Below are 227,845 nucleotides of genomic sequence, written 5' to 3'. Positions count from 1 at the left end.
CCAGAGTTTACGCCGCTCATCGCGACCAGCGCCGCACTGCTTCTTCCAGGAGGGAGGGCACCGGCATCGTGGTGGTGTAGTCCGTGCAGTCTTCTCCGAGGTGGTGCAGGGCGGCGAGCAGGTTAGTCGCAGGGGTTGCATCGTTCAGGGCTGGGGCGTGGTTCTGCTTGCTCAGTTTGCTGCCGTCTGGGTTGAGCAGCAGCGGCAGGTGCAGGTAGCGCGGTTGCGGCAGGCCGAGCAGGCTTTGCAGGGTGAGGTGGATGGCCGTTGCCGCCACCAGGTCTTGTCCGCGCACTACGTCCGTCACCCCTTGCAAGGCGTCGTCAATCACCACTGCCAGTGCGTAGGCGATGTCGCCGTCGCGGCGGCGCAGGACGGGATCGCCGATATCATCCGCCAGCGAGAAGCAGCAATCCCCCAGCAGGCGGTCGTGGAAGGTCACGGTCGTATCTGGCAAGCGCAGGCGGATGGCGGCGTCCGTCGGGGCGAGGCTGGTGAGGACTTTTCCGCGACAGGTACCGGGGTAAATTGAGCCTAATGCACCCATACGGGCGCCGTCGTGCCAGTGTTTGCGGCTGCATACGCATGGGTAAAGGTGTGGGCGTAAACAGTCGAGCGCGGCGAGGTAGTCGGCGATATGCGCCGATTGCACCCGCACCGTGCCGTCGTGACACAGGCCGTGACAGTGCAGCGAGTGCATTTGCGCGGCGATGTAGTCGGAGCGGCTACGGCTGCTGTCCACGTCTTCCACGCGCAGCAGCCAGCGCCCACCGTGCGCACGGGCATCTAGGAAACTGCCGAGGGCGGCAACGAGTGAGCCGAGGTGCAGCGGCCCGCTGGGGGTGGGCGCGAAGCGACCGATATAGGGGATGGTGTTCATGGTGCTGTTGTAGCATCACGCGGCAGAAAGTGCCAGGGGGCTGTGGGCATTCGGTTTGCGCAGTAGATTGTGGCCGAAAAACCGTCGCCATGCGGATTAGCCACAGTCCTTTATACAATGTCCGCCTGTTTTTTCCGGTAATCTTTATGTCTTATCTGCTTTATGTCCGCCTGGGTTGCCATCTCTGTGCCGATGCGGCGGCGCTGCTGGCGACGGCGGATGTGCCCGCCCAGCGCGTCAATATCGACCGCGATCCCGCCTTACGGACACAATATGACACGCTGGTGCCCGTCCTCTACGATCCCGCCCGTGACCGCGAGCTGATTTATCCCTTTGATGCCACTGATATTGCCCGTTTCTGCACAGCCTCCGCCGAGCTGGATTGAGCGCAAACGGCTATTCCCGCCGCCTTTTCCACGAGGAAATCAATCATGCTGCGTACTTTCGCCTGAGATGACGGCGTTCCGGGTAGGCGGGCAGGAGGCGCACCAGCCGTCTGGTGGCGAGGTCGCCTTCAATCAGCCACAGCAGCAGATAGCCGATGCCGCCACCCGTCAGCAGCAACTGGCGCAGCATCCAGCGGCGTTTACGGCACGCCGTGGTAACGCAGGTAGGCGGGGCTGACCACCAGTACGAATTGCACGGTGAAAAGCGGGCTTATCACCAGCGTCGGTGCGGGCGTTTTGCTGTCGCATACGAGGTTAATGCCTTCGCCGATGAGGTCGCACATGTCGTTATCGAGGATAATGTCGAGGCTGACCGCCGGATAACGATCGCGGTATTCACCCATCCAGCGGGCGAAAACGGGGGTCGCGGTCGCGCACCAGATGGGTGCTGTCAGGCGTAGGACTGTCTCTGCCCGCTTCGCTCGCGCCGCTGTCGAGCAGTGCCAGCGCCTCGCTTGCGCGGTAATATAGAAAAAGAGTTAATAAAGAGTCACAAGCGTTAGGAACCAAAACAGCAGGGTATTCACATCAGCTAACCGCCATTGTTTCCTCAACCGCTTGATCCATGCCCACATCTTCTCTATCGGGTTGAAATCCGAGCTATAGGCGGGAGCCACAGCACCATATTCCCCTCAGCCTGCACGCATCCAAGGTATCCTGTCGCTTGTGAAAGGTGGGCATTGTCCATCACGATTACGCCGCTGACGGACAGCCTCTCGCCGTATTGGCGCAAAACCCCGTGACCAGAGACACCGTGCACAGCAGCTATGGCCACAGCGACAAAATATCGCACCTAGACGAACCTGGCCTGCACATGGCGCACATCGCCGCGCAAAACCACCCCACGAAAAAACAAAGCCTTATCCATGTTATTGACCGCGAAGCCGATAGCGTTTACCACCTGCGCGAATGGGACGCAGCGGGGCATCCATTCCTGGTGCGGATGCGCGGATATAGCGGCGTGACACGCGACGGCAAAACGTACAAAGCACAAGAACTTGAGCGGGAACCCAACTACAGTTTCTACAAAAACGTGCATTACCAGGGCAAACAAGTGGCGGGGACGGAAGTTGTATTGACGCGGGAATCCAACGCCAAATGGGTAAAGGGCGGCATACCCCGCTGAAAGCAAAAATGAACTGCGTGCGGTTGAAGACGGCGGGGAAGACGATGGCGCCGTGGATACTGCTGACGAATACGGAAATTACAGCGCGGGAAGCGGCACAGTATGACGCCTACCGCTGGCGGATCGAGAGCGACTGCAAACCGTTGAAGAGCGCGGGCTACCGGGTGGAGGGCTGGCAGCAGGAGACAGGGGAAGGATTTGCAAGCGGTTGCTGATTGTGGCTCAAAGCTGCCTGCAGGTGTGGCGACTGCAAAGTGACCGGAGCGAAGCGGGGCGGCAGCTGTGTGAGTTTCTGATGCGGCTATCGGGCCGACAGACGAAGAAGGGGCGTGAGATTACCGCCCCTGCGCTATTGGAAGGGATGCTTAAACTATTGTCAGCACAAGAATTATTGGAGTTTATGATACCGGAAGAGATAAGAGAGGCCGCATGGGCTGTTCGGGGTGGAAATAGGTAGATACCTATGGGTTAAGGGCAAATCTGATTGCAGGACTGGTTAATGCGATGAGATGAATATTTTCGCAAGAGATCTAATAAAGTTCTCTCCTATGAGCGGGAGAGAACTTTCTAAGTTAAAAGAGATTCGCATCAATATTTATAAATAAATTACGATTATTTAAGTTAAATACATATTCATTAATAAAAAGCTATTTTGACCAACATTCTAATGAAGTCTCATCGCGACCACCGTTTGGGGGTGTCGCTGTTTTTGATGCCATTTTTGTGCCACTTTGGTTATAGAAAAAATAGGCGCAATCCCTATCTCTGTGCGCCTGCTTACCAAAGGCTTGCGCTTGCAAGATATATCCAGTTGCAGTAACAGTCTTTAAACTAATTTCATAACGTTTATTAGCACTACTAGGTACACTCGCAAATCCCCAGCTGCTTATAGTTGCATTACTAAGGGTATCCCCATTTGCCAATTTACTATAATCACGAGTTACTCGGTAATTCTGATCAATTTGTTGAGCAATCGTTTGTAAGGCATTGCGTACTTCCACGCGTTGAGCACGTACAACATATCGCGAATAATTAGGTATTGCAATCGCCATAATAATAGCCAGTATTGCTATAACAATGAGCAACTCTAATAAAGTAAAACCTTTATTCATTTTCATTACATTAAGCTCCTCTCAAGCGTCCGCCCGATGAAATATTTACTTTCAGCTCGTGGTTCTTTAGTTTTACCGTTATAGAACCACCTGCATTAAGATTACTGGGACGACCGTTTCCTAAGAATCTCAGTTGTCCCAAAGTTCCGCCATCTAAAATAATCCTAACTCTATTATCCGTTAGTGGGCTATCCTGCAATATCTCTGGATCCTGACCTGCAACTTCATGTAAAACGAGCCAGCCATTGCTAAAATCACTGCTACCGCTGCATCTCTTTCCATCAGCATCAGATGCACAGAAAATTACACCATCTTTTAAGCGCAAAGCTTCACTCTGTGCAAAATAGAAGGAGCTTTTCCATTCATTAAGTACAGAACGCACTTTTTGCCGATCCATCATAGATCGATAGTTTGGCGCAGCCAAACCCACTAGAATTCCTAAAATCGCTATTGTGACCAAAAGCTCAAGCATAGTGAAGCCTCGCGAAGCTTGGCATTTACCTTTATTCTTTTTCAGCATAGCCATCTCCTTTAGCCATTCAATAGATAAATAGCCTGCATAACTGCATTTGTCGTCTTGACATTATTACTCCCACCTCCATTACCAAAGCCTATAGCGGTAATTCGGAAGACCACGACGTCACCACTTTTTAGCTGTGTTCCAGCGGCAAGATCAGGAAAATCCATAGCATTAATTTCCTTGGCGAGGAAACGTTCGATTATATAGCGAGGTTTCAACCCAGATATTGTTGGACATTCCTTGCATTCTATGGAAGGAAGTGCAACATTGACAGCGGAGTCTAATTGTTTTCCCGTCACTTTTACCTGATTGGCATTTTCTGACCAATCTATACATATCCAAAACGGACGGCATCTTGTATTAAAATTTTGGGCAATGACATATTGCTGTGTATAAATTCCTTTATTCAGCAAATTCTTTGCCCCTACTTTAGTAAAAGCATCATCAAGCGAGCTGTTTTCCTTGCTCCAAAAGGTATTGGCCCATTCTACCTTATTCTGTTCATCGCAATATTTCTCTTGTGTTTTTCCTGGGGGGAGTGTAATAGAGTTATCTTTCAAGCAAAGTTGACGCCCTTGTTCAAGAATAAATCGTTCTGCCGCTCGTAATGCAGTATCAGCAGATTGTCGTGCTGTCAGCATTTCAAAATCTGCTCCCGCTTTTCGCTCTTCTAAACGAGAACTAGTCATGGTAAAACGAATAATCCCTAGCAAAATCAGCAGAAAAACAAGGCAACTGAGCAGAACAACGCCTTTTTCCTGCTTGCCCGCATAAATATTCTTTTTCATTTCAATTATCCTCAATATTCCCCATCAGGGGAGATATAAACTGTTAGGCATGCTAATTACTTGTACATACCGTTTATATAGGCGAGAATTTCCTTCCGCTCTTGCAATATCTGCGGCAAACGGAGCTTCCGCAGCGGTTGCATTAATACCAGCCTGACGAGCACACGTTGGTACATTAGGCTGTACCTTGGCAAAAAATGCCTCCCTAGTTCTGTCCGTAGGCTCAACAGCAACGATCAGACACACCTCTACCCCTACCACGCTCGCCCATTTCAAATCCTCATCTTCAACTTTTGATGCTGGAAGATATTTTAAAACCTCCCGTCCACTGGTAGATTCACTAATTTTTAGGGTTTCGCCAGCCGGGGTATTATTCGCTGGAGTTATCAGATAGCGAAAAGACATTTCTTCAACACCTTCGATGATACTCTGCCATTCTCTAGCAGCACTGCTGCTACAACCGAAGTTACCTATACCATTATTTATACGTACGCTGTAACGATTTACCACAAGCCCCCTAGCATCCTCCACATCTCTTCCAATACAATCTTTGCCTGCGCCGCTAAGACTACTTTTTTCCTGCTCTTTCGAGGTTAAGGAAGGTGACGGCCTTTGTTTACCATCTGCCGACGGTGTCTGATTTTTGAGATTATCAGGTGTAACAGTTTGATAGCCCATCTGTATGGACTGTCGCACTTGAAGAGTATTCCCATCACAAGTGGCTAATTGTGTCAGTGATGGTCGTGAGGACCCACTAAAATCACCGTTACACCCTAGTAGGGGAACTACCTGACCATTGGTAAACTTCCCTAATGTTGTCGCCTCTTTAAGATTGCCTGTCAAGTTATCTTTTTGTCTAGCGTAAATAGCAAGTACATGTGGATCTTCTAGGTCAAGAGCACTTTTTGCGGCTGATGCGCTGGAAAACGGATCTAGATACCCTGCTTCATGCAAATCATGACTCAATCTCTCCATTACTTGACGAGCCACTTCATCCAAATTTTCCGAGGTAGAACGTCGCTTCGAAGATTCATTGGCAGTAATAAATAACGTTGTTAAGGCCATTAGTAGGAGCACTCCCAATCCCATTGCCACCATAAGTTCTATCAGCGATAGTCCTTTTTGTTTTTTCACAGACTTCATTTTCATACCACCCCTATTTATAGAGTAAACCATACTCGTGTTCCCTGTACTGGTGTGTCTTCGCCACGATCCGTTTCAGAAACATGACGCCACATTACAACCACTTCATATTGATTATCTCTTTGTCTAATTATGCCTCGGCCACCCGGCAATGAACGGATCTCTTCTATCCATACCTTCATATCTTGCTTAGCAATATTTTCTGATTCTGTACATCTGCCGCTATTCTTGCATCTAAGTCTTCCTGTAATATCTGTTACGTCATATATTGCGTTTAAGTTATTATACAATTGCTTATAGTCTATATTGCCCTGTGTCGCAGTGTTTTCCCAATCCAACAAATAGGTATCTCGCGCAATATTATTAGCGCGCATAGCATCAATAATTTGCTGGCTTTTCTGTTGGGCAAATGCCGTAAATTCTGCGGTATCACCAAAGCGGTTAGCTGTTTGGATCATGGATACACTCATTGCTAAGCCTAAGGCAACAATTAACATAGAGATAACGATCTCCAGTAATGTCATTCCTTTTTGGTGGGTACATAATGTACCCACCAATTTATTTTTTCTCTTTTCCATAGGACATCCTCCTGTTACAACAGGATTTCACGTTTGATGCCGCGAATAAAGGAAGGATCGCCACAACGTTTTCCACCTAATGGCTGGACGTCTACTCTGCCAGCTCCTTCCGTAGGCGTCGTCCCTCCACCAGTAGAAGGATCATCTTCTTGAATAGCTCTTAAATTTCCCCATTTGGATGTTTTAGCAAGGCAGTCATTTCTACCGAGATTTTGTCCAGGATTCTCAAGAGACTCTGCCTCTCCTTGTCCCAAGTTGCCATTAACACCTAACTGCCTTGCATTCGGCTCAACCTTTGCGGTATCAATGATATTTACGGCAGAAGTAATATACCCTTCATCTTTTCCAGCGTGGTTTTGGGCATTACCTCCTTTATCAGTAAAGTATCCACCTCTTTTAATATCCGGACCTGCACCAGTAAAAGCATTTATTGCCATAGTCCAACTTGTACCTTTTGTATCTACACTGGATTCGGACTCATAACAAGTCATTCTAGGATTAGCCTGCGGCGGTAGTTTTGTTTCAACCTCTTTCACGCGATAAATCCTAGTAGAGATAAAAGCCGTGCTGAGCAACATGCCCGGCTGAGACACCGCCTTTTCGGCACTTACTAAGTAGTCACCATCTGTCGAGGATGCCTTCAGCAGGACTTTCCAACCTTTATGTACATTTTTATCAAAACCCGCATCAACGATGTAGCGCTTCTTATCCGACTCAGTAAATGTTTGAGTAAAGAGTGAATCATTGGTCAGGACAGCGGGAGTATCTATGCTCAGATCATCATAGATACCAGCGATCATCTGCTGATTGGTATCTTTAAGATCGTGTTTAAAAACGTCAGATCCGGTACCAAAAACGACAACATAGTTTTTCTCGCTATTGCGATAAACAGCCGGCGCGGCGGTGATTGGCTGTTTTTTATCACCCTTGTAAATCATGACGGCTTTCCAAGTACTGGGCTCACCGCGCAGATCAAAGCGGTACAGATTACCGAACTGATCACCGGCATAAGCCACATCAACAACACCGTTAATATCACTATCTACCAGAAGCGGTGTAGACAATGCTCCCGGGCCAACATCAGGACCAGGCGGTACAGGAATTTTCTTCACTAAAGTCCCCGGCCTATCCCCTTCTGTTAGTGAGCCTGCTCTGGCATTCAAGCCAAATTCCTGACCCATCATCTCATAGACATAAAGAGTTGGCGTTCTGTCGTAAGCATTCACGCCAAGATTGGGCGTAAAGTTACCGGCATCATCATAAACACCTGGTCGATATCCGTTGGCAAGGAAGGCATAGACACGGACACCCGTTTCCAATTTAGGTTTCTTGCTTCCCGCGTCCCATTGGGTAGCAACTTGCGCAATGGTCGGCGAACTGACGGTATAACCCAAGCCATTATTTACACCTTTTTCCGTTTCCCACATCGGAACGGATGTCTGCCATTGGGTCTGCCCACCTGCTTCCATACCTGTGCTTCCGGCACCGTCACGTTTTTCTCCGGCAATAGACAGCGCATAAGCACCACGTCCGCCCTGTCCCATATTACCCATCATGACATATTGCTGTTTAAAGCCCCGTGTTTTGGCAGTCAAAAGCCAGCTGATACCGCCGTTATTCAGATACAAGTGCGGTTTCAGGATATTTTCCTTACCATAGCCATCTTCAGCAATCAACGGCAGCGTTTTACCCACAGTCAGGCTATCATCACTACTTTCACGCTGCATGCCTGCCGGTAAATAATTCAGTTTAAGTGCATACGGTGTCCCTGCGCTCGTGCCCGCAGTAGATTCAAAAATATAGGTCATGCCGTCATTGGCAGCAGTAATGACATATTTTTGCTTACCCGCAACATCTTTGCCCAATGCAATGGTCGGCGTGCCCAAAACATCGCCCATTTGCCGATATACATCACCGGCTGTATCCGTACGGACACGGTATGTTGAGATGCGTCGTGGCGTAATGTTATTAGCGGCATCCTGGATTTGCTTATCCGTTTTACCCGGGTCGCGCAGTATCCATGGCACAAAAGCATCGCGGAATTCCTGTTCGGATGTCAGCGCAAAATCGACTCTGCGAGCAGTATCGGTGGCAGTCAACCAATAGATACCGCTGCCATCAGTTTTGCCGTTATTGACCAGTACGACACGATCATCGTACTTAGCCGGTTTCGGTTTTATAGCTTCGTCAATAGCAGTACCCTTGTCATCGAAGAAATTGAAGAGCATAACGCTAGCCCACTTGTCGGTATCAAGTGACAAGCTGGCTGCGATAGAAGCGATACTGCTACCTGACACAGACGGTGTAGACGTTCCACGGGTTCGTACCGAAGGTGTTTTAGTTTCTTTGGCAATTTCATTCAAGATTTCACCAAAGATCTCTTTCAACCTATTTCCATCGTTAGTCTGATAGTAACAATTGGGACAACTCGCTGCACCGCGCAAATAGGTTATACCATCTGCACTCAAGTCATTACCAAACCCAACTGCGTAAGTGGTAATGAGTTGTTTTGGGAATTTAGGATCATCCCAGTCACCACCTTCGGCATCTTTACTATCATTAGCTTTATCTGGCCTTCCGCCCGACGGTATCAGGTCTTTATCCCTCAATGTATGACTAAACAGTCCTATACCGTTCCATCCTTCACCGTTATACCTGGTTCGACCATAATAGGGGTGATACCAATACTCTTCTCGTGAGCCAGGCAGGGAAAAACGATACCACGGCCCCTCAGATTGGGCATTTTTGTCAATGCCCCATCTTTTGAAGGTTCCATAGTATTTCTTTTCCCAGTCCAAAAAGCCCGTCTCATTAGTATAACGTTCTTCATAGGGATATCCTGGAATTTCATCCGTATTGGCATCACCATCGGATAACACAACAATGTAATTCTTCTGACAACGATATTTGATGTTATCCCTTATTACGCGGATAGCACGGATGTAACGATCCGTAGTTGGTGTATCTAGATAGGGAGAAAGCGAATTTACATAATCGCGCATCTCAGCCGCAGTCCCTACAAAATCAACCGGCGCAGGAATAGCGTATGTCTTATATCTATTATCCCAGTATGACCAGATTCCAGGAATTTGCCATTCTTCGGTATCGAACCACCTACCCCAATCTGGTTTCCCCCCCATAAGATGGCGCTTTTCGGTACCCCATAATGAATAGAGACTCCAATTTACTTTCCCATCATAGCTATCCAGGATAGCGTGCATTCCATCAATAGCTACCTGCATTCGCGTATCGGCACTAAAAGTTACATACCGTCTTGGTCTTGCACCATTCGACTCACTTCCCGAAATGTTACCCCGGTTATTGACATCATAAAATATATAAAAGCATTTATCCCTATGGGTGCGATTGTATTGCACACTCCATGAACAATCCCTGTTCAGCGCCCAGTTCTTATATCTGCGGCCAGGAACATAATTAATCCCCTGTTGCATACTGCCCGAGTCATCAATAAAAAACATAACATTGGGGCGCACGCCTGTTGCTCCGGCTTTAACCGAATAACTGTTGAATTGCGGGGGGCGCGGCAGGAAGGGAGAAGTCCGCTCATCCGTTGTAGCAGCGGGCGGCGGCGTTGGTGTTGTTTGTGCTATGGCATATTGTTGACAGACTACGCCCACGACCGTGGTCAGCAATAGCGGACGAAGAGGAATTCCCATTTTTCTCTGTGTTTTCATCATGTGCTCCATGTTTTTGGTGCCGCATGGGGCATGCGGCAAGGTGTATATTCAAATCATTAAGCAAGAACGATGCCAATGCTTTTTCTGCTTTATTTCAGATAGTTGCACAAAACCTCTGTGCTTGCAGCAGATTTTACCCGTCATTGTCGGGCTACATCAAACTCCTATATATCACGTTAATTTCCAAGGAATTATCACAAACTCCTTGCCTAAGGATGATACTGTTCTCGTTAGCCAGTTTCAGGAAATACGCTGTGAAGACTGCGTGCTGCGCATAGTACAGCCAGTACAACAGGGCCGCCAACAGGTCCAGATTATTTCTTGAGAAGCGACGAACCCCAGCGGCCATACCGCTTGGCAGGCCCGGTATTTGCGCCGCCTGGCGAAACGGTCATCTCAGCAAGCGGCGTAATTCTGGCGTGGAAGTCTGTTATTGACTTTGTAGAAATATTCGCAGCCAGCGATTACTGCGTTCTACGCTAGCAATATTGACTTTTTCGTCTGGAGAGTGCGGCGAGACGATGGTCGGACCTAAGGAGGCCATTTGCCAGTGCGGGTATTTGGTGAGAAGAATACCGCATTCGAGGCCAGCGTGTACGGCTTTGACCGGTATATTGTCACCGTAGATGGTGGCGCCAATTTTTTTCAGTTTTTCAACGAGGTCGGAGTGCGGCAAGGGTTGCCAGCCAGAGTACGCGCCGCTGTATTCACTGCTGCCGCCGGCAAGGCTGACGAGTTGTGCAATGCGTGCAGCAAGATCGTCGCGGGCACTATCCACCGAGGAGCGCAGCATGCAACTGATGTGCAAGACATCGTCCTTGATTTTGGCGACAGCGAGGTTGTTAGAGGTTTCAACCAGGCCAGGGATGTCAATGCTCATGCGATCCACGCCGTTGTGCAGGTTACGCAGGACGCCGATAACTTGGGCCGTGCTTTTTTCGCTGAGGGCGCGGCTGATGGTTTCGGCAGGTTCGAGGCTGATGTGCAGGGTTTGGTCTTCTGGGGGCAGTTCGTTGCGGATGTGAGTGGTCAGTTCTTGCAGGTTTTGTTGCGCAGTGGCAAGGTTGCCGCCGTTCAAGGCGACGAGGGCATCCGCTTCGCGCGGAATGGCGTTGCGCAGGTTGCCGCCTTCCAGGTTGACAATACGCAGGGCATTTGCCGCGTCATCCTGTAAGGCTTGCAGGGCGCGAGCGAGAATTTTGATGGCGTTGCCGCGTTGCAGGTGGATTTCGCCACCAGAGTGGCCGCCTTTGAGTCCGCGTACATGCAGGTGGTAGCCTTGGCCGGCAAGGGATTCGTATTGCAGCGGTAGGGTATAGCTGCCATTGACGGCACCGGCGCAGCCGATGCAGAGTTCGCCTTCGTCTTCGTAGTCGAGGTTGAGCAAGATGCTGCCTTTCAGCCAGCCCGCCTGTACTTTCAGCGCACCTTCGAGGCCGGTTTCTTCACTGGCGGTGAAGAGGCCTTCCAGCGGTGGGTGGCTGAGGGTTTTGTCTGCAAGCACAGCCAGGATCATCGCCACCCCGATGCCGTCATCAGCGCCGAGGGTAGTGCCGTCAGCGTGAACCCAGTCACCATCTACGATAGTGCGGATAGGGTCTTTGCTGAAATCGTGGCTGGAATCTTTGTTTTTTTGCGGCACCATGTCGAGGTGCGCTTGCAGGATGACGCCCGGCTCGTTCTCGCGCCCCGCGCTCGCCGCTTTACGCACCAGGATGTTGCCGCGCGCATCGCGTTCCGCTTCGAGGCCGAGGCGCTTCGCTTCATCGAGGATGTATTGTTCGACAGCTTCTTCCTGGTGTGTGGGGCGGGGGATTTGTGTCAGCTGGTGAAAGTATTGCCAAACCGCACGAGGTTCAAGTTCGGTTATGTTCATGACAGTGCCTTTTTGTGTGTGGGAAGGGAGTGTCAGCGGAGGCGCGCTTTCAGCGGGCGGGCGCTGATGTTGCCAAGAAAGCGTTGTTTGAGTTTGTCGTACCAGCGCTGTTTGCTTTTTACTTCGAGTTGCAGCAGCTGGTAGCTGTGCAGGTGGGCGAGGATGTAATCGTCGCTGGTGCCGACAGCGTCAATCAGGCGGTTTTCCACGGCTTGTGCACCATACCACGTTTCCCCGGTCGCCAGCGCGTCAATATTCAGCTGCGGGCGGTAGGTGTGGATGTGCTGTTTGAAGAGGTCATGGGTGACGGCGAGTTCGTGACGGAATTGTTCGCGGTCAGCTTCGCTATTTTCACCAAAGACTGTCAGGCTGCGCTTGTGTTCACCAGCGGTGTGTTCTTCGTAGCGGATGCGGTGCTGTTTGAGCAGTTCGTTGAAGTTGGGTAATGCGCCAACGACGCCGATGGAACCCAGAACGGCAAAGGGGGCGGCAATGATTTCGTTACCGATGCAAGCCATCATGTATCCGCCGCTGGCGGCAACCTTGTCTACGGCGACGGTGAGCGGGATTTGCCGCGCGCGCAGGCGGGCGAGTTGCGAGGCGGCAAGGCCGTAGGCGTGGACGAGGCCACCGCCACTTTCCAGACGGAGAAGGACGCGGTCTTCAGTACTCGCGACCTGGATGACGGCGCTGATTTGTTCGCGCAGTTGGGTGACAGCGGAGGCTTCAATGTCGCCATCGAAATCCAGGACGAAGATGCGCGGTTTTTGTGCATTTGCTTCGTCTTTTTCAGCCTGTTTTTGCGCTTTCTGCCGCGCTTTCAGGGCTTTTTTATCAAGCAGGACTTCGTAGAGGAGGTCTTGTTGTTCTTCGTAGTATTCGTTCAACGAACGGACTTCGAATGTGTCTTCATCCTCGTTGTTATCCCGCTTGGCCACAGCAATGCCAACAACGGTCAACAGCAGGCAAATCAGGATAGTCAGCGTTTTGGCCAGGAACAGGCCGTATTCAAGAAGGAAAGTCATCATCGGGTATCTCGTGTCCAAAGGAGGGGCATCAAGGTGATAAAGAGCAGGCTGTGCATGGCGATGTATATCAGCGTCTGCATCGTGGCAATGCCACGATAAAGCAGACCGAGGTGTTCAAAGGGTGAGAGCCAGCGCAGAATCTCTACCAACCACGGTGGGGTTGTTGTCAGTACGGGCAAGAGCCACAGCAGCAGCCAGATGAGTGCCAGCAGTAATGAAGCAGGCAGCGGCTGTTTCTGCGAGGCGGAGATGGTGAGCGAGAGCAGTGCCGCATAAAGGGCAACAAAGATTTGCGCCAGAAGCAGCGCCAGGAGCAGCTTACCGTCCCACAGGTTGCTGCGTGCAATCCAGGCAACGGTCAGCCAGAACGGCAGGGTAAGCAGGGTAAGCGCACTCAACAGCACAACGGTTTTACTGATGAGTAAGCGAGGCAAGCCGCCACGCACACCACGCAGTAATACGTCGGTATGCCAGAGTTTTTCGCCCGCAAGGCTGCGGGCGCCGAAGTAAATCGTCCACAGAATCATCAGCCATTGCAGCAACTGCGCCGCACTGCCAAGCAGGGTTTCCGTCGCGCCGCGCCGATTTTCCAGTCCTGCCAGTTTGGGAGCGATCGCTTGGTATTCCACTAGGCCACTAGCGAGATATAGGCCGAGCGCCAGCCATGATGCGGTAAGGGCGACAAAGAAGGCTGGTGTCGCCAGCAGGCGGTATTCTTTATGTAACAGGCTGCGCCACAGCATTGAGTTGTTCCTGAAAAGCTTCGCGTGGATATGCGGGGTAGTATGCGCAGATGCCGGGATATGCCGCAAGGCGCTGCCACAGTGATTGACGAGCAGCATCACTACCATCGTAGGCAAACGCAGCAAAGCGCCCGTCCAATAGTGTTGGCTGAGGTAAGGCCTGTGCCTGTGCGGTGTTATCGCAAGCGACCCATAAATGAGGGCTATCCACACGCGGGATAGGTATTTCCTGCAATACACCGTTGTCCAAGTAATAAACGCGGTGTGCGGTCGCCAGCACTTCGTCCCAGTCATGGCTGGTCATCAGTACGCAGCAACTGTCTGCCAAACCAGCTAAAAGCGGGCGCAGCAGCAGACGCTGGTCACTGTCTAAACCATTGGTGGGTTCATCCAAAACCAGCAGCGACGGCTTGTGAATCAGCGCCTGCGCCAAACCAACCCGTTGCCGGTAGCCGTGCGATAACTCACCGCAGCGTTTATGCGCCACCGCGTGCAGGTCGCAGCGCTGCACGGCATCAGCCAATGCAGTTTTACTGTCACGCACACCGCGTATCTGCGCACATGTCTGTAAAAATTCGCGCACCCGCCACTGCGGATAAAGTGGCGCCTTGTCCGGCAAATAACCCAGCCAAAAAGCGGGCAAACCTGCTTGATAGTGGATACTGCCAGCATCCGGCATCAGCGCCCCCGTCAAGATTTCCAGCAACGTAGTTTTGCCTGCACCATTACCGCCAATCAGTGCAACCACTTCGCGAGGATGCAATTCCAATGATGCATCGCGCAGGATTGTTTGCCTGCTGCGGCGTAAGGCGAGGTGTTGAGCAGAAAGAAGCATACGGGGTAAATATAGGCTATAAAAAAACCCGCCAGCGCGGGTTTCTTGAATAGGTGCCGCGATTACTTAATCTTGGCTTCTTTATACATAACGTGTTTGCGTGCTACCGGATCAAATTTCTTAATTTCCATTTTTTCCGGCATGTTGCGTTTATTCTTGGTCGTGGTATAGAAGTGTCCAGTACCTTCGGAGGAAACAAGGCGGATTTTTTCACGAGCAGTTTTCTTAGCCATGTTTTACTCCTTACACCTTTTCGCCACGTGCACGAATTTCTTGCAGAACCGCATCAATACCTTTTTTATCAATGATGCGCATACCGTGAGTAGAAACTTTCAATTTAACAAAGCGGTTTTCACTTTCAACCCAAAAGCGGTGTTCTTGAATATTGGGGAGAAAACGACGTTTATTTTTATTATTTGCGTGGGAAACGGTGTTGCCGACCATCGGCTTTTTACCGGTCACCTGGCAGATGCGGGACATAGCCGGACCTCATTCAATCTTTGAAAATACGGAAAATGGTGGTGGCCAAGGGCGGAATCGAACCACCGACACGCGGATTTTCAATCCGCTGCTCTACCAACTGAGCTACTTGGCCGTGGAAAGGACGCGCATTAAACAGGAAATCACGGAAACGGTCAAGCACTATTTACGCCATTTGTCTCAAACCGGACCTAGGCACCGCCATGTTAAAATCATGTTATTTATTCGGAGCAGACATGAGCGCAGTCATTATTGGCATTGCAGGCCCTCAGCTACAACCCCAAGATATCGCACAACTGAAGCAATCTGCCTGCGCGGGCGTGATTCTGTTTAGCCGTAATTACGAATCGCCGCCACAATTGCAAGCACTCTGCACCGCCATCCGTGATACGCGTCCCGACCTGCTATTGTGTGTTGATCACGAAGGCGGGCGTGTACAGCGCTTCCGTGCTGGATTTACCGCCATTCCCGCTGCGGCTGCCTTTGGCTGCTGTTTCGACCACCGGCCGTTGCTTGCCTGCCAACTGGCTGAGGCAGCGGGAACCGTTATCGCCTACGAGCTGCGTCAGTACGACATTGACTTCAGCCTTACCCCCATTCTGGATCTTGCCGACCCTGTCTCGACGGTCATTGGTGACCGTGCCTTTCATGCCAATCCTGCCGTCGTCGCCATCCTTGCCGATGCTCTGCGGCGCGGTCTGCACAAACTTGGCATGACGGCTGTCGGCAAACACTACCCCGGTCACGGCCGGGTGAGCGGTGATTCGCACCACACCCTGCCGCACGACCTGCGCGATCTTGCCGAACGCGAAGCCGATCTTTATCCCTTCCTGCATCAAATCAAAAGCGGTATCGAAGCACTGATGCCCGCGCACATCGTCTATCCGCACATTGACGAACGTCCGGCTGGATACTCGCCGCAGCACATTGCCGCGTTACGTCACTACGGCTTTGACGGTGCCATTATCAGCGATGACCTCGACATGGCTGGCGCACAGGGTATTGCCGACCCCGGCGAACGCATCCAGGCCGCGCTTGCTGCCGGTGCCGATGTGACACTGATGTGCAACGACCTTGCCGCAATCCGTCAGGCACTGAGCCGCGACTACCACCTGCCCGATGCAGCCAACAGCGCGCGCCGTCTCGCCGCCCTGCACGCCCGCCCCATCGACACTGCATCCGCCGCCGCACACTACCGTGCCGCGCAGGAACTGCTGCAAGCTCACGCCGCCGACCTCGTATAATGCGCGCCTGACCCGGAGTCCCTAATGGCAGAAAAACTCGTCATCATCATCCTCAATAGCGACCCGCAAAACGGCGCCGAAATCCTCGAACCCGTCTATCACGCGACTATCGCCGCTTCCATGGATTATCACACCGAAATCATCCTTGCCGGCCGTGCGGGCGAACTCGCCATCCGTGGCGTCGCCGACAAAATCGAATCCCCGCGCAAAAGCGGCGAGACCCTTTATGACCTCATCAAAGAAGCCTACCAGAGCGGCGTCGTCATCAAAGCGAGCAAATTTGTCGTGCAAAAATGGGGCGACAACCTCATCGCCGAAGTGAGTGAAGTCGTCAGCGGCGGCTACATCGTTGGCGAAATCATGAACAGCAACACCACAACCCTGAGCTACTGACCATGCAACACCTCAGCAACCAAGAACTCGAAAATGTCCTGCGTAACAGCGAATGCCTGATTGACAGCGGCCGCATCAATGCCGCCTACGACCACCTCGCTGCGCAACTCAACCTGCACTACGCCGGCCTCAACCCGCTTATCCTCATCGTCATGAACGGCGGCCTCATCCCGGCAGGTCAGCTACTCACCCGCTTCTCCTTCTTCCATCGCATGGACTACCTGCACGCCACCCGCTACCGCGACAACGCGGCGAGCGATGACCTGGTCTGGAAAATGCGCCCGTCTGCGCCGATAGCAGGTGAACACATCCTGCTCATCGACGACATCTTCGACGAAGGCATCACCATCAAAGCCATCATTGACGACCTCAAGGCGCAGAACCCACAAAGCTTGCGCTGCGCCGTACTGCTCAACAAAAAACACGAGCGCAAGGTCGCCGGCTGCAGACCCGACTTCGTCGGCTGTGAAGTCGAAGACCGCTACATCTACGGCTGTGGCATGGACTATCACGGCTACCTGCGCCACCTGCCGGGCATCTACGCCCTCAAACAGGCATGACGACGCGTATCCTGCTCGCTGCCCTGTTTGCCCTCGGCGGCTGCACCCAAAGCGACTACTACGGCAACTACTACGACAGCAGCACCGTCACCTACGGCATGGCGGGCAACACCATGCGCAGCGAAAACAGCGGCTATTGGCATGAAAGCGGCATGACCACGCCGCAAGCCGACGTCGCCATCTGGAACGACAACGTCCGCATCAATATCGACAGCAACCCGCCGCGCATCGGTCGTCATCGCCGTGCCAACCCCTGCTACATCGAGCGCACCGTTTACCAGCGTGGCCGCCCGATGACCATCTTGCAGCCCTGCGACCAGTCACCTTACTACTGACCATCACGACAGTCGCACACAAAAAAGACGGCGCGAAGCCGTCTTTTTTATGCGGTGAATCCTCACAGCCCATGCACACGCAGGCGCGGCGCGATGTCTTCGTATTTTTTCTCACCTGCCGGGGCAGCGATGCCGCCGAAGACAAGTTCGGCGCGCAGTTGCCAGTTGCCGGGGATGTCCCAGGTTTTCGCCACTTCGACATCAATCAGCGGGTTGTAGTGTTGCAGATTGGCACCGATACCGGCGGCGGCAAGCGTCGTCCAGATGGCGTACTGGTGCATGGCGTCGGCGTGATCCGCCCAGACGGGGAAGTTGTCGGCATAAGCGGGGAATTGCGCTTGCAGACTTTCGACGACGCTTTTGTCTTCATAGAAGAGCACGGTGCCGGCAGCGGCGCGGAAGCCTGCCAGTTTTTGTGCGGTCGGCGCGAAGTTTTCCGCCGGAACGATGGCGCGCAGGGCGTTTTCGGCAATGTCCCACAGCTTTTCATGCTCTGCGCCGAAAAGGACGAGCAGGCGGGTTGATTGGCTATTAAACGCGGAAGGCGTATGGCGCAGGGCGTGTTCGATGATGGCAGCCACGTCAGCGGCGGGCAACGGCAGGTTGCGGTTCAGTGCATACACCGAGCGGCGCGTTTCGGCGGCTTGTTGCAGGCTTTGGTAGTCCGCTTTCTTGTTGAAAAACATGACGGTTTCTCCCAGGTTGATGAATGACTTGGCGGCGTGATTGTAGTTCGTTATCCAGCGACAGGCTACCGCCACCCGCTGCCGCGAAATAGAGGAAGATGAAGCTGAACAGCACCGCCGGTTCACCGCCGTTCAGCAGCGGGAAGAGGGCATTCGCCTTGGCGTGGAAGATGAAGTAGGCAACCGCCATTTGCCCGGAAAGGAGGAAGGCGACGGGGCGGGTGAAAAGGCCGAGCAGGAGCAGTGCCCGCCGAAGAGTTCCAGCGCGGCAGCAACGTCAAAGATGCTGTGCCAACGGAAATACGCAGCAACGCTGGCATCAGGAAAGGCAAATACTTTGGATGTGCCGTGCAGGATGAAGAGGTCAGCGCAGACGATGCGTACCAAGGAAAGGATGAGGTTTTGATAAGGAGCAAGAAATCGCATGGAGATAATCCTTGATTGATGAAAGAGCGGTGCAATATAGAGATCCGTCCCTTTACCCATAGGTATCTACCCATCTCCACCCCGAACAACCCATGCGGCCCCCCTTATCTTTTCCGGTGTCATAAAGTCCAATAATTCCTGCGTTTACAATAGCTTAAACATCCCTTCCGGGAGCGCGGGAGCGGTAATCTCACGCCCCTTCTTCGTCTGTCGGCCCGATAGCCGCATCAGGAACTCACACAGCCGCCGCCCCCCCGCTTCGCTCCGGTCACTTTGCAGCCGCCATACCTGCAGGCAGCTTTGCGCCACAATCAGCAACCGCTTGCAAATCCTTCCCCCCGTTTCCTGCTACCAGCCCTCCACCCGGTAGCCCGCGCTCTTCAACAGTTTGCAGTAGCTCTCGATCCGCCAGCGGTAGTCGTCATACTGTGCCGCTTCCCGCGCTGTAATTCCCGCATTCGTCAGCAGTATCCACGGCGCCATCGTCTTCCCCGCCGTCTTCAACCGCACGCAGTTCATTTTTGCTTTCAGCGGGGTATGCCGCCTTTTGCCCCGCCTGGCATTGGATTTCCACGTCAATACAACTTCCGTCCCACCACTTCCAAAGCCGAAAAGCGAGGCGGCACGCGAACTGCGGGCGCTTGCGCTGACACTCACGGACAGTAGCAAAGACCGCTTTACCACGAACCTGCATGACTGGCTGACGTGGCACGAAACCTTCTTGAACGAGCGCGGCGTAAATGCGGAAACAGGCAAGTCGCACTACACACATAAGAAGCTGCGTAGTGCTTGCAACAGCCTGAAGCGGCATCTTCCATGGCTGTTTAGCTTTGAGGATTTTCCTGAGCTGAACATCCCGAACACGACCCACCTGCAGGAAGGGAAATTCGGCGACACGAAGCGGCTTTTGAAGTGCCATCACGGGTTAAAAAAGGAGAATAAAGTACGGTTTATAAAGGCTTATTTTTCGAAGGAATAGTCTCAAAAGCCCCCGTTTTGTCCATTACACCGTTTTTTACGTATCCTTGATAGCTGCGGACAAGGCGCTTGTCGGTTTGGGGTAGTGTAGGTTCATTGTGTGTATGGTCGCTGGGTTTGAGTTGGGTAGATACCTATGGCTGCTTGGCGGCTCTAGTATTTCCGCTGCTTGACGGGCCCAGTGTTTATCCCGCTTGACGGCTATGCCCCCGCCATCTGCACCATCAGCAGGCGGCCGCCTTCGCCTTTTTGCAGGAGGATTTGCGCGCCTTCTTCCAGTTTGATTTTGCCACCGGGCGGGATGGCGGTTTTGCCTTGTACGTCGTAGCACTCCGGTAGTTGTTCGTTAACCAGCCACCAGTCGCCATTATGCTGCACGAAGTAGCCGACGCGTTTGGCATCCGCTGCCGCGAGTTTTTCGTTGGGGAAGACGCGGCTGTCGGCATGCCAGCGGAAGAGGGACTGGCCGCTATAGACCATGATGCGGTGGTTATCCGGGCGGTAACTGCCGCCAGGCGCCTGCGAGTAGAGGTTCAGGACCGGCAGTTTGCCGCTATGCGCCGTGCCGCAGAAGGGGCAGCGCGGGCTGCGGCTGTTGTCGAAAGCGTACCACTTTTGCTCGCATTGATCGTTGCCGCAGGGTTGCAGCAGGTCAACGGTTTTGACGAGGGCGTGTTCCCATTCGTCGGCGGTCGGGCGTGCAGGCGGGTTGTGCAGGCCGTCAATGAAGGCGCGCTCGAAGAGTCCCGCGATGTAGGGGCCGCACAGGGTGTAGGGGGTTTTCGCGGTGTCTTTCCACGGCAGTTCGCTCGCTTTGAGTTGTGCGGTTTTGATGCGGTTGCTCGCGTCCGTCGGGTGTTCGATGAAGAGGGCGTGGCTGCCCATGCCCAGTTCTTCGTCGCGCTGGCTGTCGTTCGCGTCGTGGATTTTGTCGCCCCGGAGCGGGTGACGGTAGAGCAGGTACATGTAAATGAGGACGGCCAGCGCGTGCAGGTCGGTGCTGCGGCTCGGCAGTTTGCGTTTGGGGTCGTCTTTGTCGAGGTGGGCGGTTTCGACGACTTCCGGGGCGATGAAATCCGGGGTGCCAACCACGGTCGGCGGGTGTTTGCCGGGGACGACGAGGCCGTCGATGTCGATGAGGCAGGCTTGTCCCGTGGTCGGGTCGATGAGGCAGTTTTTGTAGCCGAGGTCGCTGTGTGAGAGGCCGGCCATGTGCATGCGGCGCACGGCGCGCGCCAGCATGATGCAGATTTTCAGGTGGCGCATCCAGTCGCCGAGTTCGCGCGGATCGAGGAATTTATTGCGGTTGCTAGCGCTTGCGAACCATTTGCCGTCTTTTTCTTTTCCCTTGATGTTGAGCATGTCGTGGTTTCTGCTGCCGTACTGGAAGAAGAAGTTGCGGCGGTAGAAGGGGACAACGACGCCGAGGCGGTTGTCGTATTCGACGACGGCGGTCGGCCAGCAGTAGAGGTTTTTCAGGTAGTCGCCGCCTTCCTGATTGAAGATGCGCTCGCGGTATTGGCCGGTGATCATTTCCAGCCGCTCGCGCGTGGCCAGGTCGGCTTTGTCTCGGAAGAAAGCGACGACATAGTCGCCATCCGGCGAGAATTTGACGTCTTTCATGCCTCCCTGGGCTTTGACTTCGTCGATGAAGCGGATGGTCTGGCCGTTGGTGGCGGTGAGGGTGATGATGTTTTTGTTCATGCGCTTTCCTTGGCGGCGGGGATGAGGAGGGCAATGGTGCGGTCGTCATGGTTGCCTCTGGACCAGAAGTCCAGCCAGTCAAGCAGGGCGGTATCGGGCGTTGGATCGGCGAGCGGGGTTTTTAGTTCTTGCCACAATGCCTGCCACAGTGCGGGGTTTTTTAGACCAGCGTCGGTTTCGAATTTGGGGTCGGAGACGCCGTCGGTCATGAGGATGAGGGTGTATAGCGCACTGTCGTTGTGGTGGCGGATGCGGCGAGTGATGTCGGCTTCGTCAAGCTGGGCACGGCTGAGGAATTGGGTTTCGCCGGAATAGGCACCGCTGTCGGCTTCGCCGAGCAGGTGCAGGGTGCCGCTTTCCAGCTGCCACAGGGCGGCGGCACCATCGCCAACCTGGTAGGCGGCGTGGTACCAGCTGCCGTCCGGCAAGGCGACGGCAAGGCCGATGAGCAGGGTGCAGGAGAGGCTTTTGGTTTCGAGGCCGTGTTGTTGTGCGGCTTCGAGGTGGGCTTTGTGTGCGGCGTGCAGGGCGTGGCTGATGAGGTTGGCGGCGATTTTTTCGCGCTGCGCAGGGTCGGCGTCGGCGAGTCTGCGGTGAGGTTTGTCAGGGTCGTCCAGCAGGGCGCAGATGGTGTTTTTCACGGCCTCAACCGCCAGTTGCGAGCCGTAGCGGGAATGGGCGGCACTGCCGGCCCCGTCGGCAACGGTAAGGAGGTGCAGGCCGCTTGCTTCGTGGTAGTGGAGGCGGTAGTCGTCATCGCAGTAGCTGCCGATGTGGGCGTGTGAGCGACCCCGTTGGCGGGCGGCGATGAGGCGGCCATGCGGGGTGGTTTGTTCTTCGTGGGCGCTGTCGGGTTTGGCAAAGGGGGCGTCCTGGTCAGAGGGCAGGTTTTGCCACAGGCTTTTCGGATCGGGGTTGATGTGCAGGTTGAGGTGGGTGCCGATTTCTTTGCCGTTGTCGAGCAGGATGAGGCGGATAGTCAGGTCGCCGCTCACGGTCGGTGTGCCGTGGATGCGGCGGGTGTCGTCATCCCAAGTGAGACCGCTGTCGGCAGTTTCGATGGTAAGGCTGGTGATGGGCAGGTCGGCGGGCAGGGTGTGTGCGTAGGGCTGTCCCTGGTTGGCGTTCGGCAACGGCGGCAGGTGGATGGCCGGGGTTTCTGCGGCGGTAGGCGTGGGGGTGGCGGGGTGCAGGGGCATGGCGGTGTCCGGGGTTGAGGGGGCAAGCGGGGCGAATTCGTCGTCTGTTTGCGGGGTTTCTTGGGTGGTGCAGGCGGTCGCTGTGGTTTCGCTGGCGGTTTGCTTGTCGTCCTCTTCTTCGTGGGGGCGGGGGACGGTCACCTCGTCCGCCATATCGTCTGGATTGTCGGCAAGCGGGGAGGGGTTGTTGGCGATGACAGCGTCCTCCGGCAGGTTATGCGCCGCCTGTTCTTTGTTGAGCTGGCGCTGCCAGGCCTGCATGAGCTGGGCGATGAGGTTCTGGTGGTTGGCGATGAAGCGGGCAAGAATTTCGTCGTCGGCGTGGTGCAGCCACTCTTTGAGCGTCTTCGGGGTCATGGTCAGCCTCGTGAGCGGGCGATGTCGAAGTCGCCTTCGGCACTACCCATGTAGATGGTTTGGTTGCAGCCGGGACAGGTGACTTCTCCGTCTCCGTCTACGCAGAAGACTTGCCCGCAGGAGCAGGTGGCGAGGCCGTATGTCGCGCCACAGTGGGGGCAGCCGCCGCCTCCTTCGAGCATGGAGGCGGCGATGGTGTTGGCATTGGCGCGTGTGTCCGACCAGTCGAAGTAGTCTTTTTCCGCCGGATAGACGCCGACATAGCGGTACACCTGCGGCGCCTGTTTGGTGAAGAAGGGGATGTCGCCGATGTCGGGCATCCGTTCGTATTTCATCAGATACGGCAGGCGCGTTTTGGCGCAGAGACCGGTGATGATGACGTAGTTTTCGTCCAGCGCGGCAGCAGCCATCGCGTCTTTGACGAGGCTGAGCGCCGGGCTTTCGTTTTTGTCGAGCGTCAGCGGCACGTCCACGCCAAGGCTTTTGCTTTGCGCGGAGACGGAGGTGGAGATCCAGTTGATGAAGGTGCGGAAGTCGTCTTCGTCGTTGTTGTCAAGCCGCAGTGTGTGGTCGCTGATGGTGCTCAGGGCGCCGAGGTCGGCGAAGGGGCCGATGCCGATGCTGACCAGCGTCGCGCGCTTTTTGTAGTCGCGCTGCCAGCGGGCAATGGCGGCGGTAGGGTTGTCGGTCGCCTTGCCGTCGGTCATGAGGTAGATCATCGGCTTGTAATCGCCTTTTTGCGTGGGGCTGTTGGCGATAACGTTGTTTTTGATTTCGGCCATGACGTGTTCGAGTGCGGTGCCGAGGGAGGTACCGGAGCCGATGGGCAGGCGCGGCGGGTAGAAGGCGAAGAGTTCGGTGAGCGGCGCAATGGTGCGCGCGACGCCGGCAAAGGCGATAACGCCGAGGTGCACGGTTTCAAGTGCATACGGATCGGCACGCAGGGCTTTGATGAGGCGGTCGATACCTTCCTGCATCTGGCGCAGGTTGTCGCCAGCCATACTTTCGGAGATGTCGATAACGAGGTAAACGGGGAGGCGGCGCATGGGGGTTCCTTAGGGTTGGGGGAGGGCTGTTGCGGTGCGGCGGATGAGGGCGATACCACTGAGCAGGGTCATGATGATGAAGTAGGTGGCGAGCTCAGTGTAGTGCGGATAGGCACGGGGCGGTAGAGGAGCACATAGCCGACGGCGAAGAGTAGCAGCGCGGGATGAGTGTAAAGCCGCGAAACGGGTGATGAGTTCGGACATAGGCAGACAGGCGGTGAATCTGCGCGCAATGATAGCAAAGACGCCTGCCGGAGCAGCGGGCAAAAATCCGCATCATCTGCCATTCGGATACAAAAAAACCACCGCTGACGGTGGTTCTGTTGTTCTGGCGGAGAGGGGGGGATTCGAACCCCCGATAGAGCTATAAACTCTATACTCCCTTAGCAGGGGAGCGCCTTCAGCCTCTCGGCCACCTCTCCATTGAAAGAGGCGCGCATCATACAGGCGCTTGCCGGCAATGTAAAGCGGATGCATCAGGGCCCGTTGATACCCAACTTTGCGGCAGCGTTTTGCCGCAAGAATCCGCTGCACGGATCAAACGTCAACAGGCAGCTTATTCGTCTGCCACATGATCCGCAGCGGCGTCGGGATGTTCTGCCAGCGGCACGGGCGCCGGTTCGGGATAGTAATACCAGCCGCAGATGCCGAGGATGAGCCACAGCAGCGCAGGCAGCGGCGCGTAGTAGCAAGCAGTGAGCCAAAGGAGTATTTGCGGCACGACGGCAGCAGCGCCGCCGAGGACGCGGAAGAAGGTGGTGTTGTTACGGCCGTCAGCAGCGCGCCCGGCGAGTAACGCTGCGGCGGCGACAAGCGGGAAACCGAGGGCAAACAGCACTTTGGCCCACGGGCGGTGTTCCGCTTTGCTGGCGCGGAGGTCTGCGGTATCGGCGGGCGGGTAGGCACGGGTAACGAGCCAGGTGGCGGGGAGCGGTTTTTCCGGACAGTTTTGCGCGGTGTTTTCTGCCGCCTGGGTACGCAGGAAGACGGCACCGTAATCCGCACCGTCGCGCGCCCCCCGCCAGGCCCGTGCCTGGATGCGGTTAAAGGCAGCGTTGTCGGCGGCGTTGACGCTGATGTAGTCCAGGGCATCGGCGAGTTCCGCCTGCAAGTCGGCGATGCTTTCACCCAGCGGACGAAAGGCGGTGCCGACGATGATGCTGACGCGGCTGCGGAAGCCGTCCGGCTTGCTGTAATAGGCAGCTAACGGCTGCACGTCGAAATCCACCCCGGCGGTTTTGAGGCGGGCGACGATGACTGCCATGCCGTTGTGGTAGGGCAAGGGATGCGCCTGCCAGGCGCTGGTGCCTTCGGGGTAGAGACAGAGGCTGCCGCCGTTCTTGATTTGCGCGATGGCAGCGCGCACCGGCGAGGGTACGGCGTTGGCAGCGATACCGTAGCGGATGCGGTCTTTGTCGCGCACTACCGGAATACCGGCGAAGAAGAGTCGCAAATACCAGTGGCGCAGCAGTTGGATGGAGATGAGCGAAGGCGCATCGCCGAGGGCGGCCATGTAGATTTGCCCGTCGATCGCGCCGTTTCTGTGGCTGAGGAGAAAGAGGGTCGGGCGACGGCTGACGTTATCACCGCGCACGCTCACGCGGCGATAGTAGAGGGTGCGGACGAGCCAGCCGAGGAAGCGGCAGCGGCGCGGCAGGGTAAGCGGCGAGGTGGTCATAAGCAGAAGCGGTAGTGAAGGTTGACAGATTATAGGGCCGTCGTCGCAGACGGAGGTGTTGATTGCTGTGGCTAATTAACAGCGCATGTTATCTATATGTGGATTACTTGTTGCTTTTCTTTCATCTATGCTACATTCAGCGTGTTCGGGGGCGTTCCCCAGCGGGACAGCCCGAATGCAGCCGCGCGTTGGCGCGTGATGCAGTCTTTCTCACAACGGGAGTCCCGCTCATGTCTGCTTCAAACCCTACCCACAAATCCTTCCTCGGCCATCCGCACCAGCTCTTCTCGCTGTTCAGCATTGAGATGTTCGAGCGCTTCTCCTTCTACGGGATGCAGGGCATCCTCATGATTTACTTGTATTACGCGGCGACCGAAGGCGGCCTCGGCATCGATAAAACCATCGCGGGCGGCATCATGGGCGCTTATGGCGGCAGCGTGTATCTTTCCACCATCCTCGGCGGCTGGGCGGCTGACCGCGTCTTCGGCGCGGAGCGCACCCTTTTCTATTCCGGGGTGACGGTGATGCTCGGCCATATCGCGCTTGCCCTCGTGCCGGGGGTGACAGGGCTCATCTGCGGTCTGGTGCTGATAGCGCTGGGTAGCGGTGGGGTCAAGGCGTCTTCCAGCTCGATGGTCGGCTCGCTGTATGAGGATGATGCGCTGCGTCCGCTGCGTGATGCCGGCTTTACGATCTTTTATTTCGGCATCAACGTCGGCGGCTTTTTCGGCCCTATCATCACCGGCTGGCTGCAAACGACGCGCGGTTTTCACTATGGTTTCGGCGCGGCAGCCATCGGTATGGCCATTGGTTTGCTGATTTACGCCATCGGTCGCCGCAATCTGCCGCGTACCGGCGCGCCGAATCCGTTACCGCCGGACAGCATCAAAATCGCCATTGCCGCCGTGCTGATTGTGGCTTTCTTTATTGCCGCCGCCGTGTTCTTCAAGGAACTGCGCCTGGATAACTTCGCCACCGTGCTGCTGGTGGTGGTCATCTTCGCCGTCACCGGCTATTTCGTCCGCCTGATGAACGATGACAAAGTAGACGCCGAACACCACCGCTACATCCTTGCCTATATCCCGCTCTTTTCCGCAATGTGCATCTTCTGGGCACTATGGTTCCAAATATATACTGCCTTTACCGTCTATTTTGACGAAGTGATGCCGGCAAAACGCACCTTCGGCGATTTCGTTATCCCCGTCTCGTGGAAAGACTCGCTGCAAAGCCTGTGGGTTATCGTCTTCTCCGGCGTCATGGCAGCGGTGTGGACCAAACTCGGCGCACGCCAACCGAAAACGCCGCTGAAATTCGCGCTATCGCTCTTCGTCCTCAGCCTGAGCTACCTCGTCTTCATTCCCTTCCTGATGAGCGGGACGGTAATGCCGCTTTTCGTGCTGGCCCTTGCCGTGCTGTTCAACACACTCGCCGAACTCTTGCTCTCGCCGATTTCATTGTCCTTCGTCACCCGCATCGCGCCTGAACACTTCAAAACCCAGATGGTGGCGCTAAACTTCCTTAGCCTGTCGCTCGGTTTCACCCTTGGCGGCAAGTATTTTTCCACCTGCTACCAAGCGGATAATCCGGCCTCTTTCTACGTCTTGACCACGCTGATCGCTATTGCTACCGGCCTTGTCCTGCTGGTGATGGTGCCGATGCTGAATAAAATGCTCAACGGCGCCGAATAAACGTCCATCAACCATCCACAAGGGACTCTCATGAACCTCTACGCCAAACGCCTCGCCACCCTGCGCCAGCTCATGCAACAACACCAGCTCGACGCCTGGATTGCCCCCTCCGCCGACCCGCACCTCTCCGAATACCTGCCCGACCACTGGCAGACGCGGCGCTGGCTCTCCGGCTTCACCGGCTCCGTACCGACGCTGATTGTGACTGCCGAGCGCGCCGAACTGTGGGCGGACAGCCGCTACTGGGAACAGGCGACGCAGCAGCTCGCCGGCAGCGGCATCGAATTACAAAAACTCGGCTCCGGCCGCACCCACATTGACGCGCTCGCCGACTACCTGCCGCAGGGCGCCGTCGTCGGCATCGCCGCCGATATGCTCTCGCTTACCGCCAAGCGGCAGATGGAAGCGGCCTTCGCCGCAAAAAATATCCGCCTGAACCACCATCACGACCTGATGAACGACCTTTGGCATGACCGCCCCGCCCTGCCGCAAGCGACCATCTACCCGCACGACCCGGCGTTTGTTGCCGAAAACGCCGCCGCCAAACTCGCCCGCGTCCGCGCATCGATGCAAGAAAAAGGCGCCATGCACCACCTCATCTCCTCGCTGGACGACATCGCCTGGCTCACCAACCTGCGCGGTAGCGACGTGCCCTACAACCCTGTCTTTCTCGCCTACCTGCACATCAGCGACCACGACGCCACCCTCTATGTGGATGCCGCCAAACTTAACCCCGCCGCCACCGCGACACTGGCCGCCGCCGGCATCCGCGTCGCCGCCTATGAGGCCATCGCGGACGCCGTCGGCAAACTGAGCGGCAGCCTGCTGCTCAATCCGGATAAAACCGCCGTCAGCACCCTGCGCAAACTCCCCCCCGACGTTACCCTTATCGAGGCCATCAACCCCAGCACCCTGTTTAAAGCCTGCAAACACGAAGACGAAATCGCCCATACCCACGCCGCGATGGTGCAGGACGGCGTGGCGCTGTGCGGCTTCTTCGCCGAATTCGAAACCCGCCTCGCTGCCGGTGAGCGGCTGACCGAACTCGATGTGGACAGCATCCTCCTCGCCCACCGCAGCGCGCGTCCGCACTTCATCTCGCCCAGCTTCGATACCATCGCCGCCTACAACGCCAATGCCGCCCTGCCCCATTACAGCGCCACCCGCGAACACCACAGCGAAATCGGTCGCGACGGCCTGCTGCTCATCGACTCCGGCGGCCAATACCAGAACGGCACCACCGACATCACCCGCGTCATCCCCATCGGCACGCCGAGCGCCGCCATGCAGCGTGACTACACCCTCGTCCTGAAAGCGCACATCGCGCTGGCCGAAACCATCTTCCCCGACGGCATCGCCGCCCCCCTGCTTGACGCTGCCTGTCGCGCCCCGCTATGGCGCACACAATGCGACTACGGCCACGGCACCGGTCACGGCGTCGGCTACTTTTTGAACGTCCACGAAGGGCCACAAGTCATCTCCTACCACGCCCCCATCCACAGCGCGAGCGGCATGAAAGCAGGGATGATCACCTCAAACGAACCCGGACTGTACCGTCCCGGCCAGTGGGGCATCCGCATCGAAAACCTCGCCGTCAACCGCCGCGTCAAAAACCCGGCGGAAACCGCCTTCGGCGACTACCTCTACTTCGAAACCCTGACGCTTTGCCCAATCGACACCCGCCTCATCGACAAAACCCTGTTGAACGAGACGGAAACCCGCTGGCTGAACGCCTACCACGCCCACGTGCGCGAAACCCTCGCCCCGCTGACCAGCGGTGCCGCGCACGACTGGCTCATCAAAAACACCGAGGCGATTTAAATGGCGACATCGCCGAAAAAACCATAACTCGCGTAAGGAGGGCCTTGGCCCACCGCATAAGCCACCGCCATCGACAAACGTGCCTCGTGGCACAAAAAGAGGTGAACCATGAAAAAACTCCTAATTCCAACCCTGTTCATCATGCTCGCCGCCTGCTCTGGCGAAAAAAGCAGCGAACAGAACACGGGACATATCAAACACAGCTACATGAACCCAAGCGAACCCGCATGGAAAATGTCCAATGACGTAAGAATTCCTTGCTCTACATTGCAAGACAAAGAAGTTCCTTGTGCATCTGTACTACTAAAAGAAGGCGCGCCCATCCCCAAATATCCATTGACTTCCTCCGGAGACATTTTGGTCGTTTATATCTATGACCCAGTGCTCGCCAATCCGGCACAGCCTGGTGGTAAACGGCGACAACCGTGGATAATTCGCTCCAACTGTGACCTCTTGCCCAGCGAAAAGGATTCAGGACTTTGCTTGACCACTGAAGACACGAACAAACTGCTCGAACCCTTCCTGCAATAAAGACACCGGAAGGCGTCAGCACTCAACCAAAAGCCCGCGCCAGCGGGCTTTTCCGCAAAACCACCACAAAAAGAGTGATATTCACGTCACTCAAGCGGGAACGCAGTGGGGGTGCAAGCGGTGCAACAAGCGAAAAACACCAGAAAAACCGCCAACATCCCGCAGTCAAAGAACATAACAAAAACAAGGACTCGTGAATTTCTGAGTAATACCCTCCGAAAAGAAAAGCAAAATTCACGTTACAAACACAGCCTGCAGCGTTAAAATGCACAAAACCTAACAGGAGACCCCTCATGACAGCAACACGACGTGAACATGACTTACTCGGCGAACGCGACGTCCCCGCCGACGCCTACTACGGCATCCAGACCCTGCGCGCCCTGGAAAACTTCAACATCACCGGCGTGCACCTTGACCAGTTCAGCACCTTCATCAACGCCTTCGCGCAAGTGAAAAAAGCCGCCGCCCTCGCCAACCACGAAGTCGGCGCGCTGGACGGCAAAATCAAAGACGCCATCTGCGCCGCCTGCGACGAAATCATCAGCGGCAAACTGCACGACCAGTTCCTGGTGGACATGATCCAGGGCGGGGCGGGCACCTCCACCAACATGAACGCCAACGAAGTCATCGCCAACCGTGCCCTGGAAATCCTCGGTCACAAAAAAGGCGAATACGACTACTGCCATCCGAACAACCACGTCAACAAATCGCAGTCCACCAACGACGCCTACCCGACTGCACTGCACGTCGCCCTTGACGGCTACATCGAACGCCTCATCGGTTCGCTGCAAAAACTGCACGACAGCTTCGCCCGCAAGAGCAAAGAATTCGGCGACAAACTGAAAATGGGCCGCACCCACCTGCAAGACGCCGTGCCGATGACCGCCGGGCAAGAATTCAATGCCTTCGCGACCATGATTGCGACTGAAATCGAGCGCCTGGACGAACCACGCCGCCGCCTCTACGAAATGAACATGGGCGCAACCGCCATCGGCACCGGCCTGAACGCGCCAGCCGGCTACATCCCCGCCTGCGCACGCCACCTCGCCGCCATCACCGGCAAACCGTACAAAACCGCGAAAGACCTCATCCAGGCAACGCAGGACACCAGCGCCTACGTCCATCTCTCCGGCAACCTGCGCCTGATTGCCACCCGCCTCTCAAAAATCGCCAACGACCTGCGCTTCCTCAGCTCCGGTCCACGCGCAGGGCTGGCGAACTACATCCTGCCGGACAGACAGCCGGGCAGCTCCATCATGCCGGGCAAAATCAACCCGGTCATCCCGGAAGTCGTGAACCAGACCTGCTTCCACGTCATGGGCATTGACCACAGCATCGCGCTCGCCTCCGAAGCGGGACAACTGCAACTGAACGTGTTTGAGCCGGTCATCACCTTCAACCTCTTCACCGCGATGGTCATGCTTTCCCGCGCCTGCGAAACCTTCGCCGAAAAATGCATCGACGGCATACAGCTCAACGAAGCGCACTGCCGCGAACAAGTGCTGTCGAACATCGGCCTCGTTACCGCACTCAACCCCTACATCGGCTACGAAAAATCCTCCGACGTCGCCAAAACCGCAAAACGCACCGGCGGCTCGGTGTACGACATCGTGCTGGAAAAAGGCTATCTCAGCAAAGACGAGCTGGAAAAAATCATCGCGCCGGAAAACATGGTTTATCCGAAATAACCCGACATCCATAGCCGCCTCAATGAAAAGCCCCGCGCAAGCGGGGCTTTTCGCTGCGCTCAAGCGGGCATAGTGTTTATCCCGCTTGGCTGGCCCGGCGTTTATCCCGCTTGGGGGTCCAGTAATTACGTCGCTTGGCGGGCTTCGGCCCCTGCCATGCGCTCCCTTTTGACTTGCCCCAGCCGGACGCGTACATTCCCGCTACTTAACATCTCTCGTAACAGGAGCCGCCTATGCATCTCGAAACCCTGGCCATCCACGCCGGTTATCAGCCCGACCCGACCACCAAAGCCGCTGCCGTACCGGTCTATCAGACCACCAGCTACGCCTTCGACGACACGCAGCATGGTGCCGATCTCTTCAATCTGAACGTGCCGGGCAACATCTACACCCGCATCATGAACCCCACCACCGATGTGCTGGAACAGCGGCTTGCCGCCATCGAGGGCGGTATTGGCGCGCTGGTCGTGGCGAGCGGCATGGCGGCGGTGACCTATGCGATACAGACCATTGCCGAGGCGGGCGACAATATTCTCGCCGCGAAAACGCTCTACGGTGGCACCTTCAACCTGTTCGCGCATGCCCTGCCGCGTCAGGGCATTGATGTGCGTTTCTTTGACCCCGACCATCCCGAAGAAATAGCCACGCTCGCGGATGGGCGCAGCAAGCTGGTCTATTGCGAAAGCATCGGCAATCCGGCGGTGAATGTGGTCGATATCCCGGCGCTGGCCGCTGCCGCGCACGCGCAGGGCCTGCCGCTGGTGGTGGACAACACGGTCGCTTCGCCTGCCTTGTGCTGCCCACTGGCGCTGGGTGCGGATATCGTGGTCGAATCGTTGACGAAATACATCGGTGGGCACGGCACATCGTTGGGTGGCGCGATTATCGATGGTGGGAGCTTCGACTGGTCGGCTGACCCGCGCTTTGCCATTCTGAATACGCCCGATCCTTCATATCATGGCGTGAATTACCGCGAACATTTCGGCGCTGCCGCCTACATCGCCCGTGCCCGCGTCGCCCCGCTGCGCAACATGGGCGCTGCCATCAGCCCGTTCAACGCCTTCCTGATTTTGCAGGGTCTGGAAACGCTGGCGTTGCGTATGGAACGGCACAGCAGCAACGCCTTGCAGGTGGCCCGTTTCCTGCAAAATCATCCGCAGGTCGCCTGGGTGAAATATCCGGGGCTGGACGACAGTCCGTACAAACACCTGATTATGCGCGATTTCCACGGGCAGGCATCCGGTCTGCTCAGCTTCGGCATCCGGGGTGGCAGCGCAGCGGGCGGACGCTTTATTGATGCGTTGCAACTCTTCACCCGCCTGGTCAACATCGGCGATGCCAAATCACTCGCTACCCATCCCGCCAGCACGACACACCGCCAGCTGAGCGAGCATGAACTGGCCGCCGCCGGCGTCAGCGCCGACATGGTGCGTCTCTCAATCGGCATTGAACATATCAACGACCTGCTCGCCGATTTGCAGCAGGCGCTGGTCGCGGCGTGATGATGTTCTGACAGTACCCTGTGGGTATAAAAAACGGCATCCGTGGATGCCGTTTTTTATGTGCCGGAAGCGGCTTATTTTTTCGCTTCGTCTTTCTTTTCTTCCGCAGGCTTGCCTTCTTCAGCTGCCGCTTTGGCATCAGCGGCGCCAACTTTCAGCAATTCGACGTCGAAGGTGAGGACGGCATTCGGCGGGATGGTCGGCGGGGCACCAGTTTCGCCGTAGGCGAGGTTGGAAGGGATGTAGAAGGTGTATTTGCTGCCTTCGGTCATCAGTTGCAGGCCTTCAACCCAGCCGGGAATAACGTCGGTCACGCTGAAGGTGACGGGTTCTTTGCGTTCCAGCGAGCTGTCGAAGACGGTGCCGTCGAGCAGGCGACCTTCGTAGTGTACGGTGACGCTGTCTTTGTCGGTCGGTTTGGCACCTTTGCCTTCTTTTTCGACTTTGTATTGCAGGCCGCTCTTGGTGGTTTTTACGCCATCTTTCTTGCCGTTTTCATCGAGGAATTTTTTGCCCGCTTCGGCATTGGCGGCAATTTCTTTTTCGTATTGGGCCTGCATGTCTTTCATGCGGGCTTCGGCGAAGGTTTTCATGGTTTTGTCCATGTCTTCGGCGCTCATCGCCGGCTCTTTGCCGTCGTAAGCGTCTTTCAGGCCGGCAACGAGGGCGTCAATGTTGATGTTTTGCCCGCCGATGTCTTTGACAGTGCTGCCCATGTCCACGCCAATGGCGTAGCCGACTTTGTCGGCGTCGGTTTTGAGTTCGATGGCTTGCGCGCTGCCGATAACGGCACCAAGTGCGGCGGCCAGCAGGATTTTTTGGTTTGTCATGTCGTTCTCTCCTTGGGAAGATTGGTGAAAAAACGGCGCGCAGTATGCCACAATCGGCGTTACTGTGCGGTTTAAGGTTGGGTAATTCTTTGCCGCGCCGCGTCGATGAGGTGGTGTTCTTGTAGCCAGCGGATGGCATCAATGGCGTCACCGTCAAGCCAGGCGTACACGCTGCCTTCGCGGTAGTTGTAGCCCCAGGCGGTCATGTCAGCGAGCATTTGCGCGCGGCCGACGTCGGGCAGGGCTTCGGCAAGCAGGATTTGCAGGTAGTTCACCGCGCATTCTTCCAGCACGGTACCACCGGCGTCAGTGTGCAGGTTGGCACGGCGCGCGTCGTCCATACAGATCCAGTGACCGGCTTCGTGCAGGGCGGAATGGGTGGGGGTGTCGGGGCGGATGTAGAGGGTGTCTTTGACAAGGCCGGCTTCCGGCGCACCCCAGTAGCTGCCGGGGATATCGGCATCCACGGGCAGCAGTTCGACTTTCAGGCCGTATTCGCCCAGTAATGATGAAAGCGCCGACAGGTTAATGTCGGCGCACAGTTGGACGTTCGGGGGCTGGCTCATACGGGTTCGCCGAGTTTGACGACGAGGACGTCGCAGTTGACGCCGGGTAAGATGTCGTCGGCGGTGGCGCCCAGCAATGAGGCGAGGCCGGTACGGACGTGGCGACCAATGACGATGAGGTCGGGTTTGATTTTGTTGCAGTAATCAAGGATGCCGCGCCGGGTGGAGAGTGCGGTTTCGACGTGGGCGTCGTCGGCGATGATGTTGTGCCGCGCCAGGAGTTCCTGCATTTTGGCGCGTGCACCGGAGATGATTTCGTCTTCGTTGTTGTTCAGCGGAATGATGGGGACGATTTCGTAGCCGGCGGTGAGGACGGTTTCTTCCATGACATGCAGGACGCGCAGTTTGGCATCAGGGCTGTCCAGCATGCATTTGGCACGGCTGGCAACGATATCGCTGTCTTCACGCAGGTCGGTGACAAGTAGGACGTTTTTGTAGCGCATGACGTTCTCCTAATTGGGTTGATGGGTGTGGCTTTTTGCTGTTTCCACGCTTTTATTTTAACACGATTCCTCATGGGCGGCGTGAGGTTCACAGGGTTTGCAGCATAGCGGTGGTATTTTTCAGGACACGTTCAATGTAGGCGGCAAGCGAGGGGTTGTTGGGCTCTTCGAGGCACATTTCCACCAGGCCCTTGAAGATGACGCCCATGTGGAAAAAGAGGTAGTCGGGATCGGTGTCAATGCGGAAACGGCCTTCGGCTTTGCCGCGTTCGACAATTTCGCGGCATTGCTGCTGCCAGATGAGTTTGTAGTCACGGTGTAGCTGGGCGAGCGGCTGGGTGCAGCCGTGCTGGTTGAAGACGCGGAAGAAGCGCAGGCGGGCGGGATGGTGGATGAGGGTTTGGAAGAAGGCGATGAGGATATCGCAAATGCTCTCCCAGCTGTTCGGTCTGCGCACGGCATCGGCGTTCTGCTGCATCAGGTCGTGGAATTGTGCCTGGGCGAGGGCGATGAGGATTTCGTCTTTGTTTTCAAAATGCCAGTAAATCGCTCCGCGCGTCACCCCAGCCTGGCGGGCGATGCTGCTCAGGGTGGTCTGGGTGTAGCCCTGTTCGTCGAAGAGGGTCAGGGCGGCGTCAAGAATGGAGTTACGGGTTTGTTCTGCTTCGCTTTTGGTCCGGCGCATGGGAGTGGTGATGTGGTGGATGCCAGCCGCGCAGTATAGCCAAGCTTGCTGGTTTTACATACAAGCTTGTATATAATACGCCGCTTGCTTTTTCTTAATGGCGCTGCCATGTTGACGTCGTTTTTAAAATTTTACCGGAGGAACTTATGGAGATTCGTTTGAAACACGCGCTTGCTGCTGTCGCTGTCGCCGCCAGCCTGCAATCCGCGCTGGCGCAACAGGGACCGGGCGGCGGTGAGCAGAAACCGCCACAAGCGGGGGTCATTATCGTCAAGCCGCAGACAGTGGTGCAGACGAAGAACCTGCCGGCGCGTCTGGAAGCCTCGCGTGAGGCAGTAATCCAGCCGCAGGTGAGCGGCATCGTGCAGAAGCGTCTCTTTGAAGAAGGCGCGATGGTGCGCGCCGGGCAGCAGCTCTATCAGATTGATGACGCGGTTTATCTCGCCAATTTGCAAGCGGCCAAGGCACAACTGGCGCAAGCCGAGGCGAACAAGGCGCTGGCGCAAAGCACCGCCAACCGCTACGCCCCGCTGGTCAAGGAAAAGGCCGTGTCGCGCCAGACTTATGATCAGGCGCTGGCCGAGGTCAAGGTGGCTTCCGCCAATATCATGGCGGCGGAAGCGGGCATCAAGCAGGCAGAAATCAATGTGCAATACGCCAAGGTGATGGCGCCGATTTCCGGTGTGATTGGCAAGTCCAATGTGTCCGAAGGTTCGCTGGTGTCGCCGAATGGCACAGTGAGCATGGCCAAGATTCAGCAACTTGACCCGATGTACGTCAACATCACCCAGACTGCCGCCGATTTGCGCCGTATCAAGAAGGAATTTCAGTCTGGCGCGATGAAGGGCGTGGATTTCTCCGTGCAGATTACGTTTGATGACGGCACGCCTTATCCGCACAAAGGCCGCCTGCTCTTCGCGGATCAGACGGTTGATCCCGGCACCGGCGAACTCTTGCTGCGTGCCGAAATCCCCAACCCTGACGGTGAATTGTTACCCGGGCTGTATGTGCGCGCCGATATTCCGCAAAGCCAGCTGCAAAATGTCTATGTTGTGCCGCAAAGTGCGGTCACGCGGGGCGCGAAAGACACACTGCGCGTCGTGGCCGAAGACGGCTCTTTTGCCCCGCGTGAGGTAAAAGTTATCGGCGAACGCAAGAATCAGTGGATTATCGGCGAGGGTCTGAAACCAAATGAAATGGTGATGGTCGACACCCTGTCGCAATTGATGGCAGGCGCGACCCACATCACACCGGTTATCTACGGTGACGACGGCAAACCGCTGCCGCAACAGCCCGCCGCACCGCAAGCCAAACCTGCCGCCCAGCCCCAGCCCGCCACACCGGTAGGCGAAAAACCGGCCGCGCAGTAACGGGGGGAATATGTCCAAGTTTTTCATTAACCGTCCCGTTTTCGCCTGGGTTGTCGCGATATTTATCGTTATCGCCGGCCTGCTTGCCCTGCAACGTCTGCCGGTCGAGCAGTATCCGAACGTCAGCGCGCCGAAAATCACCGTCCGCGTCAGCTATCCGGGCGCGAGTGCCGCTGAAATCGAGGAGTCCGTGCTTTCCATCATGGAACGCGAGATGAACGGCATTGACGGTCTTGACTATATGCAGGCAACCGCCGACGCCAGCGGCAGTGGCGAGCTGGCGCTGACCTTCGTCTCCGGCACCGATGAAGACATTGCCCAGGTCAACGTGCAAAACGCCGTGTCGCAGGTGACATCCCGCCTGCCCGGCACGGTGACGCAAAACGGCATCACCGTCGGCAAACAAAGTGCCAACTTCCTCATGGTGGTCTCTCTGCAACGCAGTGAGAATTCCAGCCTGACCGTGCGCGAAATGAGCGACTACGCCCAGCGCAATATCGTCCCCGAACTGCAACGGATTGACGGCGTCGGCGGCGTCCGCCTCTTTGGCGCGGAAACCTCGATGCGCATCTGGCTCAATCCGGAAAAACTGCGCGGCTACAACCTCTCTGCCGCTGACGTATCCGCCGCGGTTGCCGCGCAAAACCGCTCCATCCCGACCGGCAGCCTCGGCTCGCTGCCTGCCCTGCCGGGGCAAAGTTTCTCGGCGGTTATCAACGTTCCCGGCCAACTGCGCAACGTCGCCGAATTTGAAAATATCGTTCTGAAGAGTACCGAAGGCGGCGCTACCGTGCGCCTGAAAGATGTCGCTCGTGTCGAACTTGGTCAGGAATCGTACATGGCGTCTGCCCGCCTGAACGGCGAACCCACTACCGGTATGGCCGTGCAACTGTCCAACAGCGGTAATGCGGTGGCAGTAGCGAAAGCGGTCAAAGCGCGCATGGCGGAACTGCAAAAATACTTCCCGGAAGGCATGCACTGGTCAGCGCCGTATGACACCTCAACTTTTGTCAGCCTCTCCATCGAACAAGTGTTGCACACCCTGCTGGAAGCGATGGTGCTGGTCTTCATCGTCATGTTCCTCTTCCTGCAAAACCTCCGCTACACCCTCATCCCCGCCATCGTCGTGCCGATTTCCCTGATGGGTGCGGTAGCCTTGATGGCGCCGCTGGGGCTATCCATCAACGTGCTCACCATGTTTGCGATGGTGCTTGTCATCGGGATTGTGGTGGATGACGCCATCGTGGTGGTGGAAAACGTCGAACGCCTCATGGCGGAAGAAAAGCTCACCCCCTATCAGGCGACGCGCAAAAGCATGGGGCAGATTTCCAGCGCCATCGTCGGTATCACCCTGGTCAACATCGTCGTCTTCCTGCCGATGGCTTTCATGTCCGGCTCGACCGGTGCCATCTACCGCCAGTTCTCGCTGGTCATGGCTGGCTCTATCGGCTTCTCTGGCTTCCTGGCGTTGACCCTCACCCCGGCCCTCTGTGCCACCATGCTCAAACCCGTGCGTGATGATCACCACGAAAAACGCGGCTTCTTCGGCTGGTTCAACCGCGCAGTCAAAGCCGCCACCCATGCCTATGAAGCGACCGTGGCCAAGTGCATCCGTATCAGCTACCTGATGTTTGTCATCTATCTGGGCGTTGGCGCCGGCGCCGCTTTCCTCTTCCTGCGCCTGCCCACCTCGTTCCTGCCGAACGAAGACCAGGGTTTCGTCATCGCCAGCCTGCAACTGCCGACCGGCGCCACCGCCGAACGCACCATCGAGAAACTCAAAGAGATGGAAGCCGTCGCCAAAGGCATTCCGGAAATCGAGAACATGTTTGCTGTGCAGGGTTTCAGCTTCAGCGGTTCGGGGCAAAACATGGGGATATCCTTCATCATCCTCAAAGACTGGAAAGAGCGCACCCGCCCCGACCAGTCCGCCTCCGCCATTTCCGGCAAATTGATCGGCGGCTTCATGGGCATTCGGGATGCCACCATCTTCGCCCTCAGCCCGCCCGCCATTCCCTCGCTCGGCACATCCAGCGGCTTCGACCTCATGCTTGAAGACCGGGGCGGTGCCGGACATGCCGCGCTGCTTGCCGCGCGCAACCAGCTGATGGGCATGGCGATGCAGAAAAAAGACATCATCGGGCAAATCCGCCCCAGTGGTCTGGAAGACGCGCCGCAACTGCGCATCGACATCAACCGTGACGCCGCCTACGCGCAAAACGTTACCATCAGCAGCATCGCCAACATCCTCGGCACCAACTTCGGCTCCGCCTACATCAACGACTTCCCCAACAATGGCCGCCTGCAACGCGTGACCGTGCAGGCCGATGCCGGGACGCGGATGCAGGAAGAAGGGCTGAAATCACTGGACATCCCCAACACCACGGGTGGCCAGGTCCCGCTGGAATCCATCGCCAGCTTCGCCTGGGAACAGGGGCAGATGCAGGCGACCCGCTACAACGGCTACCCGGCGATGCAACTCTCCGGTGAAGCCGCAACGGGGCAAAGTTCCGGTGACGCCATGAACACCATGGTTGAACTGACCAAAGCCCTGCCACCCGGCTTCGCCCTTGAATGGACGGGGCTGGCGCTGGAAGAACAACGCGCGGGCGACCAGCAAATGTACGTCCTCGGCTTCAGCCTGCTCGCCGTCTTCCTCTGCCTCGCAGCGCTGTACGAAAGCTGGTCCATTCCGTTTGCCGTTATCCTCGTCGTGCCGCTCGGCATCCTCGGCGCCACCGGCGGTATCTTCAGCCGCAACTGGTTCAACACCCAGATGGCCGGACAAAACGCCGAACTCTTTGCCAACGACGTGTACCTCAAAGTCGGCCTCATCACCATCATCGGCCTGACCGTGAAAAACGCCATCCTCATCATCGAGTTCGCCAAAGACCTGCAAGAAGGCGGCAAAACCCGCATCCAGGCGGCATTACAAGCGGCGCACCTGCGCTTCCGTCCCATCGTCATGACCTCGCTCGCCTTCATCCTCGGCGTCGTCCCGCTCTACTTCGCCAGCGGTGCCAGCTCGGCGAGCCAGCGCGCCATCGGCACCAGCGTCTTCTGGGGGATGAGCATCGGCACCTTCCTCGGCCTCGTCATGATCCCCATCTTCTTCGTCCTCGTCCGCAAACTCTTCCCGGGTAAACTCGGCGTCCACGACAAATACGCCACCCGCGAAGACCAGCCCTACTGATGAACAAGGATTGCACCATGAAACACCTGCTAAAACCCATCCCGCTGGCCTTGTGGCTGGCGGGATGCTCCCTCGCCCCCAACTACGAACAGCCCGACGTCGCCCTGCCGCAAAGCTGGATGGAAGTCGCCATCAGCGAACAAGGCAATGCTGCCGCCCCCACCGCCGACACCCTCGGCTGGCGCGAATACTTCCGCGACCCGCAGCTGCAACAACTCATCAGCGAAGCGCTGGCGTACAATCACGACCTGAAAAACGCCGCACTCAGCATCGAAATCGCCGAAGCCCAGTACGGCATTCAGCGCACCGACTACCTGCCCTCGGTCAACGCCCAGGGCGCGCACGCGCGCAGCCGCACCTCGCGCGATTTGAGCAGCACCGGCCAGGCACGTGTTGGCGAAACCTGGACCGTGGGGCTCGCCACCAGCGCCTACGAACTCGACCTCTACGGACGGGTCAAATCGCTGAACGAAAAAGCCCTGCAAACCTACCTCGCCACCCGCGAGGCGCGCGATGCCGCACAACTCGGCATCATCGGCGCGGTCGCCAAAACCTACTACCAGACCCGCATCAGCGAAGCACAAATGGCACTCGCTAAAGACGTGCTGCAAAGCCGCCAGGAAACCTATCGCCTCTCCAAACTGCAATTCGATGCCGGACTGATGACGGCGGGCGATCTGCGCGGTGTTGAAGCGCAAATCGAAAGCGCGCGCAGCAGTTACAGCGAGGCCGAACGCAGCCACCAGCAGGCGCTGAATGCCTTGTCGAAACTCGTCGGCAAACCCGTCAGCCAAATCCAGCTGCCGCCGGCGGGTGATTTGCGCAACCAGTTCGCCGACATCCGCCTGCCGTCCGGTATCCCGTCCGCCGCACTGCAACACCGTCCGGACATCCGCGAAGCCGAATACAAAATCAAGGCGGCGAACGGCGACATCGGCGCCGCACGCGCGGCACTCTACCCCAGCATCTCGCTCACCGGCAGCCTCGGCTTCGGCAGCACCGAGCTTGACCGGCTCATCAAAGCGCCGAATTTCAACTGGAACTTCACCCCGAACATCAACATCCCTATCTTCAACCGCGGCAAGCTCAACCGCGCCGTGACAATCAGCGAAGCCCAGCAAAAAATCCTCGTCGAAACCTACCAGAAGACCGTGCAAACCGCCTTCTACGAAATCGCTGACGCACTCACTGCACGGCAAACGCTCGCAGAACAGTACGAAGCGCAACAACGCGGCAACAGGGCCGTTTCCGACCGCCTGCGTCTGGAAAACCTGCGCTTTGAAGCGGGCATCAGCACCGCGCTGGACCGCCTCGATGCACAGCGGGAAAGCTATGCAAGCGACCAGGGGCTGCTCGCTACCGAGCTGCAAATGCTGACCAACAACGTGGACCTCTACATCGCCATGGGCGGCGGCCTGCACGAATACGGCGTGACAGCGCCCGATGCCGCCAAGGAAACTGCTCCGGCGAAGGCCAATAAAGCCGCTCCCCGGGCAAAAGCACGCTGACACGCAGCCATAAAAAGACCCGCCTTCCGGCGGGTTTTTATATGCCTGCCGCCACAAGCGGCATAGGGCGGCTTCAGCCGTCATTCAGGCAAGCGGCGGGAATCGAGCCGCCGCTGTATCCGTCAGGCAGCCGACGGAGCAACCGTTATCAATGCCAGCAGGCTTTCCCGCCATCTTCAACCGCACGCAGATCATTCTTGCTTTCAGCGGGGTATGCCGCCCTTTGCCCGTTTGGCGTTGGATTCCCGCGTCAATACAACTTCCGTCTCCGCCACTTGTTTGCCCTGGTAATACACGTTTTTGTAGAAACTGTAGTTGGGTTCCCGCTCAAGTTCTTGTGCTTTGTACGTTTTGCCGTCGCGTGTCACACCGCTGTATCCGCGCATCCGCACCAGGAATGGATGCCCCGCTGCGTCCCATTCTCGCAGGTGGTAAACGCTATCGGCTTCGCGGTCAATAATATGGATAAGGCTTTGTTTTTCCGTGGGATAGTTTTGCGCCGTGATGTGCACCATGCACAGGCCAAGCTCGCCCAGGTGCGACATAGGGAACGCGCATACCGCCGAATGGTGTGCATGGGCTGATGTGGTTTTTTACGTATCCTTGATAGCTGCGGACAAGGCGCTTGCCGGTTTGGGGCAGTGCAGGTTCATTGTGTGTATTGTCGCCGGGTTTGAGTTGGGTAGATACCTATTCTTGGGAGTCCTGCTACGGAGACTATAAACACGTTTTTAGACCGACTTATCCTGACCAGCAACCGCCCCATTGTCGAAGTGACGCTGTCAAACTGAAAGACATCTCGCAAGCCATCAACAACGACCTGCCGGAAGCCGTCATGGTGAATCGCCCGCCGTGCGCCTCACCGCCAAAGGCCGGGACTACTGCCATCAGCACATACAGACAACAACCCTGCCCCGTAAACAGAGATTTTCCGCCGCTTGGCGGGCCCAGCAGTTACGCCGCTTGGTGCGTTCTCAAGTCTGAATCCCGCACAAAAAAAAGCGCTTCCGGGGAAGCGCCTTTTTGTCAGGCAGGCCGTGTTCAGAAAGAGTATTTGAAGTTCAGGCGCACGTCGCGGCCCGCTTCGGCCAAGGTGCTGCTGCCGGCACGCTGGCTGTGGCTGCGGTAGTTTTTGTCGAAGGCGTTGTTGACCGAGAAGTTGACGTTAAGATTTTTCTGCGGTTCCCAGTTGACGTAGAAGTCGCTCACGCCGTAGCCGGGACGCTCAACGCGGGCGTCGCTGCCGGATGAGCCGCGCGACGGGTTGGTGTAACCGCCGTTTTGTACGAAGCGGCCGCGCCAGCCTATTTCGGTGTGAATGTTGTCGAAGGTGTAGGAGGCACGCGTCGTCCAGGTGCGGCCTACGGGGATGGCGGTATAGTTGTTGTCCGCCACGGCACCGTCAAGTTTGGGCTTGCTGTACGCGACACCCGCGCCCAGTTTCAGCCCTTGCCAGCGGTAGGTCGCGCCGAGTTCGTAGCCGCTGTTTTTCAGTTTGCCGCCGTTGAACATGCGGCGGTAAGTGGCGCCCCGGGCGTCGGTCTCGGTGGCGGTGCCGATGATGCCTTTGGTGGTTTGCCAAAAGTAGCTGCCTTCGAGGGTGAGCGCGTCGTTCCATTCGTAGTCGAAGCCGATTTCAGTGTTGCGCGCGTGTTCGGCTTTGAGGCCGCTGTCAGCACGGACTGCGCGGCCGTTACCGAGCATCGCTTCGTAGAGGCGCGGGCTGCGGCTGGCGTAGTTGTGGCTGGCGTTCAGGCTGAGGCCGGGGATGACGTCGTAGATGATGCCGATGCTGGGGTTGAGTTTGCCGCTGCTTTTGCTGCCGCCGCCACTCGGTTTGTAGTTGAAGTGGTCGTAGCGCAGACCGGTGGTCAGGGTCACGGGATTCAAGTTCCAGATGGCTTCTCCGTAGAAGCCGAGGTCGGTTTTATTCTGGTTGCGCACGACGCCGGCGGCACGCGCGCCGCTGCTTTTGCCTTCCTGGTAGCGCCAGTTCACGCCGTATTTGAAGACGTGCGGCGTGGTGAAGGCGCTTTCGAGGTTGAAGTTACCGTTGTAGGTTTCAATTTCGTGATGGGCTTTTTCATCGGGCTCGTCGCGCTTGATGGTCATGCGGCCGAGGTTGGCAGTCGCTTTATCGATAAAGCCCATGTTGCGCCCTTCGTATTCGAGGTTGGTGGTGTTTTGTGTGGCGATGCGGTAGCGCGGCTGGTTGTTTTCGATGTTGCTGACGTAGTTGCCGTTTCGGTCTTTGACGAGGTTGGTGCCAGGCTCAACGGTGTAGCCCTGTTGTCGTTGGGCGGGGGTGAGGCGGCCGCCGCGCGCGCTGAGGAAGGTTTGCGAGAAGTCAAATTCTTCGCGCAGGGCGCGCACGCCGGAGTCGCGCTCCTGGCGGAAGCTGAGGTCAAGACACTGTTCGGAGGTAATGTCCACGCCGATTTTGCCGAGGTAGCCGCGCTGTTTCAAACCGCTGTTCAGCACTTTGTCGTTGCCGAGCAGATTGTGGTAGCCGTGGCCGCCTTTGTAGTCTTTGCGGTTGTTAAAATCACCAGCGATGAGGCCGTCGAAAGCGCCCTGTTTGCCGTAGACGGTGAGGCCGAGTTGCTGGCCTTTGTTGCTGGAATAGCCGGCGTTGATTTTGCCGCCGAGGTTTTGGCCTTCTTGCAAAAGGTCGGAGGCGCTGATGGTTTTGGCGACGATGGAGCCTGCGGTTGCGCCGATGCCCGCACTGGCCGAGCCGGTGCCCTTCTGCACGCTGACGATTTTCACAAGCGAGGGATCGAGCATGAAGCGGCCCTGGTGATGGAACATTTGTGTGTCGGAATAAACGTTGTCCACTTTCAGGTCAACTTGATCCTGGCCAATGCCGCGTATGGTCAGCCACTGCGAGGTGCCATTACCACCGCCGAAGTTGATGGACGGCTCTTCGCGCAAGGCGCCGCGCAGGTCGGTGTCGGTGCGTTTACTGAGGGTTTCCATGTCAACGACGTTGGTTTTGTTTTTTGCGCCTTCCTGGCCGATGTTGACGTTAATCGCTTCCAGCGTGGTGGTTTCCTGGGCGCTGACAGCAGCACTGACGGCGAGGGCAAGGGCGGAGAGGACAAGGGGTTTGTGCATAGAGGTTGACTCACGGTAATAAAAGAGGGTTACAGTCTAGCAAACAAGCGAAGCTAAATAAGAAAAATTTTCATCTCCACGCCAGGGTCTGTTAACAAGTAAATATCTAACTATATCAGTATATTATGGAAGAACGACTAATACTAACCGATTCTATCCGTAATACCCGCCGTCGTTACCGCAAGCGCATGCGGCAAACCTTGCGTGTCAACCGCTATATGCCGCTTGATACCGCTAACCTTCTTGCCCGCATCGTAGCCTTTTTCCATGGCGCTATCCGTGTTCTTCACACTCTGCGCATCAATAATCAGGAAAGTGGTTTCTTCATGGCGTCCCTGCTTGCGACGTGCTGCGGCCACCTGATTTTTTTAATGCTTCCTCAAGGATACTGATGCCACTTTCGCGGGGCTCGCTCCATCTCTGGAAGTAGGAATGAACGGTGCGTCATTTGGGAAAATCGCCCGGTAAGGGGGCACACCAGGCACAGCCGTTGCGTAGAAGGTAGAGAATGGCACAAAAGACATCGCACAAGTCCACTTTGCGTGGTGCTGTGCGTTTACGGGCACTTTCTAAAAGAGGAAGAAGGGGGCAAATTGTGTGCGACTTATATCGCTTGGGTATAGGTATCTACACATCTCGACAGTTGAAAAATATCTGCGAAAACGAAGAGATACCTCTCGTTCACTTGCGGGAGAGGGGGAGGGGTGAGGGCATTCATCCATAGGACGAACCATGTTGGATAGGGCGTTCAAGCATTTTTTTACCCTTCTCCGTCGCTTCGCGGCACCTCCTCCCGCAGGCGGGAGGGAGGGATGATTCGCTGTTTCTAAAAGATTTTTTCTCGCTGCAAGATGGGAAGATACCTATGATTGCTTGGGTAGGCTTTTCTGTTCATGCCGATAGTTTACAGCAGAGATTATGAACGCGTTCTCAAAGGCAAAGGCATCCCCGCCAAAAAACCGGGCGACCTGTGCCTTCACCATCCACATCGACCTGCCGCAAGCAAACGGTGACGCCGACCGCGCCGCTTGGGAGCAACTGGCGCGGCACACTACGGCGCAAGAGGCTGAACCATGCACGACGAACACAACATTCAACTGAGCTACCGCGAAATCATCCGCGCCTGCGACAGCGACGACAATTGGTTTATCAACATCATTGAAGCGGACATCATCCACGTCAGCGACGACCCGCAGCAGGCCACCTACGATGGTTACCAGCTAGCGCGCATCTGCCGCGCTCACCGCATCAGCCGCGATTTTGAAGCCAGCGCCCCCGCGACCGTACTCATCCTGCAATTCCTCGACGGACTCGACACCCTGCGCAAGGGACAATAAAGAACAAGCGGGCAACATAGCCTGCTCTTTAATTTATCCAACGATCATCGCGACACAAGCCTGTATTTATTCCACTTGGCGGCCACCCTTCCCTTGCGCGCTGTTTGCACGGCAACCAATCCTCGCTTTATGCAGAGTTGTAGCGCACACTACATGATGGTAAATGGAGGGTTCCATTTGCCGTTTTTTCTGTTGTTACTGGAGTTTTTAAATGAGTAAAGTCAGTAAAATTAGGCGTTTGGGTGCTTACTCTGCATGGGGTAAGCGGCGGTATGAAGCAGATCGGCAAGTACTACGTACTGTCGGTTTCGTTGCGTGTTAAGCGGAGGACGCCATGTTACTGACACAAATGCTTGACGCCGGACACGTCAATTTCAAGGAACGCTGTGCCGACTGGCAAAGCGCTATCCGCGCGGGATGTGAACCGCTGGTCGCAAGCGGCGCAGTGGATGCCGCTTATGCGGATGAAATCATTGCCAGCATTGAGCAATACGGGCCGTATATCGTTATCGCCCCCGATATTGCCATGCCACACGCGCAGGGGAATACCACAAATGTTCATCAGACAGCGGTGTCATTCATGAAAGTGCATAAAGCGGTCGCCTTTGCTGCCGATGACCGCAATAAGGATGCGCGCCTATTTTTCACCCTCGCCTCGCAGAATCACGAGCAGCACCTAGAAAATATGTCGATGTTGGCGACAATGCTTGATAACGAGGCGCTGATTGCCGAGCTGCTCACGGCGCAAAATAATGATGACCTGCGCAGCATCGCCGCCAAATTCGGGATTTAGGCGGATGGCATGGCTTGCATGCATGCCGGTGAAGTCTGTGACTTGCTCCTCCCGCTGTGCTTCCTCACGCTCCCTTAATAAGATATTCACACGGAATTTGGGGAATTCCCCACCTGACGGTGAGCCATGCACATCCGCGTTTCTCTGCTCCCGGAATATTTGTCTACCACTTGTTAGCGGCTGTTTTTTTGCCTTTTAACGTATTGCTACGCTGACAAATTTTGGCAATCTCACGATTTTTCCCAAAGCTCCACAATAAATCTATTGATTTGCACAAAATACTACTCTAATATCCACCCGTTTTTCACATAACGAGAGGTTCATCATGTCGTATGCAGTTGCGGTAATCGGTTTGGGTGCGATGGGTATGGGAGCGGCGCAGTCCTGTGTGCGCGCCGGTCTTGATACGTATGGTGTAGATTTGTCTGCGCAGGCGCGCGACGTTTTGCAGGCTGCCGGCGCGAAAACGGTTGCGGCATCGGCGGATGGTTTTGCCGACAAGCTCGATGCGGTGCTGCTGCTCGTGGTCAATGCCGCGCAGGTGGACGCTGTGCTTTTCGGCGAAAGCAAGCTCGCTGACAAGCTCAAGCCCGGCACGGCGGTGATGGTTTCTTCGACGATTGCCGCGCAGGATGCCCGCCGTTTTGGCGAGGCGCTCGCCGCGCGCGGCCTGCTGATGCTGGATGCGCCGGTTTCCGGCGGCGCGGCGAAAGCAGCCGCAGGCGAGATGACGGTGATGGCAGCCGGTGATGACGCTGCGTTCGCCAAGTTGCAGCCGGTGCTGGATGCGGTCGCGGGCAAGGTGTACCGCTGCGGCAAGGACATCGGTCAGGGCGCGACGGTCAAGATCATTCACCAGCTGCTGGCCGGGGTGCATATTGCCGCCGGAGCGGAGGCGATGGCGCTGGCCGCCAAGGCCGGGATTCCGCTCGATTTGATGTACGACGTGGTCACGCACGCCGCCGGTAATTCGTGGATGTTCGAGAACCGCATGAAGCACGTTGTTGATGGCGACTACACGCCGCTGTCGATGGTCGATATTTTCGTCAAGGATTTGGGCCTGGTGACGGATACGGGCAAGGCGCTGCGTTTCCCGCTGCCACTCGCGTCTACGGCGTTCAATATGTTCACTGAGGCGAGCAATGCCGGGCACGGCAAGGAAGACGACAGCGCGGTAATCAAGATTTTCAGCGGCATCGAACTGCCGAAAAAAGGGGGCTGAGATGTTGCAGTTAGGGGTGATTGCCGACGATTTCACCGGTGCAAGCGATATCGCCAGCTTTTTGACGGAAAATGGTCTGCGCACGGTGCAGATGAACGGTATTCCGGCGCGCGCCCTGCCGGACGGCGTCGATGCGGTGGTGATCAGCCTGAAATCGCGCTCGATTGCCGCGCAAGAGGCGATAGCGCAGTCGCTCTCGGCATTGCAGTGGTTGCAAGCGGCAGGCTGCAAGCAGTTTTTCTTCAAGTATTGTTCGACGTTTGACAGCACCGCCGCCGGCAATATCGGCCCGGTGACGGATGCGCTGCTCGATGCGCTAGGCGAGGATTTCACGGTGATTTCCCCCGCGCTGCCGGTCAACGGGCGGACGATTTTCAACGGTTATCTGTTCGTCGGCCAGGTGCTGCTCAATGAATCGGGGATGCAGAATCACCCGATTACGCCGATGCGCGACGCCAGTCTGCCACGCCTGATGGACGCGCAGGCGCGCGGCAAGACGGGGCTGGTCGCCTATCCGGACATGGTGCAGGGCGCAGCGCACGTCAGGGACTGCTTCGCCCATCTGCGCGCAGACGGCTACCGCTATGCAGTCGCCGACAGTGTCGATAACGCGCAACTGGCGGTGCTGGCCGAGGCCTGCCGCGATTTGCGCCTGGTTACCGGCGGTTCGGGGCTGGGCGCGTATCTGGCGGCGCTGCTTTCCGGCGGCAAGAAGGGCGATAACGCCTTTGTGCCGAAGAAAGGGGCGACGGTGGTGCTTTCCGGCTCGTGTTCGGTGATGACCAACAAGCAGGTCGCTACCTATAAGGCCGTCGCGCCGCACCGCTTCGTCGAGGCGCAGGCCTGCATCGAGCGGGGCGCGGACTATGCCGCTGAACTCGCCGCCTGGGTCGTCAGCCATTTGGATGACAAACACGCACCGCTGCTCTACGCCACCGTGCCGCCGGATGAACTCAAAGCCATTCAGCAACGCTTCGGCATGGAGAAATCCAGCCACGCCATCGAGCAGGTGTTTGCCGCCGTCGCGGAAAAGCTGCGCGCGCAGGGCATGGTGAATTTCATCTGCGCGGGCGGGGAAACGTCCAGTATCGTCGTGCAGCGTCTCGGCGTGGACGGCTTCCACATCGGCAAGCAGATTGCCCCCGGCGTGCCGTGGCTGCGCGTGCTTGATGGCGAAGTCTATCTCGCGCTGAAATCCGGCAACTTCGGTACTGAGGATTTCTTCGCCTACGCGCAGGGGATGTTCGCATGACCGAACTTGAGCAAAAAAACCAGATGGTGGCGCTGGCGTCGTCGCTGTTTAACCGGGGTTACAGCGTCGGCGGGGCGGGCAACCTGTCCTGCCGCCTGGACGGCGGGCGTTTCCTCGTCACCCCCACCGGTTCCTCGCTGGGGCGGCTGACGGCGGAACGGCTGTCGGTGCTGGATAGCGACGGCAAGCTGCTCGCCGGCGACAAACCGAGCAAAGAATCCGTCTTCCACCTCGCGCTGTACCGCAAGAATCCCGCCTGCAACGCCATCGTCCACCTGCATTCCACCTACCTCACCGCACTGTCCTGTCTGCAAGGGCTGGATCCTGCGAACGCGCTCAAAGCGTTCACGCCGTATTACGTCATGCGCGTCGGCGCATTGCCGGTCATCCCGTATTACCGCCCCGGCCACCCCGACATCGCGCGCGAATTGGAAGCGCGGGCGCTCACGGGCCGCGCCTTCCTGCTCGCCAATCACGGCGTGGTGGTCACGGGCAGCGACCTCACCGATGCGGTGGATAACACCGAAGAACTGGAAGAAACCGCCAGACTGCATTTCATCCTGCGCGGCGAAAACATCCGCTATCTGACGGATGACGAAGTTAACGATCTGAAAAACCGGGGGAAATAACCATGCCCAAATTTGCTGCCAACCTGACCATGATGTTTGCCGACCGCCCCTTCCTCGAACGCTTCAAGGCGGCGGCGGACGCGGGCTTCCGCTACGTCGAATACCTGTGGCCCTACGACTATCCCGCCGCCGAGCTGAAAGCGCTGCTGGACAAGCACGGCTTAAAGCAGGTGCTCTTTAACAGCGCGGCGGGCGATACGAAAAACGGCGAATGGGGGCTGACTGCCCTGCCGGGGCGCGAAAACGAGGCGCGACGCGACATCGACCAGGCGCTGGAATACGCCATCGCTCTGGAATGCCCGACCGTGCATATCATGGCGGGCGTCGTCCCCGCCGGTGCTGACCGCAACGCCTATCTCAACACCTACATCGACAACGTGCGCTACGCCAGTGAACGCTTCCGCCCGCACGGCATCCACATCGTGCTGGAAGCCCTCAGCCCGCAGGTCAAACCGAATTACCTGCTGAAAAGCCAGTACGACACACTCGCCGCCGTCGAAGCCATCGACCGCGACAACGTGCGGATCCAGTTCGACTACTACCACGCGCAGAACGTGGACGGACAGTTGAGCGCGATGACCAAAGCGATGTTTGCGCGCATTGGCCACATCCAGATTGCTTCCGTCCCCGACCGCCACGAGCCGGACGAAGGCGAGGTGAACTACCCCTACATCTTCGCCCTGCTCGACGAACTCGGCTACGCGGGCTACATCGGCTGCGAATACAACCCGCGCGGCAAAACCGAAGACGGGCTGGGCTGGTTCGCGGCTTACCGTTAAACAGGCCGCCAAGCGGAACCCCAAATCCCTTCCCTCGCTTGCGGGGGAAGGTGTCGCAAAGCGACGGAAGGGGGGAAACAAACCGCCAAGCGGGATAAAACCTAACCTTGCGGGACAAGGTTTGTTGCTAACGCAATTTGCCCAACCCCCATCCCGGCCTGCCCCCAGAGAGAGAAGGGGATTACCCCGCCAAGCGGGATAAACACTGGGCTTCCCGCCTTCCCCGTCATTGCACACACTTTCCTTCACACAACAGAGGCAACCCATGAAAAACATCGTCATCACTGGCGGCGCCGGCTTCCTCGGCCAGCGGCTTGCCAAAACCCTGCTGGCCAAGCGGCAGGATGTCCACCTCACCTTGGTGGATGTCATCAAACCGACCGCACCCGGTAACGACCCGCGCGTAACCTGTGTGGAAATGGATCTGCGCGATCCCGCCCACCTCGGCAGCGTCATCACGCCGGCGACCGATGCCGTCTTCCACCTCGCCGCCATCGTCAGCAGCCATGCCGAAGCCGAACCCGACCTCGGCTACGAAATCAACTTCCTGGCCACGCGCAACCTGCTGGAAGCCATCCGCCACACCAAACCGTCCATCCGCATCATCTTTTCCAGCTCGCTCGCCGTCTTCGGCGGCAAACTGCCCGATGTCATCCGCGACGACACCGCCGTCACCCCGCAGTCCACTTACGGCACACAAAAAGGCATGTGCGAACTGCTGATTAACGACTACACCCGCAAAGGCTTCGCCGACGGCCTCGCCCTGCGCCTGCCTACCGTCTGCATCCGCCCCGGCAAACCGAACAAGGCTGCCTCGTCTTTCGTGAGCGGCATCATGCGCGAACCGCTGCAAGGCGAAGACGCCGTGCTGCCGGTCAGCCCCGCGCTGCGCCTGTGGCTGTCCAGCCCCGATACCGTCGTTGCCAACTTCATCCACGCGCTTGATATGCCTTCCCTGCCGCCGCGCGACTGGCACGTCATCAACCTGCCCGGCTTCACCATCAGCGTACAGCAAATGCTCGACGATCTCGCCGCCATCAAGGGTAAAGACATCCTGCAACACATCAAGCCGCAACTCGATGAAGGCATCAACGCCATCGTCGCCAGCTGGCCGGCCGCGATCGACAACACCAGTGCCCTCGCGCGCGGTTTCATCTGCGACAGCGACTTCCAGAGCGTCATCCGCCAATTCATCGACAAAGACCTGCAAGGGGGATAAATCATGGAAACCACTGAAAAAGCCGTGACCACCATTCTCGGCATGCCTCTGCCCATCATCGGCCTCCTGATTGCCATCTTCGTCCTGATCTACCTCGTGCTGCGCACCCGCGTGCACGCCTTCATCGCCATGCTTATCGCCGCGTCCATCGCCGGCATCTGCGGCGGCCTGAGTGCGACTGAAACCATCAGCGCCATCAGCAAAGGCTTCGGCAGCACCCTCGGCAGCATCGGTATCGTCATCGGCCTCGGCGTGATGATGGGTCGCATCTTGGAAGTCTCTGGCGCTGCCGAAAAAATGGCGTTCAGCTTCATCAAGTTCCTCGGTGAGAAAAAAGAAGAATGGGCGCTGGCGATCACCGGCTACATCGTCAGCATCCCGATCTTCGTCGATTCCGCCTTTGTCGTCCTCTACCCCGTCGCTAAAGCACTCGCCAAAAACAGCAAACGCTCGTTGCTCACCCTCGGCGTCGCCCTCGCCGGCGGCCTGGTCGTCACCCACCACACCGTGCCACCGACCCCCGGCCCGCTCGGCGTCGCCGGCATCTTCGGCGTGGATTTAGGCGCCATGCTGCTCTCCGGCATGTGCTTCGCCGTGCCTTGCGTCATCGGCATGGTGTACTACGCCAAATGGCTGGACAAACGCTTCCCCGAGTTCAACCAGCAAGCCTTCAGCGAAGACGAACTGCGCGACAAACTCGACGGCTACATCGAAAAACAACAGGCCAAATCCCTGCCCAGCCTGTTCCTTTCCATGCTGCCCATCGTCCTGCCGATCGTCCTCATCTTCGCCAAAGCCATCGTTGATCTCGTCGGCAAATACAGCTTCCCGACCGAAGAAGCCCTGAAAGCCTTCCAGGCCGGCGCCTTCTACCAAACCATCGCCTTTGTCGGTAACCCCATCATCGCGCTCGCCATCAGCGTGCTGGTCGCCGTCTATACCCTGCTGCCGCGGACAAGCGTGCAAGACACCGCCAAATACCTCGAAGAAGGCGTGACCAGTGCAGGCATCATCCTGCTCGTGACCGGTGCCGGCGGCGCACTCGGCGCCATCCTGCGCGACAGCGGCGCGGGCAAAGAAATGGCCCAGCATATCGCCCAGCACCTGCCCTTCTCGCCGATCATGATTCCCTTCATCATCGCCACCCTGATGCGCTTCATCCAGGGTTCGGGCACCGTCGCTATGGTCACCGGCGCCTCTATCTCCGCGCCAATACTGGGCGAAATTAACGGCATCAACATGCTCCTCGCTGCCAACGCCGCCACCATGGGCTCGCTTTTCTTCGGCTACTTCAACGACAGCTTCTACTGGGTGGTCAACCGCATGATGGGTATCGCCGATGTGAAGACCCAGATGATCGTCTGGTCTATCCCGACCACCATCGCCTGGGGTATCGGCGGCGCACTGGTCGCCGTTGCCAACCTCATCTTCGGCCACGGCGGCTCCATCCTCGACCCCATCCTGCCGCTCATCGTCCTCGGCTTGGTAATGACCTACGTCATGCATATGAACCGGAAAATTACCGCCTAAACGACACAAGGCCCGCCATACAGCGGGCCCTTTTGCTTTTAAAACAGGGGAACACCATGCACTTGACACTACGCCGCCTCCTCCAAACCGCCTTCTGCGTACTCGGCCTCGCCACCTTTGCCCAGGCAGAAACCACCTACCCGAACCAGGAAGAACACGAATGGGTCATCCCGAACTACCGCTTCACAAGCGGTGAGACCCTGCCCGAACTGCGCCTGCACTACACCACCCTCGGCAACCCCGACGGCGAACCCGTCCTCATCCTGCACGGCACCACCGGCTCCGCACGCAGCATGCTCAAAAAGGGCTTTGCCGACGAACTCTTCAGCGCCGGCGCACCGTTGGATGCCGCCAAATACCGCATCATCCTGCCGGACGCCATCGGTACCGGCAAAAGCAGCAAACCCTCAGACGGACTGCGCATGAAATTCCCGCGCTACACCTACGACGACATGGTCGATGCCCAATACCGCCTCATCACCGAGCACCTGGGCATCAAGCATTTGCGCCTCGTCCTAGGCAACTCCATGGGCGGCATGCACACCTGGCTGTGGGCGACCCGCTACCCGGACATGATGGATATTGCTGTGCCAATGGCGTCCTACCCGACCCAAATGGCAGGGCGCAACTGGATGATGCGCCGCCTACTGGTCGATACCATCAAAAGCGACCCCAGTTGGCAGAATGGCGACTACCGCGAACAGCCGCAGAATTTCCGCCGCACCTACCTCTTCTTCACCACCGCCACCAACGGCGGTGAACAAGCGCTGTACAAAGCGGGCAGCAGCGCGGCAGGCGACGCCTGGCTGCAAGAACGCCTCGCCGCCCCCTTCAACGGCGATGCCAACGACTTCATCTACCAGTGGGAATCCTCACACGACTACAACGCCTCGGCTCATCTCGAAAACATCCGCGCCCACCTGCTCGCCATCAACTCCGCCGACGACGAACGCAACCCGCGCGTCCTCGGCATCATGGAACGGGAAATCCCGCGCATCCCGCACGGGCGCGAATACCTCATCCCCGCCAGTGAAAACACCCGTGGCCACGGCACCGTGATGCAGGCCAAACACTGGAAAGCCGAACTGCAACAACTCCTGCAAACCGCCCCGAAACAACAACTCTGAGGCACGACCATGCAATATCACTTTCTTTCCCACCCGCTGAACATCGCCGATCCCGGATTCCCCGGCGAACCGACGCTGCGCATCGAAAAAAGCACACGCATCGCCGACGGCGACGCCTACAACAGCTCCATCCTGCACCTCTTCAACCATTTCGGCACCCACTACGACGCCCCGGCCCACTTCAACCCGAACGGCCCAACCATCAGCGAACTGCCGATCGAGCGCTTCATCTACGAACACCCGCTCCTCATCGACCTGCCCAAAGGTGAAGCCTCGCTAATTGAGCCCGCCGACCTCGTGCCCTACATGGCGCGTGCCGCCAAAGCCGACTGCCTCATCCTGCGCACCGGACTCGAAGCCGTGCGCAAACGCGACCCGCAAACCTACGCCGCACGCGGCTGCGCCTTCAGCATCAACGCCGCCCAGTACCTGCTGGATCACGCCCCGCACCTCAAAGCCGTCGGCTTCGACTTTATCTCGCTGGCCTCGCCGTCGCATCCCGACCACGGCGTCAAAGCGCACCAAATCCTGCTCGGCATGTACAGCAAACACTACATCTGCATCATCGAGGACATGGCGCTCGCCCATATTGACGCCTACCGCCTGCAACGCGTCATCGCCATGCCGCTGCGCGTGCAGGGCGTAGATAGCGCACAAGTGAGCATCCTTGCCGAAGTCGGCGAACCGACAGGAGAACGATCATGAAAACCTGCCGCTGCTATGCCCTGTGGGCAGCTATCTTTGCCCTCATCGCCCTGATTGCCGCCTGGACAGGCAACCGCATCGAACGCGACTTTGGCCGCATCGACGTCAACACCATCACCTTCATGACCGAAGAAATGCAGCCGATGGTGGCCAAACTCTATCGCCCGAAAACCGCGACTGCCGCACATCCCGCGCCGGGATTGCTGGCCCTGCACGGTTACCAAAGCGACAAAGAAGCCACCAACACCTTTGGCGCCCTTGAACTGGCGCGGCGCGGCTACGTCGTCCTCGCCATCGACCACTTCGGGCACGGCTACTCGACCAAAGCCCCAGCCGCCAACAAAAACATGAGCGGCGCCAACAACGGCTACCAGTACCTGAAAACCCTGCCGTTTGTGGATAACACCCGCCTCGGTATCTTCGGCCACTCCACCGGCGCCTTGAACGCCATCCGCGTCGCCAAAGCCAACCCCGATCACCGCGCGGTGAACGGACAAAGCAGCAACGGCGGCGAAATGGACGGACTGCACAACTACCTGCTCACCCAGGGTCTCTACGAAGAAATCGGCGGCTACCGAGAAAAAACCTACCCCGTCAAAAACCTCGTCCACAACGCCGCGCGCCTGCAAGCCTTCGGCCTGCCCGCCGACAGCACCCTCGAATGGAACCACACCTACGGCAATATCGCCGACGGCAGCGCCCGCCGTGCTGACTTGGTACACGGCAGCCACCTCGGCGTGATGATTGCCACCGCGACCAACCAAAGCGCCATCGACTGGTTCGCGCAAACCCTCGGCCAGCCGCAGGAAGCACAGGGCTTCACCTACTGGTACAAAGAAAGCAGCGGCCTCGTCGCCCTCATCGCCGCCGTGCTCTCTACCCTCTGCCTGGCTGCGTTGCTGCTGGATACCCCGTACTTCGCTGCCGCCCGCCAGCCGCTCAATAACGACAACCGTCTGGAACGCGGCCAATGGCGGCTATTCGCCCTCATCAACGTCCTGCTCACTCTGTTGCTCTACCCGCTCTTCACCCGTTGGGGCGGCGCCAACGAACCTATCGCCGCCCTCCTGCCCGCGATGCCGCTGGAAATGGGTAACGGCATCATCACCTGGCTCCTCGTCAGCGCCGCCGTGAGCATCGCGCTGTTCAGCCTGTGGTACCGCCGTCAGGGCGTGCCGCTGCAATACCTGGGCGTATTCGCTCCGCCGACCCGCGACAGCGCAATCGTCATCCGTCGCAGCCTGCTCCTGGCCCTGCTGCTGATGGGCTACCTCTACGCACTCACCCTGCTCATCCACAACCTCTTCGCCCAAGAACTGCGCTTCCTCTGGCCACTCCTGAAACCGATGACTGCCGAACGCTGGCAGCTCTACCCGCTCTACTGGCTGCTCATCCTCATCGCCTTCACCGCCGTGAACGGCCTCATCCTTACCATCCAGCTCAAACAGCCCATCGGCTACAGCTTCACCGGCAACCTGCTGCGCTGGAGCGTGGGCAGCATCCTCGCTGCCGTCGGCGGCCTGTTCCTGCTGTGGTGCCTGCACTTTATCCCCGCCTACCTGCAAATCGGCCCGGGATTCGACGTCATCGGCCTGCCGCAATACGGCGGACGCTGGATGATGATGCTGCCGGTCATCATGGCGCAATACAGTGCGATGCTCATCATCAACCACTGGTGCTACCTGAAAACCGGCTACATCTGGCTCGGCGTCACCCTCACCTCGCTCCTGATGGCGTGGATGATGGTCGGCGGACAAGTCATCGGGCGTTTCATGGCTTGAGACATGCCACGCTCCCAAGCAAAATCCCGCTCCGGCGGGATTTTTCATGCAACCAGCCCCCGCGCGCCACCCGCCACCGCCCCGGAAAACTGTTACAATCCACACACCTAACGCCCATCCCCCGTATGAAAAGACGCCTCCTCCTCGCCACCCTCCCCTTTGCCCTTGCCGCCTGCAGTTTCCACCTCAAAGGCGCGCAGCAGGCGAACCACGTGCACAGCATTCACCTCGAACTGCCCGGTGGCAACGACGAACTGGCCGATGCCATCCGTGCCACCCTGCGCCAGCAAGACATCGCCGAAAGCGCGGAAGCTGCCGTGCGCGTCACCATCAGCGACATCGACCACCAGCGCGTGCGCACCACGACCGGCAGCACCGGCGACACCCAGGAAATCGAACTCTTCGACAGCTTCCGCGCCACCATCAGCGAAAACGGCGAGACGCGCGGCAGCCAGACCTTCACCGCACGCAGCAACGTCCTCTACCGCAGCAACGCCTACCTCGGCAGCCGTGCTGAAGAAGCCGAAGCGCACCAGCAACTCGCGCGCGACAACGCCGGCAAACTCATCCGCTATCTCAACGCCACTATCCGATGAACCTCGCCGCGCAAGACACCGCCCACCACCTGAAAGCGCACCCGCTGCCGGCCATCAGCCTCATCTACGGTAGCGAAGTGCTGTTGAACGCCGAAGCGCTGGACGCCCTGCGCGCGCGTGCCACCGCCGACGGTTTCAGCGAACGCCAGCGCCTCTACGGCGACACCCGCATCGACACCCTTATCGCCGAACTCGAAACCCCCTCGCTCTTCGCACCGCGCCGCCTGCTCGAACTCTATCTCGACCATAAGAAAGCGGACAAGGTGACCGCTGACACCCTCACCCGCCTCGCCGAGCTGCCGCTCGATAATACCCGCCTCATCATCTACGCGCCGAACCTGGAAAAACCGCATACCACCGCGTGGTACAAAGCGCTGTTCAGCAAAGGCAATCTCGCCATCGCCAGCCAGGCGCTCTACCCCGAACAATTCGCCAAACAAATCCGCGCCCGCCTGAATGCCGCCAAACTGCGCCTCACCGAAGCCGCTTACGAACTGCTGCTGGCTAACTGTCAAGGCAACCTCTTTGCCGCCAAACAAGCCATCGAACGTCTCACCATTCACCCGCAGGCGCACAACATCATTGACGAAACCCTGCTCACCGAACTGCTGGACGACTTCTCGCAATTCAACACCTTTGCCCTCAGCGACGCCATCCTCGGCGCCGACTGGCTGAACGCCTGGCGCATCGCCGCCCGCCTCGAAGCGGAAAACCCGCGCGACACCACCCTCGTCACCTGGCTCATCCAGCGCGACATGAGCGTTCTCATTGGCCTTGCCAACCTGAACCCGGGCGAACACTCCGCCCACTACCAGCAATACAACATCTTTGCCGGTCAGCAGCGCCGCTATCAGGCAGCACTCGGCAAACACAGCCGTGCCGCCCAGCGCACCCTGCTCAAACTCGCAGCCAGACTCGACCGCATCACCAAGGGCGCGGAACACGGCGACTACTGGCACACCCTGAAGCAGCACCTGCTCCTCCGCGCCCAACAACAACGACAGCTCCCCATATGACTTACGCACCACCCCGCAGAAACCGCCGCCTCCCGCTGAAACTTGAAGAAGGCCGCGCCTACCAAGGCCGCGTCATCAACTGGAACGACGAAAAAGGCTACGGCTTCATCCAGATCCAGCCTGGCTACGAAAATCTCTTCTTCCACATCAGCAACTTCGCCTACCACCACCGTCGTCCGTCGGCAGACATCGCCGTTACCTTCCTCGCCACTCCGGCCCCAAAAGGCGGCTGGCAGGCAAACCGCGTCCTCCTGCGCGAGCACGAGCATGCCATCATGGAAAGCAACCCCTACGACATCGCCGACAAAAACCAGCCCAAGCGCGTCGAAGGCTATGTCTATGCCGTGCTGGATGTCCTCTACTTCCTCGGCCTAACCCTCATCTCGCTGCCGCTCGGCATCACTAGCGCCATCATGAGCGTGCTGACTGTCGTCCTCTACCGTTACGACAAACGCGCCGCCGAACAGGGCGGGCAGCGTATCCCCAACACCACCCTGCATCTTGCCAGCCTCCTCGGTGGCTGGCCGGGAGCGCTCATCGCCCGCCCGCTCTTGCGGCACAAACTCAACCAAAAACGCTTTCGCGGCTTCTTCTGGGCGAGCATCGTTGCCAACTTCGGCATCCTTTACCTGCTCATCGCCTACCTGCCGCCCTACAACCCGCTGACCAACTTCTGAACAAGGAACCCCATGAATGCCAACGAACTCAAAACCCTGGTCGAGCACAGCCTCGCCGAACTCAAAGCCGTGGATGTCGAAACCATTGATCTCGCCGGCAAAACCGACATCGCCGACTACATGATCGTGGCCAGCGGCACCTCTGACCGCCACCTGCACGCACTCGCCGACAAAGTCCACGACGACAGCAAAGCCGCCGGCCATCCGCCGCTCGGTATGGAAGGCGAAGACAGCCGCGACTGGGTGCTGGTTGACCTCGGCGACATCATCGTTCACCTCATGCGCCCGGAGACGCGCGAACTCTATGCGCTGGAAAAACTGTGGTCGCTGCCACCGACACGCAGCTGAGCGCAAGCGGCAAGACATAGTCGTTTCAAATAGGACTGAGACAAGGCGGCGAGCCGAAGACTGTATGTTTTCATACGGCGGCTAGGCGAGCCAACACCGTATCCGTCCTATAGTAAAATAGCTAAAAAAGAGTCACAAACGTCAGGAACCAAAACAGCAGGGTATTCACATCAACCAACCGCCATTGTTTCCTCAACCGTTTGATCCATGCCCATGTCTTCTCTATCGGGTTGAAATCCGGGCTATAGGGCGGAAGCCACAGCACCGTATGTCCCTCAGCCTGTAACGCATCCAGCATGTCCTGCCGTTTGTGGAAGGAGGCGTGTTGTCCATCACGATCACGCTGCAGGCGGGCAGCTCCAGCATCTGTCGCCCATGTGTGAAAAACATCGCTGTCCATGCTGCAATCGAAGGCAGTGAAAGCAAATGGCACGGTGCCACACAGGGCACCGATAACGTTGGTCTGTGCCTTGGTTGGTCTGTGCCTTGCCCCATCCGGATACGCCTGCGCATTTTACTTCGAGGAATTCACGGCGTTTTTCTTTGTCTGCCTTGCGGTGGCGGAAGTCTTTTTTTTAACGGTGAAGCGATAGCGTTTGAGCGCCTTGCAGATGCCGTTTTGCGAGCAGCCCAGACGTGCAGCCCTTTCCCATTGATAGTCATCAGGGTGCCCGGTCACGTCTTGCCGGATGACTTCTTCTGTGAGAAGGCGGGGCGTAGAACGGCGGCTGCCTTTGGGTTGTGGCTGTTTCTTCCGGGTAGCAAGGGTGTTGGGGCTGATGCGGTGTCCGGCTGCCACTTCGCGATAGGTGCTATCTTCGAGTTCTGCAAGGATTTTTTTACGGATACGGGCTGGATAGGTCATGATTTTTCTGTTCTTCTGCTATTTAACTATATCCCGCTTGACGGGAAGCCGTTTCAGGGCAGAAGCACTTGGCCGAAGCGGGCGGTGCAGCCCGTCGCGGTCTTGGTGAACACCAGCCCCGCTGCGTTGTCCGCCGGGCAATAGGTGACGGCAAAGGGCAGGTTGGGCAGCGGCAGGGTGCTGTACACCGGCGTCTGCGGGTAGGCAGTAAGCAGGGTAATCAGTGCTGAGGTCTGGCGCAGGCCTTTGCCGGTGAGAACGATGGCATCGGGGCGGCGTGCGTGTCGTCGCAGTTCCGGCAGCAGGTAGCGTGCGGCGTCGTCACGACCCAGGTTGCGGTGGCGCAGTCCCGCGTTCACCACCAGGGTTTTGCCGCCGTGGTAATGCACGGCGCTGCTGTTCGGTGCGCGGTAATCGGGCGGCGGCAAGAAGACGGCGGCGAGGCTGATGCCGAGGGCGAGTGCCGCCCAGGCAAGCGGCAGGGTCAGTAGCCGCTGCGGCCACGGTGAGGCGACTGTCTCCGTTTGCAGCGGGAATTCGCGCCCGTGCAGGCGGGCAAGTGCGCAGAGGACGACCGCCGTCGCGCATAAGGCGGCAGTGGTACCCGGCTGGAAGGCGGGTTGCCAGTACGCCCAGTCAGGTGCGGCAAAGCCTGCCAGCGCATGCAGGAAGGTATCCAGCAGCCACGACGCTGCCGGGGCGAGCGGCGGGCAGATGAGCGCCAGCAGGGAAGCCGCCAGCACCGGCGCCAGCCACGGGATCAGTACCAGATTGGCCGCGAGCGACACGAGGCTGATGCCGCCGAACAGCGCCCAGCCGATCGGTAGCAATGCCAGCGTGATCAGCGTCTGCAACACCAGCCACTGCCACAGTGGGCGCAGTTGCCGCCATAGTGGTGCGCTGTAAAGGATGACCGCGACCGCTGCGAACGACAGCCACGCACCTGCCGCACCAAGTTGCCACGGGTTCGCGAGCAGGATGGCGAGTGCGGCGAGTTTGAGTGCCTGTCGTCCGCCGCCCAGCCCCGGCCAGTGCCAGCACAGGGTCAGCACGGCAAGCATCAGCCAGGCGCGCAGTACCGGCGCCGCCGCCCCGGTCAGGAGGGCGTAGGCGAGGGCGCAGAGCAGGGTGCCGTGCAGGGCGATGGTGTGCGGCTGCACCCCGCCCCGCCCGCGTGGCGGCAGGGCAGCGGTCAGGTGGCGCAGGAGGAGGTAGATGAGCCCGGCGATGAGCGCCAGATGCAGGCCGGAGATGGCGATGAGGTGCGAGGTGCCGCTGCGGCGCAGGCGGTTTTGTACTTCGGCATCCAGCCCGCTGCGGTCGCCGATGATGAGGGCGCGTAGCCACGCGTGCTGCGCGGCGGGGAAGACGGCGTCGATACGGGAAGCCAGGGCGGCGCGCTGCCGCACGGTCCACGGTGCGCTTTCGTTCAGCGACACGACCGCGCGCACTGTCGCCCGCCCGCGCAGCCGCGCCTGTTGCGCAACCCGGCTACCGTCGCCGGGTTTCAGGCGCACTTGCGCGTGCAGCACTTCGCCGAGACGGTAGGGGCGGCGGGAGAAATCGGCTCCGCTCAGGCGGTCGCCGGGCTTGAGCGGGCAATCGCCCGTTTGCCGCGTTACCAGCACGAAACGGCTGCCGACCGGATAACCGCGCGTCGGGAAGTCGGCGATATAAAAGGTGGCGCGGCAATCCACCGCCGCCGGCAGCGGCGCCGTGAATTGCCACGGCGACAGTGTCCATAGGGCGGCAAGTAAGGCGATGGCGGGGTATCGGGTCAGGCGGTGGGCCAGCAACACCAGGGCGCAGGGCAGGCTCCACAGCGGCAAGGGTAACCGCCAGGCGAGCAGGATGCCGCCTGCGACGGCCAGCAGCGTCGCATCCAGCGGGGCGATCGCGGCGTGTTGCCCGGCAATGATGCCCGCCGACGGACGACCACCCTGCCCGCCCCACGCTGTGCTGCCCATTGCTACTCCTCTCCCGAAAATATGTCCGTCGACCATTGTAAGCGGGGCAGCGCCATCCTGTGCCGCTTAACGCACGGGGAAGCTATACAATGCCCGCGAAATCTCTGCACGGCTGCTATATGTCCCGCATCACCCTCACCCCCTGCACCGCCACACACCATGCCGCCCTCGCCTACCGCCTGCCGCCGGCGCAGGGCGACTACACCCGTGCGCCGCAGGAATGGTTCGCCGCTGGCAGCTTTCGCAGCGGACAATACCCCGTCAGTATTCTCGCCAACGCCGTCCCGGTCGGCTTTTTCATTCTCGATACCGGTGCGGACAAGGCGGATTACAGCAGCGACCCGCATGCCCTGTTGCTGCGCTCGATGTCCATTCATCCTGCATGGCAGGGGCAAGGCATCGCCGCTGCGGCGCTCGCCCCGCCCCTGCTGTGGGCATATATCAACCGCCGCATTCCGACTATCCGCCGCATCGTCCTCGGTGTCCACCATGCCAATGTCGCCGCGCAGCGCCTATATCTGCGCTGCGGTTTCCACGACAGCGGCCGCACTTATCCCGGGCTGAAAGGCCTGCAATATGTTTTTGAACAACCCCGTCCCGTATGAACCGTCTCTCTTTCCATCGTGGCCACTTCGCCCTGCTCGTCACCGCCGCCCTTTTCGGCAGCACCTTCATCTTCCAGCGTCACAGCGCTGCCGTCGTCTCCGCCACGCTTTTCACCGCCTGGCGTCTGCCCGTCTCCACCGCCTTCCTTGCCTTCTTCTTCGCCCTGCGCCGCCAGCCCGCCTGGGGCCACTGGGCACGCGACGGTATCGTCTGCGGCATCCTGCTGTACCTCGGCATGTATAGCCAGCAATGGGGCCTCGCCCACACCACCGCCGGCAAAGCTGGTTTCATCACCAGCCTCTATGTCGTCCTCGTGCCTTTGCTCGGCCTCGTCACAGGGGAACGTCTGCACAAATCCCTGCTAACCGCCATCATCCTCGTCTTTGCCGGCATCTGCTGTCTCGCCGGCATTCAAAGTGACGACAAGGCACTCAGCTGGAATATCGGCGACAGCGTTACCCTGGCCTGCGCCTGCATCTGGGCGCTGTACGTCATCTATACCGGCATCGCCGTGCGCCGCAGCGATGCCCTGGCGCTGACCACCATGCAAATGTTCGTCGCCACCCTGATCGCCCTGCCCATCGCCATCACGAGCGACGGCATCCCCGCCCTGCTTGATCCCGCCCGGCTCTATTACAGCCGCTGGGACATCTTCTATGCGGGCGTTGTCTCCTCCGGCCTCGCCTTTTTCCTGCAAGCCTGGGGGCAGCGCAGTGTCGCCGCCACCCCCGCCGCCATCATCCTTTCGCTGGAAAGCGTCTTCGCCCTGCTCGCCGGCTGGCTGTGGCTGAATGAAACCGTGACCCCGCTGATGCTGACCGGTTGCGCCCTGCTCTTTGCCGCGATGGTTATCGCCCAGAAAGCACCGGATAAACCATGACCCCTTTCCTGCAATTACCACCATCGCGCGAAGCGCAACAAGTGGCCGCCTTCATGCGCGTTCGCCATCACCGGCGCCAACGCCGCTTGCCGGCGCTCTTCCGCCTGCGCCCCTCCTTTTGCCGCGACCGCAACTACCGCCGCCGCACCCTGCTCATCCTCGCCCTCGCCACCGACAACACCGCTGCCGACCGCCCACTGCTGCGCCAACTGCTGCGCGAGACACAGCGCAGTTACACACTCGGCCTCAGCTGGGACATCCGCGACGCCGTGGCTGTCCTCACCTATCTCCTTTATCGCCACCTGCACAGCCGCGACATCCCGCTGCTGTGGACGGCGCGTCACAGCGGCGGTTCGGATACCTATTACAGTCTGGACGCCGAAATCACCTTCGGCTTTGACGCGACGGACACCCTGCACCATCTGGCGAAGAAGCGACCGCCTCGCCGTGCCGACCGCGACATGGCAGCGGACATCCGCCACTACCTCGCACAGAAAGACAGCCACTTCCGCAGTCGCACCGATTACCTCGCCTATTTCGCCGCCCAGCGCCTGCCGCTCCACCTGGAAACCCTGAGAGAAAGCCTTACCTGACCCCGACACCATGCACAGCATTTCCCTGATCTGCGCTGCGCTTGCCGCCGCTATCCACTACTACATTTTCTATCTCGAATACCCCGCCTATGGCAGCGCCCGTTTCTGCCGTACGTTTGGCGTGTCGCCTACTGAGCTACCGACCTTGCGCGTGCCCTTCCGCAACCTCGCTATTTATAATTTGATGCAGGCCATCGGTGTGAGCGGCGGCATCGTGTTGTCTTGTGCGGGAGTGTCACCCGTGCTGGCCCTTAGCATCATGGCGACCCCGCTCGCCACGATGCCGGCCGCCGAGGCGTATTTGTCCTGCACTGCCCCGGATAAACGCCGCGCCGCCTGCATTCAGGCCATCCCGCCACTGCTCGCCTCTTTCGGTCTTTTCTTGTCATGAACGATTCCCGCAACCTACCCATTGGCGTCTTCGACAGCGGCGTCGGCGGTCTCACCGTCGTCCGCGCCCTGATGGAACGCCTGCCGCTCGAACATCTCATCTACTACGGCGACACCGCCCGCGTCCCCTACGGCGTCAAATCGCGCGCGACCATCGAAAACTACAGCGCGCAAATTGTCTCTTTTCTCCTCGCACAGCGCGTCAAGGCGCTGGTGATTGCCTGCAACACCATCGCCGCCGTCGCGGGCGAGTCCATCCGCGCTCAGGCGGGCGGAATGCCCGTCATCGACGTTATCGCCGCCGGTGCCAAAGCAGCGCTTGCCACCAGCCAAAACAGCCACATCGCTGTGATTGCCACCAACACCACCGTCAACAGTAACGCCTACGCCCGCGCCATCCATGCACAAAACCCCGCCGCGCGCGTGCAATCGCAAGCCTGCCCGCTGCTCGTGCCGCTCGTGGAAGAAGGCTGGCTTGATCACGATGTTACCCGCCTCACCGTGCGCGAATACCTGAAACCCATCCTCGCCGACGACGCCGACACCCTCGTCCTCGGCTGCACCCACTACCCGCTGCTCAAACCGCTACTGCGCAGCGAAGCGCCGCACCTTACCCTGGTTGATTCCGCCGCGACCACCGCCGCAAGCACCGCGCAAGCGCTCGCCGCTGCCGACCTGCTGCGTCACGACGACGGCCAGCCCACCCGCTACCGTTATTGCGTCAGCGACATCCCGCTACGCTTCAACAGCATCGGTGAGCGTTTCCTTGGGCGCAGCCTCGGCGACATCGAAACCGTGCCGCTGGGCTGATACCCATCCCGGAAAATAACCTGAGAGTGTTGGCACACCTGACCGGGGAACCATAAAAATCACCGCACGATTTTTATGGGTCCCGGCAGAGGGGTTTGAGGAGAGGGTTAAGAAAATCCGCGAAGTGACAAAGCCCAGCAAACATGCCGCTTGACGAAACATTGGTATATGCGGTTTTGTTGAGAGACTAATTTTTGTCGTGTACGAAGGGAAAGGGTATGAACCGTTGTACCTCAGCCACAGCCACGCCAATCTTGTTGCAACCTGACTACAAAATGACCAAACCCACACACCCATTACCCATAAAGCGCGCCATAATGCACCCGCCTACACGGCAAACCTTTCCAACACAGCAAGAGGAAACCAGCCATGAAGAACATCCTGATTGCCAGCAGCGTTGCCATCCTCCTCGCCGCCTGCGGTGGCAGAGATGGCGCCGACACTACCATCACCCCGGATGACGCCAACATCAACCTGTCCCGCTACACCCAGGGCGGCAACAAACCGATCACCATCGCCACACCAAACGGCAAGTTGTACGGTTACAACCAGTTCGCCTCCTTCTACGGTCTGTGGGAACACAACGACGGCAAAACCAAAGAACTACGCTACCGTGGCGACAAGACTGTGAATGTCCCGCAAAGCGGCCGCGCCACCTACGTCGGCAAAGCCGTGCGCTGGGACACCATCAAAAAGCAAGAACTCGACAACGGCTACAGCCAGCTAGAAGTAGATTTCGGCAAACGTACCGTAAACGGCGAAATCAAAATCCCCGGCGCCCGCCGCGACATCACCCTGCATGAAGGCACCCTGCGCGGCGCCGAATACGCCGGCCATGCCAGTGTCATCGGTAACAACAGCGGCCGCTACGAAGGCGCACTCTACGGCGCGAATGCCCAGGAAACCGCCGGGCAAGTGTCCTTCTCTAACGATAGCGGGCTGAACACCGCCTTCGGCGGTACGCGCCAATAGAATAAAAAACGCGATCGCCTTTTAACCGGATGCCCAGCATCCGGTTTTTTTGTGCCGTTTGATGAAGCCCGTATTTACGCCGCTTGGCCAGATTTTGTCGTATCCGAAGGTTTCGCTATAAAAATGCCCGCAGAAGCGGGCATTTTTGCTATTTTATGATGCGCAGATGGCTACCGCCGGCGGGCGATTCGGGATTATCCGGGGTTTTGTCGGCGTCATCACCCGCTGTTTGCTGCGGTTTTTTCGGCCCGGCTTCGATGTCATCCGCTACGGGCAGGCTGATGCCTTCGCCGTTTTCCCGCGCAACTAGGGAGACGACGGCTGCCATCGCCACCCAGACTTGGTGTGGTTTGCCGCCGAAGCGGGTGTCGAAGGTGATATTGTCGTCTTCGATTTGCAGATGCGCGGTTGCCTGCGGCGAGATGTTCAGCACCAGCATGTCTTCTTGCAGCAGGTGTGACGGCACACCGTGTACCCAACCGGCGCCGGGAGCGGCAATCACAAGATGCGGGGTGCAATCGTTATCCACGATCCACTGGTAGATAGCGCGTAGCAGGTAGGGTTTACGGTCAGTCATTTCGCTCATGCACTGCTCCGCAACGCAGCTTCTTGTTTGGAAAGCGAGTTTTTGAAGTAGTCTTTGGCGAAGTGGAAGTCCATGTAGTGCTGGATCGTCGCAGCGGCTTTCGGCAGATCAATTTCCAAACTTTCCAGGCGCCACAGGATCGGCAGCACACAGCAATCGAGCAGGCTTATTTCGGAACCGATGAGATAGTCACGGCCTTTGAACATCGGCGACATGAGCAGCACGGATTCGCGCAAATGTTTTTGTGCCGCTTTTTTCTTGGCCGGCGTTAGCTTGGCGTGTTGCAGTTGGTCTACCGGCTGGTACCAATTGGTTTCCAATTCATAGCAGAAGAGGCGAATTTTGGCTTTGAGATTCGCTTCTATCGGCATCAGCGCCGGGTGTGGGAAGCGCTCATCCAGGTATTCGCTCACCACGCGTTCGTCAAAGAGGACGAGGTCGCGGTCTATCAGGGTAGGCAGGCGCCCGGTCGGGTTGATTTCGATGAGATCCGCCGGGATATTGTCCGGGTCAATTTCAACGTAATCAATTTCCTGGTCTTTCAATTGGCACACCAGACGCAAGCGGTGACTGGCAGCATGGATGGGGCTACCGAACAGTGCCAGCCCGCCCCGTTTTTGGCTCACAATACTCATAGGGTCCTTTGTGTTAATGGATGTCGCGCCAGTACTCTCTTTTCAGCAGGTAGAAGATCATGGTGAGGAAGGCAAGGAATGCCAGTACCCATGGGCCCATGCGCATTCTATCCAGCGCGGATGGATCGGAAACGTAGCTGAGGAAGTTGGTAATGTCGTACACCACCTGGTCATAGGCTTCTTTGTTTTTGGCAGGATCTTCTTTATTCAGGATTCCCGGTGTAACAATATCGAAGCCGGTTAGGGTGCTATGCGTTTCGCAAGTTTCTTTACCATCAACGGTCGCGCAGGTTTTCTCTTCACTATACACCGGTTTCTGGATACCTTGCAGTTCCCACAAGGGATTCGGCATGCTGGCTCCGGCAAAGATAGAGTTGTTAAAACCGAGCGGACGGGTGTCATCAAGGTAGAAACCTCGCAGGTAATTGTAGATGTATGCCCCGCTCTTGGCCCGCGCTGTCAGCGACAGGTCGGGCGGAGTTTGCCCAAACCATTTGAGGCCTTCTGCGGCACTCATGCCGGTGTGCATTTGTTCTACCGCTTTGGCACCGGTGAAGATGAGGTTTTTCGCCCCGATTTCCGGATCAATGTCCAGATCTTTGAACATGCGGTTGTAACGCTGGTATTGCAGCGAGTGGCAACCGGCACAGTAGTTGATGAAGTATTTGGCACCGTTCTGCAACGAAACCTTATTGGTCAGGTCTGCCTGAAAGGTGTCATTCGGGTAACCCGCAACACCCGATGCGAACGCTGCCTGAGCCAGCGTCAGTGTTGCGGTCAGCAGGAGCAGGATTTTTTTCGTGTTCATTTGGTCACCCGTGTCGGCACCGGTTTGGTTTTATCGAGTTTGCTGTATATCGGCATCAGCAGGAAGAAAGCGAAGTACACGGCGGTAAAGAATTGCGCCAGGAGCGTCACGGTATTGGTCGGCTGCATGGTACCGAGTTTGGTCAGCGTGATGAACGCGATGACGAAGAGACCGAGCGCCACTCGCGATATCCAGCCTTTGTAGCGGATGGATTTGACCGGAGAGCGATCAAGCCACGGCACGATGAAGATCATGCCGACAGCGGCAAACATGGCGATAACACCCCACAGTTTTGCCGGAATGCCGAACCAGTCCCAAGTCATTGCGCGCAGGATCGAATAGAAGGCACCAAAGTACCAGACGGGGGCGATGTGTTCCGGGGTCACTTGTGCGTTCGCGGGTTCGAAATTGGCAAGTTCGAGGAAGTAACCGCCAAATTCAGGCATATAGAAGATGATGCCGGCGAAGATCATGAAGAAGAAGCCGAAGCCGACCAGGTCTTTGATGGTGAGATACGGATGGAAAGGAACGCCGTCCAGCGGCACGCCGCGTTCGTCCAGATGTTCTTTAATCTCGATACCGTCCGGGTTAAGCGAGCCGACTTCGTGCAGCGCAATGATATGCGCGGCAACAAGCATCACCAGCACCAGCGGGATAAGGATGATGTGCAGCGAGAAGAAGCGGTTCAATGTCGCGTCGGAGATGTAGAAGTCGCCCTGGATGAAGGTAACGATGGCATCGCCGACGATAGGGATAGCACTGAATAGCGAGATAATGACGTTCGCGCCCCAGTAGGAGGTTTGCCCCCACGGCAGCAGGTAGCCCATGAAGGCTTCTGCCATCAATGCAAGGAAGATTAGTGCGCCGAAGAGCCAGACAAGTTCGCGTGGTTTACGGTAGGAACCGTACATCAGACCACGGAACATGTGCATATAAACGCAGATAAAGAAGAAGGAGGCGCCGGTTGAGTGCATGTAGCGGATAAGCCAGCCATAGTCCACATCGCGCATGATGTATTCGACACTGGCAAAGGCTTCGGCAGCGCTCGGTTTGTAGAACATTGCCAGCCAGACGCCGGTGAGGATCTGGTTAACCAGAACGACTAGGGCAAGCGAGCCGAAGAGGTACCAGAAATTGAAGTTTTTCGCCGCATAGTAGCGGTCCATGTGGTCGTGCCAGAGCAGGGTCAGCGGGAAGCGGTTATCGATCCAGCCGAGCAGTCCGGTGGTTTTGTACGGGTTGCTAGCCATTTTGTCCTCCTTCGCTGCTGGTACCGACGACAACGAGATTGTCGTTTTTGAAGTTATAAGGCGGGATAGTCAGGTTGGTCGGCGCAGGTACACCCTTGTAAACGCGGCCGGCATAGTCGAATTTGGAACCGTGGCAGGGGCAGAAGAAACCGCCTTCCCAAGTGGCATCGCCGCGCACTTCCCGCCCTTCAGCACGGGACTGTAGTTTGGGCGCACAACCAAGGTGGGTGCAGATGCCGAGCGTAACGAGGACATCTTTGCGTTCGGCACGCCATTCGTTCTGTGCGTATTCGGGCTGGATGGATTCTTTGGATTCGGGGTCGCGCAGGTCACCGCCGACTTGCGGCAGGGTGGCCAGCATATCCTCGGTGCGGCGCAGGACGTATACGACTTTTCCTTGCCACAGTACGGTCTGCATGGCACCCGCTTCAAGTTTGGTGATGTCCACTTCGACGGGTGCGCCGACGGCTTTGGCCCGCTCGCTGGGTAACCAGCTTTTCAGGAAAGGTACGGCGACGAATCCGGCACCGACGGCTGTCGCGCCTGTTGTCACCGCGACCAGCATTTTGCGGCGCCCCGGGTTTTCAATGGGGTGCGCCGGGATGAATGCCGGTTTGAGGTTCGCTGCATTGCTCATGATTTTTCTCCGCGCATCGTTTGATTCTTATCAAGACGGCGTATTGCCTTGGGTTTAGGTTTTTTCGAGGTAGCTATCTTAGCAAAATCTCGTTTTTTTGCGCAGGGATGTTTTTATGGCCTATTGAGGCGGATACCGCCCCGCCAAACGGGATAATTGGGGATTCAGAACGGGTTGGACTCGTCGTAATAAGCGACGTCGAGGCCGAAGGTAGTGGCAAGGTGTTCGCCGAGGGCACGGATGCCTGCGCGTTCGCTCGCGTGATGGCCGCAGCTGATGTAGGTGCAGCCGCTTTCGCGCGCTTCGTGGTAGCTGCGTTCGGCGTATTCACCGCTAATGTAGGCTTGCGCGCCTTCTGCCGCTGCTTGTTGCAGATAGTCTTGTGCCGCACCGGTACACCAGGCGATATGGGTGAGTTCGCCTGTGTTTTCACCGACGGCAAGCGGGAGACGGTCGAGGTCATGTGCCAGGCGTTCAAGCAGGGCAGACAGCGTGGTCGGACGGATACGGGCATGCCAGATGAGCGGTTCGGCGACAGATTGCCACACGGTTTCACAGTCAAAATGGCGGGCAAAGAGGACGTTGTTGCCAAGTTCTACGTGCTGGTCAAGCGGCAGGTGGTAGGCGATGAGGTTGATGTTATGCGCGAGGAGAGCGGCAATGCGCTGTTTTTTGATGCCTGTGATGGCAGGCGCTTCGCCTTTCCAGAAGTAGCCGTGGTGGACGAGCAGGGCATCCGCCTGTTGGGCGATGGCGGCTTCAATGGCTGCTTGTGATGCGGTGACGGCGGTGGTGATGCGCCGGATCTCCGTTTTGCCTTCAATTTGGATGCCGTTGGGTGCGTAGTCGCGGTAGCGGCTGCTTTGCAGGTAGTCGTTGAGGTAGGTGTGCAGTTCGTCGCGATGCATGTTTGGTGTGTGCTCAATGGCGCGGTTGTCTCGCCTGGCGCTTTATTCTGCTGCGCGGATGCGGCAGATGTCGGCGCCGAGCGCGCTCAGTTTTTTTTCGATGGCGTCGTAGCCCCGGTCGAGGTGGTAGATGCGGTCAATGGTGCTCTCGCCTTCAGCGGCCAGGGCGGCGAGGACAAGGCAGGCACTGGCGCGCAGGTCAGTCGCCATCACCGGTGCGCCACTCAGTTTTTCCACGCCGTGCACGGTGGCGGTGTGGCCTTCGATAGTGATGTCTGCGCCCATGCGCGCTAATTCGGGGACGTGCATGAAGCGGTTTTCAAAGATGGTTTCGATGATGGTCGCGGTGCCCTGGGCGATGGTATTCAGCGCCATGAACTGCGCCTGCATGTCGGTGGGGAAAGCGGGGAACGGCGCGGTGCGGATGCTGACAGCGCGTGGGCGCCCGCGTTGTACGAGGCGGATATGGTCGTTGCCGCGCGTGATTTCCGCGCCTGCCGCTTCGAGTTTTTCGAGGACGGCTTCGAGCAGGTCGGGGCGGGTGTGGCGCGTGGTGATGTCGCCGCCGGTGATAGCGGCAGCAATGAGGTGGGTGCCGGTTTCGATACGGTCCGGCAAGGTAGCGTAGCGCGCCGGTTTGAGGGCGCGTACGCCTTCGATGGTGAGGGTGGTGGTGCCGATGCCGCTGATTTTTGCGCCCATGGCGTTCAGGCAGTGGGCGAGGTCGCTGACTTCCGGCTCGCAGGCGGCGTTGCCGAGGATGGTGGTACCTTCGGCGAGTGCGGCAGCCATGAGCAGGTTTTCGGTGCCCGTGACGGTCACTACGTCCATGAGGAAGCGGCTGCCGCGCAGTTTGCCGCTGGCTTCGATGTAGCCTTCGTGGATGTCGATATGGGCACCGAGGGCCTGCATGCCTTTGATGTGTTGATCCACGGGGCGGGCACCAATGGCACAACCACCCGGCAGGGAAACGCGTCCCTGTCCGAAACGGGCAAGTAGCGGTCCCAGCACGAGGATGCTGGCGCGCATGGTTTTGACGAGCTCGTAAGGCGCTTCGGGGTTGGTGATGTGGCTGGCGTCCACCGTGACCTGGTTGTCGCCGGTGAAGGCGGCTTTGGCACCCATGGCGTTCAGGACTTTGATGAAGGTGTGCACGTCGCGCAGGCGCGGCACGTTATCAATGATGGTTTCGCCAGCGACGAGCAGGGTGGCAGCGAGAATGGGCAGGACGGCGTTCTTGGCGCCGCTAATGGTGACTTCGCCGTGCAGTGGTTTGCCGCCGCGTATTTTCAGTTGTTCCATCAGGCGACCTCGGTTTTCAGGGCGACAGCGTGGATTTCGTTGCTGCCGAGGATGTCGCCAAGAGCATTCATGACGAGGCGGTGTTGTTCGAGGCGGCTCTTGCCGGCAAAGCCTGCCGAGCGGACGTGGGCGCTGTAATGTACGCCATCGAAGGTGCTGAGGGAGATATCGGCGTCGGGCAGGACGGCTTTGATGCGTGCGGTGATCAGTTCTTCTTGCATGGGGTGGGTTGGCTCATGGTGGGCAGGTCAATTTCGTAGAGGGCAAGCAGTTCGCCAAGGTGGGGCGGCAGGTGTTGCCAGATGGTGCGCCGCTGCTGTTGCTGCGCCTGGCCTGCCAGCCAGACGAGTGCGGCGACACCGATGCTGTCGGCTTGTTGCAATGCCTGCCCGTCCACGGTGAGGGGATCAGGCAGGGTTTCGTCACGGAAGGGGATGCCGTCAAGGCTGCGGGCGGTGAGCGCGGCATGCAGATGCAGCACGCCGTCGCGCAGGGCCCCTAAAGCGGCGAGGGTCATAGTTTCTCGTCGCCCTTCATGGTTTTGATTTTGGCGATGAGTTTGTCCAGCCCGCCCTGGTTGATTTCGCTATCGAAGCTGTTGCGGTAGCTGGACAGGATCGAGACGTTTTCAAAGGATACGTCGTAGATTTTCCATTGACCGTTTTTGAAGCGCAGGCTGAAAACAACGATGGCCTGTTTGCCGTTTTTGTCGCGCACCTGGATGCGGGTGTCAGTGCGCTGGTATTTGTCCACCGGCGTGGCACTCAGCACTTTCACCGCTTCTTCGACCGGTGTGCCGGCATAGTTGGTCCAGCCGCGCGAATAGACACGTACCAGGAGGTCGCGGAAGGCAGCGGTGAAGTCGGTTTTCTGTTGTGCATTCGCCTCACGCCAATGGCGGCCAAGGACAACTTGCGACATCAGCTCAAAGTCCATGTAGGGCAGGACTTCATTGCGGATAAGCGCGCTGAATGCGGCGGGGTCGCTCTGGTAATGTGCCTGGTTGGCATTCAGGTTGGTTAAGACAATTTTGGCCTGCTGTTCGACGAGGCTGCGCGCGTCGTCAGTGGTCGGCTGTGCGGCGAACGCGGCAAAAGCAGTGGCGCTAAGGGCGAGGGTCATGAGGAATTTTTTCATGGTTTTTGCTCCTGGGTTGGGGTGTTGCCGCCATCATCTTTAGCGGACATTTGGGTCACGAATTGCTGGATCAGCTTCTCCAATACCATAGACGAACCGGTGTAGCGGACCGTATCACCATTTTGTAAGGTCTCCAGGTCACCGCCGGGGACGATACCAATATACTTTTCACCCAACAGCCCGGCGGTGAGAATGTCAGCGCTGCTGTCAAGTGGCAGACGGTCGTATTCGCCGGATATTTGCAGGATGACTTTGGCCTTGTAGCTGTCCTGGTCGTAACTGATACTTTTCACTTTGCCGATTTGCACCCCGGCCATGGTGATTTTGGCATTTTTCGACAGACCACTGATATCGCCGAATTGCGCTTCCAGTTCATAGGGATGGTGCAGGCGGAAACCGCGCGCATTACTCGCTTGCAAGGCAAGGAAAACGATGCCAACGAGGGCCATTAACACAAAAACGCCGACGGCGACGGATACACTGCGATTTGATTGCACTTCAACCTCCAAACATCATCGCGGTCAGGACAAAATTTAGTCCGAGCACAGCCAGCGACGACATCACCACGGTGGTGGTAGTCGCATTCGCCATGCCACGGGCGGTGGGCGGGCAGCTAAAGCCCTGATAGACAGCCAGCGCCGCGCAAACCCAGCCAAAAACCAGACTTTTCAGCAACATGCCGCGGGCGATGTCGCTCACGAAATCGACACTGTTCTGCATGCCCGACCAGAAGACGCCGTCATCCAGGCCGAGATAGACCACGCCGACCAGATGCGCACCAAGAATGGCGACGGCAACAAAAAGAATGGTGAGCAGCGGTAGGGCAAAGAGTGCGCCAAGGAAACGCGGCACACCGACCTGGGCGACGGGCTCAATCGCCATCATCTCCATCGCCGCCAGTTGCTCCGTTGTCTTCATCAGACCGATTTCAGCGGTAATCGCCGAACCGGCGCGCCCGGCGAAGAGCAGTGCCGCGACTACCGGCCCCAGTTCGCGCATCAGCGACAGCGCCACCATCGGCCCCAACGACTGTTCCGCGCCGAAACGCACCATCGTCGTGTACGCCTGAAATGACAGCACCATGCCGACAAACAGGCCGGCGACAAGAATGATCGGCAGCGACAGTACGCCTGCGTTATAAGTCGCACGCAGCGTCAGCAGCGGCTTGCGCACCAGCACCGCGCAGTGACGCAGCAATAGCAGGGCAAAGAGCGAAAAATCACCCAGCGCGGCGAGGCAGCGTAGCGTCGTTGTGCCAACAGCGGCGAGAAAATCCAGCACAGCCTTCATCGGACGCGCTCCAGCAACTCCGCTGCATAATCGGCGGCGGGATAATGATAAGCAACCGGCCCATCCGCCTCGGCGTGCATGAACTGGTGCACCAGCGGATCGGTACTGGCATGCACCGCCGCCGGGGTATCGTTGGCCAGAAGCCTGCCGCCCGCGAAGAGCAAGATACGGTCGGCAATCTTGCTCACCTCCGTCACATCATGCGAAACCACGAAACTGGTCATACGCAGGCCATCATTCAAATCGCGCACCAGGCGGGTGAGGACACCTAGCGAGATAGGATCCTGGCCGGTGAACGGTTCATCATAAATCATCAATTCCGGATCAAAGGCAATCGCGCGCGCTAGCGCTACCCGCCGCGCCATACCGCCGGACAATTCCGAGGGCATCAGCGCCGCTGCGCCGCGCAGGCCGACACGCTGCAACTTCATCGCCGTGACTGTTGCAATCAATTTGCGGTCCAGCCGTGTCTTCTCGCGCAGCGGAAAGGCGACATTCTCGGCGACGGACATATCGGAAAAGAGCGCACCGGACTGGAACAACATGCTCATACGGCGACGCAGACGCATCAGCGCAGCGCGGGACAAATCCGGCACCGACTCGCCCAACACCTCGACCGTGCCGCTATCGGGGCGCAACTGCCCGGTCAGCAGGCGCATCAACGTCGTCTTGCCCGTGCCGGACGGTCCCATCACCGCCACTACCTCGCCACGCAGGATGACAAAACTCACGTCATCAAAAATCTTGCGTTTACCGCGCGAGAAAGAGAGATGCTCAACGCGGACGACAACATCCGTCATACGCTGCCCTCCCCAGCATCAGCGAGAGCCAGCACCACCTGCCAATGCACAGGCGAGACCGGCATCACCGACAAACGGCTACCCTTCCGCACTACCGCCATACCGGCCAGTTCCGGCACTGTTTTCAGCGCATCCAGCGCGATGATGCGGCGAAACGCACGCACAAATTTCACTTCAACCAAATCCCAGCGCGGTGCATCCACCGTCGCCTTCGCATCAAAATAACGGCTTTCCGGATTGAACTGCGTCGGGTCGGGATAGGCCGCGCGGACAATCTCGACGATACCGACAATACCGGACGGACGGGCATTGGAATGATAAAAAAACGCCTGATCGCCGACCTGCATCTGCCGCATGAAATTGCGCGCCTGATAATTGCGCACACCGTCCCACGGCTCAGTCTGCGCGGGACGGCGCTGCAAATCATCCAGCGAAAAATTGCCGGGCTCGGATTTCATCAACCAGTAATTCATGAATGTGTGGTCTTATCTGTCCTTAAAGAAGCGGCGCATCATAGCACGGAGGAATCAATGCGCATCTAGCAGTTTTCCAATAAAAAGGCCCCTGGGGGGCCTTTAATATCTGGAAACCGAATGACGTTATCAAGGCCGCTTGGTAGCACCAAACGCGCCACGAAATTCACGCTCGCCTGCTTGCGTTTGTGAGTATTTTTCGTAAACACCAGACATTTCTGCTGCATTCTGTCCATAGAAACTACCATTAGTAAAGGTACGCTCATCAGAATAGCCACTGAAAGTGTTGTTATTAATTCTTGCCTTTAATCCGATCGGGTCTATTTTCCCCGGTACCGAGATCCGGCCAGTTACATCTTTAGTCGTAAAATTGACATTAAATTCAGCCAAGCCTTCTTGCATATCAGCGCCTTCCGCCTGATGTACCGTCAAACCGCTATAACGTGCTTCGCCTTTTTTCGGCAATGTCGTAGCTACCTGCTGTGGAGACGGGCCCTGGAAGAAAGTGTGGTAGGAGCCGCGCTGTTTGTCGTACACCATGCCGTACAGGGCATTGTGCAGGTTGTTACCGACGATTTTTTTGTAAGAATCGTCCTCGCCCTTAAAGAAGCCGCCGCTGCCGCGCGTGATGTTGGGGGCCAGCAATTCGATTTCCTGGTCATTGATGCGGAGTTTGTTGATAGATTTCTTCCAGTCGGCATCAAGGCTGCCATTACCGGCATTACCACCACCTTTGCCGCCGCCTCCGCTGCCGCCGCCACTACCATTATCGCCACTGTTATCCGGTTTGGGCGGCAACGTCCATGACCCCAAGTTTGAAGGCGAAGAAGGTGTACCAGCGGCTGGTGCAACGGGGCGTCCATCAGCCGCAGGATTATCGCCATTTTTGTTGTCGTTACCGCCGCAGGCGGCGAGAATGCCGAGAGTAACGGCGGCTGCTAAATAATTCCGGTATTGCATGAGTAACTCCGTGTGTAAATTAACTGTAAGGTGGACCGTCCATTACGGGACGGCCATATTCTAACACTTTTTTATCTTTGCCGCCCTTTTGGCGTAATGGACAAATTTCATGCTTTTTATTTTATTTCTTGCTGAAATAACCTTTTATAAACCGCAATTTACTCTCCTTTTTCAAGTCCCGATGACACCGCAAACGCCGCCCGAGTAGTATCCGTTAGGATTAGCGACAAGGCCCGTAAAGCCTGTGCTGCCGGGCTTTACGGGCTTTCTGGTCAGGTGGCGAACGATGATTTTGATTTGGTGAAATTGGCCTTCGTACACGACAAAAAACCTTCATCCCACATCCTCCTTGACCGCCAGTAAATCCGTCACCTCACCGCCTAATACCTCCAACAGCCTCATCCCCCTGAATAACACAGAAACCGGCCGGTCCAACCCCGCCCGGAATAAACTTTGCGCAGGTCTGCCATGCTTCTTCACCTTGATCGGTCGCCGTTTATCTTCTGCTTCCCCCGCGCGGCAGGACAGCACAAAGCCTGTCGCCGGCACTGACATCAACCTGTCTCTCTTCGCCGGTGCGGTCATATGTGTGTCTTCCAAGTTGAACCCTTTGCTTTTCAGGCTGCCAAACAGCGTCTCTATCTGCCAACGCTCGCCGTATGCTTCAATCCCCTTGCCCTCTTTGTCACTGCAAACCACCGGCAGTTGCCCGTCGGTCAGACGGGTCGCCTCAAGATAGTGCTGTTGCCCATACATCATCACCGGCCCCAATCTTTTCCCTTCCCCTGTTTTCAGCGCCCGAAAGTGGCAATTTAACGCCTGCCTTGTGCCACCTTTTCCCGCTATCTGCGCGTTTACCTTGCAGCGGGTGCAGTAAGAAATCCCTGCCTGACGCAGATACGCCAGCCAGCCATTGCCAATGTAGAGGGTTTCGATATGGACTTCGGGAAAGGTCTCACGGAAAAGTTCCAGCAAAAGCATTCGTTCGCCTGTGTTGGAACCGGGATAGCGACACCACGCCAGACTACAGCCAGAACCAGGATGTTGATACAGGATTTGCCGTATTCCCATGTTGTGCGGTCGAGGGTGAGGCGGACGTTTTGCCAGCCGAAAACCGGGAAGACGAAGCGGGCTGCATCGGTTCTGCCGATAAGAGCCCCGGCAAAGAAACGCTGCATACGGCGATAGATGGATTCCGGCTTGGCCTTTGAGGAAAAGGCGTTTTTGAGCGCGGACAGATTGACGGTTTGGCGGACAAACAGCGCAGTGATGATGCTGGCGAGGCAGTCGATTCTTGCTTTGTGCCAGGAAAGGTGTTGCTTTAAGATGTCGGAAAACCCGCTGGAATTTGGCATGGTGTGCGTCGTCGCAAAACTTACACTTTGCCATGTTTTTCAGCGGGTTTTGTTTTTTTGTCGTGTACGAAGGCGAGAAACCAATAGATTCTCCGTTGGTCCGTTGGCGGTAGGGCAGGTAAGGCTTGCCGCTGTAGTGGTTTCAGAGAAACGATGCCGTGTTGCCCGACTTGCCGCACTATCCGTACTGTCTTCGCTGCTCTGCCTTACCTCCTCCTCTTTGCAACCGGCATAAAAAACTCACGACGGCAGTGCCGTCGTGAGTTCGTTCTCTATGTTGCGTATTAAGCTTTGGCTTTGACCAACATGCGGCCGGACATTTCCATGTGCAGGGCGTGGCAGAACCATTGGCAGTAGTACCAGTGGACGCCGGGGCGGTCTGCTTTGAAGGTCACGGATGCGGTCGCCTGCGGTGCGATTTCCATCGCGATACCGTAGTCGCCCAAGGTGAAGCCGTGGGTGAGGTCTTCGATGAGTTCTTTGTTGGTGACGTAAACGGTAACTTCGTCGCCTTCATTGACTTCGAATTTGGAGAGACCGTAGGCGGGTGCGGTCGCCGTCATATAGACACGGACTTTATCGCCGTCGCGGATGACGGTGTTGGCGGTGTCGAGATCGACGCCGTCTTTTTTCGCCTGTTCGCTCGCTTCTTTCCAGAAGTCGTCGTCACGGTTCCAGACGCTGAGCGGGTTTACCTTGTTGCGGGCGACAATGATCATGTCGTGCGGTTCGGCAAAGCTTGGGCCGTCGTGAACGAGGCGCATATGGTCGCCGGAAATGCTGATGAGCTGGTCGTTTTCCGGTTTGAGCGGGCCGACGTTCAGGAAGCGGTCTTTGGAGAATTTGTTGAGCGAGACAAGCCATTGGCCGTCGGCTTCTTTGGTTTCGCCCATCGAGCTGTGGTTGTGGCCCGGCTGGTAGTGGACGTCGATTTTTTCGATAACCGGCTCTACTTTTTCGCCCTGATAGGCCTGACGCGCTTTTTCGATGTTCCATTTGACCATCTGGCTGTCGATGAAGAGCGTGGTGTAGGCATTGCCTTTGCCGTCAAACGCGGTGTGCAGCGGCCCCAAGCCAAGCTCGGGCTGAGCGACGATAAGGTCTTTGGCTTCGATCTTGTCATCAAAATAGTCGTCAAGTTTGCGCACATCGAGGACGGAAACGGTCGGCGAGAGCTTGCCGTTCAGGACGATGTGGATGCCGTCCGGTGCAGCGTTACAGCCGTGCGGTGAGTTCGGCACCGGGATGTAGCGGGTGTATTTGGAACCATGGGTGCCATCAAGAACCGGTACACCGTTGATTTCTTTGAAGTCGCCATTTTTGATGCCTTCTTCGATGCGCTTGATGTTAAAGACAACAACCCAGTCGGTTTCGCTGGAGGACATTTCGCCGACATCCAGGCCTTTTTCGGAGTTGTAGCAGGTGGAGAAGGCGTATTTGCCCTGGTAGTCGGCATCAAGGTTGTCGAGATTGCCATCCACACGGACTTGCCATTTGATGTCCATAGTGTCGCCGTCAATGGCGGTGAATGCGGTCCAGTAGTCTTTTTTCGCATCGGTGGTGTCAAGGATGGTTTTGCCATCGTTCGGCCACGGGATGATATGCTCACCGTTGGCGAAGACGTAGCCGGTTTTCGGGTAACGCTGTGGGCGCAGACCGTGGATGGCGGAAACGTTCGGGATTTCGACCATCGCGTCGCATTTCATCACGTCGCAGCGGATACGGGCAACGCGGGTGTTGGCCTTGTCGTTGACGAAGATGTAGCGGCCATCATAGGTGCCGTCGGTAAAAGACATGTGCGGGTGGTGCAGGTCGCCGTTCATGTAGACGCCGCCTTTGTCTTCAAGGTATTTTTTTGTTTCCGGCAGCATTTTTTCGCGCATGATGCGGCGGCTTTCGTTAGTACGGCCCCAACCGGTGGCGCTGCAGTAGTTGAAGACAGGGATGCGCATCAGCTCGCGCATGGACGGCATACCCATGATACGCAGTTCCCCGGACTGGCCGCCGGAGTTGAAAACGTAGTACTGGTCAAGATCGCCCGGGGCAACGTGATCGCTGGGTTCGGTGGCTGCTTCGGCACTGGCGGTTTGCGATGAGGCCAAGAGGCCGGCGCCACCGGCAACGGCTGCGCCACCGGCGGCGGCAACACCGCCGAGGAAGCCGCGTCGTTTGATACCGGCTTTTTGTTCGTCTGACATGGAGTTCTCCTGTTGTTGATGTTTGACGGGTTTATGCCTTTTCCGGTGTCACTTTGGTGGCACCTGCGCGGGCGGCGCGGATTTCTTCGTTGCGCTCTTCGCGTGCTTTCTGTTTTTTCGCCTTTTCGATGGCGAGGAGCAGGTGCATACAGCGCGATTTGTCATGATACAGCACCTGACAGTTCAGGCATTGGATACATTCGTTTTCGTTGATGTTGCCTTCAGGGAAGATGGCTTCCACCGGGCAATCCTGCGCACATTTCTGGCAGGGATTGCCGCATTCGGGGTAACGCTTCAACCAGTTGAAGAGGCGCAGTTTGGCGGGAATGGCCAGTGCCGCGCCCATCGGGCAGAGGTAGCGGCAGTAGAAACGCTCAATGAAAAGACCGATGAGCAATAAAATCAGGGCGAAGGCGACATACGGCCAAGCGCGCCCGAATTTGAGGATGATGGCGGTCTTGAACGGCTCAACTTCCGCCAAATGTTCGGCAAGCCCCATATCGTAGAGCGAGAAGCCGAAGAGCAGCAGGAAAATGATGTATTTGATGGCCGTCATCCGTTCATGCACTTTGAAGGGGAATTTGAACTGCGGTACATGCAGTTTTTTCGCGATGTAGTTCGTGAGTTCCTGCAAGGCACCGAAGGGGCAGAGCCAGCCACAAAAGAAGCCGCGATTCCACATCAGCGAGCCGAAGGCCGTTGCACACCAGAGGATGAAGATGACGGGATCCATCAGGAAGACGTTCCAGTTGAAACCGTTGATGAGCGAGTTGGTGAAGGCGAGGACGTTCACCACCGACAACTGCCCGTTCACCGACAGCTGCGCGCCGAGGTAGCCGCCCAGCCAGAACAGGGTGAAGATGAGGTAGCAATTGCGGAAAGCCTTGTAAGCGCGCGGGTATTGGGTAATCCAGTCCTGCAACATGAAAACGCAGACCAGCACGAAGATGGCGATGCCAAGCACGACGATCTGCACCGTCTTGTCGCGCCACGCCTGTTGCGCGATTTTCGCCTGCACGCTCAATTCGCCGTCATCATGGGCGGCAGCCATACTGCCTGCGGCATCTGCCGGAGCGGCGGTTTGCGCGGGGGCGGGCGGTGGCTCGACATAATCCGGGTTGGGGATTTGCTTGGTGTAGGCGGCAGGCAGGTTGTAATCCATATCAAAGGTGATGAAAGCCTTGTCGCGCGGGCCGGTGGCGCGTTGTACCAAGAGTTCCAATTGCCACGGCCGGGCAGCATCCAGCGTTTGCTCGGTCGGCACGGTAAAGAGTGCGATTTCCGGAAAATGCGGCGCACCGGTGGCCATGATGTCACCGATGCGGCGGTGGTTGCGGTCGCGGAAGTGGAAACCGTTGCCGTCCTGCTTCAATTTCAGACGGTCAAAAATCCCGCCGCGCACATAACCTGAACCTTTGAACGAATACAGCCCTTTGCCGGCGACTAAAATCGCCTGCTGCCCGGGCTGCAACTGTTTCGTCATCTGTTCATAAACGGCGTCGCCGAGCAGGCTGCGGCCAATAGACGGCACCGTGACCGGCGCATAAAACATCTCGATAAACTCGTCCTCCGGATTGCTGCTTTCCGCACGCTCCGCCGCCTCAGGGTGTTTCGCCTTGATGAAGCCCTCGTTGACTTCGCCGACGTGCAACTGGAACGAACGCACCGCACCACTGCCGGTCAGCTCCTGCCAGCTGCTTTTCTCCTGCTTGTCCATATCGACGACAGTCAATTCCTTCGGCTGCGCGGGCACGGCTTCCTCAGCGCCACCATCCTGCATCGCCTTCGCAGCGGCAATCGCCGAGCGGGCAATCGTCTCGTTGATGACCATCACCGTTACCGTCGCGCCGCTGATGACATCGGGCGCGTCCTGATTCATGCCGTCGCGTGGATAATTGCGTCCGGTATAAGCGTCAATATAGGCGTTGACCTTCTCAATCGGGATGCCAATCAGCACAATCGGCTCCGAGTGCTTGACCAGCTTCGCTTTCGTGATGGTGAAATCCTTATCCACACCGATCATGATGTGAATCGGCTTACCGGAATAACCGCCGGACGGCACATAATCCGAGTTGAGGAAGACATAGCCGAGCGTTTCCTCACCTTTCAACACCGGTACCAGCGGCGGCTGTTCCTGAATCGCGCCGTAGCCGGTCGCATCCGGGAAGAACTCCGTCGCCGGTACCTTGGCGGTGAATTCCTGCAACGAGCCGTCGCTGTGGAAAAGCGCCGCACGCAGCTCCTTCGCCGACGGCATTGGCGCAGCCGACGAGGTTTCTGCAAAAAACAAAGCGGCAATGGTCAGCATGACCATTACCGCAAAACGCCGTACTAACGAGTCGGCGAAAGCTAACTGTCTCATAAATTTGCCCCACGATGATTATTGCTTTTGTTGTCTGCGCATCATAGCAAAAAAAAGACCACACACGATTTGATGCATATCAACAGAAAAACCACGAGAAAACACATGGATAGCCGCCAGGTAGGAATATCATGCACCGTTTTCCGCTGCTTGTGCGCACTTTCAATGCTGCTGGGCGTGCCGCACGAGCGGCCATCCCAGAAGGCAATCAGCATGTCGCAAGCGCTGACGATTTGCCGGTTGCGGATGATGCCCGCACCCCGGCCCGGTTTCCATTCCGGTTTGTATCCGCTGAGGGCGATGCCGTTTTCTCGGGATGAACCATGCCAGGCGGCGTAAACACTGGGTCTGTCAGGCGGTACACGACACTGCGTTTCCCCCAGTAGCGGCTATAATCCGGCAAACTAATTTTCCCATACCACCCTGAAAGAAAGGAGATTTGCATGTCCAGATTCCAGCAAGATGCGGCTTTGTTGCTTGACGCCATCGGCGGCAAGGACAACATCAATGCCATCACCCACTGCGTGACCCGCCTGCGCTTCGTCCTCAAAGACCCGAAGCGGGCGGACGTATCGCGCATTGAAAGCATTGCCAGCGTCAAGGGCACCTTTACCCAGTCGGGGCAGTTCCAGGTCATCATTGGCAACGAAGTCAGCGAGTTCTACAAAGCATTTACCGCGCTGGCCGGCATCGAAGGCGTCTCGAAAGATGCGGTGAAAGCCGCAGCCAGCAGCCAGCAGAACCTGTTGCAGCGCATCATGAGCGCCCTCGGCGAAATCTTCGCGCCGATCATCCCCGCGCTCATTTGCGGCGGTCTCATCCTCGGCTTCCGCAACCTCATCGGCGAAATCAAAATGTTCGACGGACAGACGCTGGCGCAGACCTCCGTCTTCTGGGCGGGGATGTACCAGTTCCTCTGGCTCATCGGCGAAGCCGTCTTCCATATGCTGCCCATCGGCATCGTCTGGTCGATTACCCGCAAAATGGGCACCACCCCCATCCTCGGCATCGTCCTCGGCGCGACGCTCGTCTCGCCGCAACTGCTGAACGCCTTTGCCGTTGCGGGCACCTCCCCGGCGGATATCCCGCAGTGGGATTTCGGCTTCGCCCGCGTCAACATGATCGGCTACCAGGGACAAGTCATTGCCGCCATCATGGCGGGCTTCGTGCTGGTCTATCTCGAACGCCTCTTCCGCCGCATCACCCCGGCTGTTATCTCCATGATCGTCGTGCCCTTCTGCTCGCTGGTGCCGGCGGTCATCATCGCCCACGTTCTCGTCGGCCCGATCGGCTGGAAAATCGGTTCCGGCATCGCCGATATCGTTTATAACGGCCTGACCTCCGACTGGAGCGTCCTCTTCGCCGCCGTCTTCGGTTTCCTCTACGCGCCCGTGGTCATGACCGGCCTGCACCACATGACCAACGCCATCGACATAACGCTCACCACCAAATTCGGCGGCACCATCCTCTGGCCGATGATCGCCCTCTCTAACATCGCGCAAGGTTCCAGCGTGCTGGCCATGAGCGTCTTGCAGCGCCACAACGCGCGCGCCGCGCAGGTGAACGTACCCGCCTGCGTCTCCGCCTACCTCGGCGTTACCGAACCGGCGCTGTTCGGCGTCAACCTCAAATACGGCTTCCCGCTTATCTGCGGCATGATCGGCTCGGCCACTGCCGCCGTCATCTCCGTCGGCAGTGGCGTACAGGCGCTCAGTATCGGCGTCGGCGGCATCCCCGGCATCCTCTCCATCAACCCGCAATTCTGGCAAACCTTTGCCCTCGCCATGGCTGCCGCTATCGTCGTACCCTTCATCCTCACCTGTCTCATCGGCCAACGCCGCCTCAGCGCCGCTGAAAAAGGTCGCGCGCCCGCCCCTGCGCCCGCAGAGCTTATCAGCGGCGAAACCTTCATCGCGCCAATGAGCGGCCGCCTCATTGCCCTCGAAGACGTCGCCGACCAGGGCTTTGCCTCGAAAAGCATGGGCGACGGCATCGCCATCGAACCGACTGACGGCACCGTCATCGCGCCATACAGCGGCACAGTCGCCGTTGCCTTCCCGACCGGCCACGCTTACGGCCTCGCCTGCGACAATGGCCGCGAAATCCTCATCCACATCGGCATGGATACCGTCGAACTCGGCGGCAAAGGCTTCACCGCCCGCGTCAAACAGGGCGACCGTGTGCGCCAGGGCGACGTGCTGGCCGAAGTTGATCTCGCTTACATCAAGGCGCAGGGCAAACCGCTGGTTTCCCCCATCGTCTTCACCGACGGCGAAGCCATCACCGTGCGGCAGAAAAACGTGGACATCACACGCGGCGAGGGCGGCATTATTGACCTATAACACTGGAAAACCTCTGCCTTTTCGGAGGCAGGGTGAAGAAAACTGTTCAATAATGTTACCTGCATGTCGGTCTATGCAAAAAATAGGGCGAATGCTTTACCGTCCAAGGCATTAAAAGATAAAAATTTTTCGGGAATAATGCACAGTGGCGCATTATTCCCTTAATAGATGTTTCTGCAATGAAAAACAAAGTTGATAAATTTGTAAAGATTAAATATTATCGAATCTTGATTATTAAGATTTTGCTACTGTCACTACTGCTATCCACATTTATGGTCATCTTTTCCTTTAATGTAGAGTTATCAGATGTAGAAAAATCGGCCCTTTTGAGATGGATTGACGCCAAAATAGATGTAAATAAAATCATGGTTAGTTATAAAAATAACGTTATGGGAGAGAAGGTATTTGCTGCTTACTATTTATATATACATCCTATTATTGCTTTAATTATCGTAGTGGCTGAAATTGCCTTGGGGAATAATAGCTTTAATGATGATGAATATAGGGACTTTTATATGTATTCTGTAGAAATTTATGGAAAAGAGAGAGGAGGGATAAAGGCTCTTTTGATAATAACTATTTTGCTTTATTTTTTGTTTTACAGTGGTTATCTAAATAAGATGATTAATTTCCAGTTTGCTACTTGGGGAGCGCTTGTATTTAACGCCACTATTAACATATTTCTTCTAGGATTACTTGCTGTGCTTACGCTTGCATTGCATAGTTTTTTAACCAACTATTTAAGGTGATATTTTTGTGGCGGCTGAGAATTATTCCGGGTTAGACAAGGTTACAACATCATCGATGTACACATGTTAGTTGGATGTTGTCTTTGTTCTGTTTTGGGTTTAAATAACATGCTTATAAAGCAGTCTGTACGCATTATGTAGAGATTCCGTTATATGCGCCCAATATAAGGTTTTTTACATAAGGTTAGCCGCATCCCTCGAAACACGTACAGTTGATTGCTTATAGCCCTTTGCGAAAAAATCCTTTTCCAAGGGCTTATCTGTACGCGTGGCGCACCATCCCGCTATTCCGCACCACGCAGCCACCATCACACGGAGAATCCCATGAACTTCAAAGACAAAGTCGTTTACCAAATCTATCCCAAATCCTACTGCGACACGAACGGCGACGGCATCGGCGACCTGCCCGGCATCATCAGCAAACTCGACTACCTGCACGATCTCGGCGTGGATTACCTCTGGCTCAATCCCATCTACCCTTCGCCGCAGCGCGACAACGGCTACGATGTCGCTGATTACTGCGCCATCGACCCCGCCTACGGCAGCATGGCCGATTTCGAGCGCCTCTGCGAGGAGGCTGAAAAACGCGGCATCCATATCATGCTTGACATGGTCTTCAACCACACTTCGACCGCGCACCTGTGGTTCCAAAAAGCCCTCGCCGGCGAGGAAAAATACCGCCGCTACTACCTCTTCCGCCCCGGCAAGGCCGACGGTAGCGCGCCGACCAACTGGCAGTCCAAATTCGGCGGCCCCGCCTGGGCTTACGCGCCGGAAGTCGGGCAGTACTACCTGCATCTCTTCGATGAAACCCAGGCGGATCTTGACTGGAGCAACCCCGACGTGCGCGCCGAACTCGCCGCTATCGTCAACTTCTGGCGCGGCAAAGGCGTGCACGGCTTCCGCTTCGATGTCATCAACCTCATCAGCAAACGCGCCTTCGAGGACGACCCCAACTACTTCGACGGTCGCCAGTACTACACCGACGGCCCGCACGTCCACGCATGGCTGCAAGAACTGAACCGCGCCAGCTTCGGGCAGGACCCGGACAGCTTTACCGTCGGCGAAATGAGCTCGACCACGCTCGCTGCCTGCGTCCACTACGCCGGGACGGAGAGCGGCGAACTCAGCAGCGTCTTCACCTTCCACCATCTCAAAGTGGACTACAAAAACCAGCAAAAATGGGCGCTGCAACCCTTCGACTTCGCCGCCCTGAAAACCCTCATCAGCGATTGGCAGACCGGCATGGCGGCAGGAAACGCCTGGAACGCCCTTTTCTGGAACAACCACGATCAACCGCGCGCCCTCAGCCGCTTCGGCAACGACCGCGAACACCACCATGCCTCGGCAACCATGCTGGCGAGCGTGCTGCACTGCCTGCGCGGCACGCCCTACATCTACCAGGGCGAAGAAATCGGCATGACCAACGCCTACTTCGACGACATTGACGACTACCGCGACGTGGAAAGCACCAACCTCTACGCCGAACTCACGGCGCAAGGCCGCCCGGCGGCGGAAATCCACACCCTCCTGCGCGCGCGCAGCCGCGACAACGCCCGTACCCCGATGCAGTGGGACAGCTCGCCGCAAGCGGGTTTCAGCAGCGGCACACCCTGGCTGCGCGTCAACCCCAACTATCCGCGCATCAACGCCGCCGATGCCGTGCGCGATCCGCACTCCATCTACCATCACTACCGCAGCCTCATCGCCCTGCGCAAACAGGAAAGCGTCATCCAGGACGGCGACTACACCCTGCTCCTCGCCGACCACCCGCAAATCTTCGCCTACCGCCGCGACAATGCTGACGCCGAACTCATCGTGCTCGCTAACTTCTACGACGAGGCAACCAGCGCCGCACTGCCGCTTGAGACCCTCGCCCGCCCCGGCGACTACCAACTGTTGCTCGGCAACTACCCTGCCGCCCCCGCCCTCAGCGCCCACACCCCGCTGCGCCCCTACGAGGCGATCATCTACCTGCGGCGTAAATAACGACAAGTGCCGGGCGGCGTAAATAGCGGATCTTACGTAGGGCGGCTTCAGAGCCCGCCATAAGAGAAGTGAAGGTACGTTTGTGAGCCCTACGTTTTGGGACCCCACCAAGCGGTGTAAATGCTGGCTCGCGTAGGGTGGGCCTCGGCCCACCGAGCAGGCGCAGCCTGCTTTCTGCGTTTTTGGTAAGAACGATGCCAAGCGGCGTAAATGCCGGGTTTTAGGGTGGGAGACGTTGCAGGCAACGTCTCTACATTTTCTCTCTGCCGTCGTGCGGTCGTGCTGCCTGAACAACCGCCAAGCGGCGGACTCTCGCCGCAGCGGAAAAAATCGGCCAAGCGACTATACAATGCCGTCCTCCTCCCCAACCGACCACAGCCCATGCCCCACTACGACACCCTCATCTATATTGGCCGCTTCCAGCCCTTCCACCGTGGCCACCTGCACATGGTGCAAGGTGCGCTCGCTCACGCCGACCACCTCATCATCCTCTGCGGCTCGGCAGACGTGGCGCGCAGCAGCCGCAATCCGTGGACCGTCGCCGAACGCGAAGCGATGATCCGCGCCGCCCTCACCCCGGAAGAAAACGCGCGCATCACCCTGCGCCCCATTCACGATGACCCCTATCACGACGAGCGCTGGGTGGCGCAAATCAAGCGCACCGTCGCCGACATCCTCGCCGCGCGCGGCACTCCCGATGCCACAGTCGCCCTCTACGGCTACGAAAAAGACGCCAGCTCCTACTACCTGCGCCTCTTCCCGCAGTGGGACTACCTCGGCGCACCGCGCTACCGCGACCTCAGCGCCACGCCGCTGCGCGAGCGCTACTTCCTGCTCAAAGACGGCGAAGACTGGCGTGAGGCCGAATTGCCGCCCGCTGTCGAAGCCGCGCTGCGCACCTTCCGCACCACGCCCGATTACCGCCGCCTCGCCGCAGAAACCCGCTACGTCTGCGACTACAAAGCCTCCTGGGCGGGCAGCCCCTATCCGCCCATCTTCGTTACCGTTGATAATCTCATCACCTGCGATGGCCATATCCTCCTCGTCGAACGGGGCGGCCAGCCCGGCTGCGGCCTCCTGGCACTGCCCGGCGGTTTCCTGAACCCCGAAGAAACCCTGCTCACCGCCTCCCTGCGCGAACTCCATGAAGAAACCGGCCTGCGTCTTGACCCCGCCGAACTCATCAGCGTGCGCACGGCCGACCGCCCCGACCGCAGCGCCATTGGCCGCGTCATCACCCATGTGCACCGTTACCACCTCGACGGCACACTGCCGCCCGTGCAGGCAGCGGATGACGCCGCCAAAGCCTACTGGCACCCGCTGAACGACCTGCGCCGCGACCGCTTCCACGAAGACCACTACCATCTCATCCGGGACGGCCTCGCCGAAGACCGCTGAACCCACCATGTACAAACTCATCGAAAGCGCCGATTACGACACCCTCTTTGCCGCCTACCTTGCCGACCACGACCGTTACAGCGGCGGTGTTTTCAGCGAATACGACCTCATCATCAGCACCCTGCCCGAAGGCGACATCCTCCTGCAAAAACTGGCGGACGCGCGCGGCATCGCCAGCGGCGTCCGCCCGCGCTACTGGACCAGCTTCTACTGGCACCTCGTCGAACACATCACCGGCTACACCCCGCGCGGCGAACAAACCCCGCTCAACAACACCGCCATCCGCTGGCACCTCTACACCTACCTTTACCGCCACGGCGACACCATCCTTGCCGACCCCGCGCACCCGCTTCACCCGCACCTGCACCAACACTGGCCGGAGGCCACTCGCCTCACCGCCGACATGACGCGCCGCCTCTGGCACTACAGCGGCCAGCTCGCCAACCTGTACAGCCACTACCTCAACCAGCGTCCCGACTGGCTGGACGCCTGGCAGCACGACCCGCCGCCCGCGCTGGACGACCTCCTCCAGGGCAACAGCCTGCAGCGCCAACCCGCCTGGCTGGCCGGGCACTACCGCGAGCACTACCAACAACAACACCGCCTCTGGCACGCGACCCTCGCCGAAACCTACGCCGCCCGCGCCGAACGCATCCGCACCTTCTGGCACAAACTCGCGCACGACGCCGCCGCGCGCGACAAACTCCCGCCCTACATCCCGCTCTACGCGCCGACCAACCTCACTGAAACCACCCTGCGCACCCTCATCCGCCTCGGCGAATACAGCGAAGTCCGCCTCTACCACCTCACCGCCGCCGACGGCGAATACAGCGACATCGTGGATAGCCGCTGGCTGCGCCGCCTCAAACTGCGCGACCCGGCGCGGGTCGAAGCCGCACACTACGACCACGGCAACACCCTGCTCTCACGCTACGGCAAACAACAGCGCGACCGCGCCCGCCTCCTGCACGCCTACAGCACCGACGACAACACCACCCAGCACGACGCCCCCACCATCACCGTCAGCAACCTCCTCAGCGCCGTACAGGCCGACATCCGCAGCCAAAACGAAACCCATACTGCCGCCGCCCCGCACGACGCCCACGACGACAGCCTGCGCATCCACGCCTGCCACGGCACCCTGCGCCAGGCCGAAACCCTGCGCGGCGACATCATTGCCTGGCTGAACGCCGACCCGACGCGCCGCCTCTCCGACATCCTCATCCTCCTGCCCGACCCCATCGCCGAACAAAGCGTACTGCGCGCCGTCTTCCCCGGCAGCGGCGACTACGACGGCTACCGCCTGCCCGCGCGCATCGTCGGTACCCCCGATACCGGCACCACCAGCCTCTGGCACAGCCTCGCCGGCCACTACACCCACCTGAATGGCCGCTACGACGCCCCCACCATCACCGACTGGCTGCACAACGACGACACCGCACAAAGCCTCGGCAGCGACCACGAACACATCCAGCGCATCACCGCCGCCCTCATCCGGGCCGGCTACAAACGCGGCTTCGACAGCGAGCACCTGCAACAAACCCTGCACCCCGACGACCACGACCACCGCTACACCTACACCTACGCCCTCGACCGCCTCATCGCCGGCGTCCTCATGCCCGACAGCGGCGACGACAACCGCGACACCATCCCGCTGCCCGGCCTCAGCCTCGCCGACCTGCCCGTCCTCGAAGCCCTTGCCAAACACGCCAACCGCAGCCGCGAACTGCGGCGCAAACTCGCCGCCCACACCCCGGCACAAACATGGCTTGCCGACATCCGCGACACCCTGCACCGCGACTACCAGCACGCCCACGACACCACCGCCTGGCAAACCCTGAACCGCGCCCTTACCAGCCTCGAACAACAACTCAGCGCACACCGCGACCTCGCCCCGCAAAACGAACAACTCTACCTGCCGCTGCCCTTCATCCTCGACAACATCGAAACCCACCTCAGCACCCAACAAAACAGCCGCGAACCCAGCGGCGTCATCACCATCGGCAGCCTCACCGGCCTGCGCAACCTGCCCTACAAACTCATCGCCTTCATGAACGCCGACCACGACCGCTACCCGGCGCGACAAAACGACGAACGCTACAACCTCATCGACCTCGACCGCCCGCGCCCCGGCGACCGCAACCGCGAACAAGAAGACCTCGCCGCCCTGCTCGACAGCATCAGCCGCGCCGGAGAAACCTACTGGATCTACTACAACGCCGCCAAACCCGGCGACAACGAACCGCGCCTGCCTGCCAGCCCCATCCAGGAACTCCTGCAATACCTCGACGAACAGCGCGCAGAAGCCCCGCGCCACTACCACATCACCCACCCCGCCACCCCCTTCGAACCCGACCCCGCCGAAACCCGCCCTGCGCCGCTCTGGCACAACGTGCGGCAAACCCTGGCACGCCCGCCCCACCCCGCCCTGCCCTTCCTCACCCTCTGCCACGCCACCCTTTCCGCTGCCGACCCTGCCGACCCCGAAACCCTGCCGCTGGACCAGCTCATCCGCGACACCCTGCGCCCCGCCGCTGCCTACGCCCGCGCCCACAACATCAGCCACGACAACCACGACGACACCCCCGCCGCCCGCGAACCGCTGGCCGCCAGCGCCCTCGACAACTACCACATCAACGACACCATCAACCGCGCCCTCGAAGAAGGGCGTGACCCTGCCGCCCGCCTCGCCCGCCTGCCCCTCCTGCCCGCAGGCATCAGCGGCAACATCCTCCTCGCGCAACGCCTCGCCGAAAACCAGGCACACTACCGCGCCCTGCTCGCCCAGAGCGGCTGCACCACCCCACCACCGCTTGCCGAACACACCCTCGACCTCGGCGACACCCTCCTCACCGCCCGCCTGCCGACGAGTGGCAACACCTGGCCGCGCCTCTCCGCCCGCCGCCAAAAAGCCAAACACCAATACCGCTACTGGCTCGAACACCTCGCCTGGAACGCGCGCGGCACGGGCGGCGACAGCCACATCCACTACGCCGACGGCAACGAACAACTGCGCACCCTGCCGGCAGAAGACGCCGCAGAACAACTGCGCACCTGGCTGGCCGTGCGCCGCAGCGCACAACAACAACTATGGCTGGCCCCCATCGAACTCATGCCGACCTACCTCGACAACCTCGGCAAAAAAGACGGCGCAGACAAAAACCGGCTCCTCATCCACCAATGGATAGACGACGACCAGGGCAAAGCCGACAGCGGCGAACTGTGGCGCCACCTGTGGCGCGGCAACGAAGCCATCCTCGCCGACCACATCGCCGCCGCGCTTGCCACCTATGCCCCGCTGCTACAACCCTGGCTTGACCACCGCGCCTGAAAAACCCGCTTGGTGCAAGGCCGATTAAAGTAGGGTGGGCCTTGGCCCACCACAACGCTGACGTTAAGGTGGGCTGAAGCTCACCCTACGCGTGAGATCCGTATTTATCCCGCTTGCCGCAAGGCCGATTAAGGCAGGGTGGGCCTTGGCCCACCGCAACGCTCTGACGTCAAGGTGGGCTGAAGCTCACCCTACGCGCTGGCTCGACCACCGCGCCTGAAGACCCCGCTTGGCGCAAGGCTAATTAAAGTAGGGTGGGCCTTGGCTACACGTCAAGGTGGGCTGAAGCCCACCCTACGCGTGAGGTCGGTATTTATCCCGCCTGGCGCAAGACCGATTGAGGCAGGGTGGGCCTTGGCCCACCGCAACGCTCTGACGTCAAGGTAGGCTGAAGTTCGCCCTACGCGCGAGATCAGTATTTATCCCGCCTGGCGCAAGGCCGATTAAGGCAGGGTGGGCCTTGGCCCACCGCAACGCTCTGACGTCAAGGTGGGCTGAAGCCCACCCTACGCGCGAGGCCAGTATTTATCCCGCTTGGTGCAAGGCCGATTAAAGTAGGGTGGGCCTTGGCCCACCGCAACGCTGACATCAAGGTGGGCTGAAGCCCACCCTACGCGCGAGGCCAGTATTTATCCCGCCTGGCGCAAGACCGATTGAGGTAGGGTGGGCCTTGGCCCACCGCAACGCTCTGACGTCAAGGTAGGCTGAAGTTCGCCCTACGCGCGAGATCAGTATTTATCCCGCCTGGCGCAAGGCCGATTAAGGCAGGGTGGGCCTTGGCCATCGCAACGCTGACGTCAAGTTGGGCTGAAGCCCACCCTACGCGTGAGGTCGGTATTTATCCCGCTTGGTGCGCCCAGTATTTCCGTCGCTTGGCGAGGCTAGCACACGCCGCTTGGTGATTGCTCAATACCGAATTCCGCACAAAAAAAATCCCTTCCCCCGCTTGCGGGGGAAGGTGCCCGAAGGGCGGAAGGGGGGATAAAAAACCGGTGCTTATCCCGCTGGGCACGCGATAAAAAAATCCCCCGTAAGCGGGGGATTGCTACTGTCCGCAGTGCAACGCCTTTTATGGTTCGATGCGTTTTGCGCCGTAAGCGCCGCGATAGTTGGCACCGCCGCTGATACTGCGGCTGAACTGCCCCCCAAGTTCTTCTCCATTAGGGCCGTAGAGGCGGGCATGGCCGCTGTCGCTTTGGAAGCGCTGTGTGCCGCTATCCCAGTGTAGGGTATCGCTGAAATCCAGACGGGTGTCGCGGCGCAGGTCGCTGCCGTCAAGATTACCGCTCTGGCTGTTGCCGAGGGTCAGGGTCATGGTTTTGCTGTTGCTGCTGTAATCCACGCTGGCACTAACTTCGGCAATGGCGCGGCTGCTTTGGTTGATGTCGCCAATGGCGTTGCCTTTGTAGTTGGCGCGCAGGGTGGTGGTTTCTGTAGGGATGAAGGGTTTGCCGACGTTCAGGTAGGTTTCGGGAATACCGCCCCGGGTTGAGGCGATTTCGCCGAAGGTCTGGTATGACCAGCCAGCCGCCTGATGCGGACGCAGGATGATGGTGTGTTCGTCATCCAGCGCAAGGCTTTGCGCGGTGCTGTATATGCCGCGATGGTTGCTGGCGTTGGCAGCACTTTCCATACCGTGCAGACTGAGGCGGCCGTCTGCGTCGTAGCTGGTGAGTTTGGCAACGGCGGCGCGGATGGTCGCGGCGTAAAGCGGGGAGATGTAGTAGTAACGGCTGCGGACGCCGCTGCTGCCGAAGATTTCCGCCCAGTGATGAAGATATTGACTGCCTTTGCGGTAGTAGTAACCGATGCCGGTGTCGGTGTAGGCGGCTTCAGTCATGCTTTTGTAGTGGTTCGGGCTGTTGCGCCATTGTTCGACGGTATTTTGGGCAAACGGACTGCCGGTGGCGATACTTTCACCTACTGCTGCGTTATTGCCGCCGCCTGTCAGGGTGTGTTCATCAAGCGGGTTTTCGCCATTCGGGCGCTTGTGCGCGTTCAGGGTGGCGAGTTCTTGCGCGCGCAGGGTGGCGTAGGCAGAGAGGCTTTCGTTGTAACGCAGTGGTGCGAGACCTTTTTCGGCGCGCACCTGATTGACGAGGTCAAGCGCTTCTTGTGTTTTTTTCTGGATTTCGACATGAGGCCGGGCGACGGCATTCGGCGGTAGTTTGATGTCGCCGACATCAACGGTATTGATGACTTGCGGCGTCGGCGTATTCGGGTTGTCCGGTGCGGGTTTGTCCGCAGGCAGGCTGTTGCCACCACCACCGCCACCGCAGGCGGTAAGCAGGGAGAGGGAAAGGACGGCTGTCAGGGGCTGGGTTTTCATGTTTTCTCCTGTGATTGGGGGAGTCAGTGTAACCAACTCTTCATGCTACAGAGGCTGAAACTGCACAAAACGGGAGAATACCTGGCTTGACCGCTCGACGCCAACCGCGCCGATAGCGTGCTGCTGCTGATAGCGAGCAAGGGTGGTGGCTGTTTAGATGCACTGGTTTTATCCGCTGCCCACCCGGCGATGGATGCGTCATTCACCCGCAGGCAGCGCTTGGAGCATTAACAGGTGTTGCAGGGCGAAGCGCAGACGCGCCTGCTTGAGGGTGAGTTGCGGTTTTTGGCGGTAGTAGTTGGCGAGGCTGTTGTGCAGGTTTTGCCGGCAGGGTCGTGCGAGGCGGCGCAGGGTGTCGCCGTGGCGGCAGAGTTGCAGGCTGCCTCCGTTGCTGTAATAGCAGGAAAGCATGGCGGTGAGGCGGTTGTAGAGGGTGGGGTCGCCGTTTTCGATGTGGCCGAATTCGTGGGCGAGGATGGCTTGCAGTTCGTCGCGGCTGAGGTTGTTGAGCGCGCCCTGGCTGACGGCAAGGGCAAGAGGGCGAAGGCGTTGATGCTGTGGTCGTCGCGCAGGACGTAGGCGTCGGGTTCGTCGATGTCGGCAGCGAGGCTGAGTTCGGCGATAAGGTTGGTATAGCGGCGTTCTGCCGGGTCGTTATTGGGGCGGGCAGGGGTGGCGCCGAGGGACGCCGCCTGTTCGTCCACTGTCATGGCATCCAGGGTACGCCGCATGGTGCGGTAAGCGGTGAGGATGCGGGAGGTGGGATAGAGCGCCGCGATCAGGCTGATGATGGCCGGCATGGCAAGAAAGCCGATGACTCCGCCGCTGGCGATGATGGGGTGGGAGGACTTGCCGAGGGTGACAAGACCGATAAGCGGCAGGAAGAAGACCGAGGTGTAGCCAAGATGGGCCAGCAGCAGGCTCAACCAGAAAGCGAGTTGCAGGCGGCGGCTGGCGCGCTTGGCGCGGCGGTGTTTGTCGTGGAAACGGGTGGGCATGGCGGCCTCGCGGTGGGTGAGCAGGCGGAGTATAGCGGTATAGTCCGGTGTTTGTTCCACTTAGGCGTATTAAGCGCCTCAGCCGCGTGGCAAGTGCTTGCGTCGGCATCGGGTACCCCCGCAAAATTCTTGGCACCCTCCTCCCATCACAGGATTTTTCATGTCTAACTTTATTCCTGATCTCAACGATCCGCGCACCCGTGGCTGGGGCGGGCATGAATATGAATACGACTATGGCGATGATCGTGACTACTTCATCTTCTCCTGGCTGGGTTTTATCGTCCTCTTCGCCCTTCCTTTCACCCAGACGCCGGGCGGCATACTAATCGCTACCCTGCTGCTGTGGCTGATGCTTGGCATCTTCCTGACACCCCGCTATTACGCCACCAGTCAGGCAGGCGGTAACCTGCATGCGCCCGCCGTGATCTGCGACCCGCAGGGGTTGACCATTTATGACAGCAACCAGCGCATTGAGTACCAATGGCGCTGGCAGGCGCTCGATAGCGTTAGTGCGCGCAATAACGGCCTGCGCATCATCCCGCGCGATGATGAAGCGTTGACCTACCGCGACTTCCGCCTCGGGCGCGATATGGAAACCCTCCTCGCCATTGCCGTTGTCGCTACCGGCTACTTGCACGGTCGGGCGCCGTCCGTCCCGCCCGCGCCCTCTGCCGACATTAACCACATCTGGTACAAGCAGCAGGACATTGTCTGGTTGAGCAGCAGCAATCTGCTGCTGCCCGTCCTCGCGCTGGCCTTCTGCTGGCCTGGTCTCATTCAATACTGGCCCGATCTCCCACAGGAAACCATTACTGTCGCCATCGTCGTAGGTTTCTTTGACCTGTTGGTGATCTTGAACCACTACCATCGTTACTACAGAAACAGCGGACTGTGTCAGCGCATCGTCATTGATAACAATGGTCTGCATTTCCTCGAAACCAGCAACAGAGGCAGTGTCCTTCCTCCGCTTTCCATATCTTGGACGGACATCGCCCATATCGAAATCACAGAAGAGAAGAACGGGCGCTATACCTCCAACTACCTGCGCATCACCGACCGCCTCAGCAACTACCACAAAAGATCGCTGAGTGAGAAAGAGGACGTATGGCCGGGTAGGGAAATCGTTGCTGCTGTTGAGGCCATCATCGATCATCGCCCGCTGCCACCGCTTACCTCCGGCAAGATCCCCATCATCCTGGCTGAGATACCGCCCGCTATCCGCCGCTTCTTTTGGGCAAATGTTCTGTTCACCGCCGTGGTCATCCTCGGCTACGGCAGCTGCCTGTACCTGCATCGCTGCATGGTCCCCATCAGCCCCCAGGCCCTGCTTGCTCTCGTCGTCGCCTACATGACGCTGGCTGCTGCCGCTTTCTTCATCGAACTAGACTACCGCCGGCGCACAAGTATCTGATGCCCCGCAGGCGGGCATCAGGCAGACGTCCGCCTTTTTCGGTTTAGCACAGCGACAAGCGGGGTAAACTGCCGGTGTTGTCCGGCAACAGGTGTCGGCAGCGTTATTCAGTCACCAGGAGTTATCACATGGAACCCATCCGTCAGGCCTTCGCGCAACTCATCGCCGCTCACGACGGTGAGTTGCATCAGCAACTGCAACATGCCGCTGCCGCCTGCGCACAACAGGATTTTGCCCCCGCCCATACCGTGCTTGTCCCGCTGGCTGCCGCCGGCGAGGCGCAGGCACAGTTCATCCTCGGCGCGTTTTATTTGTATGCACAGGGGGTGGCGCAGGATGTGCATCAGGCTATTGCCTACTGGCAGCAGGCAGCGGCACAAGGCATGGCGCTGGCGCAAACTTCCCTCGGCGCGCTCTATGCGGCACAGGGGCGGGATGACGAAGCACGCGGGCTTTTGGCGCAGGCGGCCGCTCAAGGCGAAGGTTATGCAGCGAGTGCCTTGCAGATGTTTGGCGCGCAGCCGTCGGCGGCGGTGCAGCGCGCCATCCGCATTTTGCGGGGAGGGGATGCGGACGGCGCCCGGCGCAAGCTGGAAGCGCTGGCGCGCGAGGGCAATGTGGAGGCTATCCGCTATTTGGCGGTGATGTTCCAGCGCGGTATCGGCGTAGCGCAGGATTATGCGATTGCGCGCGAGTGGTGGGGCGTCGCCCTGGCGTTACAGGATGATGTGGCGCAGTACGCGATGGGCGAGCTTTATTTCAACGGTGATGGTGTCACGCGTGACTACGCACAGGCGCGCCATTATTGGGAGCAGGCAGCGGCGCAGGGCAACAGCGAAGCGCAGCGCGGCCTGGGCGTGCTTTTCCGCGACGGGCATGGCGTGGCACAGGATTATGCTGAGGCGCGGCGGTGGCTGGCGCAGGCGGCGGAACAGGGGCTGGCGGTGGCGCAGTATGAGTTTGGTGCGCTGCTTCAGGCGGGCTTCGGCGGCGCGGTGGATGAGGCGGCCGCACGGCACTGGTGGCAACTGGCGGCATTGCAGGGGCATGTGGATGCGCAGTTGGCGCTAGGCTCGTTGTTGTTGCAGCGGCAGGATTTCACCGGCGCACGCGAGTGGTTACAGCAAGCGGCGGCGCAGAATGACGCGCATGCGCAGTATTTGCTGGGCCTCAGTTATGTGTTTGCCGATGATGTTGAGGGGCATTTCGACGATATTCATACGCTATGGCATCGCGCCGCCGCCCAAGGACATGAAGAGGCGCAGGAGGCGCTGCGGAAACTGCACGGCGAGGCGTAGCGAACATTTTCCTGCTTGCCGAGACCAGTATTTACGCCGCTTGGCGGGTTCAGTGTCTATCCCGCTTGGCGGGCATGGCTACGTCAGCGGCATGGCGTTTTATTGGTTTGTCACGCTTTTAGGTTTTGCGGGTGTCTGCGCGAGGCGACGGCGAGCGCGGCGGCGCAGGTACCACGGAAGGAAGGCCCAGAGGATGAGGAAAGGAGGAATCAGGTCTGTCAGCCAATAGGGAACTCCGGATGCGAAGTCGGTCGCGAGGTTCAGGATGAAAGCCAATAATGGCAGGAAGTATAGGTACACCCGCCCAACTTGGCGCCAGTGAAGCGGCTGTTTTTGTATGTAGCAGCGGCTGGTATCGGTGTAGGGGATTAGCCAGAACAGGCGCTGTTCTTCGGCAATTTCCCACACACGCAGACTGTATAACGGGATGAGCGGGATGTACAGGGCGATAATCCAGCAGGTGGTGATGTAGCTGCCGTCTGTATGGAAGTCGCTTTTGCCGTACCAGGTGATGCCGAAGCCGTTGATGGAGGTGATGGCGCTGTTGAGCCCTGACATGATTGTTCTCCTGTGGGTGGTGTTTTATATCTGCCCGTGTTTGAGGGCGCGGATGAGGTAGCGGGTGGGGTCAATGCGTTCGAGTTGCGGCGCAGGCAGCGGGATGGGGGTGGCGTTGATGATGGCGGTGAGGATGTCGGCGTTCAGCCAGGCGTAGGTGCAGCCTTTGGAGCCGAGGCCCTGGTGCATGTATTGGCGCGGGTGGTGGGCGATGTCGCGCGTGATGGTTTTGTGAGCATCGCGGCGCAGGGCGGCGTATTCGCGCAGGATACTGGCGGTGTCGCCGATGGCGCCGACGAGCGGCATGTGGTCGCGGCTGGCGCCCCGGATGCCGACAAAGTGTCCGCGCAGGCGGGTTTGTGCACCGGGCAGGTGTTGCAGGATGGCGGCGAGGTTTTTGGCATCGTCGCTGTCGCGCGGGGTCAGGTCGGTGTCTTCCGGGTCGAAGCCGGCGCCGCTGTAGATGTGGCTGTTGGCAGGGTCAGGAATGAGAGTGCGCTCGCCGCAATATACGCCTGGCGGCACGCTGTCGCTGTAGTAGATGCTGCCCTGTCCGCGTAGGGGACGGATGGTATCGCGCAGTGCGGTTGCCGGGTTGAGGGTTTGCTGCCAGCCGCAGCAGTGGATGATGGCGGCGCAGTCGTCAAGTGCGGCGAGACTGGTGATGGTGCGGGTTTCGCAGCGGATGTTGGGGTGGTCGGCAAGGGCGGCGAGCAGGGCGGGCAGATGGATGACGCCGCCGCGCGGGTAGGTGAGGTCGGTGGCGTTGCCGCCGATTTCGTCCGCACTGAGCAGGTGAACGTCAAGCAGGGTTTGCTGGCGCCGGATTTCGCGCGGGTTTTCGGCGTGGTTGGTGACGCCGCAGGGGTTGTAGATGTCGCGCGGGTATTGATGCAGGGCGCGCATGGCGTGGTGCCAGGTAGCGAGCTGGTAGGGGCGGTCAGGCGAGGCTTCGCTGTCGGGGTTGAGGTAGGGCACGGCAAGCGGGACGTGGCTGGCGGCGGGGTGGGCATCGCTGTGGTATAGGGTGACGCGGCGGCCGCTTTCGGCAAGGGCGCGTGCGGTGGTGCTGCCGGCGATTCCCGCTCCGATGATGACGATGGGACCGTCTGCGGCGGCGGGCTGGTTGTTCCAGTGCGGGCGCGGCGCAGGCGGGGTGGTAAGGGTGGCGGTGAGCATGTCGCGTTTTGCACCGTAGCCAGGGATTTTTCCGGGGGTAAAACCGGCCTGGCTCAAGGCGTCGCGCACGGCGGCTGCTGCGCTGAAGGTGGCAATGGTCGCGTCCGGCGCGCTGTGGCGGGCGATTTCCTGCATGAGGGCGGGCGTCCAGCAGTCGGGGTTTTTCGCTGGCGCGAAGCCGTCGAGGAACCAGGTATCCACGCGGGCACGCAGCGGCGGCAGGGTGTCGCGGATGTCGCCGAGGATGAGGTGCAGATGGATGCGCGGGTGGATTTTGAGCAGGTGGTGGCCCGCGTGGTTGTGCGGGTTTTGCGCAAGGAGGGCGGCGCGGAGGGCAGGCTGCGGCCAGTTTTGCCAGAGGCGGGCGAGATCGCTTGCGGCGATGGGGTGGCACTCGAAGCTGAGGTAGTGCAGGCGGGCGCCCGGTGGCGCGTCGCGCAGGAAGGTGTCGGTGGTGTGGAGGAAGTTGAGGCCGGTGCCGTAGCCGATTTCACCGATGGTGATGCTGCCGGAGCAGCGGGCAAAGCGTTCGTGCAGGCGGTTACCGTTGATGTAGGTGTGTTCGGTTTCGGCAAAGCCGTTGCCACTGTAATAGATGTCCTGGTAGCGCTCGTTGCGCGGATTGCCCGCGTCGTCCAGGTTGAGGCGGGCGTAGTCAAGCAGCATGGTCGGTCAGGCGATGAGTTGGCGGATGTGTTGGGCCTGGTGGTTCAGGTAGTGGGTCAGGTTCTGCGGATCTTCTATGGCGCTCAGGGCGACGGGCAGCGGGCGTTCTTCGGGTTTGATGTCGAAGGCGGCGGCAAAGAGGGCTTCGTCGCCGCGCAGCAGTTCTTCGTTTTCTTTGCTGAAGCCGTGACGCAGGCAGCGCAGCGGGCGGAGGGTGTACTGGCTGCTGATTTCGCTGTCGTATTCGCTGGCGTGGATAACGCGCTCGCGGGTTTCCGGGTCAAGGCCGTTTTCGGCGCAGGCGAGGAAGGGACGGTCAAGCATCACCGCCTGTGCGCCGCTGATGATGGCGGCGACAATGTCGGCACCGTCGGTGAAGTCGCCCCAGAGGACGAGTGGTTTGTCGCTGTATTTGCGCACTTGTTGCAGGAGCGAGAGGGCACTTTGTTCGACGCGCGGCAGATCGTTACTGAAGTAGCTGCGCTCGCCACCCGCTTCCATACCTTGCAGGATGAGGGCGTCCACGCCGTAGTCGTCCGCGCTGATGGCTTCAAGCAGGTTGCCGACGATAGCGAAGGTGAAGATGTTTTGTTCTCGGATGAGGGCGAGGGTCTCGCGGTCGGGCAGGCCCTGGGCAAAGCCGATGGCGCGCGGTTTGGCGGTCATGGCGATGTCGAGCAGGTCAAGGAAATGGTCGCCGCGCTGCGCGGTGAGCGGCTCGGTAAAGAGGCGGCGTTGCAGAATTTCGGCGGCAAAACTATCGGGGTTATCGCCCTGTGGCCGCTGCGGCAGCAGGTGGGCAAAGCAGAAGGACGGCGCGCTGTGGTGCTTGCGGTAGGCGTTGATGCGGGCGGTGAGACTGTCGCGGTTGTCGTGTGCGGCGATACGGATAATGCCATGCGCGCCATGAGCACTGATTTTGCCGGACATTTCAGCGTCGATGAGGTCGAAGGGCAGTGGCGCCTGCCAGAAGGGGTATTGGCTTTCCAGGCGCTGACTGAGGGCGTTGGGGACAAGGTACATGCGTAATTTCCTTGATTGGTGTATCTGCCGGAAATTATAGCGGAAAGCCGCTTGTTCGGCCGCTCATGCGGGATGGATGCCGTTTTGCCAGGCTAAGGCAGCCAGGCGTTGTTTGCGGCGCAAGGTGGTGCTTGTGCTTAAAACGGGCATAAAAAAGCCGGGCTTTGCAGCCCGGCAAACAACCACCAAAGGAGGATATAGAGGAGATAACATCAATGATGTCGGATGTGGATTATAGGGAGGCACCATGAGGGTGTCAAGCCGATGTGCATTTGTTTTATTCTAATATCATTATTGCTTGTTTTTGCATCGTTTTTTATAAAGTTTTAAGCCTTTCTCCGGTCTGTTACCAACAATTTTTCGTGAGATTATTTGTTTTTTTGAGGGTCGATTGCATTATTAATAGGTGTTATTTGAATTATTTTGATGCTTTTCGTGCATTTGCAGACTGAGAATAGCGGTTGTTCGCTACATAACATGGGTTTTCTGTGATTTTATTATGAATTCTGATGATGTTATGTTTGTTCTTGTCCGCAGTATGCCTGTCATACGGCCATACTTGCTGATGGTTTTGCGGGTTAAGGCTTGTCGCGCAAGATCGGACACCCGCCGCGTTAACGTGGCGGGCGTCGCCGTTCTATGTAATGTGCGCTCAGAGCGTTTCGGCGATGATCTCGCCCATATGGATTTTCCGCCCGTCGTTTAGCGCTGCGCGTTCCCAGCCGATGACGCTGTTTTCGAAGAAGAGGATGACGGTCGAACCAAGGTTGAAGCGGCCGATTTCTGCGCCTTTCGGATAGTGCAGGTTATCGGCGCGGTAGTCGTAGTCGTTGTAGTTGTCGCGATCAAGGACGACGCCGTGCCACACGGTTTCGATGCTGCTGACGTTCAGTGCGCCAACCATGACGAGTGCCATCTTGCCGAAGGGGGTTTCAAAGAGGCAGACGACGCGTTCGTTCCCCGCAAAAATGCCCGGAATTTTATCGAGCAGCGGCAGGGCGACGCTGTGTTTATCGCCGGGGCAGAAGCGCATGGCGAGCAGTTGACCGTCACAGGGCATGTGGATGCGGTGGTAGTCGTCCGGGGCGAGGTAGAGGGTGGCGCTACTGCCACCGGCGAAGTATTCCGCCCATTCTGCGCTTCCGAGCAGGGCGGCGACACTGTATGGCAGGCCTTTCGCTTGCAGGATGGTACCGGTGTCCACCGTGCCATAAGTGGCACAGCGTCCGTCCACCGGGCTGGTGATGGCGCTGTTTTCCGGAGCAATGGGGCGGGCACCGTCGGCAAGGGCGCGGGTGAAGTAGTCGTTCAGACTGCGGTAGGCGTAGGGATTCTTTTCAGCGGCGAAGTCGGTGTTCGCGCCGGTGATGCGGCTATAGGCGGCGATGATGCGGTTTTTTAACCAGCGCGGTTTTTCGATGCGCGCGAGACGATGCATGAGGGCGCTCATCAGGCGACGCGGGATAAGGACATAGAGGTGGATGTTCATGTCTGTGACTTCCTGTGATTTGTTGTGCGCGCAGTGTATAGCGGGAGCAGGGAGAATGCTATATGACCCAAAGCGGTGGTGAAAAAGCCGACGCAGGCGTCGGCTTGACGGGCGCTTATTGTACGGCGGGTGGAGGTGGTGGCGGGCTCAACGGATGCGGTGGTGGTTCCGGGAGCGTGGTTTCTTCGCTGTCACTTTTTTCGATCTCGATTTGCTCGGGGTGTTTGTTCAGGATGGTTTCGAGATTGGCCGGGGCGACGAAGCCAGGGATAAGGGTGCCGTCTTCAAGAATGATGGAAGGTGTACTGCTGATGCCGAGTTTTTGGGCGATGGCGTATTGTTCACGGATGATTTTGCTGCAATCACCGCGCGAGTTGGGCAGGGGTTGGTCGGTCTGCGCAAGGAGCAGGGCGCTCAGACGGTCTGGGGTGCACCATACTTGTGCCATGCGGAGGGCGGCGCTGCTATTCGGGCCACTGCGCGGATAGGCGAGGTAGTGGATGGCGATGCCGCGCTGGGTGTATTCGAGGATGTTTTGCTGCATCAGGCGACAGTAGGGGCAATCTACGTCGGTGAAGACGGTGATGTGGTGTGCCGGCGCGTTCGGCAGGACGCTGATCATGGTTTTCGGTTCGAGGGCGGCAAGGGTTTTGACCCGTTCGCTGGCGCGGAAACTTTCGGTAACGTTGATCTGGGTTTGCAGGTCGATCATTTCGCCCTGCATGACGTAGCGGCCATCGGCGCTGATGTAGAAGACTTCGCTGCCTTGGGCGAATTGGTAGAGGCCGGGGATGGGGGATTCGACGGCGTTGCTCATGATGCGGGGGTCGAAGACAGATTTGGCCAGTTCCATGTTGGGCGAGGCGGCATGTACCACCGTTGTCCATACGGCGGCCAGCAGGCTGAGGAGGGTGCGCATTGTGTGAGGATTTCCAAGCTGTTCTTGCCGTGTATCTTACCGACAACAAATGATTTCTGTCATGAGGTTATTTTTAGATTACGGTCTTGTTATGACGTGGCCACGGTGCCAAGTGATGCGGCATATATTGCCTGCTTGTTTTGCGGGGGGGTGTTTGTTGTTTTTTTTGCACGGTGTCTGGTGGATTCAGTATTGGCGCCGCTTGGTGATATTTCTTCCGTGCCGCTATCAAGAACGCAAAAAGCAGGCTGTGCCTGTGCGGTGGGCCGAGGCCCACCCTACGCGGGCCCGGTGTTTACGCCGCTTGACGGGTCTTTATATATATATGAATCCGGGCAGGCGGGCTGGCACGGAGCTCGCCAGTTATGCACGCGGGTGGTGCGCGGCGAAGATGCCGGCAAGGCGTGCTTCGGCGATGTGGGTGTAGATTTGCGTGGTGCTGAGGCTGCTGTGGCCGAGCAGCATTTGCACGACGCGCAGGTCGGCGCCGTGGTTGACGAGGTGGGTGGCGAACGCATGGCGCAGGGTGTGCGGCGAGACGCGCGCAGTAATGCCGCAGGCGATGGCGTAGTCGCGGATAAGTTTCCAGAAGGCCTGACGGGTTATGGCTTTGCCGCGTTCGTTGAGGAAGAGGGTGTCGTCCAGCGGGTTTTTGAGCAGTTGCGGGCGGGCGCTATGGATGTAGCGTTCAACGGCGGCCACGGCGTCTTCGCCGATGGGGACGATGCGTTCTTTTTGCCCTTTGCCGCGTACGCGCAGGATGCCGTCTTGCAGGTTGAGGTTACCGAGGCGCAGGCCGACGAGTTCGCTGACGCGCAGGCCGCAGGCGTAGAGCAGTTCGAGCATGGCGGCGCCGCGGCTGCCGGTTGGCGTGGCGGGGTCAGGCGCAGCCAGCAGTTTTTCGACATCCGTTTCGCCGATGCTGCGCGGCAGGGGTTTGCGCAGGCGCGCGGGTTCAAGACGGGCGGTCGGGTCGTCGTGGCGGTAGCCGTTTTCGGCCAGCCAGGCGAAGTAGCGGCGCAGGCTGGAGCGCATGCGGGCGAGCGAGGCGGGTTTGCGTTGCAGGTCCATCATCCGCGCCAGGACGTTTTGCACGTCGTCCGCGTCGAAGCTGCGCACGGGTTTGTCGAGCAGGCGCGTGGCGAGGTGCAGGTCGTTGCGGTAGCTGGCGACGCTGGCGGCGGCCAGGCCTTCTTCGAAGAGCAGGGCGTCGCAAAAGGTTTCTATCATGGCTTGTCCCGTCCGTTACAATGGTTTTTTGGATGCGCCGTGAGCTGCATGGTTGTCTCGCCTGGCGCGTGTTTTGGTTTTGGGATTATAGGTTTGTTGATGCGTTTCCGGTTTTTTTATGGATGGTTGCTGGCGGCACTGATGGCGGCCGCTGTTGTCGCTTGTGCTTGGTGGTCGCTGCATGATTCTCGTGCGCTGCTGCTGCGCGATCAGCCGCTGTTGCAGCTTACGGCGCAACAGGAAGCGGCGATTCGCGCGCTTGAGGGCGAGATCGTGCTGGAAGCGTTCGTGCGCAATAATCCGCAGATGCGGCGCGGGTTCAGTGATTTGGTCGCGCCGTTTCGGGTGTTGCAGCCGGATTTGCGTCTGGAATTTGTCAACCCCGACACTGACCCGCTGCGGGTGCAGGCACGCGAGGTCACGCGTGAGGGGCAGTTGTTTTTGTCCGATGGAATCCACGGTGAGCGGATTGATGTCGCCAGTCCGCAGGGGATCGCCCGGGCGCTGCTGAATCTCGGCGAGACAAGCGATGTGCAGGTGCTGCATTTGCAGGGGCACGGCGAACGCGCCTACCGGCAGGACAGCAGCGGCAACTGGCGCGCGGCGTATGAGCGGGTGCGCAATGCGAAGACGACGGTCACGGATCAGGATCAGGTACGCACGGTGGAGATTCCGCGCAGTGTCAATGTGCTGGTCATCGCCGATCCGGAAGAGATTCCGCAGGCGCATGGCAGCGCGTTGCAGACGTATCTCGCGCGCGGCGGCAGCCTGCTTTTTACGACGGATACGCGGCACCCGTATTTGCCGCCGTGGCTGGCGACGTTGAGCGGGTTGCGCCTGGTTGAGGGCAATGTGGTTGATGCCGGTGCGAAGGGCTACGGACTGGATGATCCGCAGTTGTTGCTGGTGGAGGAGTTGGGCGAGGATGTGGTCAGCGACGGCATCAAGCAGGCGCCGCTGCTGCCGACGGCGGTCGCGCTCGCCGATAATCCGGACAGTCCGCCGACCAGCGACTGGACGCGCCATGTGCTGCTGTGGTCGGGCAAGCAGAGCTGGGCGGAGAAAAATGCCGATGCGGGCGTCATCATGCCGGACGAGGGCGAGGCGAAAGGACCGTTGCCGCTCGGCTGGGCGCTGGAACGTGATTTTCAGGGCAGGAAGCAGCGCATCATCATTCTCGGCGACAGTGATTTGTTTCAGGATAATTATTTGAACGTCGGCGGCAACAGCACCCTGGTGCAAAATCTTTTTGCCAGCCTGATGCCCGCTCGCGCCCACGCCAACATCGCCCCGCCGGAACTGAAAGACCAGTACCTTACGCTCACGGAAGGGGAAATGCTGTGGCTGGCCATCGTGCTGATTGTCATCCTGCCGCTGTTACCGCTGATTATCGGGCCGTATCTCGCATGGCAACGCAAACGACGTTACGGTTAAGCGCGCTGGCGCTGTGGGGCGCGCTGCTCGCACTATTTCTCGCGCTGAACGCGCGTCTGGGCAGGGTTGAACACTTCCTTGACCCGGCGCAGGTGCAGCATATCCGTATCGATTACAGCGACAGCCGGATTGACCTCAACCGCGACGGTGCGGGTTGGGTCGGCGACGGCAAACGCGTACGTGACGGGCGCACGGAACAGATGCTCGACATCCTCGCCTCTTGCCACAATCCGCAGCCGCTTGCCGCTATCCAGGCTGCGCCCTCGCGTCCCGTCACCCTCGGCATCAACGGCAAAACCTACACCCTCGGCGCCTACAACAGCTTCCACCACGCGCACTATCTCGATGACGGCACGACCGCGTGGCTGTGCAACGAAAACCTCAAAGCCATGCTCGCCCAGCCGCCGGCAAGCTGGTTTCCCAAGCCAACGCCTGATCATGCCTGAATTACCCGAAGTCGAAACCACCCGACGCGGCATCGCGCCGCACATCGAAGGACAACGTGTCCACGTCATCCGCGCCCGCGTCGCCAAACTGCGGCAAACACTGGATAGCGCCACGCTTGACCGCCTTGCCGGATGTGTCATCAACCACGTCGCCCGACGCGGCAAACACCTGATCTTGCACAGCGACGACCCGCACCGCGCCCTGCATATCCACCTCGGCATGAGCGGCGCCTTGCGTATCATCGCGGCGGACAGCCCGCTCAAAAAGCACGACCATGTCACGATAACGTTAGAAAACGGACAGGAACTGCGCCTGCACGACCCGCGCCGCTTCGGCCATGTCGCCGTCATCAATCCGCTGCAACCGCCGCCTGCTCTTGCCGCACTAGGTGTTGAACCGCTGGATGACACCTTCAACGCTGCCCGTCTCTACGCACAAACGCGCGGCAAAACGGCGGCGATCAAAACGCACATCATGGATCAGCGGCACATCGTCGGCGTTGGCAACATCTACGCAACCGAAGCGCTGTACGCGAGCGGCATTCACCCCGCCCGTCGCGCTACCAGTCTCGATGAAGCTGAATGTGCCACGCTGGCGGCGGCTATCAAGCGCGTCCTGCAAGAAGCCATCGCACAAGGCGGTACCACCCTGCGCGATTTCAGCCAGCCCGATGGCACCAGCGGCTACTTCGCCGTCAACCTCGCGGTGTACGGCAAAAGCGGCGAACCCTGCCCGCGTTGCGGCACACCGCTCGCGCACGCAACCATCGGCGGGCGTAGTAGTGTCTATTGCCCCAAGTGCCAGCCCTTACTATAAAAAGGGGGGTGTAATGGACAAATTTCATGCTAAAAATCGCTGTAGCCCTTACGCCTGCAAGGCTTTTCAAACGGTAAACAGCAATACCGCTGCGGCTCTTGTAAGCGGCAATTCATAGGAGCCCGACGCCTTAACCCCAACGCATTCTTTGGCAGCGCTACAGCGAAGGCAAGCAAGCCGCCACACAGCTTGCCGGGCAGTACGGATGCAGCATCAAAACCATCCGTCGTTACCTCGCCAAAGCAGCCACACAAGCCCAAGGCGTGCTGCCACAGGCTCCTGTTAACCTCGTCATGGAATCACCTATTTCGACCGCAAGTGGGGCGTCATGCCGAATACGACCAATCTGCTGGAAGGGAAATTCAGCGACATGAAGCATGTGTTTGCAGTGCCATCGGGGCTTGAAAGAGGAGGGTAAGTTACGGTTCATAAAAGGTTATTTCAGCAAGAAATGAAATAAAAAGCATGAAATTTGTCCATTACGCCAAGTTTTTATGTTTTTACTGCCAGCCGCGTGTTATTCCGCTTAGTGGCGCCTCCGGCTTAATCAAAAACGTGCTCAAACGGCTCTTCTTCATCCCAGCGGTAGGCGCGCAGGCGGTATTTGGCACCCATCTGTTTTTTGTAGCGGGCGATGGCATCCGCCAGGTTCTCGACGACGACCTGCATGTGATAGCCGCTGGCGTGGATGACGGTGTAGGCGTCGTTGGCCAGCATGACGTGACCCGGCAGGTAGATGAGGTCGCCCCGCATCAGTTCGCACAATTCGACGCGCTGGTGCTGTTTCTTAAGGAGCATTTCTTGCAGATCACTATCGCGAGGGATGTTGCGTCCGGCGCGGCGATAGGCCCACTGGCTCAGTGCCGAGCAGTCAAGCCCGGCAACGCCGCGCCCGCCCCACACGTAGCTGCGTCCCAGCTGGCTGCGCGCGACGGCGATGGGGTCGGCAATTTTGTCGGCAGCGGCGACATGGCGGCGGTGCAGCCAGCTACCATCTGCGAGTTGCAGGTAGTCGCCCGCCTTGTTGATGATGGTGAGGCAGGCGTCTTGCGGCAGGGCAGTACGGTAGGGGCTCTTCAGGTCGGGTTCGGCGGTAATGGGGGTGATGGCAATAGTGGTGTAGGTGTAGGTGGGTTCATCCGGGACGGTTTCGATAGCATCCAGTGCCACCCAGCCACTGTAATGGTCGCGCAGGGATTGGGCCTGGATGTAGTCGCCGTCTTGCGCATAGATTCGCAGCGGTTCGCCGTAGGTGTACTGGCTGAGGCGCGCGCTTGCAGCGTCGGGCGCGGTGTACACCCAGGTTTCTGGCACGCGCATACGCGCATAACCTTGCGGTTCTCCCACCGGGTAGAGGCGGGCCGTGTTTCCGCTTTCGACTTCTATGTCGTACATGTTTGTTCCTTTGCCGCTAAGCGGCAGTAGGTATGCCGGTCTCAAAATTTCAGTTGAAAAGGCGGCGCGCCGCAGACCGTACCGTGGATACAGCAAGACGCGCAGATACGCTCAGATGGATTGCCGGACCGGCATCATCATGGGTCGGGGTTATCGCGGATCATCTCCATGACTTTGCCGACCATGTTTTTCGAGCCGACGTAGAGCGGCACACGCTGGTGCAGGGTGGTCGGCTGAATATCGAGGATACGCTGGTAGCCGTTGGTGGCACTGCCGCCCGCCTGTTCGGCGAGGAACGCTATCGGGTTCGCTTCGTAGTTCAGGCGCAGCTTGCCGTTGGGGTAGCTGCTGCCGGATGGGTACATATAGATGCCGCCTTTGAGCATGTTGCGGTGGAAATCGGCGACGAGCGAGCCGATGTAGCGCGAGGTGTAGGGGCGCTTGGTAGCGCTGTCGAGTTCCTGGCAGTATTTGATGTATTTTTTCACGCCGAGTGGGAATTTGAGGTACTGCCCTTCGTTGATGGAATACATGCTGCCATTTTCGGGGATGCGGATGTTTTCGTGCGAGAGGCAGAAGATGCCGAGTGAGGGATCATAAGTGAAGCCGTTGACGCCGTTACCGGTGGTGTACACCAGCATGGTCGAGGAGCCATAGACGATGTAACCGGCGGCGACCTGTTTGTTGCCCGGTTGCAGGAAGTCTTCGAGCGTGACCGGCGTGCCGACGGGTGTCACGCGGCGGTAGATGGAAAAGATGGTGCCGACGGCGACGTTGACGTCAATATTGGACGAGCCGTCAAGCGGGTCGGTGAGGACGACGTATTTGGCGTTCTTGTTTTTCTCGCTGAGGAAGGCGACGAAGTCTTCTTCTTCTTCCGAGGCGAAGCCGGCGACATTGTCGCGCGCCATGAAGGCAGCCTTGATTTTCTGGTGGGCGAAAATATCGAGTTTCTTCTGCGCCTCGCCCTGCACGTTTTCTGAGCCTGCTTCACCGAGGATGTCATTGACGAGGCCGGCGCGGTTGATATCGCGGTGCAGTACCTTGGCGGCAAGACGCAAGGCGGACAAGATACCGCTCAGTTCGCCGCTGGCCTGCGGGTATTCCGCCTGCCGCATTACGATAAATTCACCCAAACTTTGCATAAATCCTCTTTTTTCCACAAAAGTTAACATCTGTTGCCTATTATAACGCTGCCTTGCTATGACGCCAATGCCGCGTAACGTGGATAAAGCGGCTAAAATCGCCCGCTTCATCCACAAAGACAGAAGGGAACCCACCATGAGCAACATCATCTGCCCGCAATGCGGCTGCGACTATGCCTACCACGACGGCACCAGCAACATCTGCCCCGAATGCGCCTTTGAATGGCAGGACGGCGAGACCGCCGCTACCCACGACGACGATCAAGTGCTGGATGCCAACGGTACACCGCTTGCCGACGGCGACACCGTCGTCCTCATCAAGGCGCTGAAACCGAAAGGCAGCAGCCAGAGCATCAAGCAGGGCACCAAAGTAAAAAACATCCGTGTCATCCCCGGCGCCGACCACAACATTGACTGCAAAATCGACGGCTTCGGCGGCATGATGCTCAAATCCGAATTTGTGAAAAAGGCCTGACCATGCCCGCCCCGCTCTACCCGCAAGCGACCACCGCCGCCGAAATCACCGCCAACCTCGCCCACATTAACGCCCGCATCGCCGCCGCCTGCGCCGCCTGCGGACGTGATGCGGCCAGTGTGCGCCTGTTACCCGTCAGCAAAACCGTGCCCGCCGAACGCCTGCATTACGCCTATGAAGCGGGCATCCGCCTGCTCGGCGAAAACAAAGTGCAGGAAGCCTACGACAAATGGCAGGCGCTGGCGGATCTGGATGGCCTCAACTGGGCCGTTATCGGCCACCTGCAAAGCAACAAGGTCAAATACGTCGCCCGCTTTGCTACCGAATTTCAGGCGCTGGACAGCCTGGAAATAGCCGAGAGCCTTGACCGCCGTCTGCAACAGGAAGGACGCCGCCTGGATGTCTTCGTGCAGGTCAACACCTCGGACGAGCCGCAAAAATACGGTATCGCCCCCGACGAAGCAGAAGCCTTCATCCGCGCCCTGCCGCAGTACAACAGCCTGCGCCTGCGCGGCCTCATGACCCTCGCCCTCTTTTCCGACGACAAAGACGCGGTGCGCCGCTGCTTCATCCGCCTGCGCGAACTGCGCGATTGCCTGCAACAACAAAACCCTGCCGTTGCCGAACTCTCCATGGGCATGTCCGGCGACTTTGAACTGGCCATCGCCGAAGGCGCGACCACCGTGCGCGTCGGCCAGGCCATCTTCGGCGCACGCCGCACCCCGGACAGCGAATACTGGCCGGGACTGGTACCGGGAGGGCATTGAGTCATCCTCAACCGTCAAGCGGGATAAAGCCCGGCTTCCCGCCCCCAAACCATTCAGAAGTGCGAACCATGAAACTGCGCTATACCCCCGCCCTGCTCGCCGTCTTTGTCCTTGCACACGGCGGCTGCACCAGCAACCTCTGGCAGAGCGTCCCCCGCCGCACCCCCACCTACACCGACATCGGCACAGACCGCCTCCTCACCTTGCGCGTCACACGGCAAGCGGGGGGCGGCATCCCGGCGGGCACCCTCATCCTTGTCGGCGAAAAAAACTGGTACGTCGCCGACAAAGCCAGCAATGACCGCCTCGTCAAATACCTCACTGCCGACCTCAGTACCCCCTTCTACCTCATCGGTGAAAACCCGGTCATCATCATCGATGATGCGGCAAAAAACAGCTTCGTCACCTTGTTCCGCCTCGCCTACCGCCCCAGCGCCGCCGACCTTGCCCTGCTCAAGCGCATGGGCAACGTTGAGCCTGGTGAACACGGTGAATACCTGCTGGAACGCCTCATCTCCGGCACCTACTACCCTGCACCGACGCAACTGCCCGCTGCCGACAGCACCCTCCCCATCAACCGCACCCTGCACCTGCAACTCGAAGGGTACAAAACTAACCTCCCCGGCCTGGCCGCCGCCGTCATTGCCACCCCCGTGACCCTGGCGGCGGATGCTGTCAGCCTCATCACCGTCGCGCCGCTGGTGAAAATCCTCCCCAAACCGGCATACTGATAACCCCACTCACAAAGGAAACCTCATGTCCCTTGACTACGCTTCCCGCAACCCGCTACCGCTTGATGTCATCAGCATCCAGTCGCAAGTCGTCTATGGCACCGTCGGCAACAATGCCGCCCTGCCGACACTCGCCGCGCACGGTCTCACCGCCGCTGCCGTGCCGACCGTCCTCTTCTCCAACACCCCGCACTACGACACCATCCACGGTGGCGCCATCCCCGCCGACTGGTTCGCGGGCTACCTCGCCGACCTTGACCGCCGCCGCGCGCTGGCAAGCACCCGCGCCGTCATCCTCGGCTACCTTGGCAGCACCGAACAGGCGATGCTGCTTGCCGACTGGCTTGACGCCCTGAAAGCACGCATTCCTGCCATTCACATCGGCATCGACCCTGTCCTGGGCGACGACAACTGCGGCCTCTACGTCCGCCCCGAACTCGCCGCCTGCTACCGCGAACGCCTCGCCGCCTGTGCCGACCTCATCACCCCAAACCACTACGAACTCGGCTACCTGAGCGGCACCGCCCCGCAGCGTGAGGCGGAAACCGTCGCCGCCGCGCGCCGCCTGCTCGGCGAACGGCTGCATACCGTCGTCGTCACCAGCAGCCCCGGCAGCGACGCCGATCACATCGCCAACCTCATCGTCACCCGTGACAACGTTGCCGTCACCCGCCATCCGCGCATCGCGAGCGACGTTAAAGGCACCGGTGACGCTTTCCACGCTGCGCTCACCGCTGCCCTGCTTGCTGGTAAACCGCTACAAGACGCCGTACAACAGGCGGGCGACTGGGTTGTTACTGCCCTGCGCCACACCGCCGCCCACGACTATGGCGAGCTGGATTTCCCGCCGCGCGGTGCGTAACGGCATCACTTGGTAGATCCAGTATTTACGCCGCTTGACCATAGGTATCTCCCCATCTCCACCCCGAACAACCCATGCGGCCCCCTTATCTCTTCCAGTGTCATAAACTCCAATAATTCCTGTGTTGGCAGCTTAAACATCCCTTCCAGGAGCGCAGGGGCGATAATCTCGGGCGTAATGGACAAAACGGGTGCTAAAAAACACTGTAACCCTTACGCTGCAAGGCTTTCAGGAGTTGAAAGCCTTTGAAGACAAAAAACGCCCTTTTTGCGGCTCAAAACCATCCGCCGCCATCTTGCCAAAGCGGTCACGAAAGCGACTTGCGCAACCCCGCAACGAACCTGCATGACTGGCTGACAACGATGGCTGTTTACCTATTGAGGATTTTCCTGAGCTGAACATCCCGAACACGACCCACCTGCTGGAAGGGAAATTCGGCGACATGAAGCGGCTTTTGAAGTGCCATCACGGGCTAAAAAAGGAGAATAAGGTACGGTTTATAAAGGCTTATTTTGCGAAGGAATAGTCTCAAAAGCACCCGTTTTGTCCGTTACACCTTGCTGGATGCTGCTGCCGCGGGCATAGATGGTCAGCCCCTGCGGGTCGCAGACGAGGCAGGGGCAAAATAGGTGGTGCGGCTGGCGGCGTAGTCACTGCGCAAAACGCTGATGGCGACGGCCAGCCACAGCTGTGCGGATTGGCGAGGTCGGGGGTGAAGTGAGGCATGGGTGGCTACTGTGCTGTTCGTTTGCCGCGCCTGGTGGTTATTTATGGTGTGACCGTCGGCGGGCTCATCAGCGGGTGGCTGTCCACCACGCCGCCGGGGTGGATGGCGGGGAATTGTTGTTGAGCGTATTTGAGCAGTTGTGCCGCCGGGCTGTTGATGAGGATTTTCGCGTTCGGCGCGCGCCACAGCACTTGGTCGAGGATATTGTTCGGGCGGTAGGGCATGTCGGCGATGCCGTCGCCGTTCAGGTCGAAGGCGCTGTTGTCGCTCCAGTAGTTGCCGTGCTCGTCGTTTGACCATTCGATGTGGCGGGTGCCGACGTACATGACTTGGGTCTGGTTGCCAATGTAGGCGTTGTCGTGGATGCGGCTGTCCGTTGAACCGGCGGTGGAATGCACGCCGATGGCGCAGTTACTGAAGTGGTTGTGGTGGAAGCCATTCTGGTTGGCGTTGTAGAGGAAGACGCATTTGTTGGCACCCTTGATGCGGTTGCCACTGATTTCCGACTGGTTGACGGCGTTGAGCATGAGGCCGTGCTCGCGGCTGTTGTCGCTTTCGTTGTCGCGCACGGTGATGCGGTTCGAGAACATGATGACGTAGGCGGATTCGAGGTCGGAGAGGTGGTTGTTTTTCACTTCGCTGTCTTCGGTGTACATGTAGTGGATGCCGAAGCGGATGCCGCTGATGGTGTTATTTTCAAAGAGGTTGTATTTGCTGTTGGTGACGTAGATGCCGTCGCGCCCGCCGCTGATGGTGTTGTTGCGGATGACGGTATGCAGGCTTTTCCAGAGCTGGATGCCGTTGCCCCGGTCATTGACGCGACCTGTCGCCTGGCCGGTGATGGTGTTGTGTTCGACAATGCCTTTTTCCGGTCCCCAGACGTAGATGCCGAAGAGGTTGTCGCGGGCGTGGTTGTGGTGGATGCGGATGTTGTGCGCGCCCCTGTCAGCGAAGATGCCGGCGTCCATGTCAAAGAGGCTGCTGCCGGAATGCTGCACGGTGAGGTGTTCGATGGTGCTGTCCGGCGCCTTGATGTGCAGCACTTTGCCTTTGCCGCCGCCGTCGAGGACGGTCTCGCCCGTCGTGCTGCCGCTCAGGGTAATGGGGGTGTTGACCACGAAGTTGCCGTGATAGGTGGCGGGCGCGAGGGTGAGGTGGTCGCCTGCCTGGGCGCTATCCAGGTAGTGTTGCAGGTCAGCATCGGCGGGAACGGCGGTGTCGGCGGCGTAGGCGGCAAGAGGCAAGGTGAGGAGGAAGAGCGTTTTTTTCATGAGGTTATGGAGGGTGTCGGGGTGATGGGTTGATGAGGACGCCACTTGACGGGCCCTGCCTTTGCGAATCCCGTCCTGCGCTTTGGCATTCAGCCCGCCGCTGCGGACACGGGTTTCGGGGTAATCGGGGTTGCCGGGGCTTCGACATCAGTGCAGGCGGCGGCATCGATGTCGTTTTGCATGATGGGGCTGCCGTGTTCATCCTGATAATCGAGGTGGATATTGCGGATTTTTTTCTTCGCCCACAGGGTCGCCAGCGGTTCTTGCGTGCAGAGGTAGGGCAGGCTGCCTTTGCGGTAGGCGGTTTGCAGTGCGGCCATGTCGTGTCCGGCCTGGAAGGCGGCGGCGTCTTCCACGCCTTTGATGACGGCGGTGAAGGTGTAGGTGTTGTTGTCGAGGCGGACGCTGCGGAAACTACTGTCGGCGATGTCGTAGGGCAGGAGGCTTTCGAGGTACGGCAGGGCTTCGGCGGCGGTTTTGAAGGTGGGCGGGGTGGCGGGTGGTGCAGTGTCAGTTTTGTTGTCGCCGGCAGCGCTCTCCGCTTTGGCGGCAGGTTTGTCGCTTGCGGCAGCGGCGTTTTCCGCTTTGGCGGCGGGTTTATCGCCTGTGGCAGCGGCGTTTTCCGCTTGGGCGGCGGGTTTATCGCTTGCGGCTGCGGTGTCTTCCGCTTTGGCGGCGGGTTTGTCGCTTGTGGTAGCGGTGTTTTCTATTTTGACGGCAGGAGTGTTGTTCGCTTTGGGCGTCGTAGGTTGGTCGCAGGCGGTGAGGAGGCTGGCGAAGGCGGTGAGGAGCAGGCAGGTGTTTTTCATGGGATTTCCAGGCGGGGTAAGGCAGGGCGGTAGGCCGCCCTGCGGTTGTGATTTAAGCGGTAAGGCGTTTTTTGAAGAGGCCGAGGCAGGCGGTGCTGACGGCGGTGCCGGCGAGGATGGCAACGGCGTAGAGCAGGACGTGGTCAACCGCGTTCGGGATGAAGAGGACGAACACGCCGCCGTGCGGGGCATGCAGGCCGCAGCCGAAGGCGACGCTGAGGGCGCCCGTGACTGCCGAACCGATGACCAGTGCCGGGATGACGCGCAGCGGATCTTTTGCGGCAAAGGGGATCGCGCCTTCGGTGATGAAGGACAGGCCGAGGATGCCGGCGGCTTTGCCGGCTTCGCGTTCTTCGACGGTGAAGCGGTTTTTGAAGAGCAGCGTCGCGCAGAAGATGGCGAGCGGCGGGGTCATGCCGGCGGCCATGGTCGCGGCCATCGGGAAGAAAATGTTGCTGCCGATGAGGGCGGTGGAGACGGTGTAGGCGGCTTTGTTCACCGGGCCGCCCATGTCGAGCGCCATCATGCCGCCGAGCAGGCCACCGAGGAGGAAGGCGGCGAAGCCTTTGGCGTTTTGCTGGGTTTCCAGCCAGGCGGTCAGCGCGGCCATGAGGCTGCCGACGGGTTTGCCGACGACGTAATACATCATGAGGGCGACGATGGCCGTGCCGAGGAGTGGCAGGATGATCATCGGTTTCAGGCTTTCCAGTTCGCGTGGCAGTTTGATGGTTTTGGCGAGGAAGGCGACGAGATAGCCGGCCATGAAGCCCGCCAGTATCGCGCCCAAAAAGCCGGCGCCAATCTGGTTGGCAATGAGCGCGCCGACCATACCCGGCGCGATGCCTGGCCGTCCGGCGATGGAATAGGCGATGTAGCCGCCGAGGACGGGAATGAAGAGCTCGAACGCGGCTTTGCCCGCCCAGAAGAGGTTGGCGGCGAAGGTGCCTTTGTAAGCATCTTCGTAGATGAAGATGCCTTTTTCGCCGAACTGGAAGGAGGCGAAGGCGAAGCCGAGGGCGATCAGCAGACCGCCGGCGACGACGAAGGGCAGCATGTAGGAGACGCCGGTCATCAGGTGTTTGTACACGCCGCTGCGTTCCGGTTTGGCGTCGCCCGCTGCGGCAGCGGCGCTGTCGGCGGCGAAGACGGGCGCTTCGCTGAAGGCGGTATTGATGACTTTGGCGGCATCGTTGATGGCCGCTTTGGTGCCGGTGCGGTAGAGGCGTTTGCCGGCGAAGCGGGCGGGGTCAACGTTGGTATCGGCGGCGATGATGACGACATCGGCGCGGGCGATGTCTTGCGGCGTGAGTACGTTCGCAGCGCCGACACTGCCCTGGGTTTCGATTTTGACTTCGTGCCCCAGGGCGCGTGCGCCGATTTCCAGGGCTTCCTGCGCCATGTAGGTGTGGGCGACGCCGGTCGGGCAGGAGGTGATGCCGATGATGTATTTGCCGCTTGCGGGGGCGGCAGCGGCGGGTGCGGCGTCGGCAGCGACGGAGGACAGGGTTTCGCGGATGTCGTCGGGATCGGTGGTTTTGGCGAGCCGCGCCGCGACGTCTTCGTCGCCGACGACGGTACTGAGGCGTTTCAGCACGCCGAGGTGTTCGTTATCGCCGGCAGCGATGCCGACGATGAGGTAGGCGGGTTCGTCGTCTTCCCAATCAACGCCGTCCGGCACTTGCAGCACGGCGATGGCGGTTTCCTTGATGAGATCGCGGCTTTGCGGTGTGCCGTGCGGGATAGCGACGCCGTTGCCGAGATAGGTGTTTTCCTGGGCTTCTCGCGCGAGCATGCCGTCCACATAGGCGGGCTCGACTTTGCCGTTTTCAGCAAGTAGGGTCGCGACCTGGCGGATGGCGTCCGTTTTGTCCCTGGCGGTGGAGCCGAGACGGATGAGGGCGTTGGTGAGTTGCATGGGTACTCCTGTGGTGGGGGTGGGTGCCGCCACTCGTGACGGCTTGTTTATTATGCAAATTTTTTGCGCGGACGGCGGCGAAAAAGGCGCGGGCTTTAGCCCGCCGCAAATGTTCCTGCACCTCCGACATGGTGGGGGGAAGACCTACCCTGCACGAGAAGTCAGTATTTACGCCGCTTGGCGGGCATCATTCGTCGAAGCCTTCCGAGTAGCCCTGGGCAAGATCGCCGAATTTGAGGTACTGGCCGAGGAAGCTGAGTTTGACGGTGCCGATAGGGCCGTTTCTTTGTTTGCCGATGACGATTTCGGCGATGCCTTTTTCCGGCGAGTCGGGGTTATAGACTTCGTCGCGGTAGACAAACATGATGACGTCGGCGTCCTGTTCGATGGCGCCGGATTCGCGGATGTCCGACATGATCGGGCGTTTGTTCGGGCGGTGTTCGACCTGGCGCGAGAGCTGGGAGAGGGCGATGACGGGCACCTCCATTTCTTTGGCGAGCAGTTTCAGGCCGCGCGAGATTTCGCCGATGAGCGAGGCGCGGTTGTCGTCGCGGCTGTCCGGCAGTTGCATGAGTTGCAGGTAGTCAACGAGGACGAGGCCGAGCGCGCCAACTTCGCTTTTCAGGCGGCGCACCCGCGCGCGCAGTTCGGTGATGGTGAGGTTCGAGCCGTCGTCGATGTAGAGCGGCGCGTTTTGCAGCTGGCTGACAGCGAGCGCCAGTTTGCCGCGCGTATCGTTGCCCTTGATGTCGCCTTTGCGCAGTTGTGACTGGTCAATGTTGCCCAGCGAGGACATCATGCGCAGCACCAGCGCCCGCGCGGGCATTTCCAGCGAGAAGACGGCAACGGGCTGTTTGGCACCGATAGCGACGGCTTCGGCGATGTTCATGGCGAAGGTGGTTTTCCCCATCGAGGGGCGGCCGGCGATGATGATGAGGTCGCCCGCCTGCATGCCGGCGGTCATTTTGTCGAGGTCTTTGAAGCCGGTGGGGATGCCGATGACGTCGCTGCCGCGCTGGCTGACTTCTTGCAGGTATTGCACGGTGTCGGCGAGGACGTTTTTGATTGGGTGGAAGCCGTCTTCTTTGTGTTGCTGGTATTGGTTTTTGATGTCGAAGACGCGCTGTTCGGCGCTGTCCAGCAGTTGCGCGGCACTGCGGCCTTCGGGCTGGTACACGCTTTGTGCGATTTCACCGCTGCTTTTTAAAAGGGCGCGCAGGATGGAGGCTTCGCGCACGATGTCGGCGTAGGCGGCGACGTTTTGCGCGCTGCCGTAGGCGTCGGCGAGGCTGGCGAGGTAGGCCGTGCCGCCACAGTTGTCGAGTTCGCCCGCTTCGCGCAGGGCATCAGCGACGGTGACGACGTCCAGCGCTTCCTGGTTGCGCGTGGCGACGGTTTCTATCGCCTTGTAGATGAGCTGGTGCGCGCGGTTGTAGAAGTCGGGCACGCTCACCCGTCCGGTGACTTTGTCCCACATGTTGGCATCGAGCAGCACGCCCGCCAGCACGGCCTGTTCGGCATCCTGCGAATGCGGCGGCTGGCGCAGGCGTTCTTCTTGTTGTTCGAAATCGGCCATCAGGCTGCTCCGCGTCGGTTTTTTTCGGCGGCGACGAGGCGGGCGCGGGTGTCGTTAATCCAGGTTTCGGCGATGGCGTTGATTTCCGCCGGGGTTTTGCCGTGGGGGTCGATGGGGTCGCCGACGACGACGTGCACGGTGCCGGGGTGCATCAGGCCGCGTTTCGGCCAGAATTGTCCGGCGTTGTGCGCAACCGGCACGGCCGGGACGCCAAGGGCGGCGGCAAGCCGAGCGGCGCCGAGTTTGAAAGGTAGCGGCGCGTCCGCCGGCGCGCGCGTGCCTTCGGGGAAAAGGATGACGCTGTAGCCCGACTCAATGCGCTGCCGTCCTTCTGCGATGACTTGCTGCATCGCGCGGCGCTTCTGTTTGCGGTCAATCGGCACAGGGCGCAGCACCGCCAGCGCCCAGCCGAAGAAGGGCAGCATCATCAGTTCTTTTTTCAGCACCCACACCTGGCGCAGTTTGAGGTGGGGCAGGAAGGCGGTTTCCCAAGTGGACTGGTGGTTCACCATGAGGACGCAGGCACCTTGCGGCATTTTGTCGAGGCCGTGGATTTGCCACTTGATGCCGACGATGAGGCGCGCCAGCCAGATGGTGGTGTAGCCCCAGCCGAAGGCAAGGCGCAGGCGCAGCGGGAAGGGCAGGACGATAAGGCAGACGATGAAGGCCGACCAGAGGACGGTGGCGGGGACGAAGAGGATTTTGAAGAGCCAGGTGCGCAGGATGTTCATCAGGCGGCCTCCTTGAGCCAGTGGTTGACGGCGGTTTCGACGTTGGGGTAGCTGAGGACATCGCGCAGGGCGGCGCGGTGTTTGTGCGCGGTATTTTTGCCGTGGCCGGTGCGGACAAGGACGGGGACGGCGCCCGCCGCTTGCGCCGCCTGCACGTCGACGAGGTTATCGCCGACGAAGGGGACGCCGTTGAGGTCGGCCAGGCCGAAATGGCGCGCCTGGTCAAGCAGCATGCCGGGGTTGGGTTTGCGCAGGGGGTGGTCGCTGTCGGCGCTCGCGCAGTGGACGATGCGGTCAATGTGGCCGCCAAATTCACGCGCGACGAGCCGCAGTTTGTCGTGAATACGGGCGAGTGCGGCTTCATCAAGGGCGCCGTGCGCAATGCCGCCCTGGTTGGTGCAGATGCCGACGCGGATGCCGGCCTGGGTGAGGCGGGCGATACCGCGCAGGGCATTGGAGAGGAGGCGCAGTTCTTCGGGGCGGGTGATGCGTCCGGCTTCGTTGAGGACGCCATCGCGGTCGAAGAGGACGAGTTTTTTATCCATATTTATCATGGTATTACTGGATGTTATCGGGGTTAGCGGCGGGAAGTGTAGCACAGCGTGCCGGGTGGTTTTTTTCTCCTGCGGCGACAGGAATTTGCCCGGCGGGCGGGATATGATGGGGAGGGTTTGTGATAGAGGGAACGGTGATGAATGCGTTATTGGGATTGTCCGCGCCGCGTCAGTTTGCCGCGCAGCGGCCGCAGGGAACGGCGCCGGATATCCGTCTGGCCGGAATATGTTTTATAGCGGCGGTGTTGCTGCTGGCAATTTGGCTTGGCGAGGGCTGGACGTTCGGACGCTGGCTGGCGACGGGCTGGGTTGTGGTGGCAGCATGGTGGCTGTCGCGATTGCTGCGCGGCGGGCGGTCGGATACAGCCTTGCAGCGGCTGGCGCGAGTCACGGTTCCGGAAGCGGTATGGAAGGACGCCCTGCTCAAAGGCGTTGTCCTCGACGCGGAGCAGCGTGCGCTGCTGGTCGAGGCTTTGCGCGACTGGCTGATGATCCGCCGCCGCTATGGCGCGCCGCTGCCGCAGCCGTCGCGTTATGTGCAACAGTTGTGGCTGGCGCTGTTTAACCAGCCGGGCTGGTTGGAAGCGGTTGGCGAGCGGCGTGTACCACCCCCGCCGTGCTGTAATAGTGGCAATGGTCTGTTGTCCTGGATGTTTGCCTGTGCCTTGCAGGAGGTGAATCCGCGCGCACCTGCGTTTTTGCCGCGTCTGTGGTGCGTGGATGTGGTCATTGATAAAGGAGAATTTGCCGCTGCGGCGGCGCAGGTGAAACGCGAGGTGTGGGCGGCAGCATTTGTCGCGGAAGAGCGGCGGCGCCGGGGTGGCAGTTGGTAGCGGGGTGGTCTGGATTAGTGGTAATCGGCTTCTTCGTCCATCCGTTCCAGCGCCTGCATGATGTCGTGGCATAGCTGTTCGGTGCCCATGCCGGTTTCTGCCGAGATGCGGTACACAGGCCCCTGCCAGCCGATGGCGGTGGTGACGTTTTGTTCCAGCGCCGCGCCGTCTTCGGCGGTCAGCGTATCCATTTTGTTCAGCACCAGCCAGCGCGGTTTATCGGCAAAAACGGCATCGTATTTGGCGAGTTCCAAGCTGACCTGCTCGAAATCGCGCACCGGGTTTTGCGAGTCGCTGAGCGGTGAGCAGTCAAGGACGTGCAAGAGCAGACGGGTGCGTGCGAGGTGACGCAGGAACTGGTGGCCGAGGCCGGCGCCTTCCGCCGCACCTTCTATCAGACCGGGAATATCCGCCATGACGAAGCTTTGCAGCATACCGACGCGGACGACGCCGAGGTTGGGGTGCAGCGTGGTGAAGGGGTAGTCGGCGATCTTCGGGCGGGCGGCGGAGACGCGGCTGATGAGGGTGGATTTGCCCGCGTTCGGCATGCCGAGCAGGCCGACATCGGCAAGCAATTTCAATTCGAGACGCAGATAGCGTTCTTCGCCTTCGCTGCCGGGTTTGCATTGACGCGGAGCGCGGTTGGTCGAGCTTTTGTAGCGGGTATTACCGAGGCCGTGATAGCCGCCTTGCGCGACCAGCAGACGCTGTCCGTCAACCGTCAAATCGCCGATGAGTTCGTCAGTCTCGTCCACAAAAACTTGTGTGCCGACCGGTACCGGCACGATGAGGTCTGCGCCGCTGCTGCCGCGCTTGTTGCGCCCTTCCCCTGCCTTGCCACTTTCCGCCTGATAGCTGCGGTTGTAGCGGAAATCAGCGAGGGTGTTGATGCCTTCCTGGGCGACCAGGTAAACGCTGCCGCCGTCGCCGCCATCGCCGCCGTCCGGCCCGCCGAAGGGGATGTATTTTTCCCGGCGGAAGCTGACGATGCCGTTGCCGCCTTTGCCAGCGCGTACATATATGCGTGCTTCATCTACGAATTTCATGGGGATTCCTCTGTGTGTCTGTTTTTATTGTATAGCCGTTTGTCCGTCGGCGCCGTCGGCAATAAAAAAGCCCCGCATGATGCAGGGCTTGCGGCAAAACGCGTGTTAATTCAGGCTTCTGCTGCTTCGGCAACAACACTGACGTAGCGACGCTTTTGCGGTCCGCGTTTGCTGAACATAACGGTACCGGTCGCAGTGGCGAACAGGGTGTGATCGCGCCCGACACCGACGTTTTCACCGGCATTGAACGGGGTGCCACGTTGGCGAACCAGAATGGAACCGGCGCTGACAAATTCACCACCGTAGCGTTTGATGCCGAGGCGTTTGGATTTGGAATCGCGACCGTTGCGGCTGGAACCGCCCGCTTTTTTGTGTGCCATAGTCTTTTACTCCTTATTGTTGACCGTCGATTGCGTCAATGACCACTTCAGTGTAGTTCTGACGGTGCCCCATGCGTTTCATATGGTGCTTGCGACGGCGGAATTTGATGATCTTGATTTTCTTGTGGCGACCGTGTTCGACGATCTTGGCGCTGACGGTTTTACCTTCCAGATAGGGCGCGCCAACGCTGACATTGTCATCACCACTGGCAATGAGCAGTACTTTGTCGAAAGCGATGCTGTCGCCTGCTTCACCCGGCAGGGTTTCTACTTTCAGGCGTTGACCGGGTTTGACTTTGTACTGTTTACCGCCGGTTTCAATAACTGCAAACATGTTGTTCTCCAAAAAATTCATGCGCGAACAGATTCTGCCCGCTGTCAAAGACGGCGAATTATACTGGCGCCATGCGGCGAATTCAATAGCGGCGCCATATGCTTACGTGCTTTTCCCTGATGTTTTTCTCCCTTATGCACAAAGCGCTTGCAATCATTATTGAACTCCCTATAATGCGCTCCTCACCTAGGCGCATAGCTCAGTTGGTTAGAGCACCACCTTGACATGGTGGGGGTCGTTGGTTCGAGTCCAATTGTGCCTACCAGAACATCAAAGCCCGTCGTACTGACGGGCTTTTTCTTTACCCGCTTAACGGGTAATCGTCACCGGATTCTGCCGCCACATTGCAATCAGGCAGGTGTGCACAGTAATCACCAGCTCCACCAGCGTGACCGCAATCATTACGCCGAGAAATGCGGTGAGAATCCAATATTGCTCCTCGCGAACCGGCAGCTGCATATAGCGCGGCAGTACCAGCCAGACAAATAGCGCTACCATCAGCAGTGTGTAAGCGGTGATATCGCCCATGATGTCGCCAAAGCACTGTTTAGGATGGTCATAGCCGGAAGACTTGTTCGCCGTCCACACCGACCAGCCGAGATACACTGCCGCCAGTGCGAGCAGGACAAACGCCAGCATCAAATCGGCGAGTCGCAGGAAAAAAGCGACACCGAAACCGGCGATAGTCAGGATGATGCCGAAGCGGAAACAGGATTGCAGGAACGTTTTCATAAAGACCTCATTTGGACAGGGAAAGCCGATTATAGCCGCGATGCGTGCAAAAACAGCCGCACCGCCGCTTGTGGGGGAAATGCTAAAATCCGGTCTTTCCCCCACTAACCGCCGCTATGAACTGGATTCAGCTCCTCTCTACTTACCGCATCGGCCAAGCTGCCTGCCCGGAACCTTCCGTCCGCTCCGATTTCCAGCGCGACGGCGACCGCCTCATTTTCTCTGCTGCTTTCCGCCGCATGAAAGACAAAACCCAGGTCTTCCCGCTGGAAAAAAACGACTACGTCCGCACCCGACTCACCCATTCGCTGGAAGTCTCCTGCGTCGGACGCAGTCTCGGCAGCAGCATCGGTACCCGCCTCGTCGCGGAAAATCCCGAACTTGCTGCGCACGGTATCCATGCCGCCGACATTGGCGACATCGTAGCTGCCGCCTGCTTGGCGCATGATATCGGCAACCCGCCCTTTGGCCACTTCGGCGAACAGGCGATGCGCGACTATTTCGCCAGCCCTGACGCTGCGAGTATTCTCGACCGCCTCGACAACGACGCGCAGCGCGCCGACCTGCTCAACATTGAAGGCAACGCACACGCCTTCCGCATCATGAACCGTCTCGAAAGCCCGGATAACCACGGCGGCCTGCGCCTCACTGCCGCCACCCTTGCTGCTGCCAGCAAATATCCGGCGACCGCCTACCGCAGTCCGTACAAGAAAAACGGCGTCTATCAGGATGACCTCACCGACTTCGCCTCCCTCTACACCACCCTCGGCATCCCGCCGCGCGGCGACAGCGGTCAGGCCTGGTACCGCCACCCGCTCTCCTATCTGATGGAAGCCGCTGACGACATCTGCTACCTCATCGTGGACATCGAAGACGCCTATCAAATCCGGCAAATTGACCACCGCCGCGCCCTCGAACTGCTCGCCGACCTCGCCGGCGACATGGTGGACGAACCGCGTTTCAACGGCATGGAAAGCAAAAGTGACCAGCTCGCGTACCTCCGTGCCAAAGCCATTGGCCGCCTGGTGCACGAAACCGTCGCCGTCTTCCAGGACAACGAAAACGCGCTGCTGGCGGGCAGTCGTGACGCGCCGCTTCTGAAAGACATTCCCTCCATCGAAAAACTGCGCGCCCTGCGCGACTATGCGGAAAAATACATCTATATCAGCCGCCCGGTCGTCGAAGTACAAATCGCCGGACACCGCGTGCTGACCGGCCTCATGGGCATCTACTGCCAGGCCATCGCCAACACCCATGGCCGTGACAACATCACCCGCGCCGACCAGATGCTACTGGCGCTACTGCCGGAACGTTTCCGTAAAAGCCGCGACAGCCTCTACCAAAAACTGCTCGGTGTTTGCGATTACATCGCCGGTATGACCGACAGCTACGCCGTTTCCCTCTACAAAAAACTGACCGGCATCAGTCTGCCGGTAAATTAAGGAATCCCATGACCACCCCCCACGCCCGCACTGAAATCCTCGTTGGTACGGATGGCATCCGCCGCCTGCACGGCAAAACCGTCCTCGTCGCCGGCCTCGGCGGTGTGGGCGGCTACTGCGCCGAAGCCGTCGCCCGTGCCGGCGTCGGCCACCTCATCCTGCTTGATCACGACGTCATCGCGCCCTCCAACCTCAACCGCCAGCTGCCCGCCCTGCACAGCACCCTCGGCCGCGCCAAGACCGCCGTCATGGCCGAACGCCTGCGTGACATCAACCCGGAACTGCGCATCACCATCGCAGAACGTTTCCTCCATCCCAGTCAGGGCGAAGCCTTCCTTGCGCCGTACGCGCTTGATTTCCTCGCCGACTGCATTGATTCCATCGGTTGCAAGGCGGCACTCGTCCATGCCGCACAACAGCGCGGCATCAACGTCATCTCGGCAATGGGCGCAGGCAACCGCCTCGACGTGCGCCACGTCCACATTCTGCCGCTCGCCGATACCGTCGGCTGCCCGCTGGCGCGGGAAATGCGCCGCATCCTGCGCGGGCGGGGCGGTAGCCTTGATTACCCCGTCATCTTCTCCGACGAAGTACCGCGCAAACCGCTGCCGCACCAGCCGGTGAGCGGCACACCGGGGCGTGCCCGCGCGGTTAACGGCACTATCTCCTACATGCCTGCGTTGTTCGGCATCATGATGGCGGGCTACATTATTGAGCGGCTGCTGGCGGAATAAAGCGACTGCCCTGCGGACACGACAAAAACTTGCCAGTCAATACCGGGCCCACCAAAAGCCGGCTGCCATAACAAAAAATGGGGCATATGCCCCATTTTTCGTCGCTGATCCCGATTTTTTTATTAAAAATCGTGATGCAGCATCAATTTCGTCACATAACCGTCATCACTACCGTGTTTACGGTAAAAACCTTTCAATTCCGAATACGTGCGCGGGCTGAAATAATAGCGGTAGCCCAAGTGGTAGAGACTCAAATCTTTTTGCTTGTCATAATCCAGCATTTCCCAACCGGCGCGTACTTTTTGTCGCCCGAAAGCATAATCGGCGGAAGCGGCAAAATATTCACCGAAACTGGCATGGTGGTGATAATCCAGCGCCAATGTTAGTGATTGCTCGCGGTCTTTGTTTTCATAAGGCGTATAACTGACAGAAGCGCCAATGAGTTCATTTGTTTTTCCGCCCAGTTTGGTTTCGATGGCATCCACACTGGTGCGCTGATAACCAACCCCAACATAGAAATTGCGCCCCTGATAACCAGCGGCGGCGTCATAGGCATTAAAGGCCCGCGTTTTACCATTGGCAATGACCTCATGACTGCCGTCCAGCACGCCGTCCAAGGAAATATGGAAACCGGAACCGGCAATATTGTCGAGATCGTAGCGGATCATCTTGCTCATGCGCTCAATACCCGGCGTCAATTCGTCGAATACTGCCTTACCGACGGTTGTTTTCCAGGAGGTTTTTTGCCGCCCCAGCGTCAATTTTCCGAAGCTGCCTTTCAAGCCGACATGCGCTTCGCGCACGCCGTTCAGCCCGCTGCTGCCGTCTTTCTCCTCATGGGAAAAATGGAAATTGAAAAAGGCCTGCAAGCCATTATTCAGCGCTTCCTCACCGCGAATACCTAGGCGGACGTGGTCGCTTAAATACTCGGCGCGCGTCTTGTCGTCCTTGTTGAGGTCGCCAACCTTTATTCCCTGCTCGATGGAGCCGTACAGCGTCGTGTTGGAAGCGCTGTCCAGCAATCTGTCGCTATCTGCAGCGATGGCCAGCACAGGTACCAGTGAAACGGCTAGACCGATATATTTACCCATGGTTATTTCCCTCTGTTTTTGTGGTGGAAGATAACGCAAGCATATCGGCATCTTTAACAAACGGCAATCAGAAATTAATATACCAAGGTTATAGTCATTAGATAACGCTATCAGGCGGTTTTTTCAGTTCTTTCTTTTCCGATAAAGACATGGCAAAAGACGTGCGCTTGCTATCGCAAAAAGGGTAGAAATCGCCATGGGATTTTGCCTTCTTCTTTGGCAACAAAAATGGCGATGAGGAATAGCCACTGCCATTTCTTGCGCTATCGCCCAATGTCTCCGCGTGCACGATAAAAATCCGTCAAAGTGGTGTAAATACTGGGTCTACCAAGCGGCGTCAATGCCGGGTCCGCCAAGTGATGTGCACTTGCCTGAAATACAAAAGCAGGCTGTCCCCGCTGGATGGACTGAAATCCATCCTAGGCGCGCCAAGCTGCGTGGTTGCAGGTTTTCCCCGCATCCATTCAGTAAAAAGCCCCTGGCGAGGGGCTTTTTTTTTTGGGGGCGGTGCGGGGCTTCACAGCGCACTTTGTACAGTTTCGAGCAGCGCTTTCGCTTCGTTTTCCGGCACGGGTTTGCCGTCAAGGGTTTGCACGACGGCGATGCTTTGGTTGCCCTGGTCGGCGAGGCGGATGCGGTAGCGTGGCGCGTTCGCTTTGTCTGCCTTTTTCTTGCCGCCCCACAGGCGCGACCAGAAGCCCTGTTTGTCCTGGCCTTCAGCGCTTTGCGGCTGGTATTGCACCTGGTAGGTGCCGCTGTTGTAGTCCTGTTTTTCCAGGGCGAAGCTGGCTTTATCAAGACCAATGCCGAGGATGCGCCAGGCTTGCGCGTAGCTGCCGGAGATGGCGAGAGCAGTTTGGCCGTCAGCGGTGGTCAGGGTGGCACGGGCGCTGGTGATATCGCCGCCGCCCGTTGCCGGGTTCTGCGCGATTTGTTGTTGACGACGCAATTCAGCCGAGACAAAGAGGGCAACGCGGCGCGTCATTTCCAGCTGCATTTCAGGGTTGTCGTTATCCGAGGTCTGCCAGCGGTAACCCTGTGCTTCTTTACCCTGGCGGTCGCGCACGGCTTTTTCTTCGGCCTGGCTGTACACGAGGGTGACGCTGGTGGTGTTATCGCTTTCGCGGGCGAAGCGGATGCGGTAGCGGTCGCGGGTGCCGCTGTCGTGGGTGAGGCTGATGATGCTGTTGAGCAGGCCGCTGAAACCGGTACGCGGCAGGTCGGACAGGTTCTCCAGCCAGTCGGTTTCCATCAGGCCGATAGCGGGTTCCTGAGTTTTAAGGCGGATGCCATTGTTCTCGAAGTATTTTTTGACGGCTGCCCAAACGGTTGAGGTATCGGCGGCGACACGGATGTAAGGCAGGGTGCCGGGCTGTTCGATGACTTGTACGCCGTAGAGTTGTGGCAGGACCTCAATGTAGCCGCGCTGGTTGCGCACGATGTTGTCTTCGTTGTAGGCCTGGTAACTGGCAACGGCGCCCGGGTTTAGTCCCGGTACGGTCATTTGGTCATCCACGGTGCTGCGGCTGAGGTCGGGCGGGATTTCCAGTGTACGGCTGACGTTGCTTTGCCGGTAGTCGGGGCGGCGATCGGGCAGTTTGTCGGTGAGATTGCCGGCGCTGGAGCATGCGACGAGGGCGAAGGCGGAGCCGAGAGTGATGAATATGTGGGTTTTCACGGGGTCCTCTTATGGATGGATCTTGTTATAGAAGGGCAGCGCGGCGCAGGGCGGCTTCGACGCGTTCCTGGACATCCGGCGCAAGCGGCACCAGCGGCAGGCGGATGCCGCCGTTGATTTTGCCGAGGCGGGTGAGCGCCCATTTCACCGGCAGCGGGTTGCATTCGTAGAACATCGCTTCGTGCAGGTCTTTCAGGCGGTCATTCAGCGCGTAGCAGCGTTCGTGTTCGCCGGCCAGCGCCGCAGCGGTCATGGCGTGCATCATGTCCGGAGCGAGGTTGGCAGTTACGGATACGACGCCGCTGACGAGACCATTGCACATCGCTTCTGCTGCGAGGTTGTCCTCACCACAGAGCAGGGTGAAATCTTGCGGGCAGACGGCGTGCAGTTCCTGCATGCGCTGCATGGTGCTCGCTTCTTTGATGCCGACGATGTTGTCGATAGCGGCAAGTTCACGGACGGTTTCTGGTAAGAGATCGCAGGAGGTACGGCCGGGGACGTTGTAAAGCAGATGTGGCATCGGCACCGCTTCGGCGATGGCCTTGAAATGGGCGTAGAGGCCGCGTTGCGGCGGTTTGTTGTAGTAGGGGACGACTTGCATGGTGGCGGCGCAGCCCGCTTCGTAGGCGGCAAGCGCGAGTTCGACAGCCTCGGCGGTGGCGTTACCGCCGGCGCCGGCGATGACGGGAATGCGTCCCGCCGCTTTTTCGACGGTATAGCGGATGACGGCTTTGTGTTCGGCGGGATTGAGGGTGGCGGATTCACCGGTGGTGCCGACGGCGACAATGGCATCGGTACCGCTTGCGACATGCCATTCGACCAGTTGGGAGAGCCGCGCCCAGTCAATGTTGCCGTTATCCAGCATCGGGGTGACCAGGGCGACAATGGAGCCTCTAAACATGGGGTTTCCTGCAGTAAATGAGGCGGTCATGGTATGCGCTTCACAGTGCTAAAATCAAGCGCACCACAGGCTATCCACAAAGGGTTAACGTATGAATATTCCGCAAGATTTCCACCTCGCCGCAAGCGGTGGCGAGGTTTTTTCCACAGCCTCTTTTCAGGGCCGCTGGACGGTGCTGTATTTCTATCCGAAAGACGCGACGCCGGGCTGTACCAGCGAGGCGCAGGACTTCCGCGATCACTACGATGCTTTCCGTGCGCTGGGCGCGGAGATCGTCGGCGTCTCGCGCGACAGTCTTGCTGCGCACGATAAGTTCCGCACGAAAGAGGCCTTGCCATTCCCGCTTGTCAGTGATCCCGACGAGGTGCTATGCCAAGCCTTCGACGTTATCAAGGAAAAGAAGAACTACGGCAAAACCTATATGGGCATTGAGCGCAGTACTTTTTTGCTGAACCCGCAGGGCGCCGTGGTACGCGAATGGCGCAAGGTGAAGGTGGCGGGACACGTGGCGGAGGTGTTGCAGGCGCTGCAAGAAGTAGCAGGGTAGAGATGCCGTGCATGAAAAAGCCGCTGTGAACAGCGGCTTTTTTGTGTCGCCTCAAAGGTCGGCGACGCGGGCGGGCAGTTTTTGCAGTTGTGCGGTGTCGGTTTTCTGCATGAAGTCGCGTTGCAGGAAGGTATCCACGGCGCGGCGGTTGTCCGGCGTGATGTGGGCATCGTAGATGTCGGGCAGGCGCATGCGGATGTAGTTCAGCGCCACGCCGAGGATGAGGTGCCCCCAGTCTTCGCTGGACGCATCAAGCTGCGGTGCGAGCGGCAGGGCGCGGGTAAGGGCGGCGCGGCTGCGCGCGATGTGCGGATGCGAGATGCTGCCCGGCGGCTGGTGCATGTTGAGGGCAAAGGCGCGCACAGTCTGGTTGATGGCGGCGATGCCCCAGCCGGCGCGGGCGCAGGTGCCGCCGCCGCGCAGGACACGGTCATCCAGGTACTGCATGATGATGAGGCTTTCGGTGATGAGGTGGCCGTCGTCGCAGTGTAGCGCCGGGATTTGGCTGAACGGGTTGACCGCGAGCAGTGCCGCCGGGTCTTCCCAGGGCAGGACGAATTGCAGTTGCAGGTCGTTTTTGCCGCTGCGCAGGGCCGCGATAAGGGCGAGGCGGGCGTAGGGCGAGGTGGTGCTGAGGTAGAGTTTCATCAGGTGTTTCCGGTAGGGGTTTATGACACTGCGCGGCGCAGTTCGCCAATGCTGGCAGGATGCTGCTCCAGTTGGGCAATGGCGACGGCGCGCACATCGGGGCGTTCGCAGTAGGCGGCAAACGCTTGCTGGTTGGCAGCGCCGAGATGGGCGCGGTAGAGGTCGCCGTGGCGCAGTTCGGCGTAGGAAAGCGCCATGCCGAGAACGTGGGTGGCGACTTCATTACTGGCCGGATCAAGCGGCGGGCAGTGGGCGAGGCCCCGCGCAACCGCATCACGGGCGCGCGCGATATGCGGGTGTGCCGGGGTGTTTTCCGGCTGGAAGCGGGCGAGTGAGTAGGCTTTTACGACCTGGTCAAGCAGTTCGTAGCCGTAGCCCGCCAGCGCCGCTTGCTGCGCACCCCGGAAGGGGTGGTCGAAGAGGTAGTCAAGGATGAGCGGGCTGTTGGTGATGATGGTGCCGTTGTCGGCAATGAGCGTCGGCACTTGCGAAAGCGGGTTGATGGCGGTGAGTTCGGCCGGGGTCGTCCACGGATCCACATAGGCGAGTTGCAGTTCGTCCATGCCGCGCGCGAGGGCGGCGAGCATGACCATGCGGGCGTAGGGGGAGGTGGTGCTGGTGTAGAGTTTCATGGGGGGTATCTCCGGATGGGTTTGACGGCATTGTATAGTCGTTCCAAATAGAACTGATACGGTGTTGGCTCAGTCCTGTTTGAAACGACTATTGCGCCTTGCCGCCGGTCGGAGCGGCAAGCGCTACTGTTCACGCCTTCACGCCAGCGGCACGCAGATGTTGACGCGGGTTTGAGCGGGGCTGGTGTCGCAGCATTGCATGTCAAGATATTCCAGTATCACGGGCGCGGCGGCGATGGTCAGGCCGTTGCGGCGAAACCAGTCGAGGAACCAGTCGGAAGCGGTATCAAGGTCGGCATAGGCACCGTAATGTTGCAACACGGCGTAGCGTCCGCCCGCAATCACACCGCTTTGCAGTGGTGGTACAGCGAGTTGCAGCAAGGGGAGGGACAGTGCGGCGTAGCGCATACCGGCTGTTTTGATATTGAACTTGGCCAGTTGCGGCAGATAGGCGGTGGTGTGCGGCGGATAGTGGATGGAAAAGGCGCGCGTGGTGCCGTCATCCTGCCAGCCACGCAGGCGCAGCAAGCTATTGAGATGCAGGAAGGCGTTGCCCAAGCGCTGGCTGTCTTGCTCGCGGTGTTCGATCATGACGACGGGGACAGGCGCGAGTTCCTCGATGTTGACAGCGTAATCCGGTGCTGGGCGGTGGCGGTAATCGAGCGGGCTGAGGCCGTAATCGCGGCGGAAAATGCGGGTGAAGGATTGGGCGTTACCGCGATAGCCGCAGGCGAGGGCAATATCGGCGATGCTTTTGTCGGTATGGCAGAGCAGCCAGGCGGCGCGGTGTAGACGCATCCATTTCAGGGTGTCGTGCAGGGTCTCACCCATCACGCTGTGATAGAGACGATGCCAGTGCCACGACGACATCCCCGCTGCGGCGGCGATGTGGTGCAGGTTGATGTCGCTGTTGTAATGGGTTTGCAGGTAGTGCAGGGCACGGGCGAAGTGCTGCTCGTAGCGGTCATGGCCTGGTGTCTTCATGCGGTAATCATAGCGGGAGGGCAAGCGGGATAAAACCCGGATTTGCGCCGCTTATCCCGCCATCCCCACGGCTGCCAGCGCGCGGTCAAACACCGCTATCCCCGCTTCCGCCGCGCGTGCTTCTTCGCTGAGGATGCGGCGGTATTGTTTTGCGCCGCGTACGCCGGGGAAAAGGCCGAGCAAGTGGCGCGTGTAGTGCGCGAGCATTTCGCCACGCCCCAATGCTTCAACCAGCAGGCTGCGAATGGCAGGCAGCACCTCGGCAAGGGTGCGGGCGGGAGCACCGTAGAGTTCGTCCACGGCCAGCAGCAGTTCAGGATTCTGATAGGCGGCGCGGCCCAGCATCACCCCGTCCACCGCCTGCAAATGGGCGCGGCATTCGGCGAGCGTGGTGATACCGCCGTTAATGATGATGGTCAGCTCCGGAAAGCGTCGCTTGACCTCATATACCAGCGGATAGTTGAGCGGCGGCACGTCGCGGTTGTCCTTCGGGCTGAGGCCCTGCAACCACGCTTTGCGCGCGTGGATGATGAAAACGCGGCAGGGGCTGCGCGCTGCCAGCGTCTCGACAAAAGCGAAGACGCTGCGTTCGTCCTGCTCGTCAATGGCGAGACGGTGCTTGACCGTGACCGGTACCGCGCCCGCCGCCGCTTGCATCACCGCTAGGCATTCGGCGACCAGCGGCGCGTCATTCATCAGGCAGGCGCCGATGCGGTTGTGCTGCACGCGGTCGCTGGGGCAGCCGACGTTCAGGTTGATTTCCTGATAGCCGTAGGGCAGCGCGATTTCACAAGCATGCGCCAGCGCTTCCGGCTCGCCGCCGCCGAGTTGCAGGGCGCAGGGGGCATCTGCCGCATGATGCAGGTGGCGCGGTACGTCGCCGAAGATCAGGGCGCCGCTCGTCACCATCTCGCTGTACAAAAAAGCGTGACGGGAAAAAAGACGGTGTAAGGCGCGGCATTCCGGCGTCGTCCAGTCGAGCATCGGCGCCACGCAGAAGCGGTGCGGGTTTGCGGGTTCAAGTTGCATATATTCAGGGGAAAAACGGAAAGGCATGCATATTGCGGGCGCGGCGGTGGCGCGGTCAAGCGCTGTGGATGCCGCTATAATGCGCGCTTTTTATCCACAATCGAAAACACCATGACCGATACGACTATCCCTGACGTGCAGGGAAAACCCGATACTCGCCACATCGCCATTACCCGCGTCGGCATCCGCGATATCCGCCTGCCGCTGCGTGTCATTAACAAAGACGGCAGCACCCAGGACACCGTCGCTACCGCTGAAATGACCGTCGCCCTGCCGCATCACCAGAAAGGCACGCACATGTCGCGCTTCATTCATCTGCTGAATGAAACCGCCGTCCTTGATCCCGCCACCTTCGCAGCGCTGCACACGGAAATGCTCGCCCGCCTCAAAGCCGAAGAAGGCAGCATCGAACTCACCTTCCCGTTTTTCATCAAAAAACAGGCGCCGGTCAGCAAGACTGAAAGCCTGCTCGATTACCGCGTACGCCTGCTTGCTGACGGTAACCGTGCGCACTGCGAAGTGCGCGTGGAAGTAACCGTTGCCGTTACCAGCCTCTGCCCCTGCTCGAAAGAAATCTCCCAATACGGCGCGCACAACCAGCGCTCGCACATCATCATCAATGCCGTGTACGACCCCGCTACGCCCTTTGCCATCGAAGAACTCATCCGCATCGGCGAAGAAGAAGGCTCCTGCGAAATCTGGGCGACCCTGAAACGGCCAGACGAAAAATACGTGACCGAACGCGCCTACGAAAACCCGAAATTCGTCGAAGACATCGTGCGCGACGTCGCCGCCCGCTTGAACGATGATGCGCGTATCCAGGCGTATCGCGTTTCCTCGGAAAACTTTGAGTCCATTCACAACCACTCCGCCTACGCGCAGATCACCTGCGACAAACGCGTATGACCATCCGCAGCTTCGTCCTGCGTCAAGGACGCATCACCAGCGGCCAGGAACGGGCGCTGGCCGAACACTGGCCGCGCTACGGGCTGGACGTGGATGAAAACTTGCGTGTGGACGCGGCAAGCCTCTTTGGCGACGCGCGCGAACTCATCCTCGAAATCGGCTTCGGCAACGGCGAGAGCTTCGTGCAAATGGCCGAGGCTGCGCCACAGCAGGGCTTTATCGGCATCGAAGTGCACCGCCCCGGCGTCGGTCATGCGCTGGTGCTGGCGGCCGCAGCGGGCATCGATAACCTGCGCGTCATCCGCCACGACGCCGTCGCCATCATCCGCGACCACGTCCCGGACGGCGCCCTCAACCGCGTGCAAATCTATTTCCCCGACCCCTGGCCGAAAGCGCGGCACCACAAGCGCCGTATCGTGCAGCGTGCCTTTACCGACCTCATCTGGCGCAAACTACGCGCGGGCGGCGAAATCCACTGCGCGACCGACTGGAAAAACTACGCCGAATGGATGCGCGACGTTTTCGCCGGCGATCCCAAATGGCAGAACCTCGGCGGTGCCGACGGCTTCGCCCCCTGCCCCGACTGGCGCCCGCAGACCAAATTCGAGCGGCGCGGCGAACGCCTCGGCCACAGCGTGTGGGATTTGCGTTATCGCAAGACAGAGACATAAAAAAGAACCCGCTACGGCGGGTTTCTTTATATCGCCCGACCGCCCGGCCCTTATCCCGCTTGACCATAGGTATCTACCCATTTCCACCCCGAACAACCCATGCGGCCCCCTTATCTCTTTCGGTGTCATAAACTCCAATAATTCCTGTGCTGACAACAGATTAAGCATCCCTCCCAGAAGCGCAGGGGCGGTAATCTCACGCCCCTTCTTCGTCTGTCGGCCCGATAGCCGCATCAGAAACTCACACAGCCGCTGCCCTGCTTCGCTCCGGTCACTTTGCAGCCGCCACACCTGCAGGCAGCTTTGCGCCACAATCAGCAACCGCTTGCAAATCCTTCCCCGTCTTCTGCTGCCAGCCCCCCACCCGGTAGCCTGCGCTCTTCAACAGTTTGCAGTCGCTCTCGATCCGCCAGCGGTAGTCGTCATACTGTGCCGCTTCCCGCGCCGTAATTTCCGCATTCGTCAGCAGTATCCACGGCGCCATCGTCTTCCCCGCCGTCTTCAACCGCACGCAGTTCATTTTTGCTTTCAGCGGGGTATGCCGTCCTTTGCCCCGCTTGGCGTTGGATTTCCACGTCAATACAACTTTCGTCCCCGCCACTTCCAGCGCCACCTGTTTGCCCGGTAATGCACGTTTTTGTAGAAACTGTAGTTGGGTTCCCGCTCAAGTTCTTGTGCTTTGTACGTTTTGCCGTCGCGTGTCACGCCGCAGTATCCGCACATCCGCACCTGGAATGGATGCCCCGCCGCGTTCCATTCGCACAGGTGGTAAACGCTATCGGCTTTGCGGTCAATAATTATGATAAGGCTCTGTTTTTCCGTGGGGTGATTTTGCGCGGTGATGTGTGCCATGCGAAGGGAACGCGCATACCGCCGAATGGTGTGCAGGGGTTGATGAGGTTTTTTACGTATCCTTGATAACTGCGGACAAGACGCTTGGTCGGTTTGGGGCAGTGCAGGTTCATTGTGTGTATGGTCGCTGGGTTTGAGTTGGGTAGATACCTATGGCCGCTTGGCGGCCCGGTACACGCTGTCGGTCACAAAAAAAACCTCCCCTGTGGGGAGGTTTTTTATGCAGCACAGAGCAGGCATTCAGAGCAGCCCCTGCCGTTTCAGCTCGTTCTTCAGGTAAGCGTAATACACCGGGGCGATGATGATGCCGCCGATGCCGAAGATACGCTCGCAGATGACCATCACCAGGAGCAGTTCCCAGGCGGTGGATTCGATTTCCGCGCCGATGATTTTGGCGTTGAGGAAGTATTCCAGCTTGTGGATGACGACGAGGAAAATGAGCGAGGCCAGCGCCACATAGAGCGAGACGCCGAGGCTCAAGATGATGATGACGGCGTTGGAGATGAGGTTGCCCACTACCGGAATCAGGCCGACGATAAAGGCGATCGCCAGCACGGTGAGGCGGAAAGGCAATTCAACGCCGAAGATCGGCAGCACCGCGTAGAGGTAGATGCCGGTGAGGGCGGTATCAATCAGCGAGATTTTGACCTGCGCGATGAAGACGCGCTCGAAGCTGCTCTGGAAGGTGATGACGCGGCGCAGCAGTTCGGCCTTGAAGACGGGTATAGTGCTGCGGTCGTGCCGTTTGTGCAGGCGGTGGAAACTGAGCATGGTGCCGATGAGGATGCCGATGAGGATGTGCACGAAGATGGTGAGGCTGTTGCGGCTGATGCGGGTCAGGGTGTCGCTGTATTCGCGGATGAGGCCGGATAAGGTCGTTTTGACTTCATCGAGGTTGTCGGGAAGGAGGTTCAGGATAAAGGCGGGCAGGTCTTTGCTGTTTTTGGTGTCTTCGAGAATCGCCGCCAGCTTGCCGAGCATCACCCCGATGCGTTCGCCGCTCAGCAGCTGAAAGGCGCTCAAAGCGAACAGGAAAATGCCAAGCAGCACCAGGCCGATGGTCATGGTGGAGGAGAAAAGGTTGATGTGGCGCATGCTGGCGAAGCGTTGCAGCACGGTGTGGCGCGGCAGCAAGCGGCGGCAGAGCCAGAGGATGAGGCCGTTGGTGCGGGTGATGAAGACGAAGGTGAGGATGATGGCGAGCAGGAGCGGCAGCAGGTGGTATTGCAGCACTGCCCACAGGGCGAGGGTCATCAGCAGGTAGGAAATGTTGCGGTAGAACGCGTTATCGGACGGAGGCAGGGTGTGGGGCATGGCGGTGGACACAGGCAGAAAAACGGCTCGGGATTATAGCGGTTCCGCCTGCCGCGCGGCTTGCCCTGCGTGCTACCATGCCGCCCCCACCCGCAAGGAAACTCCGATGACCGCACCTGTTCCCGGCGATATTTTTGCCGCTTATTCCCCTCTCGGTAATTGCTATACCGCCTATCAATTCATCCGCTATCAGGAAACGAAGGCCAATCAACTGGCCACGACGCATATCCTGCCTTTTATCGGTTTTTATGCCCGCCCGGAGGATATCGATATTCATCATTTGACGCTGCCGCAAAAGCACATGATGTATGTTGGCGGACAATCGCATCAGACGGCCTTTCATGCGATTGAATCTTTACATGGCTATATTCCGCAGGATCATATCCGCATCGGTCATTTGCCACTCTTTGCCGATACGGATCCGGTGATTTATGGCGGCAATATGAATGCCCCTGCCTTTATTCCCCAGGAGAAACGGGTGCCGCCTTATGACCGTCCCGTCGATAGCAGCGCCTGGCAGCACGATAGGGCGTTTGACATGGCTGCCTTTGTTGCCGCGCAGCCGCAGACGCGGGTATTGATCATGCGCAATGTCACGATTCTGCATTTCGAGAAAGTGACGCAATTAAGCCGATTGCGCGCCATTTCTTTTTTCGATGTGCGGATAGAAGCCGAAGCGATTCCGGATTTGTCGCTGTTGCCGGATTTGAATTTTGTCTGGATGGCGGGGGTACCGCATGGCATCGGCAGTGCCGTGAAAAAGCAATTGCAGGCGCTTGCCAAGCAACGACCGCAGCGTATTACCTATGAAATTACCAAGTTGCGCAAACCGGAATGGTATGCCGCCCATGCGGACAATCCGTTATTTGCCTTTGCCGAAGCGGAACATATTCCGCTGAAAGAGGCGAAAAAAGCCGTCAAGATTTATCAGGACACGCTCAAGCAGGCATTGGCTTTGCCCGCCGCCGCTTTGCAAGCCGGGCTGGAGCGGCTTGCCGCCGACTACGCCGCTGCTTTTAATCCGTTCGCCTGGATCGAAACGGAAGAACGCGAGTTGATCTGCGCCGCCTATTGGCAGATAGCCCGTCTCGCCGCTGGGAAACACGGCGCAGAGGCTGATCTGGAAGCGGTACAAGCGGCCATTGACCGCGTGCGCGACTGGTGAACTGTCTTCATAACTGATAAAGGAACCTCCATGACTGACCGCATTGCCGTGTTGCGCACCCTCATCCGCGCCCACGACTACGCCTACTACGTCCTTGATAACCCGACCGTCGCCGATGCCGAATACGACGCGCTGATGCAGGAACTGCGCGCACTGGAAGCAGCCAGCGGCGCGCCGGTGCCCGATGATTCGCCCACCCGCCGCGTCGGCGGCAAGGCAGACGGCGCTTTTGCCCCCATCACCCACGCCGTGCCGATGCTGTCGCTGGATAACGTCTTCAACGCCGAGGATTTCGCCGCCTTCTACCGTCGCCTGCAAGAACGTCTGAATAGCGATGCGCTGCTGTATCTCTCCGCCGAGCCGAAATTCGACGGCCTTGCCATCAGCCTGCGTTACGAAAACGGCGTACTGGCCCGTGCCGCGACCCGTGGCGACGGTGCGACCGGCGAGGACGTGACCGCCAATGTGCGCGCCGTCCGCACCATCCCGCTGCGTCTTTTGAGCGACACCCCGCCTGCCGTCATTGAAGTGCGCGGCGAAATCTATATGCCGAAGGCGGCCTTTGCCGCGCTGAACGCGCAAGCCCTGCTGGATGGCGGCAAAACCTTCGCCAACCCGCGGAATGCCGCCGCTGGCAGCCTGCGCCAGCTTGACCCCGCCATTACCGCCGCGCGCCAGCTCAGTTTCTTCGCTTATGGCTACGGCGCGCACGACGGTTTTATCCTGCCCGCGACCTATACCGAACTGCTCGCGCAATACCGCACCTGGGGACTGCCCGTCTGCCCGCTGCAACGCGCGCTCACTGGCGCGGATGCCGCCGCCGCTTATATGGCCGACATGGCCGTGCACCGCCACGACCTGCCTTATGAAATTGACGGCATCGTCTATAAGGCTGACCGTTTCGCCGAACAGCAGACAGCCGGATTCGTCTCGCGCGCGCCGCGCTGGGCGGTGGCGTGGAAGTTTCCGGCGGTGGAAAAAACCACCATCGTGGAAGCCATCGACGTGCAAGTCGGCCGCACCGGTGCCGTTACCCCCGTCGCCCGCCTGCAAGCGGTGGAAGTCGGCGGCGTCACCGTCACCAACGCCACCCTGCACAACGCCGACGAAGTGGCGCGCAAGGACGTGCGCGTCGGCGATACCGTCTTCGTGCGCCGCGCCGGCGACGTCATCCCCGAAATCGTCAAAGTCGTTCTGGAAAAACGCCCCGCTGACAGCCAGCCTTTCACCATGCCGACGCACTGCCCAATCTGCGCCTCCGAAGTCATCCGCCCCGAAGGCGAAGCGGTAGCGCGCTGCTCCGGCGGCCTGCACTGCCAGGCGCAACGCGTGCAGGCGTTGATCCACTTCGCTTCGCGCAAAGCACTGGACATCCAGGGCCTCGGCGACAAACTCATTGAACAAGTCGTGGCGAACGGCAGCGTGCAAAGCCCCGCCGACCTTTTCCGCCTGACGCTGGATGACTGGTCGGCGCTGCCGCGCATGGCGAGCAAATCGGCGCAGAACGTGCTGGACGCGCTAAATGCAGCGAAGGAGACGACGCTGTCCCGCTTCATCTACGCCCTCGGCATCCGCGAAGTCGGCAACGTCAGCGCCGAGCTGCTCGCCCGCCACTACCGCGAACTGCCCGCACTGCTCGCCGCCGACGAGGAAGATTTGCAGGCCATTGACGGCATCGGCCCGGTGATGGCGCAGTACATCCGCCACTTCTTCCTGGATGACGCCAACCGCGCCGTCATCGCCGACTTGCAGGCCGCCGGTGTGCACTGGCCGGCAGTGGAAGCGCCTGTTGTCAACGCAGACAGCCCGCTCGCCGGTAAAACCGTGGTCATCACCGGCACCCTGCCGACGATGAGCCGCGACACCGCCGCCGCCCACATCGCCGCCCTGGGCGGCAAAACGGGCAGCGCCGTGTCGAAAAAAACCGACTACCTGCTGGCAGGCGACAAGGCGGGCAGCAAACTGACGAAAGCGCAGGAGCTCGGCGTCGCCATCATCGACGAAGCGCAATTATTGGCATGGCTGGACGAGCATTCCCATCACGCGGAGTAAATCCATGAACGACGACAACATCCTGCACATCTATACCGACGGCGCCTGCAAGGGTAATCCCGGCATCGGCGGCTGGGGTGCGCTGCTCTGCTACGGCCCGCACCAGAAAACACTGAACGGCGCGGAAGCGCTGACCACCAACAACCGCATGGAGCTCACCGCCGCCATCGAAGCGCTACGCGCCGTCAAGCGCGCCTGCCCCATCGTCATCAGCACCGACAGCAGTTACCTGAAAAACGGTATCACCCAATGGCTGGCGGGCTGGAAACGCAACGGCTGGAAAACCGCCGACAAGAAACCGGTGAAGAATATCGAATTGTGGCAGGCACTGGATGCACTGGTCAGCCAGTATCAAATCGAATGGCGCTGGGTTAAGGGGCATAGCGGCCATCCCGGTAACGAAATGGCGGATCAACTGGCCAATGAGGCTATCCGCGCCTTGCAGCAGGGCGGTTAAGCGTGGTATGCGACCGGTTGCTTGCCGGGCGGCGGGGTTCAGCGCCACTGCCGCTGCTGATAGCGGTACTGATTGTGCAGCGAGCAGTAGGTGGCGTCTTTGTCTTGTCGCACGATGTCGAAGCGGCGGATGATGCCGCTGTTGCGCCAATAAGTGAGGCGGAGGGTGGTGGCGCTGCTCAGGGCAAGATGGGTGTCGAGACTGATGCGCAGACTGTCGCCACTGTCCGGCAGAATCAGGCGCTGGGCGAAAAGACGCGGGCGGGAACGATCGCAGCTTTCCAGGATAAAGTCGTGAACGGTGCGTGTCGTGGTGCCGCCGATAAGGTCAAACCCGACGGGCGCGAGATGGAAAACAGCAGCGTATAAAGCGAGGGCGGCAGCGAGCAGGCGACGTTTCAGCGCATAAAGCAGCCAGGCCCCGCCGAGCAGGGCAGTGCCGCCGAACGCGCGGGCGCAGAATGCCGCTATGCCTTCCTCGGGGAAAAGGATTTTCAGCGCAATCCAGCCGAGAGCGGTCATGAGGCTGATACCACTGACGAAATGTCGCAACATGGGAAGCATAGGACGAATAGACAAAAGCCCCGCCGAAGCGGGGCCCATAATTCTCCGCCATAATCTGCGGAAACCTTGCCGGAAGGGTTATTTGAGGAGATGTTCGATCGCGGCGCGTTCTTCACGCAGTTCGGTGGCGGTCGCATCCATCTTTTCACGACTGAAGGCATCTACTTCCAGCCCTTGGACAATTTCGTAGTCGCCGTTTTTGCAGCGGCAGGGGTAAGAATAGATGATGCCGGGGGCAATGCCGTAAGAACCGTCGGCAGGCACCGCCATGCTGACCCAGTCATCGCCCTGAGTGCCCAGCGCCCAGGTGCGCATGTGGTCAATCGCGGCGGAAGCAGCGGAAGCGGCGGAAGAAGCACCACGCGCCTTGATGATGGCCGCGCCACGTTGTTGCACGACGGGGATGAAGGTGTCCTTGTACCAGGTGTCGTCCACCAAGCCTTTTGCCGCCTTGCCCTTAACGGTGGCATGGCTGATATCCGGGTACTGCGTGGAAGAGTGGTTGCCCCAGATGGTCATCTTGGCAACATCGGTAGTGTGGGTGCCGGTCTTTTCAGCGAGTTGTGACAGGGCGCGGTTATGGTCAAGACGGGTCATCGCCGTGAAATTGCGCGGGTTGAGATCCGGCGCAGCCGCTTGCGCGATCAACGCGTTGGTATTCGCCGGGTTACCGACCACCAGCACTTTGACGTCGCGCGAAGCGTGATCGTTCAGCGCCTTGCCTTGCGGCCCGAAAATGGCACCGTTGGCAGTGAGCAGGTCTTTGCGTTCCATGCCGGGACCGCGCGGACGGGCACCCACCAACAGGGCATAGTCGGTATCCTTGAAAGCTACGTTAGCATCATCGGTCGCGACGACACCCGCGAGCAGCGGGAAAGCACAGTCATTGAGCTCCATCACTACGCCTTGCAATGCACCCAGCGCCGGGGTAATTTCCAGCAGCTGCAGAATAACGGGCTGGTCCGGCCCCAGCATATCGCCGGCAGCGATGCGGAAGGCCAGTGCATAACCAATATTACCGGCAGCACCGGTAATAGTGACACGGACGGGATTTTTCATGTGGATGCTCCGTTGTTGAAAAAATGAACGAAATGATTATAGCAGGATAGATTCTTGCCGAACAGTAATGTAGAATGCTTGCGTCCCTTCAGATAAGGAATTCACTATGCTTTTGAGAACTTCTGTATTGGCCCTCGCCGTGTCTTTCGCTGTTGCAAGCTCCGCGCAACAAGCAGCAACGTCGTCACCAGGCGATGGTAGCAATCCGCCCGCTCCGGAGATTTATCGTAATCCCAACGCCCAGCCGCAGCAGATTTTTTACAAATGGTACGCACGCGGGCGTGCACACTACGCCAAATATGCACCACGCGGTGTAAAAAACGTCATCAAAATTAATGGCCAGGGGATGCTGGTCAGCGAACGTCCTGATAACAATACGTTTGCGGTTCTGCGTCCCGTACGTCCGGCAACACCTAATACACAAAACGCTAACGCTAATGGGTCGCAACCTTTGCCTGAGGGCACCATCACTCGCGAACAGCGTTGTGCAACGGCACGAAAAGATTTGGATACATTAAGTAAACCCAAAGTCTTTCAGGATGATGGCCAAGGTAACCTGGTTCCGCTTTCAGCAGATGAAATAAGTGAGCGGAGCAAAATGGCTCAGGGCATTATTGATCAATTTTGCAACCCACAACCCAGGGTGCCTACCACTGACGGCAGCAGACCTTCAGCGCCCGGCGCATTACCACCTCCTGCAGCACCCAGAAACCCGCCACCGCAACAACAGCCGCCGCGGCAACAAATGCCGGGCGGTGAAACTGATGGTAAAGGGCAAGGATAAGACACCACACTATGCGCCTCTCACAATTCTGGCTTACCACACAAAAAGAAACGCCGGCTGATGCAGAAGTCGTCAGTCACCAACTGATGCTGCGTGCCGGCATGATTCGGCAAGCGGCGCTCGGTATATATTCCTGGCTGCCGCTGGGTTTACGGGTGCTGCGCAAAGTGGAGCAGATCATCCGCGAAGAAATGAATCGCGCCGGTTCGCTGGAAATCCTGATGCCAAGCGCCCAACCTGCCGAATTGTGGCAAGAATCCGGGCGCTGGCAGGCGTATGGTCCGGAATTGCAACGTTTTATCGACCGCCACGAACGCGAATACTGCCTGGGACCAACGCACGAAGAAGTCGTAACCGACCTGATGCGGCGCGATCTGTCCAGTTACAAACAGCTACCGCTCAACGTCTATCAAATCCAGACCAAATTCCGCGATGAAATCCGCCCGCGTTTTGGGGTGATGCGGGGTCGGGAATTCCTGATGAAAGATGCCTACTCTTTCCATCTTGACGAAGCCAGCCTGCAAGACACCTACCAGACCATGTTCGATGCCTACTGCCGCATCTTCGAACGTCTCGGTTTGGATTACCGTCCGGTACTGGCGGATAACGGCTCCATCGGCGGTACCGGTTCGCATGAATTCCACGTTTTGGCGGCAACTGGTGAAGACGCCATTGTCTTTTCCACCAACGGCAACTATGCCGCCAATATCGAAAAAGCCGAGGCACAGCGCCCCGCACAAACCCGCCCCGCCCCAAGCGCTGCGATGGAAAAACGGGAAACCCCGCACTGCAAGACCATTGCCGCCTTGGTCGAAGGTTATGGCGTGCCGATTGAGCGCACCATAAAAACCCTGATGGTTGCCGGAGCGGAAGGAGGCGTCGTTGCCCTTATCATCCGTGGCGATCACGAACTCAATGCGATCAAGGCAGAACACCTGCCGGAAGTTGCCGCGCCATTGCGTATGGCGGAAGAAGCCGAAATCCGTGCCGCGATGGGAGCGGGCGCTGGTTCCCTTGGCCCGATCGGGGTCAAAGTGCCGATGATTGTTGATTATGATGCTGCCATGATTGCCGATTTTGCTGCTGGTGCCAATGAAGACGGCTACCACTATTTCAACATCAACTGGGAACGCGATGTTCCCTTGCCCAAAGTTGCCGACCTGCGCAATGTCGTCGAAGGCGATATAGCCCCTGACGGTAGCGGCACCCTCGCCATCCGGCGCGGCATCGAAGTCGGGCATATCTTCCAGTTAGGGAAAAAATACTCCGAAGCGATGGAGCTGAAAATACAGCTGGAAGACGGTAGCTCGGCTACCCCGCTGATGGGCTGCTATGGCATCGGTGTCACCCGTGTCGTTGCCGCTGCCATTGAGCAAAACCACGACGAGCGCGGCATCATCTGGCCGCAGGCCATTGCCCCCTTCATGGTCGCCATCCTGCCGCTCAACGCTGCCAAATCGCCGGAAGTACAGCGTGCTGCCGAAGCGTTGTATGCTCAACTGCGACAAGCTGGTGTGGACGTGGCACTTGACGATCGTGGCAAGCGCCCCGGTGTCATGTTTGCCGATATGGACCTCATCGGCATTCCGGAGCGGATCGTGATTTCAGACAAAACGCTGGCAAACGGCGAAGTCGAATACAAACACCGCCGCAGCGAAAGTGCCGAAATGGTACCGCTTGACGCCATCCTTGCCCGCCTAACCCAGGCATAAACAAAGCCATACCCAACCCAGGCCGTGATTCCCCGTGACTCACGGCTTTTTTTATCCACCTTGTGAGAAGAACATCATGAGCAAACCCAGCGCCACCATCAAACAGCAGCCGGATGATTTTCAGGTTGCCGAGCTGCTCGGCTTTACCCCCAGCGGACAAGGCGAACATCTGTGGTGTTATGTGGAGAAAACCGGTCTGAATACCGCCTATCTCAAACGCGAATGGGCGAGACTGCTTGGTTGCACGCAAAAAGACATTGCCCACAGCGGCCTCAAAGACCGCCACGCCGTCACCTGCCAATGGCTGTCGCTACCCGCCAAATACGGCCCCAACCTGCCCGACAGCGGGGAAGGCTGGCGCATCCTGACGCGCGCGCACAATGACCGCAAACTGCGCATCGGCACACATCGGGCCAACGAATTTACCCTTATCCTGCGTGATGTACAGGGCGAACGCGCCGCTATCGACCATGCACTTGCCACACTGGCGCATGATGGCTTTGCCAACCTCTTCGGCGAGCAACGCTTCGGCCACCACAACCTGCAAAAAGCGCGGCATTGGGTTGAGCGCGGCGAACTACCCAAGAAACACGACGAACGCGCCCTGGTGTTATCCACCCTGCGCGCTGACTGCTTCAACGCCCAGCTGCAAGCCCGCATGGCGGCCGACACCCTGCATACGCCGCAAGCGGGCGACCGCGCCCTCCTGCGCGGTAGCAACAGTCATTTCCTCATCGACAATGTGGATGACGCCCTACTGGAACGCCTGCGCAGCGGCGACATTGCGCTTGGCGGCTGGCTGCCCGGCAAAGAAAACAAACCGCTGCCACCCGCGACACAAACCTGGCTGGACGGCGCCGATACTGCCACCCGATCCGCCGTGCACTACCTCTGTCGCCATGCTGACAGCGGCTGGCGCGCCTTCACCGCCCGCGCACAAAACCTGCACCACGACTGGCTGGACGCGCACACCCTGTTACTCTCCTTCACCCTGCCGCGCGGCAGTTACGCCACCGCCTTGCTGGCTGCCGTCTTCACCATTTTCGATGCCGCAGAAAACAGCCGGACATAAAAAACGCAGCGAAAGCTGCGTCTTCTTCATGCGGCTGAGGCTCACCCCTTCGTTACGCTCACACTGCCATCGGCCCTGTGCAAAGCGCTGACGAAAGCATCCGCATCGAAAGGGTCATCGTGGGCCACGACCATATTGTCATTATTGATATTGACCCAGCGGACACCTGCAATAGCCACGCCGGCCTCTTTGAAGGTTTGCGCCATGTTGTACTCCATTGATTAAGGGGGAATAAAAACATGAATGAAGATGCAAGCATTGCGCCAAAGATCATCGTTAGCCGGTGAATTTCCACGTGTTTTTCAAAACAACATCATGAGCCTAAAATGACCGCCCAGCTTGTCACCCTCCGTCATCCCACCACTGGATACCACCATGAACTTCTTCGAAAATCTCCTCGAAAACTTCCGCGAAGCCCCTGCCCTCACCGCCTGCGTCGTCTTTTGCGCCGCCGCCATCTTCTTCCTGCCCGATGAAGGCCGCATCGCCCTGCTGAAAAACCTCAGCATCGGCGTCTTTGCCATCCCGCTTGGCATCCACATCTGGCGGAGAAGCAGACTCGATCACCTCGACGAAGGCTTCCCGCTCTTCACCACCCTCATCTTCCTCGCCGGCGGGGCCTACCTCGCCGTGCCGGCGCTGATTGACCTGCACCGCCCGCGCGTAACCGTTACCACTGAGAATTTCCACGTCAAAACCCGCTCTTGTCGTTCCTCAGGTCACCACTATTGCTACGACAGCCGCTACCGCTTAGTCCTGCCGGAAAAACACGCCGAACTGGTGCTGGAAAAGAAACGCGTCCGCCCGTTGCAAAGCGCTCATGAAATCCGCGTCGAATACTGGCCGAAGAGCGACATCATCTACAAAATCGAGATCCTGCGCTGATGCCCCTGCCCCACAATTTTGCCGACCTTTATCGCGAAGCGCCTGTTTTCGCCGCTTGTGGCGCCGTCTATTTTGCCTGCGACATCTTCCTGCCAAACGAAGGCTGGCCCGCCCTGCTGCGCCCGCTCCTCCTGGCTCTTCTGCTTATTCCCTGCGCACGCTATCTGTGGCGCACCCGCCGACATGACCGCCTGAACTGGCGCTACCAATACCCTCGCCTCTGCGTCGCTGCCGCAGGCACCGCTGCCATCATCATGGCCGCGCCCGTCTGCCTTGACCTCATTGGCGGCAGCAAAACCCTGACCACACGCGATTTCCACATCCGTGAGTCAATGCCTGACCGCTACAACAGCGGCGGTTTCCGCCTCGTCCTGCCCGCCATCCGGCAGGATTTTCCTATCGATAACCGCCACTACCACCCGCTCAACCGCGCCACGGAGATCCGCGTCGCCTACTGGCCGCAGAGCGGCATCATCCAACGCATCGACATCCTGCAAAGCCGTTGAGCGGTACGAATCGCCACAGGAAAGCGACCTTCCTTCCATAAAAAACGGGGCGCACGGCCCCGTTTTTGATATTGCCGGCACCCCTCAAGCGATGGTGATGCTTTTATCAAGATAGACATCCTGCACCGCATGCAGCAGTGCGACGCCTTCGTCGAAAGGTTTTTTGAAGCATTTGCGGCCAAGGATGAGGCCCATGCCGCCCGCGCGTTTATTGATGACGGCGGTACGTACCGATTCCGCCTTGTCGTTCGCGCCACCTGCTGCGCCGCCGGAGTTGATGAGGCCGATTCTGCCCATATAGCAGTTGGCGAGCTGGTAGCGGGTGAGGTCAATGGGATGGTCGGTGGTGAGTTTGCTGTACACCAGGTCGTCGGTGTTGCCGAAGCCGATTTTGCGATAGCCGTCGTTGTTCACCGCCTGTTTTTGCTTGACGATGTCCGCGCCGATGGTCACGGCGAGGTGGTTCGCCTGACCGGTGAGGTCGGCGGCGCTGTGGTAATCCACGCCGTCATGTTTGTAGGCGGGATTGCGCAGGTAGGCCCAGAGCACTGTGAGCATTCCCAGCTCATGCGCACGGGTAAAGGCTGCGGCAACTTCTTCTATCTGACGACGGCTTTCCGGCGCGCCGAAGTAGATGGTAGCACCGACGGCCACCGCGCCGAGGTCGAAGGCCTGCTCAACGGTGGCGAACATGGTCTGGTCGTGCAGCGGCGGCAGGGTCAGGGTTTCGTTGTGGTTGAGTTTGACCAGGAACGGGATTTTATGCGCGTATTTGCGCGCGACGCTGGCGAGTACGCCGTAGGTGGAGGCGACCGCGTTGCATCCGCCTTCGATGGCGAGTTTGACGATGTTCTCCGGATCAAAGTATTGCGGGTTGACGGCAAAGGAAGCGCCTGCCGAGTGTTCGACCCCCTGATCCACCGGCAGGATGGAGATGTAGCCGGTACCAGCGAGGCGACCGTGGTCAATAATTTGCTGATAGGCGCGCAGCACGGCAGGCGAGCGGTCATTCTGCGCGAAGACGCGGTCGATATAATCGGGGCCGGGCAGGTAGAGGTTTTCTTTGGGAATCGCGGTGCAGCGGTGGTTGAGCAGGGTGTCGGCTTCTTGGCCAAGCAGTTGTTGCAAGTCTTGCATGATGAATCTCCGTACTAAGGGTGGTGTGGCACGCGGTCGCCTGCGCACGAAGTCCAGAGATTGCCGGAGGGCTGTCGGTACGGGTGGGCGGGAGACCGTCGAACCGCTGCGCAGTATAGCGCGTGGAAAAGCGATGTTCACTGCCGCCGCCGGGCACAAAAAAAGCGCCTGACGGCGCTTTTTTATCGAGGGCTGTGAGGTTATTGGTAATAGGCGACCTCGACCGGCATACCGCTTTCCTCGCGCACCACCGCATCGATGAGGTCGTTTTCGACACGCAGGCCGCGTGAGGCGACGCTTTTGTGCACGGTTTCGCGTGCTTCGGCGATGTTCTGCTCAAGGGTGCGCGCGTCTTCGCCGAGCGGCGCATGGAATTCGAGGTACATGCTGTCGCCGAACCAGCCCACTTTCATCGGCTGGTTAACGATGTTGACCTGGGTGCCAACGCCCACCATGCCAAAGAGTTCTTCGATACCTTCGGGGTAGAGGCGGATGCAGCCGTGCGAGACGCGCATCCCCACGCCTTCGGGCTTGTTGGTACCGTGCAGCAGGTAAGACGGGTTAGAGAGGCGCATGGCGAAGAGACCGAGCGGGTTATCCGGACCGGCGGGGACGACGGCAGGCAGCGGATCGCCGTTCGCCGCGTGTTCGGCGCGGATGGAAGCGGGCGGGGTCCAGGTCGGATTCGCGCGTTTTTCCTTGATGCTGAGGATGCCTTTCGGGGTGCCCCAGCCTTCACGACCGATGCCGATGGCGAAGACGTGGACGACGTTGCTGTTCGGCGGGTAGTAGTAGAGGCGCATTTCCGGCAGGTTGATGACGATGCCTTCGCGCGGCGCGTCCGGCAGGATGAAGCGGGTCGGCAGCAGGACCTGCTCGCCTTCACGCAGGTAGAGGCCGTCCACACCCTGGTTGGCATGTTCCATCGCGTCGTAGCCGATGCCGTATTCACGGCCGATATCGTAGAAAGTTTCGCCCTGCTTGGCGCTGATTTGCTGCACCTGGCCGATGACGTTGATGTCTGACGGTGGCAGATCGTATTTCTCGGCGAATGCCGTCGCCGCAAGCAGGACGGTTGCAGCGAGAAGAGTCTTTTTCATGGGGGCTCCGGTTATCTCGGGTTAACTGGTATTAAGCGGGGCTTTATATCAGGTCATGATGTGCCAGGCTAATGAGCGGAATTTCACGAAAACACCCTATCGCACGCAGCCTACCGCGCAGACTGAAATACGCAACGGCTTCACCTATAATCACCGGCAAACACATAAAGCCACACAACTGCCACGAAATTCCCAGTCTAATACGGAGCTAACCATGACCGACGCCGACATTGCCCGCCAGGCCACCATGCAACCCATTGACGCCATCGCCGCCAAAATCGGCATCAGCGCCGACGAACTCGAACACTACGGCAAATACAAAGCCAAAATCCGCCCGCGCGCGAGCGACAAGCCGGGCAAACTCGTCCTCGTCACCGCTATCAACCCGACGCCGGCGGGCGAAGGCAAAACCACGGTCACCATCGGCCTTGCCGACGCCCTGAACCGCCTCGGCAAAAAAACCCTCATCGCCGTGCGTGAACCCTCGCTCGGCCCTGTCTTCGGCATCAAGGGCGGCGCGGCCGGCGGCGGCTACGCACAAGTGCTGCCGATGGAAGACATCAACCTGCATTTCACCGGCGACTTCCACGCCATCGGTGCCGCCAACAACCTCCTCGCCGCCCTCATCGACAATCACATCCACCACGGCAACGCCCTGGAAATCGATCCGAAGCGCGTCACCTGGCGCCGCGCGGTGGACATGAATGACCGCCAGCTGCGCAACATCATCAGCGGCCTCGGCAAAAGCGTGGATGGCACCCTGCGTCCGGACGGCTTCGACATCACCGTGGCGAGCGAAGTCATGGCCTGCTTCTGCCTCGCACGCGACCTCGAAGATCTGAAAAACCGCCTTGGCGACATGATCGTCGCCTGGAACAGGCGCGGCGAACCCGTGTACGCCCGCGACCTGCACGCACAAGGCGCGATGGCGGCGCTGCTCAAAGACGCCGTCAAACCCAACCTCGTGCAAACCATCGAAGGCACGGCAGCGCTGGTGCACGGCGGGCCGTTCGCCAACATCGCCCACGGCTGCAACAGCCTCATCGCCACCCGCACCGCCCTCGCCATCGGCGACTACACCGTGACCGAAGCGGGCTTCGGCGCCGACCTTGGCGCGGAAAAATTCATCGACATCAAAAGCCGCAAGGGCGGCCTCAAACCCGATTGCGCCGTCATCGTCGCCACCGTGCGCGCGCTCAAATACAACGGCGGCGTCGCCAAAGACGCGCTCACTGCCGAAAACGTGGACGCGCTCGGCAAAGGCCTGCCGAACCTGCTGAAACACATCGCCAACCTCAAAAACGCCTTCGGCCTGCCGGTCGTCGTCGCTATCAACCGTTTCGTCAGCGACAGCGACGCCGAACTCGCCCTCATCGAAAAAACCTGCGCCGAACACGGCGCGAAAGTCGCCCTGTGCGAAGTATGGGCACACGGCGGCAAAGGCGGCGAAGACCTCGCCCGCGCCGTCATCGACGCCTGCGAACAAGGCGAAAGCCACTGCGCCCCGCTTTATCCGGACGACATGCCGCTCGTCGACAAAATCCGCACCATCGCGCAGAAAATCTACGGCGCGGCGGACATCGCCCTGAGCGACGACGCGCGCAAAACCCTCACCGATCTGGAAAAACTCGGCTACGGCAACCTGCCCGTGTGCATGGCAAAAACCCAGTACTCGCTCTCCGACGACCCGAAAGCGCTGGGCTGCCCGCAAGGCTTCACCCTGCACATCCGCGAAGTGCAAATCGCGGCGGGTGCGGGCTTCGTCATCGCCATCACCGGCAACATCATGAAAATGCCGGGCCTGCCGAAAGCCCCCGCCTCGAACAACATCGACGTGGATAAAGACGGCAACATCACCGGCCTGTTCTAAGCATTCGCCGGATACACGAAAAACCCGCCGCGAGGCGGGTTTTTGCTGCGCAAAAGCAGGAACTATCCCGCTTGGCGGGTTCAGTATTTATGCCGCTTGGCAGCATCCCAAACCCAGGGCGGGTTTCAACCCGCCGCAAGAATCTTTTCACGTTCTTGATGGTGGGCTAAAGCCTACTCTGCGCAAGAACCCGATATTTATCCCGCGTTGGCGCTTTTGTGGTGGCGGAGGCCCCGTCAGGATCTGTTGCAGGGCAAAGCGCAGGTAAGCCTGTTGCAGGGTAATTTCCGCTTTGCTGCGGTAATGGAGGTTCAGGGTGATGAGCAGATAGCGCCGGAAGATAGGCGCGAGACGGCGCAGCGCCTCGCAGTGGTGGCAGAGTTGCAGGCCAGTTTTGCTGCTGCCGGTGTCGAGCGGCTGCCAAGCGGGCGTTTGCCCAAGCGGCAGGGCGCTGACTTCCAGCAAGTCCTCGTAGGTCGCTTGCGGATTCGGGTCGTCGGGGTCGTCGCAGGCGAGGAAGTTGTAGAGCCAGGCGATGTCGGCTTCGTGAGCGCGGTAATCGGTGCCGCGACCGGTGATGCAGGTGGCGCGCCAAGCAATGAAGGCGGCGAGCTCATAGCGGCTGAGTTGGCCATCGTGCTCAACGAGGTGGCGAATGATGGGGTCAAGGCAGCGCTTTTCGGCGATGTCGAAGGCGAACGCAGCGCGGCTGAGGTGAGCGGTGAGGGCGAGGCGCAGCAGCGGCTCACTTTGCGCGATGGTGTCATAGGCGCGGCGGCAGGTAAAAAGACGTTCGCTGGGGAGGAGGCCCGCGCGTTCAAGATCAGCCAGTGCTGTGCCGCTGTGATAGGCGAAGATGGCGAGTAGCGCGGCGGCAGGGTCGGTAGGCGCAGGACGCAGTTCGGCAGCGAGGAGGCGGTCGTAAGCGGCAAGCGGGTAGGTGGGGTTCGGCTCGGGTGGCGGTGCGACGGGGCGCAGCGGGGTCGCGGCGCGGCTGCTGCGACAGGCATTGATGCGGGCGAGAATGGCGGGCAGGTCGGCATTGCTGATGTTACCGCCCCAGGTCCGGATGCGTTCGCGCAGGGTGGGGTGGGTGCGTAACCGCCGCCAGCCCGGGCGACGGTAGTTAATGAAGTAGATGTGGGAGCGGTCAGGCGGTGGACGGCGCGGGTGGATGCCCTGTTGTTGCAGTGCCCAGGCTTTTTGCAGCGCGCCGATGAGGGCGGCGGGGTCACGGGTGTATTGCACGGCGCGGGCGTCCGCCATGGCTTCGCGCCGGCGGGCAAAGGCGGCTTGCAGGAGGCGGCCATAAAGGTAGAGGATGCTGATGTTGATACCGAATTGGTCTTTTTCGGCGCTGTCGCTGAGGCCGCTCAGGCTGAGAACCTGGGTATCGGGGTCGGTGTAGAGCCGTTCTTGTTCTTTACGGCTGCCGGTGGCGAAGTAACCGGCAAGCATGGCGCTGAGGCGGTTGTAGAGCGCGGGGTCGCCGTTTTCGATATGGCCGAATTCGTGGCCGAGGACGGCTTGCAGTTCGTCGCGCGTGAGGTTGTCGAGCGCACCCCGGCTGACGGCGAGGGCCAGGCTGTCGCCCGCGCCGCTGAGGGCGAAGGCGTTGATGCTGTCATCATCGCGCAGGACGTAGGCTGCGGGGGCAGGGATACCCGCAGCGAGGCTGAGTTCGGCAACGAGGTTGACGTAGCGGTTCTCCAGCGGTTCATCATCGGGGCGGGCGAGACTGCCACCGAGGGCTTCGGCCTGTTCGCCCGCGCTTTGCTGCCCCAGCTCGCGTTTTCTGCCGTTATAGGCCTTTAACAGTTTGAAGACGGGCAGGAACACGGCAATGACAGCGACGCCAAACAGCACGAGCATCATGAGGTTGTTGAGACCAGCGTCGGGGCCGGTGGCGTTTGGCGTAATGAAGAGGGCCGCCATGAAGATGAAGAGCGGCACGATGATGATGAGGTAGCAAAGATAGCTGACGAGCGCCCCCAGCCAGAAGGCGAGGTGCAGACGGCGGCTGGCGCGCTTGGCACGGCGGTGTTTATCGAGGAAACGGGTGGGCATGGTGCTCTCGCAGCAGAATGGGCAGATGGATTATAGCGAGACCCCTGCATCTCTGTGGGTGCGGCACCAGGGGGAAGCACGTGCGGTTATCCCGCCTGGCGGTTTTTTTGTCTTGCGGACGAACCTTGCCAAGCGGGATAAAACCCAGGATTGTTGTTCAACGCCTACCGCGCAGGTAGAGGATTTTGCCATCACCGCCGCTGATAATCATGCGGCAGGCGGGGCTTTGGATGCCGTAGCAGCCGTTTTCTTCGGCGATGGTGAGCGGTGCGGTCGGCAGTTGGTAGCGAGCAAGAATGGCGGTCGCGAAGCGGCGGGCGTCGCGGATGGTGGGCAGGCGGCGCATGGTTTAGTCCTCCTTTTTGGCTTTCAGGTTGTACCAGTCGAAGTTTCTGGTGCCATACATCGTTGCAGCAAGGGCGGCAAAGAGCAGCAGGCTGCCGGCGAGCAGGGTGTATTCCTGGCTTTGCAGCAAGAGGTAGAGCACGGCGTAGGCGAGCGCGAGGATGCCGCCGAGGGTCAGGGCGCGGCTCGCACTGCCCAGCACGGCGCTGAGGTAGCCCGCGATGAGGCCGTTGCAGGCGAGCGCCGCGAGGACGTAGGCGGCGGTAAAGCCGATTTGCTCGCCGAGCGAAAGCAAGAGCAGGTAGAAGATGATGACCGCCGCACCGACAAGGGTGTATTGCACGGGGTGGATGCGCAGGCCGCGCAGGGTCTCGAAGAGGAAGCAACCGCCGAAGGTGATGATCAGGAAGAGGATGGCGTATTTGCTGCTGCGTTCGGTGAGGCGGTAGAGGTCGAGGCGGTTATCCAGGGTTTGGATCGCGCCGGGCCTGGACGGAGTGTCCACCTGGGTGATGTTCTCGCGCGCATGGGCCGCGTAGTGCTGGCGGTCGTTGATGATGCCGCTGAGTAGCTGCACGGCAATCAGCAGGATGGCGCTGATGACGGCGATGATGATGAGTTTTTGTGTGGTGTTTTCCATGTGGGGATTCCGGTGTGGGTGAGCGTGTAGTGTCGCGCCGTCAGTCCCGCCTTGCTTGAAGGCATCGTGAAGTGTCGGTGAATTTTCGTGCGGCAGGGTGAGCAGGGCGGCGACGGCGTGGATGCCGGCGAGGAGGACGGCGGGGTAGGTGACGGTAGCGGTGCTGACGCGCCCGCTGGTCAGGAGGGCGAACGCGATGGGGACGCAAAGCTAGGCACAGGCTCCGCTTGCGGCGGCAAGCAGGATGCCGCGCGTGTCGCGACAGGCACGGCGGCGGGCAAGGAAGATGCCGCTAAGGACGGCTGGAGCGGGGTAGAGCAGCGTCGCGATGCAGGCGAAGATGAGGGTTTGCCGGTTATTGGCGCCAGCGAGCGGCAGCAGGACGAGCGCGGCAAGCAGGATGCCGAGGCAGGTGACGCCGGTAAAGCGGGTAATGACGCCGCCGGGATAGGGGGTTTGATGAGTCATGATGGGTTTCCAGAGAGAGGAGAAACCAGTATGGCGCGGTCGGCGCTGTGTGAAGCGGCGGTGAAGTGTGTGTGGATTTTGGCGCTCACCAAGCGGTGCATCCGCTTCTCGCCGCAGCAGGTGCACTTGCACTGGTATGGTGCAGCCCGCAAAATTCCGCGCATCTTTCATACCACCCAAACACCCATGCCCCACTTCACTCCCCGTTTCAACGACCCGCGTAGCCGTGGCTGGGGCGGGCGCGAATATGTTCACGATTTCGGCCGCAGCAGCGGCTACCATCGGCGGTTCTTCTTTGCCTGGCTGGGTGCAAGCGCCCTTTTCGCTCTCCCTGTCACGCAGATGCCGCTCAATGTTCTGGCCGTCGTCCTGCTGTTATGGCTGATATCCGTTTTTTGTATGCTTCATGACGTCTGCACCAAACGCCGCGTGGGCAGAAAACCCTATCCCCCCGCCGTTATCTGCGACCCGCAGGGGCTGACCCTCTATAACACCGGGCGGTCTATCACCCAGCAATGGCGCTGGCAGGCACTGGATAGCGTTAGCGTGCGTGACGGCGGTCTGCACCTATCTCCGCGTGTCGCCCCATCCCTGACCTACCGCGATTACCGCTTTGCAGAGGACAGCGACATTTACCCAGAAATCGCCGCTGTCGCTACGGACTGTCTGCGCGGACGGTTCGTGACCACGCCGCCTGTGCCGACCGTTCATGTTAACCATACCTGGTACGAGCAGCAGCCTTCCCTCCTCTGGACCAGCAGCAGCAACCTCCTTTTGCCGCTCCTGGCGCTGGCCGTCTGCTGGCCCGATATCGGGCTGCGCTTCGATATCCTGGAAAACACCATTGCTCTTGCCGTATCCACCGGCTTTATCGCCCTGTTTACCCTTTTGAACCACTACCGCAATCACTACCTGCACCGCGGCACCTGTCGCCAAGTCACTCTCAACAATCGCGGCCTGCACGTCCTCGAAACCGACAACGGTACCACCATCGGCGATTCGTTTAGCCTGCCCTGGGCGGACATCCGCAGCATCACAGCGGGGCAAGAGGGAAATGAAGCGAAGTCTGGCCACTATCTGCACATCACCGACCGCCTTGGTAACCGCTACAAAATCGACATCCATTATCTGCAAGACGCCAACGACAGCGCCCGGGAAATCGCCGCCACTGTCGATGCCGTTATCCATAACCAGCCGCTGCCGCCGCTGACACCGGGCAATGCGCCTGTTCCGCGCGCAGCCGTCACGCCCACCATCCGCCGCTTCTTCTGGGCGAACGTCCTTTTCACCGCCGCGGTCATCCTCGATTACGGTAACTGCCTGTACCTGCACCGCTGTATCGTCCTCATCAGCGCCGAGACCCGGTTTACCCTCACTGTTGCCTACCTCGCCCTGGCCGCTGCGGCTTTTTTCATCGAATTCGACTACCGCCGACGCACACGTCTTTGATACCCATCTCCGCACTTGTCCCGCTTGGCGAGGCCCGTAACGACGCCGCTTGGCGGCGTTTTATGGGTCTTCGCGCGCAAGCAGCGGTTTGAGGAATTCTCCGGTGTAGCTCTTCGGGTTGGCGGCGATTTGTTCCGGTGTGCCGACGGCGATGATTTCCCCGCCGCCGCTGCCGCCTTCCGGGCCCAGGTCCACAATCCAGTCGGCGGTTTTGATGACGTCGAGGTTGTGTTCGATGACGACGATGGTGTTACCGCCATCGCGCAGGCGGTGCAGCACGTCCAGCAGTTGCCGCACGTCGTGGAAGTGCAGGCCGGTGGTCGGTTCGTCGAGGATGTAGAGGGTGCGGCCAGTGTCGCGTTTGGAGAGTTCGCGCGCGAGCTTGACCCGCTGCGCTTCGCCGCCGGAGAGGGTCACGGCGTTTTGCCCGAGGCGGATGTAGCTGAGTCCCACGTCGAGCAGGGTTTGCAGTTTGCGTTGCAGCGCCGGAATGTTTTCAAAGAAGTGCCAGGCTTCTTCGATGTCCATGTCCAGCACGTCGCTGATGGTTTTGCCTTTGTAGGTGATGCCGAGGGTTTCGCGGTTGTAGCGCGCGCCGTGGCAGATGTCGCAGGCGACGTACACGTCCGGCAGGAAGTGCATTTCGACTTTGATGACGCCGTCGCCCTGGCAGGCTTCGCATCGGCCGCCTTTGACGTTGAAGGAGAAGCGCCCCGGCGTGTAGCCGCGCGCGCGGCTTTCCTGGGTGCCGGCGAAAAGGTCGCGGATGGCGGTGAAGATGCCGGTGTAGGTGGCGGGGTTGGATCGGGGGGTGCGACCGATGGGCGACTGGTCAATATTGATGATTTTGTCGAACTGGTCAAGGCCGGTGATGCGTTCGTAGGGCGCGGGGTCGTCGCCGGCGCGGTTGAGGTGTTTGGCGGCGGCTTTGGCGAGCGTTTCGTTGACGAGGGTGCTTTTGCCGCTGCCGGAGACGCCGGTGACGCAGGTGAGAAGGCCGAGCGGCAGTTCGAGGTTGATGTTTTTCAGGTTGTGGCCGCTGGCGCCGTAGAGGTGCAGCAGACGGTTTTTGTCGCGCGGGGTGCGCGTGGCGGGCACGGCGATGGTTTCGCGGCCGGAGAGGTATTTGCCGGTGAGGGAATCGGGGTGGGCGCTGATTTCGGCGGGGGTACCTTGCGCGGTGATGGCGCCGCCGTGGATGCCGGCACCAGGACCGATATCGACGACGTAATCGGCGGCACGGATGGCGTCTTCGTCGTGTTCGACGACGATGATGGTGTTGCCGAGGTCGCGCAGGCGCAGGAGGCTGGCAAGCAGGCGGGCGTTGTCGCGCTGGTGCAGGCCGATGGAGGGTTCGTCAAGGACGTACATGACGCCGACCAGCCCCGCGCCGATTTGCGAGGCGAGGCGGATGCGCTGTGCTTCGCCGCCGGAGAGGGTTTCGGCGCTGCGGGCGAGGGTGAGATAGTTGAGGCCGACGTTGTTGAGAAATCCCAGGCGATCGCGGATTTCTTTGAGGATTTTGGCGGCGATTTCCCCGCGTGCGCCGCTGAGGTTGAGGTTGTCCGCCCAGTGCTGTGCGTCGGCGATGGACCAGCGGTTGATATCGGGCAGGGTGGTGCCGTCAATGTAAACGTGGCGGGCGGCGCGGTTGAGGCGGGTGCCGTGGCAGGCGGGGCATTCGCGGTTGTTGAGGAACTGGCTGATTTCGTCGCGGACGTTGGCTTTGTCGGTCTCGCGGTAACGGCGGTTCATGGTGGTGATGATGCCTTCGAAGGTGGCTTCGCGCAGGCGCACCGCCCCGCCCGCACCGATGCTCGGCATGGGGATTTTGGTGTCGCCGCTGCCGTAGAGGACGAGGTTCTGGATGTTTTCCGGCAGGTCTTCGAAGGCGGTGTTTTCGAGGTCGAAGTCGTAATGCGCGGCGAGTGCCTGCATTTGCGGGTAGAAGTAGGGGGTACGGCGGTCCCAGCCACGCACCGCGCCGGCGGCAATGGAGAGGTAGGGGTGCATGACGACACGGGCGGGGTCGATGAAGCTGTTTACGCCGAGGCCGTCGCATTCGGGGCAGGCGCCGTGCGGGTTGTTGAAGGAGAAGAGGCGCGGTTCGAGCTCGCTCAGGGCGTAACCGCACACGGGGCAGGCGTATTTGGAGGAGAAGGTGTGTGTCGCGCCGCCGTCGTCCATGGCAACCAGCTGGACGATACCGTCAGCGAGGCTGAGCGCGGTTTCCAGCGATTCGGCGAGGCGCTGCGCGATGCCGTCGCGGTTGACGAAGCGGTCAACGACGACGCCGATATCGTGTTTGCGCCGCCCGTCAATGGCGGGCAGGGTGTCAAGGTCGTAGGTTTCGCCGTCGATACGTGCGCGCACGAAGCCCTGCTGGCGGATGTCCTGCAACAGTTTGCTGTGTTCGCCCTTCCTGCCCTGCACCAGCGGCGCAACCAGCATCCAGCGGCTTTCCGGCGGGAAGGCGAGGATGCTGTCCACCATCTGGCTCACGGTCTGCGCGTTCAGCTCGATGCCGTGTTCCGGGCAGCGCGGAATGCCGACGCGGGCGAAGAGCAGGCGCAGGTAGTCGTGGATTTCGGTGATGGTGCCGACGGTGGAGCGCGGGTTGTGCGAGGTGGATTTTTGCTCGATGGAGATGGCGGGCGAGAGGCCTTCGATGTGGTCAACATCGGGCTTGTCCATGATGGAGAGGAACTGGCGCGCGTAAGCGGAAAGGGATTCAACGTAGCGCCGCTGTCCTTCGGCGTAGATGGTGTCAAAGGCGAGCGAGGATTTGCCGCTGCCGGAAAGGCCGGTGATGACGATAAGCTTGTCGCGCGGCAGGTCGAGGTCGATATTTTTCAGATTGTGAGTGCGTGCGCCGCGTATGGCGATGGTGTCCATGTGAGTTCCGTATGGGTGAAAGGAAATATGATAAACCTTGCGCACAAATGCCGTTACATAGCCGACACCCACCGCTAACTTTCCGCTAAGAGTGGGCCGCCATAATGCGCGGCGTCGGCACTGCCGCGACTTTCCAAGACTTCAAGACATTAAAGGAGCCCATATGAACCCCTTGCTCTTCACCGGCAGCATCCTCGCCGCTGCCTTCGTCTTCGCAGCCGCTCCAGCCCGCGCCGCTGATGACAACGCCTACTATGCCCGGCACCGCAAACAGTTCATTTCATACGAACGCGCCGCGCAAATCGCGCGTCAGGCGGTGAAAGGCGGGCGAGTTACAGATGTGGAATTTGACCACGCACCGCGCGACGACCATTTCGACGTGGAAGTCCGTGCCGCCGACGGCCGCGAGTACGACGTAAAAATCGACGCACGCAGCGGCAAAGTGCGTTACGTCAAGCGGGACGATTAAATCCGCCGCCTTTTCCAACAGCGCCATCCCGGCGCTGTTTTTTACGCCACTTGACGGGCGTAGGGCGGGCTTCAGCCCGCCGGGCAGGCTCAGCCTGCTTTTTGCGTTTCGGGTAAACGCGGCCGCCAAGCGGGGTGACTACGCGCTTTTGCTTTTGAGACGTTGCAGGCAACGTCTCTACGAACCCCGGTATTTACGCCGCTTGGCGGGCCCAGTAATGACACCGCTTGGTGGGCCCGGTAACCACGCCGTTTGGCGACAGGATGGGATACGCGGCAGGGTGGGATAAGATGGCACCCCTGTTCACTACTGACCCCCGCTATGAATTGCTGGCAAACCCTTGGCATCGCGCCAACCGGCGACGAAACCGCCATCAAGACCGCCTACGCGGCACTCATCCGCCAACACCGTCCTGACCGCGATCCGGCAGGCTTCCGCCGCGTCCGCGCCGCTTACGAAGAAGCCCTGCGCCTGCGCCACCACTACGAAAACCGCCGCGACGAACCCCGCCGCCCCACGGGCTGGACGCCGGGCAAGCCGCCTGTTAGCGCCGATGGCAGTCGTGATAACAGCGTCAGCCCGTATGAACCCAGCCAACCCTACCCGCTCGCTGAACCCGCCGCGCACGACTACCGCGACACCCCGCCCGCTGCCCCGGAACAACCCTACCCGCTCGCTGAACCTGCCGCCCACGACTATCAGGACGGCAGCACCCAGCCCACCTTCACCCCCCTCGAAGCCACCGTCCTCTTGCGGCAACTGCAACAGGCATGGCAGGGGCAGGACGACGCGCAACTGCTCGCTATCCTGCAAAGCCAGGTCACCCACCCCGCCCTCGATAACATCGATTTCCGCCTCGACTACATTACCGGGTTGCTCACCCATCTTGATGACGATACCTATCCACGCAGCAACCTTTGGGTACAGCAAAACTATGAGCTGTACGACCCCGACTACTACCTGCTCAATGAGTACATCGCTGCCTACTGCCGCCAATGGGAAGAAGCCATAAACGACAGCGAACTCTGCCGCACCCTGCAACAACAAGCGGCAGACCCCGTACTGACGGCAATCGCCGTGCGAGACGTTTGGCTTGCCGCGCTGGTTGACTATCTCACTAACAGCCTCGCCCGTCCGCGCAGCTACTACTGGGCGAGGACCCGGTACCCATCGGCCTTTCCCGACACCATTCCGCCCACCTACCGCGACTACCCCAGCGAACGCATTGCCACCTTTACCCGCGCCCTCTTGCAGACGGCAGACGACGCGGCACTAACCGCCCTGCTCGAAAACCAGGCTGCCGACCCCATCCTCGCCTACCCGCCGGCGCGCAGCCAATACCTGACCCAACTCGCCGAACAGCGCCCCGACTGGTACGACCGCCCCGCCGCAAACCGCTGGCTGGATGAACACTACACCCTGCCGCATATCGATCCTGCGGTGCGCCAGTCCGCCCTGCTCGCCCGCCTGCACCAAGAATGGCAGGGGCAGAATGACGACCGGCTGCTCGCCATCCTGCAAGCACAAGCGACCCTCCCCAGCCTCGAACACATCGACCTGCGCAGCGACTACACCGCCGCCCTGCAAGCCCACCTCATGCAGCAGCACCTGCCGCACAGCACCCTGTGGGCAGATGCGCATTACCAGCTTGGCCGCCACGACCCTGCCTGGCAGCAGCAGCGGCAACTCGCTTACATCGCCGCCGGTGACCGCAGCGCCTTCGCCGCCGCTCTCACGAATACCTACCCCGACCTTGCCGCCTGGCTGAGGAAAAACCCGCTGCGCCGCTACGCATCACTGTGGCGCGACTGGGCGGCAACGCGCATCCATCCCGCCTATCAGGATTACCAACGCCTGCGTTCTTCCCTCTGGCCCGCTATTGCTGCCAGCCCCCTCAGCTACGCGCCGCCACGCGACTATCGCAAACTCTGGATAGGTATCGGCATCGTCGCCGCCGTCGTCTTCGCTGTCGTCTTTACCCTCACCAACAACGAAGCCCCAGCGACCACAAGCCGAAGTGATTTCTCATATTCATCGCCTTCGCTCCATGGCTCGCCCCTGGCCTTCATCCTCCTCCTGCACTTCTTCGACAGATTTGGCGAGTTCGGCCTGCGCCGCATCGATCCCGACCACATCCTCAACCGTATCTGTCCGCCACTGCGCACCCTGCACGACCACTACCGTCCCTGCTCACGTCTGCTGCGCAGGCTGGCAACCGATATTGCCATCATCCTGACCCTCTGCCTCATCACCGCCCGATACCCGCATACCCTCCATGCCACCCTAACCCTCGGTGTCCTGTGGCTGATTGGCCGCGCCGCGCAAACCTTGTGGCAATGCAAACGCGCCATCACCGCCGGTTGGCATCCGCCACAAGCGGCAATCTACAACCTGCTTGCTTGGCTCTACCCCGTGGGTCTCCTCTGGTGCCTGACCAGTCCCTACTGGCTACCTGCCAACACATTCAGTCCAGGCGAACAAACCTTCACCCTGATCTTCACCACCATACTGGGTATTGCCTGTGCCATCACCCACTGGCCACGCATCCCGCCACAAGAAGACGCACTGCGCCGCGCCCTGTTCGATAACGGCTGCCTTGCCATCCTCGTCAGCCTCACATTCCTCATTGCCTACCGCGAACCGGCCAGCGACCTCATCGCCCTCCTGATCTGCCCGCTAACCGCGCTAAGCACGGTTTACTGCTACCGCCCGTTACCCCTCGGCGCACGCGCAACCCGCATCATCAGCCACCTGCTCGGCATCCTCCTCATCGCCCCGCTCTATCTGGCCGGCAGCCTCACCCTCATACTGCTCGCCCTGCCCAACAGCCTGCTGGAACACCCCCTCATCAGAATCGCCGTTGTGGGGCTGCCCCTTGCTGCTGCCGCTTGCAAACACCCACAAATCCCGCCTGCCGCGCTGATGGTTCCCCTCTACTACCTCACCCGCGCCCTGCTCTACCTATTCACCGCGCAGGCGGCCATGCTCATCGCCGTGGCGCTCGTGGGCATCACCGGCAGCGCCCTGCCCGCCGCCGCCTTCCTCGCCCTCGTCGTCCTGCACATCCTGGCGGCATGGAAAGCCGCATAAGCGGCAAGCGCAAACATGCCACAATATTCAGCCCATCCCCCCCTTCACCATTCCATGCCCATCCACAGCCTCGCCGATCGCCTCGCCGCCCAGGCGCGCCACGAAACGCTGCACTACCTGCCCTTCTGGGGCCACACCCCATGACCGACCTCGCCCTCACCCTGCCCGCCGCGCTCGACATCAGCGAAAAAACCGCCGAACTCTTCGCCCGCGCCGGCATCACCACCCTGCGCGAACTCATCCTGCACCTGCCGCTGCGTTACGAAGACCGCTCGCACCTCACCCCCATTGCCGCCCTGCGCGACGGCGTGACCGTGCAAATCTGCGGCGAAATCATCCACGCCGACCTCATCCAGCGCCAGCGGCGCATCCTCACCGTCACCGTACGCGACGAAGCGGGCGACATGTGCAAACTGCTCTACTTCAACTACTACCCCAGCCAGCAAAAAGCCTTCGTCCCCGGGCGGCGCGGCCTCTACTACGGCAAAGCCTGCTGGACGCCGCGCGGCTACCAGATCCACCATCCGGAAATCACCTGGCTCGAAGCCGGACAAATCCCGCAACTCGCCGAACACCTCTACCCCGTCTATCCCACCGTCAAAGGCCTCGGCCAGGCGCGCTGGCAGGGCGTCATCAAAAAAGCGCTCGACCTCATCCTGCCCACCCTGCCTGAAGCCGACCCGCTCACCGCCGCCGGCTACCTCCCGCTGCCCGCCGCGCTCACCGCCCTGCACCGCCCGCCGGACAACAGCAGCCCGGACGCCCTGCTTGAGCGCAGCCACCCCGCGCGCCGCCGCCTCATCCTCGAAGAACTCTGCGCACACCAACTCGCCATCCAGAACGCCCGTGCCCGCGTACGCAGCCAGCGCGCCCTCGCCCTGCCCGCCGACGCCCCGCTCCTGCGCGACTTCCGCGCCGCCCTGCCCTACACCCTCACCCGCGCACAAGAACGTGTCTGCGCCGAAATCGCTGCCGATCTCGCGCAAGCGACACCGATGATGCGCCTCGTGCAGGGCGACGTCGGCTCCGGCAAAACCATCGTCGCCCTCGCCGCCTGCCTGCAGGCCATCGCCGCCGGCAGCCAGGCCGTATTGATGGTGCCGACCGAACTGCTCGCCGAACAGCATGCCGCCAACCTCCGCCGCCTGCTCGCCGGATTCCCCGTCACCCTCACCACACTCACCAGCAAAATGGCGGGCGCAGAAAAACGCGCCGCCATCGCCGCCATCGCCGACGGCAGCGCCCAGCTCATCATCGGCACCCACGCCGTCTTCCAAGAACACGTTGCCTACGCCCGCCTCGCCCTCGTCGTCATCGACGAACAGCACCGCTTCGGCGTGCACCAGCGCCTGCAACTGCAAGAAAAAACCGCCGACTACGCCGCGCATCAGCTCGTCCTCACCGCCACCCCCATCCCGCGCACCCTCGCCATGAGCCTCTACGGCGAACTCGACCTGTCCATCATCGACACCCTGCCCGCCGGCCGCCGCCCCATCCAGACCAATGTCGTCGCGAACCACAAACGCGACACCGTCATCGCCCGCGTCGGTGCCAACTGCCGCGACGGGCGGCAAGCCTACTGGGTTTGCCCGCTCATCGAAGAATCCGACGCCCTCGAATGCGAAAACGCCGCCGCAACCGCCGAACAACTGCAAACCCTGCTACCCGACATCCGGGTCGCCCTCATCCACGGCAAAATGGCGAACGACGAGCGCCAGGCGGCAATGGCGGCCTTCGTCGCGGGCGAAGCACAACTCCTCGTCGCCACTACCGTCATCGAAGTCGGCGTGGACGTGGCGAATGCCACCCTGATGATCATCGAAAACGCCGAACGCTTCGGCCTCGCGCAACTGCACCAACTGCGCGGCCGGGTCGGACGCGGCAGCGAACAATCCTACTGCCTGCTCATGTACCAGCCACCGCTGGGCGACACCGCACAACGCCGCCTGCGCATCATGCGCGAAACCACCGACGGCTTCCGCATCGCCGAAGAAGACCTCGCCATACGCGGCGCGGGCGAACTGCTCGGCACACGACAAACCGGCGAAGCCATGTTCCGCGTCGCCAAACTGCCGCTGGACGCCGACCTTTTGGGTGAAACCGAACGCCTCACCCGCGATTTCCGCGCCCACCACCCGGACTGGTGCCAGACCCTGCTTGACCGCTGGACGGCCGCCCGCGAACGCTATCTGAATGCCTGAGCCTGATACGACCCAAACCGTAGGGCGGGCTTCAGCCCGCCGCAAACATGCCTTCATCTGCGAGAAGCCAGCATTTGCGCCGCTTGGCGGCCCCAGCATTGACGCCGCTTGGCGCGAACCTAGGCCGGAATATCGTGTAAAAAAACCTTCCCCGCTTGCGGGGGAAGGTGCCCGAAGGGTGGAAAGGGGGATTAAAAACCCGGCAACCACGCTGCTCGGAGACCTCCAAACCGTAGGGCGGGCTTCAGCCCGCCACAAATATCCCTCCACCTGCGAGAAACCAGCATTTTCGCCGCTTGGCGGACCCAGTATCTACGCCGCTTGGCGAGCCCCCTTCCCATGCCTGGACTGCGCTACTGGCCATTCAACTCCTCCACCTTGCCGACCGCCTTATATTCGATGTCATCCAGGGAATTAAAGAAAACCCGCGCACAACGAATCTTCATCCGCTCTTCTTCGCGCAATTTATCCATATCAATGCCATCACCCTGGCCGGTATTCTTGGTTTCAGCAATAAAATAAGCCTTTTCCTTTTGCCGCATCACAACAGCCCAATCCGGATTATAGTTGCCCAGCGGGGTGGGGATTTTGAACCAGTGCGGCAATTTGCAATAAAAAATAACACCGCCTTCTTTTCCGGCGTCATAATTCTCGCAATCTGCCGCAAACCGTTTCTCCGTATACGAATCCAGCGGAATATAGTTTTCGCAAATGGTTTTTTGCGGATTGCTGATGGTGAATGTGTGTTCATTGGCATAAAACTCGATACCGTTTCTTTCCATCTCGGTCAGTAGGGATTGCGCATATACCGCATCCGTCCGTTCATATTTGATGCCCTGCACCATCAGTTTTTGCAGGCTGCGGTTTACCGCTGCGGCGGCCGAATCAACAAAGCGCTGCGGGTTGGTGACGGCATCGTGCAAACGTCCCGATTGTGTGAGGATGGCAAACAAGGTGCGCCGTGTCAGCCCCGTTTTCCTTTGCATTTCGGCCAATATATCGGGAATATCCCAGACAAATGTCATATTGCTACTGCCGCTGAAACTTTCTTTGAGGGTCAGATTGTATAGTGGCGCTTCATCCCGCGCATCGTATTCGACCGTTTCCATGGCAAGCGATGCCTTGTGATAGCGGATTTTCGGCGGCTGTATGGCGGACAGATTCATGACCGCTGCCGCTGCCTGCTTGATTAATTCCTCCGTATCGAATTGCACACGGTAGCGCGTCTGGTATTTGATTTTGTCCCAAACCGCCTGAAATTCCGGATCCAGCGGGAAATCCTTGCGAAAAAACTGCTTTTTCTTTTTACTGCCGTCTTTAATATTGGCAGCGGCAAATTTCACGCCGCACTCGTCTTCATATTCTTTTTGCAGATTGGCGGCAAACGACTCATAGCTTTCATTCGGAATCACGGTCAATATATTGGTTTTTTCGTCATATACACGGCCGCCGTCCTGATTGACCGCCAGGCGCAAACCGCGCCCGATTTCCTGCCGCTTTTTCAGCGGCGAGCGGGTTTCATTGAGCGTGCAGATTTGGAAAACATTGGGGTTGTCCCAGCCCTCTTTCAACGCGGAATGCGAGAAGATAAAGCGTAGCGGGCTGGCGAAGGAAAGCAGGGTTTCCTTGTCACGCATAATCAGGTGGTAGGTGTCGTTGTCCGCCTGCGTCGTGCCGTCGGTGTTTTTCAGACGGCCTTTCCTGTCTTGCGAGAAATAGCCGTTATGCACGCCGTCGGGACTTTGGCCCTTGGTTTCTTCGCGGTAGATTTCCTCAAACCATCGGGCGAATTTGCCCGCCATACCGCCTTCCGCACGGTAGTTTTCCACGCGGTCGATGAAGAACAGCGACAATACCTTGATACCCTGCGGATTCAGGCGTTTTTCCTTCGCCAAATGTTCTTTCACCGTTGCACGGATCTGGCTTTTCATGATTTCGTCGTACACCGCATCATCGCTGCCGCGCGTAATGATTTTTCCGCTGGAAAATGCCAGTGCCTGATTGTCGAAATCCATGCCGTCAATAATAAAACCGTGGCGGTAGGCTTCATTACCGCCGGATTTGGCAAACACATCGTCATTCTTTTTGACAGATATTTTCTTCTTTTTAGTTTCTTTCTTGTCGCGGAAATGGATATTTATATCGGCTTTCAGGCTGCTTTTTGCCGCCTGTTTCACTTCCAGCAATTCCACGAACGCGCCATTCACATCGTTTTCCGTCAATACCGATAACACTTCAATCTGCTTCACCAGCTTTAAGTTGTAGGCTTGCACCGGATTCAAGCTGTACACCTTGTGATACGGTTTTTTATGTGTGGCCGAATAGCGCAGGGTAAAGAGCGGATTGAGCGATGCCAACGCATTCAGGCGGCCTGCTGTTTCCATATTCTGCGGCTCGTCAATAACAACAATCGGGCGCACTTCCTGAATAAACTTGATTGGCGCATCGCCGCTTTCGTTGACCTGATTGATCACATTCAATTCCTTTTCAAACGACTGGATATTGAGGACCAGAATCTCGATATGACTGTTCACGGCAAAAGCACGCAAATCCGACAGCCGCCCGCTTTTATATTCCGCATAATGGGCAATGGGTTTGTCGAACAATTCATTGAAGTGCGCCTTCGTACTGCGCAAAGTCTGCAACACACCCTCGCGTATCGCCACGCTTGGCACGACAATCACAAACTTCTTCCAACCGTAGCGGCGGTTTAATTCGTAAATCGTGCGCAGATAGACATAGGTTTTGCCCGTGCCCGTTTCCATTTCTAGCGAGAAATTGAGCCCGTGCGCACCGATGTCCGTTTCAGGCTGCCCGTTTCGCCGCTGCACCGCATTCAGGTTTTTACTGACCGTTTCCTCATCCAAAACCAGCGTGTTGCCGACAAAACGCCCCGCTTCCCCGCCCGACAGGCTGAATGCCTCGTCAGGGTTCGGCTGTCCGGTAAACAGATTGACGATGGCGTTCACCGCATCAAGCTGGTAGGGCAGTTCTTCAAATTGCAGTTCCATGATTTCCTCCCTACACGCACTCGAACACCACGCCCGCATCCTTCATTTGCAACACGGTGTTGCTTTTCAAGGCATCGTTGCCGTCGAACAGCCTGTCCAAAGCCACCACCTTGGCAGGAGTTTTCGCCAGCACGGCATCTATCAATTCTTGATTTACGCGTTCCAATAGAAACAGACACAGCCTGCCTGTATCCTCGTCTTCCACTTGGTACACGCTGTCCGAATGCAAAACCTTGCAGGTCAACTTCAAACCCAGACGCAGCATCAATTCATAAAGCAGGTTTTCAGACGATGTATCAGGCAGAACGGCATCAATATTCAGCGACAATTCGCGCTGCAGGCTTGCAGCATCGGCGCGTTCGGGCTGCCGCCATTGCCTGAAACCGCTTTCGGCAAGTTTGAAAACTTTAAAGCCCGTATCTATTTCCGATCCGTCTTGAAGGCTGTCTGAAATCTGCCTGCCTGCGCGGCGGATACGTTCTTTAGCGATTTCGGCGATGGTACTTGGTTTATTGATTTTATACAGAAAATCAATAGCCGTTTGAATTGTACGTCTTGCTTCGGATGTTGTTGCTTGTTTTAATGATATTTCTAAATCTTCTGGAAGTTGAATACAAATAAAATGGCGAGAACTTATAGTTGCTGTTTCTGTATTTAGTTCCATAATTGCTTGTGCAGTTGTACCACTACCAGAGAAAAAATCCATAACAATTTCATTGTCATTTAAAGATGAAATTTTCATCAAAATTTTGATGAGTGGTGTTGGTTTTGGATAACTGAAGCACGTTTGATTATCAAAAAGTAATTTTGTTTGTTTTGTACCAAAAGCTGTATTTTTAGCATCAGTTTCATCCAAAATTTCCTCTAATTCTTCCGCAATTTCGCTTTGCAACCATGCGGCATAAAGCTGTGTGCGAAATTCGCCTTCTAATGGTTGATAAATTTTCTCATATGCTTCCCACTCTCCATCATCACGTTTTTGAAATTCAATATCTTTATTTGATAAACATGTTTTCATTCTTTTTTCATTCCATCGCCATCGTCCATCAGAACTATCAGGAAGTTTTGGTGTAATTTCAATTCCATCATATGTCTTAATCGGATAAAAAAGATTTGGTCTATCTTGGCGTGTTGCACCACTTCCCCATTTTCTTGCTAATTGTGTTTTATAAAATCTATTTTTTTCAGCATCAAACTTGGGAAATTTCTCATCAGATTTGATTTTCCTACCAACCGTAAACTGTTCTTTATTTTTTGCATACATCAAAATATATTCATGGTTTTGTAATAAATTCTTGTCATCTGCACCGCCACCGCGTCCCTTCCATGGCAACTCAGCAACAAAATTTTCCGCCCCAAACACCTCATCACACAGCAGTTTCAACTGCGCCTGTTCGTTGTCGTCTATCGAGATAAAAATTACGCCGTCTTCGCGCAGCAAGGTTTTCGCCAGATGCAGGCGCGGCAGCATCATGGAGAGCCAGTTGCTGTGGTAATGCCCGTTATCTTTGCCGTTTTTGCGCCATGCGCCCTGGAACACGCCGTCGCGTTTCAGGTAGCCCGTGTCGTCGGTATCACCGACGCGGCGGGCGTATTCTTCGCGGCTTTCGGAAAATTTGTCGGGATAGATGAAGGAATCATTGCCGGTGTTGTAGGGCGGGTCGATATAAATCATTTTTACGCTGCCGGCATAGGCTTTTTGCAGGATTTTCAAGGCTTCGAGATTTTCGGCCTCGATAAACACGTTTTGCGTACTGTCGAAATCTACCGATTCTTCCCGACAAGGGGCCAAGGTATTGGAAGTGGGGCTTTGCAAGTTGAGATAGGCGGCAGTTTTACCCGCCCAATTGAGCTGATAGCGTTCGCCCGCGTCAGCAAGATTGTCCGCACCGAGGACGAGTTTGAGTTTTTCAAAGTCGATTTTCTCTTCGCAGAAGACTTCGGGGAAGAGGGACTTAAACTGTATTACATTGTTTTTGATGTAATTATTTTCATCTTCGTGTATAATTTCGGTTCGGTTCGGTTCGGTTCGGTTCGGTTCGGTTCGGTTCGGTTCGGTTCGGTTCGGTTCGGTTCGGTTCGGTTCGGTTCGGTTCGGTTCGGTTCGGTTCGGTTCGGTTCGGTTCGGTTCGGTTCGGTTCGGTTCGGTTCGGTTCGGTTCGGTTCGGTTCGGTTCGGTTCGGTTCGGTTCGGTTCGGTTCGGTTCGGTTCGGTTCGGTTCGGTTCGGTTCGGTTCGGTTCGGTTCGGTTCGGTTCGGTTCGGTTCGGTTCGGTTCGGTTCGGTTCGGTTCGGTTCGGTTCGGTTCGGTTCGGTTCGGTTCGGTTCGGTTCGGTTCGGTTCGGTTCGGTTCGGTTCGGTTCGGTTCGGTTCGGTTCGGTTCGGTTCGGGTTCGGTTCGGTTCGGTTCGGTTCGGTTCGGTTCGGTTCGGTTCGGTTCGGTTCGGTTGCCATAGTTTTACCCTGATTTTCAGTTGGTTGGAGTGTCCGCAGGCTGCCCAGGAACAGGGCGGCCTGTTTTTTTATGTTAGACGCGTCCTCGGCGCCGGTCATGTGTTTTTTCACGTGCCGAGGGCGTCCACGACGGAGAAGCCCTGTTGTCGCAAGCGGGGCGGTTGGCGGAAATGACCACGTCAGACGAGTAATCATGTGAGGCTGATCGGTGATTGTGCACGTTTACCAGTCCACCGTTTTCCCCGTTCGCTACAGCCGTGGCAACGCGTCTATGCCGACGCGAGCTGGTCCAACAGTGCCGCCAAAGCCGTACGCTGATGCCCGCGAAAGCCACGGACACTCTCCGCACTGAGCAGGGCATCACGCACGGCATACTCGGTACCATCGGCAGCAGCGCGGAAGAAATCATCTAGTGCGCTTTCAGGGTCGAGACGCTTCCCGCTGCGGTCGGTACTGCACGCAAGAACAATATCACCCGAACCATGTCCCCAATGGCTGCCCATGCGTCCCAATCCTGCGCCTGCCCGCTTGGCGAGACGGGTCAGCTGGCGGGCATCCAGCGGGGCATCCGTCACCATTACGATGATGATGGAACCGCATTCAGCGGGTGCAGGCGCGGCATCAAGAGCCTGCTGCAATACATCGCCACAGGGAATACCGTCCAAGCGAATATCCGGCAAGCGGCCAAAATTGGCCAGTACCAGCAGTCCAAGCATGCACGCGCCAATGCGGCGCGATGCCGTGCCGATACCACCTTTTAGGCCAAAACAGCTCATGCCGCGTCCCGCACCGACCGCGCCACGGGCAAAATCAGACTGTGCAGTGGCGAGCACTTCCACCGCCATCGCTTCGCTAACAGTAAGACGCTGAATATCGTTGAGATAACCGTCGTTGCATTCGAGAACAACGGGATTGACCGTTGACGTCTCGCGGCCGATATCGGGGTTCTCCGCGACAGCGTGGCGTACCAAAGCGGTATAGCAGGTACCAACGCTGAGCGTATTGGTCAAGAGGAGCGGAGTTTCAAGCGTCCCAAGTTCACTAATCTGGATGAGCCCCGTACTTTTGCCGAAACCGTTCAGGACAGCGACACCACAGGGTAGTGGATCAGTGAAAAGATTGCCGTCGGCGGGGATAATGGCGGTCACACCACTCTGACAATCAGCATCCGCCAAGGTGTAATGGCCGACACGCACACCAGGCACATCGGTCAAGCGATCGTATGCGCCGCTAGGCAGAATACTCGGCGGCAAAGCGCGGTGGAGACGCCAATAATCCAGCAATAATTGCAGACGAACATGGTGATAGGCATTCATGGGAATTCTCCGTGTTATGGATTGTTCCTAGCTTACACCGTTTATCCCGCGTGGACAGCATGAGGTAGGTTTCTCACCGTCCCCCGTAAGAACGTGTTCATAGTCTCCATCTCTGCTGTAAACTATCGGCATGGACAGAAAAGCCTACCCAAGCGATATCAGTCGCACACAATTTGCCCCCCTTCTCCCTCTTTTGGAAAGTGCCCGTAAACGCACAGCACCGCGCAAAGTGGACTTATACGATGTCTTTTGCGCCATCCTCTATCTGCAGCGTACCGGCTGTCCCTGGCGTGCCTTACCGGGCGATTTCCCCAAATGGCGCACCGTTCATTCCTACTTCCAGAGATGGAGCGAGCCCCGCGAAAACGGTATCAGCATCCTTGAGGAAGCGTTAAAAAAATCAGGTGGTTGCGGAGCGCCGCAAGCAGGGACGTAATGAAGCAACCACTTTCCTGATCATTGATGCGCAGAGTGTGAAGAACACGGATACGGCTATGGAAAAGGCTACGATGCGGGCAAGAAAGTGAGCGGTATCAAGCGGCATATAGTCGAATCGCTAATAAAGAGTAACGAGAGTAAAGAACCAAAACAGCAGGGCATTCACATCAGCCAACCGCCATTGTTTCCTCAACCGTTTGATCCATGCCCATGTCTTCTCTATCGGGTTGAAATCCGGGCTATAGGGCGGAAGCCACAGCACCGCATGTCCCTCAGCCTGTAACGCATCCGGCGTGTCCTGCCGTTTGTGGAAGGAGGCGTTGTCCATCACGATCACGCTGCAGGCGGGCAGTTCCGGCAGCAGTATTTCTGTCGCCCATGTATGAAAAACATCGCTGTCTATGCTGCAATCAAAGGCAGCGAAAGCAAATGGCACGGTGCCACACAGGGCGCCTATAACGTTGGTTTGTGCCTTGCTCCATCCGGATACGCCTGCGCATTTTACTTCGAGGAATTCACGGCGTTTTTCTTCGTCTGCCTTGCGGTGGCGGAAGTCTTTTTTTTAACGGTGAAGCGATAGCGTTTGAGCGCCTTGCAGATGCCGTTTTGCGAGCAGCCCAGACGTGCAGCCCTTTCCCATTGATAGTCATCAGGGTGCTCGGCCACGTCTTGCCGGATGACTTCTTCTGTGAGAAGGCGGGGCGTAGAACGGCGGCTGCCTTTGGGCTCTGGCTGTTTCTTCCAGGTAGCAAGGGTGTTGGGGCTGATGCGGTGTCCGGCTGCCACTTCGCGATAGGTGCTATCTTCAAGTTCTGCAAGGATTTTTTTACGGATATGGGTTGGATAGGTCATAATTTTGATGGTTACTGTTTTTTTTGCTATTTAACTATATAGCGGTTGACACGCAGGGTTTGCCGCATGCCCTTGCGGTGACGACGGCGGATGTTACGGATAGAAAAGGCTGCCTACTAGCCTTGGAACGTGACAGGGATAATCTTGGTGCGGTACAAAGAGTCCTTGCTGATGGTGGTTACACAGGTAAGGCATTTACTTCGTCGGCACAGGAATTGATGGGTGCGGAGGTAGAGATTGCCAAACGAAACGAATTGCACCGTTTTGCGGTATTGCCGAAGCGATGGGTAGTAGAGCGCAGTTTTTCCTGGTTGGAAAAGAACAGACGGCTTTGGAAAAACTGCGAGCATAAGTTGAGTACCGGTCTGCAAATGGTAGTTTTGGCTTTCTTGGGAGTCCTGCTACGAAGGCTATGAACACGTTCTGAGGAAATCAGCGGCGAGGCGGATATGGAATATGCCATGATTGATGGCAGCATCGTCAAAGTTCACCGCCACGGTCAGGGGGCAAAAGGGGGACCCTGGTCAGGCTATAGGTAAATCCAAAGGCGGCATGACCACCAAAATACCAGCTTTGGTGGATGCCTTGGGCAATCTGGTGGGATTCCGCCTGCTACCCGGGCAACATCATGACATTTGCGGGGTGGACCTTTGATTAAAGACAGGGAATTTGGGGCATTGCTGGCGGATAAGGCGTTTGATGCGGATTGGCGGGTTAAGGATTTGACAGAGCGCGGCAATAAAGTGGTTATTCCGCCGCGCAGTAACCGTAAGACGGCGCGTGAGTATGATAAGGAGATGTATAAGTGGCGGCATCCGGTTGAAAATTTCTTCTGTAAATTGAAAGAGTTCAAGAAGGTTACCATACGGGCGGAGAAGACGGTACACCTTTCTCCGCCAATATTTATCTAATTGCTACCGTTATCGCCTTGCAATAATGTCAACAGATCCTAGCTCAATAATACACATAGAATTACGTGCCTACAAACAGTAACATTTGTAGGTGCCATATTGACCGAAAATTATAAACGAATTCTCTTACGACTCTTCTACCATCGCCGGGCGATCAACAAATTCAACGTAAGCCATCGGCGCTTGGTCACCTGCACGATAACCACATTTTAAGATACGCACATAGCCACCTGGACGCTCCTTATAGCGCGGTACAATTTCTGAAAATAGTTTCTGTACGGCCTTGCGATCACATAGGCGCGAAAATGCAATTCGACGACCCACCACATCATTATGCTTTTTTGCATGAGTAATAATAGGTTCGATAACAGCACGCAGATCTTTTGCCTTAGGCAAAGTTGTTTTAATCAGTTCATGTTCAATTAGCGAAACAGACATGTTTTTAAACATCGCTTTACGATGCGCACTTGTACGATTAAATTTACGACCAGACAATTTATGTCTCATAAAAAACTCCCAATAATAAATGGAACGGATTAGTGATTCTCACTACCAGACCAGTTATCCAAATCCATGCCAAGTTCTAAGCCATGTGAAGCTAGAACCTCTTTAATCTCATTCAGCGATTTCTTCCCCAGATTTGGCGTCTTCAAAAGTTCAACTTCCGTTCTACGAACCAAATCACCAATATTATTAATATTTTCTGCTTTAAGACAGTTAGCACTACGTACGGTCAGCTCTAAGTCATCAACCGGCCGCAGCAATACTGGATCAACCTGGGCCTCTTCTACTGCCTCTGCTTCAATTTCTGTTGACTCTAAATTGACAAAAATAGCTATCTGTTTATGAAGAATAGTCGCTGCTTGTCGAATTGCCTGTTCCGGATCAATTGTTCCGTTTGACTCAATATCAATAACCAGCTTATCCAAATCAGTGTGTTGCTCAACACGAGCAGCCTCCACACGATAGGCTATGCGCTTAATAGGGCTAAAAGAGGCATCAATACGCAAAGCATTAGGCGTAGCATTATTCTCTTGAACTGCGACCTGATAACCTCGTCCTTTCTCTACAACGACCGTCATATTGAAAGCAATATCTTGGGTTAGATGGGCGATTATATGTTCTGGATTACAAATTTCAATACTAGCAGGAGCCTTAAATTGTCCTGCTTTAACTATACCTGCTTTACTAACTGACAAACGCATTTCTGCACGTTCGCCTTCATGTAAAATCAGGGCTAGTCCTTTCAAATTTAACAAAACATCAATAACATCTTCGCTAACACCCTCAATAGCCGAGTACTCGTGCAGAACGCCATCAATCTCACATTCAGTAACAGCAGCGCCTTCAATGGAAGACAGTAGAACGCGACGCAACGCTGTTCCCAACGTATAGCCAAAACCACGTTCTAGTGGCTCCAGCGTAACCCGTGACATATTCAATCCAATTTCTTGAATTCTAACAATACGCGGAGTCAACAATTCTGATAAAGCCATATCAAACGCCTATAAAAACAAAATAAAGAGACAGAAAATAACAAAAAAATCGCTTCACTTAGAATATAGCTCTACAACCAGCGATTCATTAATATCCGAAGACAAATCAATACGCTCAGGCACACGCTTAAATAGACCTGACATTTTTGCTGTATCCACCTCAATCCAATCAACAAATCCACGCTGTGACGCGACTTCTAAAGAACTTTGAATGCGTAATTGCTTACGGCTTTTCTCACACACCGCTACAATATCTTCCGCATTAACTTGATAAGAGGCTATGGTCACGCGCTTACCATTAACTTCAATAGCTCCGTGTGAGACCAATTGACGCGATTCAGCACGCGTAGCACCGTACCCCATACGGTATACGACATTATCCAAACGCTGTTCCAAAAATTGCAGTAAGTCCTCCCCCGTAGATCCTTTTCTCTGAGATGCTTTTTTATAATAATTACGAAATTGACGTTCCAGCACCCCGTAAATACGCTTCAGTTTCTGTTTTTCACGCAACTGATTTCCATAATCAGACAACCGTCCACGACGAACACCATGCTGACCCGGTGCAGAGCCCATATTACATTTGGATTCAGTAGGACGAATCCCAGATTTCAATTCAAGATCAACACCTTCTCTACGAGCCAGGCGACACTTGGGTCCGATATATCTAGCCATTAATTAAATACTCCGTGCAAAAATTAAACGCGACGCTTCTTAGGAGGACGGCAACCATTATGCGGAATGGGTGTTACGTCTGTAATGCTATGAATATTAAAACCAACTGTATTTAATGCGCGTACAGCAGACTCACGCCCTGGACCAGGGCCTTTAATATTCACATCAAGATTCTGAACACCATATTCTTTAGCAGCATTACCTGCTCGCTCAGCAGCGACTTGCGCCGCAAACGGAGTACTCTTTCTTGAACCGCGGAAACCAGAACCACCAGCAGTTGCCCAAGAAAGCGTGTTACCCTGTCCATCAGTAATGGTCACGATAGTATTATTAAAAGAAGCGTGGACATGCGCAACAGCGTCCACGACAACGCGCTTTGCTTTTTTTCTTACATTTTTTTGTTTACTAGTAGTAGCTTTAGCCATAGGTTTTCTCTACATTTTATCGTTTAATTGGACGACGAGGACCTTTTCTAGTCCTTGCATTCGTTTTGGTACGCTGACCACGTACAGGAAGACTACGGCGATGACGTAATCCCCGATAACAACCCAAATCCATTAAACGTTTTATACTCATGGAAACTTGGCGACGCAAATCACCTTCCACCTGATATTCAGCGACTGCCGCGCGCAGAGCATCTACCTCTGCATCAGATAAATCGCGAATTTTTTTTGATGGTTCAACCTTTGCAGCTGCACAGATATCTCGTGCGCGTGACAAGCCGATACCATAAATTGCTGTCAATGCAATAACAGCGTGTTTCTGTGTTGGTACATTAATTCCAGCTATACGAGCCATTCAAAACTCCCAAAAAACCTAAATTATCAACATAACCTATGTAATAAACCAATTACAAGATAAATAATAGGCGATAAAATACAATGCGTTTATCTATAATAGCATAGAAAATCAACGCAACAAAAGAATTTCCTAAACCTTAGCCAGGGCTAAACTTAGACACCATTTCTATCAACAAATCCTGATAGATTCGCCTTCTTCATGAGTTGCTCATACTGTTTCGACAAAACATAAGACTGAACCTGCGCAACAAAATCCATCGCAACAACAACAGCAATAAGCAAAGAAGTACCACCAAAGAGAAAGAGTACTTGACCGCTCGCCGATCCCATATTCAGCAAAGAAGGTAAGACACATACAAAGGCAACATACAATGCCCCCACCAAGGTAAGCCTCTCCTGAACCATATCCAAATACTCAGAAGTCTGCCTACCAGGCCGGAAACCCTGAATAAAAGCATTTGATTTCTTCAAGTTATCCGCTAATTCACGGTTCTCAAACATCATAGCCGTATAAAAGAAGGAGAATAAAACTATGAGCAAAGAAAATGTAGCAACATACAACCAGTTACCTTGAGAAAAACCATGCGCCATATCAGAAAAATATCTCCCCCATGCCCCCCCAGACATTCCACCCAGTAAGGCAAGACTTGAAACTATCAAAGTTATTATTGCAGAAGCAAAAATTGCTGGTATGACACCTGCCATATTAATTTTTAATGGCAAATGGGACCTTTTACCCATCCCAAGAGAACCCAAACCTTGCCGCTTTGCATAATGTATTGCAATTTGTCGTTGTGCGCGTTCTATAAATACAATAAATGCAAATAATGCTATTATAATCAATAACATTAGAAAAAACCTAAAAAAGGTAATATCGCCTTCTTTAGCTTGCACTATCAAATTAACAATACCCGATGGTATATGAACAGCAATGCCCGCAAAGATTAGCATTGAAATTCCATTACCAATACCACGCTCAGTTATCTGCTCTCCGAGCCACATCATGAATAAAGCACCGGTTGCTAAGGACATAGTCCCGAGGAGCAAGAAATGCTGCCCTTGATACAAGGTCAACCCTTGAGCCATAACCATCTTAGAGATAGCATATCCCTGCACAAGAGCAAAGCCAAGAGCTAAGTAACGCGTATATTGACTAATCTTCTTTTGTCCACTACTCCCCTGTTGACGCAACTCCTTAAGCGGTGGATACATATGTGTAAATAGCTGCAAAACAATCGAAGCTGAAATATAAGGAGCGACACCTAAAGCAAGTAGTGATGCATTACTCAATGCACCACCAGAAAACATATTAAAAAGCTGAAATATCGAGCCCTCACCACTCTCAAATAGTTGTTGAACCTTCGCATGATCTATACCTGGTACCGGAATATGTGCACCAATGCGGTAAACAATCAATGCAAAAACTAAATACCAGAGCCTAGATACCAATTCTTTATTAGAATTACTAACTGCTTTCGCCATAGTTAAGCATCCCCTGAAAAGTTATTCAGCAACAGAACCACCCGCAGCTTCTATGGCTCTTCTTGCACCTGAAGTGACATAAATTCCTTTCAACCGTAAAGGAATGGAAACATCCCCACTCAGAAAAACTTTGGCCCCTAAGGCAGCAATAGGAATAAGATTATTTGCTTTTAAGATAGCCAAATCTATTGTTTCCGAAGCTGTGAACACCTTCAATTCTGAAGTCCGAATCTGCGCCATCTTTTGTGCAGATAAGCTACAAAAACCACGTTTAGGCAAGCGTCGCTGCAAGGGCATTTGCCCCCCCTCAAAACCAACCTTATGGAAGCCACCGGCTCTTGCCTTTTGTCCTTTATGTCCTCTACCGCTAGTTTTTCCTAGTCCTGAACCAATGCCGCGTCCTAAACGTTTACGCTTGGCGTGAGAACCAGCCATTGGTTTTAAATTATTTAAAAACATTAGTACGCCTCTTCAATTTTTAAGAGATAAGAAATTTTATTAATCAAGCCCCTATTAGAAGGCGTATCATCTACAATACACGATTGATGAATCTTCCTTAAGCCTAGCGCAGATAGACACTGCTGATGATTACGCAAACGCCCAAATTTACTTTTAATCAACGTAACTTTTATTTTCTTACCCAACATTAGCCATCACCCCTTCAAGAGACTTTCCTCGTTTGGCTGCAATTTCACTAGGCGTAGCCATTTGCTCCAAACCAGCAATTGTTGCTCGCACAACATTTCCTGGGTTACGAGTCCCAATACATTTAGCCAAAACATCTTTAACCCCTAACACTTCAAATACAGCTCTCATTGCACCCCCCGCGATAATTCCTGTCCCTGCAGATGCAGGCTGCATATATACTTTAGCAGCGCCATGTGCACCTACAATAGGGTATTGCAATGTATCATTATTTAAAATTATTTGGACCAAATTTTTCTTAGCTTGATCCATTGCTTTCTGAATCGCCATTGGTACCTCTTTGGCCTTTCCATAGCCATAACCAATCCTACCGTTGCCATCTCCGACAACTGTCAAGGCTGTAAAGGTGAATTGTCTCCCCCCTTTAACCACTTTTGTCACGCGATTAACTGCTACTAGTTTTTCAAGAAATTCACTATCCGAAGGACGATCTTTTTGCTGAGCCATCAGTTACTTCCCTAAATTAAAAATTCAAACCTATTTCTCGAGCAGCATCCGCAAGCGCTTTAACTCGCCCATGATAGCGAAAACCACTACGATCAAAAACCACATCATAGAGTCCCAGTTCTTTAGCCTTCTGCGCAATTAATCTCCCAACTTTAGCCGCAGCTTCAATATTTCCCGTGTATTTCAGATTAGTCTTAACTCCCAGTTGTAGAGTAGATGCATCCACCAAGACTCTTGAGCCATCTGCACTAATAATTTGCGCATACATATGTTTAGGTGTCTTGTGAACAATCAAGCTAATTTTTCCAGCTTCCCGAATATTTAAACGCGAGCGTTTGGCACGACGCATCCGATTGATTTTTTTTACATTCATTGTTGACTTCCTAAATTATTTCTTCTTCGCTTCTTTCATTAGAATTCTTTCTTCTGTGTAACGGACGCCTTTGCCCTTATAGGGCTCTGGTGGACGATAGGCTCGTATTTTTGCTGCGACTTCACCAACTTGCTGCTTATCACTACCTTTAACGATAATTTCTGACTGGCTAGGCGTTTCAATAATAATACCTAGTGGAACAGAAAATTCAATGGGATGAGAGAATCCTAATGAAAGACTAAGCTTCTGCCCTTGAGCTTGGGCGCGATAACCAACGCCAACCAGTTGCAAACGCTTCTCAAATCCGACAGTGACGCCAATAACCATATTATGGACTAATGCGCGCATCGTTCCACACATGGCCCAATAAGCCCCTTCTTGACAGAGAGGTGACAAATAGATAACTCCATTCTCCTGTTTAATCTTAATATAAGGATGTAACTCTAAAGTCAAAGAGCCTTTCTTCCCTTTGACACTAACTGTCTGATCAGTAATTGAAACATCGACCCCCCTAGGTATAGATATCGGCTGTTTTCCCACGCGTGACATTTTCTTACTCCTCAAATATATTAAGCTACATAGCAAATGATTTCGCCGCCTATCCCTTTCCGACGGGCTTTAGAATCACTCATTACTCCTTGTGACGTTGAAATAATCGCTATTCCTAAGCCACCACGTACTAGTGGAAGAGACTCCTTATTCCTAAAAAGACGAAGCCCCGGACGACTTACACGCTTAATAAAATCTATAACAGGTCTACCTTGATAATATTTCAATGTTATTACTAATTCGGTTTTCGCACCTTCTCTTACAAAGAAGGATTGAATGTACCCTTCTTCCTGTAGGACTGTAGCTATAGCTATCTTTTGCTTTGATGCCGGCATACCCACAACCGAGCGCCCTATGCGCTGAGCGTTACGAATACGTGTGAGCATGTCTGCAATTGGATCTGTTAACATATATACCTCTTCAGTATCGGGCATTATCTGAACGCCTTGAACTTAAATTTAAAGGAATAAAAAAGAATAAATTACCAGCTTGACTTCTTGACACCCGGGATCTCCCCACGCATCGCCAATTCACGTAGTTTATTTCGCGAAAGTCCAAATCTACGATAAACCGCATGTGGACGCCCCGTAATTCTACAGCGACGCTGAATTCTTGCTGGTGAAGCGTCTCTAGGAAAACTCTGTAGCCTTTCCTGTGCTCGTAATCGTTCTTCATCGGAATAGAAATCAATTTTACGAATAATTTCTTTAAGTTCTTTACGCTTAGCTGCAAATTTCTGCACAAGCTTAATGCGCTTAGATTCTCGATTTATCATGCTTTTCTTAGCCATTATCTCACTCAACTCCTAAAAGGAAATCCAAAGGATTCCAATAATGCCTTTGCATCGGTATCGCTTTTTGCAGTTGTGGTAAAGGTAATGTCCATACCACGAACTCCTTCCGCTTTCTCAAAATCTATTTCTGGAAAGATTATATGTTCCCGCACCCCAAAACTATAATTGCCCCTACCATCAAATGATTTAGCGCTCAGGCCTCGAAAATCACGAGTTCTAGGTAAAGAAATATTAATCAATCTATCCAAGAATTCATACATTTGTTCTCTGCGCAATGTTACCTTGCAGCCAATTGGCCATCCATCTCTAATTTTAAAGCCAGCTATCGATTTCCTAGATTTAGTAATCAGTGCTTTTTGCCCAGCAATTAAGGACAAATCACGAACTGCACTATCCATTATTTTTTTATCATTTACCGCTTCGCCAACACCCATATTTATGGTTATTTTAGTTAATTTTGGCACTTCCATTATATTTTTTATATCCAACTTAGATTGCAATTGTGAAATAAGCTCTTTCTTATACTTTTCATATAATCTTGTCATATTGAACCTCAATCAATTATTGCGCCAGTAGATTTATAGATTCGGAACTTTTTTCCTTCTTCTACTTTAAAGCCAACACGATCTCCTTTGTTAGTTCCAGGATTAAAAATCATAACATTTGAGATGTGTATAGGAGCTTCTTTTCTTACTATATTTCCTTCGGTCTGTAGCTGCCGATTAGGCTTAACATGCTTCGAAATAAAATTCATCCCTTCAACAATAACATACTCTTCACGAACAGAAGTTACTCTGCCGCGCCGACCTTTATTCTCCGACTTACCCGAGATAACGATGACTTCATCGCCTGTACGTATACGTTTCACTATATTTCTCCTTCACAATACTTCTGGAGCGAGCGATATTATTTTCATAAATTTTTCACCACGAAGCTCGCGTGCGATGGGTCCAAAAACACGAGTACCAATAGGCTCTAGCTTATTATTTAGTAGCACTGCCGCATTGCTATCAAATCGCAATACCGAACCGTCCCTACGTCGAACTCCTTTTTTTGTGCGAACAATAAGAGCATTATACACATCACCTTTCTTAACACGGGAACGTGGCAAAGCATCCTTAACAGAGACCTTTATAACATCTCCTATGCCAGCATAACGGCGATGCGATCCACCCAATACTTTAATACACTGTAATTCTCGCGCACCGCTATTATCCGCAACTGTTAAACTTGATTGCATCTGAATCATAATTCAACCCCCATCAATCTCGTGCATGTTCTACAATATCAACCAATTTCCAAGTCTTTGTCTTTGATATTGGTTTATTTTGTACTATTCGCACTATATCACCTTCATTACACTCGTTATTCTCATCATGAATATGACATTTTAAAGTGCGTTTAATATATTTTCCATATACTGGATGTCGTTCATAGCGAACTATATTCACCGTAGCAGACTTATCTGTCTTATTTGAGGTTACTATTCCCTGAAAAATATGCTGTATATTATTTCTATCACTCATAACTATACCTTAACGTTATGCTGCCTTAATAAGGTTTTGACGCGCGCAATATTACGCCTTACTTGACGAATCTGATGCTGTTTATCTAAATTGGAGCTAGCCTTCTGCATAATCAATTTCAGTTGCATTTGACGTAGCACTATCAGCTCCTCACGCAAACCAGTAGTATCTTTACCTCGCAATAGACTTAACATTACATCACCTTACGCGTCTCAAACGTTGTCCCCACCGGAAGTTTAGCAGCCGCCAAGCGGAAAGCCTCACGCGCCAAATCCTCTGTCACTCCCTCAAGCTCATACATTACCGTTCCAGGCTGGACTTTTGCCACCCAATATTCAACATTCCCTTTACCTTTACCTTGTCTAGTCTCTAGGGGTTTGTTAGTGACGGGGACATCAGGAAAAATACGAATCCACATTTTCCCACCTCGCTTAACGTGACGATTAATAGCCCGGCGTGCCGCTTCTATCTGACGTGCCGTAATTCTTCCGCGCGTAGTAGCTTTTAGTCCATACTCACCAAAACTAACTAAATTGCCAGATTGAGCTAGCCCTCTATTTCGGCCTTTATGTTGCTTTCTAAATTTTGTACGTTTAGGCTGTAACATTATCTTCCACCTTTAATCCTTCTTTCTAGCTACGCGAGTCTTATTATTGCGGCGCGATTTACGTTCTTCTGGGGAATCAGTGATACCATCTGACTGTAAATCCAAACCCTCTAGATTCTCACCTCTAAATATCCAGACTTTTACACCAATAACCCCATAAGTAGTATGGGCTTCTGAAAAACCATAATCAATGTCTGCACGCAAAGTATGAAGAGGCACCCGTCCTTCTCTGTACCACTCTGTTCTAGCTATTTCGGCACCATTCAGTCTTCCTGATATACTTATTTTTATGCCTGCTGCACCTAGGCGCATTGTAGAAGCAACTGAACGTTTCATCGCTCTACGAAACATAACACGACGCTCTAGTTGCTTTGCTATTCCATCAGCAACTAGAAATGCATCCAATTCTGGCCGCCTAATCTCCTCTATATTAACCGAAGTAGGTACACCCATAATTTGGCTAATTTCTTGTTTCAACACCTCAATATCTTCGCCTTTACGGCCAATAACGATACCGGGACGAGCTGTAAAAATAGTAATTTGCGCTCCATTACGTGGTCGCTCAATTTGAATTTGGCTGACAGAAGCATGCGCTAGTTTTTTACGAATAAATTCCCTGATTACAAAATCTTTCTCTATAAAATTAGCGTAATCTTTACCCTCTGCATACCATTTAGAAGCCCAATCTCTCGATACTCCTAGCCGAAAACCAATAGGGTGTACTTTTTGACCCATAACTCAAACTCCAATTTAGCGTTCCTGAACGCGAATAAAAAGATTACTAGTGCGTTTAAATATACGATTCCCACGTCCTTTAGCGCGAGCAGCAAAACGCTTCATGGTTATTCCTTCGCCAATCTGAATCTCAGCAACATACAACTCATCAATATCGGCCCCTTCATTATTCTCTGCATTAGCAATTGCAGCATTTAAAAGCTTCAAAATAATACTCGCCGCTTTTTTATTACTAAAGGCCAAAAATTTTATAGCATCTTCTACATGCTTTCCTCGAATTTGATCTGCAACTAGTCTAGTTTTCTGAGCAGATATTCTTACAGCTCTTAATTTAGCAGTTGATTGCATAATATTGCTCCTATTATTTAGCGACCTTTTTTATCTGCAGCATGTCCACGATAATTTCGAGTAGGCGCAAACTCACCCAACTTATGCCCAACCATATCTTCACTTATTAAAACTGGAATATGTTGCTTACCATTATACACAGCGATTGTTAATCCTATCATATCTGGCACAACCATAGAACGACGCGACCAAGTCTTTATGGGTTTTTTACTGTTGCTTTCCATCGCCAATTTAATTTTCTTTACTAAATGTAAATCAATAAAAAAGCCTTTCTTTAAGGAACGTGGCATATTAACCTCTCTTATTATTTCGGCGCTGAACAATCATTTTATCGGTACGCTTATTTTTCCGAGTCTTGTATCCTTTAGTAGGAATACCCCATGGAGATACTGGATGCCGACCACCAGATGTTCGGCCTTCACCACCACCATGTGGATGATCAACCGGGTTCATTACGACACCACGCACTGTTGGACGAACGCCACGCCAGCGTTTTGCACCAGCTTTTCCCAATGCACGCAAACTATGTTCTTGATTACCCACCTCACCGATTACCGCACGACAATCACTCAATATTTTGCGACGCTCACCTGACCTTAATCTAATGGTCGCATATTTACCATCACGAGCAACAATTTGAACCGAACAGCCGGCGCTGCGAGCCAATTGAGCACCTTTGCCAGGTTTTAATTCTACACAGTGAACGGTAGAACCTATAGGAATATTACGAATAGGTAAACAATTGCCTAATTTAATAGGAGCATCATCTCCATTCCTAATAACATCACTATTTTTTAGACCTCGTGGGGCAATAATGTAGCGTCGTTCACCATCCGCATAGCAGAGTAGTGCGATATGCGCTGACCGATTAGGATCATACTCTAAGCGTTCAACGACAGCATTAATACCATCCTTGCGTCGTTCAAAATCAACGCAGCGATACTTTTGCGCATGTCCTCCGCCTTGGTGACGTGTAGTAATCCGACCAGTATTATTACGACCACCTGTAGAATTCTTCTTTTCAATTAATGCCGCATAAGGTTGACCCTTATGAAGTATTGGACGACTCACTTCCACCACAAAACGTACACCGGGGGAAGTTGGCTTTTTTCTAACAATCGACATTATATAGCTCCTTAGGCCTGTTGCTCAGACAATAATGCTTCCATATCAACATCTCTGCCCAAACTTATATATGCTTTTTTAAAGGATTTACGATAACCCTGACGCTGACCAAAACGCTTTGACTTACCTTTTATATTAACCGTATTAACAGCGACAACTTTTACATCCAATAGCTGCTCTACCGCTATTTTTATATCTTCTTTATTTGCGTCGTAAGCTACTCTAAAAACAATCTGTTTGTCTGCTATGGCCGAAGAAGACTTTTCGGTTACAACGGGGCCACGAATGATTTGTAAAATTCTTTCTTGTTTCATGACAACCATCCATTTATTTTTTCAATCGCCACCTTGTCCACAATAATTTCTTCATATTGAAGCAACGAGACTGGCGTCAATCCCTCAACATCAACAACCCCAACACCGGGAACATTGCGTGAAGCAAGGAATAAATGCTCATTTAAGGAGTCTGTAATTATCAAAAAACTATTCTTCAATCCAAGCATATCCATATTGCTAATAAAATCTTTTGTTTTAGACGAAGTAATTTTAAGATCTTCCACAACATGCAAGCGCTTCTGTCGGAGAAGCTCAGAAAAAATGCCACGCAAAGCACTACGATACATTTTTCTATTCACTTTCTTCATAAAGGTGCGCGGTTTGGCAGCAAAAGCTACACCACCCCCTCTCCAAAGAGGAGAGCGAATTGTTCCCGCACGCGCACGCCCAGATCCTTTTTGCTTCCACGGTTTTCTACCGCCACCAGAAACCTCTGAACGTGTTTTTTGAGCCTTGGTACCCATGCGCCCACTTGCTAAATAACTGATGACAACCTGATGTACTAAAGGCTCATTAAATGCAACATCAAAAACATCATCACTTACTGACACTTTCCCTGAATCATCTTTAAAATTAATATTCACGGTTGTTACCCTTTACGATTTTATTGATGGACGAATAACAATATATCCACCTTTGGATCCAGGAATAGCACCTTTGATCAAAAGTAGATCATGTTCAGCATCAATCCGGATGATCTCCAGATTCTGGACACTACGCATCACATTACCAAGATGCCCTGACATTTTCTTACCCTTAAAGACTCTACCCGGGGTTTGATTTTGCCCTATAGAACCTGGTACGCGATGAGACAATGAATTACCGTGAGTTTTCCTTTGTCCACTAAAATGATGTCGCTTAATTGTCCCCGCAAATCCCTTACCAACGCTTCTTCCTCTTACATCAACTTTTTGCCCTTCTGAAAAAAGAGTGACACCAAACGCATCACCAACAGAATAGCGAGAAGCCTCACCCTCCGCGAGACGAAACTCTTTGGTCAAAAATCCCGAGTTAATATTCGCTTTTGCGAAGTGCCCTGAGACGCCTTTTGTCAAACGACTCTTTTTCTTTTCACCTATAGACACTTGCACAGCATCATAGCCATCAGTAGCTTGCAACTTTATCTGCGAAATCACGTTTGGCTTCACTTCGACAACCGTGACTGCAACAGCGGTTCCATCATCATAAAAGATGCGGGTCATTCCTAACTTCTGACCCACTAAACCCATTTTCATAAAATTTCCTCAATTATTAAATAAAAAAGGCGAGAGGAGGGCGGGAAACCCTCTTCGCCTTAGTTTAGAAAGGCGCGGAATTCTACTGCAATTCTATTTTTACGTCAACACCTGCTGCTAAATCAAGTTTCATCAACGCATCCACCGTTTTATCTGTCGGATCAATTATATCCATAACGCGCTTATGGGTACGCATTTCGTACTGATCTCGCGCATCTTTATTCACATGTGGAGAAATTAGTATAGTATAAATTTCCTTCTTGATAGGTAGAGGTACTGGTCCACGAACTTGAGCACCTGCGCGCTTAGCTGTCTCCACAATTTGCCTTGCAGACGCATCAATAAGACGATGATCGTAAGATTTTAAGCGAATACGAATTTTTTGAGTATTTGCCATGTTCATTACTCAACAATTTTAGAGACGACACCCGCACCTACTGTACGGCCACCTTCACGAATTGCAAATCGCAACCCTTCGTCCATTGCAATCGGTGAAATCAAGTGCACATTCATCTTGATGTTATCCCCCGGCATGACCATTTCCACACCTTCAGGAAGAATGCATTCACCGGTCACATCCGTAGTACGGAAGTAAAACTGCGGACGATAGCCTTTGAAGAATGGGGTATGACGTCCACCTTCATCTTTAGACAGGATATACACTTCCGCCTCAAACTTGGTGTGTGGGGTAATTGTACCCGGTTTAGCCAACACCTGACCACGCTCAACTTCTTCACGCTTGGTACCACGCAGCAATACACCTACGTTATCACCCGCTTCACCTTGATCCAGCAATTTACGGAACATTTCAACACCGGTACAGGTGGTTTTTGCCGTTGGACGAATACCGACTATTTCGATTTCTTCACCAACTTTGATAACACCACGTTCAATACGTCCGGTTACAACCGTACCACGGCCAGATATAGAGAACACATCTTCGATCGGCATCAGGAACGGTTTGTCAATATCACGTTGCGGCTCGGGTATGTAGCTATCCAACGCATCTACCAGCTTGATAATGGAAGGAACTCCAATATCGGATTGGTCACCTTCCAGCGCTTTCAAGGCTGAACCGATAATGATCGGGGTATCATCACCCGGGAAATCGTATTCGCTTAACAAATCACGCACTTCCATTTCCACCAGTTCCAGCAACTCGGCATCATCAACCATGTCTGCCTTGTTCAGATAAACAACGATGTAAGGAACACCTACTTGGCGGGACAGCAGAATGTGTTCACGCGTTTGCGGCATAGGACCATCCGCAGCGGAACACACCAAAATAGCGCCATCCATTTGCGCCGCACCGGTAATCATGTTTTTAACGTAGTCGGCGTGCCCCGGGCAGTCTACGTGCGCATAGTGGCGATTCGGTGATTCGTATTCTACGTGCGCAGTTGAGATGGTAATACCGCGAGCACGCTCTTCTGGCGCACCATCAATTTGGTCATACGCTTTAAAGGTACCACCGAAGCGTTCTGCACCAACTTTGGTCAAAGCTGCTGTCAGCGTAGTCTTGCCATGGTCAACGTGACCAATCGTGCCCACGTTAACGTGCGGCTTGGTTCGGGTAAATTTCTCTTTTGACATATTTCACTCCAAATAAAACTAAACTAAGATCTACTTTTTATAACTTCATCAACAACGTTACTGGGCGCTTCGCAGTAGCAATCAAACTCCATAGAATAACTCGCGCGGCCTTGGGTCAACGAACGTAACGAAGTAGCATAACCAAACATTCTTGCCAAAGGAACTTGTGCACGGACAATCTTACCTGTCGCTTCGTCATCCATACCTTGAATAAGGCCACGACGACTATTGAGATCCCCAATAACATCACCCATATATTCTTCAGGTGTCGACACCTCCACCTTCATCATTGGCTCCAGCAGCGCTGGCTTCGCTTTACGAGCTCCCAATTTGAAACCTTCCGAACCCGCCAGTTTGAATGCCATTTCTGATGAATCCACCTCATGGTAAGAGCCATCAAACAAGGTAACCTTCACATCTACCACGGGGTAACCTGCTAAAACACCATTTTGCATCTGTTCTTGTATACCCTTATCGACCGCAGGAATATACTCTTTAGGCACAACACCACCCACAATGGCATTAACAAATTCATAACCAAAACCAGGTTCTTGTGGCTCTATTCTCAACCAAACATGCCCATATTGACCCCGACCACCAGACTGACGAACAAATTTACCTTCTTGCTCAACCGTTTCACGCAGCGCCTCACGGTAAGCCACTTGCGGGGCACCAACATTGGCCTCTACTTTGAACTCGCGCTTCATTCGGTCCACAATAATTTCCAAATGCAGCTCGCCCATACCAGAAATAATAGTTTGACCTGTTTCTTCATCGGTATGTACACGGAAAGAGGGGTCCTCTTGGGATAGTTTGGCCAATGCCATCCCCATCTTTTCTTGGTCGGACTTGGTTTTTGGTTCTACTGCAACAGCAATAACCGGCTCAGGAAATTCCATGCGCTCCAAAATAATAGGATGATTAACGTCACAAAGTGTCTCGCCGGTAACAACCTCTTTCAGGCCAACACAAGCTGCGATATCACCCGCATAGACCTCCTTAATTTCTTCACGCGAATTGGCGTGCATCTGCACAATACGTCCAATGCGTTCGCGTTTATCTTTAACTGAGTTCAATACTGTTGTACCAGCTTCCAAAATACCTGAATAACACCGGACAAACGTCAGCGTACCAACAAAGGGATCTGTGGCAATTTTGAATGCTAATGCGGCGAATGGTGCATCGTCATCAGCTGCTCTGCTATCTACCGTATCGGTAGTAGGATTAACGCCTTGAATAGCATCAATGTCTATCGGACTAGGTAATAGTTCAATCACTTTATCCAGCATTGCCTGCACACCTTTATTCTTGAATGAAGAGCCACAAACAACTGGAACAATTTCATTATTGATCGTACGATGGCGCAAACCGGCAATAATTTCTTCTTCGCTCAGAACTTCGCCGCTAAGATATTTTTCCATCAACTCTTCATTAGCTTCTGCTGCAGCCTCTACTAATATTTCGCGCTGTTCTTCACAAGCAGCCTGCAAATCAGCTGGAATTTCCGCATATACAAAGGTCATGCCTTTGTCACCTTCATTCCAGATAATTTCTTTCATCTTAATGAGATCAACAACGCCTTTAAAGTTCTCCTCCGCCCCTACAGGCAATTGCAAAGGAATAGGTGTCGTATTCAGACGCTCTTTCATCTGTTTAACAACACGAAGAAAATCTGCCCCTGTACGATCCATCTTATTGACATAAGCGATACGTGGTACCTTATATTTATTTGCTTGACGCCATACGGTCTCAGTTTGAGGTTGAACACCACCAACGGCACATAATACTAAACAGGCACCATCCAGAACCCGCAGGGAACGCTCTACTTCAATCGTAAAATCAACGTGCCCCGGAGTATCAATAATATTGATGCGATGCTCGTCAAACTGCTTGGCCATGCCTTTCCAAAAGCAAGTCGTTGCAGCAGAAGTAATAGTAATACCTCGCTCTTGCTCCTGTTCCATCCAGTCCATCGTCGCGGCGCCCTCATGCACCTCGCCCAACTTATGCGAAATACCGGTATAGTAGAGAATACGTTCTGTAGTTGTGGTCTTCCCTGCATCAATATGAGCCATGATACCAAGGTTGCGATATCTATTAATTTGTGTTTTGCGTGCCATAATATTTGTATTAACTCCTTTCGAGGATTTTCACGCTTACCAGCGGAAATGAGCAAATGCTTTATTTGCTTCTGCCATACGGTGCATATCATCACGTTTTTTCACAGCGGCACCACGCTCTTCCAGTGCATCCAAAAATTCCGCTGCCAAGCGCTGCGACATGGATTTTTCATTCCGATTACGCGCAGCATCAATAAGCCAACGCATAGCCAATGCATTCTGCCGTACTGGACGAACTTCCACCGGCACTTGATAGGTGGCACCACCAACACGTCGTGACTTCACTTCTACAGCAGGACGAACTTTTTCCAAAGCCTCTTCCAGCACTTCCACTGGCTGTAATTGTTTCTTCTCTGCAGCTGCCGCTAACGCTTCATAAACTACTTTTTCCGCAACGGATTTTTTGCCGCTAACCATGAGAATATTGATAAATTTTGCTACAACAACGTTTCCGAACTTGGGATCGGGCAAAATTTTACGGACCGGCGCACGTACTCTTCTTGACATTGGTATTTCCTTACTAAATTAAGATTTAGGGCGCTTTGCGCCATACTTTGAACGACCTTGCTTACGGTCTTTAACACCTGCGGTATCCAAGGCGCCGCGCACGATGTGATAGCGCACACCAGGTAGATCTTTTACCCGTCCACCACGAATCAACACCAAAGAGTGCTCTTGCAGGTTGTGCCCTTCACCGCCAATATAAGCAGTCACTTCGTATTTGTTGGTCAAACGCGTACGCGCGACTTTGCGCATAGCAGAATTTGGTTTCTTCGGTGTTGTCGTATATACACGAGTGCATACTCCGCGTTTTTGCGGGCAGCCCTGCAAGGCAGGAACATTATTTTTCTCTTTCTGACGCGTACGCGGACTACGCACGAGCTGGTTAACTGTTGCCATGAATAAAGTTCTCCAAACTTTTATAAAGTCAATAAATTAGCGCCTCTAGGCCAAAGGTGGCGCATGGTATGCTCTTACTATCGGCTTTGTCAAGCATTGCGGTTTTTCATTTTCAACCGCAATGCAGGTTTACGTGGTGGCTTACTCGGTGCTTTCACTACCGTCGACTGGCATTTCTGCTTCAGTCACCACAATCTTTTCCGACCGTTTATCTTCGTTATTGTCTTTAACCATATCAAATAATGCCTGTTCTTCCGCACGATTGATACGGCGTTGCTGATGATAAGCCAAGCCGGTTCCTGCCGGAATCAGCCGACCGACAATAACGTTTTCTTTTAAACCACGCAGTTCATCAAAACTGCCCAGTACCGCAGCCTCAGTCAGCACGCGGGTGGTTTCCTGGAATGATGCGGCTGAGACGAAAGATTCCGTCGCAAGCGATGCTTTAGTGATCCCCATTAACACCGGCTCGTACCGTACAGGCAATTTGCCTTGTGCTTGCAAGCGGTCGTTTTCACTCAACACGCGCTGTAAATCAACTTGTTCACCAACGATCAACCGCGACTCACCTGCATCAAGTACGACGACTTTGCGCAACATCTGCCGCACAATAACTTCAATGTGCTTGTCGTTAATTTTCACCCCTTGCAGGCGATAAACGTTCTGAATTTCACGCACAATATGGGCGGCCAATTCAGCCACACCACGCAAGCGCAGAATGTCATGCGGAGTCAACTCACCATCGGCAAGCACATCCCCCTGTTTGACTTGTTCGCCTTCAAAAACGTTTAAGCGACGCCATTTAGGAATCAGGATTTCGATCATCTCACCGCTTTCTTCTGCATTGATAATCAGGCGCTGTTTACCTTTTGTCTCTTTACCAAAAGACACTGTACCGGTCTTCTCTGCGAGAATAGCTGGTTCCTTTGGTTTACGTGCTTCAAACAGATCGGCGACTCGCGGCAGACCGCCGGTAATATCTGCTGTTTTACCGGATGCTTGCGGCATCCGTGCCAACACGTCACCCACTTCAACTTTAGCACCATCATCCAAATGCACGATTGCGCCACCCGGCAAAAAGTAGTTAACCGGGATATCAGAACCTGCTTGCGTTACCGGCTGACCGTTATCATCCAACAGCTGGATCAGCGGTCGCTTATCTTTGGCTGAAGTCGAGCGCAACGCATTATCCATGATAGTACGTACAGTTAGACCGGTATCAGCATCAGAGGATTCCTGCACGGTGACACCATCTTCAAAATCATGAAAAGCGATACGTCCACTGACTTCCGCAATAATCGGATGAGTATGGGGGTCCCAACTGGCAAGCAGTTGGCCTTGCTTCACTTCATCTCCATTTTCAACGTTAAGCATGGCGCCGTATGGCAATTTGTAACGCTCACGTTCATGTCCATTCAGGTCTATAACTGACAGCTCACTGGATCGCGATACAGCTACCAGCTTCCCGTCTTTGTTGGTTACCGTCTTGATGTTCGCAAGTCGCACCGTACCATTGGTTCTAGCTTCAACAGAACCAACCGCTGCTGCACTAGACGCTGCACCACCAATATGGAAGGTACGCATGGTCAACTGAGTTCCCGGCTCACCAATGGATTGAGCAGCAATAACACCCACTGCTTCACCAACGTTGACTCGATGGCCGCGCGCCAAATCGCGTCCGTAACATTGCGCACAAACGCCATAACGTGATTCACAGGTGATGACAGAACGCACCATAACCCGATCTACACCCGCTTTTTCCAAAACAGCAATTTCTTTTTCTTCAAGCAGGGTTCCTGCATCCAGCACAATTTTACCGTTCTGGTCAGCAACCGGTTCAGCCAGAACTCGACCAAGAACACGATCACTCAAGCGCTCAACTACATCACCACCTTCAACTACAGCCTGAATTTCAAAGCCGCGAGTCGTTCCGCAATCTTCTTCATTAACTACCACATCTTGTGAGACATCTACGAGACGACGGGTCAGGTAGCCAGAATTCGCCGTTTTCAATGCCGTATCCGCTAGTCCCTTACGCGCACCGTGAGTAGAGATGAAATATTGCAGAACATTTAGGCCTTCACGAAAGTTTGCGGTAATCGGCGTCTCAATGATGGAACCATCCGGTTTTGCCATCAACCCTCGCATTCCCGCTAACTGACGAATTTGCGCTGCGGAACCCCGAGCGCCCGAATCGGCCATCATATAAACAGAGTTGAAGGATTCCTGCTTGACCGTCTCGCCTTCACGGTTGACAACATCTTCTTGCCGCAAATTATCCATCATTGCCTTGGCCAGCTTCTCGTTGGCACGAGACCAAATATCAATGACTTTATTATATTTCTCGCCTTGGGTAAGCAAACCGGAAGCATATTGCTCTTCGATTTCCTTCACCTCCGTTTCTGAAGTATGCAGAATTTCCGATTTTAATTCCGGAACGACCATATCAACAATACCGATAGAGGCACCTGAATAAGTCGCATAACGATATCCTGTGTACATCAACTGATCGGCGAGAATAACGGTTTCTTTTTGTCCCAACTGACGATAACACTGGTTGATCAGTGCAGAAATGGCTTTCTTATTCATTGACTTGTTGATCAAATCAAAGGACAGTCCTTCCGGCAAAATTTGTGAGAGCAACGCACGACCAACAGTTGTTTGAATACGGTGGAAGTATTTTTTGTCACCTTCATATAAGTCAAGACGTACTTCAATTTTCGCTTGCAGATGTACTTCACCCGCTTGATAGGCACGCTCGACTTCTTTGATGTCCGCAAAACGCATCCCTTCACCTTTTGCATTGATACGCTCACGAGTCATGTAATACAAACCCAAAACCACATCTTGAGACGGCACGATAATCGGCTCACCATTCGAAGGAGACAAGATATTGTTCGAGCTCATCATCAGGGCGCGCGCTTCCAGTTGGGCCTCAAGCGAAAGCGGAACATGCACGGCCATTTGGTCACCATCAAAGTCAGCATTGAATGCAGCACAGACCAATGGGTGTAATTGGATAGCCTTACCTTCAATCAAAATGGGTTCAAAAGCCTGGATCCCCAGACGGTGCAGTGTCGGAGCACGATTGAGCATGACTGGATGTTCACGGATGACGTATTCCAGCGCATCCCAAACTTCCGGCTCATCACGTTCCACCATCAATTTTGCTGCCTTAATGGTCGGCGCCTGCTCTTTTTCGATCAATTGCTGAAAGATAAATGGCTTGAACAACTCCAAAGCCATTCGTTTAGGCAAACCACATTGATGCAAACGCAAGGTCGGGCCAACTACAATCACCGAGCGACCAGAATAATCTACCCGCTTACCAAGAAGGTTCTGACGGAAGCGTCCCTGCTTACCCTTGATCATGTCCGCTAACGATTTCAATGGCCGTTTATTGGAACCGGTAACGGTACGTCCCCGCCGACCGTTATCCAACAAGGAATCTACCGCCTCCTGCAACATCCGTTTTTCGTTGCGCACGATAATATCAGGCGCAAACAACTCCAGCAGACGTTTCAAGCGGTTGTTGCGATTAATGACTCGACGATAAAGATCATTCAAATCGGATGTGGCGAAGCGACCAGAATCCAACGGCACTAGCGGACGCAAATCCGGTGGTAATACCGGCAATACGTTGAGAATCAGCCATTCCGGTTTGCTCGCGACTTTATTTGGGTCATCAGGATCAGGCACAAAGGCATCAATCAGGTTAATCCGTTTAACCAGCCGTTTTTTCTTGGTCTCCGAAGAGGTTTGTTCCAACTCCTCTTTCAGATTTTGCAATACTTCACGCCAATCGGTAGTACGCAGAATCTCCTGAATAGCTTCCGCCCCCATCATGGCCTTGAATTCGTGACCGTATTCTTCTACTGCTTGCAGATAGGCTTCTTCATTGAGTAACTGGTTCTTTTCCAGTGGGGTCATACCTGGATCAAGTACGATAAAAGATTCGAAATACAACACCCGCTCGATTTCACGCAGGGTTAGATCCAGCAACAGACCAATGCGGGATGGCAGAGATTTCAAAAACCAAATGTGGGCTACCGGCGTAGCCAGTTCGATATGCCCCATGCGTTCACGACGTACACTGGCTTTGGTAACTTCTACCCCACACTTCTCGCAGACCACGCCACGGTGTTTAAGTCGCTTGTATTTACCACATAGGCATTCATAGTCCTTAATAGGTCCAAAAATCTTGGCGCAGAACAAGCCGTCACGTTCCGGCTTGAAGGTTCGGTAGTTGATCGTTTCAGGTTTTTTGACTTCACCAAACGACCACGAACGAATCATGTCGGGCGAGGCCAGGCCGATGCGGATACGATCAAAATCATCCACACCGTCCTGTGGTTTAAACATATTAATGAGTTCTTTCATAATAAAACCTGCCTGCGTTGTTTATTCCTGTTCCAAATCAATATTGATGGCAAGAGCTTTAATTTCCTTGGTGAGTACATTGAACGATTCCGGCATGCCCGGATCAATTTGTAGATTGCCATCCACAATATTTTTGTACATTTTGGTGCGTCCTTCGACATCATCCGATTTCACCGTCAGCATTTCCTGCAAGGTATAAGCAGCACCATAGGCCTCTAGTGCCCACACTTCCATTTCTCCAAAGCGCTGTCCACCAAACTGAGCTCGTCCACCGAGCGGTTGTTGCGTAACCAGTGAATATGGGCCTGTTGAGCGTGCATGCATCTTGTCATCAACCAAGTGATTTAATTTGAGCATGTACATGTAACCAACGGTAACTTCACGGTCAAAAGGCTCACCAGTGCGACCATCATAAAGGCGAGTTTGTCCGGTTTTTGGCAGACCCGCCAATTCAAGCATCCTCTGCACTTCCGTTTCTTTCGCTCCATCAAAGACTGGCGTCGCCATCGGTACGCCTGCACGCAGATTTTGACAAAGCGCAATAAAATCTGCATCACTCAACGAATCCAGTGATTCGCGTTGACCGTCATGGTTATAAACTTCGTTCAGATAGGCGCGCAAAGGCTTGGTAGATTTGCCTTTCTGATCCAACATTTCACCAATACGTAATCCAATACCGCGAGCAGCCCAGCCCAAGTGGGTTTCCAGTACCTGGCCAATATTCATTCGTGACGGCACACCAAGCGGGTTAAGACAAATATCAACCGGCGTGCCATCGTCCATGTAAGGCATATCTTCTACTGGCACGATGCGTGAGACCACGCCTTTATTACCGTGGCGCCCTGCCATTTTATCGCCTGGTTGTAGACGCCGTTTGACAGCAAGATATACTTTGACCATTTTCAATACGCCAGGAGCGAGGTCATCACCTTGCGAGAATTTAGCCTTCTTCTCTTCATAGTAATCCTGCAGTTCACGACGTTTATCGAGCAGCAACTGATGCATTCCATCAAGCTGTTCGCTGATACCACCATCTTGCAGACGTAGGTCAAACCATTGTTCCGGCTTCAATTCATCCAATAACGACTGATCTACGAGATCGCCCGCTTTACGTTTTGGCGCTTTTTTCACTGCCTGTCCGAGCAACAAGCGGGCGACTCGTTCATAGATGTCATTTTCGAATACCCGCAGCTGATCTTTTATATTTTTGGCAATGCTGGCGATTTCCATTGACTCGATTTCTTTAGCACGCGTATCTTTCTCAACTCCATCGCGAGTATACACGCGTACATCTACGACTGTGCCATCCATACCGGCGGGGACGCGTAGTGAACTATCTTTCACATCAGATGCTTTCTCGCCAAAAATCGCGCGCAATAGCTTTTCCTCTGGCGACTGCGAACGCTCGCCCTTGGGCGTCACTTTACCAACAAGGATATCACCTGCCCTGACTTCTGCCCCGATATGTACAATACCGGTACTATCTAATTTGGCCAGCGCACTTTCTTTCACGTTTGGAATATCGCTACTGATTTCTTCCGAGCCAAGCTTGGTATCTCGTGCCACACAGGTCAGTTCTTCAATATGAATAGTAGTAAAACGGTCTTCTTGTACTACCCGCTCGGAAATCAGGATGGAATCTTCAAAGTTATAACCGTTCCAAGGCATAAAGGCGATCAGCATATTTTGTCCTAACGCCAACTCCCCCATATCAGTAGACGGACCATCGGCCAACACATCTCCCCGTGCGATTACATCGCCTGGCTTAACTTGCGGCTTTTGGTTAATACAGGTGTTCTGATTGGAACGTGTATACTTGGTCAGGTTGTAAATATCAACACCCAATCCTCCTGGTTGCACTTCATCATCATTGACCTTGACCACTATCCGCGAGGAATCGACCGAATCAATAACACCGCCACGCTCCGCTCGCACCAATACACCGGAATCACTAGCCACAACCCGCTCCATACCGGTACCAACTAGCGGTTTATCAGCACGCAATGTCGGCACTGCCTGACGCTGCATATTCGACCCCATCAAGGCGCGGTTCGCATCATCATGCTCAAGAAAAGGAATGAGTGAAGCAGCCACAGAAACGATTTGCTTCGGAGAAACATCCATGTAGTCAATTCGGTCGGCACGGGACAACATGAACTCATTTTGATAACGAGCGGAAACCAGCTCATCGCGGAAAGAACAGTCTTCATTCAGCGCCGCATTCGCTTGCGCAATCACATACTTTGATTCTTCAATCGCCGACAGATATTCGGTCTCCATCGTCACTTTCCCATCGACAACTTTGCGGTAGGGCGTTTCGAGAAAGCCGTATTCATTGGTCTTTGCATAAACTGCAAGCGAATTGATCAGTCCAATGTTCGGACCTTCCGGCGTCTCAATCGGACAGAGGCGTCCATAGTGCGTAGGATGCACGTCTCGCACCTCAAATCCCGCTCGTTCACGGGTTAGCCCTCCCGGACCAAGGGCAGAAATACGTCTCTTATGAGTAACTTCGGACAACGGATTATTTTGGTCCATAAACTGCGACAACTGAGACGAACCAAAAAATTCTTTAATTGCTGCAGAGACGGGTTTCTGATTGATTAGATCTTTAGGAGTCAGTTGCTCAGATTCCACTTGACTGAGACGCTCTTTAATAGAACGTTCCAAACGTACCAAACCTATACGGAAAGCATTTGCCGCCATTTCACCAACACAGCGGATACGACGGTTACCCAAGTGATCAATGTCATCAACTGTTCCATCGCCGTCCTTAATAGCAATTAGGGTTTTCAGCACACGGATAACATCTTCTCGTGACAATACACCACTGCCTGTATCTTCTGCGATACCAAGGCGACGATTAAATTTCATTCGGCCAACACGCGATAAGTCATAGCGTTCTTCGTTGAAGAATAAATTATCAAACAGAGTATCTGCAGCATCTTTTGTCGGCGGCTCACCCGGACGCATCATACGATAGATTTCGGCACGTGCATTGTCTTGATCAGTGCTTTCATCTATTCGTAGCGTATCAGCAATATACGCGCCACGATCTAGTTCATTGACATATAAGGTTTCAAAAGATTTTACCCCCAATTCAACAAATTTCACCAAATGTTCTTCAGTCAAAATTGTATTGGCTTGTAAAATTAATTCTCCACTTTGTTTATCAATCAAATCCTTAGCAAGAATTTTACCAACAACAAAATCCATTGGTACAACTTGGCTAGTGACATTTTTATCTTCTAGCTGACGAACATGACGCGAAGTAATACGTTTACCCGCTTCAACCAACACTTCACCATCCGCCATAATATCAAAAGCAACAGCCTCACCTTTAAATTGCGATGGTTGGAATTTTATTTCCAATTTGCCTCTGGTAATCTTGAAACTTTGCGTTTCAAAAAATTCACTCAAAATATCAGCATTGCTATATCCGAGCGCGTGCAACAGTACTGTAACTGGCAGTTTACGGCGACGGTCAATACGACAATAGAGCAAATCCTTAGCATCAAACTCAAAATCCAGCCAGGAACCACGATAAGGAATAACCCGTGCGGAAAAGAGCAATTTTCCAGAACTATGCCCTACACCTTTGTCGTGGTCAAAAAAGACCCCAGGAGATCGATGTAATTGCGAGACTATTACCCGCTCAGTTCCATTTATTACAAAAGTGCCATTGTCGGTCATTAAGGGCATTTCGCCCATAAAAACAGGTTCAGATTCAATGACTTGCCTTAATTTTCGCTTATCCGGATCGGGTTTATCATAGATAGCTACCCGCATACGTACACGCAAAGGCGAGGAATAAGTAACGCCTCGCAGTTGACATTCTCGCACATCGAATTCGGGTTTACCCAAGTCATAACCTACGTATTGCAACTCAATGAGTCCATTATGACTGACGATAGGGAAAATAGAAGAAAAAGCTTCATGTAGACCTACATCCTCACGCTTGTTCGCTGGTATATTTTTTTGCAAAAAATCATGATACGAATCCAATTGCATTGCCAACAGATAAGGTGTATCCAATACAGTGGGATGTTTGCTGAAATTTTTGCGGATGCGTTTTTTCTCGGTGAACGTATAAGTCATAACGGCATTAACCTCGGGCGGCTAGAAGATGCGCAAAGCGCAGAAAAATTTGGAAAGCTCATGCAACAATAAACGCCAAACTAAATAGCATTTCCAGTTGTATCAACTTTCGAAGACAACAAAAAGTACTGATGCAAAAACACCAGTACTTTTCAAAAAAATACAAAAGCGCTTACTTGAGCTCGGCTTTAGCACCAGCGGCTTCAAGTTCAGCTTTAATTTTTTCAGCTTCTTCTTTAGCAACACCCTCTTTCAGAGTGGAAGGCGCCCCGTCAACTGCTTCTTTGGCTTCCTTGAGACCAAGACCAGTAACAGTACGGACAACCTTAATGACGGCAACTTTATTAGCACCAGCATCAGAAAGAACAACATCAAATTCGGTTTGTTCTTCTGCAGCAGCAACGGGGCCAGCAGCAACTGGGGCAGCAGCAACAGCTGCGGCTGCTGTAACACCGAATTTTTCTTCCATTGCAGAAATCAAGTCAACGATATCCATCACGGACATTTCAGCAATAGCATTGAGGATATCTTCTTTAGCGATAGCCATATGACAACTCCAAAAATTATTAAATCAGATAAAAGTTAAACAATACCCAAAGCACTTAAGCGGCTTTACTTTGGCGAATGGCTTCGATGGTGCGAACCAATTTACCCGGAATCTCGTTGAGAGTACGCGCAAATTTATTAAGCGGCGCACGCATACATGCCATAAGTAGCGCCAACGCTTCTTCTTTGGTTGGCAATTTTGCCAACCGTTCCAGTTCATTTCCCGGCAACAACTCGTTGGAGAGACTGACAAATTTGACCATTTTCTTATCAAGTTTATCATTTTCCTTAAAGAAGTCGCGCCACAGACGTGCCGCAGCACCAGGATCCTCCATTGAGAATGCCAAAACCAGCGGGCCAACCAAATGTTCTTGCGTACAAGCAAAATCAGTTTCAGCCAGAGCCCTTCTAGCCAGGGTATTTTTAACCACCCGCAGATAAACACCTGTAGTGCGCGCACGGGCATGTAGTTGCGTCATGTGTTCAACGGTCAAACCATGATATTCCGTCGCAACCAGTGCGTGTGCTTTACTAGCAATCTCGCTAATCTCAGCAACAACGACTTTTTTGCTGGTTAAATTCAAGCCCATTCCATACTCCTTAAGTCGGATCGGGTTACCCTAAAAACCACCGATAGAATCGGTGGACCTTGGTATAGCCTTCAGATAGCTGAAATAGCCTACCATCTATGCAGGAAATTAAGTTTTAACAAACACCTGCAGTCTTTGACAATAGCTGCCATGCAGCTATCCCAAAATCTATCTTATGCCGCCCCACTAAGCGACGTAACATCTATAATAATCCCTGGCCCCATGGTAGTAGATAAGAAAGCTTTTCTCAAATAAACTCCCTTAGCGGCAGCAGGACGCAATTTATTAATCTCGGTGACTAAAGCGTATAAATTTTCAGCCAATTGCTGTTCGTTGAAGCTTATCTTTCCTATCATGGCGTGTACCACACCACCTTTGTCCGCACGAAAACGAACTTGGCCTGCCTTGGCATTTTCCACGGCAGTTTTGACATCTGGGGTAACAGTACCCACTTTGGGATTTGGCATCAAACCACGTGGACCAAGCACCTGTCCCAATTGCCCAACAACTCGCATAGCTGCCGGTTCAGCAATAACGACATCAAAGTCACTACGACCATTTTTAATTTCATCTGCCAATTCTTCCATGCCAATCAAATCCGCCCCCGCAGCTTGTGCGGCCTCAGCAGCTGCACCTTGCGCAAATACTGCGACACGTACAGACTTACCCGTACCATTCGGTAATACAGCAGCACCACGTACCACTTGGTCAGATTTACGTGGATCAATACCCAAATTTATCGCCACATCTACTGACTCAACGAACTTAGCAGCAGGAACTGATTTCAACAAGGTCAAGGCATCCATTACCGAATAGATTTTTCCATTCTCTACTGCATTACGGAGAGCTTGAGCACGTTTACTTAACTTAGCCATTATTTAATCCTCTACCTTTAAGCCCATAGAACGAGCACTGCCAGCAATCGTATTAATTCCTGCCTGCAAATCAGCAGCGGTTAGATCAGGCTGTTTAATCTTGACTATTTCTTCCAGTTGAGCAAGAGTAATCTTGCCTACTTTTTCTGTATTTGGGCGTCCACTACCAGATTTAATTCCGGCTGCTTTTTTCAACAAATAGGCTGCTGGTGGAGTTTTTGTAATAAAAGTAAAACTACGATCACTATAAACCGTAATTACGACCGGAACAGGCATTCCTGCTTCCATACTCTGAGTTTCTGCATTAAATGCCTTGCAGAATTCCATAATATTCACACCATGCTGACCTAATGCTGGGCCAACCGGCGGGCTTGGATTTGCTTTACCTGCTGCAATTTGCAGTTTGATATAGCCAGTAATTTTTTTTGCCATATACTACTCCAAATGGGTATAACGCCTTACGGCTCCCCTAATTTATAGGTCTTTCTCCACCTGATGGAACTCAAGTTCTACCGGCGTAGGACGACCAAAGATAAGCACAGAAACTTTCAGTCTGCTTTTTTCATACATAACTTCTTCAACTGTGCCAGTAAACTCGGCAAACGGTCCTTCTACAATGCGAACCTCTTCACCAATCTCAAACAATGTTTTTGGACGAGGTTTTTCAACGCCTTCTTCAATACGCTGCAGAATAGCAGCAGCCTCATGCTGAGAAATAGGCGCTGGCTTCTCTGCTGTTCCGCCCACGAAACCCGAAACACGAGGAATACTACGCACGACATGCCATGTCACATCATTCATTTCCATTTCTACCAATACGTAGTTAGGAAAAAATTTGCGTTGCGAACTACGTTTTTTCCCATCCTTAATTTCAACTACTTCCTCTGAAGGGATCAGAATACGACCAAAATATTCTTGCAATTCCTCACGTTCAATGCGCTCTTCTAAAGCACGCTTAACTTGCTGTTCAAACTGAGAATACGTCTGTAACACATACCATTGCATGGACATTAGAGCAGGGCCTCAACTATTTTCACCAAAATCCAATCAAAGATACTGAGAATAATGGCAAATAAGGCAACCAAGGCCAAAACCACTAAAGTGCTTTTTGTAGCCTCTTCTTTAGTTGGCCACCGTACTTTTCGCATTTCTATTCGTGCACCACGGAATAATGCCAGCAAATAATAACGATGACTAGTCGGCCATAAGGCCAATACTGATATAAGGAGAGAGATTATTGCAATGCCAAAGCGGGAATAGCCGGATAACCCGGATAAAAAGGAACTATTGGAACCTGCACAATAAAAGCCACCTAAAAATAAAATTACGGCTAACGCCGTAAAAAAAGAATCAAGAGGCTTTTTCTGTTGCTCTACTGAACCTTGTTGCATCATCTTCCCTCTAAAAATGGCAGGCGAGGAGGGATTCGAACCCCCAACCGACGGTTTTGGAAACCGCAACTCTGCCAATTGAGCTACTCGCCTATCTATATAGTTAAAAAGGTGGTGATTACACACCACCCTTTAAGTATCTTACAAGATACGTTAATCTTTATATCTTTACTCAACAATTTTAGAGACGACACCCGCACCTACTGTACGGCCACCTTCACGAATTGCAAATCGCAACCCTTCGTCCATTGCAATCGGTGAAATCAAGTGCACATTCATCTTGATGTTATCCCCCGGCATGACCATTTCCACACCTTCAGGAAGAATGCATTCACCGGTTACATCCGTAGTACGGAAGTAAAACTGCGGACGATAGCCTTTGAAGAATGGGGTATGACGTCCACCTTCATCTTTAGACAGAATATACACTTCCGCCTCAAATTTGGTGTGGGGGGTAATTGTACCCGGCTTGGCCAACACTTGACCACGCTCAACTTCTTCACGTTTGGTGCCACGCAGCAATACACCTACGTTATCACCCGCTTCACCTTGATCCAGCAATTTACGGAACATTTCAACACCGGTACAGGTGGTTTTTGCCGTTGGACGAATACCGACTATTTCGATTTCTTCACCAACTTTGATAACACCACGTTCAATACGTCCGGTTACAACCGTACCACGGCCAGATATAGAGAACACATCTTCGATCGGCATCAGGAACGGTTTGTCGATATCACGCTGCGGCTCAGGTATGTAGCTATCCAACGCATCTACCAGCTTGATAATGGAAGGAACACCAATATCGGATTGATCACCTTCTAGTGCTTTCAAGGCTGAACCGATAATAATCGGGGTATCATCACCCGGGAAGTCGTATTCGCTTAGCAAATCACGCACTTCCATTTCTACCAGTTCCAGCAACTCGGCATCATCAACCATGTCTGCCTTGTTCAGATAAACAACGATGTAAGGAACACCTACTTGACGGGACAGCAGAATATGTTCACGCGTTTGCGGCATAGGACCATCCGCAGCGGAACACACCAAAATAGCGCCATCCATTTGCGCCGCGCCGGTAATCATGTTTTTAACGTAGTCGGCGTGCCCTGGGCAGTCTACGTGCGCATAGTGGCGATTCGGTGATTCGTATTCTACGTGCGCAGTTGAGATGGTAATACCGCGAGCACGCTCTTCTGGCGCACCATCAATTTGGTCATACGCTTTAAAGGTACCACCGAAGCGCTCTGCACCAACTTTGGTCAAAGCTGCAGTCAGCGTAGTCTTGCCATGGTCAACGTGACCAATCGTGCCCACGTTAACGTGCGGCTTGGTTCGGGTAAATTTCTCTTTTGACATCTCAATCCGCCCAAAGGTTTAAAAATTCGGAAAATAGAATGGAGCCCATAACCGGATTTGAACCGGTGACCTCTTCCTTACCAAGGAAGTGCTCTACCTACTGAGCTATATGGACTTAACTTTGACACTGGAGCGGGTGATGGGAATCGAACCCACACCATCAGCTTGGAAGGCTGAGGTTCTACCATTGAACTACACCCGCAAGTTAAATGGTGGAGGGGGTAGGATTCGAACCTACGAAGGCTGAGCCGGCAGATTTACAGTCTGCTCCCGTTGACCGCTTGGGTACCCCTCCGGGAAAGTGGGGGCGCATTATATACATCGACAAAAGAACGTCAAGCGCCGAATGTCCTTATTTCAGCAAAAATTTTCTAACCACATCGATTACAAACAGATTATTTCGCCTTAATGGCCGCTGCCAAGCAGCGCTGCAACACATCATAAGCAGCTAATTGCCCGCCCCAGGCATAACCACCATCAAGGCAAACTGCTTGCCCTTCCGTATGCAAACCCAGACTCGCCCAATGACCAAACAGCTGCAACCAGTCACACTGCTGCGGCATGCTGAACCACGGCAACAGGCCCTCTGTTTTCTTCGGCTGGTCTTTCGCACGAAAATTCAGACTGCCGTCCGTATTGAGATAACGCATCCGGCAAAATGCATTCACTGCAAAACGCCAATAATCCATCCCCTGCAAACCCGCCGACCACCGATCCGGTTTATCACCGAAAATCTCGCGCAGAAATTCACGATACCCATCCCCACGCAACTGTGCGGAAACCGCATCACTGGCAGCTTGCCCCTCTTCAACTGACCACTGCGGGAACAGTCCTGCATGCGACATCAACAGCTGCAAACGCGGTTCAACGTGCAGCAGCGGAAACTGGCGCAGACCATCAATCAAGCCCTCACCATCCTCGGCGCGCAACACATCCAGCGTGGACCGCTGCATCCGGCTCCCCGGAAACTGCTGTGCCTGTACCAGCATAGAAAAATCATGATTTCCCAGCACCACCCGTTTCAACCGCAGACCATGCACAAAACGCAGTACCCCGGCCGAATCCGGGCCGCGATTTACTAAATCGCCGACGAACCACAACTCATCACCATCGCCATAACCCACCTTATCCAACAGCCGCAGCAGCCCATCCAAATGCCCATGCACATCGCCAATCGCAAAAATCGCCATACTGTGTCCCTATAATAATAGACAGCCATAAAACGCCTATTTTACTGCACCCATGAACACCCTCTACAACCTGCTACTGCACCTGCTCACTCCCTTTGCCCTGCTTCGCCTCTACTACAAATCGCGGCAAAACCCCGCCTACCGCCAACACATCCAGGAACGCTTCGCCCGCCTCCTGCCCCCTGCCCTGCCGAACAGTCTGTGGGTACACACCGTCAGCGTTGGCGAATTCCTCGCCATCCGCCCACTGCTGGACGCCCTGCTCGCCGCTCACCCCGACCACAATCTCTGGCTTACCTGCACCACCCCGACCGGCCGCGCACAAATCGCCCAATACCACACCCAACACCCTGACCGTACCGCTTACAGCTACCTACCCTACGACACCAGCACCAACATCCGCCGCACCCTTGACCACATCCACCCGCACCTCATCATCCTCATGGAAACTGAAATCTGGCCGAACCTCATCCGCCTCGCTGCCAAGCGGGGCGTGCCCGTCCAACTCAGCAACGCCCGCCTGTCTGCCAAATCCCTGCGCAGTTACTACCGCTACGCCCGCTATCTCATGCGCGAACCGCTCACCACTCTGCGCATTGACGCCCAAACCCGCTTTGATGCCCGCCGCTACCGCGTCCTTGGCGTCCCTGCAGCACACATCACTATCACCCCCAACCTCAAATACCAGACGCCCGCCACCCTGCCCTTGCCTGCCGACATCGCCGCTGCCCGCACCCCGGACACCTGGATTGCCGCCAGCACCCATGAAGGCGAAGAACAAACCATCATCGCTACCCACTGCCTGCTACAACAACACCTGCCGCACGCCCGCCTCATCATCGCCCCGCGCCACCCCGAACGCCGCGACACCATCGCCCAACACATCCGCGACGCTGGCTACACCCCCCGCCTGCGCAGCCAGGGCGAAACACCACGCGACAGCCGCGACATCTACCTCCTCGACACCCTCGGCGAACTCAAACACTACTACCGCATCAGCGACCTTGCCTACATCGGTGGTAGCCTCATTCCGCACGGCGGCCACAACCCGCTCGAAGCCCTGCATGCCGGCATTCCCGTTACTTTCGGGCGCAGCATGTACAACTTCCAGCACATCCGCGATGCCCTCATCCACCATCCTTTTGCGCGTGAACTCGCCGACAACCGTCCAGAAACCCTTGCCGCCGCGCTGCTTGCCCTGCACGACACCCCGCACAAAGACGCCATCCGCGCCTACATGGCGCCTTACCACAACATCGTTGCTGCCCACCAACAACACATTGATGCCCTGCTCAATGAACAAAAAGCAACAACCATAAACATTGCCCAAACCTGAACAGCGGGCTACATTACGCGTTACCCAATCCACAACATACGGAGAACCCATGAAAAAACTGACCCCAGCCGGCCTCGCCCTGGCCATCTTCCTCGGCGGTTGTACCACCTTGGGCCTGGGCGGCGGTAGCAACAACCCGCCACCGGCTGACAACAGCGGCCAAACCGCCCAACAACAACCCCAAGCTGCCAACAATGCCGCCTTCCTCGGCACCTACAACGGCGTTCTGCCCTGCGCCGACTGCGACGGCCTGCAAGTCAGCCTGACCCTGACCGGCGGCAACTACACCATCCAGTCCACCAAACTTGGCAAAAAACAAGAAAACAAACAGGACAGCGGCGTGTACCGCACCACCACCGACAAACAATACTTGCAACTCGACAACAACGCGGGCAACCTCACCTTCCAGATTGGCAACGGCTACCTCGAATTACGCCGCCCGGACGGCGAAAAACTCGACCCGTCCCAGCCGGATGAAAAATTCCGCCTCAAACGCCAATAAAACACACGAAGCCGGTCACACGACCGGCTTTTTTAACATCCAAATTCCATAATCACCCTGCCTGACGCCGTACCTAAAAAATATCTATATTGCGAACAATTACTATCCATACTACTATCACCCACCCCAACAACACAGGAACCCTCATGAAAAAACACCTCCTCAGCACCGCCCTGCTCCTCACCATTCCGGCCAGCGCGCTCAACCTCAGCCTTGATATCACCATACCCGATATCAAAAGCAGCGAATACCACCGCCCCTACGTTGCCGTGTGGGTAGAAGACAGCGAAGGCAAACTCGTTGAGCACCTCAGCCTGTGGTACTTCATCAAAGGCAAAGCGGACAACCCGCAAGAAGGCCTGAAATACCTCAAAGAACTGCGCAACTGGTGGCGCAAAGGCGGGCGCAGCCTGAAACCATTGCCCGATGCCATCACCGGTGCGACACGCAAGCCTGGCAAACACACCATTGAAATCAAGGCAGACGACTCGCGCCTTGCCAAACTCAAAGACGGCAGCTACACCCTGAAAGTTGAGGCCACACGAGAAGAAGGCGGCACTGAAAACGTCGCCATCCCTTTCACCCTGCCCATCAAAGACAAAACCGAAGCCAGTGCCGCCGGCAAAAGCGAACTGGGCGACATCCACCTGACCCTCACCCCGTAACTACAAGGACACACCATGCAACGCCAACATATCGCAGTCCTCTGCACCCTGCTGCTCGCCGAAGCCGCCCTTGCCCACAACGTCTGGATACGCCCCAGCTCAACCCAGCTATCCGGTGACAAAGACTACATCACTATTGACGGCGGCGGCGCCGACTTCCCCTTCGACGTCAACCACCGTGGCCGCCCGGCCGACGGCCTGCACGCCTACGACCCCAGCGGTAAAGAAATCGAAAAAGAAAACTTGATGGCCGGCAAACTGCGCACCAGCTACGACGCCCTGCTGAACCAGCAAGGCACCTACCGCTTCACCGACAACCTTGAATACATCCAGTTCAACTACCCGAATGACAAAGGTGAAAACACACGCTGGCGCGGCAGCCCGGAAAAATACCAGCAAAAAAACCCGATGGCGGACAAAAAACGGGAAAAATACAAACAGCTCACCATGAAAATCGAAACCTTTGCGACCTTGGGCGAGCCGACGGATACCACCGTCAAACCCGACGCCAAAGGACTGGACTTCGAATACCTCACTCATCCGAACGAACTCTACGCGGGCGAGACAGCCAAAATCCGCGTCCTCTACGACGGAAAACCACTGCCTGACACGCGCGTCCGCCTCGCCAAAGACGGCCTGCGCTACCGCACCCACGACTTCATCGAACTCAAAAGCGACAAGGACGGCAACCTCAATATTGACTGGCCGGGCCCAGGCATGTACTGGATTTCCGTCGAACACGAAGTGCCAAGCACACTCGTCAAAGATGCGCCGCACACATACGAATACGTCGCCGGCCTCGAAGTCCTGCCGCTCTGAGCTCATCGCCACAAGTCTCCACAGCCACCCTTCGGGGTGGCTTTCATTTATCCCGTCTGACACGGAGCCGGTATTTACGCCGCTTGACGAAGCCAGTAACTACGCCGCTTGGCAGGCCCAGTGTTCACGCCGCTTGGTACCACCCTGTCAAATACCTGCCGCCCATCCATCCACCACCGGGCACAAAAAACGGCGCCGCAGCGCCGTTTGCTCTTGCAGGAGCAAGGATCAGTCATCCAGTACCGGTGCCATACCGCCAACGGCTTTGGCATGATCCGGTTTGAAGGCGATGAAGAACAGCACGGTGAAGACTGCTGCAACGATTACGCCGCTGGTCATGGCTGCCTGCCACAGGCGTACCGGTTCACCGAGACCCACTTTCGCCCAGATCCAGCCGAAACCGATCTTCTGGTCGAAGAAGAGGTAGCAGGCGCAAATTTGCGTCATGAAAACCGCCGGGATAGTACACACCCAGTGGAATTTGCCGTGGCGGTAGAGATAGGCCGCTGCCGTCCACAGCATAATAGTTGCCGTCGTTTGGTTCGCCCAGCTGAAATAACGCCACAGCACGCTGAAATCGATTCTAGTCAGGATGATGCCAAGCACAAAAAGCGGCACGGTAATCATCAGGCGTTTAACCAGGTTGCGCTGATCCGCGTCCAGACCGTAGCTGTTCAAGAATTCGGCAATTTGCAGACGGGCAGCACGGAAGGCAGTGTCGCCGGAGGTAATCGGCAGTACAACGACGCCGAGCACGGCGAGGATGCCGCCGAAGGTGCCAAGCATGCCCATCGCCGCATCATAGACAACTTTGGACGGCGTGCCGGTTCTGATGGTCTCTTGCAGTACCTGCACATCGGGGTAGAAGCTGATACCGACCATGCACCAAATGAGCGCAATTACGCCTTCGGTGATCATCGCGCCGTAGAAAATGAAGCGGGCTTCGCGTTCATTTTCCGTACAGCGTGCCATCATCGGCGTTTGCGTGGCGTGGAAGCCGGAAATTGCACCGCAGGTGATGGTGACGAAGATGAGCGGCCAGATGGGCAGCACATTGCCACCTTTCGGCTGGAAGTTGGTGAATAAATCGCTGAGGGAAACGCCGTTTTGCAGGCCAACCGTCTGGAAGAGCGGGATGCCCTCAAAGAGCAGGCCGAAGAGCATACCAGCGGTCATGAACATCAGCAGCGCGCCAAAGAGCGGATAAATGCGGCCGATGATTTTATCAATGGGCAGCAGGGTTGCGATGATGTAGTACACAAAAATGATGCAAACCCAAGTCAGCGCCAGATTGTCGTGCAGCGGATTGCCTTTCATCACCGCCTCACCACTGCGTCCCAGTACCTGTTCGGTGAGGCTGGTGAGGAGACCAGCGGGACTGGTGACGAAAACGACACCGACCAGCACCAGCAGGATAAGGGCGATAAAGTTGATAATGTGCTTCATCGGCGCGCCGATATAACGTCCGGCCATGGTCGGGATGGAGGCGCCGCCGTTACGGATGGAGATTATGCCGCAGAAATAATCATGCACGGCGCCGGCAAAGACGCAGCCGACAACGATCCACAGCATGGCGACCGGGCCATAGAGCGCGCCGAGAATGGGCCCAAAAATCGGCCCGGTGCCGGCGATATTGAGCACCTGGATCAACCACACTTTCAGGCGCGACATTGGCACATAGTCCACGCCGTCGCCCATAGCGTAGGCGGGTGTTTGTCGTTGCGGCTTGATGACGAAGATTTTCTCCATCAGCGTGCCATAGATGAAGTAACCCGCCACCAGCAGGGCTACGCAGAAAAAGAAAAGAACCATAAAGACTCCTGACTAAAAGACAAAAAAATGACACTGCGCCTACAACTCGCACGAATCCTGCTGATTCGCGGCGGCATGACGCGCCGTCTCGTCATTGTGCTTTTGCAACCCGTCCGGCCATTGCAGCGGAGGATCTTCCTTCACCAGTGGCACACAACGCCGACATGCGCCGGGCTGGGACAAGCCCGCTTCGTCGCAGAACTCGGTGTATTTGCGCCACAACCATTTGAACAGGTTTTCACCTTCTTTTCTCATGGATGATTACCTCGGTGTGAATTCACGCGTATTATACTTTGCCCTCTTTATGGCGGACAGCTACTGCACACACAAAAAACTAATAATAGACAGACTTTTTACTAAACAAAAATGGAGCGCCTCACCGCCCCACTTTTGCACAAAAAAAACACATGATTCAGAGCGGTAACTCAGTGGAATCTTTGATGGTTTGCAAAACAATTTCAGATTTAACGTTTTTGACGCCGGTTTCTTTATTCAAATATTTAGTCTTGATGCGGTGAAATTCATCCAGATCGGCAGCACGAATTTTAACGACAAAATCATAATCCCCTGCCATTAAATGACATTCCACAATATTTGGCACCAGCTTCATCTCAAAGATAAAGCGCTCACGTTTGCTGTTATCTTCTTCAATAAATGAACCGAAGACATAAGCGGATAACGGACAATGCAATTTTTGTGGATTAAGAATGGCCGTGTAATGGTCAATAATTTCATTCTCTTCAAGAATATTGACCCGCCGTAAACAGGCAGAATTGGACAAGCCGATTTCCTGCGCCAATTCATTATTATGCAGACGGCCATTCTTTTGCAAGGCACGCAGAATCCGGATATCGATATTGTCCAGCAGCTTTTCTTTCGGCATCAGGTAATCCTTGGATGATGGGCGTTATCCGGTAATGATACGGCATTTATAAAAAAAAGGCCGCCCGAATGGCGGCCTGTTGCAGCGGTTAGTGACTGTACATTGACACCTGGATGATCAGGAGCGTTGCGCCTATCACCAGCAGCGCGCCAATCATCGGCATGACGAATTTCACCCACTTGTTGAAGGGGATATTGAGCATTTGCAGCGTAACCAGCACCAGCCCCGTCGGTGCGAGGAAGAGCATGGCATACTGCCCCCAGTTGTAGGCGGAAACCACGATGAAGCGCGGGATGCCGACTGCGTCGGCGAGCGGCGCCATAATCGGCATGGCAAGCACGGCGAGGCCGGAGGAAGAAGGCACAACCAGGCCGAGGAAGATGAAGACCACGAGCTGGCCGAGGATAAACAGGCTGGGCGGCATACCGCTGACCAGTTGTGAGGTATAGTCCAGAATCGTGTCGGAAATCATGCCCTGTTCCAGCACCAGGTTGACGCCGCGCGCAAGGCCGATAATCAGTGACACCCCGACCAGTTCGGATGCGCCATGCGTGAAAGAATCAACGATTTCTTTCTCTTTCAGGCCGGAGATGAACATAATGATGATGGTAATGGTCAGGAAAGAAGCGGCCATTTGCGGGAACCACCAGCCGCCGGCCATAACCCCCCACACCATAATCGGGAAGGCGATACAGAACAGGGCAAGAATCAATTTGCGGCGCACGGTGAATTCGACCACGGCATTCGGGTCAAACCCTTTCATATACTGTTCGCGGAAACTTTCCCGGTCTTCATAGGTATAAGAAAAAGCGGGATTGGCCTTAATCTTTCTCGCATACCAGTAGAGGTAATAGATGACACAGGCGGCACCCAATACCAAACCGACGGCGCGGAATCCTATACCCTCAGTGAAGGGAATACCGGCGGCATTGGAAGCAATCACGACCGAGAAGGGGTTAATGGTCGAGAATGCCGTACCCATGGAAGATGCGAGGAAAATAGCACCGACGCAGATAATCGCATCATAACCGAGGGCAAGGAATACCGGCACCAAAATGGGATAAAACGCTACCGCTTCTTCTTCAATTCCGCAAGTGGTACCGCCTATCACCATCAGCACAGAGACACTGAAGACGATCATGAATTCATTGCCTTTAGTACGCCGCGCGAGTGCCATCAGACCGGAATTGAAAGCACCGGTTTTATTGATAACGCCAATCATGCCGCCGAGGGTAAAAATGAATACCATAATATCGGCAGCTTCAATCGTACCGTGAATCATGCTTTCCGCAATATCACCAATGCCTTTTGGATTCTGCTGCACCCGTTGATAAGTCCCCGGAATGGCGATCGGTTTTTTAATCGTACCTTCGGTGAAGTTATTCAGGTCTATTTTGATATTGAGCTGATCCAGCGTCTCCTTGGTAGCAGGATACGTTTTATCATCCTGCTGATACGTCTTGACCACAAATTGATTATTGATGCCATCATAAGTTAATTTAGAATAAGAACCGGATGGCACAATCCACGTCAGGCCAACGGCAATAATCAGGATGACGAAGAGAATCGTGAATGCAGAAGGAAAGACAAATTTCTTTTTAGCCGTTTCCATAAATAATTCCTTAGTCTGGGATAATTATGAATGGATGGGGAGATATTCCCCATCCGTCACCAGATTGAATCAATAATAATTGATACCTGTTACATTCGTACTGATACGCGTACCCGCCTTACCTTTGACAATATCGACGATATCGGACAGCGAACCAATAACTGCGTCTTTGCCGCTATATCGGGCGAAATTAATGGCAGCCTGCACTTTCGGTCCCATCGAACCGCTGGCAAAGCCGATTTCTTTAATAGCATCGGGATGCGCACTGGCAATCGCTTTTTGCGTATCCTTGCCCCAATCAATAAAGGCAGCGGAAACATCGGTCGCGATAATAAACAAATCGGCATCAAGATTTTCGGCAAGCAGAGCAGAGCACAAATCTTTATCAATAACGGCTTCTACCCCGTGCAGATTATGCTGCTCATCATAATATGTCGGAATGCCGCCGCCACCGGCGCATATCACAATACTGCCGCGCTCCAATAACCATTTGACCGGGCGGATTTCAAAAATCCGTTTTGGCAAAGGACTGGGAACAACGCGGCGGTATTTATCGCCATCTTGCGCAATGGACCAATTCTTTTCTTTCGCCAGACGTTCGGCTTCTTCCTTGCTATACACAGGGCCGATGGGCTTGGTCGGATTTTTAAAGGCCGGATCGTTCTTGTCGACTTCGACTTGTGACAGAATCGTGGCCAGCGGCACATCAAACGGCACCAGATTGCCCAATTCCTGCTGAATCATATAGCCGATCATGCCGACTGATTCCGCGCCCAGAACATCCAGCGGATAAGTCGGAACTTCAGTATAAGCGGCACCTTGCAGCGCCAGCAGGCCAACTTGCGGGCCGTTGCCGTGCGCAATCACCAACTCATTATTCGGCCAAACTTTGGCAATCTGCTCGCAAGCAATCTTGATATTTTGCCGCTGGTTTTCAAACGTGAGCGGTTCACCACGCCGCAAGAGCGCATTCCCACCCAAAGCAATGACAATTCTCATGACAATTCCTCAGGTCAGGCTGGCATACATGACGGCCTTAATGGTGTGCATACGGTTTTCCGCTTGCTCAAAAGCGATATTCATCGGCGATTCAAAAACATCTTCCGTTACTTCAATACCATTTTTCAGCTCCGGATATTTCTCGGCAATTTCTTTACCCACTTTCGTTTCGCTGTTATGGAATGCCGGCAGGCAGTGCATGAATTTTACCTTTGGATTGCCGCTGCGTTTCATTAATTCCGGAGTGACTTGATATGGCAGGAGAATCTTGATGCGTTCTCCCCAACTTTCCAGCGGTTCGCCCATCGATACCCAAACATCCGTATGAACGTAATCTACATCTTTCAGCGCTTTATCAATATCGTCAGTTACTGTAATACGTGCGCCACTTTCTTTGGCAAAGCCTTCGCACATTTTCACCAGTTTATCTTCCGGCAATAAGGCTTTCGGACCGCAAATACGCACATCCATACCGAGTTTAGCGCCAATCAGCAATAAGGAATTACCCATATTATTGCGGGCATCACCAATATAGACATATTTGATTTCATGCAGCGGTTTGTCGCTGTGTTCAATCATGGTGAGGACATCGGCGAGCATTTGCGTCGGGTGGAATTCATCGGTCAGGCCATTAAAGACCGGTACGCCGGCATATTCAGCCAATTCTTCAACAATTTTTTGGCTGAAACCGCGATATTCGATGGCGTCATACATTCTGCCCAAGACGCGTGCAGTATCTTTCATGCTTTCTTTATGCCCGATTTGCGAAGAACCCGGTCCGATATAGGTCACGTGTGCCCCCTGGTCATGCGCGGCGACTTCAAACGCGCAGCGGGTGCGGGTAGAGGTTTTTTCAAAAATTAGCGCAATATTTTTACCCGTCAGTTTGGGCTGCTCGGTGCCGTCGTATTTCGCCCGTTTCAAATCGCGGGACAAATCGAGCAGGTAGCGAATTTCCCGTTCAGAGTGGTGTACCAGGCTGAGCAGATGACGATTTTTCAGATTAAAGGCCATAGTAATTCTCCTGATTGTTGATGAAATGCGAAAGACGGATGTTGATAAAACCCTCTGTTCTTTCGCGGCGCATCATAGAAAAATGCCTTTAGAATTTTGCGCCTAATTTCATCACCTGTCGCAATAATATTGAAATTTTATGCGATACTAACCCATGGCAGTCGCACAAAGTTTCAACACCAGTGATAAATATACCACAATACTTCACTAACTCACACGTAAAGACACTAAACAACATCGAAGAACATCACAAACACCACCCATATCCACAGTTAGTGTCGCGGCCATTCCCGCATTCCCTCCCTTATAATGCTTTCCGTAAATCCCCATCTCCCATCATCATGAAAAGCACTCTGCATAAACGCCTGCAACACTGGGGCAGTCCTGCCGGTTTTGAGCGCCTGAGCAGGCACATCCTGCCGTGGCTGACGCCGCTTGCCTGGTTACTGCTCACCGTCGGCATCGTCTGGGGTCTCGCCTTCGCGCCACCGGATTACCAGCAAAAAGACAGTTTCCGCATCATTTACCTGCACGTCCCCGCCGCGATGCTCTCCATGAGCATTTATATCTTCCTTGCCGCCGTCTCGCTCATGCATTTCGTCTGGCGCAGCCGCCTTGCCGCCTGGATGGCGCGCGCCGCTGCCCCGTACGGCGCGTTGATAACGGCACTGGCGCTTGCGACCGGCGCGATTTGGGGCAAACCGACCTGGGGGACGTTTTGGACCTGGGACGCCCGCCTCACCTCCGAACTCATCCTGCTCTTCCTCTATCTCGCTTACCTGCTGTTGCAGGCGAGCATTGAGGAACGCGACCAGGCCGACCGTCTTGCTGCCATCCTCGCCATTGTCGGCGTCATCAACATCCCCATCATTCATTATTCGGTGGTGTGGTGGAATTCGCTGCATCAGGGGGCGACGCTCTTTCGCGCCGACGGCCCCAGTATTGACGGCACCATGCTGCGCCCGCTCGTCATCACGCTGCTCGCTTTCTACGCTCTTTTTGCCGACTATCTCATCCGCGCTGTCGGCAACCTGATTCTTGAGCACCGCATCCGCCGCCAACTGGAAACCTGATATGTCCCTCGCCAGCCTCAGTGAATTCCTGCGCATGGGCGCGCACGGCATCTACGTCTGGACCGCCTACGGCCTCACGCTTGCTGCCCTCGTCGCCATTCACGTATTCACCGCGCGCCGCCGCCGCCGCCTGCAACACACCCTTGACACCCTGAAACAACACGATGACTCCCGCTAGAAAAAAACGCCTCACCCTCATCAGCCTCATCTTCGCCACCTTCGCCGCCGCCGTAGCCCTCCTGCTCTACGCCATGCAGAACGATTTGAACCACTACTACTCGCTGGAACAAATCGCCGTTCATGCCGCGCCGCTTGATCAGCCCGGCATCCGTGTCGGCGGCATGGTGGAAGAAAAATCCCTGCAACGCGAGGGCGACAGTCTGACCGTGCACTTCCGCATCACCGATTACCGCCACCCGCCGCTTGACGTGCGCTATACCGGCATCCTGCCCGACCTTTTCCGCGAGAAACAGGGTGTCATCGCGCGCGGCACCTTGCGCGCCGACGGTGAATTTCAGGCGGATGAAATCCTCGCCAAGCACGACGAAAACTATATGCCGCCCGAACTCAAAGCTGATCTGGAACGCAGCGGCTACCAGCACCAAAGCCAGCAACAGCCATGATCATCGCCCTTGGACACTACGCGCTATGGCTGGCCGGTGCGCTCGCCCTCATCCAGGCCGCCATCCCTGCCCTGCTCGCGGACGAACGCCGCGCCTGCGCCATCGCCGTGAGCACAGCCAAAACCCAGGCGGCACTCTTCGCCCTCAGCATCGCCGCCCTCGCCTACGGTTTCCTCGCCAACGATTTCAGCGTGCGCTACATCGCCGCCCACAGCAACAGCCTCCTGCCGTGGTACTACCGTGCGACCGCCGTTTGGGGCGGACACGAAGGCTCACTGCTGCTCTGGATTACCATCCTCGCCTGGTGGGCGGCGGCCTTTGCTGCGAAAAGCCGCGACCTGCCGGACGCCGTGCGCGGCAAAACCCTTGCCATCCTCGGCTACATCAGCGTCGGCTTCACCGGCTTCATTGGCTTCACCTCCAACCCCTTCACCCGCATCCTGCCCGCCCCGTTTGACGGCGCCGACCTCAACCCCTTACTCCAGGACCCCGGCCTCATCCTCCATCCGCCGCTGCTCTACACCGGCTACGTCGGCTTCGCCGTCGCTTACGCCATCATCCTCGCCAACCTCTGGCAAGGCCGCCTTGATACTCTCTCCCTGCGCCGCGCCCGTCCGTGGACACTCGCCGCCTGGGGCGCCCTCACCCTCGGTATCGCGCTGGGCAGCTACTGGGCCTACTACGAACTCGGCTGGGGCGGCTGGTGGTTCTGGGATCCCGTCGAAAACGCCTCGCTCATGCCGTGGCTCATCGGCGCCGCCCTCATCCACAGCCTCATCGTCAGCGAAAAACGCGGCGGCCTGCGCACCTGGACGGCGCTGCTCGCCATCAGCGCCTTCACCCTCAGCCTCATCGGCACCTTCCTTGTCCGCTCCGGCGTCCTCACCTCCGTGCACGCCTTCGCCGCCGACCCGACCAGAGGCGTGTACATTCTCGCCCTCATCATTGCCAACACCCTGCCCGCACTCATCCTCCTCATCCTGCGTGCGCCACAACTCGCAAGCGAAGCCCGCCACGGCCTGCTCGCCCGCGAAACCGGCATCCTCGCCAACAACTGGCTGCTGGCGGGCGCCTGCCTCACCGTCTTCACCGGCACCCTCTATCCGCTCCTGGCCGACACCCTGAACCTTGGCAAAATCTCCGTCGGCGCGCCCTACTACAACCGCCTCATCGTGCCGCTGGCACTCGCCAGCCTCATCTTCCTCGCTGTTGGCCCGCTCCTGCGCTGGCAACGCGACCGCGCCCGCCGCCTCCTCCCGCGCCTTGCCATCATGACGACTGCCGCCGCCATCGCCACCCTCGCCATCTGCCATGCGGCAGATGCCTGGCAATGGCGCACCATCACCGCCGTCGCCTGCGCTACCTTTGCCGCCAGCGCCATCCCGCTCGACTACCTTGACCGCCTGTACCACCGCATCCCTGCCAGCCGCCCCTACCACGGCATGCAACTCGCCCACCTCGGCTACATCGTGCTGGCGCTCGCTATCACCGCCGCCAACCAGTACAGCATCGAAGAAGATCACAGCATCAAAGAGGGCGCGAGCGTGAACATCGCCGACTACCGCCTCACCCTCACCGCGCTCACCGCCGAAGAAGGCCCGAACTACAGCGCGACCGTCGGCAAAATCCTCGTACAAAAAAACGACGGCACACCGCTCACCGTCCTCACCCCCAGCAAACGGCAATACCACACCAGCACCATGCCGATGACCGAAAGCGCGCGCCGCGTGACAGCCACGCACGACCTCTATGTCGCCCTTGGTGAAGCCATAAACACTGACACTTGGGCTATCCGCGTCCAGTACAAACCCTACATCAGCTGGATCTGGATCGGCGGCCTGCTCATGGCGCTCGGTGCCGTGCTGGCGATGGGCGGCAGACGGGCACAGGCGGATACCGCCTGAAAAAGCGCGCGACAGCCCCCGCATGTACGCCGCTTGACGGGGGCGTAGGACGGGCTACAGCCCGCCGAGCAGGCGCAGCCTGCTTTTTTGCGTCTCGGGCAAGCGCGACTGCCAAACAGGGAAACGACGCGCTTTTTTGATTTTGAGACGTTGCAGACAATATCTCTACAAACCCAGCAACCACGCCGCTTGACAGCCGCCATCCCGGAAAAGGGTGCACGGCGGCCTTGAGGCGCATCGTAAAATACGCTGCACATCCCCCCCCTCCATTCCCCATCCATGAAAAAACCCCACATCGCCATCCTCCTCCTCGTCGCTTTTGCCGCCCTGATCGCCCTCTTCGCGAGCGGCCTCGGCCACAATCCACAAGAACTGCCCTCCGTCACCACCGGTCGGGCGCTCCCCGCCTTCGATCTGCCCGCCCTCGACGACAGCCGCCGCTACACCAACGCCGACCTGCCGCAGGACACGCCCTACCTCATCAACATCTGGGGCAGCTGGTGCCCTGCCTGCCGCGTCGAACACCCCTACCTCATCGAACGCTCCGCGCAAATCCCCATCATCGGCGTCAACTGGCCGGCGGATAACAAAAACGAAATCGCCGACGCCACCGCCATGCTGACAACAAGCGGTAACCCCTACCGCCTGAACCTGCGCGACCCGGACGGCAGCCTCATCACCGACCTCGGCGTCTATGGCGCCCCGGAAACCTACCTCATCGGCCGCGACGGCACCATCCGCTACCGCCACGCCGGCCCGCTCACCCCGCAAGACTGGGCAACCCATTTCCAGCCGCTGCTCGACTAAACCGCATTAGGAGACCCCCATGCACAAAACCCTCTGCCTCGCCCTCCTCCTCGCCGCAAGTGCCGCCCATGCCCTGACGGCGGAAGAAAGCCAAACCCTGCGCCAGGCCGCCATCACCGCCGGCAAGCAGGGGGATGACGCCACCGCCTTTGCCCACTGGCAAACCCTCGCAGAAGCAGGCGATGCCGAAGCCCAACTCACCCTGGGCCTTCTCCACTACCAAGGCGACGGCACCGCGCAGGACAGCACCCAAGCGCGCGCATGGCTGGAAAAAGCTGCTGCCCAAAACAACATCACTGCCCAATACATGCTCGGCGTCCTCTACCAGCGCGGCGAAGGCGGCGCGCAAGACCACGCCAAAGCGCGTACGTGGCTGGAAAAAGCTGCCGCGCAAGGCTCACCCGAAGCCCAATACCGCCTTGGCCTCATCTACGAAAGCGGCATAGGTGTCACGCCGGACGACGCCCAAGCCGCCGCTTGGTGGGAAAAAGCCGCCGCCCAGGGCTTTCCCGTAGCTCAATACAACCTCGGCATCTTCTACAACAAAGGCCGGGGCGTACCGCAGAACAGCGCCAAAGCACGCGCCTGGTTCGAAAAAGCCGCCGCACAAACCCGCGACGAAGAAACCCGGCAGGCCGCACAAAAAGCCCTGCAAGACCTCAATAAAAAAGCCGGAAAACAGCCATGAAGATCCTCCTCCCGATCCTCCTTATCGTCTTCCTCATCGCCGGTGTGGCTTACGCCCTGAGCGGCGGCAAAAAAAGAGCCGCTGCCAATATTGCCCGCACCCTGAGCGACAGCGACAAAGCCGCCCTGCTAGCCGTCGCTGCGCAGGCGCATGCACAACAGGACTACGCCGCCTTGCTGGAAAAACTGCGCCCCCTCGCGGGCGCAGGCGATGCCGCCGCGCAATACGCCCTGTTCCTCTGCATCCATCGCGGCGGCAACGGTGTCGCGCAGGACGACGCCCAAGCGCTGGCATGGTTGCAGAAAGCCGCCGCGCAAGGCTTCCCCGAAGCCCAATACAGCCTTGGCGTCTTCTACGAAAAAGGGCACGGCATCCCGCAGGATGATGACCGGGCGCGCGCGTGGTACGAAAAAGCCGCCGCCCAGGGCAATATCGATGCCCAATACAACCTCGGCCTCCTCTATGCCGATGGCCGGGGTGTGGCACAGGACTACGGCAAAGCGCGCGACTGGTGGGAAAAAGCCGCCGCGCAAGACCATGCCGCCGCGCAATACAATCTCGGCCTCCTCTACGACAACGGCGACGGCGTCGCGCAGGACTGCGCCCGGGCCGCCGTCTGGTACGAAAAAGCCGCCGCCCGAGGCGATGCCGCCGCACAATACAACCTCGGCCTCCTCTACGACAACGGCGACGGCGTGCCGCAGGATGATGACAAAGCGCGCGCATGGTGGGAAAAAGCCGCCGCCCAGGAACATGCCGACGCCCAATACAAACTCGGCCTGCTCTACAAAAACGGAGAGGGCGTCGCGCAGGACTACGACAAAGCGCGCGAATGGTGGGAAAAAGCCGCCGCCCGGGGCAGTGCCGCCGCAGCAAACAACCTCGGCATCCTCTACAAAAACGGGCACGGCGTCGCGCAGGATTACGACAAAGCGCGGGCATGGCTGGAACAAGCCGCCGCACAAGGCAACGTCAAAGCGCAACTCAACCTCGGCGTCCTCTACAAAAACGGACAGGGCATCGCGCAGGATTACGGCAAAGCACGCGCGTGGTACGAAAAAGCCGCCGCACAGGGCAATGCCACCGCCCAATACAACCTCGGCAACTTCTACAACGACGGCAGAGGTGTGCCGCAGGACTTCGCCAAAGCGCGCGAATGGTATGAAAAAGCCGCCGCGCAAGAAGACAATGAATTCGCGCAACAAGCCGCGCGGCAAGCCCTGCAAGACCTCAACAAGACCGGCGGCAAAAAACCATGAAGCGCCTCCTTCCCGCCCTCCTCCTCGCCTGCACCCTGCCGCTCCATGCCGCCCTGAGCGACGCACCGGCATTCACCCAGCCGGGCGACAACGCGCGCTACCAGGCACTCATCAAAAAAACCCGCTGCCCCACCTGCCAGAACAGCGACATCGCCGAATCGAACGCGCCGCTCGCCCGCCAGCTGCGCGAACAAATCGCGCGGCAAATCCAGGAAGGCCGCAGCGATAGCGAAATCGCCGCCTGGCTGCAAGCGCGCTACGGCGACTTCGTCACCTACGACCCGCCGCTGAAAAGCCAAACCCTCGCCCTGTGGCTCGCGCCGTTTGCGGCAATGCTCGCCGCTGCCGCCTGGTGGTGGCGCGCGCGCCGCCGCCATCCCGTCGCCCACCGCTTGAGCGACGCTGAAAAACGCGAATTACAGCAATGGGTCGCTGAAACAGAAAAAAACTGACCCGCGCCCAAGCCACCCCAGGAGAACCCCATGCACAAAACCCTCTGCCTCGCCCTCCTCCTCGCCGCAAGCGCCGTCCATGCCTTGAGCGACAGCGAAAAAGAAACGCTGATGACCGCAGCCCAGCAGGCTTACGAACAGCAGGACTACGCCACCGCACGGGAAAAATGGCAAACCCTCGCTGAGGCGGGCGATGCCGCCGCGCAAAGCAATCTTGCCGTCCTCTATTACGAAGGAAAAGGCGTAACACAGGATTACGGCAAAGCGCTCGAATGGCTGGAAAAAGCAGCCACCCAGGGCGATGCCCGGACACAAACCAATCTTGGCCTTCTCTACGCCCAAGGACATGGCGTGCCGCAGGATTACGGCAAAGCACGCGAGTGGTATGAAAAAGCTGCTCTTCAGGGCAATGCCGTCGCCCAATACAATTTGGGTGATCTCTACTACACGGGGCTGGGCGTGCCGCAAGACTACGGCAAAGCGCGTGAATGGACGGAAAGAGCCGCCATCCAAGGCCATGCCGCAGCGCAATACAACCTCGGTATCCTTTATAAACACGGGCAGGGCGTAGCACAGAACTACGATCAGGCACGCGCCTGGTATGAAAAAGCCGCCGCCCAAAATGATGCCAGGGCACTCTTTAACCTCGGCGCCCTCTACTACAACGGCGAGGGTGTACCGAAGGACATCAACAAAGCCCGCGCGTGGTTCGAAAAAGCCGCCACACAAACGGATGACAAAGAAATCCAGCAAGCCGCGCAAAAAGCCTTGCAAAAAATCTCCCAATAAAGCGGAAACAGACCATGAAAACCACCCTCTGCCTAGCCCTCCTCCTCGCCGGGACTACCGCCCACGCCTTGAGCGACAGCGAAAAAGAAATGCTGATGACCGCTGCCCAACAGGCCTACGAACATCAGGACTACGCCACCGCGCTGGAAAAATGGCAACCCCTCGCTGAGGCGGGCGATGCCGCTGCACAAAATAACCTCGCCTCACTCTACGATAAAGGTCAAGGCGTCGCGCAGGACTATGCCCAAGCGCGTGCGTGGTTTGAAAAAGCCGCCGCCCAAGATAATGCCGAAGCCCAATTCAACCTCGGTCTTCTCTATAAAGACGGACAAGGTGTAACACAGGACTACAACGAGGCGCGTGCGTGGTGGGAAAAATCCGCTGGGCAGGGCACCCCTGCAGCCCAATACAACCTCGGCCTCCTCTACGCCAACGGTCAAGGCGTAGCGCAGGACTACGGACAAGCGCGCGCCTGGTGGGAAAAAGCTGCCGCACAGAATCTCGCCCAAGCCCAATTCAACCTTGGCATCCTCTACGACAACGGTCGGGGCGTGGCACAGGAGTACAGCCAAGCACACGCGTGGTATGAAAAAGCTGCCATCCAAGGCCATGCTGAAGCGCAGTTCAACCTCGGCATACTCTACGACAACGGCCGGGGCATGCCGCAGGACCATGACCAAGCGCGCGTCTGGTTCGAAAAGGCGGCCGCCCAAGGTCATGCCGAGGCGCAATACGACCTCGGCGTTATCTACTACCAAGGCGAAGATGTGCCGCAGGACTACGGCAAAGCTCGCGAATGGTGGGAAAAGGCTGCTGCGCAGGACGTTCCCCAAGCTCAATACAACCTCGGCGTCCTCTACCGCAAAGGCCGGGGCGTGCCGAAAGACATCAACAGAGCCCGCGCGTGGTTCGAAAAAGCCGCCACACAAACGGATGACAAAGAAATCCAGCAAGCCGCGCAAAAAGCCTTGCAAAAAATCTCCCAATAAAGCGGAAACAGACCATGAAAACCCTCTACTTAGCCCTCCTCCTCGCCACAACCGCCGCCCATGCCTTGAGCGACAGCGAGAAAGAAACCCTGAGGACCACCGCCTTGCAGGCTTACGAACAGCAGGACTACGCCACCGCGCTGGAAAAATGGCAAACCCTCGCAACAGCGGGCGATGCTGCTGCGCAAAATAATCTGGGTATCCTCTACAACCAAGGCCAAGGTGTCGCGCAGAACTACGCGCAAGCGCGTGCGTGGTATGAAAAGGCTGCCGCACAAGATGATGCCAACGCGCAATACAACCTCGGTATCCTCTACGCCAAAGGCCAGGGTGTGGCACAGGACTACGGTCAAGCGCGTGCGTGGTATGAAAAGGCTGCCGCCCAAGGTGATGCCGGTGCCCAATACAACCTCGGACTCCTCTATGGCAACGGCCAAGGCGTTGTGCAGGATTACGGTCAGGCGCGCGCGTGGTACGAAAAAGCCGCCGCCCAAGGTGATGCCAAAGCTCAATACAACCTCGGTGTACTCTACGGCAATGGTCAAGGCGTGCCGAAAAATAATGCCAAAGCGCGCGCGTGGTGGGAAAAAGCCGCCGCCCAAGGTGATGCTGATGCCCAACAGAATCTCGGCATTCTTTACGACAATGGCTGGGGCATAGCGCAGGACTACGGCCAAGCGCGTGCCTGGTACGAAAAATCTGCTGCCCAAGGCAATGCCATCGCCCAATACAATCTAGGCGATCTTTACTATAAGGGGCTGGGTGTGCCACAAGACTATGCCAAGGCGCGAGAATGGACTGAAAAATCCGCTATTCAGGGTCATGCCGCAGCGCAATTCAACCTCGGCTTCCTCTACGAAAACGGACAGGGCATAACGCAAGACTACGCCCAAGCGCGTGCGTGGTACGAAAAAGCCGCCGCCCAAGGTGATGCCGATGCCCAATACAACCTCGGTGTCCTTTACGCCGAAGGCCGGGGTGTCGTGCAGGACTACGCCCAAGCGCGCATCTGGTACGAAAAAGCCGCTGCACAGGGTCATGCAAAAGCCCAATACAACCTTGGCGTTCTCTACAACAAAGGCCGGGACGTCGCGCAAGACTACGCCCAAGCGCGCACCTGGTACGAAAAAGCCGCCGTGCAAGGTCATGCCAAAGCCCAATTCAACCCCGGTGCCCTCTACGAAAACGGCCAGGGCATAACGCGGGACTATGACAAAGCACGCGCCTGGTATGAAAAAGTCGCCGCCCAAACAGGCGACCAAGAAGCGCAACAAGCCGCACAGCAAATCCTGCAAGACCTCGACAAAACAGGCAACAACAAACCATGAAGTCCTTCTGTAAGCACGCCCCCACTTAACGACAAATGCCCATGCCCTACCTCCTCCCGCCACTCCTCCTCACCCTCCTCGCCCTCCTGCCCCTGCTGCGCGCGGCACACCGCCGCCACGCGCCCGCCGATCCTGCCGC

The 227,845-nt window shown here is 56.7% G+C and carries 228 protein-coding genes, 7 tRNA genes and 6 pseudogenes (1 of these 241 running past the window's edge); 92 read left to right on the top strand and 149 right to left on the bottom strand.

The features are described from left to right. Positions 1-16: 16 nt before the first annotated feature. A complete protein-coding gene (gene gluQRS, locus DY250_RS02035; RefSeq protein WP_115610695.1) occupies positions 17-880 on the bottom strand; it encodes a tRNA glutamyl-Q(34) synthetase GluQRS in 864 nt (287 codons plus the stop codon). 146 nt (positions 881-1,026) lie between these two features. Between gluQRS and DY250_RS02030 the strand changes: the two genes are divergently transcribed. Then, on the top strand, positions 1,027-1,266 hold the full coding sequence (locus DY250_RS02030; RefSeq protein ID WP_172542147.1) for a glutaredoxin family protein: 240 nt from the start codon (positions 1,027-1,029) through the stop codon (positions 1,264-1,266). Between the two features lie 43 nt (positions 1,267-1,309). Here the strand turns inward: DY250_RS02030 and DY250_RS13855 are convergent, their stop codons facing one another. Further along, the gene (locus DY250_RS13855) at positions 1,310-1,456 is read right to left on the bottom strand and encodes a type 2 periplasmic-binding domain-containing protein (RefSeq protein ID WP_172542144.1); all 147 of its coding nucleotides are present in this window, start codon (positions 1,454-1,456) and stop codon (positions 1,310-1,312) included. A 10-nt stretch (positions 1,457-1,466) separates the two neighbouring features. Next, positions 1,467-1,709: a LysR substrate-binding domain-containing protein gene (locus tag DY250_RS14465; protein ID WP_376799538.1), complete on the bottom strand. Its 243-nt coding sequence runs from the start codon at positions 1,707-1,709 to the stop codon at positions 1,467-1,469. Positions 1,710-2,065: 356 nt separating this feature from the next. On the opposite strand from DY250_RS14465, the gene DY250_RS02020 reads away from it, so the two are divergent. Both DY250_RS02020 and DY250_RS02015 read left to right on the top strand, forming a co-directional pair. Next, positions 2,066-2,452, top strand: a complete 387-nt coding sequence (locus DY250_RS02020; protein WP_147293437.1) for a hypothetical protein — start codon at positions 2,066-2,068, stop codon at positions 2,450-2,452. An 8-nt stretch (positions 2,453-2,460) separates the two neighbouring features. After that, complete coding sequence (locus DY250_RS02015; RefSeq protein WP_147293436.1) at positions 2,461-2,667, top strand: hypothetical protein; 207 nt, start codon at positions 2,461-2,463, stop codon at positions 2,665-2,667. Positions 2,668-3,099: 432 nt separating this feature from the next. Here DY250_RS02015 and DY250_RS02005 read toward each other — a convergent pair whose 3' ends face one another. The 13 genes from DY250_RS02005 to DY250_RS01940 all read right to left on the bottom strand — a co-directional run bounded on the left by DY250_RS02005 (position 3,100) and on the right by DY250_RS01940 (position 15,368). Beyond that, positions 3,100-3,570, bottom strand: coding sequence for a type IV pilin protein (locus tag DY250_RS02005; protein ID WP_115610689.1), 471 nt, complete (start codon positions 3,568-3,570; stop codon positions 3,100-3,102). Between the two features lie 4 nt (positions 3,571-3,574). Then, positions 3,575-4,084: a GspH/FimT family pseudopilin gene (locus tag DY250_RS02000; RefSeq protein WP_172542142.1), complete on the bottom strand. Its 510-nt coding sequence runs from the start codon at positions 4,082-4,084 to the stop codon at positions 3,575-3,577. Positions 4,085-4,095: 11 nt separating this feature from the next. After that, the gene (locus DY250_RS01995; RefSeq protein ID WP_115610688.1) at positions 4,096-4,872 is read right to left on the bottom strand and encodes a pilus assembly PilX family protein; all 777 of its coding nucleotides are present in this window, start codon (positions 4,870-4,872) and stop codon (positions 4,096-4,098) included. A gap of 24 nt (positions 4,873-4,896) precedes the next feature. Beyond that, a complete protein-coding gene (locus DY250_RS01990) occupies positions 4,897-6,021 on the bottom strand; it encodes a PilW family protein (RefSeq protein WP_115610687.1) in 1,125 nt (374 codons plus the stop codon). An 11-nt stretch (positions 6,022-6,032) separates the two neighbouring features. Next, positions 6,033-6,593, bottom strand: a complete 561-nt coding sequence (pilV, locus tag DY250_RS01985) for a type IV pilus modification protein PilV (protein WP_115610686.1) — start codon at positions 6,591-6,593, stop codon at positions 6,033-6,035. Positions 6,594-6,607: 14 nt separating this feature from the next. Beyond that, positions 6,608-10,291 carry a PilC/PilY family type IV pilus protein gene (locus tag DY250_RS01980; protein ID WP_172542140.1) on the bottom strand — a complete coding sequence of 1,228 codons (3,684 nt, stop codon included), beginning with the start codon at positions 10,289-10,291 and terminating at the stop codon, positions 6,608-6,610. 430 nt (positions 10,292-10,721) lie between these two features. Continuing rightward, on the bottom strand, positions 10,722-12,167 hold the full coding sequence (locus tag DY250_RS01970; RefSeq protein WP_115610683.1) for an aminoacyl-histidine dipeptidase: 1,446 nt from the start codon (positions 12,165-12,167) through the stop codon (positions 10,722-10,724). 32 nt (positions 12,168-12,199) lie between these two features. Next, on the bottom strand, positions 12,200-13,195 hold the full coding sequence (gene sohB, locus DY250_RS01965; protein WP_115610682.1) for a protease SohB: 996 nt from the start codon (positions 13,193-13,195) through the stop codon (positions 12,200-12,202). Further along, entirely contained in the window at positions 13,192-13,938 is a 747-nt protein-coding gene (locus tag DY250_RS01960; RefSeq protein ID WP_115610681.1) for a hypothetical protein, read from the bottom strand. Before DY250_RS01960 ends, sohB begins: the two co-directional genes overlap by 4 nt. After that, positions 13,913-14,773 carry an ABC transporter ATP-binding protein gene (locus DY250_RS01955; protein WP_115610680.1) on the bottom strand — a complete coding sequence of 287 codons (861 nt, stop codon included), beginning with the start codon at positions 14,771-14,773 and terminating at the stop codon, positions 13,913-13,915. The genes DY250_RS01960 and DY250_RS01955 overlap by 26 nt, the downstream gene beginning before the upstream one ends. Before the next feature lie 62 nt (positions 14,774-14,835). After that, positions 14,836-15,006 carry a 50S ribosomal protein L33 gene (gene rpmG, locus DY250_RS01950; protein ID WP_006986457.1) on the bottom strand — a complete coding sequence of 57 codons (171 nt, stop codon included), beginning with the start codon at positions 15,004-15,006 and terminating at the stop codon, positions 14,836-14,838. A gap of 10 nt (positions 15,007-15,016) precedes the next feature. Further along, complete coding sequence (gene rpmB / locus DY250_RS01945; protein WP_115610679.1) at positions 15,017-15,253, bottom strand: 50S ribosomal protein L28; 237 nt, start codon at positions 15,251-15,253, stop codon at positions 15,017-15,019. Between the two features lie 39 nt (positions 15,254-15,292). Further along, a tRNA-Phe gene (locus DY250_RS01940) sits at positions 15,293-15,368 on the bottom strand. A gap of 121 nt (positions 15,369-15,489) precedes the next feature. Here DY250_RS01940 and nagZ point away from each other — a divergent pair. The 4 genes from nagZ to DY250_RS01920 are packed head-to-tail and all read left to right on the top strand — an operon-like array spanning position 15,490 to position 17,785. After that, positions 15,490-16,497 carry a beta-N-acetylhexosaminidase gene (gene nagZ, locus DY250_RS01935; protein ID WP_115610678.1) on the top strand — a complete coding sequence of 336 codons (1,008 nt, stop codon included), beginning with the start codon at positions 15,490-15,492 and terminating at the stop codon, positions 16,495-16,497. Positions 16,498-16,521: 24 nt separating this feature from the next. Then, positions 16,522-16,890, top strand: coding sequence for a DsrE family protein (locus tag DY250_RS01930; protein ID WP_006986460.1), 369 nt, complete (start codon positions 16,522-16,524; stop codon positions 16,888-16,890). A 2-nt stretch (positions 16,891-16,892) separates the two neighbouring features. Then, positions 16,893-17,450 (top strand): hypoxanthine-guanine phosphoribosyltransferase, encoded by a 558-nt coding sequence (locus DY250_RS01925; protein ID WP_115610677.1) that lies wholly within the window; start codon positions 16,893-16,895, stop codon positions 17,448-17,450. Next, a complete protein-coding gene (locus tag DY250_RS01920; RefSeq protein WP_115610676.1) occupies positions 17,447-17,785 on the top strand; it encodes a hypothetical protein in 339 nt (112 codons plus the stop codon). Before DY250_RS01925 ends, DY250_RS01920 begins: the two co-directional genes overlap by 4 nt. A 62-nt stretch (positions 17,786-17,847) precedes the next feature. Here the strand turns inward: DY250_RS01920 and DY250_RS01915 are convergent, their stop codons facing one another. The 3 genes and pseudogenes from DY250_RS01915 to DY250_RS13850 form a co-directional block, all read right to left on the bottom strand. Further along, entirely contained in the window at positions 17,848-18,471 is a 624-nt protein-coding gene (locus tag DY250_RS01915; RefSeq protein ID WP_115610675.1) for a nitroreductase family protein, read from the bottom strand. A gap of 31 nt (positions 18,472-18,502) precedes the next feature. Further along, a pseudogene (locus DY250_RS14835) lies at positions 18,503-18,897 on the bottom strand (DoxX family protein); the annotation flags it as partial. A 421-nt stretch (positions 18,898-19,318) separates the two neighbouring features. Next, positions 19,319-19,471: a hypothetical protein gene (locus DY250_RS13850; RefSeq protein ID WP_172542136.1), complete on the bottom strand. Its 153-nt coding sequence runs from the start codon at positions 19,469-19,471 to the stop codon at positions 19,319-19,321. On the opposite strand from DY250_RS13850, the gene DY250_RS14450 reads away from it, so the two are divergent. Beyond that, positions 19,460-19,876: a hypothetical protein gene (locus DY250_RS14450; RefSeq protein ID WP_147293435.1), complete on the top strand. Its 417-nt coding sequence runs from the start codon at positions 19,460-19,462 to the stop codon at positions 19,874-19,876. The genes DY250_RS13850 and DY250_RS14450 overlap by 12 nt on opposite strands. Positions 19,877-20,076: 200 nt before the next feature. Here the strand turns inward: DY250_RS14450 and DY250_RS01900 are convergent, their stop codons facing one another. The 6 genes from DY250_RS01900 to DY250_RS01880 all read right to left on the bottom strand — a co-directional run bounded on the left by DY250_RS01900 (position 20,077) and on the right by DY250_RS01880 (position 25,859). Then, positions 20,077-21,579, bottom strand: coding sequence for a helix-hairpin-helix domain-containing protein (locus DY250_RS01900; protein ID WP_115610673.1), 1,503 nt, complete (start codon positions 21,577-21,579; stop codon positions 20,077-20,079). Beyond that, positions 21,576-23,135 carry a protein phosphatase 2C domain-containing protein gene (locus DY250_RS01895; RefSeq protein WP_115610672.1) on the bottom strand — a complete coding sequence of 520 codons (1,560 nt, stop codon included), beginning with the start codon at positions 23,133-23,135 and terminating at the stop codon, positions 21,576-21,578. Before DY250_RS01895 ends, DY250_RS01900 begins: the two co-directional genes overlap by 4 nt. A 2-nt stretch (positions 23,136-23,137) precedes the next feature. Further along, the gene (locus tag DY250_RS01890; protein WP_115610671.1) at positions 23,138-24,181 is read right to left on the bottom strand and encodes a TerY-C metal binding domain-containing protein; all 1,044 of its coding nucleotides are present in this window, start codon (positions 24,179-24,181) and stop codon (positions 23,138-23,140) included. Positions 24,182-24,190: 9 nt separating this feature from the next. After that, positions 24,191-24,385: a hypothetical protein gene (locus DY250_RS13585; protein ID WP_147293434.1), complete on the bottom strand. Its 195-nt coding sequence runs from the start codon at positions 24,383-24,385 to the stop codon at positions 24,191-24,193. A 125-nt stretch (positions 24,386-24,510) separates the two neighbouring features. Beyond that, positions 24,511-24,603: transfer RNA gene (locus tag DY250_RS01885), tRNA-Ser, on the bottom strand. Positions 24,604-24,737: 134 nt separating this feature from the next. After that, positions 24,738-25,859 (bottom strand): lysophospholipid acyltransferase family protein, encoded by a 1,122-nt coding sequence (locus DY250_RS01880; protein WP_115610670.1) that lies wholly within the window; start codon positions 25,857-25,859, stop codon positions 24,738-24,740. A 230-nt stretch (positions 25,860-26,089) separates the two neighbouring features. Here DY250_RS01880 and DY250_RS01875 point away from each other — a divergent pair, with 230 nt between their 5' ends. From DY250_RS01875 to DY250_RS01860, 5 genes are all read left to right on the top strand, one after another. Continuing rightward, complete coding sequence (locus tag DY250_RS01875) at positions 26,090-27,547, top strand: peptide MFS transporter (protein WP_115610669.1); 1,458 nt, start codon at positions 26,090-26,092, stop codon at positions 27,545-27,547. A gap of 30 nt (positions 27,548-27,577) precedes the next feature. Beyond that, the gene (locus tag DY250_RS01870) at positions 27,578-29,368 is read left to right on the top strand and encodes an aminopeptidase P family protein (protein WP_115610668.1); all 1,791 of its coding nucleotides are present in this window, start codon (positions 27,578-27,580) and stop codon (positions 29,366-29,368) included. A 108-nt stretch (positions 29,369-29,476) separates the two neighbouring features. Next, positions 29,477-29,899 carry a hypothetical protein gene (locus tag DY250_RS13580; RefSeq protein ID WP_147293433.1) on the top strand — a complete coding sequence of 141 codons (423 nt, stop codon included), beginning with the start codon at positions 29,477-29,479 and terminating at the stop codon, positions 29,897-29,899. Between the two features lie 293 nt (positions 29,900-30,192). Further along, positions 30,193-31,587 (top strand): aspartate ammonia-lyase, encoded by a 1,395-nt coding sequence (gene aspA, locus DY250_RS01865; protein WP_006986336.1) that lies wholly within the window; start codon positions 30,193-30,195, stop codon positions 31,585-31,587. A 233-nt stretch (positions 31,588-31,820) separates the two neighbouring features. Then, positions 31,821-33,089 (top strand): O-acetylhomoserine aminocarboxypropyltransferase/cysteine synthase family protein, encoded by a 1,269-nt coding sequence (locus DY250_RS01860; protein WP_115610667.1) that lies wholly within the window; start codon positions 31,821-31,823, stop codon positions 33,087-33,089. A gap of 74 nt (positions 33,090-33,163) precedes the next feature. Here DY250_RS01860 and bamJ read toward each other — a convergent pair whose 3' ends face one another. From bamJ to DY250_RS01840, 4 genes are all read right to left on the bottom strand, one after another. Then, the gene (gene bamJ, locus DY250_RS01855) at positions 33,164-33,919 is read right to left on the bottom strand and encodes a BamJ family beta-barrel-assembly machinery protein (RefSeq protein ID WP_115610666.1); all 756 of its coding nucleotides are present in this window, start codon (positions 33,917-33,919) and stop codon (positions 33,164-33,166) included. 71 nt (positions 33,920-33,990) lie between these two features. Continuing rightward, positions 33,991-34,485, bottom strand: a complete 495-nt coding sequence (locus tag DY250_RS01850; protein WP_115610665.1) for a hypothetical protein — start codon at positions 34,483-34,485, stop codon at positions 33,991-33,993. Further along, entirely contained in the window at positions 34,482-34,928 is a 447-nt protein-coding gene (locus tag DY250_RS01845) for a universal stress protein (protein ID WP_006986332.1), read from the bottom strand. Before DY250_RS01845 ends, DY250_RS01850 begins: the two co-directional genes overlap by 4 nt. 88 nt (positions 34,929-35,016) lie before the next feature. Continuing rightward, on the bottom strand, positions 35,017-35,613 hold the full coding sequence (locus tag DY250_RS01840) for a TetR/AcrR family transcriptional regulator (RefSeq protein ID WP_115610664.1): 597 nt from the start codon (positions 35,611-35,613) through the stop codon (positions 35,017-35,019). A gap of 146 nt (positions 35,614-35,759) precedes the next feature. Between DY250_RS01840 and DY250_RS01835 the strand changes: the two genes are divergently transcribed. The 3 genes from DY250_RS01835 to DY250_RS01825 are packed head-to-tail and all read left to right on the top strand — an operon-like array spanning position 35,760 to position 41,684. Then, positions 35,760-36,983 carry an efflux RND transporter periplasmic adaptor subunit gene (locus DY250_RS01835; protein ID WP_115610663.1) on the top strand — a complete coding sequence of 408 codons (1,224 nt, stop codon included), beginning with the start codon at positions 35,760-35,762 and terminating at the stop codon, positions 36,981-36,983. A gap of 10 nt (positions 36,984-36,993) precedes the next feature. Further along, positions 36,994-40,176, top strand: coding sequence for an efflux RND transporter permease subunit (locus tag DY250_RS01830; RefSeq protein ID WP_115610662.1), 3,183 nt, complete (start codon positions 36,994-36,996; stop codon positions 40,174-40,176). 17 nt (positions 40,177-40,193) lie between these two features. Next, complete coding sequence (locus tag DY250_RS01825) at positions 40,194-41,684, top strand: efflux transporter outer membrane subunit (protein ID WP_115610661.1); 1,491 nt, start codon at positions 40,194-40,196, stop codon at positions 41,682-41,684. A gap of 203 nt (positions 41,685-41,887) precedes the next feature. Here the strand turns inward: DY250_RS01825 and DY250_RS01820 are convergent, their stop codons facing one another. The 3 genes and pseudogenes from DY250_RS01820 to DY250_RS01810 all read right to left on the bottom strand — a co-directional run. Then, entirely contained in the window at positions 41,888-42,229 is a 342-nt protein-coding gene (locus tag DY250_RS01820; protein WP_115610660.1) for a hypothetical protein, read from the bottom strand. A 496-nt stretch (positions 42,230-42,725) separates the two neighbouring features. Next, a complete protein-coding gene (locus tag DY250_RS01815; protein ID WP_115610659.1) occupies positions 42,726-44,801 on the bottom strand; it encodes a TonB-dependent receptor domain-containing protein in 2,076 nt (691 codons plus the stop codon). A gap of 146 nt (positions 44,802-44,947) precedes the next feature. Next, positions 44,948-45,436, bottom strand: a pseudogene (locus DY250_RS01810) (IS5 family transposase); the annotation flags it as partial. 283 nt (positions 45,437-45,719) lie between these two features. On the opposite strand from DY250_RS01810, the gene DY250_RS13575 reads away from it, so the two are divergent. From DY250_RS13575 to rsfS, 16 genes are all read left to right on the top strand, one after another. After that, positions 45,720-45,902, top strand: a complete 183-nt coding sequence (locus tag DY250_RS13575) for a hypothetical protein (protein ID WP_147293432.1) — start codon at positions 45,720-45,722, stop codon at positions 45,900-45,902. Then, complete coding sequence (locus DY250_RS01805) at positions 45,875-46,138, top strand: chaperone modulator CbpM (RefSeq protein ID WP_115610658.1); 264 nt, start codon at positions 45,875-45,877, stop codon at positions 46,136-46,138. Before DY250_RS13575 ends, DY250_RS01805 begins: the two co-directional genes overlap by 28 nt. Positions 46,139-46,472: 334 nt before the next feature. Further along, positions 46,473-46,931 carry a PTS sugar transporter subunit IIA gene (locus DY250_RS01800; protein WP_115610657.1) on the top strand — a complete coding sequence of 153 codons (459 nt, stop codon included), beginning with the start codon at positions 46,473-46,475 and terminating at the stop codon, positions 46,929-46,931. 325 nt (positions 46,932-47,256) lie between these two features. Next, positions 47,257-48,153 carry an L-threonate dehydrogenase gene (gene ltnD, locus DY250_RS01795; RefSeq protein WP_115610656.1) on the top strand — a complete coding sequence of 299 codons (897 nt, stop codon included), beginning with the start codon at positions 47,257-47,259 and terminating at the stop codon, positions 48,151-48,153. A gap of 1 nt (position 48,154) precedes the next feature. After that, on the top strand, positions 48,155-49,405 hold the full coding sequence (gene otnK, locus DY250_RS01790; RefSeq protein ID WP_115610655.1) for a 3-oxo-tetronate kinase: 1,251 nt from the start codon (positions 48,155-48,157) through the stop codon (positions 49,403-49,405). Continuing rightward, positions 49,402-50,034: a 3-oxo-tetronate 4-phosphate decarboxylase gene (gene otnC / locus DY250_RS01785; RefSeq protein ID WP_115610654.1), complete on the top strand. Its 633-nt coding sequence runs from the start codon at positions 49,402-49,404 to the stop codon at positions 50,032-50,034. The genes otnK and otnC overlap by 4 nt, the downstream gene beginning before the upstream one ends. Before the next feature lie 2 nt (positions 50,035-50,036). Continuing rightward, a complete protein-coding gene (gene otnI, locus DY250_RS01780) occupies positions 50,037-50,813 on the top strand; it encodes a 2-oxo-tetronate isomerase (RefSeq protein ID WP_115610653.1) in 777 nt (258 codons plus the stop codon). 265 nt (positions 50,814-51,078) lie between these two features. Continuing rightward, a complete protein-coding gene (gene denD, locus DY250_RS01775) occupies positions 51,079-52,032 on the top strand; it encodes a D-erythronate dehydrogenase (protein ID WP_115610652.1) in 954 nt (317 codons plus the stop codon). A 33-nt stretch (positions 52,033-52,065) separates the two neighbouring features. Next, a complete protein-coding gene (locus DY250_RS01770; protein ID WP_115612737.1) occupies positions 52,066-53,562 on the top strand; it encodes a GntT/GntP/DsdX family permease in 1,497 nt (498 codons plus the stop codon). Positions 53,563-53,618: 56 nt separating this feature from the next. Beyond that, complete coding sequence (locus tag DY250_RS01765) at positions 53,619-54,689, top strand: alpha/beta fold hydrolase (protein WP_115610651.1); 1,071 nt, start codon at positions 53,619-53,621, stop codon at positions 54,687-54,689. Between the two features lie 9 nt (positions 54,690-54,698). Continuing rightward, positions 54,699-55,394 carry a cyclase family protein gene (locus DY250_RS01760; protein ID WP_006986248.1) on the top strand — a complete coding sequence of 232 codons (696 nt, stop codon included), beginning with the start codon at positions 54,699-54,701 and terminating at the stop codon, positions 55,392-55,394. Next, the gene (locus DY250_RS01755) at positions 55,391-57,175 is read left to right on the top strand and encodes an alpha/beta hydrolase (RefSeq protein WP_115610650.1); all 1,785 of its coding nucleotides are present in this window, start codon (positions 55,391-55,393) and stop codon (positions 57,173-57,175) included. Before DY250_RS01760 ends, DY250_RS01755 begins: the two co-directional genes overlap by 4 nt. Before the next feature lie 125 nt (positions 57,176-57,300). Beyond that, positions 57,301-57,771: an LPS-assembly lipoprotein LptE gene (locus tag DY250_RS01750; protein WP_115610649.1), complete on the top strand. Its 471-nt coding sequence runs from the start codon at positions 57,301-57,303 to the stop codon at positions 57,769-57,771. Next, the gene (gene holA / locus DY250_RS01745) at positions 57,768-58,787 is read left to right on the top strand and encodes a DNA polymerase III subunit delta (protein WP_115610648.1); all 1,020 of its coding nucleotides are present in this window, start codon (positions 57,768-57,770) and stop codon (positions 58,785-58,787) included. Before DY250_RS01750 ends, holA begins: the two co-directional genes overlap by 4 nt. Continuing rightward, positions 58,784-59,464: a cold shock and DUF1294 domain-containing protein gene (locus DY250_RS01740; RefSeq protein WP_006986244.1), complete on the top strand. Its 681-nt coding sequence runs from the start codon at positions 58,784-58,786 to the stop codon at positions 59,462-59,464. Before holA ends, DY250_RS01740 begins: the two co-directional genes overlap by 4 nt. Positions 59,465-59,476: 12 nt before the next feature. Continuing rightward, complete coding sequence (gene rsfS / locus DY250_RS01735) at positions 59,477-59,812, top strand: ribosome silencing factor (RefSeq protein WP_115610647.1); 336 nt, start codon at positions 59,477-59,479, stop codon at positions 59,810-59,812. A gap of 121 nt (positions 59,813-59,933) precedes the next feature. Here rsfS and DY250_RS01730 read toward each other — a convergent pair. From DY250_RS01730 to DY250_RS01720, 3 genes and pseudogenes are all read right to left on the bottom strand, one after another. After that, positions 59,934-60,284, bottom strand: a pseudogene (locus tag DY250_RS01730) (transposase); the annotation flags it as partial. A 42-nt stretch (positions 60,285-60,326) separates the two neighbouring features. Next, positions 60,327-60,677 (bottom strand): IS630 transposase-related protein, encoded by a 351-nt coding sequence (locus tag DY250_RS01725; RefSeq protein WP_115610645.1) that lies wholly within the window; start codon positions 60,675-60,677, stop codon positions 60,327-60,329. 53 nt (positions 60,678-60,730) lie between these two features. Further along, positions 60,731-62,644 carry a ComEC/Rec2 family competence protein gene (locus DY250_RS01720; protein ID WP_245950994.1) on the bottom strand — a complete coding sequence of 638 codons (1,914 nt, stop codon included), beginning with the start codon at positions 62,642-62,644 and terminating at the stop codon, positions 60,731-60,733. 89 nt (positions 62,645-62,733) lie between these two features. Between DY250_RS01720 and DY250_RS01715 the strand changes: the two genes are divergently transcribed. From DY250_RS01715 to DY250_RS01690, 6 genes are all read left to right on the top strand, one after another. Next, positions 62,734-63,249 carry a GNAT family N-acetyltransferase gene (locus DY250_RS01715; protein WP_245950993.1) on the top strand — a complete coding sequence of 172 codons (516 nt, stop codon included), beginning with the start codon at positions 62,734-62,736 and terminating at the stop codon, positions 63,247-63,249. Beyond that, the gene (locus tag DY250_RS01710; protein WP_115610642.1) at positions 63,246-64,130 is read left to right on the top strand and encodes a DMT family transporter; all 885 of its coding nucleotides are present in this window, start codon (positions 63,246-63,248) and stop codon (positions 64,128-64,130) included. Before DY250_RS01715 ends, DY250_RS01710 begins: the two co-directional genes overlap by 4 nt. Further along, positions 64,127-64,723: a hypothetical protein gene (locus DY250_RS01705; protein WP_115610641.1), complete on the top strand. Its 597-nt coding sequence runs from the start codon at positions 64,127-64,129 to the stop codon at positions 64,721-64,723. Before DY250_RS01710 ends, DY250_RS01705 begins: the two co-directional genes overlap by 4 nt. A gap of 10 nt (positions 64,724-64,733) precedes the next feature. Beyond that, the gene (locus DY250_RS01700; RefSeq protein WP_115610640.1) at positions 64,734-65,114 is read left to right on the top strand and encodes a DUF1304 domain-containing protein; all 381 of its coding nucleotides are present in this window, start codon (positions 64,734-64,736) and stop codon (positions 65,112-65,114) included. Then, on the top strand, positions 65,111-65,923 hold the full coding sequence (gene murI, locus DY250_RS01695) for a glutamate racemase (protein ID WP_115610639.1): 813 nt from the start codon (positions 65,111-65,113) through the stop codon (positions 65,921-65,923). The genes DY250_RS01700 and murI overlap by 4 nt, the downstream gene beginning before the upstream one ends. Before the next feature lie 369 nt (positions 65,924-66,292). Continuing rightward, complete coding sequence (locus DY250_RS01690) at positions 66,293-66,895, top strand: Slam-dependent surface lipoprotein (RefSeq protein ID WP_115610638.1); 603 nt, start codon at positions 66,293-66,295, stop codon at positions 66,893-66,895. 148 nt (positions 66,896-67,043) lie between these two features. Here the strand turns inward: DY250_RS01690 and DY250_RS01685 are convergent, their stop codons facing one another. From DY250_RS01685 to DY250_RS01600, 19 genes are all read right to left on the bottom strand, one after another. After that, positions 67,044-67,481 (bottom strand): ClpXP protease specificity-enhancing factor, encoded by a 438-nt coding sequence (locus DY250_RS01685; RefSeq protein ID WP_115610637.1) that lies wholly within the window; start codon positions 67,479-67,481, stop codon positions 67,044-67,046. Beyond that, positions 67,478-68,116 (bottom strand): glutathione S-transferase N-terminal domain-containing protein, encoded by a 639-nt coding sequence (locus DY250_RS01680; RefSeq protein WP_115610636.1) that lies wholly within the window; start codon positions 68,114-68,116, stop codon positions 67,478-67,480. Before DY250_RS01680 ends, DY250_RS01685 begins: the two co-directional genes overlap by 4 nt. A 13-nt stretch (positions 68,117-68,129) precedes the next feature. Next, the gene (locus DY250_RS01675) at positions 68,130-68,924 is read right to left on the bottom strand and encodes a cytochrome c1 (protein ID WP_115610635.1); all 795 of its coding nucleotides are present in this window, start codon (positions 68,922-68,924) and stop codon (positions 68,130-68,132) included. Continuing rightward, entirely contained in the window at positions 68,921-70,174 is a 1,254-nt protein-coding gene (locus DY250_RS01670; RefSeq protein ID WP_115610634.1) for a cytochrome b, read from the bottom strand. The genes DY250_RS01675 and DY250_RS01670 overlap by 4 nt, the downstream gene beginning before the upstream one ends. After that, on the bottom strand, positions 70,167-70,811 hold the full coding sequence (gene petA, locus DY250_RS01665) for a ubiquinol-cytochrome c reductase iron-sulfur subunit (RefSeq protein WP_115610633.1): 645 nt from the start codon (positions 70,809-70,811) through the stop codon (positions 70,167-70,169). The genes DY250_RS01670 and petA overlap by 8 nt, the downstream gene beginning before the upstream one ends. A 164-nt stretch (positions 70,812-70,975) precedes the next feature. Continuing rightward, on the bottom strand, positions 70,976-71,719 hold the full coding sequence (locus DY250_RS01660; protein WP_115610632.1) for a Nif3-like dinuclear metal center hexameric protein: 744 nt from the start codon (positions 71,717-71,719) through the stop codon (positions 70,976-70,978). Between the two features lie 42 nt (positions 71,720-71,761). Next, complete coding sequence (gene murA, locus DY250_RS01655) at positions 71,762-73,021, bottom strand: UDP-N-acetylglucosamine 1-carboxyvinyltransferase (protein ID WP_115610631.1); 1,260 nt, start codon at positions 73,019-73,021, stop codon at positions 71,762-71,764. Continuing rightward, positions 73,021-73,242: a BolA/IbaG family iron-sulfur metabolism protein gene (locus DY250_RS01650; RefSeq protein WP_006984194.1), complete on the bottom strand. Its 222-nt coding sequence runs from the start codon at positions 73,240-73,242 to the stop codon at positions 73,021-73,023. The genes murA and DY250_RS01650 overlap by 1 nt, the downstream gene beginning before the upstream one ends. Beyond that, positions 73,227-73,538, bottom strand: coding sequence for an STAS domain-containing protein (locus DY250_RS01645; RefSeq protein WP_115610630.1), 312 nt, complete (start codon positions 73,536-73,538; stop codon positions 73,227-73,229). The genes DY250_RS01650 and DY250_RS01645 overlap by 16 nt, the downstream gene beginning before the upstream one ends. Continuing rightward, complete coding sequence (locus tag DY250_RS01640; protein WP_115610629.1) at positions 73,535-74,158, bottom strand: MlaC/ttg2D family ABC transporter substrate-binding protein; 624 nt, start codon at positions 74,156-74,158, stop codon at positions 73,535-73,537. The genes DY250_RS01645 and DY250_RS01640 overlap by 4 nt, the downstream gene beginning before the upstream one ends. After that, entirely contained in the window at positions 74,155-74,655 is a 501-nt protein-coding gene (gene mlaD, locus DY250_RS01635) for an outer membrane lipid asymmetry maintenance protein MlaD (protein ID WP_245950992.1), read from the bottom strand. Before mlaD ends, DY250_RS01640 begins: the two co-directional genes overlap by 4 nt. 1 nt (position 74,656) lies before the next feature. After that, positions 74,657-75,448: a lipid asymmetry maintenance ABC transporter permease subunit MlaE gene (gene mlaE, locus DY250_RS01630; RefSeq protein ID WP_115610627.1), complete on the bottom strand. Its 792-nt coding sequence runs from the start codon at positions 75,446-75,448 to the stop codon at positions 74,657-74,659. After that, positions 75,445-76,248: an ABC transporter ATP-binding protein gene (locus tag DY250_RS01625; protein WP_115610626.1), complete on the bottom strand. Its 804-nt coding sequence runs from the start codon at positions 76,246-76,248 to the stop codon at positions 75,445-75,447. Before DY250_RS01625 ends, mlaE begins: the two co-directional genes overlap by 4 nt. Beyond that, positions 76,245-76,721 (bottom strand): EVE domain-containing protein, encoded by a 477-nt coding sequence (locus DY250_RS01620; protein WP_115610625.1) that lies wholly within the window; start codon positions 76,719-76,721, stop codon positions 76,245-76,247. The genes DY250_RS01625 and DY250_RS01620 overlap by 4 nt, the downstream gene beginning before the upstream one ends. 129 nt (positions 76,722-76,850) lie before the next feature. Then, a complete protein-coding gene (locus DY250_RS01615) occupies positions 76,851-77,681 on the bottom strand; it encodes a transferrin-binding protein-like solute binding protein (protein ID WP_115610624.1) in 831 nt (276 codons plus the stop codon). 333 nt (positions 77,682-78,014) lie between these two features. Next, positions 78,015-78,653: a transposase gene (locus tag DY250_RS13845; protein WP_245951148.1), complete on the bottom strand. Its 639-nt coding sequence runs from the start codon at positions 78,651-78,653 to the stop codon at positions 78,015-78,017. After that, on the bottom strand, positions 78,536-79,036 hold the full coding sequence (locus DY250_RS14445) for a hypothetical protein (RefSeq protein WP_245950991.1): 501 nt from the start codon (positions 79,034-79,036) through the stop codon (positions 78,536-78,538). The genes DY250_RS13845 and DY250_RS14445 overlap by 118 nt, the downstream gene beginning before the upstream one ends. A gap of 284 nt (positions 79,037-79,320) precedes the next feature. After that, a complete protein-coding gene (gene nosZ, locus DY250_RS01605) occupies positions 79,321-81,234 on the bottom strand; it encodes a TAT-dependent nitrous-oxide reductase (RefSeq protein ID WP_115610622.1) in 1,914 nt (637 codons plus the stop codon). A 31-nt stretch (positions 81,235-81,265) separates the two neighbouring features. Then, positions 81,266-83,542, bottom strand: a complete 2,277-nt coding sequence (locus DY250_RS01600; protein ID WP_245950990.1) for a NosR/NirI family protein — start codon at positions 83,540-83,542, stop codon at positions 81,266-81,268. Between the two features lie 497 nt (positions 83,543-84,039). Here DY250_RS01600 and treP point away from each other — a divergent pair, with 497 nt between their 5' ends. From treP to DY250_RS01575, 5 genes are all read left to right on the top strand, one after another. Then, complete coding sequence (gene treP, locus DY250_RS01595) at positions 84,040-85,938, top strand: PTS system trehalose-specific EIIBC component (protein WP_115610620.1); 1,899 nt, start codon at positions 84,040-84,042, stop codon at positions 85,936-85,938. Between the two features lie 179 nt (positions 85,939-86,117). After that, positions 86,118-86,687, top strand: coding sequence for a hypothetical protein (locus DY250_RS01590; protein ID WP_115610619.1), 570 nt, complete (start codon positions 86,118-86,120; stop codon positions 86,685-86,687). 324 nt (positions 86,688-87,011) lie between these two features. Then, the gene (treC, locus tag DY250_RS01585; protein ID WP_115610618.1) at positions 87,012-88,676 is read left to right on the top strand and encodes an alpha,alpha-phosphotrehalase; all 1,665 of its coding nucleotides are present in this window, start codon (positions 87,012-87,014) and stop codon (positions 88,674-88,676) included. Positions 88,677-89,057: 381 nt separating this feature from the next. Next, positions 89,058-90,074: a bifunctional nicotinamide-nucleotide adenylyltransferase/Nudix hydroxylase gene (locus tag DY250_RS01580; protein ID WP_115610617.1), complete on the top strand. Its 1,017-nt coding sequence runs from the start codon at positions 89,058-89,060 to the stop codon at positions 90,072-90,074. 7 nt (positions 90,075-90,081) lie between these two features. Beyond that, the gene (locus tag DY250_RS01575; protein ID WP_115610616.1) at positions 90,082-93,405 is read left to right on the top strand and encodes an exodeoxyribonuclease V subunit gamma; all 3,324 of its coding nucleotides are present in this window, start codon (positions 90,082-90,084) and stop codon (positions 93,403-93,405) included. Positions 93,406-94,474: 1,069 nt separating this feature from the next. Here DY250_RS01575 and DY250_RS01570 read toward each other — a convergent pair. Both DY250_RS01570 and DY250_RS15020 read right to left on the bottom strand, forming a co-directional pair. After that, entirely contained in the window at positions 94,475-95,734 is a 1,260-nt protein-coding gene (locus DY250_RS01570) for a CAP domain-containing protein (RefSeq protein WP_115610615.1), read from the bottom strand. A gap of 198 nt (positions 95,735-95,932) precedes the next feature. Next, on the bottom strand, positions 95,933-96,211 hold the full coding sequence (locus DY250_RS15020) for a hypothetical protein (RefSeq protein ID WP_376799536.1): 279 nt from the start codon (positions 96,209-96,211) through the stop codon (positions 95,933-95,935). 681 nt (positions 96,212-96,892) lie between these two features. Here DY250_RS15020 and DY250_RS01555 point away from each other — a divergent pair. Both DY250_RS01555 and DY250_RS01550 read left to right on the top strand, forming a co-directional pair. Continuing rightward, positions 96,893-98,143 carry a hypothetical protein gene (locus tag DY250_RS01555; RefSeq protein WP_115610612.1) on the top strand — a complete coding sequence of 417 codons (1,251 nt, stop codon included), beginning with the start codon at positions 96,893-96,895 and terminating at the stop codon, positions 98,141-98,143. 128 nt (positions 98,144-98,271) lie between these two features. Next, the gene (locus DY250_RS01550; protein ID WP_115610611.1) at positions 98,272-99,441 is read left to right on the top strand and encodes an SEL1-like repeat protein; all 1,170 of its coding nucleotides are present in this window, start codon (positions 98,272-98,274) and stop codon (positions 99,439-99,441) included. Between the two features lie 99 nt (positions 99,442-99,540). Here the strand turns inward: DY250_RS01550 and DY250_RS01545 are convergent, their stop codons facing one another. From DY250_RS01545 to xerD, 6 genes are all read right to left on the bottom strand, one after another. Continuing rightward, complete coding sequence (locus DY250_RS01545) at positions 99,541-99,999, bottom strand: hypothetical protein (RefSeq protein ID WP_006984661.1); 459 nt, start codon at positions 99,997-99,999, stop codon at positions 99,541-99,543. 24 nt (positions 100,000-100,023) lie between these two features. Continuing rightward, a complete protein-coding gene (gene mnmC1, locus DY250_RS01540; protein WP_115610610.1) occupies positions 100,024-101,844 on the bottom strand; it encodes an FAD-dependent 5-carboxymethylaminomethyl-2-thiouridine(34) oxidoreductase MnmC1 in 1,821 nt (606 codons plus the stop codon). A 6-nt stretch (positions 101,845-101,850) separates the two neighbouring features. Beyond that, a complete protein-coding gene (locus tag DY250_RS01535; RefSeq protein WP_115610609.1) occupies positions 101,851-102,867 on the bottom strand; it encodes a nitronate monooxygenase in 1,017 nt (338 codons plus the stop codon). 652 nt (positions 102,868-103,519) lie between these two features. After that, positions 103,520-104,356, bottom strand: a complete 837-nt coding sequence (gene asd / locus DY250_RS01530) for an archaetidylserine decarboxylase (protein ID WP_115610608.1) — start codon at positions 104,354-104,356, stop codon at positions 103,520-103,522. Positions 104,357-104,471: 115 nt separating this feature from the next. Then, complete coding sequence (locus DY250_RS01525) at positions 104,472-105,275, bottom strand: DsbC family protein (RefSeq protein ID WP_115610607.1); 804 nt, start codon at positions 105,273-105,275, stop codon at positions 104,472-104,474. A gap of 363 nt (positions 105,276-105,638) precedes the next feature. Beyond that, entirely contained in the window at positions 105,639-106,505 is an 867-nt protein-coding gene (xerD, locus tag DY250_RS01520; protein WP_115610606.1) for a site-specific tyrosine recombinase XerD, read from the bottom strand. 93 nt (positions 106,506-106,598) lie between these two features. Between xerD and DY250_RS01515 the strand changes: the two genes are divergently transcribed. Genes DY250_RS01515 through mutM form a run of 3 tightly spaced genes read left to right on the top strand, consistent with a single transcriptional unit; the run spans position 106,599 to position 109,202 of the window. Continuing rightward, on the top strand, positions 106,599-107,939 hold the full coding sequence (locus tag DY250_RS01515) for a Gldg family protein (protein ID WP_172542134.1): 1,341 nt from the start codon (positions 106,599-106,601) through the stop codon (positions 107,937-107,939). Continuing rightward, positions 107,912-108,385 (top strand): hypothetical protein, encoded by a 474-nt coding sequence (locus DY250_RS01510; RefSeq protein WP_115610604.1) that lies wholly within the window; start codon positions 107,912-107,914, stop codon positions 108,383-108,385. Before DY250_RS01515 ends, DY250_RS01510 begins: the two co-directional genes overlap by 28 nt. Continuing rightward, on the top strand, positions 108,378-109,202 hold the full coding sequence (gene mutM / locus DY250_RS01505) for a bifunctional DNA-formamidopyrimidine glycosylase/DNA-(apurinic or apyrimidinic site) lyase (protein ID WP_115610603.1): 825 nt from the start codon (positions 108,378-108,380) through the stop codon (positions 109,200-109,202). The genes DY250_RS01510 and mutM overlap by 8 nt, the downstream gene beginning before the upstream one ends. A 543-nt stretch (positions 109,203-109,745) precedes the next feature. Here the strand turns inward: mutM and DY250_RS01500 are convergent. Beyond that, positions 109,746-110,597, bottom strand: a complete 852-nt coding sequence (locus DY250_RS01500) for a C40 family peptidase (protein WP_115610602.1) — start codon at positions 110,595-110,597, stop codon at positions 109,746-109,748. A 137-nt stretch (positions 110,598-110,734) separates the two neighbouring features. Then, entirely contained in the window at positions 110,735-111,742 is a 1,008-nt protein-coding gene (gene fbp, locus DY250_RS01495) for a class 1 fructose-bisphosphatase (protein WP_115610601.1), read from the bottom strand. 136 nt (positions 111,743-111,878) lie between these two features. Here fbp and DY250_RS01490 point away from each other — a divergent pair, with 136 nt between their 5' ends. The 4 genes from DY250_RS01490 to pdxK all read left to right on the top strand — a co-directional run bounded on the left by DY250_RS01490 (position 111,879) and on the right by pdxK (position 114,577). Beyond that, the gene (locus DY250_RS01490) at positions 111,879-112,217 is read left to right on the top strand and encodes a zinc ribbon domain-containing protein YjdM (RefSeq protein WP_006984678.1); all 339 of its coding nucleotides are present in this window, start codon (positions 111,879-111,881) and stop codon (positions 112,215-112,217) included. 2 nt (positions 112,218-112,219) lie between these two features. Next, a complete protein-coding gene (locus tag DY250_RS01485; RefSeq protein WP_115610600.1) occupies positions 112,220-112,984 on the top strand; it encodes a YggS family pyridoxal phosphate-dependent enzyme in 765 nt (254 codons plus the stop codon). A gap of 68 nt (positions 112,985-113,052) precedes the next feature. Beyond that, complete coding sequence (locus DY250_RS01480; protein WP_115610599.1) at positions 113,053-113,715, top strand: hypothetical protein; 663 nt, start codon at positions 113,053-113,055, stop codon at positions 113,713-113,715. A gap of 25 nt (positions 113,716-113,740) precedes the next feature. Continuing rightward, the gene (gene pdxK, locus DY250_RS01475) at positions 113,741-114,577 is read left to right on the top strand and encodes a pyridoxine/pyridoxal/pyridoxamine kinase (RefSeq protein WP_115610598.1); all 837 of its coding nucleotides are present in this window, start codon (positions 113,741-113,743) and stop codon (positions 114,575-114,577) included. Between the two features lie 768 nt (positions 114,578-115,345). On the opposite strand, the gene DY250_RS01470 is transcribed toward pdxK, so the two are convergent. The 6 genes from DY250_RS01470 to DY250_RS01440 all read right to left on the bottom strand — a co-directional run bounded on the left by DY250_RS01470 (position 115,346) and on the right by DY250_RS01440 (position 122,160). Continuing rightward, positions 115,346-116,575 (bottom strand): nitrous oxide reductase family maturation protein NosD, encoded by a 1,230-nt coding sequence (locus DY250_RS01470; RefSeq protein ID WP_115610597.1) that lies wholly within the window; start codon positions 116,573-116,575, stop codon positions 115,346-115,348. An 89-nt stretch (positions 116,576-116,664) separates the two neighbouring features. Beyond that, complete coding sequence (locus tag DY250_RS13570) at positions 116,665-117,384, bottom strand: hypothetical protein (RefSeq protein WP_147293430.1); 720 nt, start codon at positions 117,382-117,384, stop codon at positions 116,665-116,667. Positions 117,385-117,436: 52 nt separating this feature from the next. Continuing rightward, the gene (locus DY250_RS14830) at positions 117,437-119,299 is read right to left on the bottom strand and encodes a fructose-specific PTS transporter subunit EIIC (protein WP_115610594.1); all 1,863 of its coding nucleotides are present in this window, start codon (positions 119,297-119,299) and stop codon (positions 117,437-117,439) included. Positions 119,300-119,486: 187 nt separating this feature from the next. Then, positions 119,487-120,875: a replicative DNA helicase gene (gene dnaB / locus DY250_RS01450; RefSeq protein WP_115610593.1), complete on the bottom strand. Its 1,389-nt coding sequence runs from the start codon at positions 120,873-120,875 to the stop codon at positions 119,487-119,489. Beyond that, positions 120,875-121,606, bottom strand: a complete 732-nt coding sequence (locus DY250_RS01445; RefSeq protein ID WP_115610592.1) for a lysophospholipid acyltransferase family protein — start codon at positions 121,604-121,606, stop codon at positions 120,875-120,877. Before DY250_RS01445 ends, dnaB begins: the two co-directional genes overlap by 1 nt. Further along, positions 121,606-122,160, bottom strand: a complete 555-nt coding sequence (locus tag DY250_RS01440) for a D-glycero-alpha-D-manno-heptose-1,7-bisphosphate 7-phosphatase (protein WP_115610591.1) — start codon at positions 122,158-122,160, stop codon at positions 121,606-121,608. Before DY250_RS01440 ends, DY250_RS01445 begins: the two co-directional genes overlap by 1 nt. Positions 122,161-122,297: 137 nt before the next feature. On the opposite strand from DY250_RS01440, the gene DY250_RS01435 reads away from it, so the two are divergent. Then, positions 122,298-122,993, top strand: coding sequence for a hypothetical protein (locus tag DY250_RS01435; RefSeq protein WP_245950988.1), 696 nt, complete (start codon positions 122,298-122,300; stop codon positions 122,991-122,993). 14 nt (positions 122,994-123,007) lie between these two features. Here DY250_RS01435 and cgtA read toward each other — a convergent pair whose 3' ends face one another. The 3 genes from cgtA to rplU form a co-directional block, all read right to left on the bottom strand. Then, positions 123,008-124,039, bottom strand: a complete 1,032-nt coding sequence (gene cgtA / locus DY250_RS01430; protein WP_115610590.1) for an Obg family GTPase CgtA — start codon at positions 124,037-124,039, stop codon at positions 123,008-123,010. 110 nt (positions 124,040-124,149) lie between these two features. Then, positions 124,150-124,419: a 50S ribosomal protein L27 gene (gene rpmA / locus DY250_RS01425; RefSeq protein WP_006984695.1), complete on the bottom strand. Its 270-nt coding sequence runs from the start codon at positions 124,417-124,419 to the stop codon at positions 124,150-124,152. Between the two features lie 13 nt (positions 124,420-124,432). Then, entirely contained in the window at positions 124,433-124,753 is a 321-nt protein-coding gene (gene rplU, locus DY250_RS01420; protein WP_040388931.1) for a 50S ribosomal protein L21, read from the bottom strand. Positions 124,754-124,941: 188 nt separating this feature from the next. Here rplU and DY250_RS01415 point away from each other — a divergent pair. After that, positions 124,942-125,018 (top strand) — tRNA-Val (locus DY250_RS01415). A 44-nt stretch (positions 125,019-125,062) separates the two neighbouring features. Here the strand turns inward: DY250_RS01415 and DY250_RS01410 are convergent. Further along, entirely contained in the window at positions 125,063-125,485 is a 423-nt protein-coding gene (locus DY250_RS01410; RefSeq protein ID WP_115610589.1) for a hypothetical protein, read from the bottom strand. A gap of 116 nt (positions 125,486-125,601) precedes the next feature. Between DY250_RS01410 and DY250_RS01405 the strand changes: the two genes are divergently transcribed. Together DY250_RS01405 and DY250_RS01400 are read left to right on the top strand one after the other, a co-directional pair. After that, positions 125,602-126,927, top strand: coding sequence for a deoxyguanosinetriphosphate triphosphohydrolase (locus DY250_RS01405; protein WP_115610588.1), 1,326 nt, complete (start codon positions 125,602-125,604; stop codon positions 126,925-126,927). 8 nt (positions 126,928-126,935) lie between these two features. After that, positions 126,936-127,661, top strand: coding sequence for a tRNA threonylcarbamoyladenosine dehydratase (locus tag DY250_RS01400; RefSeq protein WP_115610587.1), 726 nt, complete (start codon positions 126,936-126,938; stop codon positions 127,659-127,661). A 122-nt stretch (positions 127,662-127,783) separates the two neighbouring features. Here the strand turns inward: DY250_RS01400 and DY250_RS01395 are convergent, their stop codons facing one another. The 3 genes from DY250_RS01395 to dapA all read right to left on the bottom strand — a co-directional run bounded on the left by DY250_RS01395 (position 127,784) and on the right by dapA (position 131,331). Further along, on the bottom strand, positions 127,784-128,752 hold the full coding sequence (locus tag DY250_RS01395; RefSeq protein WP_115610586.1) for a porin: 969 nt from the start codon (positions 128,750-128,752) through the stop codon (positions 127,784-127,786). Positions 128,753-129,269: 517 nt separating this feature from the next. Next, entirely contained in the window at positions 129,270-130,430 is a 1,161-nt protein-coding gene (bamC, locus tag DY250_RS01390) for an outer membrane protein assembly factor BamC (protein WP_172542132.1), read from the bottom strand. A gap of 25 nt (positions 130,431-130,455) precedes the next feature. Then, positions 130,456-131,331: a 4-hydroxy-tetrahydrodipicolinate synthase gene (dapA, locus tag DY250_RS01385; RefSeq protein ID WP_115610585.1), complete on the bottom strand. Its 876-nt coding sequence runs from the start codon at positions 131,329-131,331 to the stop codon at positions 130,456-130,458. A 91-nt stretch (positions 131,332-131,422) separates the two neighbouring features. Here dapA and DY250_RS01380 point away from each other — a divergent pair, with 91 nt between their 5' ends. Beyond that, the gene (locus DY250_RS01380) at positions 131,423-131,878 is read left to right on the top strand and encodes a peroxiredoxin (RefSeq protein ID WP_115610584.1); all 456 of its coding nucleotides are present in this window, start codon (positions 131,423-131,425) and stop codon (positions 131,876-131,878) included. 51 nt (positions 131,879-131,929) lie between these two features. Here DY250_RS01380 and DY250_RS01375 read toward each other — a convergent pair whose 3' ends face one another. The 4 genes from DY250_RS01375 to dusA form a co-directional block, all read right to left on the bottom strand. Further along, positions 131,930-132,526 (bottom strand): glutathione S-transferase N-terminal domain-containing protein, encoded by a 597-nt coding sequence (locus DY250_RS01375; RefSeq protein ID WP_115610583.1) that lies wholly within the window; start codon positions 132,524-132,526, stop codon positions 131,930-131,932. 20 nt (positions 132,527-132,546) lie between these two features. Further along, positions 132,547-133,158, bottom strand: a complete 612-nt coding sequence (locus DY250_RS01370) for a glutathione S-transferase N-terminal domain-containing protein (protein ID WP_115610582.1) — start codon at positions 133,156-133,158, stop codon at positions 132,547-132,549. A 138-nt stretch (positions 133,159-133,296) separates the two neighbouring features. Then, the gene (locus DY250_RS01365; protein WP_115610581.1) at positions 133,297-134,142 is read right to left on the bottom strand and encodes an AraC family transcriptional regulator; all 846 of its coding nucleotides are present in this window, start codon (positions 134,140-134,142) and stop codon (positions 133,297-133,299) included. Between the two features lie 51 nt (positions 134,143-134,193). After that, positions 134,194-135,171, bottom strand: a complete 978-nt coding sequence (dusA, locus tag DY250_RS01360) for a tRNA dihydrouridine(20/20a) synthase DusA (RefSeq protein ID WP_115612734.1) — start codon at positions 135,169-135,171, stop codon at positions 134,194-134,196. A 111-nt stretch (positions 135,172-135,282) separates the two neighbouring features. On the opposite strand from dusA, the gene folE2 reads away from it, so the two are divergent. Beyond that, a complete protein-coding gene (folE2, locus tag DY250_RS01355) occupies positions 135,283-136,077 on the top strand; it encodes a GTP cyclohydrolase FolE2 (RefSeq protein WP_115610580.1) in 795 nt (264 codons plus the stop codon). After that, positions 136,074-136,748: a tRNA (guanosine(46)-N7)-methyltransferase TrmB gene (gene trmB, locus DY250_RS01350; RefSeq protein WP_115610579.1), complete on the top strand. Its 675-nt coding sequence runs from the start codon at positions 136,074-136,076 to the stop codon at positions 136,746-136,748. The genes folE2 and trmB overlap by 4 nt, the downstream gene beginning before the upstream one ends. A gap of 271 nt (positions 136,749-137,019) precedes the next feature. On the opposite strand, the gene DY250_RS01345 is transcribed toward trmB, so the two are convergent. After that, on the bottom strand, positions 137,020-137,361 hold the full coding sequence (locus DY250_RS01345) for a hypothetical protein (RefSeq protein ID WP_147293429.1): 342 nt from the start codon (positions 137,359-137,361) through the stop codon (positions 137,020-137,022). 479 nt (positions 137,362-137,840) lie between these two features. Then, the gene (locus tag DY250_RS01340) at positions 137,841-138,914 is read right to left on the bottom strand and encodes an AI-2E family transporter (RefSeq protein WP_218565518.1); all 1,074 of its coding nucleotides are present in this window, start codon (positions 138,912-138,914) and stop codon (positions 137,841-137,843) included. Between DY250_RS01340 and DY250_RS01335 the strand changes: the two genes are divergently transcribed. From DY250_RS01335 to rnhA, 3 genes are read left to right on the top strand one after another with little or no spacing between them, the layout of a single operon-like run. Further along, entirely contained in the window at positions 138,904-140,079 is a 1,176-nt protein-coding gene (locus tag DY250_RS01335) for a hypothetical protein (protein WP_147293428.1), read from the top strand. The genes DY250_RS01340 and DY250_RS01335 overlap by 11 nt on opposite strands. A 30-nt stretch (positions 140,080-140,109) precedes the next feature. Then, positions 140,110-142,131, top strand: a complete 2,022-nt coding sequence (gene ligA / locus DY250_RS01330) for an NAD-dependent DNA ligase LigA (protein ID WP_115610576.1) — start codon at positions 140,110-140,112, stop codon at positions 142,129-142,131. 4 nt (positions 142,132-142,135) lie between these two features. After that, positions 142,136-142,588 (top strand): ribonuclease HI, encoded by a 453-nt coding sequence (rnhA, locus tag DY250_RS01325; protein WP_115610575.1) that lies wholly within the window; start codon positions 142,136-142,138, stop codon positions 142,586-142,588. Between the two features lie 38 nt (positions 142,589-142,626). Here rnhA and DY250_RS01320 read toward each other — a convergent pair whose 3' ends face one another. Both DY250_RS01320 and DY250_RS01315 read right to left on the bottom strand, forming a co-directional pair. Beyond that, positions 142,627-143,142: a hypothetical protein gene (locus DY250_RS01320; RefSeq protein ID WP_115610574.1), complete on the bottom strand. Its 516-nt coding sequence runs from the start codon at positions 143,140-143,142 to the stop codon at positions 142,627-142,629. 87 nt (positions 143,143-143,229) lie between these two features. Continuing rightward, the gene (locus DY250_RS01315; RefSeq protein WP_115610573.1) at positions 143,230-144,210 is read right to left on the bottom strand and encodes a malate dehydrogenase; all 981 of its coding nucleotides are present in this window, start codon (positions 144,208-144,210) and stop codon (positions 143,230-143,232) included. Between the two features lie 106 nt (positions 144,211-144,316). Here DY250_RS01315 and DY250_RS13565 point away from each other — a divergent pair, with 106 nt between their 5' ends. The 3 genes from DY250_RS13565 to truD all read left to right on the top strand — a co-directional run bounded on the left by DY250_RS13565 (position 144,317) and on the right by truD (position 147,778). Further along, a complete protein-coding gene (locus DY250_RS13565; RefSeq protein ID WP_147293427.1) occupies positions 144,317-144,994 on the top strand; it encodes a hypothetical protein in 678 nt (225 codons plus the stop codon). An 11-nt stretch (positions 144,995-145,005) separates the two neighbouring features. Further along, on the top strand, positions 145,006-146,706 hold the full coding sequence (locus DY250_RS01310; protein ID WP_115610572.1) for a proline--tRNA ligase: 1,701 nt from the start codon (positions 145,006-145,008) through the stop codon (positions 146,704-146,706). 76 nt (positions 146,707-146,782) lie between these two features. Next, positions 146,783-147,778: a tRNA pseudouridine(13) synthase TruD gene (truD, locus tag DY250_RS01305; protein ID WP_115610571.1), complete on the top strand. Its 996-nt coding sequence runs from the start codon at positions 146,783-146,785 to the stop codon at positions 147,776-147,778. Between the two features lie 41 nt (positions 147,779-147,819). On the opposite strand, the gene DY250_RS13840 is transcribed toward truD, so the two are convergent. After that, a complete protein-coding gene (locus tag DY250_RS13840) occupies positions 147,820-147,984 on the bottom strand; it encodes a hypothetical protein (RefSeq protein WP_156786518.1) in 165 nt (54 codons plus the stop codon). 169 nt (positions 147,985-148,153) lie between these two features. Between DY250_RS13840 and DY250_RS01300 the strand changes: the two genes are divergently transcribed. Continuing rightward, entirely contained in the window at positions 148,154-148,663 is a 510-nt protein-coding gene (locus DY250_RS01300; RefSeq protein WP_115610570.1) for a hypothetical protein, read from the top strand. Further along, positions 148,663-149,169, top strand: a complete 507-nt coding sequence (locus DY250_RS01295; protein WP_115610569.1) for a hypothetical protein — start codon at positions 148,663-148,665, stop codon at positions 149,167-149,169. The genes DY250_RS01300 and DY250_RS01295 overlap by 1 nt, the downstream gene beginning before the upstream one ends. An 84-nt stretch (positions 149,170-149,253) precedes the next feature. Here the strand turns inward: DY250_RS01295 and DY250_RS01290 are convergent, their stop codons facing one another. Continuing rightward, a complete protein-coding gene (locus tag DY250_RS01290; RefSeq protein ID WP_115610568.1) occupies positions 149,254-150,306 on the bottom strand; it encodes a class I fructose-bisphosphate aldolase in 1,053 nt (350 codons plus the stop codon). A gap of 200 nt (positions 150,307-150,506) precedes the next feature. Beyond that, positions 150,507-151,406, bottom strand: a complete 900-nt coding sequence (locus DY250_RS01285) for a L,D-transpeptidase family protein (protein ID WP_115610567.1) — start codon at positions 151,404-151,406, stop codon at positions 150,507-150,509. Positions 151,407-151,620: 214 nt separating this feature from the next. On the opposite strand from DY250_RS01285, the gene DY250_RS01280 reads away from it, so the two are divergent. Next, a complete protein-coding gene (locus tag DY250_RS01280) occupies positions 151,621-153,276 on the top strand; it encodes a formate--tetrahydrofolate ligase (RefSeq protein ID WP_115610566.1) in 1,656 nt (551 codons plus the stop codon). 147 nt (positions 153,277-153,423) lie between these two features. Here DY250_RS01280 and DY250_RS01275 read toward each other — a convergent pair whose 3' ends face one another. The 4 genes from DY250_RS01275 to DY250_RS01260 all read right to left on the bottom strand — a co-directional run bounded on the left by DY250_RS01275 (position 153,424) and on the right by DY250_RS01260 (position 156,796). Beyond that, positions 153,424-155,343: a M48 family metalloprotease gene (locus DY250_RS01275; RefSeq protein ID WP_115610565.1), complete on the bottom strand. Its 1,920-nt coding sequence runs from the start codon at positions 155,341-155,343 to the stop codon at positions 153,424-153,426. Between the two features lie 157 nt (positions 155,344-155,500). After that, the gene (locus DY250_RS01270) at positions 155,501-155,689 is read right to left on the bottom strand and encodes a hypothetical protein (protein ID WP_115610564.1); all 189 of its coding nucleotides are present in this window, start codon (positions 155,687-155,689) and stop codon (positions 155,501-155,503) included. A 3-nt stretch (positions 155,690-155,692) separates the two neighbouring features. After that, a complete protein-coding gene (locus DY250_RS01265; protein ID WP_115610563.1) occupies positions 155,693-156,328 on the bottom strand; it encodes an inner membrane CreD family protein in 636 nt (211 codons plus the stop codon). A 210-nt stretch (positions 156,329-156,538) separates the two neighbouring features. Then, positions 156,539-156,796 carry a hypothetical protein gene (locus tag DY250_RS01260; RefSeq protein WP_115610562.1) on the bottom strand — a complete coding sequence of 86 codons (258 nt, stop codon included), beginning with the start codon at positions 156,794-156,796 and terminating at the stop codon, positions 156,539-156,541. Between the two features lie 186 nt (positions 156,797-156,982). Between DY250_RS01260 and DY250_RS01255 the strand changes: the two genes are divergently transcribed. Then, positions 156,983-158,245, top strand: coding sequence for a hypothetical protein (locus DY250_RS01255; RefSeq protein WP_147293426.1), 1,263 nt, complete (start codon positions 156,983-156,985; stop codon positions 158,243-158,245). 60 nt (positions 158,246-158,305) lie between these two features. On the opposite strand, the gene uvrA is transcribed toward DY250_RS01255, so the two are convergent. Beyond that, positions 158,306-161,140, bottom strand: a complete 2,835-nt coding sequence (gene uvrA / locus DY250_RS01250; protein WP_115610560.1) for an excinuclease ABC subunit UvrA — start codon at positions 161,138-161,140, stop codon at positions 158,306-158,308. A 163-nt stretch (positions 161,141-161,303) separates the two neighbouring features. Between uvrA and DY250_RS01245 the strand changes: the two genes are divergently transcribed. The 3 genes from DY250_RS01245 (at position 161,304) to recG (ending at position 166,900) form a co-directional block, all read left to right on the top strand. Then, a complete protein-coding gene (locus tag DY250_RS01245; protein ID WP_115610559.1) occupies positions 161,304-161,609 on the top strand; it encodes a PepSY domain-containing protein in 306 nt (101 codons plus the stop codon). A gap of 321 nt (positions 161,610-161,930) precedes the next feature. Further along, complete coding sequence (locus DY250_RS01240; RefSeq protein WP_115610558.1) at positions 161,931-164,699, top strand: J domain-containing protein; 2,769 nt, start codon at positions 161,931-161,933, stop codon at positions 164,697-164,699. 140 nt (positions 164,700-164,839) lie between these two features. Then, positions 164,840-166,900: an ATP-dependent DNA helicase RecG gene (gene recG, locus DY250_RS01235; RefSeq protein ID WP_115610557.1), complete on the top strand. Its 2,061-nt coding sequence runs from the start codon at positions 164,840-164,842 to the stop codon at positions 166,898-166,900. A gap of 353 nt (positions 166,901-167,253) precedes the next feature. On the opposite strand, the gene DY250_RS01230 is transcribed toward recG, so the two are convergent. Both DY250_RS01230 and DY250_RS01225 read right to left on the bottom strand, forming a co-directional pair. Continuing rightward, the gene (locus DY250_RS01230) at positions 167,254-169,911 is read right to left on the bottom strand and encodes a restriction endonuclease (RefSeq protein WP_115610556.1); all 2,658 of its coding nucleotides are present in this window, start codon (positions 169,909-169,911) and stop codon (positions 167,254-167,256) included. 10 nt (positions 169,912-169,921) lie between these two features. Then, positions 169,922-171,655, bottom strand: coding sequence for a site-specific DNA-methyltransferase (locus tag DY250_RS01225; protein WP_245950987.1), 1,734 nt, complete (start codon positions 171,653-171,655; stop codon positions 169,922-169,924). A 66-nt stretch (positions 171,656-171,721) separates the two neighbouring features. Between DY250_RS01225 and DY250_RS01220 the strand changes: the two genes are divergently transcribed. After that, positions 171,722-172,375 (top strand): hypothetical protein, encoded by a 654-nt coding sequence (locus DY250_RS01220; RefSeq protein WP_245950986.1) that lies wholly within the window; start codon positions 171,722-171,724, stop codon positions 172,373-172,375. Between the two features lie 256 nt (positions 172,376-172,631). Here the strand turns inward: DY250_RS01220 and DY250_RS01215 are convergent, their stop codons facing one another. Further along, a complete protein-coding gene (locus DY250_RS01215; RefSeq protein WP_115610554.1) occupies positions 172,632-173,678 on the bottom strand; it encodes a DmpA family aminopeptidase in 1,047 nt (348 codons plus the stop codon). 130 nt (positions 173,679-173,808) lie between these two features. Between DY250_RS01215 and DY250_RS01210 the strand changes: the two are divergent. Next, positions 173,809-174,225 (top strand): annotated as a pseudogene (locus DY250_RS01210) (IS5 family transposase); the annotation flags it as partial. 9 nt (positions 174,226-174,234) lie between these two features. Here DY250_RS01210 and DY250_RS01205 read toward each other — a convergent pair. Further along, positions 174,235-174,579 (bottom strand): annotated as a pseudogene (locus DY250_RS01205) (transposase); the annotation flags it as partial. Positions 174,580-174,617: 38 nt separating this feature from the next. Then, entirely contained in the window at positions 174,618-174,968 is a 351-nt protein-coding gene (locus tag DY250_RS01200) for an IS630 transposase-related protein (protein WP_115610552.1), read from the bottom strand. Between the two features lie 35 nt (positions 174,969-175,003). On the opposite strand from DY250_RS01200, the pseudogene DY250_RS01195 reads away from it, so the two are divergent. Together DY250_RS01195 and DY250_RS01185 are read left to right on the top strand one after the other, a co-directional pair. Next, positions 175,004-175,384: pseudogene (locus DY250_RS01195) on the top strand (transposase); the annotation flags it as partial. A gap of 234 nt (positions 175,385-175,618) precedes the next feature. Further along, the gene (locus tag DY250_RS01185; protein WP_172542126.1) at positions 175,619-175,879 is read left to right on the top strand and encodes a transposase; all 261 of its coding nucleotides are present in this window, start codon (positions 175,619-175,621) and stop codon (positions 175,877-175,879) included. Between the two features lie 126 nt (positions 175,880-176,005). Here DY250_RS01185 and rplQ read toward each other — a convergent pair whose 3' ends face one another. The 45 genes from rplQ to DY250_RS00960 all read right to left on the bottom strand — a co-directional run bounded on the left by rplQ (position 176,006) and on the right by DY250_RS00960 (position 208,152). Continuing rightward, the gene (rplQ, locus tag DY250_RS01180) at positions 176,006-176,386 is read right to left on the bottom strand and encodes a 50S ribosomal protein L17 (protein WP_083826174.1); all 381 of its coding nucleotides are present in this window, start codon (positions 176,384-176,386) and stop codon (positions 176,006-176,008) included. A gap of 29 nt (positions 176,387-176,415) precedes the next feature. After that, complete coding sequence (locus DY250_RS01175) at positions 176,416-177,375, bottom strand: DNA-directed RNA polymerase subunit alpha (protein ID WP_115610548.1); 960 nt, start codon at positions 177,373-177,375, stop codon at positions 176,416-176,418. Positions 177,376-177,429: 54 nt separating this feature from the next. After that, entirely contained in the window at positions 177,430-178,050 is a 621-nt protein-coding gene (gene rpsD / locus DY250_RS01170) for a 30S ribosomal protein S4 (protein ID WP_115610547.1), read from the bottom strand. Between the two features lie 23 nt (positions 178,051-178,073). Beyond that, positions 178,074-178,475, bottom strand: coding sequence for a 30S ribosomal protein S11 (gene rpsK, locus DY250_RS01165; protein WP_006984560.1), 402 nt, complete (start codon positions 178,473-178,475; stop codon positions 178,074-178,076). A gap of 16 nt (positions 178,476-178,491) precedes the next feature. After that, entirely contained in the window at positions 178,492-178,848 is a 357-nt protein-coding gene (rpsM, locus tag DY250_RS01160; protein WP_006984561.1) for a 30S ribosomal protein S13, read from the bottom strand. Positions 178,849-179,003: 155 nt separating this feature from the next. After that, a complete protein-coding gene (gene secY / locus DY250_RS01155) occupies positions 179,004-180,332 on the bottom strand; it encodes a preprotein translocase subunit SecY (RefSeq protein WP_115610546.1) in 1,329 nt (442 codons plus the stop codon). 21 nt (positions 180,333-180,353) lie between these two features. Then, positions 180,354-180,791 (bottom strand): 50S ribosomal protein L15, encoded by a 438-nt coding sequence (rplO, locus tag DY250_RS01150; RefSeq protein ID WP_115610545.1) that lies wholly within the window; start codon positions 180,789-180,791, stop codon positions 180,354-180,356. Beyond that, the gene (gene rpmD / locus DY250_RS01145; protein WP_115610544.1) at positions 180,791-180,979 is read right to left on the bottom strand and encodes a 50S ribosomal protein L30; all 189 of its coding nucleotides are present in this window, start codon (positions 180,977-180,979) and stop codon (positions 180,791-180,793) included. Before rpmD ends, rplO begins: the two co-directional genes overlap by 1 nt. Next, positions 180,969-181,484 (bottom strand): 30S ribosomal protein S5, encoded by a 516-nt coding sequence (gene rpsE, locus DY250_RS01140; protein WP_115610543.1) that lies wholly within the window; start codon positions 181,482-181,484, stop codon positions 180,969-180,971. Before rpsE ends, rpmD begins: the two co-directional genes overlap by 11 nt. A gap of 16 nt (positions 181,485-181,500) precedes the next feature. Beyond that, positions 181,501-181,857 carry a 50S ribosomal protein L18 gene (gene rplR, locus DY250_RS01135; protein WP_115610542.1) on the bottom strand — a complete coding sequence of 119 codons (357 nt, stop codon included), beginning with the start codon at positions 181,855-181,857 and terminating at the stop codon, positions 181,501-181,503. Positions 181,858-181,872: 15 nt separating this feature from the next. Continuing rightward, entirely contained in the window at positions 181,873-182,406 is a 534-nt protein-coding gene (gene rplF / locus DY250_RS01130) for a 50S ribosomal protein L6 (RefSeq protein ID WP_115610541.1), read from the bottom strand. A 20-nt stretch (positions 182,407-182,426) separates the two neighbouring features. Further along, positions 182,427-182,816, bottom strand: coding sequence for a 30S ribosomal protein S8 (rpsH, locus tag DY250_RS01125; RefSeq protein WP_040388910.1), 390 nt, complete (start codon positions 182,814-182,816; stop codon positions 182,427-182,429). A gap of 71 nt (positions 182,817-182,887) precedes the next feature. Continuing rightward, positions 182,888-183,196, bottom strand: a complete 309-nt coding sequence (gene rpsN / locus DY250_RS01120; RefSeq protein WP_115610539.1) for a 30S ribosomal protein S14 — start codon at positions 183,194-183,196, stop codon at positions 182,888-182,890. 8 nt (positions 183,197-183,204) lie between these two features. After that, complete coding sequence (rplE, locus tag DY250_RS01115; RefSeq protein ID WP_115610538.1) at positions 183,205-183,744, bottom strand: 50S ribosomal protein L5; 540 nt, start codon at positions 183,742-183,744, stop codon at positions 183,205-183,207. A gap of 8 nt (positions 183,745-183,752) precedes the next feature. Then, positions 183,753-184,067, bottom strand: coding sequence for a 50S ribosomal protein L24 (gene rplX, locus DY250_RS01110; protein ID WP_115610537.1), 315 nt, complete (start codon positions 184,065-184,067; stop codon positions 183,753-183,755). Positions 184,068-184,079: 12 nt separating this feature from the next. Continuing rightward, on the bottom strand, positions 184,080-184,448 hold the full coding sequence (rplN, locus tag DY250_RS01105) for a 50S ribosomal protein L14 (protein ID WP_006984572.1): 369 nt from the start codon (positions 184,446-184,448) through the stop codon (positions 184,080-184,082). Positions 184,449-184,461: 13 nt separating this feature from the next. Continuing rightward, positions 184,462-184,725 (bottom strand): 30S ribosomal protein S17, encoded by a 264-nt coding sequence (gene rpsQ, locus DY250_RS01100; RefSeq protein ID WP_115610536.1) that lies wholly within the window; start codon positions 184,723-184,725, stop codon positions 184,462-184,464. Positions 184,726-184,727: 2 nt separating this feature from the next. After that, the gene (gene rpmC, locus DY250_RS01095) at positions 184,728-184,919 is read right to left on the bottom strand and encodes a 50S ribosomal protein L29 (RefSeq protein WP_115610535.1); all 192 of its coding nucleotides are present in this window, start codon (positions 184,917-184,919) and stop codon (positions 184,728-184,730) included. Then, positions 184,919-185,332, bottom strand: coding sequence for a 50S ribosomal protein L16 (rplP, locus tag DY250_RS01090; protein ID WP_006984574.1), 414 nt, complete (start codon positions 185,330-185,332; stop codon positions 184,919-184,921). Before rplP ends, rpmC begins: the two co-directional genes overlap by 1 nt. Before the next feature lie 12 nt (positions 185,333-185,344). After that, complete coding sequence (gene rpsC / locus DY250_RS01085; RefSeq protein ID WP_115610534.1) at positions 185,345-186,067, bottom strand: 30S ribosomal protein S3; 723 nt, start codon at positions 186,065-186,067, stop codon at positions 185,345-185,347. Between the two features lie 15 nt (positions 186,068-186,082). Beyond that, positions 186,083-186,415: a 50S ribosomal protein L22 gene (gene rplV / locus DY250_RS01080; protein WP_115610533.1), complete on the bottom strand. Its 333-nt coding sequence runs from the start codon at positions 186,413-186,415 to the stop codon at positions 186,083-186,085. A gap of 17 nt (positions 186,416-186,432) precedes the next feature. Next, complete coding sequence (gene rpsS, locus DY250_RS01075) at positions 186,433-186,705, bottom strand: 30S ribosomal protein S19 (protein ID WP_006984577.1); 273 nt, start codon at positions 186,703-186,705, stop codon at positions 186,433-186,435. Position 186,706: 1 nt separating this feature from the next. Next, a complete protein-coding gene (rplB, locus tag DY250_RS01070; RefSeq protein ID WP_115610532.1) occupies positions 186,707-187,540 on the bottom strand; it encodes a 50S ribosomal protein L2 in 834 nt (277 codons plus the stop codon). Between the two features lie 11 nt (positions 187,541-187,551). Further along, positions 187,552-187,854, bottom strand: a complete 303-nt coding sequence (rplW, locus tag DY250_RS01065; RefSeq protein WP_115610531.1) for a 50S ribosomal protein L23 — start codon at positions 187,852-187,854, stop codon at positions 187,552-187,554. Then, on the bottom strand, positions 187,851-188,459 hold the full coding sequence (rplD, locus tag DY250_RS01060; protein ID WP_115610530.1) for a 50S ribosomal protein L4: 609 nt from the start codon (positions 188,457-188,459) through the stop codon (positions 187,851-187,853). Before rplD ends, rplW begins: the two co-directional genes overlap by 4 nt. Positions 188,460-188,471: 12 nt before the next feature. Next, positions 188,472-189,110: a 50S ribosomal protein L3 gene (gene rplC / locus DY250_RS01055; protein ID WP_115610529.1), complete on the bottom strand. Its 639-nt coding sequence runs from the start codon at positions 189,108-189,110 to the stop codon at positions 188,472-188,474. An 82-nt stretch (positions 189,111-189,192) separates the two neighbouring features. After that, complete coding sequence (rpsJ, locus tag DY250_RS01050) at positions 189,193-189,507, bottom strand: 30S ribosomal protein S10 (protein WP_040388911.1); 315 nt, start codon at positions 189,505-189,507, stop codon at positions 189,193-189,195. A 5-nt stretch (positions 189,508-189,512) separates the two neighbouring features. Continuing rightward, positions 189,513-190,703 (bottom strand): elongation factor Tu, encoded by a 1,191-nt coding sequence (tuf, locus tag DY250_RS01045; protein ID WP_006984582.1) that lies wholly within the window; start codon positions 190,701-190,703, stop codon positions 189,513-189,515. Positions 190,704-190,726: 23 nt separating this feature from the next. Further along, positions 190,727-192,823 carry an elongation factor G gene (gene fusA / locus DY250_RS01040; RefSeq protein ID WP_115610528.1) on the bottom strand — a complete coding sequence of 699 codons (2,097 nt, stop codon included), beginning with the start codon at positions 192,821-192,823 and terminating at the stop codon, positions 190,727-190,729. 36 nt (positions 192,824-192,859) lie between these two features. Then, complete coding sequence (gene rpsG / locus DY250_RS01035; RefSeq protein ID WP_006984584.1) at positions 192,860-193,330, bottom strand: 30S ribosomal protein S7; 471 nt, start codon at positions 193,328-193,330, stop codon at positions 192,860-192,862. A gap of 18 nt (positions 193,331-193,348) precedes the next feature. Beyond that, on the bottom strand, positions 193,349-193,723 hold the full coding sequence (gene rpsL, locus DY250_RS01030; RefSeq protein WP_006984585.1) for a 30S ribosomal protein S12: 375 nt from the start codon (positions 193,721-193,723) through the stop codon (positions 193,349-193,351). Between the two features lie 141 nt (positions 193,724-193,864). After that, positions 193,865-198,103 (bottom strand): DNA-directed RNA polymerase subunit beta', encoded by a 4,239-nt coding sequence (gene rpoC / locus DY250_RS01025; protein ID WP_115610527.1) that lies wholly within the window; start codon positions 198,101-198,103, stop codon positions 193,865-193,867. 21 nt (positions 198,104-198,124) lie between these two features. Further along, positions 198,125-202,201: a DNA-directed RNA polymerase subunit beta gene (gene rpoB, locus DY250_RS01020; RefSeq protein ID WP_115610526.1), complete on the bottom strand. Its 4,077-nt coding sequence runs from the start codon at positions 202,199-202,201 to the stop codon at positions 198,125-198,127. A gap of 172 nt (positions 202,202-202,373) precedes the next feature. Next, a complete protein-coding gene (gene rplL / locus DY250_RS01015; RefSeq protein WP_006984589.1) occupies positions 202,374-202,748 on the bottom strand; it encodes a 50S ribosomal protein L7/L12 in 375 nt (124 codons plus the stop codon). A gap of 55 nt (positions 202,749-202,803) precedes the next feature. After that, entirely contained in the window at positions 202,804-203,337 is a 534-nt protein-coding gene (gene rplJ, locus DY250_RS01010) for a 50S ribosomal protein L10 (RefSeq protein ID WP_115610525.1), read from the bottom strand. A gap of 173 nt (positions 203,338-203,510) precedes the next feature. Beyond that, the gene (rplA, locus tag DY250_RS01005; RefSeq protein WP_115610524.1) at positions 203,511-204,212 is read right to left on the bottom strand and encodes a 50S ribosomal protein L1; all 702 of its coding nucleotides are present in this window, start codon (positions 204,210-204,212) and stop codon (positions 203,511-203,513) included. A 3-nt stretch (positions 204,213-204,215) separates the two neighbouring features. Further along, the gene (rplK, locus tag DY250_RS01000; protein WP_006984592.1) at positions 204,216-204,644 is read right to left on the bottom strand and encodes a 50S ribosomal protein L11; all 429 of its coding nucleotides are present in this window, start codon (positions 204,642-204,644) and stop codon (positions 204,216-204,218) included. Between the two features lie 42 nt (positions 204,645-204,686). Further along, a complete protein-coding gene (gene nusG / locus DY250_RS00995) occupies positions 204,687-205,223 on the bottom strand; it encodes a transcription termination/antitermination protein NusG (RefSeq protein WP_115610523.1) in 537 nt (178 codons plus the stop codon). Next, positions 205,223-205,606 carry a preprotein translocase subunit SecE gene (gene secE, locus DY250_RS00990; RefSeq protein WP_006984594.1) on the bottom strand — a complete coding sequence of 128 codons (384 nt, stop codon included), beginning with the start codon at positions 205,604-205,606 and terminating at the stop codon, positions 205,223-205,225. Before secE ends, nusG begins: the two co-directional genes overlap by 1 nt. Positions 205,607-205,620: 14 nt before the next feature. Then, a tRNA-Trp gene (locus DY250_RS00985) sits at positions 205,621-205,696 on the bottom strand. A 75-nt stretch (positions 205,697-205,771) separates the two neighbouring features. Continuing rightward, positions 205,772-206,962: an elongation factor Tu gene (gene tuf, locus DY250_RS00980; RefSeq protein WP_006984582.1), complete on the bottom strand. Its 1,191-nt coding sequence runs from the start codon at positions 206,960-206,962 to the stop codon at positions 205,772-205,774. Between the two features lie 39 nt (positions 206,963-207,001). Then, positions 207,002-207,077 (bottom strand) — tRNA-Thr (locus DY250_RS00975). 13 nt (positions 207,078-207,090) lie between these two features. Beyond that, positions 207,091-207,164 (bottom strand) — tRNA-Gly (locus DY250_RS00970). A gap of 8 nt (positions 207,165-207,172) precedes the next feature. Next, positions 207,173-207,257, bottom strand: a tRNA-Tyr gene (locus DY250_RS00965). 100 nt (positions 207,258-207,357) lie between these two features. After that, the gene (locus tag DY250_RS00960; protein WP_115610522.1) at positions 207,358-208,152 is read right to left on the bottom strand and encodes a symmetrical bis(5'-nucleosyl)-tetraphosphatase; all 795 of its coding nucleotides are present in this window, start codon (positions 208,150-208,152) and stop codon (positions 207,358-207,360) included. 52 nt (positions 208,153-208,204) lie between these two features. Between DY250_RS00960 and DY250_RS00955 the strand changes: the two genes are divergently transcribed. The 4 genes from DY250_RS00955 to DY250_RS00940 all read left to right on the top strand — a co-directional run bounded on the left by DY250_RS00955 (position 208,205) and on the right by DY250_RS00940 (position 211,474). After that, on the top strand, positions 208,205-209,488 hold the full coding sequence (locus tag DY250_RS00955; protein ID WP_115610521.1) for a 3-deoxy-D-manno-octulosonic acid transferase: 1,284 nt from the start codon (positions 208,205-208,207) through the stop codon (positions 209,486-209,488). 49 nt (positions 209,489-209,537) lie between these two features. Further along, the gene (locus DY250_RS00950; RefSeq protein ID WP_115610520.1) at positions 209,538-209,990 is read left to right on the top strand and encodes a copper resistance protein NlpE N-terminal domain-containing protein; all 453 of its coding nucleotides are present in this window, start codon (positions 209,538-209,540) and stop codon (positions 209,988-209,990) included. Between the two features lie 146 nt (positions 209,991-210,136). After that, positions 210,137-210,655, top strand: coding sequence for a DUF2271 domain-containing protein (locus tag DY250_RS00945; RefSeq protein WP_115610519.1), 519 nt, complete (start codon positions 210,137-210,139; stop codon positions 210,653-210,655). A gap of 15 nt (positions 210,656-210,670) precedes the next feature. Further along, positions 210,671-211,474, top strand: a complete 804-nt coding sequence (locus DY250_RS00940; protein WP_115610518.1) for a DUF4198 domain-containing protein — start codon at positions 210,671-210,673, stop codon at positions 211,472-211,474. A 228-nt stretch (positions 211,475-211,702) separates the two neighbouring features. Here the strand turns inward: DY250_RS00940 and DY250_RS00930 are convergent, their stop codons facing one another. The 6 genes from DY250_RS00930 to DY250_RS00905 form a co-directional block, all read right to left on the bottom strand. Next, a complete protein-coding gene (locus DY250_RS00930; RefSeq protein ID WP_006985198.1) occupies positions 211,703-213,286 on the bottom strand; it encodes a carbon starvation CstA family protein in 1,584 nt (527 codons plus the stop codon). A gap of 39 nt (positions 213,287-213,325) precedes the next feature. Next, positions 213,326-213,541, bottom strand: a complete 216-nt coding sequence (locus DY250_RS00925) for a DUF5363 domain-containing protein (protein WP_006985197.1) — start codon at positions 213,539-213,541, stop codon at positions 213,326-213,328. A 157-nt stretch (positions 213,542-213,698) separates the two neighbouring features. After that, a complete protein-coding gene (locus DY250_RS00920) occupies positions 213,699-214,169 on the bottom strand; it encodes an Lrp/AsnC family transcriptional regulator (RefSeq protein WP_006985196.1) in 471 nt (156 codons plus the stop codon). Positions 214,170-214,257: 88 nt separating this feature from the next. Then, complete coding sequence (locus DY250_RS00915) at positions 214,258-215,781, bottom strand: YfcC family protein (protein ID WP_115610516.1); 1,524 nt, start codon at positions 215,779-215,781, stop codon at positions 214,258-214,260. A 69-nt stretch (positions 215,782-215,850) separates the two neighbouring features. After that, positions 215,851-216,780, bottom strand: coding sequence for a carbamate kinase (arcC, locus tag DY250_RS00910; RefSeq protein WP_115610515.1), 930 nt, complete (start codon positions 216,778-216,780; stop codon positions 215,851-215,853). A gap of 9 nt (positions 216,781-216,789) precedes the next feature. Next, positions 216,790-217,794 carry an ornithine carbamoyltransferase gene (locus tag DY250_RS00905; RefSeq protein ID WP_115610514.1) on the bottom strand — a complete coding sequence of 335 codons (1,005 nt, stop codon included), beginning with the start codon at positions 217,792-217,794 and terminating at the stop codon, positions 216,790-216,792. Between the two features lie 341 nt (positions 217,795-218,135). Here DY250_RS00905 and ccmC point away from each other — a divergent pair, with 341 nt between their 5' ends. The 12 genes from ccmC to DY250_RS00845 all read left to right on the top strand — a co-directional run. Then, positions 218,136-218,867: a heme ABC transporter permease CcmC gene (gene ccmC, locus DY250_RS00900; protein ID WP_245950985.1), complete on the top strand. Its 732-nt coding sequence runs from the start codon at positions 218,136-218,138 to the stop codon at positions 218,865-218,867. 1 nt (position 218,868) lies between these two features. Continuing rightward, positions 218,869-219,045, top strand: a complete 177-nt coding sequence (ccmD, locus tag DY250_RS00895) for a heme exporter protein CcmD (protein ID WP_115610512.1) — start codon at positions 218,869-218,871, stop codon at positions 219,043-219,045. Further along, a complete protein-coding gene (gene ccmE, locus DY250_RS00890) occupies positions 219,032-219,490 on the top strand; it encodes a cytochrome c maturation protein CcmE (protein ID WP_006985189.1) in 459 nt (152 codons plus the stop codon). Before ccmD ends, ccmE begins: the two co-directional genes overlap by 14 nt. Continuing rightward, positions 219,487-221,394, top strand: coding sequence for a heme lyase CcmF/NrfE family subunit (locus DY250_RS00885; protein WP_115610511.1), 1,908 nt, complete (start codon positions 219,487-219,489; stop codon positions 221,392-221,394). The genes ccmE and DY250_RS00885 overlap by 4 nt, the downstream gene beginning before the upstream one ends. A 279-nt stretch (positions 221,395-221,673) precedes the next feature. Continuing rightward, positions 221,674-222,201, top strand: coding sequence for a DsbE family thiol:disulfide interchange protein (locus DY250_RS00880; protein ID WP_115610510.1), 528 nt, complete (start codon positions 221,674-221,676; stop codon positions 222,199-222,201). Between the two features lie 19 nt (positions 222,202-222,220). Further along, positions 222,221-222,889: a tetratricopeptide repeat protein gene (locus DY250_RS00875; RefSeq protein ID WP_115610509.1), complete on the top strand. Its 669-nt coding sequence runs from the start codon at positions 222,221-222,223 to the stop codon at positions 222,887-222,889. Then, entirely contained in the window at positions 222,886-224,148 is a 1,263-nt protein-coding gene (locus DY250_RS00870) for a tetratricopeptide repeat protein (RefSeq protein ID WP_115610508.1), read from the top strand. The genes DY250_RS00875 and DY250_RS00870 overlap by 4 nt, the downstream gene beginning before the upstream one ends. Beyond that, complete coding sequence (locus DY250_RS00865) at positions 224,145-224,600, top strand: cytochrome c-type biogenesis protein (RefSeq protein WP_115610507.1); 456 nt, start codon at positions 224,145-224,147, stop codon at positions 224,598-224,600. Before DY250_RS00870 ends, DY250_RS00865 begins: the two co-directional genes overlap by 4 nt. Before the next feature lie 30 nt (positions 224,601-224,630). Further along, positions 224,631-225,389 (top strand): tetratricopeptide repeat protein, encoded by a 759-nt coding sequence (locus DY250_RS00860; RefSeq protein WP_115610506.1) that lies wholly within the window; start codon positions 224,631-224,633, stop codon positions 225,387-225,389. Positions 225,390-225,403: 14 nt separating this feature from the next. Beyond that, complete coding sequence (locus tag DY250_RS00855) at positions 225,404-226,378, top strand: tetratricopeptide repeat protein (RefSeq protein WP_115610505.1); 975 nt, start codon at positions 225,404-225,406, stop codon at positions 226,376-226,378. 14 nt (positions 226,379-226,392) lie between these two features. After that, on the top strand, positions 226,393-227,706 hold the full coding sequence (locus tag DY250_RS00850) for a tetratricopeptide repeat protein (RefSeq protein WP_115610504.1): 1,314 nt from the start codon (positions 226,393-226,395) through the stop codon (positions 227,704-227,706). Between the two features lie 41 nt (positions 227,707-227,747). After that, on the top strand, positions 227,748-227,845 hold the beginning of the coding sequence (locus DY250_RS00845; RefSeq protein ID WP_147293425.1) for a tetratricopeptide repeat protein. Its footprint extends 1,012 nt past the window's final position; 98 of the gene's 1,110 nt are visible here — the first part of the coding sequence; the start codon lies at positions 227,748-227,750; the stop codon falls past the right edge of the window.

Source organism: Cardiobacterium valvarum (genome assembly GCF_900460955.1).
Classification (GTDB): domain Bacteria; phylum Pseudomonadota; class Gammaproteobacteria; order Cardiobacteriales; family Cardiobacteriaceae; genus Cardiobacterium; species Cardiobacterium valvarum.
Note: the sequence above shows the minus strand (reverse complement) of the source record. Positions and strands in the feature narration are given on the sequence as shown.

Coding starts and splice junctions, on each gene's coding strand:
- DY250_RS01835 (WP_115610663.1), top strand. CDS start 35,760: ATGGAGATTCGTTTGAAACACGCGCTTGCTGCTGTCGCTGTCGCCGCC.
- treP (WP_115610620.1), top strand. CDS start 84,040: ATGTCCAGATTCCAGCAAGATGCGGCTTTGTTGCTTGACGCCATCGGC.
- rpsD (WP_115610547.1), bottom strand. CDS start 178,050: ATGGCTAGATATATCGGACCCAAGTGTCGCCTGGCTCGTAGAGAAGGT.
- DY250_RS01215 (WP_115610554.1), bottom strand. CDS start 173,678: ATGAATGCCTATCACCATGTTCGTCTGCAATTATTGCTGGATTATTGG.
- arcC (WP_115610515.1), bottom strand. CDS start 216,780: ATGAGAATTGTCATTGCTTTGGGTGGGAATGCGCTCTTGCGGCGTGGT.
- DY250_RS01705 (WP_115610641.1), top strand. CDS start 64,127: ATGACCCCTTTCCTGCAATTACCACCATCGCGCGAAGCGCAACAAGTG.
- DY250_RS01670 (WP_115610634.1), bottom strand. CDS start 70,174: ATGGCTAGCAACCCGTACAAAACCACCGGACTGCTCGGCTGGATCGAT.
- aspA (WP_006986336.1), top strand. CDS start 30,193: ATGACAGCAACACGACGTGAACATGACTTACTCGGCGAACGCGACGTC.
- asd (WP_115610608.1), bottom strand. CDS start 104,356: ATGAACATCCACCTCTATGTCCTTATCCCGCGTCGCCTGATGAGCGCC.
- rpsN (WP_115610539.1), bottom strand. CDS start 183,196: ATGGCTAAGAAAAGCATGATAAATCGAGAATCTAAGCGCATTAAGCTT.
- DY250_RS01405 (WP_115610588.1), top strand. CDS start 125,602: ATGAACTGGATTCAGCTCCTCTCTACTTACCGCATCGGCCAAGCTGCC.
- DY250_RS01900 (WP_115610673.1), bottom strand. CDS start 21,579: ATGAACAAAAACATCATCACCCTCACCGCCACCAACGGCCAGACCATC.
- DY250_RS00865 (WP_115610507.1), top strand. CDS start 224,145: ATGAAGCGCCTCCTTCCCGCCCTCCTCCTCGCCTGCACCCTGCCGCTC.
- DY250_RS00940 (WP_115610518.1), top strand. CDS start 210,671: ATGCAACGCCAACATATCGCAGTCCTCTGCACCCTGCTGCTCGCCGAA.
- rpmA (WP_006984695.1), bottom strand. CDS start 124,419: ATGGCACACAAAAAAGCGGGCGGTTCCAGCCGCAACGGTCGCGATTCC.
- murI (WP_115610639.1), top strand. CDS start 65,111: ATGAACGATTCCCGCAACCTACCCATTGGCGTCTTCGACAGCGGCGTC.
- DY250_RS01435 (WP_245950988.1), top strand. CDS start 122,298: ATGAATGCGTTATTGGGATTGTCCGCGCCGCGTCAGTTTGCCGCGCAG.
- DY250_RS01800 (WP_115610657.1), top strand. CDS start 46,473: ATGTTACTGACACAAATGCTTGACGCCGGACACGTCAATTTCAAGGAA.
- DY250_RS01315 (WP_115610573.1), bottom strand. CDS start 144,210: ATGAAAAATCCCGTCCGTGTCACTATTACCGGTGCTGCCGGTAATATT.
- rnhA (WP_115610575.1), top strand. CDS start 142,136: ATGAACGACGACAACATCCTGCACATCTATACCGACGGCGCCTGCAAG.
- DY250_RS01275 (WP_115610565.1), bottom strand. CDS start 155,343: ATGCCCACCCGTTTCCTCGATAAACACCGCCGTGCCAAGCGCGCCAGC.
- DY250_RS01510 (WP_115610604.1), top strand. CDS start 107,912: ATGGCAACGCAAACGACGTTACGGTTAAGCGCGCTGGCGCTGTGGGGC.
- DY250_RS01570 (WP_115610615.1), bottom strand. CDS start 95,734: ATGAAAACCCAGCCCCTGACAGCCGTCCTTTCCCTCTCCCTGCTTACC.
- ccmE (WP_006985189.1), top strand. CDS start 219,032: ATGACTCCCGCTAGAAAAAAACGCCTCACCCTCATCAGCCTCATCTTC.
- DY250_RS01550 (WP_115610611.1), top strand. CDS start 98,272: ATGGAACCCATCCGTCAGGCCTTCGCGCAACTCATCGCCGCTCACGAC.
- rpmC (WP_115610535.1), bottom strand. CDS start 184,919: ATGTTAAGTCTATTGCGAGGTAAAGATACTACTGGTTTGCGTGAGGAG.
- rpoB (WP_115610526.1), bottom strand. CDS start 202,201: ATGACTTATACGTTCACCGAGAAAAAACGCATCCGCAAAAATTTCAGC.
- nagZ (WP_115610678.1), top strand. CDS start 15,490: ATGAGCGCAGTCATTATTGGCATTGCAGGCCCTCAGCTACAACCCCAA.
- DY250_RS01395 (WP_115610586.1), bottom strand. CDS start 128,752: ATGGGTAAATATATCGGTCTAGCCGTTTCACTGGTACCTGTGCTGGCC.
- secE (WP_006984594.1), bottom strand. CDS start 205,606: ATGATGCAACAAGGTTCAGTAGAGCAACAGAAAAAGCCTCTTGATTCT.
- DY250_RS01380 (WP_115610584.1), top strand. CDS start 131,423: ATGAATATTCCGCAAGATTTCCACCTCGCCGCAAGCGGTGGCGAGGTT.
- DY250_RS01175 (WP_115610548.1), bottom strand. CDS start 177,375: ATGGCTTTATCAGAATTGTTGACTCCGCGTATTGTTAGAATTCAAGAA.
- dapA (WP_115610585.1), bottom strand. CDS start 131,331: ATGTTTAGAGGCTCCATTGTCGCCCTGGTCACCCCGATGCTGGATAAC.
- pdxK (WP_115610598.1), top strand. CDS start 113,741: ATGTCCCTTGACTACGCTTCCCGCAACCCGCTACCGCTTGATGTCATC.
- DY250_RS13565 (WP_147293427.1), top strand. CDS start 144,317: ATGCTTTTGAGAACTTCTGTATTGGCCCTCGCCGTGTCTTTCGCTGTT.
- rpoC (WP_115610527.1), bottom strand. CDS start 198,103: ATGAAAGAACTCATTAATATGTTTAAACCACAGGACGGTGTGGATGAT.
- DY250_RS01955 (WP_115610680.1), bottom strand. CDS start 14,773: ATGCTTCTTTCTGCTCAACACCTCGCCTTACGCCGCAGCAGGCAAACA.
- DY250_RS01300 (WP_115610570.1), top strand. CDS start 148,154: ATGAACTTCTTCGAAAATCTCCTCGAAAACTTCCGCGAAGCCCCTGCC.
- DY250_RS01400 (WP_115610587.1), top strand. CDS start 126,936: ATGACCACCCCCCACGCCCGCACTGAAATCCTCGTTGGTACGGATGGC.
- DY250_RS01715 (WP_245950993.1), top strand. CDS start 62,734: ATGCCCGCGAAATCTCTGCACGGCTGCTATATGTCCCGCATCACCCTC.
- rplO (WP_115610545.1), bottom strand. CDS start 180,791: ATGTTTTTAAATAATTTAAAACCAATGGCTGGTTCTCACGCCAAGCGT.
- DY250_RS01765 (WP_115610651.1), top strand. CDS start 53,619: ATGCACTTGACACTACGCCGCCTCCTCCAAACCGCCTTCTGCGTACTC.
- rplW (WP_115610531.1), bottom strand. CDS start 187,854: ATGAAACAAGAAAGAATTTTACAAATCATTCGTGGCCCCGTTGTAACC.
- DY250_RS01720 (WP_245950994.1), bottom strand. CDS start 62,644: ATGGGCAGCACAGCGTGGGGCGGGCAGGGTGGTCGTCCGTCGGCGGGC.
- DY250_RS01850 (WP_115610665.1), bottom strand. CDS start 34,485: ATGAGCCAGCCCCCGAACGTCCAACTGTGCGCCGACATTAACCTGTCG.
- rplR (WP_115610542.1), bottom strand. CDS start 181,857: ATGAATGTAAAAAAAATCAATCGGATGCGTCGTGCCAAACGCTCGCGT.
- DY250_RS13580 (WP_147293433.1), top strand. CDS start 29,477: ATGAAAAAACTCCTAATTCCAACCCTGTTCATCATGCTCGCCGCCTGC.
- DY250_RS01915 (WP_115610675.1), bottom strand. CDS start 18,471: ATGTTTTTCAACAAGAAAGCGGACTACCAAAGCCTGCAACAAGCCGCC.
- pilV (WP_115610686.1), bottom strand. CDS start 6,593: ATGGAAAAGAGAAAAAATAAATTGGTGGGTACATTATGTACCCACCAA.
- DY250_RS02015 (WP_147293436.1), top strand. CDS start 2,461: ATGAACTGCGTGCGGTTGAAGACGGCGGGGAAGACGATGGCGCCGTGG.
- ltnD (WP_115610656.1), top strand. CDS start 47,257: ATGTCGTATGCAGTTGCGGTAATCGGTTTGGGTGCGATGGGTATGGGA.
- DY250_RS01970 (WP_115610683.1), bottom strand. CDS start 12,167: ATGAACATAACCGAACTTGAACCTCGTGCGGTTTGGCAATACTTTCAC.
- rplL (WP_006984589.1), bottom strand. CDS start 202,748: ATGGCTATCGCTAAAGAAGATATCCTCAATGCTATTGCTGAAATGTCC.
- DY250_RS01685 (WP_115610637.1), bottom strand. CDS start 67,481: ATGAGCGAAATGACTGACCGTAAACCCTACCTGCTACGCGCTATCTAC.
- tuf (WP_006984582.1), bottom strand. CDS start 190,703: ATGTCAAAAGAGAAATTTACCCGAACCAAGCCGCACGTTAACGTGGGC.
- DY250_RS01535 (WP_115610609.1), bottom strand. CDS start 102,867: ATGTACCTTGTCCCCAACGCCCTCAGTCAGCGCCTGGAAAGCCAATAC.
- otnC (WP_115610654.1), top strand. CDS start 49,402: ATGACCGAACTTGAGCAAAAAAACCAGATGGTGGCGCTGGCGTCGTCG.
- secY (WP_115610546.1), bottom strand. CDS start 180,332: ATGGCGAAAGCAGTTAGTAATTCTAATAAAGAATTGGTATCTAGGCTC.
- DY250_RS01580 (WP_115610617.1), top strand. CDS start 89,058: ATGCCCCACTACGACACCCTCATCTATATTGGCCGCTTCCAGCCCTTC.
- DY250_RS00945 (WP_115610519.1), top strand. CDS start 210,137: ATGAAAAAACACCTCCTCAGCACCGCCCTGCTCCTCACCATTCCGGCC.
- DY250_RS01480 (WP_115610599.1), top strand. CDS start 113,053: ATGAAACTGCGCTATACCCCCGCCCTGCTCGCCGTCTTTGTCCTTGCA.
- DY250_RS01240 (WP_115610558.1), top strand. CDS start 161,931: ATGAATTGCTGGCAAACCCTTGGCATCGCGCCAACCGGCGACGAAACC.
- rpsM (WP_006984561.1), bottom strand. CDS start 178,848: ATGGCTCGTATAGCTGGAATTAATGTACCAACACAGAAACACGCTGTT.
- rpsE (WP_115610543.1), bottom strand. CDS start 181,484: ATGGCTCAGCAAAAAGATCGTCCTTCGGATAGTGAATTTCTTGAAAAA.
- DY250_RS01995 (WP_115610688.1), bottom strand. CDS start 4,872: ATGAAAAAGAATATTTATGCGGGCAAGCAGGAAAAAGGCGTTGTTCTG.
- rpsC (WP_115610534.1), bottom strand. CDS start 186,067: ATGGGTCAAAAAGTACACCCTATTGGTTTTCGGCTAGGAGTATCGAGA.
- DY250_RS00855 (WP_115610505.1), top strand. CDS start 225,404: ATGAAAACCACCCTCTGCCTAGCCCTCCTCCTCGCCGGGACTACCGCC.
- DY250_RS01575 (WP_115610616.1), top strand. CDS start 90,082: ATGTACAAACTCATCGAAAGCGCCGATTACGACACCCTCTTTGCCGCC.
- DY250_RS01875 (WP_115610669.1), top strand. CDS start 26,090: ATGTCTGCTTCAAACCCTACCCACAAATCCTTCCTCGGCCATCCGCAC.
- rplN (WP_006984572.1), bottom strand. CDS start 184,448: ATGATTCAGATGCAATCAAGTTTAACAGTTGCGGATAATAGCGGTGCG.
- DY250_RS01690 (WP_115610638.1), top strand. CDS start 66,293: ATGAAGAACATCCTGATTGCCAGCAGCGTTGCCATCCTCCTCGCCGCC.
- folE2 (WP_115610580.1), top strand. CDS start 135,283: ATGACCGATACGACTATCCCTGACGTGCAGGGAAAACCCGATACTCGC.
- DY250_RS01830 (WP_115610662.1), top strand. CDS start 36,994: ATGTCCAAGTTTTTCATTAACCGTCCCGTTTTCGCCTGGGTTGTCGCG.
- rpsJ (WP_040388911.1), bottom strand. CDS start 189,507: ATGGCAAATACTCAAAAAATTCGTATTCGCTTAAAATCTTACGATCAT.
- DY250_RS01890 (WP_115610671.1), bottom strand. CDS start 24,181: ATGCGCCGCCTCCCCGTTTACCTCGTTATCGACATCTCCGAAAGTATG.
- DY250_RS01445 (WP_115610592.1), bottom strand. CDS start 121,606: ATGAACATCCTGCGCACCTGGCTCTTCAAAATCCTCTTCGTCCCCGCC.
- DY250_RS01710 (WP_115610642.1), top strand. CDS start 63,246: ATGAACCGTCTCTCTTTCCATCGTGGCCACTTCGCCCTGCTCGTCACC.
- DY250_RS01760 (WP_006986248.1), top strand. CDS start 54,699: ATGCAATATCACTTTCTTTCCCACCCGCTGAACATCGCCGATCCCGGA.
- DY250_RS01750 (WP_115610649.1), top strand. CDS start 57,301: ATGAAAAGACGCCTCCTCCTCGCCACCCTCCCCTTTGCCCTTGCCGCC.
- DY250_RS01805 (WP_115610658.1), top strand. CDS start 45,875: ATGCACGACGAACACAACATTCAACTGAGCTACCGCGAAATCATCCGC.
- DY250_RS01265 (WP_115610563.1), bottom strand. CDS start 156,328: ATGGAAAACACCACACAAAAACTCATCATCATCGCCGTCATCAGCGCC.
- fbp (WP_115610601.1), bottom strand. CDS start 111,742: ATGCAAAGTTTGGGTGAATTTATCGTAATGCGGCAGGCGGAATACCCG.
- DY250_RS00930 (WP_006985198.1), bottom strand. CDS start 213,286: ATGGTTCTTTTCTTTTTCTGCGTAGCCCTGCTGGTGGCGGGTTACTTC.
- DY250_RS01295 (WP_115610569.1), top strand. CDS start 148,663: ATGCCCCTGCCCCACAATTTTGCCGACCTTTATCGCGAAGCGCCTGTT.
- rplJ (WP_115610525.1), bottom strand. CDS start 203,337: ATGGGCTTGAATTTAACCAGCAAAAAAGTCGTTGTTGCTGAGATTAGC.
- DY250_RS01410 (WP_115610589.1), bottom strand. CDS start 125,485: ATGAAAACGTTCCTGCAATCCTGTTTCCGCTTCGGCATCATCCTGACT.
- DY250_RS01230 (WP_115610556.1), bottom strand. CDS start 169,911: ATGGAACTGCAATTTGAAGAACTGCCCTACCAGCTTGATGCGGTGAAC.
- DY250_RS00860 (WP_115610506.1), top strand. CDS start 224,631: ATGCACAAAACCCTCTGCCTCGCCCTCCTCCTCGCCGCAAGCGCCGTC.
- DY250_RS13570 (WP_147293430.1), bottom strand. CDS start 117,384: ATGAAAAACACCTGCCTGCTCCTCACCGCCTTCGCCAGCCTCCTCACC.
- petA (WP_115610633.1), bottom strand. CDS start 70,811: ATGAGCAATGCAGCGAACCTCAAACCGGCATTCATCCCGGCGCACCCC.
- trmB (WP_115610579.1), top strand. CDS start 136,074: ATGACCATCCGCAGCTTCGTCCTGCGTCAAGGACGCATCACCAGCGGC.
- DY250_RS01680 (WP_115610636.1), bottom strand. CDS start 68,116: ATGAGTATTGTGAGCCAAAAACGGGGCGGGCTGGCACTGTTCGGTAGC.
- dusA (WP_115612734.1), bottom strand. CDS start 135,171: ATGCAACTTGAACCCGCAAACCCGCACCGCTTCTGCGTGGCGCCGATG.
- DY250_RS01815 (WP_115610659.1), bottom strand. CDS start 44,801: ATGCACAAACCCCTTGTCCTCTCCGCCCTTGCCCTCGCCGTCAGTGCT.
- DY250_RS01625 (WP_115610626.1), bottom strand. CDS start 76,248: ATGACGGATGTTGTCGTCCGCGTTGAGCATCTCTCTTTCTCGCGCGGT.
- DY250_RS01485 (WP_115610600.1), top strand. CDS start 112,220: ATGCCCGCCCCGCTCTACCCGCAAGCGACCACCGCCGCCGAAATCACC.
- DY250_RS01980 (WP_172542140.1), bottom strand. CDS start 10,291: ATGATGAAAACACAGAGAAAAATGGGAATTCCTCTTCGTCCGCTATTG.
- rplU (WP_040388931.1), bottom strand. CDS start 124,753: ATGTTTGCAGTTATTGAAACCGGCGGTAAACAGTACAAAGTCAAACCC.
- DY250_RS01375 (WP_115610583.1), bottom strand. CDS start 132,526: ATGAAACTCTACCTCAGCACCACCTCGCCCTACGCCCGCCTCGCCCTT.
- DY250_RS00960 (WP_115610522.1), bottom strand. CDS start 208,152: ATGGCGATTTTTGCGATTGGCGATGTGCATGGGCATTTGGATGGGCTG.
- DY250_RS01365 (WP_115610581.1), bottom strand. CDS start 134,142: ATGAAGACACCAGGCCATGACCGCTACGAGCAGCACTTCGCCCGTGCC.
- DY250_RS01620 (WP_115610625.1), bottom strand. CDS start 76,721: ATGAATTACTGGTTGATGAAATCCGAGCCCGGCAATTTTTCGCTGGAT.
- DY250_RS00915 (WP_115610516.1), bottom strand. CDS start 215,781: ATGGAAACGGCTAAAAAGAAATTTGTCTTTCCTTCTGCATTCACGATT.
- DY250_RS01930 (WP_006986460.1), top strand. CDS start 16,522: ATGGCAGAAAAACTCGTCATCATCATCCTCAATAGCGACCCGCAAAAC.
- DY250_RS13840 (WP_156786518.1), bottom strand. CDS start 147,984: ATGGCGCAAACCTTCAAAGAGGCCGGCGTGGCTATTGCAGGTGTCCGC.
- DY250_RS01845 (WP_006986332.1), bottom strand. CDS start 34,928: ATGCGCTACAAAAACGTCCTACTTGTCACCGACCTGCGTGAAGACAGC.
- DY250_RS01860 (WP_115610667.1), top strand. CDS start 31,821: ATGCATCTCGAAACCCTGGCCATCCACGCCGGTTATCAGCCCGACCCG.
- DY250_RS00920 (WP_006985196.1), bottom strand. CDS start 214,169: ATGCCGAAAGAAAAGCTGCTGGACAATATCGATATCCGGATTCTGCGT.
- DY250_RS01270 (WP_115610564.1), bottom strand. CDS start 155,689: ATGCGCCGCCTGCCCACCATCCGCGACGCCCGCCGCTTCGCGACCGCC.
- bamJ (WP_115610666.1), bottom strand. CDS start 33,919: ATGACAAACCAAAAAATCCTGCTGGCCGCCGCACTTGGTGCCGTTATC.
- DY250_RS13585 (WP_147293434.1), bottom strand. CDS start 24,385: ATGTCCGAACTCATCACCCGTTTCGCGGCTTTACACTCATCCCGCGCT.
- xerD (WP_115610606.1), bottom strand. CDS start 106,505: ATGATAGAAACCTTTTGCGACGCCCTGCTCTTCGAAGAAGGCCTGGCC.
- denD (WP_115610652.1), top strand. CDS start 51,079: ATGAAAAACATCGTCATCACTGGCGGCGCCGGCTTCCTCGGCCAGCGG.
- mutM (WP_115610603.1), top strand. CDS start 108,378: ATGCCTGAATTACCCGAAGTCGAAACCACCCGACGCGGCATCGCGCCG.
- rplF (WP_115610541.1), bottom strand. CDS start 182,406: ATGTCACGCGTGGGAAAACAGCCGATATCTATACCTAGGGGGGTCGAT.
- DY250_RS13855 (WP_172542144.1), bottom strand. CDS start 1,456: ATGCTGCGCCAGTTGCTGCTGACGGGTGGCGGCATCGGCTATCTGCTG.
- DY250_RS00870 (WP_115610508.1), top strand. CDS start 222,886: ATGAAGATCCTCCTCCCGATCCTCCTTATCGTCTTCCTCATCGCCGGT.
- DY250_RS01925 (WP_115610677.1), top strand. CDS start 16,893: ATGCAACACCTCAGCAACCAAGAACTCGAAAATGTCCTGCGTAACAGC.
- rplB (WP_115610532.1), bottom strand. CDS start 187,540: ATGTCGATTGTTAGAAAAAAGCCAACTTCCCCCGGTGTACGTTTTGTG.
- sohB (WP_115610682.1), bottom strand. CDS start 13,195: ATGATGACTTTCCTTCTTGAATACGGCCTGTTCCTGGCCAAAACGCTG.
- rsfS (WP_115610647.1), top strand. CDS start 59,477: ATGAATGCCAACGAACTCAAAACCCTGGTCGAGCACAGCCTCGCCGAA.
- DY250_RS00905 (WP_115610514.1), bottom strand. CDS start 217,794: ATGGCCTTTAATCTGAAAAATCGTCATCTGCTCAGCCTGGTACACCAC.
- DY250_RS01370 (WP_115610582.1), bottom strand. CDS start 133,158: ATGAAACTCTACACCAGCACCACCTCCCCCTACGCCCGCATGGTCATG.
- gluQRS (WP_115610695.1), bottom strand. CDS start 880: ATGAACACCATCCCCTATATCGGTCGCTTCGCGCCCACCCCCAGCGGG.
- DY250_RS01290 (WP_115610568.1), bottom strand. CDS start 150,306: ATGCAAGACTTGCAACAACTGCTTGGCCAAGAAGCCGACACCCTGCTC.
- tuf (WP_006984582.1), bottom strand. CDS start 206,962: ATGTCAAAAGAGAAATTTACCCGAACCAAGCCGCACGTTAACGTGGGC.
- DY250_RS01675 (WP_115610635.1), bottom strand. CDS start 68,924: ATGAACACGAAAAAAATCCTGCTCCTGCTGACCGCAACACTGACGCTG.
- DY250_RS01660 (WP_115610632.1), bottom strand. CDS start 71,719: ATGCATCGCGACGAACTGCACACCTACCTCAACGACTACCTGCAAAGC.
- DY250_RS14445 (WP_245950991.1), bottom strand. CDS start 79,036: ATGCCAAATTCCAGCGGGTTTTCCGACATCTTAAAGCAACACCTTTCC.
- DY250_RS01700 (WP_115610640.1), top strand. CDS start 64,734: ATGCACAGCATTTCCCTGATCTGCGCTGCGCTTGCCGCCGCTATCCAC.
- DY250_RS01545 (WP_006984661.1), bottom strand. CDS start 99,999: ATGTCAGGGCTCAACAGCGCCATCACCTCCATCAACGGCTTCGGCATC.
- rpsS (WP_006984577.1), bottom strand. CDS start 186,705: ATGCCACGTTCCTTAAAGAAAGGCTTTTTTATTGATTTACATTTAGTA.
- DY250_RS01470 (WP_115610597.1), bottom strand. CDS start 116,575: ATGAAAAAAACGCTCTTCCTCCTCACCTTGCCTCTTGCCGCCTACGCC.
- rplK (WP_006984592.1), bottom strand. CDS start 204,644: ATGGCAAAAAAAATTACTGGCTATATCAAACTGCAAATTGCAGCAGGT.
- dnaB (WP_115610593.1), bottom strand. CDS start 120,875: ATGGCCGATTTCGAACAACAAGAAGAACGCCTGCGCCAGCCGCCGCAT.
- rpmG (WP_006986457.1), bottom strand. CDS start 15,006: ATGGCTAAGAAAACTGCTCGTGAAAAAATCCGCCTTGTTTCCTCCGAA.
- DY250_RS01895 (WP_115610672.1), bottom strand. CDS start 23,135: ATGACCCCGAAGACGCTCAAAGAGTGGCTGCACCACGCCGACGACGAA.
- rpsQ (WP_115610536.1), bottom strand. CDS start 184,725: ATGAGTGATAGAAATAATATACAGCATATTTTTCAGGGAATAGTAACC.
- DY250_RS01440 (WP_115610591.1), bottom strand. CDS start 122,160: ATGATAAATATGGATAAAAAACTCGTCCTCTTCGACCGCGATGGCGTC.
- DY250_RS01490 (WP_006984678.1), top strand. CDS start 111,879: ATGAGCAACATCATCTGCCCGCAATGCGGCTGCGACTATGCCTACCAC.
- DY250_RS02000 (WP_172542142.1), bottom strand. CDS start 4,084: ATGCTGAAAAAGAATAAAGGTAAATGCCAAGCTTCGCGAGGCTTCACT.
- DY250_RS00850 (WP_115610504.1), top strand. CDS start 226,393: ATGAAAACCCTCTACTTAGCCCTCCTCCTCGCCACAACCGCCGCCCAT.
- DY250_RS01590 (WP_115610619.1), top strand. CDS start 86,118: ATGAAAAACAAAGTTGATAAATTTGTAAAGATTAAATATTATCGAATC.
- rplV (WP_115610533.1), bottom strand. CDS start 186,415: ATGCAATCAACTGCTAAATTAAGAGCTGTAAGAATATCTGCTCAGAAA.
- treC (WP_115610618.1), top strand. CDS start 87,012: ATGAACTTCAAAGACAAAGTCGTTTACCAAATCTATCCCAAATCCTAC.
- otnK (WP_115610655.1), top strand. CDS start 48,155: ATGTTGCAGTTAGGGGTGATTGCCGACGATTTCACCGGTGCAAGCGAT.
- DY250_RS13575 (WP_147293432.1), top strand. CDS start 45,720: ATGAACGCGTTCTCAAAGGCAAAGGCATCCCCGCCAAAAAACCGGGCG.
- ccmC (WP_245950985.1), top strand. CDS start 218,136: ATGAAAAGCACTCTGCATAAACGCCTGCAACACTGGGGCAGTCCTGCC.
- DY250_RS01615 (WP_115610624.1), bottom strand. CDS start 77,681: ATGCAATACCGGAATTATTTAGCAGCCGCCGTTACTCTCGGCATTCTC.
- DY250_RS01960 (WP_115610681.1), bottom strand. CDS start 13,938: ATGCTGTGGCGCAGCCTGTTACATAAAGAATACCGCCTGCTGGCGACA.
- rpsK (WP_006984560.1), bottom strand. CDS start 178,475: ATGGCTAAAGCTACTACTAGTAAACAAAAAAATGTAAGAAAAAAAGCA.
- DY250_RS01640 (WP_115610629.1), bottom strand. CDS start 74,158: ATGAAAAAATTCCTCATGACCCTCGCCCTTAGCGCCACTGCTTTTGCC.
- DY250_RS01645 (WP_115610630.1), bottom strand. CDS start 73,538: ATGACCCTCGCCGCTTTAGGGGCCCTGCGCGACGGCGTGCTGCATCTG.
- rpmB (WP_115610679.1), bottom strand. CDS start 15,253: ATGTCCCGCATCTGCCAGGTGACCGGTAAAAAGCCGATGGTCGGCAAC.
- DY250_RS00925 (WP_006985197.1), bottom strand. CDS start 213,541: ATGAGAAAAGAAGGTGAAAACCTGTTCAAATGGTTGTGGCGCAAATAC.
- nosZ (WP_115610622.1), bottom strand. CDS start 81,234: ATGTCAGACGAACAAAAAGCCGGTATCAAACGACGCGGCTTCCTCGGC.
- rpmD (WP_115610544.1), bottom strand. CDS start 180,979: ATGTTGGGTAAGAAAATAAAAGTTACGTTGATTAAAAGTAAATTTGGG.
- DY250_RS01280 (WP_115610566.1), top strand. CDS start 151,621: ATGACCGACGCCGACATTGCCCGCCAGGCCACCATGCAACCCATTGAC.
- mnmC1 (WP_115610610.1), bottom strand. CDS start 101,844: ATGCTGCTTGACTACGCCCGCCTCAACCTGGACGACGCGGGCAATCCG.
- DY250_RS01310 (WP_115610572.1), top strand. CDS start 145,006: ATGCGCCTCTCACAATTCTGGCTTACCACACAAAAAGAAACGCCGGCT.
- ligA (WP_115610576.1), top strand. CDS start 140,110: ATGACTGACCGCATTGCCGTGTTGCGCACCCTCATCCGCGCCCACGAC.
- otnI (WP_115610653.1), top strand. CDS start 50,037: ATGCCCAAATTTGCTGCCAACCTGACCATGATGTTTGCCGACCGCCCC.
- DY250_RS01525 (WP_115610607.1), bottom strand. CDS start 105,275: ATGCGCACCCTCCTCAGCCTGCTGGCCGCCGTATGGACAACGGTGGTA.
- truD (WP_115610571.1), top strand. CDS start 146,783: ATGAGCAAACCCAGCGCCACCATCAAACAGCAGCCGGATGATTTTCAG.
- DY250_RS00880 (WP_115610510.1), top strand. CDS start 221,674: ATGAAAAAACCCCACATCGCCATCCTCCTCCTCGTCGCTTTTGCCGCC.
- DY250_RS01870 (WP_115610668.1), top strand. CDS start 27,578: ATGAACCTCTACGCCAAACGCCTCGCCACCCTGCGCCAGCTCATGCAA.
- DY250_RS01880 (WP_115610670.1), bottom strand. CDS start 25,859: ATGACCACCTCGCCGCTTACCCTGCCGCGCCGCTGCCGCTTCCTCGGC.
- rplE (WP_115610538.1), bottom strand. CDS start 183,744: ATGACAAGATTATATGAAAAGTATAAGAAAGAGCTTATTTCACAATTG.
- DY250_RS02030 (WP_172542147.1), top strand. CDS start 1,027: ATGTCTTATCTGCTTTATGTCCGCCTGGGTTGCCATCTCTGTGCCGAT.
- rpsG (WP_006984584.1), bottom strand. CDS start 193,330: ATGTCAAGAAGAGTACGTGCGCCGGTCCGTAAAATTTTGCCCGATCCC.
- DY250_RS01260 (WP_115610562.1), bottom strand. CDS start 156,796: ATGACTCATCAAACCCCCTATCCCGGCGGCGTCATTACCCGCTTTACC.
- DY250_RS01200 (WP_115610552.1), bottom strand. CDS start 174,968: ATGACCTATCCAACCCATATCCGTAAAAAAATCCTTGCAGAACTTGAA.
- DY250_RS14830 (WP_115610594.1), bottom strand. CDS start 119,299: ATGCAACTCACCAACGCCCTCATCCGTCTCGGCTCCACCGCCAGGGAC.
- cgtA (WP_115610590.1), bottom strand. CDS start 124,039: ATGAAATTCGTAGATGAAGCACGCATATATGTACGCGCTGGCAAAGGC.
- fusA (WP_115610528.1), bottom strand. CDS start 192,823: ATGGCACGCAAAACACAAATTAATAGATATCGCAACCTTGGTATCATG.
- DY250_RS01820 (WP_115610660.1), bottom strand. CDS start 42,229: ATGTCGCACCTGGGCGAGCTTGGCCTGTGCATGGTGCACATCACGGCG.
- DY250_RS01320 (WP_115610574.1), bottom strand. CDS start 143,142: ATGTTGCGACATTTCGTCAGTGGTATCAGCCTCATGACCGCTCTCGGC.
- DY250_RS01920 (WP_115610676.1), top strand. CDS start 17,447: ATGACGACGCGTATCCTGCTCGCTGCCCTGTTTGCCCTCGGCGGCTGC.
- rplQ (WP_083826174.1), bottom strand. CDS start 176,386: ATGAGACATAAATTGTCTGGTCGTAAATTTAATCGTACAAGTGCGCAT.
- DY250_RS01255 (WP_147293426.1), top strand. CDS start 156,983: ATGCCCCACTTCACTCCCCGTTTCAACGACCCGCGTAGCCGTGGCTGG.
- DY250_RS01245 (WP_115610559.1), top strand. CDS start 161,304: ATGAACCCCTTGCTCTTCACCGGCAGCATCCTCGCCGCTGCCTTCGTC.
- rplP (WP_006984574.1), bottom strand. CDS start 185,332: ATGTTACAGCCTAAACGTACAAAATTTAGAAAGCAACATAAAGGCCGA.
- DY250_RS01755 (WP_115610650.1), top strand. CDS start 55,391: ATGAAAACCTGCCGCTGCTATGCCCTGTGGGCAGCTATCTTTGCCCTC.
- DY250_RS02005 (WP_115610689.1), bottom strand. CDS start 3,570: ATGAAAATGAATAAAGGTTTTACTTTATTAGAGTTGCTCATTGTTATA.
- rpsL (WP_006984585.1), bottom strand. CDS start 193,723: ATGGCAACAGTTAACCAGCTCGTGCGTAGTCCGCGTACGCGTCAGAAA.
- DY250_RS01840 (WP_115610664.1), bottom strand. CDS start 35,613: ATGCGCCGGACCAAAAGCGAAGCAGAACAAACCCGTAACTCCATTCTT.
- rplA (WP_115610524.1), bottom strand. CDS start 204,212: ATGGCTAAGTTAAGTAAACGTGCTCAAGCTCTCCGTAATGCAGTAGAG.
- DY250_RS01725 (WP_115610645.1), bottom strand. CDS start 60,677: ATGACCTATCCAGCCCGTATCCGTAAAAAAATCCTTGCAGAACTCGAA.
- DY250_RS00955 (WP_115610521.1), top strand. CDS start 208,205: ATGAACACCCTCTACAACCTGCTACTGCACCTGCTCACTCCCTTTGCC.
- DY250_RS01740 (WP_006986244.1), top strand. CDS start 58,784: ATGACTTACGCACCACCCCGCAGAAACCGCCGCCTCCCGCTGAAACTT.
- uvrA (WP_115610560.1), bottom strand. CDS start 161,140: ATGGACACCATCGCCATACGCGGCGCACGCACTCACAATCTGAAAAAT.
- DY250_RS01650 (WP_006984194.1), bottom strand. CDS start 73,242: ATGCAAGAAGAACTGATCACCGCACGCATCAAAGCCGTCCTGCCCGAC.
- DY250_RS01600 (WP_245950990.1), bottom strand. CDS start 83,542: ATGCTGACCATTGCCGCTTTGTTTTTTGCAGAAACCTCGTCGGCTGCG.
- ccmD (WP_115610512.1), top strand. CDS start 218,869: ATGTCCCTCGCCAGCCTCAGTGAATTCCTGCGCATGGGCGCGCACGGC.
- nusG (WP_115610523.1), bottom strand. CDS start 205,223: ATGTCCATGCAATGGTATGTGTTACAGACGTATTCTCAGTTTGAACAG.
- rplC (WP_115610529.1), bottom strand. CDS start 189,110: ATGAAAATGGGTTTAGTGGGTCAGAAGTTAGGAATGACCCGCATCTTT.
- DY250_RS00950 (WP_115610520.1), top strand. CDS start 209,538: ATGAAAAAACTGACCCCAGCCGGCCTCGCCCTGGCCATCTTCCTCGGC.
- DY250_RS00875 (WP_115610509.1), top strand. CDS start 222,221: ATGCACAAAACCCTCTGCCTCGCCCTCCTCCTCGCCGCAAGTGCCGCC.
- DY250_RS00885 (WP_115610511.1), top strand. CDS start 219,487: ATGATCATCGCCCTTGGACACTACGCGCTATGGCTGGCCGGTGCGCTC.
- DY250_RS01555 (WP_115610612.1), top strand. CDS start 96,893: ATGTCTAACTTTATTCCTGATCTCAACGATCCGCGCACCCGTGGCTGG.
- holA (WP_115610648.1), top strand. CDS start 57,768: ATGAACCTCGCCGCGCAAGACACCGCCCACCACCTGAAAGCGCACCCG.
- DY250_RS01990 (WP_115610687.1), bottom strand. CDS start 6,021: ATGAAAATGAAGTCTGTGAAAAAACAAAAAGGACTATCGCTGATAGAA.
- murA (WP_115610631.1), bottom strand. CDS start 73,021: ATGGAACAACTGAAAATACGCGGCGGCAAACCACTGCACGGCGAAGTC.
- DY250_RS01285 (WP_115610567.1), bottom strand. CDS start 151,406: ATGAAAAAGACTCTTCTCGCTGCAACCGTCCTGCTTGCGGCGACGGCA.
- DY250_RS01825 (WP_115610661.1), top strand. CDS start 40,194: ATGAAACACCTGCTAAAACCCATCCCGCTGGCCTTGTGGCTGGCGGGA.
- DY250_RS01500 (WP_115610602.1), bottom strand. CDS start 110,597: ATGTACGACATAGAAGTCGAAAGCGGAAACACGGCCCGCCTCTACCCG.
- DY250_RS01340 (WP_218565518.1), bottom strand. CDS start 138,914: ATGCCCCACACCCTGCCTCCGTCCGATAACGCGTTCTACCGCAACATT.
- mlaE (WP_115610627.1), bottom strand. CDS start 75,448: ATGAAGGCTGTGCTGGATTTTCTCGCCGCTGTTGGCACAACGACGCTA.
- rpsH (WP_040388910.1), bottom strand. CDS start 182,816: ATGTTAACAGATCCAATTGCAGACATGCTCACACGTATTCGTAACGCT.
- recG (WP_115610557.1), top strand. CDS start 164,840: ATGACCGACCTCGCCCTCACCCTGCCCGCCGCGCTCGACATCAGCGAA.